Origin of the sequence: Sphingomonas sp. LT1P40 (assembly GCF_036663835.1) — a bacterium.
In the GTDB taxonomy this organism is placed as follows: Bacteria; Pseudomonadota; Alphaproteobacteria; order Sphingomonadales; family Sphingomonadaceae; genus Sphingomonas.
In genome coordinates, this window is record NZ_JAXOJT010000001.1 from 394309 (window position 1) to 624994 (window position 230686).

Annotated in this window: 198 protein-coding genes, 3 tRNA genes and 1 pseudogene (2 of these 202 running past the window's edge); 106 read left to right on the plus strand and 96 right to left on the minus strand. The window is 64.6% G+C overall.

Going from position 1 to position 230686, the window contains the following annotated elements:
• The 3 genes and pseudogenes from U1702_RS01910 to U1702_RS01920 all read left to right on the plus strand — a co-directional run.
• Positions 1-99 carry the end of a DUF192 domain-containing protein gene (locus tag U1702_RS01910; protein WP_332721567.1) on the plus strand. Its footprint begins 300 nt before the window's first position, so the window shows 99 of its 399 coding nt (coding positions 301-399); the start codon falls outside the window, past its left edge; the stop codon is at positions 97-99.
• A gap of 51 nt (positions 100-150) precedes the next feature.
• A complete protein-coding gene (locus tag U1702_RS01915; RefSeq protein ID WP_332721569.1) occupies positions 151-543 on the plus strand; it encodes an NADH:ubiquinone oxidoreductase subunit NDUFA12 in 393 nt (130 codons plus the stop codon).
• A 194-nt stretch (positions 544-737) separates the two neighbouring features.
• A pseudogene (locus U1702_RS01920) lies at positions 738-971 on the plus strand (DUF2155 domain-containing protein); the annotation flags it as partial.
• A 35-nt stretch (positions 972-1006) separates the two neighbouring features.
• Here U1702_RS01920 and aat read toward each other — a convergent pair.
• The 4 genes from aat to U1702_RS01940 form a co-directional block, all read right to left on the minus strand.
• Positions 1007-1762 carry a leucyl/phenylalanyl-tRNA--protein transferase gene (aat, locus tag U1702_RS01925; protein ID WP_332721571.1) on the minus strand — a complete coding sequence of 252 codons (756 nt, stop codon included), beginning with the start codon at positions 1760-1762 and terminating at the stop codon, positions 1007-1009.
• Positions 1759-2496, minus strand: a complete 738-nt coding sequence (locus U1702_RS01930) for a ParA family protein (RefSeq protein WP_332721573.1) — start codon at positions 2494-2496, stop codon at positions 1759-1761. The genes aat and U1702_RS01930 overlap by 4 nt, the downstream gene beginning before the upstream one ends.
• Before the next feature lie 108 nt (positions 2497-2604).
• Positions 2605-2991 (minus strand): hypothetical protein, encoded by a 387-nt coding sequence (locus tag U1702_RS01935; RefSeq protein WP_332721574.1) that lies wholly within the window; start codon positions 2989-2991, stop codon positions 2605-2607.
• A 96-nt stretch (positions 2992-3087) separates the two neighbouring features.
• Positions 3088-4392, minus strand: a complete 1305-nt coding sequence (locus U1702_RS01940; RefSeq protein ID WP_332721576.1) for a DNA polymerase Y family protein — start codon at positions 4390-4392, stop codon at positions 3088-3090.
• A gap of 292 nt (positions 4393-4684) precedes the next feature.
• On the opposite strand from U1702_RS01940, the gene U1702_RS01945 reads away from it, so the two are divergent.
• Both U1702_RS01945 and U1702_RS01950 read left to right on the plus strand, forming a co-directional pair.
• Positions 4685-7144, plus strand: a complete 2460-nt coding sequence (locus U1702_RS01945) for a hypothetical protein (RefSeq protein ID WP_332721578.1) — start codon at positions 4685-4687, stop codon at positions 7142-7144.
• A 33-nt stretch (positions 7145-7177) separates the two neighbouring features.
• The gene (locus U1702_RS01950) at positions 7178-7480 is read left to right on the plus strand and encodes a hypothetical protein (RefSeq protein ID WP_332721580.1); all 303 of its coding nucleotides are present in this window, start codon (positions 7178-7180) and stop codon (positions 7478-7480) included.
• Between the two features lie 177 nt (positions 7481-7657).
• On the opposite strand, the gene U1702_RS01955 is transcribed toward U1702_RS01950, so the two are convergent.
• The 8 genes from U1702_RS01955 to U1702_RS01990 form a co-directional block, all read right to left on the minus strand.
• Complete coding sequence (locus tag U1702_RS01955; protein WP_443026797.1) at positions 7658-7900, minus strand: DUF3253 domain-containing protein; 243 nt, start codon at positions 7898-7900, stop codon at positions 7658-7660.
• Between the two features lie 5 nt (positions 7901-7905).
• Complete coding sequence (locus tag U1702_RS01960) at positions 7906-8298, minus strand: PRC-barrel domain-containing protein (RefSeq protein WP_332721582.1); 393 nt, start codon at positions 8296-8298, stop codon at positions 7906-7908.
• Positions 8299-8372: 74 nt separating this feature from the next.
• A complete protein-coding gene (locus tag U1702_RS01965; RefSeq protein WP_332721583.1) occupies positions 8373-9386 on the minus strand; it encodes an inorganic phosphate transporter in 1014 nt (337 codons plus the stop codon).
• On the minus strand, positions 9386-10519 hold the full coding sequence (locus tag U1702_RS01970) for a DUF47 family protein (protein WP_332721585.1): 1134 nt from the start codon (positions 10517-10519) through the stop codon (positions 9386-9388). The genes U1702_RS01965 and U1702_RS01970 overlap by 1 nt, the downstream gene beginning before the upstream one ends.
• A 98-nt stretch (positions 10520-10617) precedes the next feature.
• Complete coding sequence (locus tag U1702_RS01975; protein ID WP_332721587.1) at positions 10618-12237, minus strand: 14-3-3 family protein; 1620 nt, start codon at positions 12235-12237, stop codon at positions 10618-10620.
• A gap of 9 nt (positions 12238-12246) precedes the next feature.
• Positions 12247-12738: a DNA-deoxyinosine glycosylase gene (locus U1702_RS01980; protein ID WP_332721589.1), complete on the minus strand. Its 492-nt coding sequence runs from the start codon at positions 12736-12738 to the stop codon at positions 12247-12249.
• Entirely contained in the window at positions 12738-13130 is a 393-nt protein-coding gene (locus U1702_RS01985; RefSeq protein ID WP_332721590.1) for a type II toxin-antitoxin system VapC family toxin, read from the minus strand. Before U1702_RS01985 ends, U1702_RS01980 begins: the two co-directional genes overlap by 1 nt.
• Positions 13127-13486, minus strand: coding sequence for a type II toxin-antitoxin system VapB family antitoxin (locus tag U1702_RS01990; RefSeq protein ID WP_332721592.1), 360 nt, complete (start codon positions 13484-13486; stop codon positions 13127-13129). The genes U1702_RS01985 and U1702_RS01990 overlap by 4 nt, the downstream gene beginning before the upstream one ends.
• On the opposite strand from U1702_RS01990, the gene U1702_RS01995 reads away from it, so the two are divergent.
• The 22 genes from U1702_RS01995 to U1702_RS02100 all read left to right on the plus strand — a co-directional run bounded on the left by U1702_RS01995 (position 13470) and on the right by U1702_RS02100 (position 37672).
• On the plus strand, positions 13470-13799 hold the full coding sequence (locus U1702_RS01995) for an Mpo1-like protein (protein WP_332721593.1): 330 nt from the start codon (positions 13470-13472) through the stop codon (positions 13797-13799). The two genes, U1702_RS01990 and U1702_RS01995, sit on opposite strands and share 17 nt — an antisense overlap.
• 46 nt (positions 13800-13845) lie before the next feature.
• Positions 13846-14838: a cysteine synthase A gene (locus tag U1702_RS02000; protein WP_332721596.1), complete on the plus strand. Its 993-nt coding sequence runs from the start codon at positions 13846-13848 to the stop codon at positions 14836-14838.
• Positions 14839-14932: 94 nt separating this feature from the next.
• Complete coding sequence (locus U1702_RS02005) at positions 14933-15202, plus strand: hypothetical protein (protein ID WP_332721597.1); 270 nt, start codon at positions 14933-14935, stop codon at positions 15200-15202.
• 378 nt (positions 15203-15580) lie between these two features.
• Complete coding sequence (locus tag U1702_RS02010; protein WP_332721599.1) at positions 15581-16054, plus strand: division/cell wall cluster transcriptional repressor MraZ; 474 nt, start codon at positions 15581-15583, stop codon at positions 16052-16054.
• Positions 16051-17007 carry a 16S rRNA (cytosine(1402)-N(4))-methyltransferase RsmH gene (gene rsmH / locus U1702_RS02015; RefSeq protein ID WP_332721600.1) on the plus strand — a complete coding sequence of 319 codons (957 nt, stop codon included), beginning with the start codon at positions 16051-16053 and terminating at the stop codon, positions 17005-17007. Before U1702_RS02010 ends, rsmH begins: the two co-directional genes overlap by 4 nt.
• On the plus strand, positions 16997-17602 hold the full coding sequence (locus tag U1702_RS02020) for a hypothetical protein (RefSeq protein ID WP_332721602.1): 606 nt from the start codon (positions 16997-16999) through the stop codon (positions 17600-17602). The genes rsmH and U1702_RS02020 overlap by 11 nt, the downstream gene beginning before the upstream one ends.
• Positions 17599-19356 carry a peptidoglycan D,D-transpeptidase FtsI family protein gene (locus U1702_RS02025; RefSeq protein WP_332721604.1) on the plus strand — a complete coding sequence of 586 codons (1758 nt, stop codon included), beginning with the start codon at positions 17599-17601 and terminating at the stop codon, positions 19354-19356. Before U1702_RS02020 ends, U1702_RS02025 begins: the two co-directional genes overlap by 4 nt.
• Positions 19353-20768: a UDP-N-acetylmuramoyl-L-alanyl-D-glutamate--2,6-diaminopimelate ligase gene (locus tag U1702_RS02030; RefSeq protein WP_332721606.1), complete on the plus strand. Its 1416-nt coding sequence runs from the start codon at positions 19353-19355 to the stop codon at positions 20766-20768. The genes U1702_RS02025 and U1702_RS02030 overlap by 4 nt, the downstream gene beginning before the upstream one ends.
• Positions 20765-22144, plus strand: coding sequence for a UDP-N-acetylmuramoyl-tripeptide--D-alanyl-D-alanine ligase (locus U1702_RS02035; RefSeq protein WP_332721608.1), 1380 nt, complete (start codon positions 20765-20767; stop codon positions 22142-22144). The genes U1702_RS02030 and U1702_RS02035 overlap by 4 nt, the downstream gene beginning before the upstream one ends.
• A 3-nt stretch (positions 22145-22147) precedes the next feature.
• The gene (gene mraY / locus U1702_RS02040) at positions 22148-23218 is read left to right on the plus strand and encodes a phospho-N-acetylmuramoyl-pentapeptide-transferase (RefSeq protein ID WP_332721610.1); all 1071 of its coding nucleotides are present in this window, start codon (positions 22148-22150) and stop codon (positions 23216-23218) included.
• Positions 23215-24555 carry a UDP-N-acetylmuramoyl-L-alanine--D-glutamate ligase gene (gene murD / locus U1702_RS02045; protein WP_332721612.1) on the plus strand — a complete coding sequence of 447 codons (1341 nt, stop codon included), beginning with the start codon at positions 23215-23217 and terminating at the stop codon, positions 24553-24555. Before mraY ends, murD begins: the two co-directional genes overlap by 4 nt.
• Positions 24552-25787, plus strand: a complete 1236-nt coding sequence (locus U1702_RS02050; protein ID WP_332721614.1) for a peptidoglycan glycosyltransferase FtsW — start codon at positions 24552-24554, stop codon at positions 25785-25787. The genes murD and U1702_RS02050 overlap by 4 nt, the downstream gene beginning before the upstream one ends.
• Positions 25787-26944 (plus strand): undecaprenyldiphospho-muramoylpentapeptide beta-N-acetylglucosaminyltransferase, encoded by a 1158-nt coding sequence (gene murG / locus U1702_RS02055; protein WP_332721615.1) that lies wholly within the window; start codon positions 25787-25789, stop codon positions 26942-26944. Before U1702_RS02050 ends, murG begins: the two co-directional genes overlap by 1 nt.
• Positions 26941-28374 carry a UDP-N-acetylmuramate--L-alanine ligase gene (murC, locus tag U1702_RS02060; RefSeq protein WP_332721616.1) on the plus strand — a complete coding sequence of 478 codons (1434 nt, stop codon included), beginning with the start codon at positions 26941-26943 and terminating at the stop codon, positions 28372-28374. Before murG ends, murC begins: the two co-directional genes overlap by 4 nt.
• Positions 28371-28562, plus strand: a complete 192-nt coding sequence (locus tag U1702_RS02065) for a hypothetical protein (protein WP_332721618.1) — start codon at positions 28371-28373, stop codon at positions 28560-28562. Before murC ends, U1702_RS02065 begins: the two co-directional genes overlap by 4 nt.
• The gene (gene murB / locus U1702_RS02070; protein WP_332721620.1) at positions 28562-29500 is read left to right on the plus strand and encodes a UDP-N-acetylmuramate dehydrogenase; all 939 of its coding nucleotides are present in this window, start codon (positions 28562-28564) and stop codon (positions 29498-29500) included. Before U1702_RS02065 ends, murB begins: the two co-directional genes overlap by 1 nt.
• The gene (locus tag U1702_RS02075; protein ID WP_332721622.1) at positions 29497-30432 is read left to right on the plus strand and encodes a D-alanine--D-alanine ligase; all 936 of its coding nucleotides are present in this window, start codon (positions 29497-29499) and stop codon (positions 30430-30432) included. The genes murB and U1702_RS02075 overlap by 4 nt, the downstream gene beginning before the upstream one ends.
• Entirely contained in the window at positions 30429-31322 is an 894-nt protein-coding gene (locus U1702_RS02080) for a cell division protein FtsQ/DivIB (protein WP_332721623.1), read from the plus strand. The genes U1702_RS02075 and U1702_RS02080 overlap by 4 nt, the downstream gene beginning before the upstream one ends.
• Before the next feature lie 9 nt (positions 31323-31331).
• Entirely contained in the window at positions 31332-32591 is a 1260-nt protein-coding gene (gene ftsA, locus U1702_RS02085; RefSeq protein ID WP_332721626.1) for a cell division protein FtsA, read from the plus strand.
• Positions 32592-32705: 114 nt separating this feature from the next.
• Positions 32706-34196, plus strand: coding sequence for a cell division protein FtsZ (ftsZ, locus tag U1702_RS02090; protein ID WP_332721628.1), 1491 nt, complete (start codon positions 32706-32708; stop codon positions 34194-34196).
• Between the two features lie 125 nt (positions 34197-34321).
• Positions 34322-36346, plus strand: coding sequence for an SPOR domain-containing protein (locus tag U1702_RS02095; protein WP_332721630.1), 2025 nt, complete (start codon positions 34322-34324; stop codon positions 36344-36346).
• 150 nt (positions 36347-36496) lie between these two features.
• Complete coding sequence (locus U1702_RS02100; RefSeq protein ID WP_332721632.1) at positions 36497-37672, plus strand: deoxyguanosinetriphosphate triphosphohydrolase; 1176 nt, start codon at positions 36497-36499, stop codon at positions 37670-37672.
• Here U1702_RS02100 and U1702_RS02105 read toward each other — a convergent pair.
• Positions 37669-37947 carry a hypothetical protein gene (locus tag U1702_RS02105; protein ID WP_332721634.1) on the minus strand — a complete coding sequence of 93 codons (279 nt, stop codon included), beginning with the start codon at positions 37945-37947 and terminating at the stop codon, positions 37669-37671. The two genes, U1702_RS02100 and U1702_RS02105, sit on opposite strands and share 4 nt — an antisense overlap.
• A gap of 215 nt (positions 37948-38162) precedes the next feature.
• Between U1702_RS02105 and U1702_RS02110 the strand changes: the two genes are divergently transcribed.
• From U1702_RS02110 to tatC, 11 genes are all read left to right on the plus strand, one after another.
• On the plus strand, positions 38163-39671 hold the full coding sequence (locus U1702_RS02110; protein WP_332721635.1) for a DUF1800 domain-containing protein: 1509 nt from the start codon (positions 38163-38165) through the stop codon (positions 39669-39671).
• 4 nt (positions 39672-39675) lie between these two features.
• Positions 39676-40830, plus strand: a complete 1155-nt coding sequence (locus U1702_RS02115; RefSeq protein ID WP_332721637.1) for a DUF1501 domain-containing protein — start codon at positions 39676-39678, stop codon at positions 40828-40830.
• An 84-nt stretch (positions 40831-40914) separates the two neighbouring features.
• Complete coding sequence (gene rarD / locus U1702_RS02120) at positions 40915-41838, plus strand: EamA family transporter RarD (RefSeq protein WP_332721639.1); 924 nt, start codon at positions 40915-40917, stop codon at positions 41836-41838.
• A gap of 55 nt (positions 41839-41893) precedes the next feature.
• Positions 41894-43618, plus strand: a complete 1725-nt coding sequence (gene argS / locus U1702_RS02125) for an arginine--tRNA ligase (protein ID WP_332721641.1) — start codon at positions 41894-41896, stop codon at positions 43616-43618.
• Positions 43618-44331, plus strand: coding sequence for an SPOR domain-containing protein (locus U1702_RS02130; protein ID WP_332721643.1), 714 nt, complete (start codon positions 43618-43620; stop codon positions 44329-44331). Before argS ends, U1702_RS02130 begins: the two co-directional genes overlap by 1 nt.
• 302 nt (positions 44332-44633) lie before the next feature.
• Positions 44634-45635 (plus strand): beta-N-acetylhexosaminidase, encoded by a 1002-nt coding sequence (gene nagZ / locus U1702_RS02135; protein WP_332721645.1) that lies wholly within the window; start codon positions 44634-44636, stop codon positions 45633-45635.
• Entirely contained in the window at positions 45632-46363 is a 732-nt protein-coding gene (locus tag U1702_RS02140; protein WP_332721647.1) for a segregation and condensation protein A, read from the plus strand. The genes nagZ and U1702_RS02140 overlap by 4 nt, the downstream gene beginning before the upstream one ends.
• Positions 46360-46947, plus strand: coding sequence for an SMC-Scp complex subunit ScpB (scpB, locus tag U1702_RS02145; RefSeq protein ID WP_332721648.1), 588 nt, complete (start codon positions 46360-46362; stop codon positions 46945-46947). The genes U1702_RS02140 and scpB overlap by 4 nt, the downstream gene beginning before the upstream one ends.
• A 28-nt stretch (positions 46948-46975) precedes the next feature.
• On the plus strand, positions 46976-47215 hold the full coding sequence (locus U1702_RS02150) for a twin-arginine translocase TatA/TatE family subunit (protein ID WP_332721650.1): 240 nt from the start codon (positions 46976-46978) through the stop codon (positions 47213-47215).
• 47 nt (positions 47216-47262) lie between these two features.
• Positions 47263-47688 (plus strand): Sec-independent protein translocase protein TatB, encoded by a 426-nt coding sequence (gene tatB / locus U1702_RS02155; RefSeq protein WP_332721652.1) that lies wholly within the window; start codon positions 47263-47265, stop codon positions 47686-47688.
• Complete coding sequence (tatC, locus tag U1702_RS02160) at positions 47682-48464, plus strand: twin-arginine translocase subunit TatC (RefSeq protein WP_443026824.1); 783 nt, start codon at positions 47682-47684, stop codon at positions 48462-48464. The genes tatB and tatC overlap by 7 nt, the downstream gene beginning before the upstream one ends.
• 12 nt (positions 48465-48476) lie before the next feature.
• On the opposite strand, the gene U1702_RS02165 is transcribed toward tatC, so the two are convergent.
• From U1702_RS02165 to U1702_RS02175, 3 genes are all read right to left on the minus strand, one after another.
• A complete protein-coding gene (locus U1702_RS02165) occupies positions 48477-48611 on the minus strand; it encodes an entericidin A/B family lipoprotein (RefSeq protein WP_332721655.1) in 135 nt (44 codons plus the stop codon).
• A 253-nt stretch (positions 48612-48864) separates the two neighbouring features.
• Entirely contained in the window at positions 48865-50451 is a 1587-nt protein-coding gene (locus U1702_RS02170; RefSeq protein WP_332721657.1) for a sensor histidine kinase, read from the minus strand.
• Positions 50452-50462: 11 nt separating this feature from the next.
• Entirely contained in the window at positions 50463-50630 is a 168-nt protein-coding gene (locus U1702_RS02175) for a NepR family anti-sigma factor (protein WP_332721659.1), read from the minus strand.
• 234 nt (positions 50631-50864) lie between these two features.
• Between U1702_RS02175 and U1702_RS02180 the strand changes: the two genes are divergently transcribed.
• The 3 genes from U1702_RS02180 (at position 50865) to U1702_RS02190 (ending at position 52559) form a co-directional block, all read left to right on the plus strand.
• The gene (locus tag U1702_RS02180) at positions 50865-51665 is read left to right on the plus strand and encodes a response regulator (RefSeq protein WP_332724539.1); all 801 of its coding nucleotides are present in this window, start codon (positions 50865-50867) and stop codon (positions 51663-51665) included.
• 47 nt (positions 51666-51712) lie between these two features.
• Complete coding sequence (locus U1702_RS02185; protein WP_332721660.1) at positions 51713-51850, plus strand: hypothetical protein; 138 nt, start codon at positions 51713-51715, stop codon at positions 51848-51850.
• Positions 51851-51929: 79 nt separating this feature from the next.
• A complete protein-coding gene (locus U1702_RS02190) occupies positions 51930-52559 on the plus strand; it encodes a sigma-70 family RNA polymerase sigma factor (RefSeq protein ID WP_332721662.1) in 630 nt (209 codons plus the stop codon).
• Between the two features lie 21 nt (positions 52560-52580).
• Here the strand turns inward: U1702_RS02190 and U1702_RS02195 are convergent, their stop codons facing one another.
• On the minus strand, positions 52581-52787 hold the full coding sequence (locus U1702_RS02195; RefSeq protein WP_332721664.1) for a hypothetical protein: 207 nt from the start codon (positions 52785-52787) through the stop codon (positions 52581-52583).
• 56 nt (positions 52788-52843) lie between these two features.
• Here U1702_RS02195 and U1702_RS02200 point away from each other — a divergent pair, with 56 nt between their 5' ends.
• The 7 genes from U1702_RS02200 to U1702_RS02230 all read left to right on the plus strand — a co-directional run bounded on the left by U1702_RS02200 (position 52844) and on the right by U1702_RS02230 (position 59721).
• Entirely contained in the window at positions 52844-55540 is a 2697-nt protein-coding gene (locus tag U1702_RS02200; RefSeq protein WP_332721666.1) for a bifunctional [glutamine synthetase] adenylyltransferase/[glutamine synthetase]-adenylyl-L-tyrosine phosphorylase, read from the plus strand.
• Positions 55530-56003 carry a peroxiredoxin gene (locus U1702_RS02205; RefSeq protein WP_332721667.1) on the plus strand — a complete coding sequence of 158 codons (474 nt, stop codon included), beginning with the start codon at positions 55530-55532 and terminating at the stop codon, positions 56001-56003. The genes U1702_RS02200 and U1702_RS02205 overlap by 11 nt, the downstream gene beginning before the upstream one ends.
• On the plus strand, positions 56000-56794 hold the full coding sequence (locus tag U1702_RS02210) for a ferritin-like domain-containing protein (RefSeq protein ID WP_332721669.1): 795 nt from the start codon (positions 56000-56002) through the stop codon (positions 56792-56794). The genes U1702_RS02205 and U1702_RS02210 overlap by 4 nt, the downstream gene beginning before the upstream one ends.
• Positions 56795-56907: 113 nt before the next feature.
• Positions 56908-58077, plus strand: a complete 1170-nt coding sequence (locus U1702_RS02215; RefSeq protein WP_332721671.1) for a peptidoglycan DD-metalloendopeptidase family protein — start codon at positions 56908-56910, stop codon at positions 58075-58077.
• Positions 58078-58168: 91 nt separating this feature from the next.
• Entirely contained in the window at positions 58169-58510 is a 342-nt protein-coding gene (gene erpA, locus U1702_RS02220) for an iron-sulfur cluster insertion protein ErpA (protein WP_332721672.1), read from the plus strand.
• Positions 58511-58516: 6 nt separating this feature from the next.
• Positions 58517-59290: an exodeoxyribonuclease III gene (xth, locus tag U1702_RS02225; RefSeq protein WP_332721674.1), complete on the plus strand. Its 774-nt coding sequence runs from the start codon at positions 58517-58519 to the stop codon at positions 59288-59290.
• A 185-nt stretch (positions 59291-59475) separates the two neighbouring features.
• Positions 59476-59721, plus strand: coding sequence for a hypothetical protein (locus U1702_RS02230; protein WP_332721676.1), 246 nt, complete (start codon positions 59476-59478; stop codon positions 59719-59721).
• Positions 59722-59812: 91 nt separating this feature from the next.
• On the opposite strand, the gene U1702_RS02235 is transcribed toward U1702_RS02230, so the two are convergent.
• Entirely contained in the window at positions 59813-60970 is a 1158-nt protein-coding gene (locus tag U1702_RS02235; protein WP_332721677.1) for an N-acetyltransferase, read from the minus strand.
• Positions 60971-61097: 127 nt separating this feature from the next.
• Between U1702_RS02235 and U1702_RS02240 the strand changes: the two genes are divergently transcribed.
• The gene (locus tag U1702_RS02240; protein WP_332721679.1) at positions 61098-62198 is read left to right on the plus strand and encodes a fatty acid desaturase family protein; all 1101 of its coding nucleotides are present in this window, start codon (positions 61098-61100) and stop codon (positions 62196-62198) included.
• A gap of 37 nt (positions 62199-62235) precedes the next feature.
• Here U1702_RS02240 and U1702_RS02245 read toward each other — a convergent pair whose 3' ends face one another.
• The 13 genes from U1702_RS02245 to U1702_RS02305 all read right to left on the minus strand — a co-directional run bounded on the left by U1702_RS02245 (position 62236) and on the right by U1702_RS02305 (position 75258).
• Positions 62236-62703: a YybH family protein gene (locus U1702_RS02245; protein ID WP_332721680.1), complete on the minus strand. Its 468-nt coding sequence runs from the start codon at positions 62701-62703 to the stop codon at positions 62236-62238.
• A gap of 3 nt (positions 62704-62706) precedes the next feature.
• Positions 62707-63807 (minus strand): LPS export ABC transporter permease LptG, encoded by a 1101-nt coding sequence (gene lptG, locus U1702_RS02250; protein ID WP_332721682.1) that lies wholly within the window; start codon positions 63805-63807, stop codon positions 62707-62709.
• Entirely contained in the window at positions 63804-65003 is a 1200-nt protein-coding gene (gene lptF / locus U1702_RS02255; protein WP_332721683.1) for an LPS export ABC transporter permease LptF, read from the minus strand. Before lptF ends, lptG begins: the two co-directional genes overlap by 4 nt.
• Before the next feature lie 84 nt (positions 65004-65087).
• Positions 65088-67046: an ATP-binding protein gene (locus U1702_RS02260; protein WP_332721685.1), complete on the minus strand. Its 1959-nt coding sequence runs from the start codon at positions 67044-67046 to the stop codon at positions 65088-65090.
• A gap of 40 nt (positions 67047-67086) precedes the next feature.
• A complete protein-coding gene (spt, locus tag U1702_RS02265; RefSeq protein ID WP_332724541.1) occupies positions 67087-68271 on the minus strand; it encodes a serine palmitoyltransferase in 1185 nt (394 codons plus the stop codon).
• 64 nt (positions 68272-68335) lie between these two features.
• Positions 68336-68578, minus strand: coding sequence for an acyl carrier protein (locus U1702_RS02270; RefSeq protein ID WP_332721687.1), 243 nt, complete (start codon positions 68576-68578; stop codon positions 68336-68338).
• Positions 68579-68792: 214 nt separating this feature from the next.
• A complete protein-coding gene (locus U1702_RS02275) occupies positions 68793-69710 on the minus strand; it encodes an NAD-dependent epimerase/dehydratase family protein (protein WP_332721689.1) in 918 nt (305 codons plus the stop codon).
• Complete coding sequence (gene proB, locus U1702_RS02280; protein WP_332721690.1) at positions 69707-70810, minus strand: glutamate 5-kinase; 1104 nt, start codon at positions 70808-70810, stop codon at positions 69707-69709. The genes U1702_RS02275 and proB overlap by 4 nt, the downstream gene beginning before the upstream one ends.
• 73 nt (positions 70811-70883) lie before the next feature.
• A complete protein-coding gene (locus U1702_RS02285) occupies positions 70884-71408 on the minus strand; it encodes a Uma2 family endonuclease (RefSeq protein WP_332721692.1) in 525 nt (174 codons plus the stop codon).
• 59 nt (positions 71409-71467) lie between these two features.
• Positions 71468-72259: a MipA/OmpV family protein gene (locus U1702_RS02290; protein WP_332721693.1), complete on the minus strand. Its 792-nt coding sequence runs from the start codon at positions 72257-72259 to the stop codon at positions 71468-71470.
• Between the two features lie 25 nt (positions 72260-72284).
• Positions 72285-73334: a GTPase ObgE gene (gene obgE, locus U1702_RS02295; RefSeq protein ID WP_332721695.1), complete on the minus strand. Its 1050-nt coding sequence runs from the start codon at positions 73332-73334 to the stop codon at positions 72285-72287.
• A 43-nt stretch (positions 73335-73377) separates the two neighbouring features.
• Complete coding sequence (locus tag U1702_RS02300; protein WP_332721696.1) at positions 73378-74631, minus strand: alpha/beta hydrolase family protein; 1254 nt, start codon at positions 74629-74631, stop codon at positions 73378-73380.
• Between the two features lie 3 nt (positions 74632-74634).
• On the minus strand, positions 74635-75258 hold the full coding sequence (locus U1702_RS02305; protein WP_332721697.1) for a TetR/AcrR family transcriptional regulator: 624 nt from the start codon (positions 75256-75258) through the stop codon (positions 74635-74637).
• A gap of 50 nt (positions 75259-75308) precedes the next feature.
• Here U1702_RS02305 and U1702_RS02310 point away from each other — a divergent pair, with 50 nt between their 5' ends.
• The 4 genes from U1702_RS02310 to U1702_RS02325 all read left to right on the plus strand — a co-directional run bounded on the left by U1702_RS02310 (position 75309) and on the right by U1702_RS02325 (position 82377).
• The gene (locus tag U1702_RS02310; RefSeq protein WP_332721699.1) at positions 75309-76169 is read left to right on the plus strand and encodes a metal-dependent hydrolase; all 861 of its coding nucleotides are present in this window, start codon (positions 75309-75311) and stop codon (positions 76167-76169) included.
• A 95-nt stretch (positions 76170-76264) separates the two neighbouring features.
• Positions 76265-77719, plus strand: a complete 1455-nt coding sequence (locus U1702_RS02315) for an efflux RND transporter periplasmic adaptor subunit (RefSeq protein WP_332721701.1) — start codon at positions 76265-76267, stop codon at positions 77717-77719.
• A 12-nt stretch (positions 77720-77731) separates the two neighbouring features.
• On the plus strand, positions 77732-80929 hold the full coding sequence (locus U1702_RS02320; protein WP_332721702.1) for an efflux RND transporter permease subunit: 3198 nt from the start codon (positions 77732-77734) through the stop codon (positions 80927-80929).
• Positions 80926-82377 carry an efflux transporter outer membrane subunit gene (locus U1702_RS02325; protein WP_332721704.1) on the plus strand — a complete coding sequence of 484 codons (1452 nt, stop codon included), beginning with the start codon at positions 80926-80928 and terminating at the stop codon, positions 82375-82377. Before U1702_RS02320 ends, U1702_RS02325 begins: the two co-directional genes overlap by 4 nt.
• Positions 82378-82476: 99 nt before the next feature.
• Here U1702_RS02325 and U1702_RS02330 read toward each other — a convergent pair whose 3' ends face one another.
• The 4 genes from U1702_RS02330 to hspQ form a co-directional block, all read right to left on the minus strand.
• A complete protein-coding gene (locus tag U1702_RS02330) occupies positions 82477-83031 on the minus strand; it encodes a GNAT family N-acetyltransferase (protein ID WP_332721706.1) in 555 nt (184 codons plus the stop codon).
• A gap of 169 nt (positions 83032-83200) precedes the next feature.
• Complete coding sequence (gene rpmA / locus U1702_RS02335; protein WP_332721708.1) at positions 83201-83470, minus strand: 50S ribosomal protein L27; 270 nt, start codon at positions 83468-83470, stop codon at positions 83201-83203.
• 14 nt (positions 83471-83484) lie between these two features.
• A complete protein-coding gene (gene rplU, locus U1702_RS02340; RefSeq protein ID WP_332721709.1) occupies positions 83485-83862 on the minus strand; it encodes a 50S ribosomal protein L21 in 378 nt (125 codons plus the stop codon).
• A gap of 295 nt (positions 83863-84157) precedes the next feature.
• Positions 84158-84538, minus strand: a complete 381-nt coding sequence (hspQ, locus tag U1702_RS02345; protein ID WP_332721711.1) for a heat shock protein HspQ — start codon at positions 84536-84538, stop codon at positions 84158-84160.
• A 146-nt stretch (positions 84539-84684) separates the two neighbouring features.
• Between hspQ and U1702_RS02350 the strand changes: the two genes are divergently transcribed.
• A tRNA-Ser gene (locus U1702_RS02350) sits at positions 84685-84772 on the plus strand.
• A 62-nt stretch (positions 84773-84834) separates the two neighbouring features.
• Positions 84835-85119 (plus strand): hypothetical protein, encoded by a 285-nt coding sequence (locus U1702_RS02355; protein ID WP_332721713.1) that lies wholly within the window; start codon positions 84835-84837, stop codon positions 85117-85119.
• Between the two features lie 29 nt (positions 85120-85148).
• Here U1702_RS02355 and U1702_RS02360 read toward each other — a convergent pair whose 3' ends face one another.
• Positions 85149-86441, minus strand: a complete 1293-nt coding sequence (locus U1702_RS02360) for an Hsp70 family protein (protein WP_332721714.1) — start codon at positions 86439-86441, stop codon at positions 85149-85151.
• 128 nt (positions 86442-86569) lie between these two features.
• On the opposite strand from U1702_RS02360, the gene dinB reads away from it, so the two are divergent.
• The 3 genes from dinB to U1702_RS02375 all read left to right on the plus strand — a co-directional run bounded on the left by dinB (position 86570) and on the right by U1702_RS02375 (position 88881).
• Positions 86570-87613, plus strand: coding sequence for a DNA polymerase IV (dinB, locus tag U1702_RS02365; protein WP_443026825.1), 1044 nt, complete (start codon positions 86570-86572; stop codon positions 87611-87613).
• A 64-nt stretch (positions 87614-87677) separates the two neighbouring features.
• Entirely contained in the window at positions 87678-88496 is an 819-nt protein-coding gene (locus tag U1702_RS02370; RefSeq protein WP_332721717.1) for a glycoside hydrolase family 16 protein, read from the plus strand.
• Between the two features lie 76 nt (positions 88497-88572).
• Positions 88573-88881 carry a hypothetical protein gene (locus U1702_RS02375; RefSeq protein WP_332721719.1) on the plus strand — a complete coding sequence of 103 codons (309 nt, stop codon included), beginning with the start codon at positions 88573-88575 and terminating at the stop codon, positions 88879-88881.
• 23 nt (positions 88882-88904) lie between these two features.
• Here the strand turns inward: U1702_RS02375 and U1702_RS02380 are convergent, their stop codons facing one another.
• Positions 88905-90047 carry an MFS transporter gene (locus tag U1702_RS02380; RefSeq protein ID WP_332721721.1) on the minus strand — a complete coding sequence of 381 codons (1143 nt, stop codon included), beginning with the start codon at positions 90045-90047 and terminating at the stop codon, positions 88905-88907.
• A 97-nt stretch (positions 90048-90144) separates the two neighbouring features.
• Entirely contained in the window at positions 90145-92391 is a 2247-nt protein-coding gene (locus tag U1702_RS02385) for a beta-glucosidase (protein ID WP_332721723.1), read from the minus strand.
• Between the two features lie 224 nt (positions 92392-92615).
• Here U1702_RS02385 and U1702_RS02390 point away from each other — a divergent pair, with 224 nt between their 5' ends.
• The 6 genes from U1702_RS02390 (at position 92616) to U1702_RS02415 (ending at position 101508) form a co-directional block, all read left to right on the plus strand.
• On the plus strand, positions 92616-95609 hold the full coding sequence (locus U1702_RS02390; protein WP_332721725.1) for a TonB-dependent receptor: 2994 nt from the start codon (positions 92616-92618) through the stop codon (positions 95607-95609).
• A gap of 89 nt (positions 95610-95698) precedes the next feature.
• Entirely contained in the window at positions 95699-97222 is a 1524-nt protein-coding gene (locus tag U1702_RS02395) for a tryptophan halogenase family protein (RefSeq protein WP_332721726.1), read from the plus strand.
• On the plus strand, positions 97219-97938 hold the full coding sequence (locus U1702_RS02400; RefSeq protein ID WP_332721727.1) for a SapC family protein: 720 nt from the start codon (positions 97219-97221) through the stop codon (positions 97936-97938). Before U1702_RS02395 ends, U1702_RS02400 begins: the two co-directional genes overlap by 4 nt.
• Entirely contained in the window at positions 97931-98962 is a 1032-nt protein-coding gene (locus U1702_RS02405) for a cupin-like domain-containing protein (RefSeq protein ID WP_332721728.1), read from the plus strand. Before U1702_RS02400 ends, U1702_RS02405 begins: the two co-directional genes overlap by 8 nt.
• Positions 98959-100452: a tryptophan halogenase family protein gene (locus U1702_RS02410; RefSeq protein ID WP_332721730.1), complete on the plus strand. Its 1494-nt coding sequence runs from the start codon at positions 98959-98961 to the stop codon at positions 100450-100452. The genes U1702_RS02405 and U1702_RS02410 overlap by 4 nt, the downstream gene beginning before the upstream one ends.
• 9 nt (positions 100453-100461) lie before the next feature.
• Positions 100462-101508: a LacI family DNA-binding transcriptional regulator gene (locus U1702_RS02415; RefSeq protein ID WP_332721732.1), complete on the plus strand. Its 1047-nt coding sequence runs from the start codon at positions 100462-100464 to the stop codon at positions 101506-101508.
• On the opposite strand, the gene U1702_RS02420 is transcribed toward U1702_RS02415, so the two are convergent.
• Positions 101505-102593, minus strand: coding sequence for a GGDEF domain-containing protein (locus tag U1702_RS02420; protein WP_332721734.1), 1089 nt, complete (start codon positions 102591-102593; stop codon positions 101505-101507). The two genes, U1702_RS02415 and U1702_RS02420, sit on opposite strands and share 4 nt — an antisense overlap.
• Before the next feature lie 142 nt (positions 102594-102735).
• The gene (locus U1702_RS02425) at positions 102736-103221 is read right to left on the minus strand and encodes a BLUF domain-containing protein (RefSeq protein ID WP_332721736.1); all 486 of its coding nucleotides are present in this window, start codon (positions 103219-103221) and stop codon (positions 102736-102738) included.
• A 41-nt stretch (positions 103222-103262) separates the two neighbouring features.
• On the opposite strand from U1702_RS02425, the gene U1702_RS02430 reads away from it, so the two are divergent.
• Positions 103263-103904, plus strand: coding sequence for a response regulator transcription factor (locus U1702_RS02430; RefSeq protein WP_332721738.1), 642 nt, complete (start codon positions 103263-103265; stop codon positions 103902-103904).
• 13 nt (positions 103905-103917) lie between these two features.
• Here the strand turns inward: U1702_RS02430 and U1702_RS02435 are convergent, their stop codons facing one another.
• The 3 genes from U1702_RS02435 to U1702_RS02445 form a co-directional block, all read right to left on the minus strand.
• Complete coding sequence (locus U1702_RS02435; protein WP_332721740.1) at positions 103918-104541, minus strand: PilZ domain-containing protein; 624 nt, start codon at positions 104539-104541, stop codon at positions 103918-103920.
• A gap of 126 nt (positions 104542-104667) precedes the next feature.
• Positions 104668-105876, minus strand: coding sequence for an ATP-binding protein (locus U1702_RS02440; protein WP_332721743.1), 1209 nt, complete (start codon positions 105874-105876; stop codon positions 104668-104670).
• A gap of 113 nt (positions 105877-105989) precedes the next feature.
• Positions 105990-106066, minus strand: a tRNA-Pro gene (locus U1702_RS02445).
• Between the two features lie 182 nt (positions 106067-106248).
• On the opposite strand from U1702_RS02445, the gene yajC reads away from it, so the two are divergent.
• From yajC to U1702_RS02475, 6 genes are all read left to right on the plus strand, one after another.
• Positions 106249-106590, plus strand: a complete 342-nt coding sequence (gene yajC, locus U1702_RS02450) for a preprotein translocase subunit YajC (RefSeq protein ID WP_332721745.1) — start codon at positions 106249-106251, stop codon at positions 106588-106590.
• Positions 106590-108236 carry a protein translocase subunit SecD gene (secD, locus tag U1702_RS02455; RefSeq protein ID WP_332721747.1) on the plus strand — a complete coding sequence of 549 codons (1647 nt, stop codon included), beginning with the start codon at positions 106590-106592 and terminating at the stop codon, positions 108234-108236. Before yajC ends, secD begins: the two co-directional genes overlap by 1 nt.
• A gap of 13 nt (positions 108237-108249) precedes the next feature.
• A complete protein-coding gene (gene secF, locus U1702_RS02460) occupies positions 108250-109230 on the plus strand; it encodes a protein translocase subunit SecF (RefSeq protein ID WP_332721749.1) in 981 nt (326 codons plus the stop codon).
• Complete coding sequence (locus U1702_RS02465; RefSeq protein WP_332721751.1) at positions 109231-109593, plus strand: Mth938-like domain-containing protein; 363 nt, start codon at positions 109231-109233, stop codon at positions 109591-109593.
• 39 nt (positions 109594-109632) lie between these two features.
• On the plus strand, positions 109633-111495 hold the full coding sequence (locus U1702_RS02470) for a S41 family peptidase (RefSeq protein WP_332721753.1): 1863 nt from the start codon (positions 109633-109635) through the stop codon (positions 111493-111495).
• A gap of 79 nt (positions 111496-111574) precedes the next feature.
• Positions 111575-112690 carry a DUF3089 domain-containing protein gene (locus U1702_RS02475; protein WP_332721754.1) on the plus strand — a complete coding sequence of 372 codons (1116 nt, stop codon included), beginning with the start codon at positions 111575-111577 and terminating at the stop codon, positions 112688-112690.
• A gap of 19 nt (positions 112691-112709) precedes the next feature.
• On the opposite strand, the gene U1702_RS02480 is transcribed toward U1702_RS02475, so the two are convergent.
• The 3 genes from U1702_RS02480 to U1702_RS02490 all read right to left on the minus strand — a co-directional run bounded on the left by U1702_RS02480 (position 112710) and on the right by U1702_RS02490 (position 114727).
• Positions 112710-113885 carry a glycosyltransferase gene (locus tag U1702_RS02480; protein ID WP_332721755.1) on the minus strand — a complete coding sequence of 392 codons (1176 nt, stop codon included), beginning with the start codon at positions 113883-113885 and terminating at the stop codon, positions 112710-112712.
• Positions 113886-113937: 52 nt separating this feature from the next.
• Positions 113938-114315, minus strand: coding sequence for a hypothetical protein (locus U1702_RS02485; protein ID WP_332721756.1), 378 nt, complete (start codon positions 114313-114315; stop codon positions 113938-113940).
• A 91-nt stretch (positions 114316-114406) separates the two neighbouring features.
• The gene (locus U1702_RS02490) at positions 114407-114727 is read right to left on the minus strand and encodes a glycine zipper 2TM domain-containing protein (RefSeq protein WP_332721758.1); all 321 of its coding nucleotides are present in this window, start codon (positions 114725-114727) and stop codon (positions 114407-114409) included.
• 96 nt (positions 114728-114823) lie between these two features.
• Between U1702_RS02490 and U1702_RS02495 the strand changes: the two genes are divergently transcribed.
• On the plus strand, positions 114824-115243 hold the full coding sequence (locus U1702_RS02495) for a cupin domain-containing protein (RefSeq protein WP_332721759.1): 420 nt from the start codon (positions 114824-114826) through the stop codon (positions 115241-115243).
• Between the two features lie 931 nt (positions 115244-116174).
• Complete coding sequence (locus U1702_RS02500; protein ID WP_332721760.1) at positions 116175-116726, plus strand: DUF3885 domain-containing protein; 552 nt, start codon at positions 116175-116177, stop codon at positions 116724-116726.
• Positions 116727-116759: 33 nt separating this feature from the next.
• Here U1702_RS02500 and U1702_RS02505 read toward each other — a convergent pair whose 3' ends face one another.
• The 3 genes from U1702_RS02505 to dnaK all read right to left on the minus strand — a co-directional run bounded on the left by U1702_RS02505 (position 116760) and on the right by dnaK (position 121901).
• On the minus strand, positions 116760-118730 hold the full coding sequence (locus U1702_RS02505; protein WP_332721762.1) for a serine hydrolase domain-containing protein: 1971 nt from the start codon (positions 118728-118730) through the stop codon (positions 116760-116762).
• Between the two features lie 62 nt (positions 118731-118792).
• The gene (dnaJ, locus tag U1702_RS02510) at positions 118793-119929 is read right to left on the minus strand and encodes a molecular chaperone DnaJ (protein WP_332721763.1); all 1137 of its coding nucleotides are present in this window, start codon (positions 119927-119929) and stop codon (positions 118793-118795) included.
• 61 nt (positions 119930-119990) lie between these two features.
• Entirely contained in the window at positions 119991-121901 is a 1911-nt protein-coding gene (gene dnaK, locus U1702_RS02515; protein ID WP_332721765.1) for a molecular chaperone DnaK, read from the minus strand.
• Positions 121902-122073: 172 nt separating this feature from the next.
• Between dnaK and U1702_RS02520 the strand changes: the two genes are divergently transcribed.
• A complete protein-coding gene (locus U1702_RS02520; protein WP_332721767.1) occupies positions 122074-122502 on the plus strand; it encodes a copper chaperone PCu(A)C in 429 nt (142 codons plus the stop codon).
• Here the strand turns inward: U1702_RS02520 and U1702_RS02525 are convergent.
• The 3 genes from U1702_RS02525 to U1702_RS02535 are packed head-to-tail and all read right to left on the minus strand — an operon-like array spanning position 122477 to position 125329.
• Positions 122477-123196 carry an alpha/beta fold hydrolase gene (locus tag U1702_RS02525; protein WP_332721769.1) on the minus strand — a complete coding sequence of 240 codons (720 nt, stop codon included), beginning with the start codon at positions 123194-123196 and terminating at the stop codon, positions 122477-122479. The genes U1702_RS02520 and U1702_RS02525 overlap by 26 nt on opposite strands.
• A complete protein-coding gene (locus tag U1702_RS02530) occupies positions 123196-123738 on the minus strand; it encodes a pseudouridine synthase (protein WP_332721770.1) in 543 nt (180 codons plus the stop codon). The genes U1702_RS02525 and U1702_RS02530 overlap by 1 nt, the downstream gene beginning before the upstream one ends.
• 13 nt (positions 123739-123751) lie before the next feature.
• The gene (locus U1702_RS02535; RefSeq protein ID WP_332721772.1) at positions 123752-125329 is read right to left on the minus strand and encodes an ABC-F family ATP-binding cassette domain-containing protein; all 1578 of its coding nucleotides are present in this window, start codon (positions 125327-125329) and stop codon (positions 123752-123754) included.
• Between the two features lie 88 nt (positions 125330-125417).
• On the opposite strand from U1702_RS02535, the gene U1702_RS02540 reads away from it, so the two are divergent.
• On the plus strand, positions 125418-125888 hold the full coding sequence (locus U1702_RS02540; RefSeq protein WP_332721774.1) for a vgr related protein: 471 nt from the start codon (positions 125418-125420) through the stop codon (positions 125886-125888).
• A gap of 14 nt (positions 125889-125902) precedes the next feature.
• On the opposite strand, the gene U1702_RS02545 is transcribed toward U1702_RS02540, so the two are convergent.
• The 9 genes from U1702_RS02545 to U1702_RS02585 all read right to left on the minus strand — a co-directional run bounded on the left by U1702_RS02545 (position 125903) and on the right by U1702_RS02585 (position 151319).
• Positions 125903-127630 carry a hypothetical protein gene (locus tag U1702_RS02545; RefSeq protein WP_332721776.1) on the minus strand — a complete coding sequence of 576 codons (1728 nt, stop codon included), beginning with the start codon at positions 127628-127630 and terminating at the stop codon, positions 125903-125905.
• Between the two features lie 120 nt (positions 127631-127750).
• Positions 127751-129340, minus strand: a complete 1590-nt coding sequence (locus tag U1702_RS02550; protein ID WP_332721777.1) for a hypothetical protein — start codon at positions 129338-129340, stop codon at positions 127751-127753.
• A gap of 116 nt (positions 129341-129456) precedes the next feature.
• Positions 129457-133302 carry a beta strand repeat-containing protein gene (locus tag U1702_RS02555; protein WP_332721778.1) on the minus strand — a complete coding sequence of 1282 codons (3846 nt, stop codon included), beginning with the start codon at positions 133300-133302 and terminating at the stop codon, positions 129457-129459.
• Between the two features lie 131 nt (positions 133303-133433).
• Positions 133434-136334 carry a beta strand repeat-containing protein gene (locus U1702_RS02560; protein ID WP_332721780.1) on the minus strand — a complete coding sequence of 967 codons (2901 nt, stop codon included), beginning with the start codon at positions 136332-136334 and terminating at the stop codon, positions 133434-133436.
• A gap of 127 nt (positions 136335-136461) precedes the next feature.
• The gene (locus tag U1702_RS02565; RefSeq protein WP_332721782.1) at positions 136462-137556 is read right to left on the minus strand and encodes a helix-turn-helix transcriptional regulator; all 1095 of its coding nucleotides are present in this window, start codon (positions 137554-137556) and stop codon (positions 136462-136464) included.
• 92 nt (positions 137557-137648) lie between these two features.
• Positions 137649-142631 (minus strand): beta strand repeat-containing protein, encoded by a 4983-nt coding sequence (locus tag U1702_RS02570; RefSeq protein WP_332721783.1) that lies wholly within the window; start codon positions 142629-142631, stop codon positions 137649-137651.
• 207 nt (positions 142632-142838) lie between these two features.
• Complete coding sequence (locus U1702_RS02575) at positions 142839-146927, minus strand: beta strand repeat-containing protein (RefSeq protein ID WP_332721785.1); 4089 nt, start codon at positions 146925-146927, stop codon at positions 142839-142841.
• Positions 146928-147132: 205 nt separating this feature from the next.
• Complete coding sequence (locus U1702_RS02580; RefSeq protein ID WP_332721787.1) at positions 147133-147636, minus strand: DUF1993 domain-containing protein; 504 nt, start codon at positions 147634-147636, stop codon at positions 147133-147135.
• 146 nt (positions 147637-147782) lie between these two features.
• A complete protein-coding gene (locus U1702_RS02585; RefSeq protein ID WP_332721788.1) occupies positions 147783-151319 on the minus strand; it encodes a beta strand repeat-containing protein in 3537 nt (1178 codons plus the stop codon).
• A gap of 216 nt (positions 151320-151535) precedes the next feature.
• Between U1702_RS02585 and uvrA the strand changes: the two genes are divergently transcribed.
• The 3 genes from uvrA (at position 151536) to U1702_RS17095 (ending at position 156001) form a co-directional block, all read left to right on the plus strand.
• Positions 151536-154508, plus strand: coding sequence for an excinuclease ABC subunit UvrA (gene uvrA, locus U1702_RS02590; RefSeq protein ID WP_332721790.1), 2973 nt, complete (start codon positions 151536-151538; stop codon positions 154506-154508).
• An 11-nt stretch (positions 154509-154519) separates the two neighbouring features.
• Complete coding sequence (locus U1702_RS02595) at positions 154520-155422, plus strand: nucleotidyltransferase domain-containing protein (protein WP_332721791.1); 903 nt, start codon at positions 154520-154522, stop codon at positions 155420-155422.
• 195 nt (positions 155423-155617) lie between these two features.
• Complete coding sequence (locus U1702_RS17095) at positions 155618-156001, plus strand: Cap15 family cyclic dinucleotide receptor domain-containing protein (RefSeq protein WP_443026826.1); 384 nt, start codon at positions 155618-155620, stop codon at positions 155999-156001.
• 64 nt (positions 156002-156065) lie between these two features.
• Here U1702_RS17095 and U1702_RS02600 read toward each other — a convergent pair whose 3' ends face one another.
• The gene (locus U1702_RS02600) at positions 156066-156551 is read right to left on the minus strand and encodes a hypothetical protein (RefSeq protein WP_332721793.1); all 486 of its coding nucleotides are present in this window, start codon (positions 156549-156551) and stop codon (positions 156066-156068) included.
• Complete coding sequence (locus tag U1702_RS02605; RefSeq protein ID WP_332724543.1) at positions 156460-156741, minus strand: type II toxin-antitoxin system Phd/YefM family antitoxin; 282 nt, start codon at positions 156739-156741, stop codon at positions 156460-156462. The genes U1702_RS02600 and U1702_RS02605 overlap by 92 nt, the downstream gene beginning before the upstream one ends.
• Positions 156742-156902: 161 nt before the next feature.
• Here U1702_RS02605 and U1702_RS02610 point away from each other — a divergent pair, with 161 nt between their 5' ends.
• From U1702_RS02610 to U1702_RS02620, 3 genes are all read left to right on the plus strand, one after another.
• Positions 156903-158087: a hypothetical protein gene (locus U1702_RS02610; protein ID WP_332721795.1), complete on the plus strand. Its 1185-nt coding sequence runs from the start codon at positions 156903-156905 to the stop codon at positions 158085-158087.
• A complete protein-coding gene (locus tag U1702_RS02615; protein ID WP_332721796.1) occupies positions 158084-158500 on the plus strand; it encodes a DUF3597 domain-containing protein in 417 nt (138 codons plus the stop codon). The genes U1702_RS02610 and U1702_RS02615 overlap by 4 nt, the downstream gene beginning before the upstream one ends.
• A 145-nt stretch (positions 158501-158645) precedes the next feature.
• Positions 158646-159032, plus strand: a complete 387-nt coding sequence (locus tag U1702_RS02620) for a hypothetical protein (protein WP_332721797.1) — start codon at positions 158646-158648, stop codon at positions 159030-159032.
• On the opposite strand, the gene U1702_RS02625 is transcribed toward U1702_RS02620, so the two are convergent.
• From U1702_RS02625 to U1702_RS02640, 4 genes are all read right to left on the minus strand, one after another.
• Positions 159023-159625 carry a hypothetical protein gene (locus U1702_RS02625; protein ID WP_332721799.1) on the minus strand — a complete coding sequence of 201 codons (603 nt, stop codon included), beginning with the start codon at positions 159623-159625 and terminating at the stop codon, positions 159023-159025. The genes U1702_RS02620 and U1702_RS02625 overlap by 10 nt on opposite strands.
• 117 nt (positions 159626-159742) lie before the next feature.
• Positions 159743-163204 carry a TonB-dependent receptor gene (locus tag U1702_RS02630; RefSeq protein ID WP_332721800.1) on the minus strand — a complete coding sequence of 1154 codons (3462 nt, stop codon included), beginning with the start codon at positions 163202-163204 and terminating at the stop codon, positions 159743-159745.
• A 145-nt stretch (positions 163205-163349) separates the two neighbouring features.
• Positions 163350-165479: an NAD-dependent DNA ligase LigA gene (ligA, locus tag U1702_RS02635; RefSeq protein WP_332721802.1), complete on the minus strand. Its 2130-nt coding sequence runs from the start codon at positions 165477-165479 to the stop codon at positions 163350-163352.
• Between the two features lie 19 nt (positions 165480-165498).
• Positions 165499-167616 carry a S9 family peptidase gene (locus tag U1702_RS02640; RefSeq protein WP_332721804.1) on the minus strand — a complete coding sequence of 706 codons (2118 nt, stop codon included), beginning with the start codon at positions 167614-167616 and terminating at the stop codon, positions 165499-165501.
• 120 nt (positions 167617-167736) lie between these two features.
• Here U1702_RS02640 and U1702_RS02645 point away from each other — a divergent pair, with 120 nt between their 5' ends.
• On the plus strand, positions 167737-168231 hold the full coding sequence (locus tag U1702_RS02645) for a hypothetical protein (protein WP_332721805.1): 495 nt from the start codon (positions 167737-167739) through the stop codon (positions 168229-168231).
• Between the two features lie 2 nt (positions 168232-168233).
• On the opposite strand, the gene U1702_RS02650 is transcribed toward U1702_RS02645, so the two are convergent.
• The gene (locus U1702_RS02650; RefSeq protein WP_332721807.1) at positions 168234-168812 is read right to left on the minus strand and encodes a DUF3617 domain-containing protein; all 579 of its coding nucleotides are present in this window, start codon (positions 168810-168812) and stop codon (positions 168234-168236) included.
• Positions 168813-169058: 246 nt separating this feature from the next.
• On the opposite strand from U1702_RS02650, the gene uvrB reads away from it, so the two are divergent.
• Genes uvrB through U1702_RS02665 form a run of 3 tightly spaced genes read left to right on the plus strand, consistent with a single transcriptional unit; the run spans position 169059 to position 172881 of the window.
• Positions 169059-171245: an excinuclease ABC subunit UvrB gene (gene uvrB / locus U1702_RS02655; RefSeq protein ID WP_332721809.1), complete on the plus strand. Its 2187-nt coding sequence runs from the start codon at positions 169059-169061 to the stop codon at positions 171243-171245.
• Between the two features lie 38 nt (positions 171246-171283).
• Entirely contained in the window at positions 171284-172318 is a 1035-nt protein-coding gene (locus U1702_RS02660) for a glycoside hydrolase family 5 protein (protein WP_332721811.1), read from the plus strand.
• Between the two features lie 32 nt (positions 172319-172350).
• Positions 172351-172881 carry a hypothetical protein gene (locus U1702_RS02665; RefSeq protein ID WP_332721813.1) on the plus strand — a complete coding sequence of 177 codons (531 nt, stop codon included), beginning with the start codon at positions 172351-172353 and terminating at the stop codon, positions 172879-172881.
• A 470-nt stretch (positions 172882-173351) separates the two neighbouring features.
• Here U1702_RS02665 and U1702_RS02670 read toward each other — a convergent pair whose 3' ends face one another.
• Positions 173352-173915 carry a hypothetical protein gene (locus tag U1702_RS02670; RefSeq protein WP_332721814.1) on the minus strand — a complete coding sequence of 188 codons (564 nt, stop codon included), beginning with the start codon at positions 173913-173915 and terminating at the stop codon, positions 173352-173354.
• Between the two features lie 60 nt (positions 173916-173975).
• Here U1702_RS02670 and U1702_RS02675 point away from each other — a divergent pair, with 60 nt between their 5' ends.
• Positions 173976-174566, plus strand: coding sequence for an NADPH-dependent FMN reductase (locus U1702_RS02675; protein WP_332721816.1), 591 nt, complete (start codon positions 173976-173978; stop codon positions 174564-174566).
• On the opposite strand, the gene U1702_RS02680 is transcribed toward U1702_RS02675, so the two are convergent.
• Genes U1702_RS02680 through U1702_RS02690 form a run of 3 tightly spaced genes read right to left on the minus strand, consistent with a single transcriptional unit; the run spans position 174560 to position 177463 of the window.
• Complete coding sequence (locus tag U1702_RS02680; protein ID WP_332721817.1) at positions 174560-174730, minus strand: hypothetical protein; 171 nt, start codon at positions 174728-174730, stop codon at positions 174560-174562. The genes U1702_RS02675 and U1702_RS02680 overlap by 7 nt on opposite strands.
• Positions 174730-177306: a DNA mismatch repair protein MutS gene (gene mutS / locus U1702_RS02685; protein ID WP_332724545.1), complete on the minus strand. Its 2577-nt coding sequence runs from the start codon at positions 177304-177306 to the stop codon at positions 174730-174732. The genes U1702_RS02680 and mutS overlap by 1 nt, the downstream gene beginning before the upstream one ends.
• Before the next feature lie 34 nt (positions 177307-177340).
• The gene (locus U1702_RS02690; protein WP_332721818.1) at positions 177341-177463 is read right to left on the minus strand and encodes a hypothetical protein; all 123 of its coding nucleotides are present in this window, start codon (positions 177461-177463) and stop codon (positions 177341-177343) included.
• A 77-nt stretch (positions 177464-177540) separates the two neighbouring features.
• Here U1702_RS02690 and U1702_RS02695 point away from each other — a divergent pair, with 77 nt between their 5' ends.
• Positions 177541-179799 carry an NADP-dependent malic enzyme gene (locus U1702_RS02695; RefSeq protein ID WP_332721819.1) on the plus strand — a complete coding sequence of 753 codons (2259 nt, stop codon included), beginning with the start codon at positions 177541-177543 and terminating at the stop codon, positions 179797-179799.
• 10 nt (positions 179800-179809) lie between these two features.
• On the opposite strand, the gene U1702_RS02700 is transcribed toward U1702_RS02695, so the two are convergent.
• The 4 genes from U1702_RS02700 to U1702_RS02715 form a co-directional block, all read right to left on the minus strand.
• Complete coding sequence (locus tag U1702_RS02700; RefSeq protein ID WP_332721820.1) at positions 179810-180913, minus strand: lactonase family protein; 1104 nt, start codon at positions 180911-180913, stop codon at positions 179810-179812.
• 44 nt (positions 180914-180957) lie between these two features.
• Complete coding sequence (locus U1702_RS02705; protein WP_332721821.1) at positions 180958-181746, minus strand: SDR family oxidoreductase; 789 nt, start codon at positions 181744-181746, stop codon at positions 180958-180960.
• An 11-nt stretch (positions 181747-181757) separates the two neighbouring features.
• On the minus strand, positions 181758-182903 hold the full coding sequence (locus U1702_RS02710; RefSeq protein WP_332721822.1) for an acyl-CoA dehydrogenase family protein: 1146 nt from the start codon (positions 182901-182903) through the stop codon (positions 181758-181760).
• A gap of 120 nt (positions 182904-183023) precedes the next feature.
• On the minus strand, positions 183024-183182 hold the full coding sequence (locus U1702_RS02715) for a hypothetical protein (protein ID WP_332721823.1): 159 nt from the start codon (positions 183180-183182) through the stop codon (positions 183024-183026).
• Positions 183183-183371: 189 nt separating this feature from the next.
• Here U1702_RS02715 and U1702_RS02720 point away from each other — a divergent pair, with 189 nt between their 5' ends.
• The 8 genes from U1702_RS02720 (at position 183372) to U1702_RS02755 (ending at position 192495) form a co-directional block, all read left to right on the plus strand.
• Complete coding sequence (locus U1702_RS02720; protein ID WP_332721825.1) at positions 183372-184754, plus strand: helix-turn-helix domain-containing protein; 1383 nt, start codon at positions 183372-183374, stop codon at positions 184752-184754.
• Positions 184751-185146: a hypothetical protein gene (locus U1702_RS02725; protein ID WP_332721827.1), complete on the plus strand. Its 396-nt coding sequence runs from the start codon at positions 184751-184753 to the stop codon at positions 185144-185146. Before U1702_RS02720 ends, U1702_RS02725 begins: the two co-directional genes overlap by 4 nt.
• A 151-nt stretch (positions 185147-185297) precedes the next feature.
• Positions 185298-186362 carry an efflux RND transporter periplasmic adaptor subunit gene (locus U1702_RS02730; protein WP_332721828.1) on the plus strand — a complete coding sequence of 355 codons (1065 nt, stop codon included), beginning with the start codon at positions 185298-185300 and terminating at the stop codon, positions 186360-186362.
• Entirely contained in the window at positions 186362-189463 is a 3102-nt protein-coding gene (locus U1702_RS02735) for an efflux RND transporter permease subunit (RefSeq protein WP_332721830.1), read from the plus strand. The genes U1702_RS02730 and U1702_RS02735 overlap by 1 nt, the downstream gene beginning before the upstream one ends.
• Before the next feature lie 24 nt (positions 189464-189487).
• Positions 189488-190039 (plus strand): TspO/MBR family protein, encoded by a 552-nt coding sequence (locus U1702_RS02740; protein WP_332721832.1) that lies wholly within the window; start codon positions 189488-189490, stop codon positions 190037-190039.
• Between the two features lie 16 nt (positions 190040-190055).
• Positions 190056-190376, plus strand: coding sequence for an accessory factor UbiK family protein (locus tag U1702_RS02745; protein ID WP_332721834.1), 321 nt, complete (start codon positions 190056-190058; stop codon positions 190374-190376).
• A gap of 110 nt (positions 190377-190486) precedes the next feature.
• Positions 190487-190990 carry a type III secretion system chaperone family protein gene (locus tag U1702_RS02750; protein WP_332724547.1) on the plus strand — a complete coding sequence of 168 codons (504 nt, stop codon included), beginning with the start codon at positions 190487-190489 and terminating at the stop codon, positions 190988-190990.
• Positions 190991-191691: 701 nt separating this feature from the next.
• Complete coding sequence (locus U1702_RS02755) at positions 191692-192495, plus strand: pyrroline-5-carboxylate reductase family protein (protein ID WP_332721836.1); 804 nt, start codon at positions 191692-191694, stop codon at positions 192493-192495.
• A gap of 1 nt (position 192496) precedes the next feature.
• On the opposite strand, the gene U1702_RS02760 is transcribed toward U1702_RS02755, so the two are convergent.
• On the minus strand, positions 192497-192979 hold the full coding sequence (locus U1702_RS02760; protein ID WP_332721838.1) for a MarR family winged helix-turn-helix transcriptional regulator: 483 nt from the start codon (positions 192977-192979) through the stop codon (positions 192497-192499).
• Positions 192980-193142: 163 nt separating this feature from the next.
• On the opposite strand from U1702_RS02760, the gene U1702_RS02765 reads away from it, so the two are divergent.
• The 3 genes from U1702_RS02765 to U1702_RS02775 all read left to right on the plus strand — a co-directional run bounded on the left by U1702_RS02765 (position 193143) and on the right by U1702_RS02775 (position 195150).
• Positions 193143-194231, plus strand: a complete 1089-nt coding sequence (locus tag U1702_RS02765) for a branched-chain amino acid aminotransferase (protein WP_332721839.1) — start codon at positions 193143-193145, stop codon at positions 194229-194231.
• Positions 194232-194282: 51 nt separating this feature from the next.
• Positions 194283-194357: transfer RNA gene (locus U1702_RS02770), tRNA-Gln, on the plus strand.
• A gap of 136 nt (positions 194358-194493) precedes the next feature.
• The gene (locus U1702_RS02775) at positions 194494-195150 is read left to right on the plus strand and encodes a hypothetical protein (protein WP_332721841.1); all 657 of its coding nucleotides are present in this window, start codon (positions 194494-194496) and stop codon (positions 195148-195150) included.
• A 138-nt stretch (positions 195151-195288) separates the two neighbouring features.
• Here the strand turns inward: U1702_RS02775 and U1702_RS02780 are convergent, their stop codons facing one another.
• The 8 genes from U1702_RS02780 to U1702_RS02815 all read right to left on the minus strand — a co-directional run bounded on the left by U1702_RS02780 (position 195289) and on the right by U1702_RS02815 (position 205163).
• Entirely contained in the window at positions 195289-197580 is a 2292-nt protein-coding gene (locus tag U1702_RS02780; RefSeq protein WP_332721843.1) for a 2-hydroxyacyl-CoA dehydratase, read from the minus strand.
• Positions 197580-198827: a CaiB/BaiF CoA transferase family protein gene (locus U1702_RS02785; protein WP_332721844.1), complete on the minus strand. Its 1248-nt coding sequence runs from the start codon at positions 198825-198827 to the stop codon at positions 197580-197582. The genes U1702_RS02780 and U1702_RS02785 overlap by 1 nt, the downstream gene beginning before the upstream one ends.
• A complete protein-coding gene (locus U1702_RS02790) occupies positions 198824-199993 on the minus strand; it encodes a CaiB/BaiF CoA transferase family protein (RefSeq protein WP_332721846.1) in 1170 nt (389 codons plus the stop codon). The genes U1702_RS02785 and U1702_RS02790 overlap by 4 nt, the downstream gene beginning before the upstream one ends.
• Positions 199990-200952, minus strand: a complete 963-nt coding sequence (locus tag U1702_RS02795) for a CoA transferase (RefSeq protein ID WP_332721848.1) — start codon at positions 200950-200952, stop codon at positions 199990-199992. The genes U1702_RS02790 and U1702_RS02795 overlap by 4 nt, the downstream gene beginning before the upstream one ends.
• Positions 200949-202142, minus strand: coding sequence for a CaiB/BaiF CoA transferase family protein (locus tag U1702_RS02800; protein ID WP_332721850.1), 1194 nt, complete (start codon positions 202140-202142; stop codon positions 200949-200951). Before U1702_RS02800 ends, U1702_RS02795 begins: the two co-directional genes overlap by 4 nt.
• A gap of 151 nt (positions 202143-202293) precedes the next feature.
• On the minus strand, positions 202294-203331 hold the full coding sequence (gene dctP, locus U1702_RS02805; protein WP_332721852.1) for a TRAP transporter substrate-binding protein DctP: 1038 nt from the start codon (positions 203329-203331) through the stop codon (positions 202294-202296).
• Between the two features lies 1 nt (position 203332).
• A complete protein-coding gene (locus U1702_RS02810) occupies positions 203333-204643 on the minus strand; it encodes a TRAP transporter large permease (protein ID WP_332721854.1) in 1311 nt (436 codons plus the stop codon).
• Positions 204627-205163, minus strand: a complete 537-nt coding sequence (locus U1702_RS02815; RefSeq protein WP_332721855.1) for a TRAP transporter small permease — start codon at positions 205161-205163, stop codon at positions 204627-204629. Before U1702_RS02815 ends, U1702_RS02810 begins: the two co-directional genes overlap by 17 nt.
• A 147-nt stretch (positions 205164-205310) precedes the next feature.
• On the opposite strand from U1702_RS02815, the gene U1702_RS02820 reads away from it, so the two are divergent.
• Entirely contained in the window at positions 205311-205769 is a 459-nt protein-coding gene (locus tag U1702_RS02820; protein ID WP_332721857.1) for a MarR family winged helix-turn-helix transcriptional regulator, read from the plus strand.
• On the opposite strand, the gene U1702_RS02825 is transcribed toward U1702_RS02820, so the two are convergent.
• The 5 genes from U1702_RS02825 to U1702_RS02845 are packed head-to-tail and all read right to left on the minus strand — an operon-like array spanning position 205766 to position 214794.
• Complete coding sequence (locus U1702_RS02825) at positions 205766-207526, minus strand: CocE/NonD family hydrolase (protein WP_332721859.1); 1761 nt, start codon at positions 207524-207526, stop codon at positions 205766-205768. The two genes, U1702_RS02820 and U1702_RS02825, sit on opposite strands and share 4 nt — an antisense overlap.
• On the minus strand, positions 207523-209016 hold the full coding sequence (locus U1702_RS02830; RefSeq protein ID WP_332721861.1) for an alpha/beta hydrolase domain-containing protein: 1494 nt from the start codon (positions 209014-209016) through the stop codon (positions 207523-207525). The genes U1702_RS02825 and U1702_RS02830 overlap by 4 nt, the downstream gene beginning before the upstream one ends.
• Positions 209013-210548 (minus strand): tannase/feruloyl esterase family alpha/beta hydrolase, encoded by a 1536-nt coding sequence (locus U1702_RS02835; RefSeq protein ID WP_332721863.1) that lies wholly within the window; start codon positions 210546-210548, stop codon positions 209013-209015. The genes U1702_RS02830 and U1702_RS02835 overlap by 4 nt, the downstream gene beginning before the upstream one ends.
• Complete coding sequence (locus U1702_RS02840; RefSeq protein ID WP_332721865.1) at positions 210548-212119, minus strand: tannase/feruloyl esterase family alpha/beta hydrolase; 1572 nt, start codon at positions 212117-212119, stop codon at positions 210548-210550. The genes U1702_RS02835 and U1702_RS02840 overlap by 1 nt, the downstream gene beginning before the upstream one ends.
• A gap of 11 nt (positions 212120-212130) precedes the next feature.
• Positions 212131-214794, minus strand: coding sequence for a TonB-dependent receptor plug domain-containing protein (locus U1702_RS02845; RefSeq protein ID WP_332721867.1), 2664 nt, complete (start codon positions 214792-214794; stop codon positions 212131-212133).
• Positions 214795-214934: 140 nt separating this feature from the next.
• Between U1702_RS02845 and U1702_RS02850 the strand changes: the two genes are divergently transcribed.
• Complete coding sequence (locus U1702_RS02850; RefSeq protein ID WP_332721869.1) at positions 214935-215387, plus strand: MarR family winged helix-turn-helix transcriptional regulator; 453 nt, start codon at positions 214935-214937, stop codon at positions 215385-215387.
• A 2-nt stretch (positions 215388-215389) separates the two neighbouring features.
• On the opposite strand, the gene U1702_RS02855 is transcribed toward U1702_RS02850, so the two are convergent.
• From U1702_RS02855 to U1702_RS02870, 4 genes are all read right to left on the minus strand, one after another.
• Positions 215390-217477 (minus strand): acetate--CoA ligase family protein, encoded by a 2088-nt coding sequence (locus U1702_RS02855; RefSeq protein ID WP_332721871.1) that lies wholly within the window; start codon positions 217475-217477, stop codon positions 215390-215392.
• Between the two features lie 147 nt (positions 217478-217624).
• Positions 217625-218461, minus strand: a complete 837-nt coding sequence (locus U1702_RS02860; protein ID WP_332721873.1) for a p-hydroxycinnamoyl CoA hydratase/lyase — start codon at positions 218459-218461, stop codon at positions 217625-217627.
• A 58-nt stretch (positions 218462-218519) separates the two neighbouring features.
• Entirely contained in the window at positions 218520-219944 is a 1425-nt protein-coding gene (locus U1702_RS02865; RefSeq protein WP_332721875.1) for an aldehyde dehydrogenase, read from the minus strand.
• A 59-nt stretch (positions 219945-220003) separates the two neighbouring features.
• Positions 220004-221338, minus strand: coding sequence for an MmgE/PrpD family protein (locus tag U1702_RS02870; protein ID WP_332721877.1), 1335 nt, complete (start codon positions 221336-221338; stop codon positions 220004-220006).
• A gap of 89 nt (positions 221339-221427) precedes the next feature.
• On the opposite strand from U1702_RS02870, the gene U1702_RS02875 reads away from it, so the two are divergent.
• Together U1702_RS02875 and U1702_RS02880 are read left to right on the plus strand one after the other, a co-directional pair.
• The gene (locus U1702_RS02875; protein WP_332721879.1) at positions 221428-222693 is read left to right on the plus strand and encodes an alpha/beta hydrolase family protein; all 1266 of its coding nucleotides are present in this window, start codon (positions 221428-221430) and stop codon (positions 222691-222693) included.
• Positions 222694-222748: 55 nt separating this feature from the next.
• Positions 222749-224311: a DUF4403 family protein gene (locus tag U1702_RS02880; protein ID WP_332721881.1), complete on the plus strand. Its 1563-nt coding sequence runs from the start codon at positions 222749-222751 to the stop codon at positions 224309-224311.
• 1 nt (position 224312) lies between these two features.
• Here U1702_RS02880 and U1702_RS02885 read toward each other — a convergent pair whose 3' ends face one another.
• Positions 224313-225287, minus strand: coding sequence for an alpha/beta hydrolase (locus U1702_RS02885; protein ID WP_332721883.1), 975 nt, complete (start codon positions 225285-225287; stop codon positions 224313-224315).
• Positions 225288-225350: 63 nt separating this feature from the next.
• The gene (locus U1702_RS02890) at positions 225351-226343 is read right to left on the minus strand and encodes a LacI family DNA-binding transcriptional regulator (protein ID WP_332721884.1); all 993 of its coding nucleotides are present in this window, start codon (positions 226341-226343) and stop codon (positions 225351-225353) included.
• A gap of 79 nt (positions 226344-226422) precedes the next feature.
• Between U1702_RS02890 and U1702_RS02895 the strand changes: the two genes are divergently transcribed.
• The 4 genes in view from U1702_RS02895 to U1702_RS02910 are tightly spaced (at most 55 nt apart) and all read left to right on the plus strand, a layout consistent with a single transcriptional unit that may run on beyond the window.
• Entirely contained in the window at positions 226423-227601 is a 1179-nt protein-coding gene (locus U1702_RS02895; RefSeq protein WP_332721886.1) for a cytochrome P450, read from the plus strand.
• Complete coding sequence (locus U1702_RS02900) at positions 227598-228719, plus strand: CapA family protein (RefSeq protein WP_332721888.1); 1122 nt, start codon at positions 227598-227600, stop codon at positions 228717-228719. The genes U1702_RS02895 and U1702_RS02900 overlap by 4 nt, the downstream gene beginning before the upstream one ends.
• Positions 228716-229762 carry a hypothetical protein gene (locus U1702_RS02905; protein WP_332721890.1) on the plus strand — a complete coding sequence of 349 codons (1047 nt, stop codon included), beginning with the start codon at positions 228716-228718 and terminating at the stop codon, positions 229760-229762. Before U1702_RS02900 ends, U1702_RS02905 begins: the two co-directional genes overlap by 4 nt.
• Before the next feature lie 55 nt (positions 229763-229817).
• Positions 229818-230686 carry the 5' portion of a TonB-dependent receptor plug domain-containing protein gene (locus U1702_RS02910; RefSeq protein WP_332721892.1) on the plus strand. It continues 1810 nt past the right edge of the window, so only the first 869 of its 2679 coding nucleotides appear in the window; the start codon lies at positions 229818-229820; its stop codon lies beyond the right edge, outside the window.

Genomic DNA, 230686 nt, shown 5'->3' on the forward strand with positions numbered 1-230686 from the left:
GTGCGATCGGGCGAGCCGGTGTCGGCGGTGCTGGAGATCAATGGCGGGCGTGCGGCGGAACTGGGGATATCGGTCGGCGACAAGGTTACGTGGAAATGATGTTTTCAAACCACGTTGCCGCCGCCGCGATGCCCGCGTAAAGCGCGGGGCATGGCGATCTTTGCGAACATCTTCACCTGGTGGAACGGCTCCACATTCGGCACCTGGATGGGCTTGCGCGGCAAGGACCGCGTGGGCGAGGATGCGCTGGGCAATGTCTATTATACCGGCGGACAGGACACGGCGGGCAATCCGCGCCGCTGGGTGATCTACAAGGGATCGACCGATTCGAGCCGCGTGCCGCCCGAATGGTTCAGCTGGCTGCATCACCAGATCGACGATGTGCCCGATCGCGCGCTGCCGCCGGTGCGCGCGTGGGAGACGCCTGCCGTGCCGAACCTGACCGGGACGGCGCAGGCCTATCGTCCGGCCGGTGCGATGGAGTCGGGTGGCAAGCGTATCGGCGCGACCGGCGATTACGAAGCCTGGACGCCCGGCACCTGATGCGCTCGCGCCGCACCGTCGCACTGCTGCTGGCACCGCTCGCGCTGGCCGGTTGCGGCTGGTTCGGCGACAGCGCACAAAACAAGACCGGAGCGGCCGACCGGGTCGAAGTCGCGGCGAAGGCGGGGCCGGGGGAGGAGATCGTGACGGTCGACACCAGCGGGCCGGCGGTTGCGACCGAGGGGGCGACGCCAATGGCGGAGCGGGTGGCGGTGCTGGGGCTGCTCAACAAGCGAAACGGGGTCGCGCGCGACATCACGCTGAAGCCGGGACAGGCGGTGCGTGCGGGCGACGTCATCATCCGCCTGCGCGCGTGCGAGAAAACCGCGCCGTTCGAGAGCGACCAATATACCGGCGCATTCGCGCAGGTGGACGTGCGCGGCAGCGACAATCAGTGGAAGCGGACCTTCTCAGGCTGGCTGTACAAGGAACGGCCCGCGCTGAACGTGGTGCCGCACCCGATCTATGACGTCTGGGTCAAAAGCTGCGCGATGACCTTTCCGGAGACGGGGGGCGAGGTGGTTGACGCGGGGGCCGCGTCCGCGCCCGCTGCGCCGAAACGCTCGAGCGCGCCGAAATCGGCGGCGACGAAGGCGCCCCCGGTCGAAAGCCCCGCCGAACCCTCGCCGAGCGAATCCGACAGCAACGAGAGATAGGTCTCTCGCGGGATCTCGACCGCGCCGAGCGAGGCGAGGTGATCGGTCATGAACTGGCAATCGAGCAGAGTGAAACCGCCCAGTTTGAGCCGCGCGACCAGCGCGGCGATGGCGACCTTTGACGCGTCGCGCGCGCGGCTGACCATCGATTCGCCAAAGAATGCACGGCCGAGCGCGAGGCCGTAAAGGCCGCCGACAAGGCGATCACCGTCCCAGCACTCGACCGAATGCGCGAACCCGCGGCGGTGGAGTTCGGTAAACACGCGCGTGATCGCCGGATTGATCCAGGTATCGGGGCGGTCGGCGGCGCTCTCGGCGCACAGCGCGATAACGTGATCGAACGCGGTGTTGGCGGTGATGCGGAAACGGTCCGACGCGATCGTCTTTCGGAGCGAGCGCGAGAGGTGAAAGCCGTCGAGCGGCAGGATCCCGCGCTGGCGTGGCTCGACCCAATAGACGCTGGCTTCGTCGCGGTGCTCGGCCATCGGGAACACGCCCATCGCATAGGCGCGCAGGACCAGGTCGGGGTCGAGATCGCTGGCGGGTGGGGCGGGGCGAGTCACTTTTTAGGCTTTGCGGGTTTGGCAAGGCGGCGTTCGATGGCCTGCCACAGATCGGCAAACGCCTTGCCGCCTGCGCTGCGCCCGGCGAACGCGCCGACGGGCAAGCGTCGCACCGCCATCGATTCGACCACGCTGGCCATCGGGATCACCGGCCAGTCCGGGTGCCGTTCAAGCGCCTCGGCATGAAGTTTTCGGCGGCGATCGACCATCGAATGGACTGGCATGACCGGCACTTTCACCTTTCCGCCGAGATGGGCGATCACCGCGTCCAGTGCGCGTTCCGACAAGGGCGAGGGGATGACGGGGACGACGATCAGATCGGCGGCGCGCATCACTTGCTCGCTGGTTTCGGTCAGGCCGGGCGGGCAATCGAGCAGCATCCGGTCATAGGCTTTGTCGAGCTGCCCGAGCAGCTTTGCCAGCCGCTTCTTCTTGTCGAGTTCGTGGAACAGCAGATCGAGACCGCGCAGTGAGGCATCGGCATCGATCAGGTCGAGCCGTGGGATCGCGGTGGCATGGGCCAGCTTCGAGGGTTCGACATCGCGGGTGAACACCGCCTGCGCCTGAGCCTTGCCGGAACCGCCGCCGAGCAGAAAGGTGGAAGCGGCCTGCGGGTCGAGATCCCATAGCAACGTGCGGCGGGCCGAAAGCGTCGCGGCACACCAGCCAAGATTGACCGCCAGCGTCGTCTTACCGACGCCGCCCTTCAGGCTGTAGATCGCAATCGTCGCCACCGCCGCGCTCCTTTCTGGCCCAAGGTGCCGGAGGCGTGTGACTGGCGCAAGAAAAAGGGCCGGCGAAGCGATCCGCCGGCCCATTTTATGGGTGAAGGAGAGCGGATTTCAGCCCTTGCAGGTCAGCGTGCCCTTGCCCGGCAGTTCGACGGTGGCCGATGTCGGGGTGCCGGTCAGCTTGTAGCCGCCCTCGGCAACGAATGGCTGGCCCGCTTCGGCTGCCTTCAGGTCGGTTGCAGTCCCGCCCTTTTCGGTGCGGACGCGGACGAGTTTGTCGCCCTCGAAGAATTCGACGAACACCAGTGCGTTGCCCGGCTGGCAGCGCATCGACTTCGACGCCTTGATCGCGGGCGGCAGTTCGACGGGCGCGCGGTTGGCGAGCTGTTCGGCCATCGGGTCATCGACGCGGCTGGTCACAACTTCGGGTTCGGGGCTACAGGCTGCGAGTGGCAAGGCCAGAATCGCAACGGCGATGGGGAGGAGGCGCATGGTCATATCGCGCGCTCCTTTGCGTATGCGGCATTTGACGTCAAGAGACACGTTATGCCGGGCAGCAATCCATTTTGCGCCGCAAAAGAAATGCTTGGGGCATCATTCGTGAAATTCGTCCAGATCCGGGATGCGTCCGAACGCAATTTTCGTACCCACGCGGTCGCTGCGGCTCCCGTCCATCGGTCCGACCGAGACGGCATGACGTCCGAATTTCTCGTTGATCCGGTCCATCGCCTTGCTCAGTGACAGGGTGCGGGTTTCGCGGGCCAGCGGGTCGTTGGGGTCGAGTGCGGCAAACAACGATTCCTGCTCGCCGTGCAGCGGCGCGATTTCCGCCAATGTCACGCCGATCATCCGGATGGCGAAACCGCCGGGGCGGGTGCGACCGGCGGCGGCGAGGCGGGGATAGATCGAATCGAGCGCGGCGAGGACGGTGAAGCTGTCCTGAGTCGAAGGCAGCTTGATCGAAGTGCGCCAGGTCGACTTGTCGTCCTCGAACCGGGCGTGGAGCACGAGCAGGCGGCTGGCATAACCCTTGCGCCGCAAGCGGCTGGCGGATTTGAGCGCAAGGCGGCGGGCGGTGAGGCGGACGGGTTCGAGGCCGCGTTTGCGTGGGGACAGGACGTGGCTGTGGCCGATGGTGCGGCTTTGCGTCGGCTTTTCGGGCAAGTCGAACCCGTGGAGCAGATACCACAGCCGGTCGCCGTTCACCCCACCCCAGGCTGAACCGGCATCGCGCGGTCGGCGGTCGCACAACTGACCGATGTCGTTGATGCCCTGTTGCGCGAGGCGCTTTTCCATCTTCGCGCCGATCCCGGCGATGTCGCGCAGCTTCAACCCGAACAGGCGACCGGGCAGTTCCTCGCCGCGCAGGATGGTCAGGCCGTCGGGCTTCTGCATGTCCGACGCCAGCTTGGCGAGCAGGCGGTTGGGGGCGATGCCGACCGACGAGGTCAGGCATTCGCCGACATTGGCGCGAATCCCCGCCTTGATCCGGTGGGCGAGCGCGGTGGCGGTGGCTTCGTCATTCTCGTTATCGAGCAGGCGGCAGGCGACTTCGTCGATCGAGCAGACGGCGGTGACGGGGATGTGCTTCCAGATTTCGTCGACAATCATCTGGTGGAACTCGACATATTTCTCATGGGCACCGGGAACGACGATGATGTCGCGGCACAGGCGTTTGGCTTCCCAGACGGGGGTGCCGGTGCCGATGCCGTATTTCTTGGCCTCGACCGAGGCGGCGATGGCGACGGTGGTGTCGCTGTCGACCGGCGCGACGATGATCGGTTTACCCCGCAGATCGGGGTTCAACTGCTGCTCGACGCTGGCGAAATAGCTGTTCAGATCGAGGAACAGCCAGCGCAGCGGGCGGGGTGGCAGGATGAGGTCGGCCGCATTGGGCATGGTGGAACAATAGCAGAACATTTGGCCAAAGTCACGTTGTCGCGGCATTGACGAAGTTGACGGCCCGTGGAGGGGAGCGGTTGACACAATCGCGGTGTTTACGCGGGGGTGACAACCGGGCCAATGGCGCGGAAAGTCCCAAAAGTCACACCTGCTTCGTGCGAGCGGGCGAATGGCGTTTGCAATGTCAAAGAGCCGAGAAATCATAGCCGGGGCGATACGTTGTAGGAAAGTTGTTTTGAGGCGGGGCTGCGCTATCAAGTGACATGACCCCGACCGAATTCCTGACCAAATGGCGACAATCCGAATTGACGGAACGGTCGGCAAACATCCTGTTTCGACGTTGTTCGAAGAAACACCGATGAGCCTGTTTGCATCGCTGGCCCGCGCGAAAACCGAAGAGGATGTCAAGGACGCCTATATTGCTGCGCTTGGCCTGAAGGGCGTTTTCAAAGGGCTGGTCGATATTCAGACCGATGAAATCTGGTTTGAGGCAAAGGACGCACCGACCCCGCCCCTTATCATGTTCGCGCAATTGCTCGTCTATGTGCGGGCAGCACGCAAACGCGGCGAACCGATTCCGGCGTTTCTGGCGGTGATCGACCGCACCAAGGCCGCGATCATGCCGACCGAAAAGGCGCTGGCCCTTCTGGATGACAAAACGATCGTCTGGCCCAAATCCGGATCGGCGGCGGGCAGGGAGCTTGCGGCGCAGATCGCCCCCTATGTCGAGACGCATCATGTCGTTTACGACATTGCGCAGCACGAAGCCGAATTCGTAAAGGCGGTGCGCGATGCCGTGCGCGAGGGGCGGATCATCCGCACGCCGATCACCCCCGACAATCTGCGCCCGGTGTTTGACAAGTGGGTGGCAATGGTCGGCGTCGAGCTTGGGACGGTCAACCCGGCCGATTACGCGGTGCTGTTCTTTGCCGACATTATGCACGATGGCGCCAGCGAGGCGATGACCAACCTGCCCGCGCGCCTGTTGTTCAACGGCGCGAAGCCGGTGTTCCTGTTGAACGGCCAGCAGTACGAACTCGCGAGCGACCGCGGCTATCGCAATTTCTGGGCGATCTATCACCGCCCGCCCGAAGCAAAGCACCGGCATTATTTGCTCGAACGACGCGACAGTTTGCTGCCGATCGACGAACAGAAGTTCAAGGGCGCGTTCTACACGCCGCTGCATATTGTCGACAAAGCCTATGAGTTGCTCGTCGCCACGCTGGGGCCAAACTGGCAGGACCGCTATATCGTATGGGATATGTGCGCCGGGGTCGGCAATTTGGAGGTCAAGCACAGCAATTATCGCAACGTATTCATGTCGACGCTCGACCAGGCCGACATCGATATCATGCGCGCGAGCAAGACCTGCGTCGGCGCAACAATTTTCCAATATGATTATCTGAACGACGACGTGACCGATTTCGGCGAGATCGATTATGCGCTGTCGAACAAGGTGCCGATGGAGTTGCGGCAGGCGATTGCCGATGCGCGTGCGGGTAAGAAGGGCGCGAAACCGATCCTGGTGTTGATCAATCCGCCTTATGCGGAGAGTGGGTCGGGCATTGCTAGGGGTGATGAGAACAAGATCGGTGTCGAGAAAACACGTATCAACGGTTGGATGCGCGAGATGAATGTCGGTTACGCGAGCAAAGAGTTATTTACACAGTTTCTGATCCGCATCCGCCACGAGTTGCCAAGCGCGAACCTCGCAATGTTCAGCACGCTCAAGTATGTAAACGCACCAAACTTCGAGCCATTTAGACGGGTGTGGCAGGCGAAGTATCTCGACGGATTTGTTGTCCATAGTCGAGCATTTGACGGGCTCGACGGAGATTTTCCGATTGGGTTTCTCATTTGGGATACGAGCAAAGAGCAACCAGTTGCCGAGGTCCCGGTTAGCGTATTTGATCGGCACGGTGCCTTAATTGACGAAAAGCAATACTTAGCACGCCCGACCGGCACGCTTCTCAACCTGTGGATGGCAAAAACGCGCCCAAACGGGGGGCCAGCTTTGCCGTTATCAAATGCGCTGAAGGTTTCAAAAAACCCACGTCTAAAGCGTCAGTACGCCGGTTCAGTCGGTTACCTCTACGCGAGCAATAACGATCTCCAGCATTCGGCTATCGAGACACTGATCACCTCGTCAATCTACACCGGTGGCAACGGCGGGGGCGTCTATCTCACAGCCGAAAACCTGACCCAAGCCGCTGTGGTGTTCGCCGTCCGTCGCCTCATCAAGCCTACTTGGCTCAACGACCGCGACCAGTTCCTGCAGCCGTCGCAGCCGCTGCCCGACACGTTCAAATCGGACTGCCTCGTTTGGATGCTGTTCAACGGCAGCAACCTGACCGCCGGGGCCGATGGCTTTAAATGGAACGATCGCGACTGGTCGCTGGTCAACCATTTTATTCCTTTCACCGAGCACGAAGTCGGCGCCGGCGGTCGGTTCGAAAGCGACTTCATGGTCCGACATATGGCGGACATAACGTTCTCACCCGAAGCAACGGCGGTGCTGGACGAGGGACGGAAGCTGTGGACCCGCTTCCACACCACGCAATTCCCGCGCAAAATTCGCGACGAGTATAAGTTGGGCCGCGCGGATGCTGGCTGGTATCAAATCCGCCGCGCGCTAGAAGCGTATGGCGAAACCGAACTGACCGACTTTGACCCCTTTAAATCCGCCTATGCGGTACTTGGGGCGAAGCTGCGTCCGATGGTGTATGAACTCGGCTTTCTGCCTGAATAGACCATCGCTGCCGCCGCCGCGCGGCTGAACGAGTTGCGCGAGAACTGGCTGAGCCCCGCCGATCTGTTGGTGCGGGAGCCGGAGGTGGTGGCGGGCTATCCCGACCGGATTCTGTCGAAGGACGAGGATGCGGCGAAGGAACTGAAGAAGCGCACGCTGACCAACCTGTACAATGCGCGTCCGCAGTGGCTGGCTAACCCACATGCCGCGCTGGATGCGGTGGTGGCCGATGCTCATGGCTGGGGTGACGACTGGCGCGCGGGGACGCTGAGCGATGACGAGATGCTGGCGCGGCTGTTCCGGTTGAATCAGGAACGCGCGGGGGTGGCGGGGTAGGGACTGTCGGCACGCGTATTGCGTGATCTGTCATCCCCGGCCCTGTGGCGGGGCCTACGGCGCTGCACCGGCGATGCTTGAGCCTTGATGCCATATCGCTGCCTCCCGGTGGGCCCCGGCACAAGGCCGGGGTGACGGGCGTGGGGGGTGAGGGCATGGATATCGGGAAGGGTTGATTCAGCGTTGCGGGTGGCCGATCCGGTACGGACCTGACCTTGCGGCCAATGGCTTTCCCTTCCAGCTCAGTTGCACCAGCCCTTCACCCAGCAACCCGTCGATCGCGGCGTGGACCTGTGGCATCGCGTCGCGCCAGTCGGGGCCAGCGCTGACCAGCGCACGGGCGACTTCGCTGGGGCAGATCGTCGCGTCGGGTGCGCGCGCGGCGAGCAGGGACAGGGTCAGGTCGCGCGCGCTGTTCACTCCGTTCAGGCGATCGGTGCGGTGACCCCGACGAGCGTCAGGTCTTCCTTGCCCACATCGTAATAGCTGGCGACGCGGTCGGCATAGGCCTGATCGAACAGCGGCGCGTTGTTGGCCCAGCTGGGGCCGCCTTCCAGCACGCGGCGGTCGATCGTTACGACATAGGCGTCCGCCGTGGGGTCGAACTGGAGGAGGCTGAACGGGATGGGGTAATAGGCCTTGCCCAGCCCGAGAAAGCCGCCGATCGTCAGCACGGCATAGACCGCCTGACCGGTCCGCTTGTTGATCATGAAGGCATAGACATAGCCGAGCTTGTCGCCGTCGCGCGTTTTCACGGGCATGACGTCGGCCTTGTTCGACTGGATCAGCAGCTGGGTGGGTTCGTCGGTTGCGGGCATCGGGGGGCTTCCTTTGTGTCGGGAGCGTAACCGCCGAGCCGTTGGCGGGTTCCTGACGTCACGGCAGCGCCGCGTCACAACAACGTCGTGAGCATATAGAACAGTGCGCCGACCGCCGCGGAGGCGGGGATGGTGATGACCCAGGCGGCGATGACATTCTGTGCCACGCCCCAGCGCACGGCGCTGACGCGGCGGGCGGTGCCCGCGCCGATGATACTGCCGGTGATGGTGTGGGTGGTGGAGACCGGGATGCCGAGCAGCGAGGCGGTGAAGACCATCACCGATCCGCCGGCGGAGGCGCTGAAGCCCTGATGCTGCGACAGTTTCGTAATGCGGCTGCCCATCGTTTCGATGATCTTCCACCCGCCCGACAGCGTGCCGAGCGCGATGGCGATGTAACAGGCGATGGCGACCCAGTGGGGGACGTGGAACTCGCCGGACAGATAGCCGGTGGAATAGAGCAGGACGGTGATGATCCCCATCGTCTTTTGCGCGTCGTTCAGGCCGTGGCTGACCGAATAGGCGGCGGAGGAGACGAGGTGGAGGCGGCGGAAGCTCTTTTCCGCCGTGCGGTTGCTGGCGTTGCGGAACGCCCAGCTGCTGGCGAGCATGATGAGCATGGCGAGCAACATGCCGAGCAGCGGGGAGAGGACGATGGCGATGAGGGTCTTGTTGAGGCCGCTCCACTGAATGCCGGTGAACCCGGCATGCGCGACGCCCGCGCCGACGAGACCACCGACCAGCGCGTGGCTGGACGAGGATGGAATACCCTTCAGCCACGTCACCACGTTCCAGAACATCGCGCCGATCAGCGCGCCGAACACGACGGCGGGGGTAACGAGGTCCTGGTCGATCAGCCCCTTGCCGATCGTCTCCGCCACCTTGTGCAATTGCGGGAAGGCGAGGGTGAGGAAATAGGCGGCGAAGTTGAAGAAGGCGGCGAAGAGCACGGCCTGAACCGGGCCGAGCAGGCGCGTGGCGACGACGGTGGCGATCGAATTGGCGGCATCGTGCAGGCCGTTGAGGAAGTCGAACGCGAGCGCGATGAGGATGAGGCCGACGAGGAGCGGGAAGGCGAGTTCATGCATTACGCGTGGTCGATCACGATGCCGTCGATCTCGTTTGCGACGTCCTCCAGCGCGTCGACGATGCGTTCGAGGTGTTTGTAGATTTCGCGCGCGACGATGAACTTCATCGTGTCGCCGCCGCCATATTGCTTGAACGCGCGCTTGACCCCGGCGTCGTGGATGTCGTCGGCATGGCCCTCCATGCGGACGAGGCGCTCGGTCAGCTCGTGCAGGCGCGCGCCATTGGTGGCGACGTCGCGGAGCAGCGGCATCGCCTCGGCAGTCAGGCGCGCGGCGTCGACGATGATCGCGGCCATGTCGCGCATTTCGGGCTCGAACTCGGTGACTTCGTAGAGATCGACCGCGCCGGCGGCGGCCTGCATCTCGTCGATCGCATCGTCCATCGCGCCGATCAGCGACGTGATCGCGCTGCGGTCGAACGGGGTGAGAAAGGTCTTGCGGACGGTCTGGAGGACTTCGCGGATGATGTTGTCGGCGTCGTGCTCGCGCTCCATGATCTCACGGATATGGTCAGCGGAGGCACCGCCGCCCTGGAACAGCCGCGACAGCGCGTCGGCGGCGGCGGTGATGGTCACCGCATGCGCCTCGAACAGTTCGAAGAAATTGCCCTTTTTGGGGAGCAGGCGTTGAAACCAACCGAACATGTGACTGACCCTTGATTTTTCGGTAGCGGCGGTGCGCCCGCCGGAGCGTGCGTCGGCAGTGAGCATGCCGGGGCGGCGCGTGGCCGCATTGAATTCGGATGCGCCGAAGCTGCGGATGAGGTCGCGCAGATCATGCTCATCCACCAGATTGGCGGCTTCATGGAGCGGGAACCAGCGGCGCTCGCGCTGATGCTGTTCCTTCCACTTCAGGAGTTCGGTGGTGACGGCGAGCGGGAACACCTGAACATCGGCCATCAGCGACGCGCCGTTGCCGCGTTGCTTGCGATAACGATAGCTGCCGATCGGCGTGGGGCAGGCCGCGCCGATGACGCCGGCTTCCTCCTCGGCTTCGGCGGCGGCGGCGGCATGTGGGGTGCTGCCCGCCGGGACGTTCCCCTTGGGTATCACCCAGCGACCGGTGCCGCGCGACGTGACCAGCAGGATGCGCACCGGCGCGTCGATGGCGGTCCCGTCGGTGCGGTAGGGCAAGGCGGCAATCTGGCGGATGTCAGGCTCTCCGGTTTGTGGCCCGATGCCCGATCCGTTGAATTGTTACAATCTTGTGACGCGAAAAAGCTGGGGATCGGTCACATCGACCCGCCCGGACATTCGCGCGGGGTGGTCAGCGAGGACCGCGCCTGACCCTGTGCGGAAGCCCAGCTGGCGACGACGCGCAGGCGGAACAGCGGCGCGTAGCTGCGGAATTGGGCGGTGTTGTCGTTGCTGTCGGCGCGGTCGGTGTCGAGGCGGGCGAGCGCCATCTGCGTCGCCTTGCGCGCATAGCAGGGCGCATAGGTCGGGCTCCAGCCGAGCATATAATAGGTCAGGCCCATCGCCATCAGGATGCGGTCGGGATGGTTGGGCGGCAGTTGCGCGGTGGCGGCGCTGCGGAACAGTGATTCCGCAGGGCCGATTTCGCCCAGTGCGAGCGATGCCAGCCCCTCGAACAACGGTGCGCGATACAGGCTGCCGTCGAGCGCCTTGGCCTCTCGCGCGCTGTCGCGGGTGATGGCTGGCTTGCCTGCCACGAAGGCGCGTTCGGCGCGGGCGACGAGCGTTTCGGCGAGGCGGGCGTTGGCGGTGCGTTCAAGTTCCTTGCGTTCTTCGTCGATGCTGCGCTGAAACATGTCCATGCCGCTGAACGCGGTGCCGAGGCTTTCGACCTGTTTGCGCTGGAATGCGATGAGGACGGGGTCGGGCTTTTCGGCGGCGGCGGCGCGGGCGAGCGCGATGGCTTCGTCGATCAGTTTCAGCGCGTCGTCATGCGATGCGGCGAGGCGGGCGCGGGTGGTGAGGACGCGAATGTGGAGCGCGGGACCGCCGACCGCGGGGTCGCGCGCGGCTTGCCCGGCGATCAACACGCGCGCCTCGTCGCTGCGATTCAGTTCGACCAGCAGTTCGGCGAGGGGGACCAGCGCGGCGAGGGTAGCGGGGCGGTCTCCAAGGGCTTCGAGCCGGGTATAGGCGGCGCGCAGCAGCGGTTCGGCGGCGGCGTGGCTGCCGCTTTTGAGCATCAGCGCGCCGCGATTGGCGGCGGCGATGGCGGTGCGGCTGTCGTCGGGACCGAAGATGCGCAAGGCGTCGGTGTGGGCGTAAGTCGCGGCTTGCAGCAGATCGGGGCTGGTGCCGAAGCGCGTGCCGAAGATCACGGCCGTGGCGTTGGCGGCGGCGGGGACTTCGGCGCTGTCGGGGCCGCAATGGCGGATGGCGTCGTCGCGCGACGGCGGCACTGCGATCCCACCCATCCGCCAGCGCGCGATGCTGAGCGCGAGCTGGACCCGGATATTGCGGCAGGCGAACTCGCTTTCGCTGCCGGTCTTGTCCTGTGCCAGCGCCAAAGCGTCGAGTCCCGCCGCGCGGTCGCCGGCGGGCGTGCTGCGGAGCGTGAGCAGCGGGAAAGGATCGACGGGGAAGCGCGCGAGCGTGGTATTGACCGCGGCGGCGATCATCGGACGGTCGGATGCCTCATAACCGCGCGCGAGCTTGAGGATGACGGTCGCGCAATAGTCCGGGTTGGCGGGCGGTGTCTGACAGGCGGCGAGTTCCTTTGCCATGACATCGAGGTCGTCGCCCTTCACATAATAGCCCGGCGCGGTGAGCTTTTGCGCGCGAGAAGAGAGCGGTTTGCGGTCCGGTTTTGCGGGCCAGTCCTGCGCGGCCGCGGGAAGCGCGAGTATGGCGGCGGCGAGGAGCAGGGTGGGGCGCATGGCCGGACCCTAACGCAGGTGATCGCGCAGGGCGAGCCACGCGGGAAGCTTGGCGGCGAGGCCGATGGTGTGCAGCGGGCTGGACGAGGGGAGAGCGATCAGTGGGTGGCGTGTCGGGCCAAGCTGACGGATGCCGTGCTTGTGCGCGGTTGCCCCATTGAAGGCGATGGCTCGGAGTTGCGGGAGCGTGGCGGCGAGGGTGACGACGTCGTTGGGGCTGATGTCGGCAATCGCGGCGTCGGTGCTGCCCGGTCGACGGGCGCTGGCGACGACGTCCCACAGGCCGATTTTGGCTTCGAGCAGTGCGGCGAGGCGGGCTTCGTAGGGGAGGGCGGTCAGGTCACGGTCGACGACGGCGGAGACGAGACGCCAAAACTGGTTCTGCGGGTGCGCGTAATATTGACGCTGAGCAAGCGAGCGGTCACCGGGCAGGCTGCCGAGGATCAGGAGGCGGGTGTCCGGCGCCACGACGGGCGGAAAGCTGGATTTGAGGTCGGACATCAGACGGCGGGGGTGATGTCCGTGTGGATGAAGTCGTCGCCCTTGAAGAGCAGCGGCTCGCGGGTGGATTTGGCAAGGGCGTAGGCGAAGCAATCGCCGAAGTTGAGATCCGCCGGATGGCCCGACCCGTGGCCATATCGTCGATAGGCCGCCGCACCGATCCGCGCCTGATCTGCGTTGGCCGGCGCGATTTCGACGGGCGTAACTTCAAGAAGTTGATCGAGCCGGGAATCGAGGTCGGGATTCTTTCGTCTCGTGAGCACGACTGAAAGTTCAATCCATCCGCCTGCGGATATTCGGCGTGAAGGGGCCAGCATCATGGCACGGACGAAACGCTCTTGTTCCGGTTCATCCAGCAATATCGCCATGATCGCCGACGTATCGACAATCATTTTGGCAAGCCATCGTCATCGTAGATTTCGTCCATGATTTCCTTGGAAGTCTTGCCATGCCATTCGAGCGGCATCTCCGCACGAAACTGGGTGCTGATTTCCTTGACCTTGCGGATCGCCTCTTCAATCTCAGCTTCTCGACGTTGCGCCTTTTCTTGAATGGCTTCCTTGATTGTCTCGGTCACGCTCTTGTGAAGTTGCTTTGCGAGCGTGCGAGCGAGTTCGACCGTTTCGGCATCCTTGATATTGAGTTGCGCGCCCATTTTATACCTCCGGTCCTGAAGGTTATACCATTCGTCGCACTTGAGCGCCAGCACGATGCGCGATAGCCTCCCCGCCATGACCCGCGCGATCACCCGCTATGCCGAGTTCTGGCCGCATTATCTGCGCGAGCATGCGAAGCCGGAGACGCGGGCGCTGCATTATGCCGGGACGGCGCTGACGTTCGTGGCGCTGGCGGCGGGAATCTGGGTGAGTTCGTGGTGGTTTCTGGCGATCCCGCTGTTCGGATATGGCTTTGCGTGGGGCGCGCATTTCACGGTCGAGCGAAACCGGCCGGCGACCTTCACCTATCCAACCTGGTCGCTGGTGAGCGATTACCGGATGTTTGCCCTGTGGCTGAGCGGGCGGCTTGGGCCGCATCTGAAGGCGGCGGGGGTGGCGGCATAGTTTCACTTGCTTGCGGGCGCGCGGGTGCCGTGCCTATCTTACGCCCATGCTAGTTTCACAGGATACGCTCGCGCTGATCGGCAACACCCCGCTGGTGCGGTTGAAGGGGCCGAGCGAGGCGGCCGGTTGCGACATTTTCGGCAAGTGCGAGTTCGCCAATCCGGGGGCGAGCGTAAAGGACCGCGCGGCACTGTTCATCGTGCAGGATGCCGAGGAACGCGGGGCCATCGCGCCGGGCGGCACGATCGTCGAGGGGACGGCGGGCAATACCGGCATCGGGCTGGCGCTGGTGGCGAATGCCAAGGGTTACAAGACGATCATCGTGATGCCCGAGACGCAGTCGCGCGAGAAGATGGACACGCTGCGTGCGCTGGGGGCCGAACTGGTGCTGGTGCCGGCCGCGCCCTATTCCAATCCCGGCCATTTCGTCCACACGTCGCGCCGGATCGCGGAGGAGACGCCGAACGCGATCTGGGCCAATCAGTTCGACAATATCGCCAATCGCCGCGCGCATATCGTCGGAACCGCCGAGGAAATCTGGACGCAGATGGATGGGCGGATCGACGGCTTTACTTGTTCGGCGGGGACCGGCGGCACGATTGCCGGTGTCGGGTTGGGGCTGAAGGAAAAGGACGAGAAGGTGTGCATCGCGCTCAGCGATCCGCACGGTGCCGCCCTTTACAGTTACTATGCCGAGGGCGAGTTGAAGGCCGAAGGGACTTCGGTGGCCGAGGGGATCGGGCAGGGGCGGATCACCGCCAATCTGGACGGCGCGCCGATCGACACGCAATACCGCATTTCGGACGAGGAAGGGCTGGAGTGGGTACGCCGCTTGCTGGCCGAGGAAGGGCTGTGCCTGGGGCTGTCGTCGGGGATCAACGTGGCGGGCGCAGTGCGACTGGGGCGCGAACTGGGGCCGGGCAAACGAATTGCGACGATCCTGTGCGACACCGGGTTCCGTTACCTTTCAACGCTGTACGATCGGGACTGGCTGCGGTCGAAGGGGTTGCCGGTTTTTCCGTGGCTGGATCGCGACTGAATCAAGCGAAAAACAGGGGTTCGCAAAAGGCTGTTAAGGCGTTACATTTATACCACAGCTTATGAAATCGCTTCCGTCTGATCCTCAGCACAGCATGCAGCGCGTTCGCGTTGGCCTGACCGGTCTTGCCACCGTGTTGCTGTTGATCGGGGTGGCCAGCGCGATCTTTACATCCGCTGAAAAAGAAGGGCCGGTCGTCGCCGATGGCGCACCGTCCGCCGATGTCGTCGCCAACATGACCGATGGCGTCACCGGCAACACGGCGATGGCGAAGGACGAACCGATCGCCGAACTGGGCATCGCGCCGCGCACTGCCGAAACACCGGTTCCGGCAATCACCCCCTATCCAATCCCCGAAAAGTGACGAGTCGCGCGATCTGATGGCGCGCGACCGGATATTCACGGGAAATTGCCCCACATCGTCCCCGCGACCCGCGCAATGCTGTCCTGCGCAAGCGGAGGACCATGGTTTGCCGCGGAACATAGTGAGATCAATTAAAGACTATAGTTAATACACATCCCATATCTGGCAAGATGTGGGGCAAAAACCCATAGAATCCCGAGTTGAGGCATTGAAAACCAACGGCGCATGCGATACGCCGCTGGTTAACAGGGAAACCTTATCGTCAGCCGGAGATGGTCCGGGGCGCGTCATTTGGCGTGCTTCCGGGGACGGGGAAGGTTTGTCTGCCAGCGAGGGGCAGGCGTGGGACGTAGCGGCTACAGAGGTGTGGGATTGCAGATGGTGGACGACAAGGGTCGTGTCGCCATCCCGTCCACCCTGCGCGCTACGCTGGAGAAGAATAGCGGCCACCCCGTCGAGACCAAGGAAGCGCGCGTCGCCATCGTATCGACGCATGAGAGCGATCCGTGCCTCGTCGCCTATGACGAACCCTGGTTCGATGAACTGCATGCCGAACTGAAGCAGCGTGCAATGGCCTTTGCGGGTGATCGCGGGCGTGCGGACGCCAACATCATGCGGGAGGGCATCGGAACGCCCGAGAATATCGGGTTTGACCCCTCCGGCCGTTTCGTCATGCCCGGACTGCATCTGAAGCGCGGCAAGATCGCCAAATCGGGTTATGCGTTCTTTTATGGCGTGGGCGACGTCATCGAAATCTGGGATCCAAAAACCCTGCTGGATCATCCGACCGCGCCCGAGGGCATGAAGGACGCGTGCCGCTTTTATCTCGACGAAAAGAAGGTGGTGCTGTGACCGGCGCCCCGCACGTCCCCGTCCTGTTGGCCGAAGTGGTCGACGCGCTCGCGATTTCCCCCGGCGAGCGGCATGTCGATGCGACCTTCGGGGCAGGGGGCTACACGACCGCGTTCCTCGAGCGGGGTGCCGAGGTGGCCGCTTTCGATCGTGACCCAAGCGCGATCGAGGGCGGCCAACTTCTGTTGAAGGCGAGCGAGGGGCGGTTGATCCTGATCGCGGCGCAGTTTTCGGCGCTGGACCGCGAACTCGAGGCGCGCGACCTGTCCCCGGTCGATGGCGTGACGATGGATATCGGCGTGTCGTCGATGCAGCTCGACCAGGCGGGGCGCGGGTTCAGCTTTCAGAGCGACGGGCCGCTCGACATGCGCATGGCGGCGGAGGGCATGACCGCCGCCGATTTCGTCAACGAAGCCGACGAAGCCGAGATCGCCGACGTGCTGTTCAACTATGGCGATGAGCCGCGGTCGCGCCGGGTGGCGCGGGCGATCGTCATGGCACGTCCGCTGACCCGCACGGGTGAACTGGCGCGCGTGGTGCGCAAGGCGCTGGGCTATAAGCCGAACGACAAGAAGGACCCGGCGACGCGGACGTTTCAGGCGATCCGCATTCACATCAACCGCGAGCTGGACGAACTGGCCGAGGGGCTGGCGGCGGCGGAGCGCGTGCTGAAGCCCGGCGGGCGGCTGGCGGTGGTGACGTTCCACAGCCTGGAAGACCGCATGGTCAAGAAATTCCTGCGCGAACGCTCGGGGAGCGAACCAGCCGGATCGCGGCATCGCCCGGCGGCGGTCGCGGCGCGTGCGCCGAGTTTCGAGACGCCGGCCAAGGCGGTGCGTGCAGGCGATGCAGAAATTGCGGCGAACCCGCGTGCCCGGTCCGCGACGCTCCGCGTCGCGCGGCGCACGTCGGCTGACGCCTGGACGAGCATAGGAGGCGGCAATGGCAGTTAAGGCGTTAAGCGGGTTCGGGTGGTTCCTGACCGGGGTGGTGGTCGCGCCGGGATGCTATATGGTGTCGTCGCAAGTCGCCGGTGAGCGCACGCGGGTCGAAGCGATGGAGCGCGCCATCGTCAAGGCGCGCAAGGATATTCGGGGCCTTGAAACCGAGTTCGACACGCGCGCCAATCTGGCGCAGCTGGAGCGCTGGAACGGCGACGTGATGCGCTATACCGCGCCGACCCCGGCTCAGTTTCTGAGTGGCGATGCCGAACTGGCGTCGCTGCGCCCGCTGGAGGGTGACGGGCTGGCCGAGCGCTATGCCGCGATGGTGGTGCCGCAGGGCGTGCCCAAGATGATGACCGGCGCGGTGCAGACGGCGTCGGATGCGATTGCGCCGGCGACTGTGGCGACGGTCGCGGCAGCCGTGACCAAGCCTGCCGTCGCACGATCCGACACGCTCGCCAGCGTGGTTGCCAAGCCGGTTCGCGCCGCCGCCGCAAGTGTGAAGGACGAAGCGGTCGCTGCACTCGACAGCAAGCTGTTGAAGGACTCAAGCTTCGGCGACCTGATGCAGGGCGTGCGCGCGGAGGCGAAGCGGGTCCGGTGACAGTCCTCGTCGCCCCTGCGCTGCGCAATCGCACGCGGCCGGGTGCCCGGCACGCGGGACTTGCGGTCGCGCATGTGCGGCTGATGATCTTGGCATTGTTGTTCGCGGCGGGAATCGCGGTGATCGTCGGGCGGCTGGCGTTGCTGGCGCTGTTTGCGGAGCCGGTGGTGACGCCCAGCGTCAATGCGATGCTGGTGCCGTTGCGTGGCGATCTGGTCGACCGCAATGGCGCACCGTTGGCGCGCACGATCGACGCCTGGTCGATCGCGGTGCGGCCGGGCAAGGTGATCGGCGACAAGGATGAACTGGCGCGGCTGCTGGCGGCGACATTGCCGGGCAAGAGCGCCAGCGAGTATGCCGCGATCCTGAAAGACGATGCGCGCTATACCTATTTGAAGCGTCGCGCAGTGCCCGAGCTGGTGGCGGCGGTGCATGCGCTGGGTGAGCCGGGGATCGAGTTCGCGCGTGAACCGCAGCGGCTGTACCCACAGGCGATGCTGGCGGCGCACACGCTGGGCTATGTCGATTTCGACGGCAAGGGCGTGACCGGCATGGAGCTGGCGCTCGACAAGCAGCTGACCGACCCGGCGATGCGCGGTCAGCCGGTGGCGCTGTCGATCGATCTGCGTGCACAGGCGGCGCTGGAAAGCGAGCTGGGGCAGGCGATGACCAGCTTTCAGGCGAAGGGCGCGGCGGGCGTCATCATGGATGTCGCAACCGGTGAACTGATGGCGATGGCGTCGCTGCCGACGTTCAACCCCAACAACATCAAGGGCGCGAACCCCGAGCATTTCCGCAACAACATGACGCAGAGCGTTTACGAGTTGGGATCGACGTTCAAGCCACTGACGATGGCGATGGCGATCGAGAGCGGCGTCGCCGCATCGATGGGCAAACGATACGACGCGACCGCACCGCTGCACGTCGGGGGCTTCCGCATCCGCGACCTGCACGCGCAGAACCGCTGGATGAACATTCCCGAGACGCTGATCCATTCGTCCAACATCGTCACCGCGCGCATCGCAGACGAAATGGGCAAGGCACGGATGGAGACGATGTTCCGGCGGCTGGGCTTCGATCACAAGCCGACGGTCGAGTTGGGCGGTCTGGCCGGGCCGATCTGGCCCAAATACTGGGCGCGCACCACGGTGATGACCACGGGTTATGGCCATGGCATCGCGGTGACGCCGCTGCATCTGGCCAGCGCCTATGCGACATTGGTCAATGGCGGCGTGTGGCGTCCCGCGACGCTGCGCCGGATCGAACCGGGCAAGGCACCGGCCGGTCGCCGCGTGTTTTCCGAGGCGACCAGCGCGCGGATGCGGCAGCTGTTGCGGCTGATTGTGACGCACGGATCGGGCAGCAAGGCCGATGCCGCTGGTTATCGCGTGGGTGGTAAAACGGGCACAGCGGAGGTGCCGGGCGCGGGCGGTTATCAACGCAATAAGAACGTATCGACCTTCGCGGCGGCTTTCCCGATGGACGCGCCGCGCTATGTGGTGCTGGTGATGCTCGATTCCCCCGTGGGCAATGCCCAATCGGCCGGACAGTCCACTGCGGGCTGGACCGCCGCGCCCGTCGTCAACCGCGTGGTCATGCGTACCGGCGCGATGCTGGGCGTGGTGCCGGACGAGGCGCGCGACGTGAATGTCGCGGATCTCGTTCCGTTGCTGTGGCGCGCGGAGCCGAAGAACAAGAAGCCGGCGCAGACCGCGGCTGCCGCGCCGATCGTCGCGCCCGGAGCGGGTGAATGAAGCTGGGGGAGCTGACCGGAGGCTCCGAGGAAACCATCGTCACCGGCTTCGCCATCGATCACCGCAAGGTCGCGCCGGGAACCGTGTTCGGCGCGTTTCGCGGGGTCCGCTTCAACGGTGAGGACTTTATCGACGAGGCGGTCGCGCGCGGCGCGGTCGCCGTGGTCGCGCGGCCGGAGGTTACGGTTGCGGGCGCACGGCATATTGCGACCGACCATCCACGCACCGAGTTTGCGCGCGTCGCTGCGCGCTTCTTCGCGCCGTTTCCGGAGACTTCAGTCGCGGTGACGGGCACCAACGGCAAGACGTCGACGGTCGAGATGGTGCGGCAATTGTGGCGCATGGCCGGAGACAACGCCGCGTCGATCGGGACGCTGGGCGTGACGACGGCGGGGGAGATGGTATCGACCGGGCTGACCACCCCCGACGTCGTGACGTTCCTGTCCAACGTCGCGGGGCTGGCGCGCGAGGGCGTGACGCATCTGGCGTTCGAGGCGTCGAGCCATGGCCTGTCGCAATATCGCACCGAAGGACTGCCGGTCGCGGCGGCGGCGTTCACCAATTTGTCGCGCGATCACCTCGACTATCACAAGGACATGGCGGATTATTTCACCGCCAAGCTGCGGCTGTTCGCCGATGTGCTCGATCCGGGTGGCACGGCGGTGGTGTGGGCCGACGATCCGCATTCGGAGCGGGTGATCGATATCGCGCGGATGCGCGGCAACCGCATCGTCACGGTGGGCGAGCATGGCGACACGCTGCGGCTGGTGTCGCGTGAGCCGACGCTGCTCGACCAGAAATTGACGATCGCGGTGGACGGGGTCGAGCATGTTGCGCGGCTGTCGCTGATCGGGGCGTATCAGGCGGCGAACGCGCTGGTGGCGGCCGGGCTGGTGATTGCGACCGGGGGCGACGTGGCGACGACGCTGGGCAATCTGGCGCGGTTGCAGCCGGTGCGCGGGCGGCTGGAGCGCGCGGCAATCAGCCGCAGCGGTGCGCCGGTCTATGTCGATTACGCACACACGCCCGACGCGATCGAGGCAGCGATTGCGGCGCTGAAGCCGCATGCGGCGGGGCGGCTCATCATCGTGCTGGGCGCTGGCGGCGATCGCGATCCCGGCAAGCGCGAGCCGATGGGGCAGGCGGCCTGCACCGGTGCGGACGTGGTGATCGTCACCGACGACAATCCGCGCAGTGAAGATGCGGCGTCGATCCGGGCGGAGGTGATGAAGGGCTGCTCGACCGCAACCGAGATTGGCGACCGGCGTGCGGCGATCTTTGCCGCGATCGAACAGGCCGGATCGCAGGATATCGTGCTGATCGCGGGCAAGGGGCATGAGCAAGGGCAGATCGTGGGCGACAGGGTGCTGCCGTTCGACGATGTCTCCGTGGCGCGGGAGGCGGCGGCGTGAGTGAACCGTTATGGACCTCTGCCGAAATCGCCGCTGCGACCGGCGGGACGGCATCTGCCGACTTCTCGGTTGAGGCGGTGGCGTTCGACAGCCGCGAAGTCGGGCCGGGGGCACTGTTTCTCGCGCTGACCGGCGACAATACCGATGGGCATCGGTTTCTGGATCAGGCGTTCGTGAGCGGTGCTGCAGGGGCGGTGGTTTCGGTCGAAACGCCGCACCCGCATGTGCTGACCAACGATACCATTGTGGCGCTCGACAATCTCGCTCGGGCCGCGCGCAAGCGGATGGGCGGCGTGGTGATCGGCGTGACCGGATCGGTCGGCAAGACCGGGACGAAAGAGGCGCTGTTCGCATGCCTCGACCGGATGGACCCCGGTGCGGCGCATCGTTCGGTCAAGAGCTATAACAACCACACCGGCGTGCCGCTAAGTCTTGCCCGCATGCCGCGTGAAGCGAAGTTCGGCGTGTTCGAGATGGGGATGAACCATGCCGGCGAACTGGTCGCGCTGACGCATATCGTGCGCCCGCACATCGCGCTGGTGACGACGATCGCGCCTGCGCACACCGAGTTCTTCGCCAGCGAGGAAGCCATCGCCGACGCCAAGGGCGAGATTTTCCAGGGGCTGGAGCCGGGCGGCACAGCGATCGTGCCCTATGACAGCCCGCACCGCGACCGGCTGATCGCCGCCGCCGAACTTCATGCCGATCGGGTGGTGACGTTCGGGCTGGGCGAGGGGGCCGACGTTCGGGCAATCGAGATTCTGCCGGGTCAGCCGGGCGGCACTTATGTGACGGCGCAGATCGGCGCGGATCGGACATTGGGCTTCACCCTGTCGCAGGCGGGCGATCACTGGGTGGCCAATGCGATGGCGGTGCTGGCGGCGGTCGATGCGGCGGGCGGCGATCTGGAACAGGCGGGGCTGGCGCTGGCCGAAATGGACGGGCTGGCCGGACGCGGGGCGCGGTTCAGTGTGCCGGTGGGTTCGGATGAAGCGCTGGTGATCGACGAGAGCTATAATGCCAACCCAGCGTCGATGGACGCGACGCTGGCCGTACTGGCGGAGATCAAGGCCGAACGGCGGGTCGCGGTGCTGGGCGAAATGCGCGAGCTGGGCGATCAGGCGGACGACTTTCACGCTGGGCTGGCCGATCCGATCCTGGCGGCGGGCGTCGAAGCGTTGGTTCTCGTCGGTGAAGGGATGGCGCCGCTCGCGCGCACGCTTGAGGGACGCCTCGAACTCGTCCATGTGCCCGACGCCGCAGCGGCGCGCGATGCGATCGAAACGATGCTTCGTCCCGGCGATGCGGTGCTAATAAAAGGTTCGAACGGGGTCGGGTTGTCGCGTGTGGTCGCGGCGCTGGCGGGAAGGGTTTAGCAAGTGCTGTACGAACTCGCCGAATGGCTGGGCTTTCCGGGGCTGCTCAACCTGATCCGCTATCTGTCGTTCCGCACCGGTGCGGCGGTCGCGACGGCGCTGGTGATCGGTCTCATCATCGGGCCGCGCTTCATCGGCTGGCTGCGCGTGCGACAGGGCAAGGGGCAACCGATCCGCGCCGACGGGCCGCAGACACATCTGGCGAAGCGCGGCACCCCGACGATGGGCGGGCTGATGATCCTCACTAGCCTGTGCCTGTCGGTGTTGCTGTGGATGGATTTGAGCAATCCCTATGTCTGGGCCTGCACCTTCGTGACGCTGGGTTTCGGGATGATCGGGTTTCTCGACGATTACGACAAGGTGCAGAAGTCCAGCACGGCGGGCGTTTCGGGCAAGGTGCGGTTGCTCGGCGAATTTTTGATCGCGGGCGTCGCGGCATGGGTCATCACGCTACAGAACGGGACCGTGCTGTACGTGCCGTTCTTTAGCCAGTTCAGCGTCGATCTGGGCTATTTCTACATCGTATTCGCCGCCTTCACGATCGTGGCGTTCGGCAATGCGGTCAATCTGACCGACGGGCTGGACGGGCTGGCGACGATGCCGGTGATTATCGCCAGCATGGCGTTCATGCTGATCGTCTATGTCGTCGGCAACAAGATCTACTCGACCTATCTGGGCATTCCGCATGTGGCGGGAGCGGGCGATCTGGCGATCTTCTGTGGGGCGATCGTCGGCGCGGGCCTTGCGTTCCTGTGGTTCAACGCGCCGCCCGCCGCCGTGTTTATGGGCGATACCGGGTCGCTGGCTTTGGGCGGCGCCCTGGGCGCGATCGCGGTGACGTCGCACCACGAGCTGGTGCTGGGCATCATCGGCGGGCTGTTCGTGGTCGAGGCGCTGAGCGTCATCATTCAGGTGTTCTGGTACAAGCGCACCGGCAGGCGCGTGTTCAAGATGGCTCCGATCCATCATCATTTCGAGCAATTGGGCTGGAGCGAGCCGACGGTCGTGATCCGGTTCTGGATCATCGCGTTCGTGCTGGCGCTGGCCGGGCTGGCTACGTTGAAGCTGCGGTGATTACGAGCGCAGCCTGGCGCGGCAAACGCTTTGCGGTGCTGGGGTTGGCGCGCTCGGGCGCGGCGAGCGTGCGCGCGCTGGTGGCGAGTGGGGCAGATGTGATTGGGTGGGACGACAACCATGCGGCGCAGCAAAGCGCTTGGGAGCAGGTGAAGGCTGATCGTCGTAATGGCGTCGAGCATCTCGGTTTCCAGACCAAGGACTGGATCAGCTTTCCGATCGATCTGAGCCGCTTCGATGCGGTGATCGTGTCGCCGGGCGTTCCGTTGAACCGCCATATCGTATCCGAGAAGGCGCGGGCGGCGAACGTGCCCATCATCGGCGACATCGAACTCTTCGCACAGGCGCGCGCCGAATTGCCGCCACACGAGGTCGTCGGCATCACCGGCACCAACGGCAAGTCGACCACGACCGCGCTGATCCACCATATCCTTGAAACCGCCGGCATCCCCGCGCGGCTCGGCGGCAACATCGGTCTGCCGATCCTCGACCAAGACCCTTTGCCATCAGGCGGCGTCTACGTGCTCGAACTGTCGAGCTATCAGATCGACCTGACGCACAGCCTGGATTGCGATGTCGCGATCCTGCTCAACATCACGCCCGACCATCTCGACCGCTATGATCTGGGGTTCAAAGGCTACATGGCATCGAAGGCCCGGCTGTTTGAGATGCAGACAAAAGGGCATGCGGCGATCATCGGCATCGGCGATGAAGCGTCGGCCGCTGTTGCCAAAGCAGTGGCGGTCGTTGGCCGTAGCGAAGACCTGACCAAGATCGCGCCGGGTTTCTGCATGGACCAGTCGCGCTGGCCCGCGTTGCAAGGCCCACACAATGCGCAGAATGCGCTCGCCGCCATCGCCGCGTGCGAGGCTTTGGGCGTCGATCAGGCGAGCATCGATGCGGGGCTGGCGAGCTTTCCCGGCCTGCCGCACCGGATGGAGCGGGTGGCAACGCGAAACGGCGTAGTCTTTGTCAACGACAGCAAGGCAACCAACCCCGAATCCACCGCGCCCGCGCTGGCGGCCTATGACCGCATCCACTGGATCGTCGGGGGCAAGGCCAAGACCGAGGATCTGGAGGCGTGCCGTCCCGGCTTCGGGCATGTCGCGCGCGCCTATACGATCGGGGAATCGGCGGCGATGTTCGCGGATTTGCTGAAGGACCAGTTTCCGGTCGAACAGAGCGGGACGCTGGCCGTGGCGGTGCAATCGGCGGCGGCACAGGCCAAGGCGGGGGAAACGGTGCTGCTGTCACCCGCCTGCGCCTCGTTCGACCAGTTTCGGGACTATGAGGATCGCGGCGACCAGTTTCGCGCTGCGGTGGGGGCGTTGGGATGACGGATATCAGGCGTAATCTCCCGGTGGTGCAGCAGAAAAAGGGTCTGCGCGACCGGTTCGAGGACAAGCTGAGCCGCGGCAGCAAGTCGGCGGTCGGCCTGTGGTTCTGGGAGATCGACCGGGTTTTGCTGCTGCTCGCCTTGCTGCTGATCGGCATCGGGCTGGTCGCGGTGGCGGCGGCGTCACCGGCTTCGGCGGTGCGCTATTCCGACGCCGACAAGCAGTTCGCGGCGATGCATTATTTCTGGCGACAGGCGATGTGGATCGGCGTGTCGGTACCGGTGCTGCTGGTGGTGTCGATGCTGCCGGTCAATTTCGCGCGGCGCGCGGCGATCGTCGGGACAATCGTGTGCATCGTGCTGGTGGCGATTGCGGGTTTCTTTGGCGCGGAGGTCAACGGTGCGCGGCGCTGGATCGGCTTCGGCATCGCGTCGTTCCAGCCGTCGGAATTTCTGAAACCGTTTTTCATCATCACCACCGCCTGGCTGCTGTCGATGCGGGCGAAGGATGCCGACCTGCCGGTGATCCCGCTGACCGGCGTGTTGACCGCGCTGGTCGCCGCGTTGCTGATGAAGCAGCCGGATTTCGGACAGACGATGGTGTTCGGGCTGGTGTGGGTCGTGCTGCTGATGCTGGCGGGCATCTCCACGCGCGCGATCGGCGTGCTGGGCGGCGGCGCGATTGCCGGCGTGATCGCGGCCTATGTCTTTTACGACACGGCGCGCACGCGCATCGACAGCTTCCTGTTTCCCGATCCCGAAAAGGCGGCGGCAGAGCATTATCAGACCGACATGGCGCATGCCGTGCTGACCGCGGGCGGCGCGACCGGCACCGGGCCGGGCGGCGGCGAGGTCAAGTTCAAGCTGCCCGAGGCGCATACCGACTATATCTTTTCGGTCGTGGGGGAAGAGTTCGGGCTGATCGCGTGCATCGCCATCGCATTGCTCTATCTGGCGATCATCATTCGCGTGCTCATCAAATTGCTCGACGAGGAGGATAATTTCCGCCTGCTCGCCGCCGCTGGCCTCGCGGCCCAATTCGGGATTCAGGCGCTGATCAACATGGCGGTGAATACCGGGCTCGCGCCCTCCAAGGGGATGACCTTGCCGTTCATTTCCTATGGCGGATCGTCGATGATCGCGCTGTCGATCGGGATGGGACTATTGCTCGCCTTCACGCGGCGGAACCCGTATCTGAAGCGCTCACCCTATACGGTTCGAGGAAGCGGTTGATGGCGGGCAAGCACTATGTCGTGGCGGCGGGCGGCACCGGCGGGCACATGGTTCCGGCGGCAGCCCTGGCGGCCGAGCTGACGCGGCGCGGGCACCGCGTGGCTTTGGTCAGCGACGAGCGCGGCGTGCGCTTCCCCGACCTGTTCGACGGGATCGAGACGCGGGTGGTGCCGGCGTCGCGTTTTTCGGGTGGGCCGTGGGCGTGGATGAAGGCGACCGGGCTGATGTTGCGCGGGCGGCGTGCGGCGCGGGCGCTGTACCGCGAGTTTCAGCCGGCGGCGGTGGTGGCGTTCGGGGGCTATGCGTCGATGCCCGCGCTGATGGCGGCATTTTCGGCGAAGGTGCCGACGATCATCCATGAGCAGAATGCCGTGCTGGGTCGCGTCAACCGGCTGGTCGCGGGCAAGGTCGATGCGATCGCGACGAGCTATGAAAATGTCGAGCGGCTGAAGCCGAAATATGAGAGCAAGACACATCTGGTGGGCAATCCGGTACGCGAGGCGGTGCTGGACCTGCGGCTGAAACCCTATCCGCCGCTGGAGGAAGAAGGGATTTTCCGCGTCCTCGTTACCGGGGGGAGCCAGGGCGCAACCGTGCTGAGCGAGGTCGTCCCCGACGGGTTGGCATTGCTGCCCGTGCATTTCCGCCGCCGGTTACAGGTGACGCATCAGGCGCGGCTGGAGGACATCGACGAGGTTCGCCGCAAATATGCCGAGCATGGCATTCCGGCGGAGATCGCCACCTATCTGCCCGACCTGCCGGAGCGGCTGGCCTGGGCGCATATCGTGATCGCGCGGGCTGGCGCTTCGACGATCGCCGAGCTGACGGCGGCGGGGCGTCCGGCGATTCTGGTGCCGCTGCCATCGGCGACCGACGATCACCAGACCGCAAACGCGCGCGAGATCAGCGAAGCGGGCGGCGCGCGGACGATTTCGCAGCGGGCATTCACGGCGCAGGAACTGGCGAAGCAGATCCAGAAGCTGGGCCTCGATCCGGCGGCGCTGGCCAATGCCGCGGCGTGCGCGCGCAGCGTCGGGCGGCCGGATGCGGTGCGTGACTTGGCCGATCTGGTCGAATCGATCGATGCCGACTGGGCTTCGGCGGGCATGGGTCGGGCGGAACCGGTGACGATTCAGCGCGGGGAAGCTTACGCGTGAAGGGCGTCGCAACCGATATCGGCACCATCCATTTCGTCGGCATCGGCGGGATCGGCATGTCGGGCATCGCCGAGGTGATGCACAATCTGGGCTATAAGGTGCAGGGCAGCGACGTGGCCGAGGGCTATGTCGTCGAGGGACTGCGCAAACGCGGGATCGCGATTACCATTGGCCAGAGCGCCGACAATCTGGGTGACGCGGCGGTGGTGGTGACATCGACCGCGATCAAGCGTGACAACCCGGAAGTTCAGGGTGCCTATGCCCGGCGTATCCCGGTGGTGCGGCGGGCGGAGATGCTGGCCGAACTGATGCGCCTTAAATCGACCGTCGCGGTGGCGGGCACGCATGGCAAGACGACGACGACCAGCATGATCGCGGCGCTGCTGGATGCGGGCGGGATCGACCCGACCGTCATCAATGGCGGCATCATCAACCAGTACGGCTCCAACGCACGGCTGGGCGACAGCGAGTGGATGGTGGTCGAAGCGGATGAGAGCGACGGCAGCTTCCTGCGGCTCGACGGCACGATCGCGGTGGTCACCAATATCGATCCCGAGCATCTGGATCATTACGGATCGTTCGAGCGGGCGAAGGACGCCTATGTCGAGTTCGTCGAGAATGTGCCGTTTTATGGTGCGGCGCTGCTGTGCCTCGATCATCCCGAGGTTCAGGCGATCATCCCGCGTGTGCGCGACCGACGGATCGTGACCTATGGCTTTGCGGCGTCGGCGGACGTGCGCGGCGTCAACGTCCAGCCCTACCCCGGCGGCAACCGGTTCGAGGTCGTCATTCGCAACCGCGACGGCAGCACGCGATCGATCGAGCAGGTCGATCTGCCGATGGCGGGCCGTCACAATGTGCAGAACGCGCTGGCCGCAATCGGGGTGGCGCTGGAACTGGGCATATCCGATGCGACGATCCAGCAGGGTTTCGGCAAGTTCGGCGGGGTGAAGCGGCGTTTCACCAAGGTTGGCGAGATCGCCTTTGACGATGTCAAGCCAGCCATCGTGATCGACGATTACGGGCATCACCCGGTCGAAATTCGCGCGGTGCTGGCGGCGGCGCGTGAGAGTGCTGAGGGGCGGGTGATCGCGGTGGTTCAGCCGCATCGCTACTCGCGCCTTGGCAACCTAATGGATGACTTCGCACAGGCATTTAACGATGCCGACATGGTCTATGTGACCCCGGTCTATGCCGCAGGCGAAGCGCCGGTCGAGGGCGTCGATGCCGAGGCGCTGGTGGCACGGACCGGCGAGCGCGGGCATCGCTCGGCGGCGACAATCGCCGATGCCGATGCTCTGGCGGCGGAAGTCGCGCGGATCGTGCAGCCGGGCGACCAGATCGTGTGTCTGGGCGCGGGCGATATCACCAAATGGGCGGCGGGGCTGGCCGATGCGGTCGCCGCACAGCACGAGGGCGTGGTGGCATGAGCGACTGGTTCACCCTCGCCACCGACATGCAGCGCGAAATCCTGCGCGCACAAAAGGCGCAGATGAATGCCGCGCAGACGATGCTCGACGCGGGCAAGCAAGTCGCCGAATTGCAGGATGCGGGACAGAAGGTGGCCGAGGCCAACCTGACCTTGTGGAAGCAATGGTCGAAGATGTGGGGCGTGTGATGAGCGTTGCGCTTCTCCCCAAGGTTCGCGGGCGACTGACTCCCGACGCGCGGCTTGCGCCACTGGTGTGGTTCAAAAGCGGCGGGACGGCAGAATGGCTGTTCGAGCCGGCCGATGTCGAGGATCTGACGGCGTTTCTCGCCGATCTTGATCCGGCGGTGCCGGTAATGGCGCTGGGGCTTGGTTCCAATCTGATCGTGCGCGACGGCGGCGTAGCGGGTGTCGTGGTGCGGCTGGGCAAGGCGTTCGCCACGGTGACGCAGGATGGCGAAGATCCCGTCACGTTGGATTGCGGCGGTGGGGCTTCGGGTATCCTCGTCTGCTCGACCGCGCGCGATGCGGGTGTCGCGGGCCTTGAGTTCTTGCGCTCGATCCCGGGCACGGTCGGCGGGTTCGTGCGCATGAACGGCGGCGCCTATGGCAGCGAAGTGAAGGACATCCTCGTCGATTGCGATGTGGTGCTGCGATCGGGCGAGCTGGTGACGCTGCCGGTCTATGACCTCGAATATAGCTATCGCCATTCCGAATTGCCCGAGGGTGCGATCGTCGTGGCCGCGCGGTTTCGCGGGCGGCGGGGTGAGAAGCTGGCAATCCAGGCCGAAATGGACCGCATCGGTGCCGCTCGTGAGGAATCGCAGCCGCTGCGCAGCAAGACTGGCGGTTCGACCTTCAAGAACCCGCCGGGTGAAAAGGCATGGGCGCTGGTCGATGCGGCGGGCTGTCGCGGGCTGAAGCGCGGCGGGGCGCAGGTGAGCGAGAAGCACACCAACTTCCTGCTGAACACCGGTGATGCGACGAGCGCGGATATCGAGGGATTGGGTGAGGATGTGCGGGCGCGGGTGAAGGCGCATTCCGGCGTCGAACTGGAATGGGAAATTCAGCGTGTCGGCGTGTTCGCCGACGACGCCAATCAGAAAACTGTGGGTGTGGCGAAGTGACCGAAAAGCTCCACATTGCCGTCCTCATGGGCGGCTGGTCGGCCGAACGTCCCGTGTCGCTGATGTCGGGCGAAGGCGTGGCCGAGGCGCTGGAATCGCTGGGCCATCGCGTGACCCGCATCGACATGGACCGGGACGTTGCGGCGAAGCTCGCCGCCGCCAAGCCCGACGTCGTGTTCAACGCGCTGCACGGAACGCCGGGCGAGGACGGCACCGTGCAGGGCATGCTCGACCTGATGGGCCTGAAATACACGCATTCGGGCATGGTCACGTCGGTGATTGCGATCGACAAAATGCTGACCAAACAGGCTTTGGTGCCGCACGGTATTCCGATGCCGGGCGGGCATATCGTCAAGACGGCGGACCTGTACCAGGCCGATCCGCTGCCGCGCCCCTATGTGTTGAAGCCGGTCAACGAAGGGTCGTCGGTCGGTGTCGCCATTGTCACGACGGAGGGCAACTACGGCAATCCGATCGCGCCCGACGCCAAGGGTCCGTGGCAGGAATTCGACGAATTGCTCGCCGAACCCTTCATTCGCGGGCGCGAACTGACCACGGCGGTGCTGGGCGACAAGGCGCTGGGCGTGACCGAGTTGAAGCCGAAGAGCGGCTTCTACGACTTCGACGCCAAATATACCGATGGGCTGACCGAACATATCTGCCCCGCCGAAATCCCGGACGAGATCGCCGAGGCGTGCAAGCGTATGGCGCTCGACGCGCATCGGTTGCTGGGGTGCAAGGGCGCGTCGCGCTCCGATTTTCGCTGGGACGACGAATTGGGAATCAGCGGGCTGTTCCTGCTGGAGGTGAATACCCAGCCGGGGATGACCGCGCTAAGCCTTGTCCCCGAACAGGCGAAGCATCTGGGCATGAGCTATCCGCAACTGGTTCAGGCCATTGTCGACGAAGCGTTGAGCGAGGCGGGGACATGAGCCGCAAGCCCAGCCCCGCCAAACGTCCGACGGTAAAGCCGAAACGCCGGACACAGCCGAAGAAGAAACAGCCGGGCGTGCTCGACCTCGCCATCGCCGCGATTCCGCTGAGCGATGCGGCGCTGCATCGCGTAGTCGTCTGGGGCATCACCGGCATCGCGGCGGCGTCCGCGCTAGGTGTTGCGACGCTGTTCGGTGTGCCCGGCATGATCGGCACGGCGGTGGCGGAGGGTGTCGGTCGCGCCGGGTTCCGGGTCGAGCAAGTCGAAGTGTCCGGCATCAAGCGTGCCGAAAAGATGACCGTCTATAACTACGCGCTCGACCAGAAATCGCGCGCGATGCCGCTGGTCGATCTGGACGAAGTGCGCGGGCGGCTGATGACGATCGGCTGGGTTGCCGACGCGCGCGTCTCGCGCCGCCTGCCCGATACGCTGCAAATCCACATCGTCGAACGCAAGGCGGCGGCGGTGTGGCAGCATCAGGGTCAGCTGATGCTGATCGACAATGAAGGGGTGCTGCTGGAGCCGGTGTCGGCGGAGGCGATGCCCGATCTGCCGCTGGTGATCGGCGACGGTGCCTATGCGCAGCAGCCGGCCTATCAGCAATTGCTGAACGCCGCACCCGCGCTGAAGCCGCTGGTCAAGGCGGCGACATGGATCGGCAACCGCCGCTGGGATTTGAGCTTCAACACTGGCGAGCGGCTGGCACTGCCAGAGGGTGAGGTGGAGGCGGCCAAGGCGCTGACCAAATTCGCCGAACTGGACGGGGCCGACCGACTGTTGGGGCGCGGATACATGCGCTTCGACATGCGCGATCCGACGCGGCTGGTGGTGCGGATGCCGGGGCAGGTGGTTCGCAAAGAAATCGTAACGGCGAGTGTGGGCGAGTAGGGGATTATCATGGCCAAGACAGCACCTGAGGGACTGATTACCGCACTCGACATCGGATCGTCGAAAGTGTCCGCACTGATCGCGCAAAAGGGCGATGGCGGCGAACTGATGGTGCTCGGCACCGGGCAGCGCGAAAGCCGGGGCGTACAGCGCGGCTATATCGCCGACATGCGCGCGACCGAGGTCGCGGTGCGCGAGGCGGTCGAGCAGGCCGAGCGGATCGCCGGCACGAATATCGAGGATGTGTGGGTCAGCTTCTCCGCCGGTGGGCTGATCTCCGACATCCTTCGGCTTGAAGTCGATCTGGGCGGGCATCGCGTTGAGCAGTCGGACGTGGACGATCTGCTGCGCGCGGGGCGGGATTCGATCAATCCGGGCGGACGCATGGTGCTGCATGCGCATCCCACCCGCTATACGCTGGACGGGCTGGCGGGCGTGAAGCAACCCAAGGGTCTGCACGCCGAGCGGCTGGGCGTCGATATTCACGTCGTCTCGACCGAGGGTGCGCCGGTGCGTAACCTCGATCTGTGCGTCCGTTCGGCGCATCTGGAGGTCAAGTCGATCATTGCCGCGCCGGTTGCGACGGGGCTGGCGTGCCTGTCCGAGGAAGAGCGCGAGCTGGGCGTGGCGCTGGTCGAGATCGGGGCGGGCGTGACCAACGTGTCGGTGTACAAGGATGGCGTGCTCACCGGCCTCGCGTCGATCGCGTGCGGATCGGCCGATATCACCGACGATATCGCCAGCGCATTCGGCACGCGGCGCGGGCAGGCCGAGCGGATGAAATGCTTTTACGGCAGCGCCAACATGACGCCGCGCGACAATCACGAGATGATCGACGTCGCGCCGATCGCGGCGGACGAAGATGCGGAGAGCGGGCGCATTACCCGCGCGCAATTGATCGCGGTCATCCGCCAGCGGCTCGATCGGCTGATGGTCGATATCGGCAAGGAACTGACCAAGTTCAATTTCGAGGACCCGGTCGGGCGACAGATCGTGCTGACCGGCGGCGGGGCGGAGCTGAAGGGCATTGCCGATTATGCGCAACAGGCGTTGGGCCGTTCGGTGCGGATCGGCCGTCCGCGCGGGCTAACGGCGCTGCCGGAAGCGCATAGCGGGCCGGCATTTGCGACGCTGGCGGGGCTGGCGACCTTTGCCGCCGCCGATCCGGTAGACCTGCGCGCGCTGCAATCGTCGCATCAACTGGTTACGCGTGCGAATCCAAAGGCGATGTTTCAGCGCATGGTCGCGGCGTTTCGTGCGAATTATTGAAGAATAATGACGGGGGCGGATGATATCGCTGGAACCGCCCCTGCGCATGGTGCAAAACGCAAGATTAAGCAGGGGTCGCTCGTGGGGTGCGGCGCTTGAGGAGACACGTTAAAGATGAGCATCGACTTCCTTCCGCCCGACCTTGACGAGCTGACCCCCCGGATCACCGTGATCGGTGTCGGCGGTGCGGGCGGCAACGCGATCGCCAACATGATCCGCGCCGAGGTACAGGGCGTGGAATTCCTGGTCGCCAACACCGACGCACAGGCGCTGAAAACCTCGACCGCGGGGCAGCGCATCCAGCTGGGCGCGAAGATCACACAGGGTCTGGGCGCAGGCTCACGGCCCGAAATCGGGCGTGCGGCGGCGGAAGAGACGATCGATCATGTGCAGGAAGCGCTCAACGGCGCGCACATGGTGTTCATCGCGGCCGGCATGGGCGGCGGCACCGGCACCGGTGCGGCCCCGGTCATCGCCAAGGCGGCGCGCGACATGGGCATCCTGACCGTGGGCGTGGTGACCAAGCCGTTCGCGTTCGAAGGCAAGAAGCGCGCACAGGCGGCCGAAGCCGGCATCGAAGAACTTCAGAAGTACGTCGATACGCTGATCGTCATCCCCAACCAGAACCTCTTCCTGGTCGCCAACGCGAACACGACCTTCAAGGAAGCGTTCCAGATGGCGGACGAGGTCCTGCAACAGGGCGTTCGCGGCATCACCGATCTGATGGTCATGCCCGGCCTCATCAACCTCGATTTCGCCGACGTGCGTTCGGTGATGAGCGAGATGGGCAAGGCGATGATGGGCACCGGCGAAGCGTCGGGCGACAGCCGCGCGATCGAGGCGGCGCAACAGGCGATTGCCAACCCGCTGCTCGACGGCGTGTCGCTGAACGGGGCCAAGGGCGTGATCGTGTCGATCACCGGTGGCGAGGACATGCGCCTGCTCGAAGTCGATGAAGCCGCGAACCATATCCGCGAGCTGGTCGATGACGATGCCAACATCATCTGGGGATCGGCGTTCAATCCCGAGCTGGAAGGCAAGATTCGCGTGTCGGTCGTCGCCACCGGCATAGAGGCCGATCCGGCGCGTCAGGCGGCCCCCGCCGTGACCGCTGACACCACCCGCAGCTTCTCGTTCGGCACCGTGCGCCGTCCGCTCGCGCCGATGGGCGGCGAGCCTGCACCGGTAGCCGCGCCCGAGCCGGAGGCGGCAGCTGTGCCCGAGGCGACCGCAGAACCCGGTTTCTCGGCAACGCCAGCTGTTGTGGACGCCAGCGACGACGAACTGACGCTGGAAGCGCCGGTTTCGGATGCGGCACCGGTTGCGGACGCGGGTGACGACGAACTCGTTCTGGGATCGGACGAGATCGTGCCCGAGGCCGCACCCGAGGCACCTGCCGACGACTTGCCCGCCGAGCCGACGATTCGTCGCCGCTGGCTGACCGGTGGCGACGAGGAGCCGACACCGGCCGCCGAAGCGCCCAAGCCCAAGACCGGCGGCACGCTGTTCGAGCGGATGGCGGCGGCACGCGGCGGTGCGAAGGACGAGGACGACAAGGAGTCGCCGGACATCCCGCGCTTCCTCAACCGTCAGAATAACCAGTAATCCGGCGCGCCCCGCATGATTTGCGGGGCGTTCGTCCGTCTGTCGCCTGTGCGCCTCATTTTGCCGACCGGGACCCAAAGCGACAGTGTCCGTTCAGGCAGGAACGGGTGTAGCGACAAGCGAGCATGAATCGGAACCGTCACCCTCGCGCCGCGCTGATCGGACTGGCTTTGGCAATCGCCACGCCCGTCGCCGCGCAGGAAGTCGCGCCACCACCGACCCCCAACGCCGACCGGCTGGCCGACGAGATGCGCGTGCTCGCGCGCGATCCTCGCAATGTGCGATCGCTGCTCGCCGCCGGGGAATATAGCGCGCGTTTGAATGATCCGTCGGCGGCGGCGAGTTTCTTCGCGCGCGCGCAATCGCTCGATCCGGGCAACCCGCGATTGTTCGCCGGACAGGCGATGGTGATGGTGCGGATGGAACGGCCGGGTGAGGCGCTGCGGCTTTTCAACGAGGCCGAGCGGCGGGGGTTGTCGATGGACACCTATGCCTCCGATCGGGGCCTTGCCTATGATTTGATCGGCGCGCAGCCGCATGCGTTGCGCGATCACCGCATTGCGATGCGAGGCCAAAATGGGCTGGGGCCCGATGACGAGACGATCCGCCGCTATGCGCTGTCGCTGGGGATTAGCGGACGGACGCCTGAGGCGATGACCGCGCTCGACCCGCTGTTGCGGCGGACCGACCGCGCGGCTTGGCGCGCGCGCGCCTTCATCCTGGCGATGAACGGCGACGCGGCGGGGGCGGACAAGATCGCGGCGAGCATGATGGGCGGATTTGGGACGGCGCTGTCGCCCTTCTTCCGTCGCCTGCCGACGCTGAACGCGGCGGACAAGGCATTTGCGGTGCATTTCGGCGAGTTGCGCCGGACGACGGCGCGCATCGCCGATGCGCAAACCGCGCCGCCCTTGCCCCGCATTGCGGCGGAGCCCGTGGCAGTCGCGTCGGTGCAGCTACCCGCGACGCCCGATGCGCGCGGAAATCGTCAGACCACGCAGCGCGACGAAGGCGGACGCCGCGCGGCCGCGCGGCGGCGCGAGCGCGAGGATCGTCAGCGCGATCAACTCGCCGCGCGTCAGGCAGAGGCACAACGCGTGGCCGATGCCAGGGCGGCTGAGACGCGCGAAACGCAGCGGCTGGCCGACCTGAAGCTGCAACAGGAACGCGATCGGATGGCAGCGCAGCAGCGCGAAACCGACCGGCTGGCACAGGTGGCGCGCGATACCGAGGCACGGCGGGTCGCCGATTTGCAGGCGCGCGAGCGGGCGGCGACGGAACTTGCCGCGCGCAATGCCGAAGCGCAGCGGGTGGCGGAGGCGCAACGCCTTGCCGACGCCCAGCGCCTTGCCGAAGCGCAACGCGTGGCAGACGCACAGCGTGTCGCCGACGCACAAGTGCCGCCGACCCCACAGCCGCAACCTGTCCCGGTTGCCGAACCGGTGGCCCGTGCCAGCGTCCCGACGCCCGGTTTCGATACGCCCGCCAGTCCGCCGATACAGATTGCGGAAGCGCAGCCGCCCGCGCCACAGCCCGCCACGCCAGCGTCGCCGCGCGTTGGCGGTGAGGACAATGTGATCGCGCGGATCATTGCCGGGATCACGATTCCCGCGTCCGAACTGGGCGTCGAACCGATGCCGGGGCGTGAAACGCCCGCGCCGGAGCCGGTGCAGGTGGCACAGGCCCCCACGCCACCACCGGCGCCGGTCGAAATCGTCAGGGCACCGCCGCCAAAGCCAGTGGTCGAAAAGCCGAAACCCGATCCCGCCGTCGCGGCAAAGGCAAAAGCCGCGCAGTTGAAAGCCGCCGAAGCGAAGGCCGAAAAGGTCAAGGCCGCCGCCGAAGCCAGGGTGGCCGCCGCGAAGCTGAAGGCCGATCCGCCGCGCCACTGGGCACAGGTTGCGGGCGGCGCGAATGTCGGGGCTTTGCCGAAAGAATGGGCACGGCTGGTCAAGGAAGCGCCGGTCGAGTTCCGCGGCAGACAGGCGTGGACGACGCCACTGCGCTTCACCAACCGCCTGCTGGTCGGACCGTTCAAGACGCCGGGCGAGGCGCAGGCGTTCGTCAATTCGATCCGCAAGAAGGGGCTGACGGGGTTTTCGTGGAGCAGCGAAGCCGGACAGAAGATCGAGAAACTTGGGGTGAAATAGCGTCTCTCAAGCCCCTCCCCTTCAGGGGAGGGGTTGGGGGTGGGGCGTCTCAATCTCGCCGAGACCGGAGCCTGTGCGGATAGGCCCCACCCCAACCCCTCCCCTGAAGGGGAGGGGCTATTAGCGCCAAAATATCCTATGCGCTCGCGGATGCCGATTCGCTCCCTCTCTGCCCCCTACGCCAGCGACCCGGCACACAGCCGTGGCCGCCTCCACGACGAGGCCGCCACTACCGCACGCGGCCCGCGCGATGCGTTTCAGCGCGACCGCGACCGCATCGTCCATTCGATCAGTTTCCGTCGGCTGCGCCACAAGACTCAGGTGTTCATGGCCCCCGACGGCGACCATTTCCGCGTCCGCCTGACTCACAGTCTGGAGGTCGCGCAGATCGGTCGCACGGTGGCGCGCACGCTGGGGTTGAACGAGGATCTGACCGAGGCTCTCTGCCTGGCGCACGATATCGGCCATCCGCCGTTCGGGCATGCCGGCGAGGATGCGCTGAAGGCGGCATTGAGCGGCCAGGGCGGGTTCGATCATAACGGCAATACGCTTCGCGCGCTGACGGTGATCGACTGCCCCTATCCCGGCTGGGATGGGCTGAACCTGAGCTGGGAGACGCTGGAGGGACTGGCCAAGCATAATGGCCCCGTCGCCGATCCGGGCTGGGCGCTGGCGGCGGCGGATGCGGCGTTTCCGCTGGAGCTGAAAAGTCATGCATCATTGGAGGCGCAGATCGCGGCGATTGCCGACGACATCGCCTATGACAATCACGACATCGATGACGGGCTGCGCGCGGGGTTGTTGACGCTGGAGCAATTGCTCGAAGTACCGCTGGTCGCGCGCGGATGGGATGTGGTCCGCTCGCGTTGGCCCGGCGCCGAGCCAAAGCGGCTGATGCGCGAACTGGTGCGTGCGCAAATCGGGGTGATGGTCAACGACCTGCTGGGCGAGACGCAACGGCGCGTGGCCGGGGCGGGGGTGGAGCACGTGGACGATGTGCGAGCTGCGGGTCGGGCGCTGGCCGGCTTTTCTGACGCGATGCGCGAGGAGGAGCGGGCGCTCAAACGCTTCATGTACGCCAATCTCTATCACCATCCGCGCCAGATGGAGGCAGCAGATGCGGCGCACGGGATCGTCGCGGGATTGTTCGCGGCCTATTCGACCGATCCGGCGCTGATGCCGGAGGGGTGGGGCGATTGCCTGCCCCCCGACGAGCCATGGCGCAGCCGCCATATCGCCGATTTCATTGCGGGCATGACCGACCGCTACGCGATCTCACGGTATTGCGAAGCGGTCGGCCCGATCGATTTGCCCGACGGTTTTTAGTCGGCGCTGGCGGTTTGGATCGTCGGCACCAGCGGCTTCGAGATGCTGAACGCAACCGGGGTGCCCCCGACATGGCCGGTCACCTTCTTGCCGCGCACGGTGAGGGTGTAGGAAGAGCCGCTGGGCAGCGTCTTGCCGCTGATGACGGTGTTCTCGCCGACCTGCTTGCTGGTATAAACATAGGTCACACCGTCGCGCTTGAAGCTGCGCTCACCAGCATAGGCGGCGACGGGCAGGCTGAGCAGGACGGCGGCGGTGAGGAAGGTCTTGATCATGATCTGTCTCCTTTGGACTAGAACCGATCCCCTCCCTCCTTCTTCTGCCCCGATCCTATGCTGCGACGCAGCACACGCCAAACGCGAAGGATGCATGTGCGATTGCGCGCCGCACACTCGTTAAAGCGTGGCGTTTCGTCGATGAACCGTCCGGCTGGCACAGATTTGCGACAAAGCGGGTCTAGCGTGCGCACAGATGATCCAACGAGGTGGGTATGACGATCGAAGCCAGCATTGCCCTCAACCGCTTCGGACTGGGTGCCAGGCCGGGGCAGGAGCCGGACGGCAATCCGCGACGCGCGCTGCTCGATCAGCTTGGACGGTTCGATGTGCGGCCTGTATCGATCGCAGCGCTGCCGAAAACCCCTGTAATTGCCGCACAGCTTGCCGATTATCTGGCCGAGGTGCGGATGATGCGCCGCGAAAATGGCGGTCCGCGTCGCCAGCGTGCGGCGGCCATGGTTGCGCCGGAGGCGATGCGTGCGCCCGCTGATGCGACTGGCGGCGCGATGATGGCGGAGAGCGAGGCAGAGGATGACCCCGTCCGCCGTGCGCGCCAGTTCGCTCGGCAACAGGGCCGCGATTTCTATGCCGCCGCCGTGGGTGCGCGTGCGCAGGCGGCGGTGCTGACCGACACGCCGTTCGTCGAGCGGCTGGTGCATTTCTGGTCGAACCATTTTGCAGTGTCGGCGGACAAGATCACGATGGTCGGCCTGACCGGCGCGTTCGAGTTCGACGCGATCCGCCCGCATGTGCTGGGCAAGTTCCGCGACATGCTCCACGCGGTCGAGCGGCACCCGGCGATGCTGCTGTATCTGGATCAGGCGCAATCGGTGGGGCCGAACAGCCCGCTGGGTCAGGCGGCGGCACGGCGGCAGGGGCCGCAGCGGGTGGGCCTGAACGAGAATCTCGCGCGCGAGATTCTGGAGCTGCACACGCTGGGCGCGCGCACGGGTTATACGCAGGCAGACGTCACCGAATTCGCCCGCGCGATGACCGGATGGAGCGTCGCCGGGTTGGGGCGTGGCATGGGCGCGCGGATCGCTGGGACCGAGGGGGAACCAGGTGCGTTCGTGTTCGCACCGCGTATCCACGAACCCGGCAGCCGCACAATCATGAGCAAGGGCTATGGCCAGACCGGGCAGGCACAGGCCGCCGCCGTGCTCGACGATCTGGCGGTGCATCCCGCCACCGCAAAACATATCGCCACCAAGCTGGCGCGCCATTTCGCGGGCGACGAACCGCCGCCAGCGCTGGTCGCTCGGCTGGAGGCGGCCTTCCTGAAATCGGGTGGCGACTTGCCCACCATCTATCGTGCGCTGATCGAGGCACCCGAGGCGTGGGTCGCGCAACCGGTGAAGTTCAAGACGCCGTGGGAATGGTCGGTGTCGGCGATGCGCGCGCTCGGCACGCAGGAGATTCCGGCGGCGGCGGTGGTCGGGCTGATGACGCAATTGGGCCAGCCGGTGTGGCGGCCCGGATCGCCCGCCGGTTACGACGATATCGCGGCAAGCTGGGCCGGGCCGGATGCGGTGATGCGACGGGTCGAGGCAGCGGAGCGCTTTGCCGCGCGCACCCGCGAGACGATCGACGCCCGTGCGCGGGCGGCGGTGCTGTTTCCCGGTGCGCTGAGTGCCGGGACCGAACAGGCGATTGCGCGCGCCGAAAGCCCGGCACAGGGTGTCGCGCTGATGCTCGTTTCCCCCGAATTCATGCGGAGATAAGACCATGCTTACACGCCGCAATTTCGTTCTGACTGGGAGCGCTGGCGCGCTCTCGCTCGGTTTCGCCCCGCGTCTCGCCTTTGCGCAGGCCGCGACCGACCGTCGTTTCGTGTTCATCATCCAGCGCGGGGCCGCCGATGGCCTGGGCACCGTCGCCCCGGTCGGCGATCCCGCTTTTGCGGGGCAGCGCGGGGTGCTGGCACAGGATTTCGCCGGTGCGACGAAGCTGGACTCGATGTTCGCGCTGCATCCCAATCTGAAAAATGTCGCGCAACTTTATGCGGCGAAGGAGGCGCTGTTCGTCCACGCCGTCGCCTCACCCTATCGCGACCGCTCGCATTTCGACGCGCAGAACGTGCTCGAAACCGGGGGTAACGCGGCCTATCAGCTCAAGGATGGCTGGGTGAACCGCCTGCTTGGCGTGCTCCCCGACGATGCGCGCAAGGCGATTGCCGTCGCCGCGACGATCCCGATGGCGATGCGCGGGCGAGTCGAGGTGTCGTCCTATGCCCCCTCCGCGCTGCCCGATGCGTCGGACGACCTGCTGTCGCGCGTATCGATGCTCTATGCCGAGGACCCGCATCTGCACGCAATCTGGCAGCAGGCGACGGCGACGCGCACGCTGACCGGCGACCTCGCCTCCGACAATGGCCGCAACGCTGCCGCCACCGGCGCGCTCGCGGCGCGGCTGCTGGCGGCACAGAATGGTGCGCGGATCGCGATGATCGAAACCGGCGGCTGGGACACGCATGCCGCACAGCGCGGGCGGCTGGGCGGGCAGCTCAATGGCCTCGACCAGATGATCGCATCGCTCAAGACCGGGCTTGGGCCGCTATGGAGCAAGACGATGATCCTGGTCGCCACCGAGTTCGGGCGGACGGTCAAGGTCAACGGCACCGGCGGCACCGATCACGGCACCGGATCGGTCGCGATGCTGCTGGGCGGTGCGGTGCAGGGCGGGCGCGTCGTCGCCGACTGGCCGGGCCTGAGCGATGCGGCGCTATATGAGGGCCGAGACCTGAAACCAACGGCGGGGTTGGACACCGTCATCGGCAGCGCAACGGCGGCGCATTTCGGCGTCGATCCGCAGCGGGCGATGGCGGCGCTGTTCCCGGGACAGAAAACGGCGAAGGCGCTGGACGGGCTGGTTCGCGTCTGATCGTTTCACTGGCAACAGTTTCGCTTTGCAACGGGATAGCCGCGATGCTTTGACGCGGTGCAGCATCGTCCCCATCTGTGCGTCATGGCTCGTGCCGATCCCATTCCTGCTCCGCGTCTCGACCGCACCGGCCTGACTCAGGGGCTGGCGGCCTATGTGATGTGGGGCGTGCTGCCGCTGTTCTTCTGGCTGCTGACGGCGGTCGATGCAGGCGAAGTGGTGGCGATGCGAGTGCTGTGGTCGCTCGGGCTACTGGCGGTGCTGGTGATCGCGTTCCGGCGGGGTGCGGCATTGCTGGCGGCACTGCGCAACCGGCGCGCGATGCTGTTGCTGGCGGCGAGTTCGGCGCTGATCTCCGCCAACTGGCTGGTGTTCATCTGGGCGATCCAGCACCATCATGTGCTGGAGGCGAGCCTTGGCTATTTCCTTAATCCGCTGGTCAACGTCCTGCTTGGCGTGGTGCTGTTGCGCGAAAAGCTGGGCAAGCCACAGATGGCGGCGGTCGCGTTGGCCGCGATCGGCGTGACCGTGCTGGCGGTGGGGGCGGGGCAGGGCATCTGGATCAGCCTCGCTCTGGCGTTCAGTTTCGGCTTTTACGGTTTCGTCCGCAAGATCGCGCCGGTGGAGGCGCTGGAAGGGCTGACGATCGAGACCGTTATCCTCGCGCCGTTCGCCGCGCTGTACGTGTTCTGGCTGTCCGGTAATGGCGGACTGGCATTCGGCAGCGAGCACTGGATTACGGGGGTGTTGATATCATCGGGTTTCGTCACCGCGATCCCGCTGCTGCTGTTCGCCGGAGCCGCTCGACGGTTGCCCTATTCGACGCTGGGGCTGTTGCAGTATATCGCGCCGACGATGGGCTTCGTCCTTGCCATCACCTTCTTCGGCGAGTCGATGACGACCGCGCACATGATCTGCTTCGGGCTGATCTGGTCGGGCCTCGCAATCTATGTGATTGGCAATATCGTCGAGCATCGTCGTCAGGCGTCGTTTGCCGCGATCAGGTGACGAAGGCGCGTGCGTGCGCTAGAGCGCGCCGCTCTGCCAATCATCGGACCTGCCCATGACGCTCTACATCCGTTTCGCTGCCCATCTCGACGCTGCTCTGGACGCGCTGGTCGCATCCGGCGATTTGCCGTCCGGGCTGGAGCGACGCGCGGTGACGGTGGAGCCGCCGCGCGACACGACGCATGGCGACCTGGCGACCAACGCCGCGATGGTGCTGGCCAAGCCCGCGGGCACTAACCCGCGCGCGCTGGCGGAGAAGATTGCGGCCGAGCTGGAAAAGCTGGACGAAGTTTCGGCGGTGTCGGTTGCCGGCCCCGGCTTCATCAACCTGACGCTGACCGACGCGACATGGCGCGGCGAGCTTGCCGCGATCGAGACGGCGGGCGACCAGTACGGCCGCTCGACCGGTGGCGCGGGCGTCACCGTCAACATCGAGTACGTCTCCGCCAACCCGACAGGCCCCATGCACATGGGCCATTGCCGGGGGGCGGTGGTGGGCGATGCGCTGGCTAGCCTGCTGGAGGCGGTCGGGCACACCGTCATCCGCGAATATTATGTCAACGATGCGGGCGGCCAGGTCGATACGCTCGCCCGCTCCGTCCACTTGCGTTATCGCGAGGCGCTGGGCGAGACGATCGAGATTCCCGAGGGCCTGTATCCCGGCGATTATCTGGTGCCGGTCGGCGAGAAGCTGGCGGCCGAACATGGCGACAAGTTCGTCACCGCACCCGAAGCCGACTGGCTGATCCTGTTCCGCAAGGAAGCGGTGGCCGCGATGCTGGTGATGATCCGCGCCGACCTCGCGCTGCTCGGTATCCATCACGACCTGTTTTCGTCCGAGGCGGAATTGCAGGCCGCGGGCAAGCCCGAAGAGGCCGAGGCGTGGCTGCGCGAACATGATCTGGTCTATGACGGCGTACTCGAGGCGCCGAAGGGCGAGACGCCCGAGGACTGGGAGCCGGTCGAGCTCCCGCTGTTCCGCTCGTCCAAATTCGGCGACGATCAGGATCGCCCGATCAAGAAGTCGAACGGCAGCTGGACCTATTTCGGTGCCGACATGGCGTACCACTTTCAGAAGGCGCAGAATGCCGATCAACTGATCGACATCTGGGGCGCGGATCACGCGGGCACGGTCAAGCGCATCGTCGCGGCAGTCGCAGCGCTGACCGAGAGCAAGACACGCTTCGACGTGAAGCTTGTGCAGATGGTTCGCCTGCTACGCAACGGCGAGCCGGTGAAGATGTCCAAGCGCTCAGGCAATTTCGTCACGCTGGCAGATGTCGTCAGCGAGGTCGGCAAGGATGTCGTTCGCTTCACCATGCTGACGCGCAAGGCCGATGCCCAGATGGACTTCGATTTCGCCAAGGTGGTGGAGGCGTCGAAGGACAATCCCGTTTTCTATGTCCAGTACGCCCACGCCCGAGTCGCATCGCTCCATCGCCGCGCGGCGGAGGCCGGGATTGCGCCAATCGCCGCCGACCTGTCCCTGCTTGATACGGTCGAACTGGGGCTGGTGAAGCTCGCCGCGCAGTTTCCACGCGTCGTTGAGAGCGCCGCGACCAACCGCGAACCGCATCGAATCGCCTTTTATCTCTACGACTTGGCGGCAGAGTTTCACGCGTGGTGGAATATGGGCAATGACGATCCGTCGCGCCGCTTCCTGCTTGCCGACCAGCCTGAGCTGACTGCCGCGCGGCTTTTCCTCGCCGACGCGATCGGGCAGGTTATCCGCAACGGCCTCGCCATCATGGGCGTGGAGGCGGTTCAGGAGCTGAACTGATGAATGCGGGAGAGGGTTACACCGAAGAGCGGCTTCCCTGGCTGGAAACGGTCGAGGACGATTATGAGGAAGGGCCATCGGTCCTGCGCATCGTGCTGCTCGTCATTCTGGGGCTGGCGGTGATCGCGGCGGCGGTCGGCGGCTATTGGTGGTATCAGCGCAATGGCGGCGGCGAAGGCTCCGGCGCGCTCATCAACGCGCAGGAGGGTGATTACAAGGTCAAGCCCGACCGGCCCGACGGTATGAAGGTGGAGGGCGAGGGCGACACCGTTTTTGCCGCCAGCGAGGGCGCGACTACCAATGGCTCCGTCAATGTTGGCGCGATGCCGGAGGCGCCGGTGGCGGGCAAGGCTGCGCCGAAAGCGGCACCCCCACCCACGACGGGTGCAAGCCGCGTGACCGCCCCGATCCCGTCCTCCGGAGGCGTGGCAAAGGCGGCGGCTCCGACGCAGAAATCGCCCGGACCCTCGGCAGGCAGTGCCACGATCCAGCTTGGCTCATTCCCCAGCGAGGCCAGCGCGAATTCGGCCTGGGCGGGGATATCGAAGCGGTTTAATTATCTCGCCCCCTTAGGCAAATCGGTCGAGAAGGCGGAAGTCAACGGCAACACCGTCTATCGTCTGCGCGTCAACGCCGGCAGCAACGGCCAGGCGCGCGAGCTGTGCGGGCGGCTTAAGGCAGCGGGTGAGGGATGTTTCCTGGCGGGGGGCTGATCCCTTACAGCGTGACGAAATCTTCTCGTCACCCCGGGCTTGACCCGGGGTGCCGCTAATGGCGACCGCTCGAAGAAGCGGGACCCCGGGTCAAGCCCGGGGTGACGGGGTTGGGGGATGTCATCAAGTCCAAGTTCTGCGCCTTGGGGAGGATCAATCGGACTATTTCCACTGGAAATGTTGGAATTCGCCTGATCTAGTCTGCGGATGACAACGCCCTCCCGACAACCGCCTTACACACGCGTAAAAACGTCAAGTCTGTCAACCGCTCCGGTTGACACCGCTGTTACTGAAACCCCAGCATGAAGCCCGTCATCTTCGGCCTGTCCGGCCCCGAACTCACGGCGCAAGAACGCGCGTTTTTCCGTGAGGCGGAACCGCTCGGTTACATCCTGTTCGGTCGCAACTGCATGGACCGCGCGCAGATGCTGGCGCTGACCGACAGCCTGCGTGACTTGTCCGGCCGCGACGATGTACCGATCCTGATCGATCAGGAGGGCGGGCGTGTCTCCCGGATGAAGCCGCCAGAATGGCAGCCATTCCCCGCCGGGCCAGCGTTCGACGCGCTTTACGACCTTGCCCCCTCCTCGGCGATTGAGGCGGCGCGGGCGAACGGGCATGCGCTGGCGCTGATGCTGACCGAGGTCGGCGTCAACGTGAACTGCGCGCCTTTGCTTGACGTGCGTCAGGCGGAGACGACCCCGGCGGTGGGCGAACGGACGTTCGGCAGCGAACCGATGCGCGTCGCCGCGCTGGGCCGGGCGATGCTGGACGGGATGGCACGGGGCGGGGTGGTCGGCATCGTCAAGCATATGCCGGGGCATGGGCGCGGCGTGGTCGACAGCCATTATGAGCTGCCCGTCGTTACCGCCACCGACGCTGAGCTTGAGAGCGATATCGAACCCTTCCGCACGCTGCGGAACGCCCCGATGGGCATGACCTGTCACGTCGTGTTCAAGGCATGGGACGCGGACAACCCGGCAACGCTCTCGCCGACGATCATTCGCGACGTGATCCGGGGGCGGATCGGGTTCGACGGGCTGCTGATGACCGACGATATCGATATGAAGGCGCTGTCGGGCACCGCGGGCGACAAGGCGGCGGCGGCGGTCGCGGCGGGAATCGACGTCGCGCTCGATTGCTGGGCGCGGATGGACGAGATGGAGGAGATCGCGGGCAAGCTGGGCGATGCCAGTGCGGAGACGCTGGCACGGCTCGACCGCGCGATGGCGAGCGTGAAGCCGGAGGCGGCGGACATCGACACGCTGGTGGCGAAGCGTGACGCATTGCTGGCGCTGGTGTGACCGATCCCCAACCCCTCACGATCGATATCGACGGCTGGGAAGGGCCACTCGACCTGCTGCTCGCGCTGGCGCGGTCGCAAAAGGTCGATCTGCGGCAATTGTCGATCCTCGAACTGGTCGATCAGTATTTGCGCTACGTCAACGAAGCGCGCGAGCTGAAGCTTGAGGTCGCCGCCGATTATCTGGTGATGGCGGCGTGGCTGGCCTATCTCAAATCCGCGCTGCTGCTTCCGCGCGACCCTGAGGAGACACCCAGCCCCGAAGATCTGGCGCTGCGCCTGCAACTGCGCCTCGAACGGCTGAACGCGATGCGCGAGGCGGGCGCGCGGCTGGTGGCGCGCGACCGGATGGGCCGGGACGTGTTCCCGCGCGCCGCGCCGGAGGGGCTGCGGGTGGTGCGCAAGTCGCGGTGGCAGGCCGAGATTTACGACCTGATTTCCGCTTATGGCCGGATCAGCGCGCGGACCCGCCCGGTGATGCATATCGTCGCGGTGCGCCCGGTGATGACGCTGGAGGATGCGATTTCACGCATTTCGGCGATGGTGGGGGAGCGGATCGACTGGTCGACGATCGAGAGTTTTCTGCCCGCCGATGCGACCGGACTCTATCGCAAATCGACGCTGGCCTCGTCCTTCGTCGCCGCGCTGGAACTGGCGCGGCAAGGGCGCGTGGAGTTGAAGCAGAAATCGGCATTCGCGCCGCTCTATCTGAAGGCGGCACCGGCATGATCGACGAGACCATGCGCGCCGTTGAAGCCGTGCTGTTCGCCGCCGAACAACCGCTGACCGTCACCGACCTGCGCGCCTATGTCGGCGACGAGGCGGATATCGCGGCCGCATTGGCGGCGCTGCTTGAACAATATGCCGGGCGCGGCATCGAACTCGTCGAGCGTGGCGGGCGCTGGCATTTCCAGACCGCCGCCGATCTCGCCAATTTCCTGCGCCGGGACCGGGAAGACAGCCGCAAGCTGAGCCGTGCGGGGATCGAGACGCTGGCGATCATCGCTTACCACGAACCGGTGACGCGCGCGGAAATCGAGGCGATCCGGGGGGTGCAGATCAGCAAGGGAACGCTCGACGTACTGATGGAGGCAGGCTGGATCCGTCCGGCGGGGCGGCGCGAGGTGCCGGGACGCCCGCTGACCTATGCAACGACGGCCGAATTCCTCACCCATTTCGGGCTGGCGGGCCGCCGCGATCTGCCCGGAATCGACGATCTGCGCGCCGCCGGACTGCTCGATCCGGTCGATCTTGCGTTCGATGCCGTACAATCGGGCGACGCGGCGGTGGAAAGTCCCGACGAAGAGGACTAGATAGGCCCGGAATCAACGGAGAATCCCGATGGGTGGTATGAGTCTGATGCACTGGCTGATTGTCGGTGTCCTCGTGATCCTTCTTTTCGGGGGCAGCCGCTTCTCGAACATGATGGGTGATGTCGCCAAGGGCATCAAGCAGTTCAAGAAGGGCATGTCGGAGGAAGACGAGACGCCGGCCAAGCCTGCGGAAATCGAAGCCAAGCGGGTGGGCGATCCCCAGCCGCAGGCGCAGACCGAAGCGCGTCCGGCGCACGAAGAGCGTTAATCGCGACCGTCCGGCCAGCCCGGGCGGCGTCGGAGTAGCTGCACGACATGCTCGATTTCAACGCGCCTGAATTTCTGGTGGTGGCGATCGTCGCCCTGCTGGTGATCGGGCCGAAAGACCTGCCAAAGGCAATGCGCTTTATCGGCCACTGGGTCGGCAAGGCGCGCGGGGTTGCGAGCCAGTTTCGCAGCGGATTCGACAATATGGTGCGCGAAGCCGAACTGTCCGAAATGGAAAAGAAATGGGCGGAGGAGAATGAGCGCATCATGCGCGAACATCCGCCCGAGAAAATGCTGCCTGCGCCGGTCTATGATCCCAATCCGGACGGTGCGACGCCAGCTGTGGTCGATCCCGAGGACGCGCCGCCCGTGATGACGGAGCCGCCCGCGCTGAAGCCCGAACCCGCTGTTGTGGAACCGGGGGCCAAGTCCGCGCGCAAACCGCGCGCACCGCGCAAAAAGGCGGCATCGTGAGCGACGACGAACTACAGGGCACAGAGGCACCGTTGCTCGATCATCTGATCGAACTGCGTCGGCGCCTGCTCTACAGCGTGTTGTCGCTGGTCCTGACCTTTGCCGTGGCGTTTTACTTTGCCCGGCCGATTTTCGGGTTTCTGGTGCATCCGCTGGCCGAGGCAGGGCAGAACCGCCTGATCTTCACGCAGATTTTCGAGGCGTTCCTGGTCCAGATCAAGGTCGCATTCTTTGCCGCTATGATGGTGTCCTTCCCGATCATCGCCAACCAGCTGTGGCTGTTCGTGGCACCGGGACTTTACAAGAAAGAGCGTAAGGCGCTGTTGCCGTTCCTGCTGGCGACCCCGGTGCTGTTCACGATGGGCGCAGCGATGGCCTATTATTTCGCAATCCCCGTCGCACTGAACTTCCTGCTGGGACTGGAAGGCGATCTGGGCGGGGGGGTGAAGCAGGAAGCGATGCCATCGGTTGCGAACTATCTGTCGTTCGTAATGCAGTTCCTGTTCGCGTTCGGCATCTCGTTCCTGTTGCCGGTGCTGCTGATGCTGCTCGAACGAGCGGGCATCGTCACCTATGAGCAGCTCAAGGGCGCGTGGCGCTATGCAGTGGTCGCGGCGTTTGCGATCGCTGCCGTGCTGACGCCCCCAGATATCGGGTCGCAGTTGTTGCTGGCGGGGCCTTTGTGCCTGCTCTACGGCCTGTCGCTGGTGGCGATCTGGTTTACGCGCAGGCGGCGCGAAAAAACGGCGGCAGCCGAAGCCGCCGCCGGAGAATAATCCTTCAGCGAGTTACTTGGCGTCGTCGGCCGTTTTGGCGACGGTATCGCCAGCCGACGAGACGTCCTTGCCCACGCCCTGAATCGTATTGCAGCCCGACAGGGCAACCGCGCCGGCAATCAGCGCCGCAGCAAAAAACTTACGCATCGTCATTCTCCAACCGAAACTCCAAACGCTGAAATGCGCGAACGTGCAAAATCGTTCCGCGAGCGTTGCAGAAGGTAGATTGAGAGCGGTGGGAAAGAATTAGGCCCGGAAGCGTCACCGGGGGGGGGGAGGGTGGACGCTTCCGGGCCTGTATCGTGGATAGCGAGAGCGGGGGGGCAAAAAGTCACTATCCGAAGTGTAAAACGTACTTTGAGAAAATGGGTTCCAACCGAAATTCGATTTTTTCGATTTTTTATTGGGGGCCGGTAACAGCGACCGGAAGTTCAAACGCGCCCACCAGTGGATCGTGGTGGAGCTGCGAGCGAAGCTGACGCGCCAGACCCCCAATGACTCGACCGTAGCGGCGCTCATACAACTCGGCGAAGCCGGGATTGTCCGCCAACGCGGAGGAGCTGATCCGCAGCATCGCCTGATCCGATCCAGCATCCATCGCCTTCATCGAAATGCGGATCTGCGCGGTATCGCTGCAGTTGATCGCCAGCTCGACGATCTCTGTAATCAGAAACGCCACTGCAACGGCATTGTCCTGCGACACCAGCCAAGGCTCGATATCCAGAACGATGCCGATCGCGGTGTCGTCGGGCGCCGTCGCGCGGATGTTCGATGCGAGTTCACCGATGACCGGGCGAATCTCGATACCGCGCGTCTGCTCGAACCCGGCATAATGATGGCGATGGACCACCGCGAGCGCATCGACGCGCCGCTGGATCGAGGCATAGGCGGCCAGCGCCTCCGGAGACTTCGCGCCGCGTGCGTGGAAGTTGATGAGGCTGGCGATCACCTGAAGGTTATTCTTGACGCGGTGATGAACTTCACGCGTCAATTTGGTTTGGCGCGACAGTCCTTCGGCAAGGTCATGTTCGTGCAGTTGCACGGTTCGACTGAGATCGCGGAATGTGTCGCCGAGCGCGCGGATTTCCTGCGCCGGGATATCGCTGCCGGCGATCGGGTCGATTACCTCGCCGGGCTGGTAGGCACCGACCGTGGTGCGCAGGCGGCGCAGCGGACGGATCAGCAGTCGATCGACCACGAACCACGATATGCCCGCGGCGGTCAGCCACATCAGGAACGGCGCGATCGCCGCGATCACCATCGACGACGTGATCGGCGCGCTGGCCACCGCCATTTCAAGTTGAAGACCCTGCACGCCCAGATCGACCTGCTGCTCCTCGCGCCGGTCGAGCGCGCCGGTGGCGGTGAGGCTGCGCAGCACCAGCGACTGTTCCGGGCCTGACAGCGTGATGCCGTAATCGCGCGCCATCGCGCTGGGTTCGGCAGAGGCGGCGAGAAAGGCGGTGGGGAAAAAGGCGCGCGCAATATGCCCGGTCGCCCCTGCGACTTCGATCTGGGCACCGGTATCGGCGATCAGCCGCAGATCGATTGCGCCGCCCGCCACGCGTTCGCCACTGGCAGGGGGGATCGGCACGCCGCACAGCAACCGTCCGTCGGGGTCCATCATCGCATAGCGAATGCCGTTCGCAGCCTGTGGCTCGAACACGCCCGCCAGACGACCGCAATTGGGCACCGCCCCCGCGACCGCCGGCAACGCCCCGCGCAGCTCGCGCAGCTCATAGGCAAGTTCGCTGCGCAACGCGCGCGCAGCCTCGGCGATCGCAACGCGCAGCCGTCCGCGCACTTCCTGATCGGCGATGCGCGTGGTCTGGATCGAAGCGAAAAATGCGATGAGCGCGAGCGGCAGCATGGCCGCGCTGATAATCAGGAAAACCTTTGCCCCGGTCGGCATTCGCGCAACGGCGGCGAGCGGATTGCCTGAAGTGCGGCGCGTCAGGTCGTCCCCGTCAATCTGTACATCGGCCATCGGTGCATGAGCTAATCGAGCTTGCCGAGCAGGTCGAGCAGGTCATCCGGAATCTTTTCGTCGGCAGCATCCTGATAGACGCGGCGCAGCGCATCACCGATGTTCCGGTCCTTGCGCGTGCCTGTTCCGCCGCCAGTCCGCACCAGCGGCTCCTTTTTCTTCTCGTCGGCCGAACGCACTTCGTCCCCCTGATTGCCCCGGGATGGGCGGATGCACAAAAAAACCGACGACCGCAAGATGCCGGGAACACGCAGATAGCCGTGCGTTCGAGCGATGAAACCATTTTACGGCTCGATTGTTCCATAGGCGATGCGAAATCCGGGGAGGGGCTTTTCTTCGGACCCGCAGCACCACTTGCAATGCCACGACTCCGCATCCAGAACGCGGCGTCGCCGAAGGAGAATTACAAGACCATGTCGCTTGGACAGCAGCTCGCGCCCCATCTTCCTTTCCTGCGCCGTTATGGCCGGGCGCTCACCGGAAGCCAGACCGAGGGTGATCGTTATGTTCGTGCGACGCTGGAGGCGATCGTCGCTGCACCCGAAGAATTCCCGCGCGACGTAGATCCCCGACTGGGACTGTACCGCACGTTTCAGGCGATCTGGGGCTCGACTCATCTCGACGACCGGGTCGAGGATATCGATCCGCTAAGCGATAACGAAGCGATCGCCCGTGCCCGCCTCGCCCGCCTCGCGCCGCGCTCGCGCCAAGCGTTACTGCTGACCGCCATGGAGGGGTTTACGAGCGAGGACGCCGCTTATCTGCTCGAGGAATCCGCCGATTCGGTCGACAGCCTCGTCACCGATGCGCTGGGCGAAATCGACAGCCAGACGCGTGCGCGCGTGATGATTATCGAGGACGAGCCGCTGATCGCGATGGATCTGGAGACCATCGTCCGCGATCAAGGTCATGAAGTAACCGGCGTTGCCGTGACGCGCGACGAGGCGGTCGCTCTGGCGATGGAGGATCGCCCCGGCCTGGTACTGGCGGACATTCAGCTGGCCGACGACAGTTCCGGTATCGACGCGGTCAAGGATATCCTGGCGCAGTTCAACGTGCCCGTGATCTTCATCACCGCATTCCCGGAGCGGTTGTTGACCGGGGAGCGGCCCGAGCCGACCTTCCTGATTACCAAGCCGTTTCAGCGTTCGACGGTGAAGGCGGCGATCAGTCAGGCGCTGTTTTTCGATCAATCGACGGTGCCGGTGGACTGAGTTCCATTTCTTACGGAGCCAAAACGGTTTTCGCGTGTTGATGCGGGATGGTTGACTCAAACGAACCCACCCACATCAGCACCGAAGACGCCCGCGCCGGTGCGACACCCCATATGACTCGCTATATCCTTGCGATATCGCTGGTTCTTGTCATCGTCATCTTTGCGATCTTCCTGTTGCTCTGACGACAGGGGCTGGCTCCGAAAAGCCGGTTTATCTATTTGAGGCGGCATCGCGTGTGCGATGCGAGACGAACGGAATCGAATGACCGACAGTGAGCAGGATGCTGAAGATGCAGCACCGATCGAGCATGTTGCGCTCTCCGACCCGGAGTTCAAGCAACAGCTTGCGGTCGTAATTCCGCATCTGCGCGCGTTCGGCAGATCGCTGTCAGGCAACCGCGACACCGCCGACGATCTGGTACAGGAAACGCTGATGAAGGCGTGGGCGGCGCGCCAGCGGTTTCAGGCTGGCACCAACATGCGGGCTTGGACCTTCATCATCCTGCGCAATTTGTATCTGAGCCAGATGCGTCGTGCGCGCTTCAAGGGCGAATGGGATGATTTGGTTGCCGACCGGTTGCTCGCGGCTCCGGCAAGTCAGGATCGTCATGTCGAACTCGCCGATATGCAGCGTGCGCTGATGCACCTGCCGCAACCGCAGCGCGAGGCACTGATCCTCGTCGGTGCCGGCGGCTTTGCCTATGAGGAAGCGGCCGAGATTTGCGGCGTCGCGGTCGGCACGATCAAGAGTCGCGTCGCGCGCGGTCGTGTCGCGCTGGAGGCGTTGATGAACGGCGGCACCCTGCCATCGCGCCATGATTCTGAAAGCGACGGTCGCAGTGCGCTCGATACGATCATGGCCGAAGTCGAGGATTTAAGCCGCGAGCGCTGACCGCTTCGCCGCTTTGTCTCGTCAATTGTCCTGCAAACTGCGCACGTTCAACTGGCGGAGTAGCGACGCCATATCGTCCGGGATCCCCAGATCGCGCTCATAGGCGTCGCGCAACACCACCCCGACCGCGTCGCAAGTACGTGGCGTTGAAACGCGATAGCCGGTATTGGCACTGTCGGCGTTCGACGAGGGTGCATTGCGGATCATGAAGAGCAGAACGTACAACATTCAAATTCGTTGCTTGACAAATTCTGACAAGGTAGGTCGGCCGAAACGAAACCTTGATGGACGTTAATTCCAGCGCCTTACAGGACGCAGTTGAGCGGGCGCGAGATCATGCGCCGTTCCTTGCCCATCTGTTGGAACGCGAACCCGGACTGGTCGCGGAACTGCCGGATGCGATTGCCGATCCGGTTGCTGCGTCGCGGATCGACGACCCAGCGATGCCGGTCGCGCGGCGGCTTCGGCTCGAACGGCGCCGGCTCGCGCTGATTACCGCGATCGGCGATTTGAGCGGACAACTGGACTTCCGCGCGACGACGCGGGCCTTGTCCGAATTTGCCGATTATGCGCTCGACGCCGCGATCCGCGCCGCGCTGATCGAACGCGTGCCCGGATGCACGCCGATGGGTCTGGCCGCGATCGCGCTGGGCAAACAGGGCAGCAGCGAGCTGAACTACTCGTCGGACATCGACCCGATCCTGATCTTCGACCCCGCGACGATGCCGCATCGTGAGCGCGAGGAGGTCGCGGAGGCTGCGGTGCGGGTCGGGCGGCGCGTCGTCGAACTGCTGCAGGCGCGCGATGGCGACGGCTATGTGTTGCGTATCGACTTGCGGCTGCGCCCGTCGCCCGAAGTCACCCCGATCGTGCTGCCGGTCGAGGCGGCGATCTCATACTATGAATCGCAGGCGCTGCCATGGGAGCGGGCGGCGTTTATCCGCGCGCGGGCGGCGGCGGGCGACACCGTGCTGGGGCAGCAGTTTCTCGACACGATCCGGCCGTTCATCTGGCGGCGTGCGCTGGATTACGGGACGATACGCGAGATTCGCGGCATCTCGCGCCGCATTCGGGAGCATCACGCCCAGGGGCAGGCGTTCGGACCGGGCTTCGACCTGAAGCGCGGGCGCGGCGGGATTCGCGAGATCGAGTTTTTTGCGCAGATCCATCAGCTGATCCATGGCGGGCGCGACCCCTCGCTGCGCGCACCCGCGACGCTCGATGCGCTGGCCGCGCTGGCTGCGGCGGGGTGGATCGACGCGGCCGACGCGGCGGCCTTGTCCGAGGCCTATATCCTGCTGCGCACGATCGAGCACCGCGTGCAGATGATCGACGACCGCCAGACGCATGCCTTGCCGCATGGCGAGGCATTGGATCGCGTGGCGCGGCTGCACGGGCTGGCCGATGGTGCGGCGTTGCTGGCGTTGCTGGCACCGCATGTCGAACGGGTGGGGCGGGTCTATGATTCGCTGGAAGCTGAGGATGCGGCCCCGGTCTCGGCGAACGAAACCGGTGTCGAGCGTGCGCTGGATGCGGCGGGGTTCGAGGATGCGGTGGGGGCGGCGCGGTTGATCGAGGGGTGGCGGTCGGCGCGCTATCCGGCGTTGCGCAGTGCGCCCGCCCGCGCCGCGCTGGAGGCGGTGTTGCCGCCATTGATCGCGGCGATGGGCGAAGCGCCCGATCCGGGCCGCGCGCTGGCGCGGCTGGACACGATCCTGTCGCGGCTGCCGAGCGCGCTGAACCTGTTCAATTTGCTGGAGGCGCGACCGGCGCTGGCGCGGCTGGTGAGCACGATCCTGTGCCATGCACCGACGCTGGCGGAGGCGCTGGCGCGGCGGGTCGAGCTGATCGACGGGCTGATCGATGCGACCGCGTTGGAGCCGGTGGGCGATGTCGCCACGCTGGCCGCGTCGATGCGCGCGCGCGAGGCGGGGGACGATTATCAGCGGCTGCTGGATCATGTGCGAAAGGTGGTGGGCGAAAAGCGTTTTGCCTTGGGCGCGCAAATCGTCGCGGGGGCGAGCGATCCGTTGCAGGTATCCGCCGGTTATTCGCGCGTGGCGGAGGCGGCGATCGAAGTCCTGGCACAGGCGGCGATCGACGAATTCCGGATGCGGCACGGCGTCGTGCCGGACAGCGAGCTGGTGATGCTGGCGCTCGGCCGGTTCGGCGGCGGCGCGCTGACGCATGCGTCCGATCTCGACCTGATCTTCCTGTTCACCGGCGATTATCAGGCGGAATCGGATGGCGAGAAGCCGCTGGGAGCGGTGACCTATTACAACCGGCTGGCACAGCGCGTGGTGGCCGCGCTGTCGGTCGCCACGGCGGCGGGGCCGCTGTACGAAGTCGATACGCGATTGCGCCCGTCAGGGGCACAAGGGCCGCTGGTCGTGTCGCTCGACGGTTTCGCCAAATATCAGCGCGAGGATGCCTGGACGTGGGAGCATATGGCGCTGACCCGCGCCCGGCCGGTGTTCGGGTCGGCGGACGGGCGGGTGGCGGTACAGGCAGTCGTTGATGCAGTGTTGGCAGGGGATCGGCCAGCGCGCGATATCGCCGCCGATGCGCGAAGCATGCGCGACGAGATGGCGGCGCATAAGCCACCAAAGGGGCCGCTGGACGCCAAATTGCTGCCCGGCGGGCTCGTCGATCTGGAATTTGCGGTCCATACCACGCAGCTGGTTAACCGCACCGGGTTCGACGCCGATCTGCGGCGCGCGATCGAGGCACTTGCGGGGGCGGGGCTGGTGCCGCTCGCGCTGGCGCAGGCGCATGATTTCCTGACGCGGATGCTGGTGACATTGCGACTGGTCGCGCCCGATGCAGAACCGCCGACGCCCGCGACCCAGCCCGTGGTCGCGCATGCGGTGGGAGAGGCGGATTGGGATGGCGTGGTTGTGTCGCTCGACCGGCACCGGCAGGAGGTGACCAAGGTCTGGACCGCAGTGGCGGGGATGCAAGGAGTGAAAGATGGCGATTGAGGAAGGCGACAAGATTCCCGCAGTGGAGCTGATCGACCAGACCGGCGAGACCTTCACGCTGAACGAGCGCACGGGTGCGCCGTTCGTGCTGTATTTCTACCCCAAGGACGACACCGCCGGCTGCACGCGCGAGGCGCAGGATTTCAGCGCGTTCAAGCCGCAATTCGAGGCGGCGGGCGCGGCGGTGCTGGGGGTTTCGCGTGACGGCACGATCAAGCACCAGAAGTTCGTGAACAAATACGACCTGACCGTGCAGCTGGCGACCGATCCTGACGGCAAGGCGCTGGAGGCATTCGGAACCTGGGTCGAAAAGACGCTGTACGGCAAGAAATATATGGGCATCGACCGCTCGACCTTCCTGTTCGACGCGGACGGGCGGCTGGTGCGGGCATGGCGCAAGGTGCGGGTGCCGGGGCACGTCGTCGAGGTACTGGAGGCGGTCAAGGAACTGCGCGCGGCGTGACGCAATCGGTGGCGGACGCGGTGCGTTCGGTGTTGGAGACGGCGCATCCGGCGGCGAAGGTGGGGATTGCGCGACGGGTCGCGCGCGACTGGCGACTGGGTCGGCTGGACCATCGCTTCGATGTGGCGATGCCCGATCAGCCCGCCGCGCCGGATCTGCCCGAGCTGGTGTCGCCGGGCAAGCTGGCCAAACGCGGGGCCGGGTCGGAACGCGGGCGAATCGCGCTGATCCATGCGCTCGCGCATATCGAATTCGTCGCCATCGATCTGGCGTTCGACATGGCCGGACGGTTCGGCGGACAGTTTCCGCGTGCGTTCACCGACGACTGGCTGAAGGTCGGCGCGGACGAGGCGATGCATTTTGCCTTGCTTGACCGGCGCTTGCGGCAACTGGGCAGTTTTTACGGCGCGATGCCCGCGCATGGCGGACTGTGGGAAGCAGCGGCGGGGACTGCCCATGATGCGGCGGCACGGCTGGCGGTAGTGCCGATGGTGCTGGAGGCGCGCGGGCTGGACGTGACACCGGTGACCATTGAGCGGTTCGAGGCGGCGGGCGATGTGGCCACGGGGCGCATTCTCCGACGCATCCTGAACGATGAAATCATCCATGTCGCAGCGGGAACGCGCTGGTTCGAATCATCCTGCGCCGCAAAGCGAATCAATCCGGAAACCGAGTGGAAGGCGCTGATCGCTCGTCACTTTCACGGGTCGATTAAGCCGCCATTCAACGACTCGGCGCGTGCGACAGCCGGTTTAACGCGCGGTTACTATGAAAGCCTTGCGGCCAGCTGAACCGGCGGTTCTAACGATTCCTGTCAGGAGCGGAGGGGCTGCACCTGATCTGTGAACGTTTAACGAAGGCGCGCGCCGGGGTTCCGGCATGTGTCTGTGGTTGCCGGGGACTCATGGTCAGCACTGCTCTTAACGCGAACATTGCGACGCGGTTCCGCAATTTCTTTACGACGCGCGATTTCATCTTTCATGATGGCCGGGACCTGAAACGTTTCAGCGTCGCCGGACGCACCCAGGCGATCCTCGCCGGCGTCGCCGTCGTCACCGTGACCTTTTCCGCCTATGGCGTGTCGCAGGCCGCATTCGGCGCGATCATGGCCAGCGGCGTCGCCGGGACCGAAGTCACCCCCGAAGCGCGCATGCAGAAAATGCAGGCTGAAGTCGCACAGATGGAAGCCGATATCGCCGCCGTGAAGCAGGCCGCCCTGCATCACGCCGCCCGCGTCGAGCAGCGCCAGAAGATCATCGCCGGCGTGATGACCGGCAAGGGTTCGCCCGCGGATATCGGCGCGCCGGTCCCGGTTCAGGCCAATAGCGACAGCGCGATGGCGCGCGACGTGCTGGCCCCGTTGCAGAAGGTCGAAGCAAATCAGGCAAAATTGGCGGCCAAGGCACAGCGTACCGCACAGCTGCGCATCAGCCTGACGACGAAGCATCTGCGCAGCCTGGGCATCAAGCCCGAGCGTTATGTCGCGGGCGGTATGGGTGGCCCGTTCGAGGCCGCACCCGCCGGTGCGGCGGCGGTGGAGCAGGGTGCCGACGCGCAGTTCCGCTCGCTGTTCCAGACGTGGCAAAAGCTCGACGTGCTCGAACAGACGGTGATTGCGATCCCGTCGATGCAGCCGGTCGATAACATCAAGCTGACCAGCAGCTTCGGGGTGCGCTCCGATCCGTTCCACGGCACCGCGGCAATGCATGCCGGCGTCGATATTCCCGGCCCGATCGGCACGCCAATCTATGCCACCGCCGATGGCGTCGTGGGTCGCTCGGGTCGCTTTGGCGGCTATGGCAACCTCATCACCGTCAATCACGGCAAGGGCATCGAGACTCGTTACGGCCATCTGTCGAAGATTCTGGTCGCCGGAAACACGCGCGTGCGTCGTGGCCAGCTGATCGGCCTGATGGGTTCGACTGGCCGTTCGACCGGCAGCCACCTTCATTACGAGGTCCGCGTCGATGGCGCGGCGGTGAACCCGATGCCGTTCATGCAGAATGCCAGCGTGCTCGACCAGATTCAGGAGCGCGGCGCGCGCATCCAGCTGACTGCCGCTACTGGCAACTGATTTCGAGATACAGGAGAGAAGAAGGGCCGCCCGGCATGTTCGGGTGGCCCTTTCTGTTGCGGCTGACGCTGAGCTTCCCTATCTGCGATGGATGGCCACTGTCCTTTCCCCAGACATCATCCTGACGCCCTCCGCCGCCGCGCGCGTCGGTGCGATCGCGGCGAAGCAGGGCAAGCCTGCGATCCTGCGCCTGTCGGTCGAGGGCGGGGGCTGTTCGGGGTTTCAGTACAAGTTCGAGCTGGGCGATGCGGCTGAAGGCGACGATCTGATGGTCGAGACCGATGGCGTGCGGCTGGTGGTCGATTCGGTCAGCCTCGATCTGGTACGTGGCGCCAGCGTCGATTTCGTCGAGTCGCTGGGTGGCGCGGCGTTTCGCGTGACAAATCCGCAGGCGGCTTCGGGCTGTGGCTGCGGCACCAGTTTCTCGGTCTGACCTGCTTTGAAGATCGTTACTTACAACGTGAACGGCATCAAGGCGCGGTTGCCGCGCCTGCTGGAGTATCTCGCCGAGCAACAGCCCGATATCGTCTGCCTTCAGGAGCTGAAATCGGCGGATGAAGGGTTTCCCGAAAAGGACATCCGCGACGCGGGTTATGGCGCGCTGTGGCACGGGCAAAAGGCGTTCAACGGCGTCGCGATCCTGGCCAAGGGTAGCGATCCGGTTGAGCGCCAACGCGGGCTGGCGGGTGAGCCGGAGGACGAACATAGCCGCTATCTCGAGGCGGACGTAAACGGGCTGGTGGTCGCGTCGATCTATCTTCCCAACGGCAATCCGCAGCCGGGGCCGAAATTCGACTATAAATTGCGCTGGATCGAGCGGCTGAGCGCGCGGGCGCGGGTGTTGCTGGCCGAGGAAGTGCCGGTGGTGCTGGCGGGCGACTACAACGTCATCCCGAACGACGACGATACTTATTCGGTTCGCGCGATGGCGGACGATGCGCTGATGCAGCCGGAATCCCGGCAAGGCTATCGTGCGCTGGTGGCACAGGGCTGGACCGACGCGTTGCGCACGCGCTTCCCGGTCGGCGGCGTATGGACCTTCTGGGATTATCAGGCGGGCGCGTGGCAGCGCGACGCCGGATTCCGTATCGATCACCTGTTGCTAAGCCCGCTGGCGGCCGACCGGTTGACTGGCGCGGGCGTCGACAAGGACTATCGCGGCCGCGAAAAGGCCAGCGATCATGCGCCAACCTGGGTGAGCCTGAAAAGCTGATCCTGCAAATTGGTGAAAAACACCAACACTCGGTAATCTATTTCCCAATCGTAACATTTGAAACGCGCTAACTATCTGATTTTCCTCAGAGTTGGTGTTTGGCATGCATAATGCACTAACACAGATACGGACAGGGACGGCAACCGCCAACCCCGCAGCTCCGGGCACAGAAGAGGAAGATTTTCATGCGTATGTTGCTGAAGGGAATGGCTGCCGTGGCGCTGGTCGCGGGCATTGCGACGACGGCCCAGGCCGAAACCAAGCCTGGAACGCCCGCGCCAAGCGCGACCGCGTCGAGCGAGACGAAGGTGGTGAAGGACAAGCGCTATTGCCTCGAAGGCAAGGTGCTGGGTTCCAACATCAACCGCACCGAGTGCAAGACGCGCGCGCAGTGGATGCGCGAAGGTTTCGATCCCCTCGACGCCAAGTAACCGCTTGGCGAATTGAGGGCGCGGCCCGCGGTACCCCTATGCCGCGGGCCGCATATTTTTTTTGGGGGGAGCGGGCAGGGCCGCGACCCGCTCAAAGACTCCTCAGATAGAGCTGATACACGCGGTTGATCTTCGCATTGATCGTTTCGGAAATCGCAATCATCCCCTGATTGTCATCAAGCACCCAGCCGATCTCGCCGCGCGTCGATCCGAAATCGGTGATTGCGATGCGGCGGATATATTCGATCATCATGAAGGCGAGCTGGCTGGCCATGCGCGACCCCTGAAGCCGCTGGACCACGCCCATCAACGGCACGCGCATCGTGCGGTTCTGATGCCGCCGCAGCCACCACAGTAATTTTGCCCAGCCAAACGGGAACAGATTGCCGTTCAGCGGGCCGATCGCTTCGTTGAGGTCGGGCAGGGTAATCATGAACGCCACTGGCTCTCCATCGAGTTCGGCGATGCGGATCAGATCCTCGAACACGATCGGTTTCAGTTTCTTGCCAACGTCGTCGATTTCGGGCGGAGTCAGCGGTACGAAGCCCCAATTTTTCGACCATGCCTCGTTGAGGATGCCGAGTATAATCGCCGCTTCTTCCTCGAAACGCGACTTGTCGACCTTGCGGATGACGATGCGCGGGTTTTTCTCGCCCATCTCGATGATCCGCTGGACCAGCGGGGGGAAGGGGATGCGAATATCGAGGTCGTAAGTCAGGAGCTGCTTGACGGGCTGATACCCGGCAGCCTCGATCCAGTCCTGATATTCGCGCTTGTGATGACCCATCATCACCGTCGGCGGATGATCGTGGCCCTTGATGAGCAGGCCGGGTTCCTCCCAGATCGAGAGCGAGACCGGGCCGATCACGCGGGTCATCCCCTTGTTTTTCAGCCACCCTTCAGCAGTGTTGATGAGCGCGCGGGCGACGGTCGGGTCTTCCGCCTCGAACATACCGAAGAACCCGGTGCCGGGGCCAAAGCCCTGTTCGGGCGGCATTTCCAGCGCCAGCGTGTCGATATGCGCGGAAATGCGGCCGACGATACGGCCATCGCGTTCAGCCAGAAACAATTGCGCCTCGGCATGGCTGAACCAGCCATTTTTCTTTGGATCGATCGTGCCTTTGACCTCACTGCGCAGCGGCGGCACCCAATTGGGATCGCCCCGGTTGAGGCGATAGGCGAGCTCGACGAAGTCGTTTGTATCCGCCTTGGTATTGACCGGACGGATGGCAAGCGGGGCGTTGGCCAAGGGGAGAACCTTCCAGGAATTGCGCCAAAGAATTTTCGGCGATTCAGTCCCGCGTTGCCGCGCCGCTGTCAACACACCCCGTGAAATGCCACCGAATGGCCACTATGTTAGGCCAATGGACAGCCCCATGAACACGCTCGCTCTGAATACCGCCCCGGTCGAAGGGGCCGCTGCGCCGGCAGCAAAGATCAAGTTGTCCGGCATGGCCGACGACCGCGCGATGCTGCGCGCCGCGGCCGAACTGACGCGCGATCTGCAAACACCGAAGCCGTTGATCTACTGGGGTGATTTCCTCGGATCGGCGGCGGTCGGCTATGTCGCACTGGCCGGTGCGATCCTGTTGCCGTCGACCGGCTGGGCGATTGTGTCGGGCGTGCTGGCGGTGCTGACGCTGTACCGCGCCAGCCTGTTCATCCATGAAATCACGCATTTGAAGCATTCGCTGCTGCCCGGTTTCCGCGTGGGCTGGAACCTGTTGCTGGGCATGCCGATGATGCTGCCAAGCTTCATGTATGAGGGGATTCACACCATCCATCATGCGCGCACGCGTTATGGCACGGCGGAGGATCCCGAATATCTGCCGCTCGCGCTGATGAAGCCATGGACGCTGCCGGTGTTCCTGCTGGTATCGGTGCTGATGCCGGTCGGGCTGTTGCTGCGCTTCGGCGTGCTCGGCCCGCTGTCGATGCTGTCGCCAAAGCTGCGCAAGCTGGTCGTGGGTCGCTATTCGGGCCTGCAGATCAATCCGGCGTTCGAGCGCCGCGCGCCCGAGGGCGAGTTCGCCCGCCAGTGGCGCTGGCAGGAGATCGGCGCGAGCATCGTCGCGGTGACGCTGATCGTGACCGTCGCCACCGGCGTGCTGCCGCTGAAGGCGTTCCTGACCTATATGGTCGTGGTGTCGGGCGTCGCGGTGCTCAACCAGGTGCGCACGCTCGTGGCGCATCTGTGGGAGAATGAGGGCGAGCCGCTGACGGTCACCGCGCAATATCTCGACAGCGTCAACGTGCCGCACGGCGTGCTGCCATGGCTGTGGGCACCGGTCGGGCTGCGCTACCATGCGCTGCATCATTTGCTGCCCAGCCTGCCCTATCATTCGCTGGCGGAGGCGCATCGGCGGCTGTCGGCGGCGTTGGGCATCGATTCGAGCTATCACGGCGCGCATTATCCGCATCTGCGCGGGCTGGTCGGACGGCTTGCCGGCAGCACGATGAAGCAGCGTCTGCGTTAATCGGTATCCCCGCGACGAGCGCGCGACCGAGTAGCAATCACGGCGTGCAGCGTCGCCCGGTACAGTGGAGCTTTACATAAAGCTCGCCATGGACCTTCCAGCCCGTTTCGGTTCTGCTCCAGTGTGCCGAATAGAAACCGCCGTAGCGAATTTGCGACGCGCCTTTGCGCTTGGTGCCGACCCAGCGGCCGGTCTCGAATGCACGCACGCCCGATTTGGCGATCTCGATCTGATCGGGGGTGCGCACGAACACCACCGAATCCCATGCCGGATCGCTGAAATCCTCAGCAAATACGGCTCGCATTGCCACACGGCCGTTTGTGCTGCTGCCGTCGCTCCAGATAAACACGGCATTTTCGTCATACATCGCAGTCATGCGATCGAGGTCGCGCGCAGCGATCGCGGCATTGTGATCAGCGCGCAGGGCGTGGATTGCCCCCTGTGGATTCTCGTCAGCCATGAGCGCCGCGAGCGGCAGTGCCAGCAGCGTCGTGAGGGCAAACATGGCCTATTCCTCGGTCTTGAGCAGCACCGCTTCGCCGATCATGGCGAATAGCAGGAACGGTGCCCAGGCGGCGAGGAAGGGCGGGTAGGCACCCAGATTGCCCATCGCCAGCGCGAAATTGTCGGCGACGAAATAGAGAAAGCCCAGCCCCATGCCGATCACGGCGCGGACGAACAGCTTGCCCGACCGCGCCAGGCCGAACGCCGCGACCGCGCCCAGCAGCGGCATCAGCACGGCGGAGAGCGGGCCGGACAGTTTGTGCCACAGCGACCCCTCCAGCGCCTTGGTCGGGCGACCGGCGGCTTTTAGGTCGTCCACCGCCTCCTTGAGCGCGCCGAACGACATGGCTTCGGCATTGATATTGGACAATGTGAACTGGTCCGGGCGCACGCCCACGCCGATGACGGTGCTGCCCAGCGGGACCAGCTTGCCGGTCGCTACGTCGAATCGTTCGGCACTGTCCACGCGCCACCCAGTGCCGTCGCGGCGGCCGGTCTTGGCACGGACCAGCGATTTGAGCACCGCGCCGTCGCGCTCATAGACGGTGACGCCCGCGAGCAATGCGGCGTCGCCGCGCCCCTTGATCTGTTGCGCGTGGATCAAATGGCTGCCGTCGCGCACCCACACATTGCTGCGATCGCCCCGATCGATCGGCAATGGGCCGTATTCGACCTTTTTCCACTGCGCGAGCGTGGCGCTGGCGCGCGAGACGATGCGGTCATTGAACGCGAACGAGATGATGGCAACCCCCAGCCCAGCAAGCATCAGCGGCGCGAGCACCTGATGCGCGGACAGACCTGACCCCTTCAATGCGATGATCTCGCTATTTTGGTTCATCGTGCTGAGCGTGATGATCGTGCCGAGCAGGACCGAGAACGGCAGAAAGGTCGAGATGATCTGGGGCGTGCGCATCCCGACATAGCGCCACACGTCCGATTCGGTATTCCCGGGATAAGCGAGGATGCGACCGGATTCGCTGAGCAGATCGAGCGTCTGGAGGATCAGCACCAGCCCGAACAGAAAGGCGAAGGTGCGGATCAGGAACATCTTGCCCATGTAGAACGAGACGGTGCGCGACGGGAAAAAGCTGGTCACCGGGTTCATGCGTCGATTGCCTTGTGCCGCCGCCCGGGCAGCAGTTTCACGATCGCCTTCCACGCCTTGCCCACGACGCGCTCGAGCGCGCCGATCGGCTGTCCGCCGGGTACATAGGCCATGTTATAGTACATCCAGAAGACGAGCCCCGCGAAGATCAAAAACGGCGTCCACAAGGCGAGGATCGGATCGACGAGCCCGCGCGCGCCGATGCCCTGGGCGTATTCGTTGACCTTGTGATAGGTGACGATCATGACGATCGACAGGAACACGCCGAGCGCGGAGGTCGATCGCTTGGGCGGCACGCCGAGCGAAAGTGCCAGGAACGGCAACAGCAACATCGTCGCCACCTCCACCACGCGGAAATGGAATGCGGAGCGGCTGACGTCGCGCTCAGCCTCCGGCACATTCGGGTCCTTCCCGACCTTCGCGAGCTGCGGCAGGGTCAGTTCGAGCTTGTTCTCGCCACGCTGACGAAACTGCTCGAACCGGGGCAGGTCGATCGGCAGATCATGCGCGTCGAAGGTCAGTACGCGCGGTACCTGAAACTTCGGCGACTGGTGGATCAGCGTGCCGCGGGTCAGGCGAAAGATGATGACGTCGGGATCGTCGGTGCGCAGGAACTGGCCCTTTTCCGCCGTCGCCGACACGATATCGCCGCCGGGTGCGCGCGCGCTGACGAAGATGCCGGAGAGGTCGCGGCCCTCATTCTTGCTCTCTTCGATCCGCAGCGTCATGCGGTCGCCCATATTGGTGAACTCGCCGACCTTGATCGACGCACCCAGCGCACCTGTGCGCAGCTCGAACCGCAGCCCTTCGTAATTGTAGCGCGCGAGCGGCTGGATGAAGCCAACGATCGCCAGATTGAGCGCGGCAAGCGTGATGGCGAACATGAACGGCACGCGCAGCATCCGGCCATAGCTCATACCCACCGCGCGCAGCACGTCGAGTTCCGACGAGGTGGCGAGGCGGCGAAAGGCGAGCAGGATGCCCAGCATCAGCCCGATGGGGATGCCAAGGCCGAGATATTCGGGCAGCAGATTGGCGAGCATGCGCCACACCACGCTGACCGGCCCGCCCTCCGTTGCCACGAAGTCGAACAGCCGCAGCATCCGGTCCAGCACCAGCAGCATCGCGGAGATGAGCAGGGTCGAGATCAGCGGAACCGCGATCAGGCGCGCCATGTAGCGGTCGAGTGCGGTCATGCGGGGGAGATCTGCGCCCTGACTTGCTCTGGGGACCGGCGAACCGGCGACAAGTGACCGCTATATCGAACGGTGCGGGTAAATCTACCCCGCGACATCGGACTGCTTCGTTTGTGCGACTGCCTCGGCGATGGCGTTTTCCAGCGCGACCAGCGTGAACGGCTTGCGCAGGACGGGGTGGCCGCCGAACCGCTGATGGTCCGCTGCGTCGCCGGCATAGCCGGTGACGAACAGCACCGCGACGCCATCGAGCTGCGGTTCCAGCGCGGTGACCATTTCCGGCCCGGTCTGGCCCGGCATGATGACGTCGCTGACGATCAGGTCGAGCGCGTGCAGGCCCGCGATGATGCGCGGTGCCGCCAAAGGATCCTCGCACGCCACCGGGCGATGGCCCAGCTCCTCCAGCGCGGCGAAGGTCGCGGCGAGCACGCGCGGATCGTCCTCGACCAACAGGATGTCGAGGCCCTGATGCGGTTCGGTGCTGGGTCCGATACGATCGCCACCCGGCACCGGCACGGGGTCGGCGGCGCTGTGGCAGGGAAGGAAGAGGGTGACGGTGGTGCCCTGTCCGGGAGTGGACTCGATCCGGATTTCGCCGCCCGACTGGCGCACGAAACCGAAAATCTGGCTGAGGCCGAGGCCGGTGCCCTTGCCCACGGGCTTGGTCGTGAAGAACGGCTCGAACACGCGTTCGATCACCTCCGGCGTCATGCCCTCGCCGGTATCGGATACGGCGATCGTCACATAGTTTCCGGGCGTGCAATCGGTCGACAGCGTGCCGTCGAGCGCGGCGTGGCCCGATGCGATGGTCAGCGTACCGCGCCCGTCCATCGCATCGCGCGCGTTGACCGCCAGGTTGAGCAGGGCATTTTCGAGCTGGTGACGGTCGGCCCAGACGTGCCAGCCCTCCGCATCGGTACGGGTCTGAACCGCGATCCCTTCGCCCAGGGTGCGCTCGAACAAATTGGACATGCCGTCGATCAGTTCGGTCGGGTCGATCGCCTGCGGCGTCAGCGGCTCGGCACGGGCAAAGCCGAGCAGACGGCGAGTCAGCGTCGCGGCGCGATTGGCACCCTCGGTCGCATTGTCGAGATGGCGGATCGCCTGATCGGCGGTATCGGGCAGATGGCGTTTGGCGAGTTCGAGTCCGCCAAGCACCACCGCCAGCATATTGTTGAAATCGTGCGCGATTCCGCCGGTCAGCTGCCCCACCGCCTCCATCTTTTGCGCCTGCCGCAGCTGCGCCTCCGCGACCGCGCGTTCGCGCGCCTCTTCCTGCAATCCGGCGGTGGCGGCGGCGACGGCGGCTTCCAGCTCGACCGTGCGCTCGCGCTGGATCTGCGCTTCGGCGGCGGCGGCGGCGCGCTCACGGATCGCGCGGATGTTGAGCCAACCCAGCACCATCGCGCCGAACACGATCAGCACGCCGAACAGGATCAGGTTGCGGGTTTCGTTATCCGCCTCGACCGCCGTGACGCGCGCCCGGCGTGACCGGTCGGACAGGCGAGTGCGCTCCGAGGCGACGATCGTGCCGAGCAGATTCTGGATGCGCGGCAGGGTCGGCGACCGGCGGGCTTCGTCAAAATAGGCATAGGCGGCCTGGTTGCGGTTGAAGCGGGTGTGGAGCGCGATCCGCGCCAGTTCCTTGCCGCGATCGGCGAAGGCGGTGCGCAGGTCGGCGATCACCTTCTGGTCCGCTTTCTGGCCGGTGCGGCGAGCGAGCAGGGTCAACTGACCCTCGGCACGCTGCCATTCGGCGACATAGTCGCGGCCGACGCTCTCCTCCCCGCTGACGACGTAGCGGGCGAGCGTCGCCTCGGCATTGGCCATCGTGCCGGACAGGCTTTGGGCGAGGATCATCACCTCGTAGCTTTGCGACTGGCGGGCGAGCGCGGCGTCGCGTTCGGCCCCGGCGAAACGCTGGTTGGCGATCAGCGCCGTGAGCACGGCAATGCCGAGCACCGCGATGAGGATCATCAGCAATGCGCGCCAGTCGAGCCGCGCCAATGCGCTCCCCAGCCTGTGGATGCGACCCTCGCTCATGGATTCGAGTCTAGGCCGGTGGACGACTCGTGGAAAGGGTTCAGGAAATCACGCCGACTGCTTTTCCGGCCGCGTGGAACATCGCCAGGATCTTCTCGACCTGTTGCGGCGTATGTTCGGCACACAGCGAGCAGCGCAGCAGGAAGGTGCCGGCGGGGGTCGCGGGCGGGCGCGCCATGTTGACGTAGAGGCCGCCGTCGAGCAGCGCCTGCCACATCACCACGGCCTGTTGCTGGTCGTCCAGGATAATGGCGATGATCGCGCTGTCGCAGGTTTCGGTGCCGAGCTTGAAGCCCATCGCCTTGAGACCGCCATGGACGGCGCGGGCATTGGACCACAGCCGCTCGCGCTTTTCCGTGGCGGTCATCAGCTTGCGGATCGACGCGGCGGCGGTGGCGACCACGCTCGGCGGGAGCGAGGCGGTGAAGATGTATGCGCGGCAGGCGAGGCGGATGGCTTCGAACTTCGGGTGGTTGGACACGCAGAAGCCGCCAACGGTGCCGACCGATTTGGAGAAGGTACCGACGACGAAATCGACGTCGCAACCCTGATCCTCATACACGCCGCGACCGTTGGCGCCGAAAAAGCCCATTGAATGCGCTTCATCGGACAGCACCATCGCGCCATGCTTCTTCGCGACCGCGACCATTTCCTTGAGCGGCGCGATATCGCCGAGCATCGAATAGACGCCCTCCAGCACCACCAGCTTGCCCGCTTCGGCGGGCAGGCGACCGAGGCGCTTGTCGAGATCCTCGACGCTGTTGTGGCGGAAGCGGACGATCTCCGCGACGCCCTGTTTGCAGCCGTCATAGATCGACGCGTGGCTGTCGGCGTCGAGGATGACGTAATCGCCCTTGCCCGCCAGCGTCGAGATCATGCCGAGATTGGCCATATAACCAGTCGAAAACACGATCGCGCCGGTGGTGCCGTAAAAGTCGCGCAGCGCGTCCTCGACCTCGATATGGTCGGCGAAGGTGCCGTTGAGCATGCGGCTACCGTTGGTGCCCGACCCGAACTGGTCGAGCGCGGCGTGACCGGCGGCGATGACGTCCGGATCGAACGTCATGCCCATATAGTTGTACGTGCCGAGCAAAATCGTGTCGCGGCCCGCGATCACCGCCTCGGTCGGTGATTTCACCTGTTGCATCACGATGGCGAACGGATCGGTGACGCCAGTGTCGATCAGCGCCTGACGCTCGGCGATCAGGTTGTCGAATTTCGACATCAGGTCTGGCTTGCCGCCGGTTGGGGCGACAGGAGCGTCAGCAGTCTGGAGGGCTTCGGTCACGTCAGGCCTTCAGCTTCTCGACCGCGTCGACAAGCTGGCCGACGGTCTCGATCTCGGCCTGCATGTTCATCGTGATGATGATGTCGAACTCATCCTCGATCGCCGCGACGAAATCCATGACGGTCAAGCTGTCCCATTCGAGATCGCCGGCAAAGGTCGTGGCGTCGGTGAGTTCGATGCCCTTCTTGTTAAAGGGCTCGATCTGTGCGGAGACAGTGGCGAAGATGTCGGTGCGGTCGCTCATGCGCGGTCCTTAGTTGGGTCGAAGCGGAGTGCCAAGGGATTGCGGCGGAAACAGGGTCGCGGTGGGGCGATCGAGGTACGGATTACAGCACTACCGCCACCGCCGTCATGCTGAACTTGTTTCAGCATCCACGGCACAACAAGCGGCGACGTCGCCCGGGGGGGGATGGATGCTGAAACAAGTTCAGCATGACGGTATGTGAGGGGGAGGGACGCTACAGCAGCCCCTCTGCCCGATACCAGTCCGCCGTCTGCTTCAACCCGTCCGGCGTCGTTATCCCCGGTGCCCATAATTCTACCGGCGGCCGCCGTCCCGGCGTGCAGGTCCAGTCGGAGTGGCTGAGATAGGCGGCGCGATCGGGGGTCAGCTTGGCGTGGCCGTCGCGGAAAAAGGCGTCCGCGCGGCCTGCGAGCCAGAGGAGGGCGCGGGGGACGGGGAGGGGGAGGATGCGCTTGTTCAGCGCCGCGCCGATCATTCGTGCGAACTCGCTGTGGGTGTAGCCGCCATCGACGCCGTCGTCGCATTCGTAGATTTCGCGGCCCCAAGTTTCAGAGGCGGTGTCGGTCTCCGCCATCGCAACCAGTAACCGCGCCAGATCGGCGACGTGGATCAGCGAGATGCGACCGGGTGGGGGGAGGATGACGAGGCCGAGCTTCGCCATTCGGAAGATGTCGCGCATTTCCAGGTCGCCGGGGCCATAGACGCCGGGCGGGCGGACCATCGTCCAGTCGAGGCCGGATTTGCGCACCTCGGCCTCAGCGCGTTCCTTCGACCGGCCATAATTGGAGATTTGCGGCTCGCGCGCGGCGAGCGAGGAGACGTGGACGAAGCGCTTCACCCCCATCGACGCGGCGGCGGCGGCCATGTTGCGGGTGCCGTCGACATTGCCGTGGATGAAATCGAGCTTGCCGCCATTCACCACGCCCGCGATGTGGATGACCGCATCCGCGCCGCTGGCGAGGCGGGCGAGGCTGTCCTCGCTGGCGAGCTTGCCGGTGACCCAGGTGACACCCTCACGCGGCGGCTGATCGCGGCGAGTGAGCGCGCGAACATGATGGCCCCGGGCAAGCGCGCGATCGACGGTGGCTTTGCCGACAAACCCGGTCGCGCCGGTGAGGGCGAGGGTTTTCACAGCAGCGCCATATGGTTGCGATGCACCAACGCCGAACGCGGGGCATAGCCGAGAATCGCCGCCTGATCCTCGCTGCGGGTGCCGGTGATCGCCTGCGCGTCGGCGGCGTCATATTCGGACAGGCCGCGCGCGATCGGGCCGTTGGGGCCTTCGATGGTCACGAGATCGCCACGAAAGAACAGGCCCCGCACGCCGGTTGCGCCGATCGCGAGCAGGCTGCGGCCATCGGTTAGCGCCTTCGCCGCACCGGCATCGACGGTGATCGAACCCTTGGCAGTCAGGCGACCGGCCAGCCATGCTTTCCGCGCCCGCGTGCGTTTTTCGGGCAGGAAGATGGTGTGGCGGGCTGGGGTAGAAAGCGGGTGATCGATCCGTCCGCTGGCGATGGCGAGCGCGACGCCGGCGTTGGTGGCGATCCGCGCGGCCTCGATCTTCGACACCATCCCGCCCGATCCCATGCCGGAGGCGGAGCCGCGATCGGCCATCCCCTCGATCCGCGCATCGATGCGATCAACCTCGGCAATGTGCTGCGCGCCGGGGAAAGCGGGGTTGCGGTCGTACAGCCCGTCGATATCGCTGAGCAGCACGACGCCCTGCGCATCCGCCGCTTGTGCGACGCGCGCGGCGAGGCGGTCGTTATCGCCGAAGCGGATCTCGGCGGTGGCGACGGAGTCGTTTTCGTTGATCACCGGCACCACGCCAAGGCCAAGCAATCGCCCCAGCGTGGCGGCGGCGTTGAGGTAGCGGCGGCGATCCTCCAGATCGTCGAGCGTCACCAGCATCTGCGCGGCGGTCAGGCCTTTTGCAGCAAGCACCTCCGCCCAGACCTGTGACAACGCGATCTGCCCGGTCGCGGCTGCGGCTTGGGCGTCCTCAAGCGATGCGCGGCCCCCCTTGGGCAGGTTCAGCCGTCGCGCGCCGAGCGCGATCGCGCCGGACGAGACGACCGCGACCTGCTGCCCCGCCTCCATGCGTTCGGCAATGTCGGCGGCAATCCCCTCCAGCCAGTCGCGCCGGATCGCGCCATCCCCATCGACAAGCAGCGCCGACCCGATCTTGACGATCAGGCGCGGGCAGGAAGGGGGCGGGAAGAGCTGCATCGTGCGAAGGCGTTAGCGCGGGCAAGCCGCCACGCCAATCAGTCGCGCGCGAAAATCTCGTCATGGGGAATGGTCAGGTCGAGCGAGGGGATGGGGATGCCACGTGTCGCCGAAAAAATATGGTCGAGCCATCCCTCCGGCTGCCGCTCGACCGTGCGGCAAAGCTGGTTGCCGGATCGATGAAGGCGATCGTGCGGACACTCGGAAGCGCGCGATACTCTTCCAGCTTGCTACCCTGATCAAACATCGTGGTGCTTGGCGAAAGCACTTCGATGATGACCGTTGGGCGTTCAAGCGCCTTGTCATCGGTGAAAGGGTCGGACAGCTGGTTACAATAGACGGTCACGTCGGGATAGCGAACATCCGTTTCTGTGATCTTCAACCCCATGGCCGGGCCGTGCGGCCTGCATCCGCTTCCGCGCAACCGTTCCCGCAACCAGGTGATGATATTGACCTGAACCCATGAATGCGCCTGCGTACTGCCGGTCATCATGTAGATGACACCGCCATGCAGCTCGAACTTTTTGTCCGTGCCGAAATCCATGTCGAGGAACTCGGCAGCCGTGATCGGTCGATAGATGGGGTCGTGGCGCATCATGGAACTATATCAGCGCCAACATGACCGCAAAGGATGTTGCTGGACCGTTGGGCTGGCCTTCAGCGATTTCCACCAAAGGTGTAACTTAACGCCAACCCGACAGACGGCTGGCTGCGCGAGCCGAGATTGCGCGTCACCGGCGAATTCGCCGCGTCACCAACGAGCCGGTCATACCGAGCATAACCGGCGAGGCCCCAGCGCGGCGTCAGCTGATACAGGGCACCCGCCGACACTCCGACCGCCTGTACACCGCCGTCCGCGCGATAGGCGGGCAGACCGGATGCCGCGACGCTGCCGGGTGCGACGCCGAAATAGGCATTCTGGTATTTGCTGTCTGCGAGCGTGACACGCGGGCCGAGCGAGAACAGCCATTTGTCGCCGTCACGCGCGACATAGTCGGCACTGACTTCGCCGATCCAGCCGCGATGGCCGCTCAGCCCCTTGCGGGCTTCGGCGCGGACGCGGACGGTAGGGGCGAGATAGGTCTGGACGAATGCGCCCGCCTCGAAGCTGAAGCCGACCTTGGGCAATGCCGCGCCGACATCGGCGGCGGTGCGCTTGCCCTGAAAGCCGAGGGCCGGACCGATCTCGAAGCCATTGGTTTTGAACAGCGAAAAGCCTGCGCTCTCATCCGGGGCTTCGTACGCGAACGGCGTGTCGCCGCGCGCACGCGACACGTCGACAAACGGGCCGAACGACAGATCCGATGCGCCGGGAAAGGCGGGCGCGAGTTTCGGGCCGAGGATGATGCGCGTGCGCATTGGCTCCTTGACCGGTTCATCCTGTGCGAAGGCGGGGGATAGGGAGCCAAGCGCAAAAAGAACGACGCCGATTTTGGGCAGATGCTTCATCGACGTTTACTCCACGGGGTACCTGTCAAACAGGGGACCATTCCAGTTGTTCCGAACCTTCGTCGTCATCGCGCACCCGTGCGTGATCCGGCCCGACTGCTTCCAGCAATTTGTCGAGCGCCCAGTCGACGCCGATTCCGGCCGCACCGGAAATGGCGATGACCTCCGTGCCGCTGGCTTCTTCCAGTTCGGCGGACAGCGCGGCGATGAGTTCGTCGTCGAGCATATCGACCTTGTTGAGCGCGACGATGATGCGCTTGTCGATCAGGCCCGCGCCATAAGCCTCCAGCTCGTCGCGGACGATGCGATAGCTGGTCGCCACGTCTTCGTCATTGGCATCGACCAGATGGAGCAGCACCTGACAACGCTCAATATGGCCCAGGAAACGGTCGCCAACCCCGGCACCTTCCGCCGCGCCCTCGATCAGGCCGGGGATGTCGGCGATCACGAACTCATTGCCCTTGTGCCGCACCACGCCGAGCTGGGGGCGCAGGGTCGTGAAGGCGTATGCGCCGACCTTGGCCTGTGCGTTCGACACGGCGTTGATGAAGGTGGATTTTCCCGCATTGGGCAGGCCGACCAGACCGGCGTCGGCCAGCAGCTTCAGCCGCAGCCAGACATAGGCTTCCTCACCCGGCCAGCCGGTGCCGTGCTGACGCGGGGTGCGGTTGGTGCTGGTTTTGTAACTGGCATTGCCACGTCCGCCGTCGCCGCCCTTCATGAAAACGATGCGCTGGCCTTCCTCGGTCAGGTCGGCAAGCAAGGTGCGCTCCTCGTCGTCCGCCAGAATCTGCGTGCCGATCGGCACCTTGATGACGAGATCGTCGCCGCCCGCGCCGGTGCGATTGGCACCCGCGCCGCCATGGCCGCGCGGGGCGCGGAAATGCTGGGTGTAGCGAAAGTCGATCAGCGTGTTCAGGCCCGGCACGGCTTCGAAAATAATGTCGCCACCCTTGCCGCCGTCGCCGCCATCGGGACCGCCATATTCGATATATTTCTCACGCCGAAAGCCGACGGCGCCGCCGCCGCCCCAGCCGGATTTCACGAAGATTTTTGCCTGGTCGAGGAAATGCATGGGTTTACCTAAATTGGATTGCGGCAGTGGGCCGAGCGCGGCGCTACTTAGCCACAAATTCGCCGCGGCCATAGGGCGGCGTCGTGCGCCCCTTGATCCAGTCGGCGACGAGACGGAAATAACCGTCGGTGACGCGGGTGGTGGTGCGGGCGCCATCGGGCGCCTGCGTGAACTCGACCATGCCGTGATCGGTGCCGGGGAAGCGGACGATGGCGATGTCCTGTCCCTCGCGGCGCAGCGTCTGGAGGCGATCGACGGTGGTCTGTGGCGGGGCCTCGCGGTCCTCGGCGGCGATCACCCATAGCTGCGGCATCTTCGCCTTGCGCAGCCAGCCCATCGCATCATAGCGCCAGTCGATGCCGAGATTGTCGAATTTCGCGCGGCCCTCGCGGCGCAACGTGGCTTCGTCGAGCGCGAGGATGTCGCCGGTGAACTCGCCCTTGATCTTGGCGAACCACGGTTCCTTGCCGTAGCGCGCTTTGACCGCCGCCAGCTTCTCATACCCTTCGGCGAAATGCGCGGCCATCAGCGCGCCGGTAGCGTCGGTGACTTCGCGCGCATTGGCCAGCACATCGGCACCGTGGCCCGCCTCGACCAGTTCGGTGCGGACTTCAGCGGCGTCCTCCTCCAGCGGGTTGATGAGCAGCCCGAAGCCAATTGCGACGAACTCGGCCCCGGCGTCGTTGGCGGCGCGCGGCGCAACCCAGCCGCCCTGGCTGCCGCCGTAAAGGCCGAAGCGCGCATAGCGGCCTGCGGCGAGGCGCTTTGCCTCCTTCGCGGCAGCGGCGGTGTCGGCGGCGAGGGCGTGGAAATCCTGATTATAGCTGCCTTCGGAATCGCCGGTGCCGCGCTTGTCATAGATGAAGGCGGAAATGCCTTGCGCCGCGAGGAGCCAACCATGCTGGGCGTGGCGGACGGCGGGGGTGCGTTCGGAGCCGTGGACCAGCACGACGAGCGGCGGCTTCGCTTTGCCGGTTGCCGAGGGTTCGACCAGCAAGCCGTTGAGCGTGAGGTTCCCGCTCTTGAATTTGGTGCGGGTGAGGCGAAGCGGCACTTTGGCATAAGCGACCGATACGCTGCCATCCTTCACGTCCACCGCGCCCTCGCGGCAGGTGACGGTGCCGTCATTGGTCAGCCCGAAGCGGCCATCGACGGTCCACCAGCGCCAGGCGCCGGTCTGCGCGGTGTCGGGACGCTCCATGATGACGATGTTGCGGCCTTGGCGGTCGGCATAGACGCCTGGTTCACAGGGGACGGCGGCGGCCTGTGCGGCGATTGCCAGAAGCGGGATCAGCATGATTCAACCCCACATTGTCTGAAAACGGGGGGAGGCGATCAGCTGGCGCAGTGCGATTTCGCGCGCGGCCCCCCGTGGCAGATCGAGCGATTTGGCGAGGCGTTCGCCGAGCAGCGCATCGCCCATTGCCATCAGGACGAGACTCAGCGTGTCCTCGCGCAGCGCGACGCCGGTTTCCTCGCCCTCGACGGCTGCGATCTGGTCGACCAACTGGTGGATCGTCTCGAGGATCGGGTCGAGCGCATCCTCGTTGCCCGACAGGATCATCCAGCTGGCGAGCGCACCCGCGCCGCTCTTGTCGAACGCGTCGAAGGCGAGGTCGACGACCTGACGCGGCTTGTCCTCGGTGCGGGCGCTCTCGTCGGCGCGCGCTTCCTGAATCAATCGGACGATCTGGGCGCAGACATTCTCGGCCAGGCTTTTGGCGAGGGCGCGTTGTAGCCCGGCGGCGGAGCCGAAATGGTGGAGCAGGTTGGCATGGGTGCGGCCGATGCGACCGGCGACCGCCTTCAGTGTCACCGCCTGTGGCCCCGCCTCGATCAGCAGCGCGCGCGCGGCCTCAAGCGCGGCGTCCCGGGATTCCTCCGGGCTCAGGCGTCTGCGTTCGGCGGGTGCTGTTATTGACATTTGTGTAAGTAAGGCATAGTTTCAGTCCGGAAATGCCTTGGAGCAAAACCATGTCGAACGCAAAGACTCCCGCCGATCTGACGATCACGCCGCGTGACCGCCGCTTTGGCCGTGAGCAGCGGCAGGACCGCTGGTGGCTGAATGGCGATGTGGTGGCGACGGCATTCTACAACGCGCTGTCGGTGACCTTTCCCAAGGGCGAGGCCTATTTCATCGAAAGCGTGAAGCTGTTCCGCGACGGCGTCGACGAAAAGCTGGCGCGCGAGATCAAGGCGTTCACCATTCAGGAAGTGGTGCACAGCCGCGAGCATGTCGCGTTCAACAAGCGTGTGCTGGATCATGGCTATGACATCAGCCGGCTGGAGGCGCGGATCGATCAGGTGCTGGAGATCGCGCGGTCGCGCCCGCCGGTCGTGCAACTCGCCGCGACGATGGCGCTGGAACATTATACCGCGATCCTTGCCGCCGAACTGCTGGGCAACCCGAAGCATCTTGAGGGTGCCGACCCGGAAAATGGCGATATGTGGCGCTGGCATGCGCTGGAGGAGATCGAACATAAAGGCGTCGCCTATGACACCTATCTGCACGCGACGCGGAATATGAGCCGGTTCAAGCGCTGGAAGATCAAAACGCTGACGATGCTGCTGATTACCGGCACATTCTGGAAGCACCGGATCGAAGGGACGCTGGACCTGATGGCGCAGGACGGGGTTACCGGCTGGCGTGCAAAGGCTGCGCTGGCGAAATATCTGCTGGTATCGCCGGGAATGGTTCGTCGAATGATTCCAGCATGGTTCAGTTTTTTCCTGCCAGGTTTTCATCCGTGGAATCACGACGATCGCGCGCTGATTCAACGGGTTGAGAGCGACTATGCGGCGGCGATCATGCCACCTGTGACGGCCGCCGCGTGAATTACTGAACGGAAAATATCAGAAATTATCCGTTGCGGGGTTGAAACCGCTTTCCGGAAGGCCCAATTGCCGCATCGCAGCAAAGGGGAACACGCATGCGCGCGGCTTTCGGTATCATGGCATCGGGGTCCAGCCCCATAAATGGCGACGGTCGTGATTGCCCGGACGTGTTCGCTGGCAAGGAGCCGTTCGCAGCGCGTAGCGGCGCTACGCGCAAGGACTGCGACGCAGACCAGCGGGCGCGTCCGGGCAACCGCGAAGCGGCGGGCGCCTTTTGGCGCATGGCGGCGTCTCTCGTCGGTCGCGGGGGGCAAGCCCCGCTCCGCTCCTCGATCCTTGCCCTGCGCCAAAATCCGCTCCGTCACGACCGTCGCCATTTATGGGTCTGGACCCTAACGCTCTTGGCGGCATGCGGAGGCGCGGAACCGCCCGCTGCCCCGCCGCCAACCGAAGTCACCGTTGCGACACCGCTTCAGCGCGAAGTCGTCGACTGGGACGATTATACCGGGCGTTTCGTCGCCGCGCAGGACGTTGAAATCCGCGCTCGCGTCAACGGTGTCATCACGCAGATTCATTTCCGCGACGGACAGGACGTTCGACAGGGACAGGCGCTCTTCACGATCGACCCGCGCCCCTATCGTGCGCAGCTGATGCAGGCACAGGCGCAGATCGCGCGCGCGCAGGCCGCGCTGACCAATGCGCGGCAGGTGACGGCGCGCAGCCGCACGCTGGCCGCCGCACAGGCGGTGAGCGCCGAGGAGCTGGAAGCCAACGTCGCCGCCGAACGCAGCGCCTCTGCCGACCTGGCCGCCGGACGCGCGACGGCATCGACCGCGATGCTCAATCTGGGCTTCACCACCGTGCGGGCACCGTTCAGCGGGCGCGTATCGGATCGCAAGGTCAGCATCGGCGATTCGGTTGCCGACGGCCAGACCGTGCTGACCCGTGTCGTTTCGCTCGACCCGATCCGCTTCGAGTTCGAGGGCGCGGAGAGCTTTTACCTCAAGAATTTGCGACAGGACGAGCGCGGCGAGCGCGGTTCGTCACGCAACACGCCGAACCCGGTGCAGATCCAGCTGGCTGACGAGAGCGAATATCGCTGGAACGGCCGGATGGAGTTTCTCGACAATGCGGTCGATCCCAATAGCGGCACGATCCGCGCGCATGCGGTGGTTTCCAATCCGACGCGTTTCCTGACGCCCGGCATGTTCGGGCGTGCGCGGCTGCTCGGTTCCGGCACCTATCGCGCAATGCTGGTGCCGGACGAGGCGATCGTGACCGACCAGACTCGCCGTCTGGTCTATGTCGTCAGCAAGGACAACAAAGCGACCCCGCGCGTGGTGGAAATCGGTGCCAAGGTCGAGGGGCTCCGTATCGTCCGCGACGGCCTCGCGCCGACCGACCGCGTGATCCTGACCGGCCTTGGCCGCTTGCAGCCCGGCGCGCCGGTCAGCCCGAAAAAGGGTTTGATAAAGGCCGATCCGACCAAGCAATCCGCGCCGACGCGACCGATCGAACAGCCCGCTTCAGGTCAAGCCACCGTCCGTTAAGGGACCCGAACGATGAAATTCACGCATTTCTTCATCGAGCGGCCGATCTTCGCGGCGGTGATGTCGATCCTGATCGTCATCGTCGGGCTGGTCTCGTTCCCGTCGCTGCCGATCGCGCAATACCCCAGCATTGCGCCGCCAACGGTGGTGGTCACCGCGACCTATCCCGGTGCGACTGCCGAAACGCTGGCCGAGACGGTCGCTGCGCCGATCGAACAGGCGATCAACGGCGTCGAGAACATGATCTACATGACGTCGTCCTCGACCGGTAACGGTGTCGCGCAGATCACAATCAGTTTCAAACAGGGCACCGATGTCGATCAGGCACAGGTGCTGGTGCAGAACCGCGTCTCCACCGCCGAACCGCGGCTGCCCGAAGATGTGCGGCGCATCGGCATCACGGTGAACAAGAACTCGCCCGACTTCCTGATGGTCGCGTTCTTCACGTCGCCGGACAAGAGCCTCGACCTTCAATATATCGGCAATTACGTCAATCTGCAGGTGCTGGACCGTGTCGCCCGTATTCCGGGCGTGGGTCAGGCGACCGCTTTTGGCGGACGCGATTACAACATGCGCATCTGGATCGATCCGGGTCTGGCCGCCGCGCGCGACATGACCGTGGATGAAGTCGTCAACGCGATCCGCGCGCAGAATGTCCAGGTCGCCGCCGGTTCGGTCGGGCAGCCGCCCTATGGCAATGCCAGCCCTGCGTTTGAGCTGGGTGTGCAGACCAAGGGCCGATTGAGCACGCCGGAAGAGTTCGAGAAGATCGTGGTCAAGCGTGACGCGACCGGTCGCCTGACGCATCTGAACGAAGTGGCGCGCGTTGAACTGGGCGCGCAGGATTACGGGCTCAATGGCTATCTGAGCAAGGAAGCCGCAGTCGGCATCGGCGTGTTCGCAATGCCGGGGGCAAACGCGCTCGAAGCGTCAGCGGCGGTCAAGGCCGAGCTGGATTCGCTGGCCAAGGATTTCCCCCCGGGCATGAGCTATCGCGTCGGTTACGATCCGACGACGTACATTCAGGAGTCGATCGACGCGGTTTATGCGACTCTGATCGAGGCGCTGGTGCTGGTCGTGCTGGTGGTGCTGATCTTCCTGCAAAGCTGGCGCACGGCGGTGATTCCGATCATCGCCATCCCGATCTCGCTGATCGGCGCAATGGCGGTGTTGGCGGCCTTTGGCTATTCGATCAACAACCTCTCGCTGTTCGGGCTGGTGCTTGCCATCGGCATCGTCGTCGACGACGCGATCGTCGTTATCGAGAATGTCGAGCGATTGATGGAAGAGGAGGGGCTGACCCCCCGTGAAGCCGCGCACAAGACGATGACCGAAGTGTCGGGCGCGATCATCGCGATCTCGCTTGTTCTGGTCGGCGTGTTCGTGCCGACGATGTTCATTCCGGGCATTTCCGGTGCATTCTATCAGCAGTTCGCCATCACCATTGCATCGGCAACGGTGATCTCGGCATTCGTATCGCTCACCTTCTCGCCCGCCTTGTGCGCGCTGATTTTGAAAAAGCCCGATCATGACAAGACCCCGGCACCGGGCTGGCGCGGATGGCCGACCAGGGCCGCGAACGGGTTCAACAACGGGTTCGCGCGGCTGTCGAGCGGCTATGGCAGCTTCACTGCAAAGGCCGTGCGCGCGCTGGGGTTGATCCTGATCGTCTATGCGGGTCTGATCCTGGTGGCCGGCTGGCGCTTCACTGCGACGCCCAGCGGGTTCATCCCACAGCAGGATCAGGGCTTCCTGATCGGCGTCGTGCAATTGCCGCCGGGTTCGGCGTTGAACCGCACCGATGCGGTCGTGCGTCAGGCGATGGATGCCGGGCTCAAGCTGCCTGCGGTTGCCGACGTGGTGGGTTTCGCCGGGCTTGACGGCGCAAGCTTTTCGACCGCGCCGAACGCCGGCGTGCTGTTCATCACGCTGAAGCCACATGCGGACCGCGACCAAAGTGCCAGCGAGGTCCAACAGGCGCTGTATCCCGCATTCGCCGGGATCAAGGGCGGCGATATCATGCTCATCGCGCCGCCTGCGGTGCAGGGCATCGGCAATGGCGGCGGGTTCAAGATGATGATCGAGGACCGCAGCGGGGCCGGCTATCAGGCGCTGGCGCAGGCTTCGATGGCGATGATGATGGCGGCGAACCAGCAGGAGGGCGTCGCGGGCGCGTTCACGCAGTTCAACACCGGAACGCCGCGCCTGACCGCCGACGTCGACCGGGAGCGCGCGGAGCGGATGGGCGTACCGGTAGGGAACATTTTCTCTACCCTGGGTGCTTATCTCGGTTCCGCCTATGTCAACGACTTCAACTATCTGGGCCGTACCTTCCGCGTCACGGCACAGGCCGACGCGCCCTATCGCGACGATCCGTCGGACATCCAGTCGCTCAAGACGCGATCGGCGTCGGGCGAGATGGTGCCGATGAGTTCGGTGATGACGCTGAAGAACGATGCGGGTCCGTATCGCGTGGTTCGCCATAACCTCTACCCAACGGCAGAGCTTCAGGGCGACACCACGCCCGGTTACTCCACCGGACAAACGCTCACCGCGATGGAGCAACTGGCCGAGAAGACGTTGCCTGAGGGCATGAGCTTCGAGTGGACCGAGCTGGCGTTCGAGCAGAAGCAGGCGGGCAATACCGGGGCGATCGCGTTCGCGCTGGCGGTGGTGTTCGTGTTCCTGCTGCTGGCCGCGCTGTACGAAAGTCTGGTGCTGCCGCTGGCGGTGATCCTGATCGTGCCGATGTGTCTGCTGGCGGCGATCGTCGGCGTGAACATCATGGGACAGGATAATAATATCCTCACGCAAATCGGTCTGGTCGTGCTGATCGGCCTGTCGGCGAAGAACGCGATCCTGATCGTGGAATTTGCGCGGCAGGGCGAGGATGAAGGGCTGTCCCCGCGCGAAGCGGCGGAACGCGCCGCGCATCAGCGGATGCGTCCGATCATCATGACGTCGATCGCATTCATCCTGGGCGTATTGCCGCTGGTGATCGCAAGCGGTGCGGCGGCGGAGATGCGTCAGGCGCTGGGCGTCGCGGTGTTCTTCGGGATGATCGGGGTTACGATCTTCGGCCTGTTGTTCACCCCGGCCTTTTATGTCCTGTGCCGCAATCTGGGCGACTGGACGAGCGCGCAGATGGCGAAGATGCGCCGCAAACCGCCCGCCACCTCTAACGATCCCGTCGTGGAGCCAGCAGCATGAAGCGCCTGATTGCACCGTTGCTGGCGAGCTCGCTGCTCGCGGGCTGCGCGGTTGGCCCCAATTACGCGCGGCCGGAAACGCCGCCGACTGCCGCTGCCGCGTTCGTCGATCCCGGTACGACGAAGGTGTCTCCAGGCGAGGTCGAGGGCGAGTGGTGGCGGCTGTTCAACGATCCCGTGCTCGACCGGCTGGTGGTCGAGGCGCTGACCTACAACACCGATATCCGGCAAGCATCGGCCAATCTGAAGCGCGCGCGGGCGTTCCTGTCGGAGTCGCGCGGGCAGCGGTTGCCGTCGACCAATCTGGGCGCGGGCTATACCCGTTCGCGCACCGGGGCAGAGAGCGCACAGGGGGCATTGCCCCCGGGTGTGGACGGGGTCGAGAGCGATTTCTTTCAGATCGGGCTGGATGCATCTTATGAAATCGACTTGTTCGGGCGGGTGAGCCGTTCGATCGAGGCGGCGCGCGGGGATGTCGAAGCGGCGCAGGCGGCGCTCGACGGATCGCGCGTGGCGATCGCGGCGGAGACCGCGCGGACTTACGCGGCGGCATGCGGCTTTGCGGCACAGGCCGAGGTGGCGCGCGAGACGGTGCGGTTGCAGACCCGCACGCTCGAACTGACCCAGCGGCTGTTCGATGCGGGTCGCGGGACGATCCGCGATGTCGATCAGGCGCGCGTGCTGGCGGAAAATGCCCGGGCGCAGGTGCCGAGTTTCGAGGCGGAACGACGCGCGGCGCTCTATGCGCTGGCGACGCTGACCGGCAAGCCGCCGGCGGAACTGGATGCGCAAGCGGATCGCTGTGCGGTGACCCCGGGCGTATCCGCGCTGATCCCGGTCGGCGATGGTCAGGCGCTGCTCGCGCGGCGGCCGGATGTGCGTCAGGCCGAGAGGACGCTGGCGGCGGATACCGCGCGGGTCGGGGTCGCCACGGCGGCGCTGTATCCGTCGATCACGCTGGGCGGATCGGTGTCGTTGGGCGCGCAGAATATCGGCGATCTGGGCAAGAGTTCGTCGTTCAACTTCTCGCTCGGGCCATTGCTCAGCTGGAGCTTCCCCAATGTCACCGCTGCGCGGGCGCGCGTGCGGCAGGCGGAGGCCGGGGCGGAGGGTTCGCTCGCCGCGTTCGACGGCACGGTGCTGACGGCGCTGCGCGAAGTCGAGCAGGCGCTGGCACGCTATTCGGGTGAGATCGAGCGCAACGTCGCGCTGCGTCGCGCCGACACGGCGGCGACCAACGCCGCGCGGATCGCGATTCTGCGGTTCGAGGCGGGACGCGACGCGCTGCTGCTGCGGATCGATGCCGAGCGTGAGCGAGCGGCGTCACGATCCGCGCTGGCGCAGTCCAACGCCGCGCTGGCGGAGGCGCAGGTCGCGCTGTTCAAGGCATTGGGCGGCGGCTGGGAAGCGGCACCCGATGCGGTGCGGCGTGAGGCGCCGGCGGGCTAGTTTTTACGAGATCGAGCGAGGCCGAGTAGCGTAACTGGCCTCGCTCGATACCTGTGGGGCAGGGCGACCGGCACAACGGCGTGATGAGCTTAAGCCAGATCACGCCGCCATTCGGTCGCACGGGTCGGTACAATCCGACTCCGCCAGCGCTTGCTCATATTCCACGCATTGCACCTCGCCGCCGCGCCCGGCCGAGTGGCGGGGGACGATCCGGCCGGTGGCGCGGAAACCCAGCTTGCGCAGCACGCGGCCCGATGCCGGGTTGTCAGTGAAATGACCGGCGGACAGCGTCGGCAGGCGCAGTGCGCGCGCGATGTCGATCACCGCACGACCCGCTTCGGTGGCATAGCCGCGTCCCCACGCGTCCGGCGTGATCCAGTATCCCAGATCAACCGCGTCCGGCTCCGTCCGCTCAAGGCCAATACAGCCGACGATCCGGCTGGCACCGCCGTCCAGCGCGCAGACCAGGAAGACCGGCAGATCGGCGGCGTCTCGCGGCGTCTTCAGGAATGCCTGCGCATCGCCCAGCGCATAGGGCCACGGCGCACGCGCCAGGTTGCGGACTACGGCCTCATGCCCGATTGCATGTGCCAGTTCGGGGGCGTCCTCGATCCAGCCGGGCCGCAATGTCAGTCTTTGCGTTCTTGCGAACATGTCACTCTCCTCGCGGATCAGCCGTGCCGCGCGTTCATGACGGCTGCACGACAGATGGGGTGGGGAGGGAGCATGAAAAAAGGGAGACCGGGGCGACCCGTCTCCCTTTACGGTCTCCTGAAAAAGGAGACCCGGGTTGCCCTGGTGGGCTACCCGAATGGTGCCCGTGCTATTCGGCTGCTTCCGCCATCATATCGATCGATACGAATTTGCGGCCGAGCTTGCCGTCATGGAATCGCACCTGGCCGTCGGTAAGCGCGAACAGCGTGTGGTCGCGGCCAATGCCGACATTCACGCCCGGATAGACGCGCGTGCCGCGCTGACGGACCAGAATGTTGCCGGCGATGGCGGCCTGGCCACCAAACTTCTTCACGCCAAGGCGCTTGGACTGCGAGTCGCGACCGTTGCGCGACGAACCGCCTGCTTTCTTATGTGCCATTGGAAGTTACTCCCTTACGCTTCAGCAGCCGGGGCCGCGGCTTCCGCCGGTGCCGCATCGGCCTTCTTGGCCTTGGCGGCCTTCTTTTCTTCCTTCGCACCGATCGCGGTGATCTTCAGGATCGTGTGCTGCTGCCGATGGCCGTTCTTGCGGCGATAATTATGGCGGCGGCGCTTCTTGAAGACGATGACCTTGTCGGCCTTCGCCTGCGCGATGATCTCGGCGGACACGGTCAGACCGTCGGTGGACTTCAGCTCCGAACCTTCGCCGGCGAGCAGGATGTCGCCGAGGGTGATCGACGAACCTGCTTCACCGTCGAGCTTCTCGACGACGATCTTGTCTCCGGCGGCAACGCGATACTGCTTGCCGCCCGTGCGCACGATTGCGAACATTGGGTCTCTTCTCAAATCAAAAGCATGTGCCCGCGCAGGACCGGCCCGGCGGGAGGAAGGGCGCAGCTAGTCGAATCGCGTTTTCAAGTCAACCTTGTGACGGTTATTTTGACGGGCGTTGCCCGTAGCGGCTCCGGCCCGCTCCCCCACCCGGCCACCCATCAAGATACACTGAAGTGGGTGGCCGGGTGGGGGAGCGGGCCGGAGCCGCAGAACGCGTCAGCGTTCTCGAAACCGAATCCCGGGTGGCGGAGCGGGCTGGCACCGCAGAACGCGCCTCAGCGCGTTCTCAAACCTAATGCCGATGCTCGCGCTTCAGGGCGTAGCGGCCGCCGCTATAATCCTCGAACAGGCCGTCGATCGCCGGATGGTCGATCGGCTCGCCGGTGTCGTCGGCGACCAGATTCTGCTGGCTGACATAGGCGACATAGCTCGATTCGGCATTTTCGGCGAGCAGATGGTAGAAGGGCTGGTCCTTGCGCGGGCGCACATCCTCCGGAATCGCCTCATACCATTCGTCGGTATTGGCGAATACGGGGTCGACGTCGAAAATTACGCCGCGGAAATCGAACATCCGGTGCCGCACCACTTCCCCCACGTCGAAACGCGCATGGGCGACGGGCGGCAGCGGCGCGCCCAGGCTGGCGAGATCGATTGGGGAGGACAGCAAGGTCATGCCCCTAATCTAGGGTGTATTCCGCGCTGCACAAGCGATCTGCGCCAGGGTGCTGGCCAGAGCGCTTGTACCACTTCGATCTTTGGTCTAGAGGCCCGCGCTCGACCGGTCGGATCGGCATTTCGGTGCCCTTGCGGACCCCTCGCGGAGAGGTGGCAGAGTGGTCGATCGCGCCGCACTCGAAATGCGGTTTACGGCAACGTAACGTGGGTTCGAATCCCACCCTCTCCGCCACTTTCCTGCTCAGCGGTACTCGAACTTGCGTCCGACGCGCGGATTCGCACGTTGTCGCCTTGATGAAGGCGATAGGGACAATCATGACGACTTATCCACTGAGCGAGCCTGCCACGATCTATCTCGCTGACGAAGCGGATGCCGCCGCGCAGGGCACCCTGGCCGAGTGCGCGGAACTTATCGAAGGCTTCTCGTCGCAGCAGCGGACCTCGGCTCGCGTTGAAATGGATGCGTTGGACCTGCGGTTCGACGCAAAGGAAATCGACGAGCTTTTGCGCTTCCTGCGCGAGGAATGCGGCGGGTTGTCGAACCAGGAAATATCGGCGATCGCAAAGCAAGACGACTGACCTTTGCGGCGCGCCGGGAATGGGACGTCTCAGGGCACCGCCCATGGGGCAATGTCATCCTCTTGCCCGATTAGTGCGAGGCCGTGGGCGATCGAGGTCAACTCGCCGCCGCTGGCGATGCGGTCCTCGCCGACAAGATCCGTGAACAGGCGGCGGATGCGCGGGATCAGGGATGAGCCGCCGGTCATGAACACGCGGTCGATGCCGTCGATACCGATTCCGGCGGCATTCAGCGCGCGATCCACGGCGTCCTCGATCCGCGCGATGTCGGGCGCGATCCAGGTCTCGAAATCGGCGCGCGAGACTTCCGCCTCGATTTGCAGCCCGGCACCATCGAAACTGAAATGCGCATGGTCGGCGGTGGACAATTCGCGTTTCACCCGGCCAACCGCATCGTAAAGCCGATAGCCCTGTTCCTGCTCGACGATCGCGATCATCCATTCGATCGCCGCCGGATCGAGCGCGGCACGGCGCAGCTTGTCGAGTTCGGCGAGCGTCTTGCGGTTGCGCATCAGCGCGAGCCGCGACCAATCGGCGAAATCGGCGAAATGGCCGCCGGGGATTTCCAGTATCTTGTCGAACGATCGATAGCTGCCGCCTTTGCCCAGCAGCGGCAGGACCAGTCTGTCCATGATGCGCGTGTCGAACCGGTCCCCTGCAACACCGACACCGGCATGAGCCAGCGGGGTGCAGCGGTGCGCCGCCCCAGGCTCCGCGATCCGCACCACCGAAAAGTCGCTGGTGCCGCCGCCAAAGTCCGCGACCAGGATCGTGGCCGGTTCGCTCAGCCGCGACGCAAAGCTGAATGCCGCGCCCATCGGCTCATAGACATAATGGACCTCGGCCCCCAGCATTCCGAACACGGCGTCGTAACGTTCACGGGCCAGCGCGTCGTCGGGGCGAAACCCGGCATATTCCACAGGCCGCCCGACGATCAGCCGTGCGGGCGAATCCATCCGCCCGTTTGCCCGTGCACGCATCCGCGCGACGAATTGCTGCCCCAGATCCTCGAACTTCAGACGGCGGCTGAATACCGTGGCATGTTCGAAGCTGCGGCTGGCGGCGACCGATTTGAACGACTGGATGAAGCGGCTGCCCTGTGGGTATTCCAGATATTCGGCGATCGCCCAAGGTCCGGCCTCGACGGCGATGCCGCCGCGCACGTCCTCGTCCTCCCAGAAGCACAAGGCCGAGCGGAACACCGCGTCGGTCCCGCTCGGTGCGTCGAGCGGCACCATGTCCGACACGGCACCGCGCGCAATTGCGGCGACGGAATTGGTCGTCCCGAAATCGAGACCGAGCGAGAAGGGGGCGTCGGGCATGGGCGGGTGCCGCTACACGCCCAGGCGCGTTTCGCAAAGCCGCACGGCATGTTCCCACTCTGTTCGTTTCAGGCTAGGGAGCAAGCGTGACCGACGATCCGCCCGTCCGCAAAATCATCCATATCGACATGGACGCCTTTTTCGCATCGGTGGAGCAGCGCGACGATCCGGCGCTGCGAGGGCGGCCAGTCGCGGTCGGCTATGGCGCGCAGCGCGGCGTGGTGGCGGCGGCGAGTTATGAGGCACGGGCGTTTGGGGTGCGGTCGGCGCTGCCATCGGTCACCGCGATCCGGCGCTGTCCTGAGCTGGTGTTCGTGCCGCCGCGCTTCGATGTCTATCGCGCGGTCTCGGTGCAGATCCATGCGATCTTTGCGGAGTACACCGACCTGATCCAGCCGCTGTCGCTGGACGAGGCATATCTGGACGTGACCGCCGATCGCCAGGGGCTCGACACGGCATGGGCCACGGCGAAGGCGATCAGGGCGCGTATATTCGACGAGATCGGGCTGACCGCATCGGCGGGGATTTCCTACAACAAATTCCTGGCCAAGCTGGCGTCGGACCAGCGCAAGCCCAACGGCCAGTTCGCGGTGACGCCGGACATGGGCGCGGCGTGGGTCGAGACGCTGCCGGTTTCTCGCTTTCACGGCGTCGGGACGGTGACAGCGGCGAAGATGAAGCGGCTGGGGATCGAGACCGGGGCCGATCTGAAGGCGCAGTCGCTGGCTTTCCTGACCACGCATTTCGGCAGCTCGGCGGAATGGTATCACGGCATCGCGCGCGGGATGGATCACCGCCCGGTCAACCCGAACCGCGAACGCAAATCGTCTGGCAGCGAGATGACGTTTGACCGCGACCTGACCGATCCGGCGGAGATCGAGGCGGGGGTGGCGCGCATGGCCGACGATGTCGCGGGGTGGTGCGCAAAACGCGCGATGTTCGGGCGCACGGTGACGGTGAAGGCCAAATATGCCGATTTCCGACAGGTCACGCGCAGCCGCACCTTTGCCGACGCGGTGCGCGACGACGGGCAGTTGCGCGCAGCCAGCCTCACGCTGATCCGGTCGCTGTTTCCGGTCGAGAAGGGCATAAGGCTGGTCGGTGTGACGGTCTCCAATTTCGAGGGCGGCGAGGCAGATGCGTTGCCGCTGTTCGATGCGACGGCTGGATGACAACGCTATCGCTTTCCACGGCTTTCCGCGCCAGAATGGGTAAAACGGACGAGGATTTGGCATCATGAGCGTGACGGTGTTGATGGCGTTGCAGACGGCGACGCTGGGGGCGACCAACTACAAAGTCGATGTGCCGATGACCGTGCCAACCGCGACCCCATCCTTCGCCGACGAGTTCGAGGGGAAGAAGGTCGATCGCACCAAATGGCTGTTCGACACGCACCGCAACAAGGCGGGCTGGCACAATAACGAGCGGCAATATTATGCGGACGAACGCCGCAACAATGCGCGGATCGAACAGGGTGCGCTGGTGATCGAGGCGCGCAAGGAACAGCGCCGCGCGGCACCGGATTGGGGCGGACAGGCCTATACCTCCGCCAAGCTGGTGACGCGCGAGCGGCTGGGTTACGGCTTCTACGAAATCCGCGCGAAATTACCGTGTGGGCGTGGCATCTGGCCTGCCATCTGGATGCTGCCGACCGGTGAGAAATGGCCCGACGCGGGCGAGATCGACATCATGGAGATGGTAGGCTTCGATCCCGGCACCATCCACGCAACGCTGCACACCGGCGCGTTCAACCATGCCAAGGGCACGCAACGCGGCGCGCAGGTGAAGCTGCCAAGCGCATGCACGACCTTCCACAATTACCAGCTCGACTGGCGGCCCGATTCGATCACCATCGGCATCGACGGACGCGGCCATATGCTGGTCAAGAACGATCAGCCCGGCGGTGCACAGGCATGGCCGTTCACCAAACCGTTCGAGCTGATCCTCAACGTCGCGGTCGGCGGCGACTGGGGCGGGCAAAAGGGCATCGACGACGCCAATTTTCCGCAGACGATGCAGGTGGATTATGTGCGGTATTGGAAGGGGATGGAGTGAGGTCGGATTGCGCTAAACCTTCTCCAGAGGGAGAAGGATACCGCAGCTTGGCACTTCAGCGCCTAGCGAAGGTTGGATGAGGGGAACCCGCCGCCTGACAATCGCGCTGATCGCTGCCACATGTTTGCTCGCGGGCGTCGCGATTGGACTGGTGATCCCGCGTGCGGCTCAGATAACCGCAGCCAGCCCCGATCAGACCGGTCGTGTCGATGGCACCACCGCCCGGTCGGCTGGCCGCAATGTCTATTCGCCCGACATCCGGCACGATAGCTATGTTCGCCAGGAACAGCTCAAGCTGGTCGAAATGCTGGAGCGCCAATGCCGCATTGCCCGTGAGAATTGCGACCTCGCCAAGGCCTCGCGGGAGGCGCTCGAAAGGGACTGAAACGCGGGCGAACGCGCTCCAGTTTATCCACGCTGCCGCACCCCCAAAATCAACATCGCACCTGCAACCGTCAGCCCGGCGAGCGTCAGCATCACCGCATCGAAATTGCGCGGGGTCGCCAGCAGCCAGGTGAGCAGCGGCCCGAGCAAGGCGGGCAAGGTGTTGGTCAGGTTGAGGACGCCCAGGTCGCGCCCGCGATGCGCCGCGCTGGGCAATAGCTGCATGGCGAAGCCGGAGTGGAGCGACAGGAAGCTCGCCGAGCCCAGCGCATACAACCCGAACGCCACTGCCGCCGCGTTCCAGCTTTCCGCCAGCGCCAGCCCGATCAGCCCGGCGGCCGCCGTCAGCCCCGAGCCCAGCAGGAACGGCTTGCGCCGCCCGATCCGGTCCGACCAGCGCCCGATCAGCACCGCGACGGGCAGGGGGATCAGATAGGCGATCGTCATCAACTGCCCCAGCCGCCCGATCGCCTTGCTGCCGGTCTGTGCCGGGTCGATGCTCTGAAAATAATAGACGAGGTAGAGGAACAGCACATTGCCCGCGACCTGCATTAGCAACCGCGACGTCCAGGCAATGGCGAGATCGCGGCCGAGCAGCGGCTTTTCCTTGCTGCTCACAACCGGTGCCATCCGTGCCGGGATGCGCAACAGCGGCAGGGTGCACAGCGCCACGGCGGCAAACACGATTCCCAGCGCCGCGCTTTCGGCCACGATCCCGGCCAGCGCGATCAGTGCCGCCACGGCGGAGGCGAGCGGCGCGCCCAGCGCGATCAGCCCGCCCGCGACGCCCATTTGCGGCCCCGGCACCTCGTCCGCCATGATCGCGAACAGCGGAGCCAGCACGGCGTTCACCGCGAACTGAAACAGGGCGATGGCGACAATGATCGCCAGCGGCGTCGATGCCCCCGCGACCGCCGCGAACGACAGCGCCAGCGCGACCATCCCGACCACCACCCAGCGCCGCCGCCCGCCGCCGCGCGCCACCGACCGGTCGCTCAGCCAACCGAACAGGATGTTCGATCCGCTCGCCGCAATCGCGCCCGCAATCACCGTCGCGGTGAACAACCCGATCCGCGCATCGCCCGCGATTCCCGCGATCTTGACCGGCAGCAACAGGGTCAGCAGCGGCAAAAAGCCGATAACCCCACCCGCATTGGCCAGCGCCACGGCGAGGATGAAGCCGGTCGAGCGCCGCGCCGCGCCATCTGTCTGAAAAAGCGCCGTAACATCCTCCCGCGCCCGGTCGAGCCGGGTCGGGCGGACGCTAGGGCTTCATCGCCGCAGCGTCGAGCGTTGTCGTGAGCATCATCGAGCGGTCGGTCGCATCCTTCGCAATGGCGACGCGGTAGCTGCCGCCGCGAATGCGCCAGCCGGGCAGGCGGGTATCGTAATCGGCGATGATGCGCGGTTCGGCGGTCAGGGTCACGCGGCGGCTCTCACCCGGCTTCAGCGTCACGCGCTGGAACCCCGCCAGCCGCATCGGCGTGTCGGAGCCTTCGCGTGCGACATAGACCTGCGCCACGTCAGCGCCCGCACGTTTGCCGGTGTTGACCACATCGAACGACACGGTGAGCCGCGAACCGCCGGTCACCACCGGGTTGCGATAGGCGAAGCTGGTGTAGCTCAGGCCGTGGCCGAACGCGAAGAGCGGCTTCTGCGCCTTCTTCTCGTACCAGCGATAGCCGACATCGCTGCCCTCCTGATATTCGACCGGATAGCTTTTAAGTTGATAGTCACCGGAGCGCGCCGGATCGGCTGCAGCCTGCGCCTCCAGCGACGTCATCGTGTCGAGACCTACCGGGCGCGGACGCGGTGCCTGAGCTTCCGCGGCGGGGAAGGTGATCGGCAGATGGCCGGAAGGGTTGACCCGCCCGGTCAGGATATTGGCGATCGCCTCGCCGCCGCGCTGGCCCGGATACCACGCCTGAATCACCGCCGGCACCTTGTCCAGCCACGGCATCGTCACCGGTCCGCCGGTGGTGAGCACGGCGACCGTTTTCGGCTGGGCCGCTGCAACGGCGGCGATCAGCGCATCCTGATGATCGGGCAGGCGCAGCGTGGCGACATCGTCGGCCTCGGTCGTCCACTGCGTACCGAATACGATGGCGATGTCCGCCGCCTTCGCCGCCGCGACCGTCGCGTTGAGGTTGCGGCCATCGAGGAACGTGATTTGCGCCCCGGGCATCGCCTTGCGCAAAGCGGCCAGCGGCGAGGACGCATGATAAGTGATGCGCGCAAACGACGCCGAACCGCCAGTCGACAGCGCGATCTCGATCGGCGCACCGCCGACCGACCTTACTTGGCTAGATCCGCCGCCCGACATCACGCCGACGTCCGCGCCGCCGCCGATCACGACGATCTTCTTCGCAGTGCGCGCCAGCGGCAGCAGATCGCCCTGATTCTTGAGCAGCACGATCCCAGCCTCGGCCGCACGCTGTGCCACCAGTGCGTTGCGGGCATAGTCGATCGGCAACACTTTCGCCGGCATCGCCTTGTCATAGGCGCCGCTCTCGATCAGCCCGGTCAGATACCGCACGACCATGTCGTCGAGCCGCGCGACCGGCACCTCGCCCTTCTCCACCGCCGCCTTTAGCGGCTCGGAGAAATACAATGCTTTGTCGAGTTCCTGCCCCGATTGCTGGTCCAGCCCGGCCTTCGCCGCCTTGGCCGTCGAATGCACGCCGCCCCAGTCGCTCATCACCCAGCCGCGATAATTCCAGTCGCGCTTCAACACCTGGTTGAGCAGGAAATCATTCTCGCACGCCCAGTCGCCATTGACCTTGTTATAGGCGCACATGACCGATCCGGGTTTGCCCTTCTCGATCGCGATCTGGAAGGCGAGCAGGTCGCTCTCCCGCAGCGCCGCTTCGCCGATCCGCGCGTCGAGCACCATGCGGCCCGTCTCCTGCGCGTTCAGCGCGAAATGCTTGATGGTCGAGACGATGGCGTTCGACTGAACCCCCGCAATATGCGCGCCGGCCAGTTCACCCGCGAGCAACGGATCTTCCCCCAGATACTCGAAATTGCGCCCGCCCCACGGATCGCGCGTCAGATTGACGCCACCCGCCAGCAGCACGTTGAAGCGCTTGGCGCGCGCTTCCGATCCGATCATCGCGCCGCCCGCACGCGCGATTTCGGGATCGAAGGTCGCGGCGGTGGCGAGGCTGGAGGGGAGGGCGGTGGCGACGTCGCCCTTGCGCTGTTCCACCTGATTGGCGACGCCGATCGAGGCATCGCTCTCACGTACCAGCGGCACGCCGAGTCGCGGTATGCCGTCGATATGCCCGGCGGAGGGGATCAGTTCGTTCTGCGTCTTGCCCTTGGCGAACGGCGGGAACAGGCCGTGGACCAGCGCGATCTTCTCATCCAGCGTCATCTGCGCGACGATTGCGGTGGCGCGTGCGCGGGCATCCTGAGTCGCCGGGGCGGGGGCCTGTTGCGCGAATCCGGCGGTGGCGGCGACTGCGCCGATCGCGGTTGCGCCCATCAAAGCGGCCAAAATCCTCGACATATTCATCCTCCCTATGCGGTCGCGCGCCGTAATTTTTTGTGGCGCTGGATCCAGCAATTTGTCGTGACAGACAGCATATATTGAGAACGTTCACAAGCCCGCATTTCCGGGCATGTCACCGTTGTCGGAACCCGTTTAGCCATGCTTGACAACGTTGTAAAACGGGTTCAAGTGAACGTTCTCAACGAGCGCGGACCGCCGCGCCTGACGAACAGGGGAGGACGATGATGCGGGGCTTCAAGGCGCGCTCGATTTCACGACTGGTAATAAGTGCTTCGACGCTGGCGATGGCGGCATTGCCCGTCGCTGCGCAGGCACAGGATGCGCCGCCACCGGCCGAAGACGACACCGGCGAAGAGGTTCTCGTCACCGGTATCCGCGCCAGCCTTCAGGCGGCAGTCGATATCAAGCGCAACGCGCAGGGCGTCGTCGATGCGATCTCGGCCGAGGACATCGGCAAGTTTCCCGACACCAACCTCGCCGAATCGCTTCAGCGTATCACCGGCGTGTCGATCGACCGCTCGAACGGCGAAGGTTCGACCGTCACCGTGCGCGGCTTCGGTCCCGAATATAACCTCGTCACACTGAACGGCCGCCAGATGCCGACCGCGTCGCTGGGCGACGGCGCCAGCGCGCCCGCCACGCGCTCGTTCGACTTTGCCAACCTCGCATCCGAAGGCATTTCCGGGGTCGAGGTTTACAAGACCGGCCGCGCCGCCGTGGCATCGGGCGGCATCGGTTCGACGATCAACATCAAGACCCCGCGGCCGCTCGATCGTCCCGGCCTGCGCGGCTCGATCGCGGCAAAGGGCGTGCTCGACACGTCGATGAACGGCGAGGACAAGGTCACGCCGGAAGTGTCGGGCATCGTCAGCGCGACCTTTGGCGGCGACAATCAGTTCGGTATCCTGATTTCGGGCGTTTATCAGAAGCGCAATGCCAGCGTGAACACCGGCTCGGTCGGATTCGGCAACGCGTTCCTGGGCAACGAGAATGACTGGGGCACGCTTGGGCCAGAAGGTCCGAACGTCAAGAACCGCCCCGGCCCGACCGAGGTGTACGAGATTCCGCAGAGCGCGGCCTATAACCTGACCGATATCGAGCGTGAGCGGATCAACGGCCAGCTCGTGCTGCAATATCGTCCCAGCGATTCGATCACGGCGACGCTCGACTTCACCTATTCACGCAACAAGGTCGAGGCGCGCGACAGCAGTGTCGGCATCTGGTTCAACTTTGGCGACACAACCACCGAATGGACCGACGGTCCGGCTGCTGGTCCGGTCTTCTACACCGAGCGGTTCGGCCCGGGTAAGGACCTCTCGTACAGCGGTTCGCTCACCGCGAACCAGACCGTCAACAAGTCGTTCGGCGGTAACCTGAAATGGGATGCGCCGGGCGGCGTCACCATCACGCTCGACGGCCATCATTCGACCGCGGAGTCGAAGCCGACGAACCGCTTCGGCACCAGCACCTCGGTCGGCTCGGCCATCTTTGGCGTCGCGTCGCAGACGGTCGATTTTACCAAGGATCTGCCGGTCCTGTCGTACACGATGCAGCCGGGGATCAACCCGCTGAACGCCGCGCTGGCCAATGCGACCGGCAACTCGTTCCGCAACGCCTATTTCAAGGACGAGATCGATCAGGTTCAGCTGTCGGGCCGCTATGACCATGATGGCGACTTCCTCGACTCGATCGACTTCGGCTTCTCTTACGTCAACAACCGGGTGCGCTCGGCTTACGGTTTCAACCAGAACGATACCTGGGGTGGCCTCGGCACGCCGGCCGATCTGCCGGACGATTTGTATGAGGTGGTCACGCTGCCTGACAAATTCTCGGGCGTGTCGGGATCGGAGGGTATGATCCCGTCCTATCTGCGCTTCAATTTCGAGCGCATGGTCGATCTGCTCGATACCAAGTTCCAGATTTGCGGCGGCGACGGCAACTGCCTGGCGAATTACGACACCGATCGGCGTATTCAGGAAAAGACGATCTCGCCGTTCGTTCAGGTCAATACGAAGTTCAGCGTGGGCGAGCGCGACGCACACATCATCGCAGGCGTTCGTTACGACCAGACCACGGTCGCGTCGTCCGCACTGACCCCGGTCGCGATCGGCGTCGGCTGGAGCGCGGTGGGCGAGTTCAACGTTCTCTATCAGACGAACGCCCAGGGTGCGCCGGTCCTCGATTTCCAGACCACCAAGGGCAGCTATGACAACTGGTTGCCGGCGATCGATTTCGACATCGAGCCAATCGACAACGTCAAGCTGCGCGCATCGTACAGCCACACGATCACGCGCGCCGATTATGCCAGCCTCCAGGGCGGGCTGACCCTCAACCGTCAGTTCGGCATCACCGGCGGCGGCGGGCTTCAGGGCAACCCGAACCTGGTGCCTTTCCTGTCGAAGAATATTGATGTCTCGGCGGAGTGGTATTACGCGCCCGCCAGCTACGTCTCGGCCGGTTATTTCCGCAAACGGGTGAGCAATTTTATTAACCAGGTGGACGTTGAGCGTTCGGCGTTCAATTTGCGCAATCCGGGTGACGGACCGCGCTTCAATGCAGCGCGGGCGGCGTTGGGCGGGACGAATGATGTGGGTGCGATCCGCAACTATATCCTGCGCAATTTCACGAACGGGGTTGAGGTTGCACGCGACGGTCAGGGGAACCCGATACTCGACGTGAATGGCTATTACACCGGTCGTATCCTGGGCCTGCCCGAAGACAATCTGGTTGATTTCACCATCGGCACACCGTTCAATTCGGACCAGACGGCGACGCTTTACGGCTTTGAGTTTGCCGTGCAGCACGCCTTCTGGGACACCGGCTTCGGAGCGCAGCTCAATTACACGATCGTGCGCGGCGATGCGGAGTTCGACAATGCGGCCAATCCGAACATTCCACAGTTCGCGCTGGCGGGGTTGAGCGACTCTGCCAATGCCGTGGTCTATTACGACAAGGGCGGGTTGCAGGCACGCGTCGCATATAACTGGCGCGACAAATTCTACGCCGGTGGCAACCCGAACCCGACCTATGTCGAGGCTTATGGCCAGTTCGATGCGAGCATCAGCTATGAGTTCATCCCCGGACTGACCGTATTTGCGGAAGCGATCAATCTGACCAACGAGAGCCGTCGCGGGCATCGCCGGAACGAGAATATGGTGACCTTCTCGCAACCGGGCTTCGCCCGCTACTCCGGCGGCGTCCGCTTCGGCTTCTAAGGCTCTCCCCCAAGGCCACCCTCCTTGCGAGGGTGGCCCTTTTTTTCGGGAGCGGGCACAAGCTGCTGAACGGCAGACAGGACCATCGGGTGGAACAGGCAATCAGGCGGATCGTCATTGTCGGCGGCGGCACCGCCGGGTGGCTGGCCGCATGCCTGATCGCCGCGCGGGCGGACCGGCAGGCGCTTGAAATCACACTGATCGAATCCCCCGACATCGCCACGATCGGCGTGGGCGAGGGCACCTGGCCGACGATGCGCCGCACGCTGGAGCGGATCGGCATCGCCGAGGTCGATTTCCTGCGCGCCTGTGACGGCGCCTTCAAACAAGGTTCGCGCTTCATCGGCTGGCGCACAGGCGCGCCCGATGACGCCTATGACCATCCTTTTACCCCACCCGCCGACAGCCTGCGCGAGACCGTGGCGGCATGGCAGGATCAGGGCGGCGCGTTCGCATCCGCCGTCTCGCCGCAACCGCATGTCTGCGACCGCGATCTCGCCCCGCGCCAGCGCGCGATGCCCGATTATGCGGGGGCGCTGAACTATGCCTATCACCTCGACGCGGTGAAGCTGGCGGCGTTGCTGTCGGGACATGCGACGGGCAAGCTCGGCGTGCGGCATATCCGCGATACCGTCATCGGCATCGACAGCGCGCCGAACGGCGACATCGCGGAGGTACGCACGCGCGCGTCCGGAGCGATCGAAGGCGATTTGTTCATCGACTGCACCGGTCATGCCTCGATGCTGCTCGGCGCGCATTTCGGCGTGCCGTTTGTGGACCGCAGCAACATGCTGCCCAACGACAGCGCGCTGGCGGTGCAAGTGCCCGTACCGCCCGACAGCGCGATTGCCTCGCGCACCCATTCGACCGCGCATTCGGCGGGCTGGATCTGGGACATCGGCCTGCCCGCGCGGCGCGGCATCGGTTGCGTCTATTCCTCGAAGCATCTCAACGACGATGCCGCCGCCGAAACATTGCGCGCCTATCTCCGCGAAACTGCGCCGTTTGCCGATGCGGAAGCGTTCGCCTTCCGCAAGCTGTCCTTCCGCTCGGGCCACCTCGAGCGCTTCTGGGAGCGCAACTGCCTCGCAATCGGGCTGTCCGCCGGTTTCCTCGAACCGCTCGAAGCTTCGGCAATCGTGCTGATCGAATTGTCGCTCGACGCGCTGCTCGACAATTTCCCGGTGACGCGCGGCGTGATGGATATTCATGCGCGCCGCTTCAACGAATTGTTCCGCTATCGTTGGGACCGTATCGTCGAGTTTCTGAAGCTCCATTATGTGCTGAGCGAGCGCGACGAAGCCTATTGGCGCGATCACCGCGCGACCATGCCCGATCGCCTCGCCGATCTGCTCGCGATCTGGCGGCACCAGCCGCCGTCGCTGGCCGACCTGCCTGCGGTGGACGAGATTTTCCCGGCGGCGAGCTATCAATATGTCCTGTACGGCATGGGCTTCCCGGCACCGCAAACCGGCCCGCTGCAAAGCCCCGTGCGACCCCGCGCTCAGGTCGAACAGCGCGCCCGCACGCTTGCCGCCAGCCTGCCCACCAACCGCAGCTATCTTGACGCACTGCGCGTCGCCGCGCCACCACCGGCGCAGGAGAGATCATGACCAGCCACGCCATCCTGACCGCCGACGATCACCGCGACCTGCGCGTCCGCACCGAACGCGGCCCCGCGCTGGGCGACGCGGTGATGGCGTGTCTGACCCCGCCCGACGAGTTCCGCCGCGTGCAGGCGCATTACCCGATCCTGTTCCGCCGCGATATCGAACGCGACGATTTCACCGCGCTGGCAATGTTCGGGTTCGAGAATGGCGAAAACCTGTTCCTCGACGGTGACCGCTGGGACGCGGATTACGTGCCCCTCGCCATCGCGATCCAGCCCTTTCTGATCGGCACGCCGGGGCCGGGCACCGCCACCAAGCAGGTCCATATCGACATGGCCAACCCGCGCATCGCCGGCGCGGATGAAGGCGTGCGCGTGTTCGACGAGGATGGCCGTCCGACCCCCTATCTCGAATCCATTGCCGAACAACTCGGCGCGCTGGACGAGGGCTATCAGGCCTCCGGCGATTTCTTCGCCGCGCTGCGCCGCCACGAATTGCTCGAACCGCTGACGCTGGAAATCACGCTCGATGACGGATCGACCAACCGGCTGGTCGGCTATCATGTCATCGACGAAGCTCGACTGCGCGGCCTCGACGGTGAAGCGCTGGGCGGGCTGCATGCCGATGGCCATCTGATGCCGATCTTCATGGCGCTCGCCTCGCTCGGCAATTTCAACGCGCTGATCGCACGGCGCAACCGGCGGATGGCCGATGGCTGAGGCCGATCCCGGTCCGCTATCGGGCATTGCAGCGGTGCCGGAGGTGGCTGTGGCCAACGCCGCCGAGCTCGACCGGCGGCTGCGCGATAGCGACCGGCCGTTCGTCGTGCGCGGGCTGGTGGCCGACTGGCCACTGGTGCAAGCGGGCCGGAAATCGGGCCGCGACGCGCGCGACTATCTGGTGCGTCAGCGCCGCGATGCGCCATTCACCGTGTCGATCGGTGAACCGGGCAGCGACGGGCGGCTGTTCTACGACGATGCCATGGGCATGAATTTCCGCATGGCGCGCGGCAAGCTCCCCGATATCTTCGCGCAGATCGACAAGGCGGAGGGCGATCCCACGGCACCGCCGATCTATCTTGCCTCGGTCGATATCCACGGCTTCTTCACCGGGTTGCACTACGCCAACCATGTCGATCTCGGCACCCGCGATTGCCTCGCCAGCATCTGGATGGGCACGCGCACGCGGATCGCGGCGCATAACGACTTTCCCGACAATCTCGCCTGTGTCGCGGTCGGTCGCCGCCGCTTCACGCTGTTTCCGCCGGAGCAGTTCCGCAACCTCTATCTGGGGCCGCTCGACAACACCCCCGCCGGCCGCGCGATCAGCATGGTCGATTTCGGCGCGCCGGATTTCACCCTCCACCCGCGTTTCCGTGAGGCGCTGGCGCACGCACAGGTGGCCGAACTTGACGCCGGCGACGCGCTGTTCATCCCATCAATGTGGTACCACCATGTCGAAGGGCTGGCGGCGTTCAACGTGCTGGTGAATTACTGGTGGCGCGAGACGCCCAAATATCTCGGCCAGCCACAGGATGCGCTCAACCACGCGCTGCTCACGATCCGCGACCTGCCGCCCGAGCAGAAGGCGCACTGGCGCGAGCTGTTCGACCATTATGTCTTCGCCAATGACGACAGCGTCACCGCACATATTCCGGAAGGCGGGCGCGGTATCCTCGATCCGCTGACCCCCGAAGCCGCATCGCGCATCCGCGCCTATCTTTTGAGGCAGCTCAGCCGATGACCAGACTCAAACATATCGTCGTCGCGGGCGGCGGCACCGCTGGCTGGATGGCGGCCGCCGCCATCGCCCGCACAATGGGCCGCGCGGTCGAGGTGACGCTCGTCGAATCCGAAGCGATCGGCACCATCGGCGTCGGCGAATCCACCATCCCGCCGCTGGTCAATTACAACCGCCTGCTCGGCATCAACGAAGCCGATTTCATGCGCGCGACCCAGGCGACGTTCAAGCTGGGCATATTGTTCGACAACTGGAAGGAGCCCGGCCACCGCTATTTCCACAGCTTCGGCTATACCGGTAAGGATCACTGGGCGGCGGGTTTCCAGCATTTCTGGCTGAACGGACGCACACGCGGCCATGAACAGTCCTATGACGATTACTGCCTCGAACTCGTCGCCGCGCTTCAAGGCAAGTTCGCGCACCTCCCCGACGATCGCATGAACTATGCCTATCAGCTCGATTCCGGGCTGTACGCAAAGTTCCTGCGCAAGATGGCGGAGGGCGACGGCGTCACCCGCGTGGAGGGCAAGATCGCCGGCGTCGACCTGAACGGCGAAACCGGCGACATCGCCTCGCTGCGGCTGGACGATGGCCAGACCATCGAAGGCGACCTGTTCCTGGACTGCACCGGCTTTCGCGCGCTGCTGATCGAGGGCGCGCTGCACGCCGGTTACGACGACTGGACCCACTGGCTACCGTGCGACAGCGCCATCGCCATCCAGACCGCCAGTGTCGGTCCGGCGGTGCCCTATACCCGCGCCATCGCGCACGATGCCGGCTGGCAATGGCGCATCCCACTGCAACACCGCGTCGGCAACGGCATCGTCTATTGCAGCCGCTATCTCGACCATGACGCCGCGCTCGAACGCCTGCTGGGCAATATCGAGGGCGAGACGATCGTCCAGCCCAACAAGCTGCGCTTCGTCACCGGCGCGCGGCGCAAGCAATGGCACCGCAACTGCATCGCCATCGGCCTGTCGGGCGGGTTCATGGAGCCGCTGGAATCGACCAGCATCCACCTGATCCAGCGCGCCGTCCTGCGCCTGATCCGCATGCTGCCGCTTGCCCAGGTCAGCGACCGAGATGTCGCCGAATTCAACGATCAGCAGTTTCAGGACATGGAGCAAATCCGCGACTTCCTGATCCTGCACTATAAGGCGACTAATCGCCGCGACAGCGCGTTCTGGCGGCACTGCGCCGACATGCACGTGCCGGACAGCCTGACGCAGAAAATCGAGCTGTTTCGCGAAACCGCCCGCGTGTTCCGCCGCAACGAGGAATTGTTCGCGGAAAACAGCTGGGTTCAGGTGATGATGGGGCAGGGGATCGAGCCGCAAAGCCATCATCCCATCGCCGAAAAGCTCAGCGACGATGAGCTCGACCGGCTACTCGGCATGATCCGTCAGGACGTCGCCCGCACCGTCGCGGGCCTGCCCGAACACGCCGCCTATGTCGCCCGCCATTGTGGCGCGGCTGAACCTGTCGCGGCCTGAACCACCAGCATGGCACGCCGCAAACAGGCCGTCACGATCAAGCATGTCGCCGCCGACGCCGGAGTCTCGCTTCAGACTGTCAGCCGCGTCATCAACAAGGAACCCAACGTCCGCCCGGAAATGGTTGAGCGTGTCCAGGCGTCGATCGACAAGCTCGGCTATGTCCCATCGATCGCGGCTCAGCGCATGGGCGGATCGCGCTCCTACCTCATCATGTCGCTCAACGACCGTGAGCGCACGATTGAGGGCTGGCGCTCGCGCGAAGGCACCGACTGGGTCGATCAGATGCTGCTGGGTGGCATGCTCACCTGCGCCGAACATGGCTATCGCCTGATCGTCGAACTGGTCGATACGCATAGCGACCATATCGACCGTGAGTTGTCGGCGGCGCTGGCCGCGCTCCAGCCCGACGGCGTGATCCTGACCCCGCCGCACTCCGCCAATCCGGCGATCCTCGATTTGCTGGACTCGGCGCATATCAGCCTGGCGCGGATCGGGTCGCTCAAGGGTGGGCCGGGCTTCCGCCTGACGATGGGCGACGACATCGCGGCGGGGTTGGCGACGCAGCATCTGATCGAACTGGGCCACAAACGCATCGGCATGATCGCCGGGCCGGACGAGTATGAACTCAGCGGCTGGCGCGTCGAGGGCTGGCGCGCGGCAATGGCGGAGGCGGGGTTGCCGGTCGATGGCCTGCTGGCGGAAGGCGATTTCAGCCTGGAATCCGGTCGCATCGCTGCGCCGAAACTGCTCGACGCCGGCGCCACCGCAATCATCGCCAGCAACGATCAGATGGCGCTCGCCACGTTGGAGATTGCCCGCGAACGCGGCCTGTCGGTCCCGCTACACCTCTCGCTCATCAGCTTCGACGACACCCCCGTCATCCGCTTCGCCCAACCCCCGCTAACGGCCGTGGTCCAGCCCATTGCCGAGGTGACGGCGCGTGCGGTGGAACTGATTATCGCCGAACGGGCAGGGCGCGAAATGCCGGACGGCCCGGTGGTGGTGCAGCCGGGACTGACGGTGCGGGAGTCTACGGCGGCGGTGCGGGGTTAGCCGCCGACGACCCGCAATGGATTTCCCGCCCACGCAACGCACCGGTCGCGCCCGTAACGCTTGGCGTCATACATCGCCTGGTCCGCGCGGGCGAACCAGTCGTCATAGGCTTCCCCCCGTTGCAGCGTCGAAATCCCGAAGCTGGCCGTCACCCGGGGCAAATTGTCATTCTTGAAGGTCAGCTGGCCAACGGTGCTTCGAATCCGTTCGGCGCAGGCGATTGCCTTTGGCAAACTCGTGTCCGGCAAACAGATCGCGAACTCCTCCCCGCCGACGCGACCGAACAGGTCGGTTGGGCGCAGGATGGCGGCACAGGCATTGGCAACGCCCTTAAGCACCCTGTCACCTGCCGGGTGGCCGAACTGATCGTTCACGCGCTTGAAGTGGTCCAGATCGAAGGCCACGAGACTGAGGTCATGACCATGGCGGTCGAAGCGTTCGATTTCGCGAGCGACGCGATCGACGAACGCGCGTCGCGTCATGGCGCCCGTCACATAATCGCGTTGCGCAATCGTGCGGAGTTCCAGCTCGTTCACGGCAAGGGCAGCGAATTCGCCCAACATGCCGATCTGGACGTCGGAGAATGTTCGACTGCGCGTATCGATCGCGCACAGCGACCCCAGATTATACCCGTCGCGCGAGCTCAACGGCACGCCGGCATAGCTGCGAATGCCCGGATCGCCCACGACCAGCGGATTTGTGGCAAAACGTGGATCGCGCGTGGCATCGGCGATCACCAGCGGTTCGCGCGTCATGATCGTATGCGCGCAAAAGGCGATGTCGCGGGGCGTTTCGGTGGCGGCCAGACCCTGAATCGATTTGAACCACTGGCGGTCGTGATCGATCAGCGAAACGGCGCTGATCGGCACGTCCAAAACCGTGCGCACCAGCGACGTCAGCTGCTCGAACCCCGCTTCTGGCGGCGTATCCAGAACCCGATGCCGGTCGAGAGCGGATTGACGTGCCGGTTCGTCCCGCAGCTTGGCGTGCTTGCGATCTTGCAGCGCAACGCCATCGTCGGCATCTTCGAACGGGGACGAGGCCGCCGCTCGATGGCTTCCGATCTCTTTCGATTTGTGGACCATAGCGTGTGCAAATGCCCCGTTTTCAGTTAAGAAAGGGGTAACAGCCGATACCGTCAAAGCCGTGATACTGGCGTTTCGAGGCAATCGACAGCATGACGCGCAGCGCGTCCGGGCTTGCCGTCAAACAGCCGGAAAAGGCCGGTTAGAACGCGCCGGGAGCGACCAGCTCCTCCATCAGCCGCAGCAATGCGCTTGCTTCCACTTGACCCGCGTCGGCCGCCAAAACGCGCTCCACGGCGGTCGCCACAAAACCCGAGTCACCGTTATACGCCAGCGACCACCCCTCGAACCGTCGTCCGGTTGACGACGGCGGCGATAGCGTGACCAGATCGTCATGGCGCTCATCCGCGCTGATGATGGCACGCAACCGGTTAATCGCGCCACTCGACCCTTCGACGAGCTGTGCAAATCTTGCTCCCGTGAACAGCAACACGCCGGTGATGCCGTTTGCAGCGTTATGCGCTTGAGATTCCGCTAAGATATTCGCCACAGCCGCCGGCGCAGTCTCCACCGTCAAGCAGCTTCGACTGACATACATCCAGGTTGTCAACGTTCCCACCGGGCGGCTGTAGCCGACAGTGTTGCGGCGGACCAGCGGCGTTGGAGCGAAACTGACACCGGGCCGCAATTTCGGTTGCAGTCGTTACTGGGACGGCGCATCGTCGCGCGATGGTACCGACGGCAACGACGGACATCGCCACGCGGAGAGTATATGTTGTCGACGATGACAGCATGATCCGGCGGTCACTGTCGTTCGCTTTGGGCACCGCGGGGTTCGCCGTGCGTCCCTTCGCCTCTGGTAATGATTTCATCGACGAACTGTCGGCACTGCCCCTTGGTTGCGTGCTTCTGGACTTGCGCATGCCGGGGATGGACGGTTTCGCGCTACTCGACCTCCTTCACAACAGCCATTGCGACCTGCCCGTGATCGTGATGACCGGACATGGCGATGTCGTCACCGCCGTGCGGGCGATGAAGGCGGGGGCGAGAGACTTTATCGAAAAGCCGTTCGACGATGCCGCGTTGCGGGACATGCTGGAACAGACGTTCGAACACCTTGCTGACGGCGTTCCCAGCGCAAACATCCGGGCGCAGGCAAGGGCGCGACTGGCGGCTCTCACGCCGCGCGAGTTCGACGTCCTTCGCGCACTGGCCGGCGGGCTGCCCAACAAGGTCATTGCCGATCGCCTCACGCTGAGCGTGCGCACGGTCGAGATGCACCGCGCGAACATGATGGACCGGCTGGGGCTGACCTCGCTTGCTGATCTGCTTCGGCTCGCATTTACGGCCGATGTCGAGCCGATGAAATAGCCCGACTGCGCCCCTAAAGCTTGCGGACCGAACCCAGCTCGTTGGGCGTGAACGGTTCCAGAAACATCACGCCGGCAATCCGGTCCTGCGACCAGCGCACCACGCCCCGGCGCTCTATCCCGGATGGCAGTGTGATCTTGACCTGCAGCCCTTCGCAAAAGCTGCCGTCATGGATCAGTTTCATGCCGCGTTGCGATACATCAGCCACCTCGACGACGCGCGTGCCATTGGCCCCTCGCGAAAGCGCGGAGGTCGCCACCTTGAGCCTGAGGGGACGTGCGGTTGCCGCCCTGGCCTGAAGGGCAAGCTGCCCCAGCAGTGCCGGGCTGTCGATCTGCTCGTCCAGTTGCAACCCGCAATCCGCACCATCCGTCCACACGACGCGACCGTTGATGGTGACATTTTCGGCAAGCTCGATGACCAGTCGATCGCCAAGGCAGACGGGCAGTTGCATGCGCAACCTGACACCGTCGTCCGAAATATTCTGAACCCGCGCAAATCCCTGGTCGTTGCCGTTATCGACCCGGGCGATCTTGAAAACGGTTTGAACGCGCATGCCGGACCGGCGGTCTTCCACTGGCTCCGTCGATGCTGAGATGGATGCCAATGCGTGCGTGGTTTTCGATTCGATGTGCATAAGTTTCCTCCCGAACATCGGAGTGGCACATCGCCACAGGGCAGGAAATCTAGCGATATTACGGGCCGAGAAGTAACGCTTCGGAAACGATTTTCGACCGGCGGTCTTGTCTCGCTCGGTCAGGCCTTACGCTGTTTTGTCGCCAAAGATGGGCAGGGAGAAGGCGAAGGTCGAGCCTTCCGGACCGCTGGCTTCAATCCACAGCTCGCCGCCATGCGCTTCCACGATCATTCGCGAGATCGACAGGCCCACGCCCATGCCGTTTGGCTTGCTCGAATCCATCCACTGAAAGCCGGACCGCGGCATATCGACTGGTATGCCCCGGCCGGTATCGGCAATCCGGATTGTCGCGAGACCAGCGGTGGTGGAGCCCGATATCCTCACCTTGCTGTGCCCCGCTGCCTTGGTCGCTTCACACGCGTTGCGCAGCAAATTGATCACGACCTGCTGGATTTGAACGCGGTCGCCTTCCAGTTCGATGCCTGCAATGACCGAATTGTCGATATGGATTCCCTCGCAACCCGGGATGTTCACGATCGTCAGGCACTCGGCGATGACCTCGCCCAGGTCTAGCATCTCGCGAACCGGTCGCCGCCGCTGGGTGAGGTTGCGCACGCGGCGAATGATGTCACCGGCCCGCTGCGAACTTTCGCCAATCGCATCGAGCGTGTCGATCATCTCCTGCGAAGACGGCGTGCCGCCCTCGGCCTGCCGACGCGCGCCGGCGGCATAGCTTCCGATCGCGGATAGCGGCTGGTTCAGCTCGTGCGCCAGCGTCGTCGCCAGCATTTCCATCGCGCTGACGCGGGATACGTCCATCAATTTGGTTTGCAGGACCAGCACTTCGTCGCGCGCCAGCTTTTGCGCCGTTACGTCATAGCCCTCGCAGAACAGACCCGTGATATGGCCGTCGGCATCGCGCACGGGTTGATAGACGAAGTCGATATAGTGCTGGGCGGGCTCACGCCCTTTCCGGGTCAGCGTGATCGGCATGTTGCGACCGACAAATGGCTCGCCGGTCGCATAGACCTTGTCGAGCAGCGCGATAAATCCTTGCGCTACGATTTCGGGAAGTGTGTCGACGACCTTCTGTCCGACCAGATCTTCGCGGCCTACCAGGCGTTGGTAGGACGCGTTGGCAAAGGTGAACAGATGCTCTGGTCCGTGCGACGTCGCGATGAACCCGGGGGCATATCGATAGATTGCGTTTAGCGCATTTTGGTCTTGTGTCGCCGATACAGTCATTCGGGAGGCCTGATTTACGCAAGAGCGCGGTTCAGCAGTTTCACAGGTTAGCCTAGCTGGGCGCAGGTCTGCGCTATTACTAACCTGCAAGGGCTGACGTGAATGCTTACGATCTAAAAGCGCGGCGACGCGATTGGTTGCAGTGGCATGGCTTAACGCTTCGCAAGCGACCCGATTGGGCGCGCCACTGCCCCGATAACTCTTGGTCGGGGCGACAGGATTCGAACCTGCGACCCCCACACCCCCAGTGTGATGCGCTACCAGGCTGCGCTACGCCCCGACCGAAGGAGCGCGCTCTAGGCCCGCCGCGCGGGCGATGCAAGTGCAACAACGCCAACCCGTTGCCCACAGGCCACCACTCGCCAGCGGTTGCACGCCCGCACCCCCCATGCTAGCGCCCGCGGCTTGAACACGGGGGCTCCGCTCCCCACTATTTCTGGCCAACAGAGGCCCGGGGACGCCATGATTATCACACCAGCATATGCACAGGCCGCAGGCGCGGCGAGTCAGGGCGGCGCCGCCGCATCGTTCCTGTCGATCGCGCCGCTCGTCCTCATCTTCGTCGCCTTCTACTTCCTGATGATTCGCCCGCAGCAAAAGCGGATGAAGCAGCTTCGCGCCACGGTCGATGCGATGAAGAAGAACGACACGGTCATCACCGCCGGCGGTCTGGTCGGCAAGGTCGTGTCGGTCGACGACATCTATGCCAATGTCGAGATCGCGACCGGCGTGAAGGTCAAGGTGGTCAAGGCGACCATCGTCGAGGTTCAGCCGCTCGGCGGCGGCAAGCCCGCGAACGACTGATGCTCGATTTTCCGAAGTGGAAGATTTGGTCGGTCTGGCTGACCATCGCGCTGTGCGCATTGCTGGCGATCCCCAGCTTCGTGCCGGAGCGGGTGCGCGAGACCTGGCCGACCTGGATTCCACAGCCGACGATCAACCTCGGCCTCGATCTGGCGGGTGGCAGCTCGATCCTGCTTGAGGCGGACGTCGCCGATCTGGCGAAGACGCGCCTGGCGGCCAAGCGCGACGAGATCGAGACCGAGTTCCGCCGTCAGGATCCCCGTATCGACATCGGCGAAATCTCGATGCGCGACGGCGTGATCGGCTTCATGGTCCGCGATGTGAGCAAGGTCGATGCGGCGCGCGAACGCCTGCTTCAGATCACCGGCAGCGGCGTCGGCATGTCCGGCCAGCGCGACTGGACGATCGAGGTTCAGGACGGCACCCGTTTCATCGTCACGCAGACCCAGGCCGGCCTGACCGCCGCGATCACGCAAGCGATGGCCGATGCCCGCGAAGTGGTCGATCGCCGCATCAACGCGCTCGGCACGCTGGAGCCGACCATCGTCCTCGAAGGCAAGAACCGCATTCTTGTCGAGGTGCCGGGCCTGAAGGACCCGGAGGCGCTGAAGGCGTTGCTGGGCAGGACCGCACGGCTTGAGTTCAAGCTGGTCGATATCACCGCCAACCCCGCGCAGATCGCGGCGGGGACTGCGCCGATCGGCAGCGAGATCCTGCCTTACCCCGACGCGCCCCCCGGCATCCCCTATGTCGCCTATCCGACGCAGGAGGGTCACAAGCCGCAGATCGCGTTGAAGCGCCAGACGATCGTCAGCGGCGATCAGCTGATCGATTCCAAACAGGAATATGAGCAGCAGACCAACGCCCCGGTGGTCGCCTTCACCTTTGACTCCAATGGTGGCCGCAATTTCGCGCGGGCAACTCAGCAGAATACCGGCAAGCCGTTTGCGATCATCGTCGATGGCAATGTCATCTCCGCGCCGAACATCAACGAACCGATCCTGGGCGGTCGCGGCCAGATCTCCGGCGGCTTCACCGTCGAGAGCGCCAACGAACTCGCCATCGCACTGCGCTCGGGCAAACTGCCCGTCGCGCTGAAGGTGGTCGAGGAGCGCACGGTTTCGGCGGAGCTGGGCGCGGAGTCGATCGAGAAGGGCATATTGGCCGGCATCGTCGGCACGATCGCGCTGATCGGCTTCATGCTGTTCACCTATCTGCGCTTCGGCATTTATACCGCCGCGGCGTTGTTGGTGAACGCGATCATGGTGCTGGGCATTATGGCGTTCTTTGGTGCCACGCTGACGCTGCCCGGTATCGCGGGCTTCGTGCTGACGATCGGTGCGGCGGTGGACGCCAACGTGCTCATCAACGAACGCATTCGTGAGGAACAGCGCATGCGCAATCGTGCCGCGATCCCGTCGGTCGAGTTCGGCTATAAGGAGGCGAGCCGCGCCATTTTCGACGCGAACATCACCAACGTCATCTCGGCGGTCATCATGTTCATCTTCGGCTCCGGCCCGATCCGCGGCTTTGCCGTGGTCCTCGCCATCGGCATCGTCACTTCGGTTTTCACCGGCGTTACCTTCACCCGTCTGCTCGTCGCGGACTGGCTGAAGCGCAATCGTCCGAAATCGATCAACATTTAAGGGCCGCCGGAAAATGCGTCCGCTGAAACTCGTTCCCGACGACACGAATATCGCATTCCTGAAATACCGGAACATTGCGATGGCGTTGTCGATGCTGCTCATCATCGGCTCGCTGGTGCTGTGCGTGGTCAAAGGCTTCAATTTGGGCATCGATTTCATCGGTGGCCAGCAGACCCGCGTCACCTTTACCCAGCCGGTCGATATCGAAGCGCTGGGCAGCCGGGTCGAGGCGCTTGGCGTGGGCGAGGCGACGATCCAGCGCAGCGGCACGTCGAACGAATATTCGATCCGCACGCCGCTGCCCGAAGGTGGCGAGGACGCCGCGAACAAGGCCGCGAGCAACATCCGCGCCGCCGTGCTGAAGGACTATCCCGGCGCGCAGGTCGGTGCAGCGTCCAGCGTGTCGGGCAAGGTTTCGGAGGAGCTGTTCCGCAACGGCGCGCTCAGCCTCGCGCTCGCCGCGATCGGCATTGCGCTCTATATCTGGTTCCGGTTCGAGTGGCAGTTCGGCGTCGGCGCATTGTTCGCGCTGTTCCACGACGTCGCGCTGACATTAGGCTTCTTCGCGCTGACCCAGCTTGAGTTCGACCTCAACATCGTAGCCGCGATCCTCACGATCATCGGCTATTCGTTGAACGACACCATCGTCGTCTACGATCGCATCCGCGAGAATATGCGCAAATACCGCAAGATGGAGATGGAGGAACTGCTCAACCTCTCGATCAACGAAACGCTGTCGCGCACCGTCGTCACCTCGCTGTCGATCGGCATCGTGCTCACGATCCTGCTGGTGTTGGGTCCGGACGTGATCTTCGGCTTCACCGCCGCGATGCTTCTCGGCATCGTCATCGGCACCTTCTCGTCGGTCTATGTCTCCGCCGCGATCCTGTTGTGGCTGCGGCTGAAGCCCGACAGCTTCCTGCCCAAGGAAGTCGCCCCCGGCGCAAAGGGTGCCGAGGGTGCGGAGCGGGTCAGCTTCAAGGACATGCCGTAAATGCGGATGGATCGGTCCCGGGCTGAGGGACCGGTCGTTTCCGGGTTCTCGGGTCGCGGGTTCCGGGTGGACGACAATGTCTATGAAGGCATCCTGCTGACCCCGTCGCGCGCCGACGGCTGGGCACCGCCGTCGCTGGATCAGTTGACCCCGGCCGATTTCGCCCCGCTGCTGGCGCTCGACCCGTTGCCCGAATTCGTCATCCTCGGCACCGGATCGACATTGCGGCGCCCGTCGCCCGCACTCGAAGCCGCGCTGCCCTTTGGCATCGAGATCATGGACAGCCGCGCCGCCGCCCGTGCATGGGGCGTGTTGCGCGCCGAACTCCGCTGGATCGCCGCCGCGCTCTACCCGCTTGATTAAGGGCGTTTTTCAAATAATCTGATCGCAGGGGGACTTGCGATGAAGCTGCCACAGGCATTGCCGCATCTGAACGGCGCGCGCGGCACGATCGCGCGGGTCGTCTATCTGCTCGTCGCCATCCCCACCACGCTCCTCGTCGCGGCCAGCATCTGGTTCACCAGCGTCGACATGGCGCACAATTTGCCATCCGCGATGCAATTCGGCTTTCGTACGTTCACGATCGAGACGGGTGAACACCATATCGGTAGGCCGCTCCCCGACGCGGCGCGCGCCGGTGTGCGCGTCGGTGATCGCATCGTTGGGATCGACGGGGTCCCCGTTCCGCGCGGTGCGAATGAGTTCCAGGTGGGCGAACGGTTGGGTGCGATCACTGCGCCACGGGCGACGTTCGACCTGGTCGACAAAAAGGGGCAATCGCCGCGTTCCATCACGCTTCCGCGTCACCCGCACCCATGGCAGCGGGTCGATGTCGGAGCCGGCGTTCCATTGTGGATTTTTGTCACGGTCGAAGCAGCGGCCCAGTTCATCTTCCCGCTGCTGCTGATCGCCGCCTCCCTCCTGCTGTTCATCCGGCGACCGCGCGATCCAGAGGCCATGCTGTTCGCCGTGGCGATGCTGATGATCTGCATCAGCGGCAGTACGATATGGTGGTGGGAAGCGGCGATGGTAAATTGGCCATTGTTTCAGGGGTGGTGGCTCACCGGCTGGGCTGCGGCGATGATCGCCATATGCGGATTTCCCGATGGGCGCTTCGTCACACGATGGTCGCGATCCGCGGTGATCGTCGTACTGCTGTATCTCGTAGCGAGTTGGACCTTGCTGCTGAGCTTTGATGCCCTTCAATCCGGCTGGGTGATGATGTCGCTCAATCTCGGTTTCGGGGTCATGGCGATCGCCACTGCCATCGCGCTGTATTTTCGGCATCGGCGCACCCCGCCAGGCGCGGAACGGCAGCAGATGAAATGGGTGGTGGGCGGCTTCTTCGTTTCCTGCCTCAGCGCGTTGACCCTGATCAGCTTGAACGCGACGATTGGCGCGTCGGATAACGGAGATCCCGTCCGCTATGTGCTAAGAGCGCTGCTGATGCTGACGGCAATGATCGGCCTCCCGCTCGGCCTGCTGATCTCGCTGCTGCGCTTCCGCCTCTACGACGCCGACGCCGCGATCAGCCGGTCGGCGGTCTATGCCGTGCTGACCGTCACGCTGCTGGCGATCTTCGCCGGGAGCGAGAAGATCATCGAGGCGCTGAGCGAGCAATATTTCGGCGGACAGTTGGGCGCGCTGGCGGGCGGCGCGGGGGCGGCGCTGGCGGCGGTGATGATCGCGCCGTTGCATCGTCGATTGTCCGACTGGTCCGAACGGCGATTTCAACAGGGGCTCATCAAGCTGCGGAAGGGGTTGCCCGCGCTGGTCGGCGATCTGCGCGAGACCGCCTCGCTGTCGCAACTGGCCGCCGCGGTGCTGAAGCGCGTCGAAGCCGGCGTGCGGGCACAGCGCGGTGCGCTGCTGGTGGGGGAGAAGATCGTCGCGCTCGACCGCGTTTCGGAGGGCGAGGTCGCCGCCTGGCGCGCCGGCTGGCTGCCGCCGGACGCCGATGGCCTCGCCACGGACAAGGGCGACGCGCTGTTTCCGGTGCGGCTGCCGCTGGAAGCCGATGGATGCGGCCGCGTGGGCTGGCTGCTGCTCGGCCCACGTCCCGACAGCACGCTGTTCGGCAAGGATGAGCGCGAAGCACTGGCCGAAATCGCCGACCCGGTCGCGCGCGCCCTGTCGATCGTCCAGCAGCGCGAGGCGCGCGAGGCGGACCAGACGGCAGTGGCGACCCGCTTGGGCAGTCGTGTTTCAAAGCTGGAGGCAATGATCGAACATTTGCTAGGCAAACGCGGCGAGGCGACGTCGTGACCGTACCCGATCATCTAAAAATACTGGCGCACCGTTCTTCGCTGCGATAGTCTTACCCCATAATTGGGGAGAGCATGCCATGATCTCGATCGCCGTACTGGCGCTTGCCGCCGCCACACAGACCGCCGCCACCGACTATCGCGAAACCGCAAACTGGCTCTGTCGCCCCGGTCGTGAAGATGCTTGCACCGTCAATCTCGATGCGACGGTGATCGCCCCCAACGGCAGTCGCACAGTCGAGCCGTTCAAGGCGGCCGCAAACCCGAAATTCGATTGCTTCTATGTCTATCCCACCGTCTCGACCGACGATGCGCCCAACAGCGACCTGAAGATCGACGATGCCGAACGCCGCGTCGCAATGATTCAGGCGGCGCGTTTCCGCAGCGTCTGCCGCGTCTACGCGCCGATGTACCGGCAGGTGACGCTGAAAGCGCTGCGCGAAGTGATGATGGGCAAGCCGATGACCGCCGATTTCGCCATCGGATACGCGGACGTGAAGGCCGCGTTCGACGATTATATGAAGCACGATAACAAGGGTCGCGGCGTCGTGCTGATCGGGCATAGCCAGGGATCGCGCGTCGTGACGATGCTGCTGGCCCAGGAATTCGACGGCAAGGAGGCGACGCGCGGGCTGATCTCCGCCATGCCGATCGGCGCGAATGTCGAATTGACGAGCGGGCAGCGCACCGGGATGCTCAAATCGATCCCGACTTGCGCCAGCGCCGACCAGACCGGCTGCGTCGTCAGCTATGTCAGTTTCCGCGCCACCGTCCCGCCGCCGCCCAAAAGCCGTTTCGCGCGCGCGGCGGCGGGGATGAGCGTCGCCTGCACCAACCCGGCGGCGCTGGGCGGGGGCAGGGCGGTGCTCGACGCCTATCTCCCGACCGGATCGTTGTCGTCGGCGCAAGGTGGCTTTGCATGGAGCAAGGGCGGCGCGCCGGTCACCACGCCATTCGTCAAGCTGCCCGGCATGATCGCGGGCGAATGCGTCGAAAAGGGCGGGGCGAGCTATTTCGAGGTGACGCTGAACGCCGACGCGGCGGATGCGCGCACCGACGAAATCCCCGGCGACGTGATGGCCGGCACGCAGCGGCTCGACGATTGGGGGCTGCATTTGATCGACGTGAACCTGGCGATGGGCGATCTGGTCAAACTGGCTGAGCGTCAAGCGGCGGCGTGGGAGACGAAGAAGTAGGTTTGTCCCTTTTGCGCGATCAAACCTTCTTCTGCTGAACCAAACCCGACAAATGATCGAATAGCCCCGCCCTATTCGCCTCCCACGTAAACCCCGCCGCCATCGCCCGCACCGCTTCACGCGGCGGCGGGTTCTCGATCAGTGCATCGATCGCGGCGGCGAACGCCGGAGCGTTGCGTACCACCACGCGCCCCGCATCCGGTCCGGTCACCACCTCCAGCGCACCGCCCGCATCCGGGATCACCAGCGGCGTGCCGCTTGCCAGTGCCTCGACCCAGGCATTGGCCAGCCCTTCCGACGACGACGCCAGCGCCATCACGTCCGCGGCGGCCAGCAACGGCGGCAAGTCGCCATGCGCCACGCTGCCCAGCAATTTCACCCGGTCGCCCACACCCAGCGCCGCGATTTGCGCCGCCAGCTTCGCCCGCTCCGGCCCGTCGCCCGCGATCAGCAGGTTCACGCCGCCCAGCGCCGCCACCGCGTCGATCACGATATCATGCCCCTTGCGCGGGATCAGCGCGCCGACCGATACCACCAGCGGCCCGTCCACGCCCAGCGCCGCCTTTGCCGCCGCCTGATCGCGCGGCGCGAACCGGGCGAGATCGACCCCGGTATGATGCACGCGGATGCGGTCGGCGGGCATGCCCAGTGCGACCATGTCGGCCTTCATCGCCTGTGACACGCACAGCAACCCGTCCGCCGCGCGTCCGGCAGCGGCCACTTGCCCCGCCGTCGCGGGCGCGCGACCCCAATGATGAATATCCGCCCCGCGCGCCTTGATCGATACGGGCACGCCGAAATGCCGCCCCAGCGCCACCGCTGCCGGACCGTCGGGGAAGAAGAAGCTGGCATCGATCACATCGAACGCGAAATCTTGGGCGATACGCGTCAGCAGCGGAATCAACCGCCGCACCAGCATTGCGACATGAAACCGCCCGCCGGTGCCCGGAATGTTGAGAAAGCGCGGCCGCCAGGTCTCAACGCCCTTCCAGTTCTCAAGCGGGGGCAGAGCGGCCAGCGCGGCATAATGCCGCGACCCCCGCAATGGCCAGGGCGGCAAGCCCAGCGGCGCGACGACCCGCAGCTGGACATCCGGGTGCGCCGCCAGCCCGAGCGTCTGCCGCTCCACGAACACGCCGAAATTGGGCCGCGACGTATCGGGGAACAGCGACGAAAGAGTGAGGACGCGGAGCATGGCTCCACGCGCTACACCCTTTCGGTTAACTCTCGATTAGGTCAGCACCGCCCTAGCGGCAGCGGACCTCACCCTTATCGACGGCGGATCCCACTGCGGCACCACCGGCTGCGCCGATGATCGTACCCAGTGCCTTGGATCCGCCCGGTGCGATAATGTTGCCCAATATGCCGCCTGCAATACCGCCGACGATCAGACCGGCCGTGCCGTCGTCGCGGCGGCAATAATAGCGCCCGTCACGCCCGACATAGACATTGTCGCCCCGGCTCAACCGGCGCTCGGAATAATTGCCGTCGCGGTAATAGCGCTGGGCATCCCACTCGCCGCCACGGTCACGACCCGCATAGCCGGGGCGGTCGCCGCCATATTGCGAGCACGCGCCGGTTAGTGTCATCGCAGCGGCACTCGCGGCGATCATGATCTTTCTCATCGGGTATCTCCCTTGATTCGTGGATGTTTTCCGAACGAAACGGGGCGCGGAAGTTTCCCTCCGCGCCCCGCAACGTTCTTGCTCGATTATTTTAGCGGCAGCGCTTCTTGCTCGTGCTGCGCTCGATCTCGCGGCCTGCGACGGCACCGGCGGCTGCACCCAGCAGCGTGCCGACCGTGCGGTCACCGCGCGTATCGACCGTGCGACCGACCAATGCACCGGCAACGCCGCCGACGACCAGACCGGTCGTGCCGTTCGACTTGCGGCAATAACGGCGACCGTCACGGCCGCGCCACTCGCGGTACTTATAGCCCTTCTTCTGCACGCCAGCCTCGGCCTGCGTCGTGGGAAGGACGAATGAGGCGGGGACCGCCAGCGAAAGGGCGCTGAGCGCCATCAACATGTTACGCATCTTATGTACTCCATCTCTACCTGAAACCATGCCACCCCAACGCGCACTTCATCGAACAGGTTTCATGAACGTAACATTTCGTGCAGTTCATCGGGGATGCAGGAAACTCAGTCGATCATCGCAGCCCTTGGCCTGACACCACATCCGGAGGGCGGATGGTATCGGGAGACATGGCGGGCGGTGAGCGAGAGCAGGTCTCCGGGCACCGCGATTCTGTACTTGCTGGAGGAAGGCGGTCGCTCGCATTGGCATCGCGTCGATGCGGACGAGCTATGGCTGTGGCATGCAGGCGCGCCGCTCGACCTGCTGATCGCCGACGAACATGACGCGGATCCCGCGACGATCACGCTTGGCGGCGATGTCCTGCGCGGCTATGCGCCCCAGGCACTGGTCCCGGCGACTCGCTGGCAATCGGCAGAGGCGCGGCACGGGTGGGCGCTTGTCAGCTGTATGGTCGTCCCAGGATTCGACTTTGCCGGGTTCGAGCTTGCCCCGCCCGATTGGACGCCGGGCTGAAACCCTCCCCATTATCCACGTTATCAACAGGTCGTATCAGCACGATCCCGCTTTGCGCGACTCGCATTCAGTGACAGCATCAGACTTGTAAGCGGACGAAGACGCGGCGAGAAATCAAAGCGAAATCAGAAGTTTGCGACGGACCGGCACGCGCAGTTGCCTTCGGGAAACTTGCATGTCGGTACGGGGACCACACCCCGGGAAACGGCCATGTCGAATGCGAAAGCGGACGACGCGGAACGAAACGGATCAGGGGTCCAAACATCCCAACGGTGCTTCGGTGCTGAAAGGGTGGGTTGCAGGGACGGCGAAGGTCTTCGGAACAACGCAAGGTCGAGTGACCAAACGCAACGTCGGCGCTTTCGGGCAAGGACGGGGCGGGTCGCAGGGACGGATCGGCGCTTCGGTGCGGATCAGGTTGGGCGACCGAACATGTCGCGGACGCCTTCGGGCATGTGCGATATGGGTGATCGGGGCAGGCGGGCGTTTCGGCGCAAGTCCAGCCGGATGACCATGCCGCGGGACACATGGCGACATGTGCCGCGCGAGGCCATCGCGGTGGAGCGGTCTTCGGACCATGCTCCGCCACGATGACCGGATCGCAAAACCGGTGCCTCCGGGCAGTGGCGGAGCAAAGGACATCGTGGCGGAAGGGGCTTTCTTCGGAAAGCTCCCCCGCCCGGTGACCGGAAAGCGAACGGTTCGCCGTTCGCGGACCACAACGCGAAGCCCGCTACCCTTGCCGGTATGGGCCGAGCATGCCGCCGACAACAGGCGCGCGCAGCCCCCTGTGGAGGCGCGCTGCCGGAAACGAGGCGACATGGGGGCTGGCGGAAACGCCGGCCCCCTTTTGTGTTGGGCAACGGTCGCTCTCATCTGGATAAGAATGAACGCTTGTGGCGGTGTGTCCACATTAGGGTAAGCGAGCATCATGGCTCTGGCATCGCCCCTTACTCGGCAATTTCTGGACGACTGGTCGCGATTTCACGCGGGACGGTTACCGCTTGGCTGGCTGCTGCGCCAAGACGTGCATCTGCCGTGGGTCCGGTTTCATGCGCTTCCGGAATCCAAGCGATATGCTGAAAATGACGAGGAGCGTTCGATCATTCTTCACCGTGCCAACGCACTCGCTGAGCGGCTGCTCGGCCTGGACTCGGGATGTTGGGTTATTGAAGCCCGATCGGCGGCCAGCAAAGGGGGTGGCGAGCTTGCGATGGAAGCAGCGGAAAGTGACGACCCCGACGGCTTCATATGGTCGTTTTATGTTCGGCTGGAGACGTGGCAGACTGGCAGATACGATCGTGAGCTTATGGCGATCGCCGACGATGACCCGAACCCCGTCATCTGGATGCGGCAAGGGGATGGCGCAATCTTCGCGCCCTATGACGGCGGGTTCGATTTGTTTCCGACCACGCGGAAAGCGGTCAGACTGCTGAAGTCACAGCAACCCGACTGGCTATCTAAACATCCGAAGGGACTCTAACGGCGGCCCTGAAGGTCGCGGGATTCGCCGTCCTTACTTCACCGCCTCGAACACATATTCCAGCTGGGCCTCGCGCACCGTCAGCGTCGGGCCGCTGGCGTTGCGGCCGACGACGAACGCGATACCCTGAACGCCGGGGGCGGTGGAAACGAAGCTGATCGTCCCGTCCGGATTGGCGCGCGTCGCCATCGTCGATGCGAACGATCCGAAATCGAATGTCACCGCGCCGCCCTTCTTCACCACGATCTCGCCCAGATCCTTGTTGCGATAGAGCAGGGCCAGCGCCGCGACCGCCTTTGGATCGGCCGGAATCGTCAGCACCTTGGCGTCGTTCAGATACCAGGTGTCCAGGCTCGCCGCCGCCGCGTCCACCGTCGCCACCGCTTCCGGTTTGCCGTCGTACAGCACCTCCAGCAACCGCCGCTTGAACGGGCCGAGCAGCTGCCGCCCGCTGTCCGAATTGGTCAACAACACCGCGCCGACCTTCGACCCGGGCAGGATGTACATCTGGCTCTTATACCCGGCCATCGAACCGCCGTGCAGCACCACGGTCACGTCGCTGGCGGTGTCGGTTTCCAGCCCCATGCCGTACATCGTGGTGTCGCCCGATTTCACATAGGGTTTGCGTCGCTCCAGCAAATTCGCCGCGCCGAATATGCGCGTGCCGTCCGCCTTCACGCCCTCGGCGATTTCGTTCTGCACGTACAGGATCATGTCATGCGCGTTCGACCAGGCACCGCCTGCGGGCCGCGCGGGCACGACGCTGACGTTGAAGCCGTTCTCGACCACCGCCGCCGCATTTTTCAGATCGCGGTCGTGCGGGGCCGCATGATTGCCCGCTTCCGCTCTGGCAAAGCTGAAGGTCGTGTCGCGCATCCCGATCGGGTCGAACACTTTCTCCTGTATCGCCCGATCAAACCCCGCACCCATCTCCATATCGGGATAGGCGACGTGCGCCGCGACATAGCCCGCCGCCGCCGCCAGCATGTTGCTGTACTGATAGACCTCACCGAACCCGCTGGTCGGCTGTGTCCCCGCGAGCGACGCATAGACCGCGCTTGCCGGAGTCTTGCCGTCCCAGTCGAAAATCCAGGGCAAATCCTTGCGCGGCAGCCCGGTGCACGCACATACCAGGTGCCGGACCTTCACCGACGCCGTCGTTTTGGCATCGCCCAGCTTGAAGCGCGGGTCGAGTTCCACCACCGGCTGATCCCACCCGATCTTGCCCTCGTCCGCCAGTTTGGCGAGCAGCAACGTCGCCATGCTCTTGGTGTTCGACGCGACCATGAACAGCGTCTTCGCATCGACCGGATCGGGCTTGCCCAGTTCCTTGACGCCGATCCCGCCTTCATAGACGATTTTGCCGTTCTCGATCAGCGCCAGCCCGACGCCGGGAATCTGCAGCTTCTTCATCGAGTCCGCGACGAACGTCTTCAGCGCGTCGATCCGCGCAGCGTCGAGCTTGTGCGCAGCCTTCCCCGCAAAGCTTTCCTTCACATAGCCCTTGGGCGCCAGCGTGTCGTAAATCTCGCCCAGTGCGGCCGATCGTTTGCCCAGCGTGGCAATGGCTCCATCCAGTGTCACGATCGTCCACTGTGTACCGGCACGAAAGGCGGTGGCACCTACGGCGCGCTTTTCGTTGGGCGACACGACATAGACATAGTCATAGCCCTCGGCCCAGCCGCCCTTGGCGGGCAGGGGGGTGCGAACCTCCAGCTTGCGGGCGAAGCCGGGCGCAACCCTTGCCCATCCTGCCACCACCGCAGCGTCGGCGTCCTTGGCCGCGACATCGACGATCGTGATCGTCAGGTCGCCCTCGGGTGCGGTCAGGATGACAGCGCCATCCTTCGCCGTCGCCACCCAGTCCTTCGGCACCGTGACCGGAACGCCGCTGACGGTCGCATAGGTTGGCTTGGCAGCGACACTTTGCGGCGTGGCGAGAACGGGCGCAGCAGTCAGCGCGCTCCCGGTCAGCAACAGGGCAGTGAAGGCGCAACGAAGCATGACGAATCCCCCCGGAATCAATGATCCGCGAAGATTACTTCACACCGGCACCAATGAAAAGATCAGCCCCCGACCGCCTTCTTGATCTTGTCGAAGAATCCGGTCGACATCGGGCATTCCTCGCCCGTTTCCAGCCCGCGGAATTCTTCCAGCAACTCGCGTTGCCGTGCGGACAGCTTGGTCGGGATTTCCACCTCGATCCGAACCACCAGATCGCCGCGTCCGCGCCCTTGCAGCACCGGCATGCCGGCCCCGCGCTGGCGTATCTCGCGCCCGCTCTGCGTGCCCGCATTGACGCGAATGACATGCACCTCGCCGTCTGGCCCGGGAATCTCGATCTCGCCGCCCAGCGCCGCGTCGGTAAAGCTCACCGTCGCGCGGGCGAACAGCGTCGTACCCTCACGCTCGAACAGTTCATGCTGCGAGATGTGCAGGAAGATATAGAGGTCACCCGGCGGGGCACCCCGCGCACCGGCCTCGCCCTGTCCGGTCAGGCGGATGCGCGTGCCGTCGTCGACTCCCGGCGGCACGTTTACCGCCAGCGTCACGGTCTTGTCGGTGCGCCCTTCGCCCCGGCATTCGCGGCATGGATCGGAAATCGTCTGGCCAGCACCGTGACAGGTCGGGCATGCGCGCTCGACCATGAAGAAGCCCTGCTGCGCGCGCACCTTGCCATGCCCGCGACACGTGCCGCACGTCTTGACCATCGTGCCCGGCGCGGCACCGGTGCCGCCGCACGGCTCGCATGGTCCGGACACGTCGATGGTGATGTCGGTCTGCTTGCCGTGGAAGGCGTCTTCCAGGCTGATTTCCATATCGTAACGCAGGTCCGCGCCGCGCCGCTGCTGCTGGCGTCCGCCACCGCCGCGCCCGGTAAACTCGCCGAACATCGATTCGAAAATGTCGCTGAACGCGTCGAACCCCGGTGCATGGCCACCGCCACCACCGCCACCACCGCCGCCAGCGCCGTTGCGATAGACGTCATGCCCATAGCGGTCATAGGCCGCGCGCTTCTGTGGATCCTTCAGGCATTCATAGGCTTCGCTGACCGCCTTGAATTTCGCCTCGTGATCCTTGCACCCGCCATTTTTGTCGGGGTGATACTTCATCGCCAGCTTGCGATACGCCGACTTGATCGTCGCATCGTCGGCGGTGCGCTCGATTTCGAGCAGCTCGTAGAAACTAACGTTGGTGGTCATAAACGCGGCCCCCATGACGACAGCCCGTCACCCCCGCATGCGCAGGGGTGACGGGTGTTGGTCATGCCTTGTTGTCGTCCACCTCGGAAAATTCGGCATCGACGACTTCTTCGTCGGCCTTGTTCTCCGTCGCGCCAGCATCAGCCTGCGGAGCGGCTTCGCTCTGCTGCTGCTTCTCATAGATCGCCTGGCCCAGCTTCATCGCTACCTGTGCGAGAGCCTGCGACTTCTCGTTCATCGCATCGGGCTCACCGCCCTCGATCGCCGACTTGGTCTCGTCGATCGCGGCCTGGATTTCGGCCTTCAGCGACTCGTCGACCTTGTCGCCATTCTCGGCGAGCTGGCGCTCGGTCGTGTGAACCAGCGATTCGGCGTTGTTCTTCGCTTCCGCACCGGCACGACGCTTCTTGTCCTCTTCGGCGAATTGCTCGGCGTCGCGGACCATCTGGTCGATATCGGCGTCGGACAAACCGCCCGAAGCCTGAATGCGGATCTGCTGCTCCTTGCCGGTGCCCTTGTCCTTGGCCGACACGTTGACCAGCCCGTTGGCGTCAATGTCGAAGATCACTTCGATCTGCGGCACGCCGCGCGGGGCGGGGGGGATGCCGACCAGGTCGAACTGACCCAGCATCTTGTTATCCGCCGCCATTTCGCGCTCGCCCTGGAACACGCGGATCGTCACCGCCTGCTGATTGTCGTCAGCGGTGGAATAGACCTGCGACTTCTTGGTGGGGATCGTGGTGTTGCGGTCGATCATGCGGGTGAACACGCCACCCAGCGTCTCGATGCCCAGCGACAAGGGCGTCACGTCGAGCAGCAGCACGTCCTTGACGTCGCCCTGCAACACGCCCGCCTGAATCGCGGCGCCGATCGCCACGACTTCGTCCGGGTTCACGCCGGTGTGCGGCTCCTTGCCAAAGAATTCCTTCACGATCTGGCGCACCTTGGGCATGCGCGTCATGCCGCCGACCAGAACGACCTCGTCGATCTGGGCCGCCTTCACGCCCGCATCCGCCATCGCCTTGCGGCATGGCTCCAGTGTGCGGGTGATGAGGCCATCGACCAGCCGCTCCAGCTCGGCGCGGGAGAGCGACTTCACCAGATGCTTCGGCCCATTGGCGTCGGCGGTGATGAAGGGCAGGTTCACTTCCGTGGTCTGCGCGCTCGACAGCTCGATCTTCGCCTTCTCGGCCGCTTCCTTCAGACGCTGGAGTGCCAGCTTGTCCTTGGTCAGGTCGATGCCTTCGGCCTTTTTGAACTCGTCGGCGAAATACTGGACCAGCAGCGTGTCGAAATCCTCGCCACCCAGGAAGGTGTCGCCATTGGTGGCCTTCACCTCGAACACGCCGTCACCGATCTCCAGGATCGAGATGTCGAACGTGCCGCCGCCAAGGTCATAGACCGCGATCGTCTTGCCGTCGGTCTTTTCCAGACCATAGGCCAGCGCCGCCGCCGTCGGCTCGTTGATGATGCGCAGCACTTCCAGACCGGCAATCTTGCCCGCGTCCTTGGTCGCCTGACGCTGGGCGTCGTTGAAATAGGCCGGCACGGTGATGACGGCCTGCGTCACGGTCTCGCCCAGATAGCTCTCGGCGGTTTCCTTCATCTTTTGCAGGATGAAGGCGGAAATCTGCGACGGCGAATAATCCTCGCCACCGGCCTTGACCCACGCATCGCCGTTCGGACCCTTGGCAATGGTATAAGGAACCAGCTCGGTGTCTTTCTTGGTGATGGGGTCGTCAAAGCGGCGGCCGATCAGGCGCTTCACCGCGAAAATCGTGTTGTCGCCGTTGGTAACGGCCTGACGCTTGGCGGGCTGGCCGACCAGCCGTTCGCCATCCTTGCCGAATGCGACGATCGACGGCGTGGTGCGCGCACCTTCCGCGTTTTCGATAACCTTGGGTTTGCCGGCTTCCATCACTGCGACGCAGCTGTTGGTGGTGCCGAGATCGATTCCGATAACTTTTGCCATGAGTCCTCTGGTGGCCCCCGTGTTCTGATCAAAGTTTCAATACGTTACCGCGCCCCTGAAGCGGCAACGCGGCGGTTACTGGTGGCGATATAGGTCGGCGTCGCCTTGCCGCAAGCACCCGTCGCGCATAGGGAATTCAGGAAAGTTCCCGATTCTGGATGGGAGTCACTGAATGCATAAGGTTTTTGCGGCGATCGTGGTGCTGGCCGCGCTGGCGGGCTGCCAACAGGCTGAGCTGTCGGCGGACGAGGCATGGGTGCGCCTGCCCGCCGTTCAGGGCCGCCCCGGCGCGGCATATTTCAACGTCAAGGGCGGGGGCAGCGCGACCAGCCTCCTCGCCGTCTCCACCGCCGCCGCCATTCGCACCGAATTGCACGAGATGAAGCATGAAGGCGGCATGATGACGATGAAGCCGCTCAAGGACGTCGCCATCCCGGCCGGACAGACGGTGAAATTTGCCCCCGGCGGCAAACACGTCATGCTGTTCGACATTGCCCCCACCGTCCGTGCAGGCACCACCGTCCCGCTGCGCCTCGCCTTCGCCGATGGCCGCACGGTCGAGGTGACGGCGGCGGTCAAGGCTGCGGGCGACGCGAACTAGCGGCTGACAACCACTCGACAATATGTCGATTGAGCGCGGTCGGCTGTTCGGCGGGCAACATATGGCCCGAATCGGCCACGACCGCGAGCCGGGCATGGGGTATCGCGGAGGCGATGGCCGCGTGTTGATCGGGCGGGCTCCAGACATCAAGCGCGCCGACCGCCACAAGCGTCGGGCAATCGATCTGGGGCAGCAAGTCGTCGAGCGGAGGACGTGAAAGGAGCGCTTCGACCTGCGCGGCGAACGTATCGACCCCCGCTTCGATGCACATTTGCCGCAACTGTGCGATCAGTTCGCCACGATCCCGCCGTCCCGGCGCGACCATCGGCGGAAGCCAGCGATCGACCAGCGCTTCCATCCCGCCAGCCCTACCCAATGCCAACAATGCGTGGCGCTTTTCGGCCTCGCCCGGTTGCACCGGGTGCGTGCCAGTGCTGACCAGCGCAAGCCGTTCGACCCGATGCGGCGCCTGCCGAAAGACTTCCAGCGCGACGCGCGCGCCCATCGAATGTCCAAGTAGCGACATGCGTTCCGGTCCGTCGTCCAGAAGCTGTTGCGCCATGTCGGTCAGCGAACTGCTATCGCGATAGCCATTCCATGCGATTGCGCCGGGGAACACAGCGGTCTGGGCCGCGAAGATATTGGCGTTGCAAATCAGTCCCGGGAGTAAGACCAGCGGGGCGGACATTTCCATCACAACCCGACCTCCCGCCACGCTCCCGGCTCAACCCCCTCCAGCGTCCACTCCCCGACCCGCCACCGCACCAGCCGCAACGTCGGATGCCCCACCGCCGCCGTCATCCGCCGCACCTGCCGGTTGCGACCCTCGCGGATTGTCAGCGAGATCCAGCAATCCGCCACCGTCTTGCGAAACCGCACCGGCGGGTCGCGCGGCCACAACTCCGGTGGATCGATCCGCTCGACTTCCGCCGGCAACGTCATCCCGTCCTTCAACCGCACCCCGCGCCTCAGCGATTCAAGCGCCGCCTCGTCCGGCTCGCCCTCGACCTGCGCCAGATAGGTTTTCGCCGTCTTGAACTTCGGGTCGGCAATCCGCGCCTGCAATCGCCCGTCGTCGGTCAGCAGCAGCAACCCCTCGCTATCCTGATCCAGCCGCCCCGCCGGATACACGCCCGGCACATCGATATAGGCCGCCAACGTCGGACGCGGCGTGCCCTCATCGGTGAACTGGCACAGCACGCCATAGGGTTTGTTGAACAGGATCAGGCGGGACATGGGCGGCGCTGTATCACGTCCCGACATCCAGCGCGCGGGTCACGCCGATCGCATCCAGAAACGCCGTGTCGTGGCTGACCACCAGCAACGCGCCGTCGAACGCCGCGAGTGCCGTCTCCAGCACCTCCAGCGAATCCAGATCGAGGTGATTGGTCGGTTCGTCGAGCATCAGCAACCACGGCACCGCGACGCCGCCCAGCACGCACGCCAGCCCCGCGCGCAGCCGCTCGCCACCGGACAACGCACCCGCCAGCTTCAGCGCATCGCGGTTGCGGAACGCGAAGCGCGCGCACGCCGCATGTGCCTCGCGCTCATCCAATGCGGGGTTCAGCCGCCGGAAATTGTCGAGCACGCTGGACTCGTCTTCCAGCAGCGCGACATGCTGATCGAGCATTGCGATTCGCCCCTCCGCGCGCACGATGCTGCCCGAAGCAGGAGCAATTTCGCCCGCCGCCACGCGCAACAGGCTCGTCTTGCCCGATCCGTTCGATCCCGTCACCGCCACCCGCTCCGGCCCGATAATCTCCAGCGACCACGGCCCGAGCAGGCGAGTTCCCGCCGCGACCGTCACCGCATCCAGCGCGAGCAAGCGCCGGTTCGCCGGCAACCCGCTTGGCGGCAGTTCGATCGTCAGCGGCGTCACCACCTCCACCGCCTCCCGCGCCGCCGTCAGCCGGGCCTCGGCCTCCGACCCCGCCCGCTCGGCCAGCTTCTCACCGCGTCCCGCGCTGTTCTCCGCCCGCTGCTTCTGCATTCCCATCAGGATTTTCGACGCCGATCCGCTCGCGGCATAATCGCGCCCCGCGCGGTCGCGCCGCGCCTGTTGCTCACGTTGCTCTTGCGCCGCTCGCCCTGCGATCCGTACCGCACCGTCCGCACGGTCCAGTTCGGCCTCGACCCGCGCCCGCCGTTCCGCCCGCGCCGCCGCAAACTCGCGCCACCCGCCGCCGAAAATCTCGGTGCCGATCGGCGACAGCTCGACGATGAGGTCCATGCCCTCCAGCAGCGCGCGGTCATGGCTCGCCACCATCACGCCGCCACGCCACCCGGCGATCAGCGCCGCCACCGCCGCGCGGCCCGCTGCATCCAGATTGTTGGTCGGCTCGTCCAGCAACAGCAAATCGGGTGCCTCCAACGCCAGCTTCGCAAGGCCCATCCGCATTCGCTCGCCACCCGAAAGCGTGGCCATCGACCGCCCGGTATCGACATCGCTCAGGCCCGTTTCTGCCAGCGCCGCCTCGATCCGCGCGGGCAGGGTCCAGTCCGCCTCGGCAAAATCCCCCTCGTCGCCATTCCCCGCCTCGATCCGCGCCAGCCGTGCCAGATCGTCCGCCACGCCCAGTGCCTCGGCCACTGACAGCGCAGGATCGAACGCCTGCGCCAGCACACCGACCCGTCCGCCCAGCATCACGCTGCCTCGCACCGGCGCAATCTCCCCTGCCACGATCCGCAGCAATGTCGATTTGCCCGATCCATTGCGCCCGACAATGCCAACCCGCTCGCTGCCAACCGACAGCGTCAGGCCATCGAACAACGTGCGCCCCTCGGGCGTGGCGGCGGTCAGGGAGTCGATCGTGAGCAGGGCGGACATGGGTCACCGGAAGCAGAAATGAAAACGCAAAGGCAATCGCGTTCGCGCGTGACCTCCGGCGCGACGGACCCTATCTGATACACCGATCATGACCGCGCAACCACGACCCCTCACACCCGGCGAAATCGCGCTGGCCCGCACCGTATTCGGTGACGCGATCGACTATGATCGCGCGCGCATCGCCAATCGCAAATGGATATTCTTTCAACCGAAGCGTGTGACGATGGCCCCGCTGGGCTGCATCTGCTTTCACCCGAAGGGCGGCCTTTACCGCGACGATTTCGCCGACGCCGGACGCGATTTACAGGGGCTGCTGATCCACGAGCTGGTACATGTGTGGCAGCATCAACAGGGCATTTTCCTGCCCCTGCGCCGCCATCCTTTCTGTCGCTACGACTACAGCCTGAAACCTGGCTGGCGGCTCGCGCGCTACGGGCTGGAGCAACAGGCGGAGATCGTCCGCCACATCTTCCTGTTGCGAAACGGCGCGCACCTTCCGGGCGCGCCGCCGATGGAGCAATATCGCGGCATCCTGCCCTTCGCGGGGACGCCGGTTTAGCGTCCCGTAAGCGATTAGTCGCGCTGACGCCGTTCGCGGCGCTCGCCACCACCGCCACCACCGGGCCGGGCCTGCGCGCCCGCCGCCGGTTGCGGACGCGGGGCGGGTGCCGCCTGACGCTGCTGCTGACGCTGTGATGCAGCTTGCTGACGGGCGGCCTGTTGCTGCTGGCGTTGCGCGGCTTGTTGCTGGCGCGCCGCCGACTGTTGCTGCTGACGTTGCGCAGCCTCTGCCTGACCCGCCGCCTGTCTTTGCTGGCGCTGAGCAGCCATTTGCTGCTGACGCGCCGCCGCCTGTTGTTGTCGCGCGGCACCCTGTGTCGCACGGCGTTGCTCGACTTGCTGGCGACGGCCTGCGTCCGCCTGCGCCCGCCGCTGCACCGCCGCTTGCGACTGGCGCTGCTGCATCTGCTGCTGGCGCGCAGCTTGCGCCTGCGCGCGTTGCTGCTGGCGCGCCTGTGTCGCGGCGGCGCGATCGGGTCGCTGCGCTTGCTGACGCTGGGCCTGTTGCTGTGCGTGCTGTTGCTGGCGAGCCGCCTGAGCTTGCGCACGCTGCTGTTGCCGCGCGGCATTGCCCCTCTGCTGGTCAGCGGTCTGGCGTTGCACCTGACGCGCGGCGCGTTCGGCCTGACGAGTTGCCTGTTGCTGCTGTCGCGCCTGTGCCTGTTGCTGACCGCCGCGTGCGCCGATCCGCGCGTCGCGCTGTGCCGCGCGTTCGGCCTGTCGCTGCTCGCGGATCACCGTGCGGGGCGGTTCGCCATTCTGCGCCTGCTGCTGCCGCGCCGTCTGCCGAGCCTCGCGCAGCTGTTGCTGCACGCTCCGGTCCTGCCGCTCGGCACGCGCGGTCTGCTGCTGTGCCCGCTCGGTCTGCCGCTGCTGGCGTGCATACAGGTTCGGCGCATCGCCGCGCAGCCCCTGCTGCTGCCACCCGGCAAAGCGCTGCGAAGCCTGACGCCGCGCCTGACGTTCGCCGCGAAGCTGCTGGCGCTGTGCCTGCACCGTGTCGCGCTGACGCCATTCGCGCCATCCCGGCTGGTTCTCGCGCGCCACTTCCCAGCGTTGCTGCGCCCGCACGATCGCCGGACGCCGCGCCGCCCAGACGGGGGCCGAAACCCCGCGCCGGTCGCGCCGTGCTGCGCGCCGCAAATTCTGCGCGCGGGCATAGTAACGCGAGCCATAATCCGCCCGCTGCGCCATCAACGCCAGCGGCAGCAGCGCACCACCGGAGTCATAAATCGCGGCGATACGCCCGTCGGAATAGCCATAGCTGTAATAGGGATCGCGCACGAGATACGGATCCTCCGCACCCGGTTCGTAATAATAATATCGATAGCTGTCGTCGCCGATCGGCTCGGCATAGGTGGTATAACCACCGGCCGCTTCCCAGCCCCATGGTTCGACATCGTCATAGCCGAACCCGTAATCGGGCGGCGCATCGCCGATCGTGTCGAACACGGTGTCGGCGCGGTCGATCCAGGCATAGCCCTGATCGCCCGGATCGGCATAGGACAGGCGGCGCGCGGCGGGCAGCTGCTCGGCGGGGGGTGCCATGGCCAGATCGACGGCCTGGTCGGTCATCGGCAGGGCTTCGGGCAGCGGCGGCAGCGCTTCGTTACCGAACGCCGAATATTGCGCCTGCTCGGTCGGCTGCTCGCTGCATGCGGACAGCGCGATCAGCGCGGCCAGCGCGCTGCCGATGGCAAGGCGCGATCTGGCGCGGAAACGGGCGGGTCTGAACATCATCAATCTCCACTACGCCCCCGCCAATAAACCCCGAATGCGAACGGGTTGCCACGGCGCGCCTGAACTCGCCGTGGCCATGCCGTTCATGGGAGGTATTGGGAGCGCGGCCGGTGCCGTGCCCTATTGCGGTTCGGTCGTATCGCGCGGCGGCTCCAGGCGCGGCGGCGGTGGTGGCGGTGGCGGTGGCGGTGGCGGAGCGGGAGGTGCCACGCGAACCACCGGCGGCGCGGGCGGTACATAGGCGGGTCGCGGCGGCGGCGTGTAGCTCGGCGCGGGCGGCTCGGCGCGGCGCTCGTATCGCGGCGCGGTCGGCACGGGTGGCGGGCTGCTTACGGGCGGCGCGGTAAAGGCCGGTGGGGCCGGTGGGAGGCGCGGCTGGAACTGCGGACGCGGTGCCGGTTCGGGGCGCGGGGCTTCCGTCACGACCGGTCGCTCCCGGCGAGGTCTGTCGCCGCCTGTAATCCGCTCGATCGGGCGCGCATCCGGCACGGCGGGCGGCGTCGGGGGCGGGGCTGGCGGGGCGGGGGGCGGCACCACCGCAACCGGGGGTGGCGTATAGACTGGTACAGGCGGCGCGGGCGGCGGCGTCTGGCGTGGCGGACGTACGACCGCGCCGGGTCCCGGCATTTGCGGACCGGGCGTCACCACCGCCGGACGTCCCGGATTGCGGCCACCGGTTTCACGGTCGTCGCCGTCGCGCCGGGGACGGCCCTGACCGGTTCCCGGTGCGCCGGTGACCGGTGGACGCGGCGGCCGCCCGGCTCCAGGCTGTCCGGAAGGCGTTCCCTGCGGCGGACGCGGTGGGCGGCCGGCACCCGGCTGTCCCGGCCCCGCACCGGGGCGCGGCGGACGCACCCCGCGTCCTGGCCGCTGCCCGCCGTCTCCAAAGCGCGGCGGCGGTCCCTGAAATCCTTCGCGCTGCCACCGCCGGAACCGGTCGCCCGCGCCCCAGCGCCAGTCGCGCTCGCCCGACAGATTGCCGCGCCCGCGCACCGAACCCGGCCGCCCACGCCAGCGCTTCCAGCCATCGTAACGATCCCGCCCGCTCGACCAGCGCAGCCGGATTTCGATCAGCACCGGGATTTGCTGTGCCCAGTAACTCGCGTCGATCGCGTCCCAATTGTCCTCGACTTGCGCCGCGCTGCGCAGCGCCCGTCCCCGCGAATAGAGCCGCGTCGCCAGCGCGATCTGAAGATTGCCCTCGCCGCGTGGCAGCACGCGCCCGTCGCTGTCATAGACGACGGCCAGCCGCCCGTCGCGATAGCCGAAGGTATAGCGCGCATCCTGCACCACGAACGGTACCGCGCTGTCCGGCTCGAAATAGTAAAAGCGCAAGGCTCCGTCGCCCAGTGGCTCGGCATAAACCTCATGCCCCGTGCCGGTGCGCCATCCCCATGGTTCGCCGCCGTCATAGGCAAAGGTAAAGTCCGGCGGCGCGTCGCCGATCGCGTCGGCCAGCGCATCGGCATTGTCGATCCAGTAATAATCGGCCTCGTCCGTGCTCACCACCGGTTGCGGCACCGGCGCCGTCGGCGCTGTCATCGGCGGCGTTGGATAAGCGGAGGGGGACGGCGGCGGCGGGGTATAGGGCCGGGGCGGCGGGGTGTAGGCCTGCGGGGGCGGAGTATAGGCTCGTGGCGGTGCGGGATCGGCCGGCACCGTCGCACATCCTGCCAGCCCCAGCGCGATCGCACCTGCGCTCGTCATCATTCCCGGTCGCGCCATTTGCCTAGCCCTCTTCATCCATGCGATCGACAATGTCGTTTCGTGGCTGAACCGATGCTGCACGTCCGACTGCGAATTGCGCGCGTCCGAAACCGTCAGACTCAGACAAACGCCTCGGGCCGCAATTCGTCCGGCGGGTTGAGCAGGCGGATCACATAATCCTCGCCCGCCTGATACCCCGCCACGCCATTGGCATCGACCACCAGGAAACTGTTGCCCGCCAGCCCGCCCGCATTGGCCGTCAGCATCAGCGCCTGTCCCACGCCCAACTGCCCGCCGCCCAGCAATGCCGCCAGGTCGGTGTCGAAACTCGCCAGCGACAGGCTGCCGCCGGTCACCGTCGCGGCGATCCCGGTCAGTGCAAAGGGCAGGTCGATCCGGTCGGTCAGCGGATCGAAGCCGACGATCGTATCGAACGTCGCACCGGTCGACTGGCTGACCGCATCGTAGAAGAAGGTGTCGCTTCCCCCTGCGCCCGCCAACAGGTCGCCGCCTTCGCCGCCGAACATCCAGTCATTGCCCGCGCCGCCGATGATGCTGTCGCCGCCGCGGCTGCCAAAGATGCGGTAATGTCCGTCGGTTTCGGCGCGCACGTCGATGCTCATCCCGTTGGTCACCAACAGGCCCCAGATGATCCGCGTCTCGCCCGCGCCGACGAAATTGTCGAGCGCGGTCAGCGTATAGCTGTTGCCCGCCCGCGCCTGCAGCGTCACCGCCTCGATCCCCTGGATCACGGTCCCGTCCAGCGTCAGGTCATACACACCGTCCAGCGCCAGCTGATCGCTGCCGCCGCCACCGTCGATGCGATCGGTCGCCGGGTTGAACCGACCCGGACCGAACCAGAACCCGTCATTGCCCCCACCACCAGTCAACAAATCGGTGCCCGCACCGCCATAGATGCGGAACGCCCCGTCGGTCTCCGCCGCGCCGTTAAAGGTGAAGTCGTTGGTCGCGCCCAGATTGGTGCCGAAAAACGTCAACACCCCGCCCGCGGGCACATTGCCGTCCACGGTCGTGATGTCATAGCGGTTGAACCCGCCGCCCAGCAGCGTCACCACCTCAACCCCGGTCAGCGTCGCCGCCTCCAGCACCAGTGCCGCGCCGCCGACATACATGCCCTGCAATGCGACCTGATCGTTGGTGCCCGCGCCGCCATTGACCCGGTCGGCCCCGGTGAATGCCGCGCCAAAAAAGAATGCGTCGTTGCCATCGCCGCCAGACACGCTGTCGTCGCCGCCCTGGCTCAGATCATAGACATCGGCATTGCCGGTGCCGCCGACCGTGTCATCGCTTGCGGTGCCGCCCAGCCGGTCGCCGGGATTGTCGGTGCCGTTGACCGTGACGGTGACCGTCGCCGTCGCATTGCTGCCCGCCAGCACATAGCTGAAGCTGTCGGTCGCCTGGCCGTTCGCGGCCCCCACCGCCGCCGCAGTCGCGGGCGCGACCAGATGGTTGAACGCACTGCCGGTATTGTAACGCAGCGTCCCGTCCGAATTCAGCGTGACGGTCGCGCCCGATGCCAGCGTCACCGACTGGCCGACCGCGATGCTCGCGCCATTTACAGTGCCCACTGCCGGGGTCGGGCCGTCGGAATCGCTGTCGTTGGCCAGCACCGCGATATTCACCGCCGCGCCCTCGGTCACCCTCGCCGTATCCGCTACCGCAATCGGCTCGCCCGCCGCGCCGATCACGACCGTGGCGGACAAGGTCACCGGCGGCTTGCCCTGCTGGATGAACTCGAAACTGATCGTGCGGCTGCCGCTGGGGGAGGGGCCGGTATTGGCATAGCCGATCGATCGCAGCACCGCCTGGATCGCGTCGCCCGGCACGATATTGGTAAAGGTCAGGATGCCATAACCCGCGCTGACCAGCTGGATCGATCCGATCATGTTGCCGCGCCAGATCACCAGATCGCCGTCCAGGTTCACGGCGTCCGGCCCGGTGCCCAGGAACATGCCCAGCGTGTCGCCCGCCTGCGGATTGGTGATCCGCACGGAGAAGCGCGCGCCCTGAAACTGCGAATCGTCGTCGCTGAATACCGCGAACGGCGCAACGGGCGACAATTCGGTGCCCGGCGCATAGCCACCGGTCGCGCCCGTCCCGGCGGCGGTGCCGTCGAGGTCGAAGATGAAGGGGTCGTCGACCAGCTCGATGCGCACCGTCGCGATCGCCCCGAAACTCTTTACCCCGTCCGCCTCGATCAACTCGAACGCGTAATTGACGAAGATGTTGGGGGTGTTGGCGGGGTTGAAATAGGTCACCGCGCGCGTCATCGCCTGCACCGCTTCGGGCGTCGCCGCAGCGTTCAGCGATACCGTCAGCGGCGTGCCGGCAGGCCCGGTCCCGATCGTGCCGATCAGCGTGCCGCCATAGCGCACCTCGCTGCCCGATACGCCAATCTGCCCCGCGCCATTGCCCTGATGCTGGATCGCGACGACGCTGTCGGTGCTGATCGCCCCGCCGCTTTGCACGACGCGGAAGGTGCCGCCCGCGAAATTCGCGCTGTCCATGTCGGTGACGACGGCGTCGGGCGCGATCAACAACGGTGCGCCCTGCTCGATATATTGCGCATGGGTATCGATGTTGCCGGCAGCACCGTTCAGGTCGATCACCGGCGCATCGTTGACATGCACGACGTTGACGCTGCGCTCGATCGTGTTGCTCGCACTGGTCGCATCGTTGATCGTGATGCTGATCGTGCGCGTGCCGGTGGCGGGGTTGGGCAGGGTGTTGCTATAGCCTACCTGCCGCAGCACGCTGTTCCACGCATGGACGTCCGCCCCCGGCCCGGTCGCGGTCAGCGTCAGCACGCCGGTCGCCGCATCCCAGCTGGCCGAGATATTGCCGTTGCTCTCGATCACGCTCAGCGTGTCGCCGGCCGAAAATCCGCCGGTAAAGCGCACCGTCGCCGATGTCAGCGTCGCGCTGTCGGGGTCGGTCACGGTGATGAACGACCCGATCGGCTGCGGGATATGCCCGTCATCATAAGTGATCGGTGCCTGATCGCTGCCGTCCAGCACCGGCGGCGTATCCGTGCTTTGATAGGAGATATAGCTATAGGCGTAATAGCTTTCCGCCCCGTCGCCATCGGTCAGCGCGATCAGCATTTGCGGGCGCGGCCCGTTGGGCAGCGACGTGCCGACATGCTGATAGCCGATCTGCCGGATCAACGCCTGCACTGCCTCTGCCGTAGCATTGGCATTCAGCGACACGCGCAGCCCGCTCGTGATGCTGGTCGTGCCGATCACGACCCCGCCATAGCTGACATTGCTGCCGTCGACGCCGATCTGCCCGGCACCATTGCCCTGATTGAGAATGACGAGGCGCTCATCGGAATAGAGCGAGAAAGCGACGGTCAGCATGCCGCCGTCGAAATTGTCGGAATCGACGTCGCTGACCGTGGCAGCGGGGGCCAGCCGCGTGGTGGCACCCTCGATATGCAGGACGTTGGTGTCGATCCACTCGCCCGGACCATTCAGATCGACCACCGGCTGGTCGTTGCTCGGTGTGACGTTCACCGTCACCGCGATCCCGCGCTCGCCCGGTGCGCCGCCCGGCACGGGGCCGAAATCCGCACCCTCGCTATCGGTGAAGTTGATGAGCAACCGACGCGATGCCGTCGGCGTGTTGTCCAGGTTCGAATAATACATCGTGCGGATCAGGTAATTGATCTCGAACGCGGTCGCGCTGGCGCTGAACGTCACGATCAGGTCGGTCCCAAACCCGCCAGTGACCGACGCGATCGCCGACGCGAACGCACCGGAGGCCAACTGTACGCGATCCTCGGCCAGCAACCCGCTGACCCGCAGCACCGCGCCCGCGAAATTGCCATCTGGATCGACAAAGGTCGCGTTGCCGACAAACTCGATCGCGCTGTTGTTGACGACCTGTTCGCTCGTCTCGACCACGGTGTTGGCGCCGGTCAGCGATGGTGCGGTATTGGCCACGAACGATATCCCCCCGGGAACGGAACAGGCCGCCTGTGCCGCCCGAAACTCCCCTTCCCGGATCAGACTAGCAGCGCAGAGGGCGTTGAGTCACCGGGGTTTTTACATCGTCGCAGCCGCGTTCGTTCGCCTCACACAAATGGGTCCGGGGGCAGGTCGGTCACGCCGCCGAGCAAGCTGATGACATAATCCTGACCGGCCTGATATCCGGCGACGCCATTGGCATCGACGACCAGAAAACTCTGCCCGGCATAGATGCCTGAATCGGGCCGGAACAGCACCGCTTCGCCCACGCCCATCTGTCCCGCGCCGATCGCCGCCGCCAGATCGATATCGAAATCGCCGCCCAGCTGCCCGCCGACAACCGTCGTTGCAATGCCGGCGACGGTGAAGTAGAAATCGATCTTGTCGCCTGCGGTCAAATGGATGCCGTCAGCGTTGATGCCCGTGGACTGGCTGACCGCGTCATAGACATAGGTGTCGTTGCCCGCGCCGCCGTAAAGGAAATCGCTGCCAGCCCCGCCGAACAGCCGGTCGTCGCCCGCGCTGCCGTAAATGGTGTCGTGGCTCTGCCCGCCGAACACGCGCACGCTGCCGTCCAGTTCGGCGCTGGCGTCGATGCGGATACTGGTTGTGACCGGCAGCCCCCAGATCGTCTGCTGCACGCCCGCCGCGACCAGCGAGTTGGCGACGGTGATGTCGAACACGTTGCGGTCGCCCGCCGGTCCCGCCATCAGCGTGATCTGCTCGATCCCCTGGATCGCGGTGCCGTCCAGCGTGATCGTATAGTCGCCGTCGAGCGCCAACTGGTCGATGCCGCCGCCGCCATTGACCCGGTCCACCGCCGGATCGAACCGACCCGGTCCGAACCAGATGCCATCGCTCCCGGCGCCGCCAGTCAGGTTGTCGGTGCCCGCGCCGCCATAGATGCGGAACTGTCCGTCGGTCTCCGCCGCGCCGTTGAAGGTGAAGTTGTTGCCCAATGCGAGGTTGGTGCCGAATATCGTCAGCACGCGTGCCGCCGCGACGTTCGCATCCACCGTGGTGATCGAATAGCCATTGCCGGCACCCGCCAACAGGCCGATCAGCTCGATCCCGCTGATCGTGGTTGCACCCAGCGTCAGACCACCCGAATAATTGCCCTGAAGCCCGATCTGGTCGTTGGTGCCATCGCCGCCGGTCACCCGGTCCGCTGCGGTGAGCGCGCCGCCAAAGAAAAAGCTGTCGTTCCCGGTCCCGCCGTCCGCGGTGTCGTCGCCACCCTGGCTCAGGTCGAGCGTGTCGTTGCCTTCGCCGGTCGAATAAGTGTCGGCTCCCGCCGTGCCCGTCACCGTATCGTCGGCCGTGCCGATTACCGGTGCCCAGCCGCTGAAGTCGGCGGCGACGAACGCGGTCGCGGCCAAACCGGTGAAGCGCAGCACCGTGCCCCAATTGTTGCCGCCGCCGTCCTTGTCGAATTGCAACAGCGTATCGTTGCCGTCCTGCAGCAACCGCGCAAAGCCGCCCGTGAACGGGTTGCTCACACCATTCCAGCCCGTGAAATACTGGCTGAAATCGTTCTTCTGCGGGAGGATGACCTTGTCCACGCCCAGCTCGAAATCGGACACCGTTGCCGCCAGCCCTGCCGTCGCGCCGATATGGCGATAAAATTGCAGGGTAATTTCGTCGACTCCGCTTCCCGTCGTCAAGGCGATCTGGTGGTCGGTATAGAGGGCCATCTTGTCGTTATCCGCGCCAAGATCGACGATTGCCCCGCGCGGCGCCAGGTCGTTGAACCCGACCGTGTCGTTGCCAGCCCCGCCGATGATTTCAAAGCTGGTGCCGGGAGGCGATCCCTGGCCATTATTGGGGCCGAAATAGGTGTCCGGAAAGACCGAGAATTCGTCGTTCCCATCGCCGCCATCCAGCACCAGATGGCCGGGGAAATACAGCGAGCCACGCAGGGTGTCGTTGCCGCCCTCGCCATAGACGATCGAGTTACCGCCCTCCGACTGAACGAAGTCATCGCCGGCGCCCGCATGCACGGTGTCATTGCCGCCGCCGGTATAGATGATATCGTCGCCACCGCCGGTGTCGATCACATCGTCCCCGGCGCGGCTGGAAACATAGTCGCGGCCGCTGGTGCCGGTGATGATATCGCCGCCGACCGTGCCCTCGTACAGCGGCACGCCGCCGCTATTGCCGGTCGATGCAAGGACGGCGGTCGCCGGCTGGCTGCCGTCCGGTGCAAACCCGCCCAGATCGTTCGCGCCCAGCGCGCTGACATTGGTATTCTTGAAGCGGATGAATTCGACGGTGCCGTACACCGAGCCCGCACCCGCATCGAAATCACGCCGCAGCACCGCGTCCGCCCCGTCCTGCACCAATGTCAGATGCCCGGTTGCAAAGGGATTGGTCCGGCCATCCCAGTTGATCAGCCAGCCGCCCTTCCACGCGCCGCTGATGCGATCGACGCCCGGCGTATAATCGGTCAGCGTCAGGCGAGCATGATAATAGGGAAACGAGAGCGTTGAGGGGGAATCGATACCCAGCAAAATCTCATCCGCGCCATCGCCCAGCGTTACGGTGGAGGAGCCGCCGATCAGGATGAACTGGTCGGATCCGGTGCCCAGATCGACGACGTTGCCGGTCCCGTGATAGACCGCGACCAGATCATTGCCTTCGCCGCCGATGATCGTCGCCATGCCTTGCGTGAACTGGGTTCCGAATATGCCGATAATCGCCTGATCGTTCCCGGTGCCCAGGTCGATAACGGAATTTCCGGCGGTCACATGGGTATCGACGATGTCGTCGCCGCCCTCGCCATAAATGGTGTCGCCGCCGGCCTCGCCGATGCGGTCATTGCCTTCACCCGCGTAATAGGTGTCGGCGCCCTGCTGGCCGTACAGGGTATCGTTGCCGTCGCCGCCGTTGATCGTGTCGTCGCCGGTGCCGCCCAGCACCGTATCATCGCCACCCCCGGCATTGATCGTGTCGGCGTCGGGCGTGCCGTTCAGCGTTTCGCCGTTATTGGTGCCGTCGATAATAGCCATGTCGTCATCCCCCAAACCTGCACACCCGCCGACCCCGGTCCGGCACAGCGATTTCGGGCGAAAGACTAGAGCCGCACTGCGACCGCCGCATCCCCCTAAAGGGGGAGAAGATTTCCGACTTATCCAGTCATTTCAACAATTCGCTCAACAGCCTTATCGCATCCGTCTCGCGCCGCACGCCCAGCTTGGCGAACAGCGCGCGCAGGTGGCTGCGCATCGTTTCCTTCGATACGCCGCGCGCCACGCGGATGGTTTCGCGGTTCTGTCCGCCCGCCAGCATCAGTGCGATCGCGGTCTCCGTGCCGGTCAGCCCGAATGCGGCGCGAATGCCGCTGCCATCCTCCTCGCGCACCGTGCCCGGCCGCGTCGCCACCGCGACCGCGAACGGCGCAAAGCCCATCGCCCATTCGCGCCGTGGCAGCCGGTGAAATTGCAATGACACCACGGGTCGCTCCGGCCGCGCATCGGGCATCGCCGCGATCAGCACCCGGCGCGCGCGCGCCTCGTCCACCGCCATCGCGTGCAATGCAGCGGCGATGTCGCGTGCCGCGCGTGGCTCGCTTGCCGACAGCCGCCCCTCGGCCAGCGTCAGCGCACCCTCGCGCAACAGCGCCTCGCCATCGGGTGACATCGCACGCACCTTCAGCGTGCGGTCCATCACGAAGCATGCCGCCTGCATCGCCTCGAACGTCCCGGCGATCAGGCGATAGCCTTCCTTCTCCAGCGCGATTTGCAGCGCCACCGCCGCTGCCGCGTCGCGCCGGGCATCGTCGAACATCGCGCGCGTATCGGCGTCTGTTGGCCCGGTCGCTTCGGATCGCAACAATGCCAAGCCGATCAGCCCGTCGGCGCCATCCCGCAAATTGGTCTGGCACCCGTGCAGAATGCCCCATTCGCGGCACAGATCGACATAGGCGTCCGACTCCAGCGTCGGGATCGTCTGCGCATAATGCCGCTCGTCGATGATCGCCGCGTCGGGAAAGGCCATGTTGGCACGCACCCGGAAATTCAGGTTCGGCGGGACCGGCGCGAACGCGTCGATGATCGACAGATCGCCGTTCGCCCAGTTGAAATCGACACCGTAATCCGCGCCAAAGCCGATCAGCTGCGCCCGATCCGACCCGGTCGCCACCGCCAGTTCCTCAAGCGCCGGGATCCACTGCGCCGGCTCCAGCGCGGCGGCTACAAAGCGATCGTCCCTGTCCGTCCACCCCCGCGCCATGCCCACCGTCAAAAGCTGTTGTCATCCAACATCTTGCCGGGGGTTACGCAGAAAGCAAGCGACGGCTTTGCGTCGAATTCAGACAAATGGCGCTATACGAAAGGATCGGGGGGCAGGTCGGTCGGGTTGCCCGCGAGCTGGATGACGTAATCCTCGCCCGCCTGATATCCCGCCACGCCATTGGCATCGACGATCAGAAAGCTGGTGCCGGCATGCGTGCCCGCATCGGGCCGGAACAGCACGGCTTGTCCCGTGCCCATCTGCCCACCCCCGATCGCGGCTTCGATATCGGCGTCGAAACTGGCGAGCGACAGCGTGCCGCTGGCAACCGTCGCGGCGACCCCGCCGACGGCGAAGTTGAAGTCGATCTTGTCGCCCCCCGTCAAATGGATCCCGTCGGCGTTGACGCCGGTCGACTGGCTGACCGCGTCATAGACGTAAATGTCGTTGCCCCCGCCGCCATACAGGAAATCGGCACCCGCGCCGCCGAACAGCCGGTCGTCACCCGCGCTGCCATAGATGCTGTCGCTGCCCTGCCCGCCGAACACGCGCACGCTGCCGTCCAGTTCGGTGCTGGCGTCGATGCGGATCGCGTTGACGGCAAGCAGCCCGAAGATCGTGACCTGCTGCCCCGCGCCCACGAAGCTGTCGGCGACCGTGATGTCGAAACTGTTGCGGTCGCTTGCCGGTCCGGCCTGCAAGGTGATCGTCTCGATCCCCTGGATCGCCGTCCCGTCCAACGTCATCGTGTAGTCGCCGTCCAGCGCCAGCTGATCGTTATTCCCGCCGCCGCCGTTCACCCGGTCCACGCTCGGGTCGAAGCGGCCGGGTCCGAACCAGAACCCGTCATTCTGCGCGCCACCGGTAAAATTGTCGGTCCCCGCACCGCCATAGATGCGGAACGACCCGTCGGTCTCCGCCGCGCCGTTAAAGGTGAAGTTGTTGCCCGCCGCCAGATTGGTGCCGAATATCGTCAGCACCTGTCCCGCGGCCACATTGGCATCGACCGTGGTGATCGCGTAACCGTTGCCCGCGCCGCCCAGCAACCCGATCAGCTCGATCCCGCTAATCGTGTTCGCGCCCAGCGTCAGTGCGTTCGCGCCGGTATAATCGCCTTGCAAGCCGAGCTGATCGTTCGTGCCCGCACCACCGTCCACACTGTCGGCGGCAGTCAACGCCGCACCAAAGAAGAACGCGTCATTGCCCCCGCCGCCGGACACGGAGTCGTCACCGCCCTGCGACATGTCGAAACTGTCGTTCATCCCGCCACCGGCAAAGCTGTCCGCCCCGGCGGTGCCAGTGAACGCGCGCTCGCCCAGCACGAAATCGCTTAGCGCGAATGCGTAGTCCGATGTGATCCGCATCGTCCCCTGGTCGGTTTCGATCGTCGCGGTGGCCAACGCGCCGGAATTGACGAGCGTGACGACGCCCACGCGAAAGGCGGTCAGGTCGATGCGATCGACACCGCTCTGGAAATCTGTCAGTCGATCGCTCGCGGCGGTGGTTGAATCGGTTACCAGTCGATAGACAAAGCTATCGACGCCGCTGCCGCCACTCATCTGGTCGGCACCTGCGCCCCCGACGATCAGATCGTCGCCGCCGCCGGCATAGACGATATCGTCACCGTCGCCGCCCTCCAGGATGTCATTACCGTCACCGCCGGACAGCGTATCGTTGCCGCCAAACCCGTACAATTCGTTATTCTCGGCCCCGCCGTTGAACGAATCCGCAGCGCCGCTGCCCAGAATGATCTCGAACCCGGCGTAGGAAAAGGGGGCCGATATCGCCAGGCGCAGGTCGAGTGTGTCGACGCCTTCGCCACCGTTCACGAAGTTCTGGCTGTTACTGCCATAAACGACGGTGTCGTTGCCGGCTCCGGCCTGAAACAGGATGCGCCCGCCGCCATTTTCACCCGTACCCAGGATCAGCGTGTCATCGCCGTCGCCACCATTCAAATAGATGATGGTGGTGACGTTGTTGCCGACGGTAAAGGTATCGGCGAAGTTGCTCCCGGTGATCGTCGAGATCTGGTCGAAGTTGCGATAGCTGCCACCGGCCACGGTCCACAGCGTCGAATTGAACGCCGCCATGTTGATATCGACTCCGCTCGCCGCGCCGGTCAGCGTCAATCGCAGGATGTCGGTCGTGGTGTTCGTTCCCGTCGCGTCGTCGCCCGCGCCGACCGAGAATGTCCCGGACCCGACCAATACGTCCTTTTCAGCGCCGATATCGTCTTCGCCGCTGTTGTCGGAAAGCCGTCCAGCCGAAAACAGAAAGCCCGACCCGTAAAGGGTATCGGCGCCGCTGCCGCCGTACAGATAGTTGCCGGCGTTGTCGGCAGACGGCGCGAAATAGTCGCTTGTGCTCGAATTGCCGTAGATGACATCGTCGCCCGCACCACCGTCCAGCAGGTCACTGCCCAGCCCGCCGCGCAGCGTGTCGTTACCTTCGCCGCCATAGATGCGATCGCTGCCCGCGCCGCCATTGACACTGTCGGCCCCCGCACCAGCATCGATGATATCGTTCTGCGACGATCCGGTCACCGTATCGCCGCCGCCGCCCAGCATCAGGCTGAGCGCAACCGTCCCCGCACTCGCATCGATCGTATCGCCCACGCCGCCCGCCGCCGTCGTGTCCAGCACGATCGTCTCGATCAATCCAGTGCTGGTTGCCAGCCCGATCGCGGCATTGGTCGCGCCGGTGCCGTTGAAAACATAGGTCTGCGGCGTCGCAGTCCCCGCAAACTCGCCGCTGCCGCCAACGCCGATGAGCAGCCGGTCGGTGCCGTCGCCGCCATCGGCATAATCGGTGCCGGCCGTCGCCCGGATCGTGTCGTTACCGTTCACGCCGCGCACGAGGTCGTCACCGCTGGTGCCGATCAGGTCGTCATCGCCATTGCCGCCATCGACCACATTCTGCGGCGTCGCGATCCGCAGCACGGCGGAACCGGCCGCCGTCTCGGTCAGCGCGTAAGCACCGCTGCCCAGCGTGATCGTCTGATCCGCCGTCCCGTCGCCATTGGCGTCAATACGAACGATGGTCTGGCCGTTGGCGGTCTCATAGCGGATCTGCCCGGCAACCCCGCTGAATGCCGCCGTGCCGATGAACACGCCGCCACCGCTCAGGTCGATCCGGTCATTGCCGTCGAAATCGCCGATCGTCTTGGTACCGATCCGGGCGAGGGCGCCACTAAAGTCGAAAACATCCGCTCCGCCATTGCCGCGATAGCTGTCGGTTCCGCCGCCCTGACCCGCACCCGGTCCGTTGCGAAACCGGTCGTCGCCGCGCGATCCGCTGACGGATTCGCCACTGGATGAATCAAGGAAGACATAACCGTCGAAATCCGATGCGGAGGCGTTGGTCTGCGTTCCCGGGACGATGATCGTCTCGATCCCGGTCAGTGTTGCAGTATAGCCAAACCGCCCGTCCTGCGTACGTACGTATACGCCGCCACCCAGGGCGTCCGTCAAAGTATAGGTAAAGTTCGGTTCGGCGATCAGGCTGACCGTATCGTTGCCCGCACCGCCTTCGACCGTGCCTTGACTGCGGTTCAGGTTGAACAGGTCATCCGCACTGCCGCCAATCAGCGTGTCCGAGAAACTGCCGAGCGTGGTGAACGTGATCGGGATCGTCGATGCACTTCCATCGATGTAAACCACCCCGAACCCACGCGTCCCGCCGCCCGATACCACGGCGGTGCTGAACACGATCCGCTCCACACCTGCGAACGTCGTGTTGATCGTCCCCGATTCATCGCGAAGATTGGCCGCCGTCACCGTGAAACTGTAACCGGCGGGCAGGGTAGGGATCAGCCCCTGATCGCGCATATAGACGATCAGCGTGTCGGTCCCCGCGCCGCCATCTGCGGTGTCGTTGCCCGGGGTCACGACGATGGTGTCGTCGCCGTCGCCTGCCGTGATTAGGTTGTCGAGATTGTTGCCGGTAGCCGTAAATCCGCTCGATCCGGTGAAAATGAGATTCTCGACGTGGCTACCCAGCGAATAGCTGGCAAGCTGCGTCTCGACCGTGTCGATCCCTTCGCCGCGTTCCTCGACGACCACATCGCCGCTGCCGACCAAATAGGTGTCGTTGCCATCGCGGCCGATAAATGTGTCCGCGCCTGCGGTGCCGGCGAAAGTTTCATTGCGTGCGCTAAGATCTATCAGCTGCAGTCGACCACCATTGTTGTTCGCAACGGTGATATAGGTGCCATCGGCCGAAATATGGATCTGGTCGCCCGATCCGATAAAATTGTGCCAAGTGGATTGCGCGACCGGGAATCGCTCCACTTCGGTCCAGTCCTCGGTACTATATTTTACAAGTGCGCCGGTCTCGATCAGGTAGGCATAGAAGAAGTTTCCCTGCTGATCGAAGGCGAGCCCGTCAACGGTGCCGCCAACGTTGATGGTACGCACGAATTTGACTGACAAATCATAGATGTTGATATTGCCGTAATAGATAAATTGCGCAATCAGGCCAGCGGCCTCGCTGATCGCCTGATGTCCGTTGTTGAACCCGGACACTGCGCCCTGCTGATAGTTGTCACCGGTCGCAACGATACCACCCACGCGATCGTCATAAACCGCTAGCGGGCCATTTGAACTATTCGCCGATCCAATCAGCGACAGGTGCTGGTCTTCGGTAATCGCCGCCCATCCATTTGATCCCTGCAACGGCGTAAATTCGCCGCTGACCAGATCGAACTTCATATGGGATGACCCCGTCAGGATTGCGGTCTGTGCATCGACGATCTCGACATCGGTGAAATGCGCGGTCGTGATGGATTGCGTTGATCCGTCAATGGTCGAAACACGATGGAGTCTGCCCGAATTCGGGCCGGTCTGTTCGATGGCAAGCAGGAAGGATCCGTCTTCCGAAAGACTCATTGCGGTCAACGATGTGCCGACAGTCCAGCTTGTGATAAGACTGTGACTCGCTGCATCGAAAACGTCGATCACACCGTCGCCTCGCGCGACGTAGATCAGCGTGCCGCTTTTGTTGAAGAGCGTGCTCCGCGCGTTCGCGGATAGCAGTTCGTAAACGCTACGTGCGGTTGATCCGTAATAGGTCGGCACACCAATCTCCACTTCTGCATTTTATCGCAGACGTTGCATGTTGCGATCTGACGGGCAACCGAATTTACATTGTCTGGCCAAGGGCTTGCTGTCCGTTGAAGTCTCGAACGTGAATTGGGACAAGTCGAGTCCCACCTGCCTCGCCATCCATGCCGAGGGGCACGGCAACAGGCGCAATTCGGTGGCCGCGCTTTTGCCCCGCCTGTTTCACACGAACGGGTCCGGGGGCAGGTCGGTGGGGTTGCCGATCAGGCCGATGACATAATCCTGACCCGCCTGATACCCGGCCACGCCATTGGCATCGACGATCAGAAAGCTCTGTCCGGCATAGATGCCTGCATCCGGGCGGAACAGCACCGCCTGGCCCGCGCCCATCTGGCCCGCGCCGATCGCCGCCGCCAGATCGATATCGAAATCCCCGCCCAGCATGCCGCCGTTTACCGTGGCCGCGGTCCCGCCGACGGTGAAGTTGAAGTCGATCTTGTCGCCTGCGGTCAAATGGATGCCGTCGGCATTGATCCCCGTCGACTGGCTGACCGCGTCATAGACATAAATGTCGTTGCCGCCGCCGCCGTACAGGAAATCGCTGCCATTGCCGCCGAAGATGCGGTCGTCGCCCGCGCTGCCGAAGATCATGTCGTGGCCCTGTCCGCCGAACACGCGCACGCTGCCGTCATGCTCGGCGCTGGCGTCGATGCGGATCGCGTTGACGGCAAGCAGCCCGAAGATCGTGACCTGCTGCCCCGCGCCCACGAAGCTGTCGGCGACCGTGATGTCGAAACTGTTGCGGTCGCTCGCCGGACCCGCCTGCAAGGTGACCGTCTCGATCCCCTGAATCGCGGCGCCGTCGAGCGTGATCGTATAGTCGCCGTCCAGCGCGAGCTGATCGTTATTCCCGCCGCCGCCGTTCACGCGGTCCACGCTCGGGTCGAACCGGCCGGGGCCGAACCAGAACCCGTCATTCTGCGCGCCGCCAGTCAGATTATCGGTCCCTGCTCCGCCATAGATACGGAATGACCCATCGGTCTCCGCGGCGCCGTTGAAGGTGAGGACGTTCCCCGCCGCCAGATTGGTGCCGAACACTGTAAGGACCTGACCGCCTGCGACATTGGCATCGACCGTGGTGATCGCATAACCGTTGCCCGCGCCGCCCAGCAGCCCGATCAGCTCGATCCCGCTGATCGTGCTCGCGCCCAGCGTCAGCGCGTTCGCGCCGGTATAATCGCCTTGCAAGCCGAGCTGATCGTCAGTGCCCGCGCCGCCATCGACCGTATCGGCAGCGGTCAGCGCCGCGCCAAAGAAGAACGCATCGTCCCCGCCGCCGCCGCTGACATTATCGTTGCCGCCCTGGCTCATGTCGAAACGATCGTCGCCGGCCGCACCGCCCAGACCATTGTCTCCCGCATTGCCGGACCAGGCAATCGCGCCCGCTCCCGTATAGACGAGCTTCTCGACATGCGCAGGCAGCACATACGCCGCGAGCGCCGTATGCACCGCGTCATAGCCTTCGCCGGCCAGCTCGGTCACGACGTCGTCGAAATCGTCCACATAATAGATATCGTCACCGGCACCGCCGCGCATCGTGTCTTTGCCCACGCCACCGTCAAAGATGTCGCTGCCAGCGCCGCCGATGAGCGTGTCGTTGCCGGCATCGCCATATATCGCCCCTGTCTGGGTGCCCCCGCTGCCATCGAAAACGTCGTTGCCGCCTCCCAAAGCGACAATGCCGTCGATCAGTCCGGTGTTGGTCACGGTATCACTGATCGTATTAGAATCGAGAATGACGATATCGCCGAATATACGGCCACTATTTGTGAGAGAAACGGCTCCGAAAGACAAATCATCTCCGGGATCTGAAACAATCAGCCCATAGATGTCGCCGCTATTGTTGATATCGACTTGTCCGAAAGTCGATTTGCTAAAATATAATGCGATATCAGCAGCGATAACGCCGGTGTTGACGACTGACGCGAAAGACCAAAAGTAAGCGCCTATCGAATAATTCTCACTCGATTCCGGCGAAAATGCGATGATCGTGCCGTCATTGGCCAGATCGCCGCCATTGGCCGACATATCCACCGCGACCGCACCATTGCCGCCCCATGTCTCGATCAGGCCCTGATTGTGCAGCGCGCCGGCATTGCCATAGCGGACTCCGCTGGCATAGCCGCTCTCGGACCGGGCATAGATATCGCCGCCCACTTCGTTGACGATGGAATAGGCTGATGGCCACTCGGCGCTCCCGAACAGGATGATCGCGTCCGCATCGCCCGTCCCTGCGATCGCATGCACCTTGCCGCTGTTGGACAGCGTGCCACGGCCCCCGCTGAAAAAAGCCCTGGCATGATTTTCCGCGATCGCCTCGATCGTCCCCGTATTGGTGAAGTGGCCCATGACTGAAATGCTGTCGCGGTCAGGGCCGAATGCTGTTGCCGAACCGTTCCCCGTAATGCTGTTGCCCCGGCTCGATATGACGCCGTGATTGACGACGTCGGGGAGCGTGTCCAGCTGACGGGTGGACGTGCCATATTCGGTCCTGAGGACGGATCGTCCGTCCGGCGATATCCACGTCTCGTCCGGCCCGATGACCAGGTCTTCGAAAACGAGGTGATCGGCCAGAACCAACACATTTTGCAGCACGGCACCCGTCATGCTGCCCGGAATGGGTGGTGCCCCGCCCGCAGCGACCGGATCGAGTCCGGCGGCACCATCTGCGGCTCCGTTCAGGACGATGCCGGCGCTCATATCCACCAGCACGGCGGATGTTCCCGACGTGTAGCGAATATAGGTAATGCCGCCGATCGCTTCTTCCGCGCCCTTGGTCCAGGCGCCAACCAGCCTGACCGTATCGCTCGATTCCGCGTCGATGGTCAGCAGGTCGCTTCCGCTGATCCCGGCGACATCTGCGGCGGCGACGATCAGGGTCTTGTTGCCACTCAGCTCTATTCGTTCGATGCCGGTCACCCGGCCGCTGTTGGTAACGGCCGAAAGGCTCAAAATGCGGGGGCCAGCGGGCAGGATCCAGCTATCGTTCCCACTCTCGCCGTCGAGGCGCGCGAAACGATAGTCGATTGTTTCGAAGCGGTCATGGCCCAGTCCGCCATTTGCGACATCCCCGCTCTCCAGCACGAACCGGTCGTCGCCCGCTTCGCCATACATGCCGTCATTGCCGCCGCCGCCGATCAGCACGTCGTCGCCAAATCCGCCAATCAACAGGTCGTTTCCGCCACCCCCTTCGACCGTGTCGTTGCCAACCTGGCCCATCACGGTATCAACGCCATTGCCGCCGATAAAATGGTCGTTGCCGAACCCCAGATCGCTCAGGCCGTTGATCGTCCCGCCGGTGCTGTCGATCCGGTCGTCGCCGTCGCCCATGTCGATCGTTCCGGTGATCGTTCCCTGGTTGATCAGCACGTCTGCGCCCAGATGCAGTTCGATCCTCCCCTCGATCACCCCGCCGGTCAGGTTGCGGACGGTCTGGACATTGATCTGCCAGCTGGTCGTGAATGTCCCGAGGGAGGATGACGGCGCGTAGATCGCAATATCCGCACGGATCGTGCCGCCATTCTCGATCTCCATCAACTCCAGCCCGTTGCTGGCAGCGTATATGCCGCGCGAGCTGATGCCGGGGTCGGTCGATACGGCCTCGATCAATCCGTAATTGATCACCTGCGGCGTTGGAGGCGACTGGAAATTCAATCCGCGACCGATGAAAACGCCATTGGCGTTGGGGCCTTCCGCCAGGATCTGCCCGCCCGCCTCGTTGATGAGCGTGGCCCCGTTCGTCAGGCGGACGCCCCAGGCACCGCCGCTGGTCGATGGAGAGGGGCTATAGCTGGATTGGGCGGCGATCAGGCCCGAATTGACGAAGGTCCGATATACCGCTTCCGAATAGACGCCGAATGCGTTGCCACCCGTCGCAAGCGCAAAGATGCTGCCGCTGTTATTCATCGCAACCGAATACATCGGCCCGCCGCCCAGAACGAACGCGCCGAACGTGCTTCCGAAATGCGTATAGCCCTCGCCGATCCACGGAATCGCGACTTCGGCAACGATCAGCCCGCTATTGACCAGCCTGTCCACCCAGACCGCCGTACTCGTATATTGCGTTGATGTGTTCCAGATCGTGCCCGCATTTTCGAGCGTCCAGTCATAGTCATAATAATGGACCAGATGGACGAGCGGGCTGCCATAGCTGGGGTTGAAGTAAATACCCGGATGTTGGCCCACCGCATCAAACCCACCGCCAAAGATGATCTGGTCGGCCGCGACGGTCGCGGTCGGTGTCCCCGTCAATGCCTGCGTGTAGGTGGCGGTAACCGTCGTTGGACGGGGGGGACGTGCGGGAATGATTGACGGCATCCGGGCGTGCTCCAGGCAAGGGCAGCCCCTTCGCGCATTGACGCGATGCCCCCTTCCACGCTCGTCATAAAATCAAATCCGCCAAAGAGTCTCCAAGTTTTTCAGCGGCAAACGCGATGCGCGCTGCTTCAAACTTGCCTCATGCCGCCCCCATATAATCCATCTTCCCCGCCGGCACGCCCTTCATCCGCAACAGCGCATAGGCGGTCGTCACATGGAAATAAAAGTTCGGCAGCGCAAACGCGCTGACATAGCTCGCGCCGGTGAAGTTCAGTTCGCGGTTGGGCAGTTTCAGCACCACCGCCGCATCCTCCCGGTTCTCGAAATTCCCCGGCGGCACGGCTTTCAGGAACGCGATCGTCTTCTCGATCCGCGCCTGCAATTCGGCGATCGTCACTTCCTCATCGGGAAAGGGGACGTTCTCCGCTTCGCCCACACGCACCGCCACGAACTTCGCGGAATCGGTCGCGCGCTGGATCTGCGCGGTCAGCGGACCCATGTCGGGGTACAGCCGCGCCTCGGTCAGCGCCGCCTCGTCCAGCCCCTGTTCCTCGGCCCATACGCGGCCTTTCTCCAGAAATTTCGACATCGCGGTCAGCGAACGGATGAGCGGCGGAACGGCGACGTCGTAAAGCGATGGCATAAGCGGCCTCCCCAGGATGATACGCACCGCAAATGGGGTGGGGCAGGGCGCGTTCAATGACCGAAGGGCACTCGCAACCAGTGCACATCGCCCCAATTTCTCGCTCGGGAAGCGGGGTCAGCGACCGACCTTCTGCCCCGCCTGTCTCAAACGAACGGATCGGGGGGCAGGTCGGTAGGGTTGCCGATCAGCCCGATGACATAGTCCTGACCCGCCTGATACCCGGCCACGCCATTGGCATCGACGATCAGAAAGCTGGTGCCGGCATAAATGCCCGCATCGGGCCGGAACAACACGGCTTCGCCCACACCCATCTGACCTGCACCGATCGCGGCGGCCAAATCGGCGTCGAAATCGCCACCCAGCGTGCCGCCCACCACGGTCGTTGCGACACCCGCCACGGTGAAGTTGAAGTCGATCTTGTCGCCATCGAGCAGCTGGATGCCATCGCCGTACAGCCCGGTCGACTGGCTCACCGCGTCATAGACATAGACGTCGTTGCCCGCCCCGCCGATCAGCGAGTCACTCCCGGCACCACCGAACAGCCGGTCGTCGCCCGCGCTGCCGATAATCGTGTCGTGGCTCTGCCCGCCAAACACGCGCACGCTGCCGTCGAGCTCGGCGCTGGCGTCGATGCGGATCGCGTTGACGGCAAGCAGCCCGAAGATCGTGACCTGCTGCCCCGCGCCGACAAAGCTGTCGGCAACGGTGATGTCGAAACTGTTGCGGTCGCTTGCCGGTCCGGCCTGCAACGTAATCGTCTCGATCCCCTGAATAGCCGCGCCGTCGAGCGTGATCGTGTAATCGCCGTCCAGCGCCAGCTGGTCGTTATTCCCGCCGCCGCCGTTCACCCGATCGACGCTCGGGTCGAAACGGCCGGGGCCAAACCAGAAGCCATCATTCTGCGCGCCGCCGGTGAAATTGTCGGTCCCCGCACCGCCATAGATGCGGAACGACCCGTCGGTCTCCGCCGACCCGTTGAAGGTGAAGGCGTTGCCCGCCGCCAAATTGGTGCCGAACACTGTGAGGACCTGTCCGCCTGCGACATTGGCATCGACCGTGGTGATCGCGTAACCATTACCCGCACCGCCCAGCAGCCCGATCAGCTCGATCCCGCCGATCGTGTTCGCGCCAAGGGTCAGCGCGTTCGCGCCGGTGTAATTTCCCTGCAAGCCGAGCTGATCGTTCGTGCCCGCGCCGCCATCGACCGTGTCTGCCGCGGTCAGCGCTGCACCGAAGAAGAAGGCGTCGTTGCCGTCCCCGCCACTGACGGAGTCGTCACCGCCCTGCGACATGTCGAAACTGTCGTTCATCCCGCCGCCGGCAAGGCTGTCCGCCCCGGCGCTGCCAGTGAACGCACGCTCGCCCAGCACGAAATCGCTCAGCGCGAATGCCGTGTCGGAGGTGAGCTGCATCGTGCCCTGATCGGTTTCGATCGTCGCGGTGGCGAACGCCCCGGAATTGACGAGCGTGATGACGCCGACGCGAAACGCGGTCAGGTCGATCCGGTCGATGCCATTCTGGAAATCGAGGAGGCGGTCGCTCGCGGCGACCGTCGAATCCGTGACCAGCCGATAGACGAACGTATCGACCCCCGCACCGCCACGCAGTTGATCCGCCCCGGCACCGCCATCCAGCATGTCCTCGCCGTCGCCGCCGTCGAGCATGTCGTCGCCCAGACCCCCCAGCAACTCGTCGAACCCGCCTTCGCCATAGAGTGAATCGTTACCGCCAAAGCCGCGAATGACATTGCCGCCGCTCCCGCCCCGGATCACGTTGACCCCGTCGGTCGCGTCGATCCGCTGGACGAACGAATTGCCGGTGAAATCGATCGCATTGTCGTTCGACGTCTGCGACGCGGGACGCAGGCTCAGATTGACAAACTCGATCGATATGCCGGCACCCAGCACATAGGATACGCCGAGGACGAGTTCGTCGCTGCCATCCCCGTCCGCTTCGACGATCTGCGCCCGCGCATCGCTTACCCAATAACGGTCGTTGCCCGCACCGCCGCGCAGCATGTCCGCGCCGATGCCGGCGATCAACAGGTCGTTGCCCTCGCCGCCCAGCAGCGTATCGTTGCCAGCCCCGCCGTCGAGCGCGTCGTCGCCGGTGCCGCCGCTGAGGCGGTCGCTGCCAGCGGTTCCGACAACGAAGTCATTGCCGCCCGCAGCATCGATTTGACTACCACCCGCAGCACCGTTAAAGCCGAGCACCAACCAATCATCGGCATCGCTTAGGAGCAGCTGGGGAATAGCCTCTATTCCGCTGATGCTGCCCCCGGCGATCGTGACAGATCCCGCGGTGAAGTCGGCGGATATTGCCTGTGTCAGCCGCGCAGAGAGATGCAGCGTGTCCAGCCCGGTGCCGCCATCGATCGTGTCACCCGCGCTCGCCCAGATCGTGTCTGCTCCGGCGCCAGCGAAGATCCGATCGGTTTCGTTGTCATCGACCTGATTGTTGCCGGCGAAGATGGTATCGTCGCCGTCACCACCGCTCAAATCGTCCTTGCCGCGATTGCCGACCAGCGTGTCGTTGCCGTCACCACCTTCGATGCGGTCATCGCCATCCCCGCCCGAGATTCCGTCGTTGCCACCGCCGCCAAACAGCTGATCCTGGCCACTGTCCCCGCTGATCTCATCAGCCCCGGCTCCGCCATAAACCGTATCGTCGCCAGAGCCGCCCGACACCAGGGCGCCATCGTCGCGTACGTAAATGGTATCGTTGCCACTCTCTCCCATCAGACGATCCGTCGATGGGTAAACCGCAGCATTGTATCCCGTGCCGCCGATAATGACGTCGTCACCGTCCCCGCCGTAGATCGTATCGGTGCCGGCGCTTTCCGTCAGGTGATCGTTGCCGCCCCAACCACTGATTGATATCCCCACCACCCCGGGTGCGATCGGACCGGCGACGATAACGTCGTCAAAGGCGGTCAGGCTGATTCCTGCGACGAGTTCCACATTCGTTATGGTCCCGCCGCCGATCTGAATCGAGCCGTTATTCGCGAGTTGACGCAAATCGGCCGAAACGCCCGCGGAACCACTGTAGAAATCTAGGTAGATCGTGTCGCTGCCGACGCCGCCATCCGCGCTGTCGCCATATCCGACGGTCAGCCAGTCATTGCCCGCGCCTCCGGAAAGCGCATCGATGCTGCTGTCGACACCATAGCCCTCCTCCCCATATCCACTCAGCCGATCATCGCCATCGCCGCCGTCGAGTATGTCACTACCGTGGCCGCCCCTAAGCGTGTCGTTGCCTCCGTCTCCATATAGCGTGTCGTCGGCCCCGTGGCCCGATATTCGATCGTCGCCCTCGCCCCCGCTCAGATGATCGGCCCCATCATCCACCGAACTGACGAACCCATCGCCGTTGATTTCGTCCGCTCCGGCTCCCCCGGAAATGACGTCGTTGCCTTGTCGCCCGTGCAGCTTGTCTATGCCATCGCCGCCGGCGATGATGTCATTGCCTTCGAGGCCGGAAATCTCGTCATCACCGTCGCCACCATCGAGGTCGTCGTCGCCGACGCCGCCGACTATGTAGTCGTTTCCACCGTCACCCTTCACCTTGTCCGCGCCGCCATTGGCGAAGATGACGTCATCGCCCTCGCCGCCGCTGATCGTATCGTCGCCTTCGGTGCCCTGGATGTAATCGTTGCCCGACGTACCCGTGATAACAGCCATTTCCGCCCCTTATCGAAAACCCCATCTCTATCCCCCCCTGTCTCAAACGCCAGCTTCAAATGCATGACAAACCTGCACTTTTCGACAGGTGGTGCGCGCCGGAGGCGAAATGCGGTCCGGGTTGCGCCGAGCCGTCCCGCTTCCCATTTCGCCTTTTCGCTGCGTCGGCCTCGGCTCCGCTTGCGGATCAGGAACAAATCTGGAACAATTTACCGCATGCTGACTCACATCTCCGTCCGCGGCGCACGCGAGCATAATCTCAAGGGCGTGGATATCGATATCCCGCGCGATACCCTCACGGTCATCACCGGCCTGTCAGGCAGCGGCAAGTCGAGCCTCGCCTTCGACACCATCTATGCCGAGGGGCAGCGGCGCTATGTCGAGAGCCTCAGCGCCTATGCGCGCCAGTTCCTGGAGATGATGCAGAAGCCCGATGTCGATCATATCGAGGGCCTTAGCCCCGCAATCAGCATCGAGCAGAAGACGACGAGCCGCAACCCGCGCTCGACCGTCGCCACCGTCACCGAAATCTACGATTACATGCGCCTGTTATGGGCGCGCGTCGGCATTCCCTACAGCCCCGCGACCGGCCTCCCGATCAGCGCGCAGACGGTCAGCCAGATGGTCGACCGCGTCCTGACGCTGCCCGAAGGCACGCGCCTGCTCCTCCTCGCCCCCGTCGTGCGCGGTCGCAAGGGCGAGTATAAGAAGGAACTCGCCGAATGGCAGCGCGCCGGCTTCCAGCGCGTCCGCGTCAATGGCGAGATGTACCTGATCGAGGAAGCGCCGGCGCTCGACAAGAAGTACAAGCACGACATCGAAGTGGTGGTCGACCGCCTCGTCGTCGGTGGCGAAATCGCTACCCGCCTGGCCGAAAGCTTCGAGACGGCGCTGAAACTCGCCGAAGGGCTGGCCTATGTCGACCTCGTGGACACGACGGTCGAGGCATTGACGTCGAGCCGCGTCAACGAAGCCCCCCAAAGCTTCCGCACCGAAACCGCCGAACCTGTTGCCCCCGTAAAGGGCATGAAGAACGCCGGCCTCCCCGACAACCGCATCGTCTTCTCCGAGAAATTCGCCTGCCCGGTCAGCGGCTTTACCATCGCCGAGATCGAACCGCGCCTCTTTTCCTTCAACGCCCCGCAGGGCGCATGCCCCGCGTGCGACGGCCTCGGCGAGAAGATGGTGTTCGACGAAGACCTCGTCGTTCCCAACCACGACCTCTCCCTCAAAAAGGGCGCGGTCGTCCCCTGGGCCAAATCCAACCCGCCATCGCCCTATTACATGCAAGTCCTCGGCAGCCTCGCCCGCGAATTCGGCTTCGCGCTCGACACGCCGTGGAAAGACCTGCCCGGCGAAGTCCAGTTCATCATCCTCCACGGCACCGGCGGCAAGCCGGTCACGCTGACCTTCGTCGATGGCCGCAAATCCTATGACGTGAAGAAGCCGTTCGAGGGTGTCATCGGCAACCTCAACCGCCGCCTGCTCCAGACCGAGAGCGCGTGGATGCGCGAGGAGCTGTCCAAATATCAGGCCAGCCAACCCTGCGCCACCTGCGAAGGCGCGCGCCTCAAGCCCGAAGCCCTCGCGGTCAAGGTCGCCATGCGCGACATCTCCTCCGTCACCAAACTCTCCGTCACCGACGCGCTCGCCTGGTTCGCCGCGCTCCCCGATCAGCTCACCGGCCAGCAACAGGAAATCGCCCGCGCCATCCTCAAGGAGATCGACGAACGCATCGGCTTCCTCAACAATGTCGGCCTCGATTACCTCAACCTCAACCGCACCAGCGGCACGCTGTCCGGCGGCGAGTCTCAGCGCATCCGCCTCGCGTCACAGATCGGCTCCGGCCTCTCCGGCGTGCTCTACGTCCTCGATGAACCCAGCATCGGCCTGCATCAGCGCGACAACGACATGCTCCTCGCCACGCTCCGCCGCCTGCGCGATCTCGGCAACACCGTGCTGGTGGTCGAGCATGACGAGGACGCGATCCGTACCGCCGATTACGTCATCGACATGGGGCCGGGCGCGGGCGTCCACGGCGGCGAGATCGTCGCGCACGGCAGCTTCGAACAAGTCCTCGCCAACGAAAACAGCATCACCGCCGACTATCTCTCCGGCCGCCGCGAAGTCCCGCTGCCCGCAAAGCGCCGCAAGGGCACCGGCAAGAAGCTCACCGTTCACAATGCCACCGCCAACAACCTGAACGGGGTCACCGCCAGCATCCCGCTCGGCACCTTCACCTGCATCACCGGCGTCTCCGGCTCGGGCAAGTCCAGCTTCACCATCGACACGCTCTACGCCGCCGCCGCGCGCCACCTCAACGGCGCGCGCATGCTCGCGGGCAAGCATGACAAGATCACCGGCCTCGAACATCTCGACAAGGTGATCGACATCGATCAGTCGCCGATCGGCCGCACCCCGCGCTCCAACCCCGCCACCTATACCGGCGCCTTCACCAACATCCGCGACTGGTTTGCCGGCCTCCCCGAAAGCCAGGCGCGCGGCTACAAACCCGGCCGCTTCAGCTTCAACGTAAAGGGCGGCCGCTGCGAAGCGTGCACCGGCGACGGCCTGCTCAAGATCGAAATGCACTTCCTCCCCGACGTCTATGTCACCTGCGACGTCTGCCACGGCCAGCGCTACAACCGCGAAACCCTCGAAGTGAAGTTCAAGGGCAAGTCGATCGCCGACGTCCTCGACATGACGGTCGAGGATGCGGTCGAATTCTTCAAGGCCGTCCCCCCGATCCGCGAACGCATGGCGATGCTGGCAGAAGTCGGCCTCGGCTATGTCAAGGTCGGACAGCAAGCCACGACCCTGTCGGGCGGCGAAGCCCAGCGCGTCAAACTGTCCAAGGAACTGGCGCGGAGAGCCACCGGCCAGACGCTCTACATCCTCGACGAACCCACCACCGGCCTGCATTTCGAGGACGTCCGCAAACTCCTCGAAGTCCTCCACGCGCTGGTCGAACAGGGGAATACGGTCGTGGTGATCGAACACAATCTCGACGTCATCAAGACCGCCGACTGGATCCTGGATTTAGGGCCGGAAGGCGGCGTCAAAGGAGGCGAAATCGTCGCCCAGGGCACGCCCGAGCAGGTCGCGAAGGAACCGCGCAGCTACACGGGGAAGTATCTTGCGCCGCTGTTAAATAAGGTGAAAGCTACGGAAGAAATTGCCGCGGAATAGGAACATCCACTATGTATCGAGCTAAAACAGACTGGGAAAGTACGTTAACAGCTTGGTCCCAGCCGCTCGGCAAGGTTGAGGATGAGAAAGCCGCCAGAGCTATAACCGCAATTCAGCGAGCGGTGGCTAATAGCAACGCTTTGGGTCGTCATACTGTACGGACTTTTGTTCAAGGCTCGTACCGTAATAACACGGGTGTACGGCAAGAGAGCGATGTGGACGTAGGTGTCCTATGTCCTGACACTTTCCATTACAATGATTTGCCATCACCACACACCCGGCTAAGTCTCGGAATATCCGATGCTTCATATTCATACGGCGATTTTAGGGATGATGTTGAAGATGCATTGGTCACTCAATTCGGCCGCGTAGCCGTCAAAAGCGGCAACAAAGCGTTAAATGTGAAGGAAAACACATATCGCGTCGATGCGGATGTCGTTCCCTGTTTCGAGTACCGTCGATACCGAGATAGTGGTTATGGGCTGACCTACGATGCCGGAATTTGCCTCACTGCGAGAGACGGCACATTCATTACAAACTATCCTGAGCAGCAATATCAAAACGGTATCAAAAAGGACGAAGCGGCCTATTACCGGTTCAAACCAATGGTTCGTGCAGTTAAGAAGCTGTCTTGCGAAATGGAGGAGGAGGGCGTCGACGCGGCTAAGCCTATGAAATCCTTTTTGATCGAGTGCTTGGTCTGGAACCTGCCAGTGCCTATCTTCCTGTCTTCCAATATGTGGGAAAGAGTCGCGGAAGTTTTGAAAACTATTGAGGACATGGCGACGTACAGCTCGGCGTCGATGCTCGAAGAGAACGCAATCAAACCTCTTTTTGGCGGAACAAGCGCATGGACGTCGCATCAAGTTCAGCGCTTCGCTTATGAAGCGCGTCGCTACATTGGAGCCAACTGACCTGTGGAACCCATTCACAGCAAAATCATCGTGTGGGTTGCAGTCGCGGCGTTCGTCGGCGCCCTGTACGCTGCCGGCGAAAGCGTATCTTGGACGTGGATCAAGGCTTTAACAGCTCCGACGATCGCTGTTGGCGTTGCCTTTTGGCTATTTGATAACTGGTTGTGGAAGTTTCGTTGGCTGCACGGATGGCTAGTGCGACGCCCAAATATAAGTGGGGTTTGGGAAGTGGAGATAGAATCTACTTGGGTTGACCCGGATACCGGCATTGCCGCTCGTCGGAATGGTTTAATTGAAGTACGTCAGACCTACACTCAAATTACCTTTTCAGTGGAAACGGAAGAGTCCAGCGGCTCCCTCATTGGAAGCGAGTTGATACGGCTCCCGCAGAGTAAATTTAGGTTTTGCGGATCTTACATTAACGAGCCTAAACCCGCACACAGGGAAAAAAGTGTCATACATTATGGCACATTTTTGCTCGCGATAGATGGTCCTTCCCATGAGCCTACCAATCTGGTTGGATCATACTGGACGGATAGAAAAACAACAGGCTCAATGAAAGCTGTACGGCCAGCCTAAGATTATGCCCGTAAAATTGGAGGGCGATTACTACACCTTCTCTCTGTGCACGTCTTTGCATCGCCTACTCCGACCTTCGCGTAACCCGCACCGCCCCAATCTTTTTCGTAAACGCCGCCCGCACCCGCTCGAACAACCAATCCGGTATCGCACCGTGATAGGGCGTATCACCGCCAACCAATCGCACATCTGGTCCCGGCCAACGAAACTGGTTGATCTCGGTCACGACAACCCAGCTTGGCTCACGGTCTAGGCCCAGATCGCGCTTAACGATCGCTGGCATCTCCACGCCATCGCTCGCCTCATCTGGCCGACTATGCGTGACCGGCACAACGTTGACGAACACCTCGCGGTCCTGCGTGATCGTGGATAAAATAACGACGGAGGGCCGGTCTTTCAGCCCCTCTTCCTGCCCCGCATCCGCCTCGCGCGCCCATAAATAGGCGTAGCTGACGACATCACCCGGCGTCGGGGTCGGCCAGTCGCCGCCCGGCTTCGCGGGACCGCTCGCCCGGTTCGGCGCTGAGGATGGCTTCGATGGTTTCTTCATCCAGATCTTCCGTGCGGATCACCTGACGATCCCGGCGCTTGAGCCGCTCATACTCCCGCAGCGAGAGCATCACGACGCGCGTGACACCGTGCCGCTGGACCCCCACAGGACGCTGCATCGCCTCGTCCGTGTAGAAGCCAAACTTGCTCGACACCTCTTTCGCAGAAACCGTCAAAAGCGATTCTGACACGATAATCAAACTCCGTCCATGCGCCAATCTGGCCATAGTAGGGATTATAGGTGAATTGTCTACTTTCAGTTGATTTATAGAACAAAAAGAAAACACTTTCCTACAGCCCCCATTCCCGCATACCTAACCGGTCGTTTCCATCACACAGGGGTCACGACCACATGAACGCCATCCGCGACGCATCCGAATACGGCTTCAACCACGCCCGCTTCCACGAACTCGAACCCGGCGTCCCCGATGCCGCCCGCTATGACGGCTGGACCCCGGACTCGCAGAAACGCTTCCTCATCGCCATCTCGCGCGGCCTCAACATCACCAAGGCGTGCATGATCGTCGGCCTCAGCCGTCAGTCCGCCTATGCCTTTCGCGCCAGCGCGCGCGGCGCGGCCTTCGCGCTCGCCTGGGACGCGGCGCATATCCGCGCGCGCGACGTGCTCGCCGACGAACTGATGGACCGCGCCTTCAACGGCGTGACCGACAGCGTCAAGCACGACAACGGCACCAACATCACCCGCCACCGTCACGACAACAATCTCGCCTTCAAGATGCTGGCCCGCCTCGACAAGCGCGCCGACGCCGCCTGCACCGATACCGGCGCCACCGCCGCGCGCATGTGCGCCGCCGATTTCGAACAGATGCTCGACGTCATCGCGCGCGACGGCGGCCCCGCGCGCGCCGGCCTGTTCCTTGCCGCCCGCGTCGGCGAAGCCGCGAAACAGGCGACCGAGGCCGATCTCGCCCCGATCCGCGCGCTTGCTCGCGCCGATCGCTGGCTGCTCACCAACACTGACCTGGGGCAGGGGATCGACACGTCCGATCTCGACCCCGCCGCCCGCGCCAGCTGGACCGGCGAGCAATGGGCGCGGGCCGAGGCCGCTGGGCTGGTCCAGCTCGCCCCACCGCCGCCCGAGCTGTCAACCGAGCCTGAAACCGCGTCAAATCGTCAAGACTGTCAACCGCCGGCCTTTGTCGATCCCGACAATCCCGACGATCAGCCCGTCTGGTGGGACAGCCGCGACGAACAATGGCGCACCCGCTTCCCCCCGTCCGACGATTTCTGCGGCCAGGAGGATGGCGACTATGGCGACCCCGGCTATTCGCGCACGCTCGACGACGATGAGGCGGAGGTGATGGACGTGCTGGAGGAGGAAGCCGTCGCCGCGACGCTCCCCGCCGCCACCGCCGACCGCGACGGCTGGTTCGCCGCGCGTCGGGCCGAGCTCGCCGCGATGCGCGCCGCACCGGATTTAATCCCTGTCGACCCCGCAGCCGCGAACCTCGACGCCGCTCATGCGTTACCCGCCTCAACCGCGCGTCTCGCGCCGGTCCAGGAGGATTCCGCATGAGCATTTTCAGCAAGATCAAGGACGCCATTTTCGGCAAGGCCGACGCCGCGCCCGCACCAGCACCACAGGCCCCGCCCGCCGCGCCAAAGCCTGCCGCACCGCCAACACAGGCTCAGGCGCCGACCCAACAGCCCGCGCCCGCCGCACCCGCGCCGGTCGATGTTGAAGCCGTGCTGACGCAGAAGCTGACCGCAAAGGGCAATCCCGACCTCAACTGGCGCAGCTCGATCGTCGATCTGATGAAACTGCTCGATCTCGATTCCAGCCTCGACAACCGCAAGGAGCTTGCGACTGAGCTGGGCTATACCGGTGCCAAGGATGGCAGTGCGGAGATGAACATCTGGCTGCACAAGCGCGTCATGACCGAACTCGCCAAAAACGGCGGCAAGGTTCCGGCTGGCATGGCCGACTAGCTCTTCTTCTTGTCTTAAAGCCCCTCCCCTTCAGGGGAGGGGTTGGGGGTGGGGCCTGTCCGCTGGGCGACACGCGGGGAGGAGTCCCCCGGAACCCACACCCCGTCCCGCCGTTCTGATCCCACATCACCAATTCGAGGGCATCATGACCAAATCCACCACCACCCCCGGCACCAAAACCCCGGCCAAGCCCCGCACCGCGCGCAAAACCCCTGCGCGTGCCAAGCCCGCGACCGCCAAGCGCGCGACCGCGAAGAAATCCACCAAGCCCGCCGCGACCCCCGGCGTCATTCGCCGCAACGCGGTCCCGCTTGCCGGTGCGGTTATCGCCGGTGCCGCCGCAGCTGCCGCATTGTTCTTCACCCGCGTTTCCAGCGACCTTCCCGAAGGCCATGCCGCACCCGATCTGGAGACCGGCGAACATCCCGGCGCGCAAGACCGCGCCGACCCGCATTTCCGCCCTGACATGGACGCGCCGTTGACGGCGGAGGACCGCGCCGCGCTCGCACCGGCGCTCGCCCCTCAGACGTAAGGCTCGGAGATGCCGCTGGCGATCAGCAGCACGATCAGGGTCGCCAGCATCGCCACATTCTTGCGCCGTCCATCGACCTTCAACAACGCGATCAACAGGCCCAGCACAGAGAAGCCGGAGATGAAATAGATCCACGTCGCCAGCGCGCTGCTCACAAACCCCGGCACTTCCGGCGTAGGGGTGATGCTTTCGATGATGCCCAGCCCGATCCAGCTGGCGATATTCGCGGTCAGCAGCCCGCCGATGACCATGCGGTTCTGCTTGTCGTACCAGTCGTTGAAATCGGGCCATTCCTCCGGCTCGTCGGGAAAGATCAGGCTGGCGGCCATGTAATAGATGCCGACCATCGCCAGCACGCAGATCAGCGTCAGATAATTCGCACTGATCTGCGCCCGCGCTTCATAGGCGAGCAGCCAGAAGGAGGTGAGGTCCAGCATCGCGACGATGCCCAACAGCGGCGTCAGCCACCCGATCCGTATTGGCCTGGTCCCGCGCTTCAGCTTCAGCGCCCGCGCGAACCCGCCCAGCACCTCGGCAATGGCAAGGCCCAGCAGCAGGCCATAGACCGCAAACACCAGCTCGAACGGACTCATCGCGCTTCCCCCTTTGCTCGGCGGGATTAGCTTAAGCCGTTGCCGCCAAAAGAAAACCGCCGCCCCGGTGGTCCGGGACGGCGGTGTTTCAGTCTCCCAAGGGAGGAGTCATCAAGATCAGAAGTTGTAGCTCACGCCCACCTTCAGGCGCCAGACCGACGACGATACGTTGATCTGGTTGTCCGCTGCGAAGGTGCTGGCACCGGCGGCGCTGGTGATGATGTAGCGACCCTGCGCATCGACACCCGAGGTCGAGGCGATGTCCTGAACGCCATAGAAGTTACGGCGACGCTGCACGTTCCAGTTCTCGTCGAGGAAGTTCAGGAAGTTGTCGAACATGGCATAGACCTTGATCTTGTCGTCACGCCCGAACAAGCGGCCCGGTCCGGGCAGCTCCTGCGAGAAGGTCAGGTCGAGGTCGTAATACCAGTCGTTGGTGCAGCTGTTGCGCGTCACCGTCTTGCCCGAGAACTTCTTGGCGCAATCCAGACCGTTGGCAAAGGCGACAAGGGCGTCGACCGCTGCCACCGTGGAGGTTGGCGAAACGTTCGGATCGCTCATCCCGGTCGGGATATAGACCAACGCGTTGTCGGTGCCGGAGTTGGTGTTGCTGAACACGCCACCCCCGGTCCAGGTCAGGCTGTACGGACGGCCTGCACGGGCAACGAAGGTGAAGCCGAGCGAGGTCGCCAGCCCGTCGCCCAGGAACTCGTTCTTGAAGTTCGTGGCGAGGGTGATGTTGTGCTTGCTCTGATAGAAGCCCGGCGACGCCGCCGGGTTCTGACGGTCGAACGCCGCAGTCTGATCGTAGTTGGAGCCTGCGGTCGAGTTGTACATGTTCCGGCGGTCATGCGAATTGGTGTACGCATAGCCGAACGAAACCCAGCTCGACCCGCCATCCGTAATCAGACCGCCATCGAAATTCTTCGACAACAGGAATGATGCAACGTGGCTGCGATACCCTTCCTGGTTGGTCAGCATCAGCTCGTCGAAGCGGTTGGCGGTGTTGGTGAAGCACGCCGCGTTGACGTTGGCATAGACTGGGGGCGAACCCGGATCGGTCAAGCGTGCGGTGCAGCCTGCCTGCAACGTATCGATGGCCGAATAGATCGGACGACCGTCGATCGTATAGCCGTTCAGACCCTTCCGAATGTCCACCGTCTGCGCCAGATCGACCAGCGTGAACGGGTTGCGATACTCGGAGTAGATATAGTCGAGGTTGGCATTCCAGCCGCTGAAGAACCCGCTGGGCGCAAAGTTCAGCTGGGTGCGGAAGCCGAGGTTGGCGCGCACCACCGTCGATACTTTCAGATCGGGATCGATCGACTGGGTGTTACCGCGACCGGCAGCCGCGCTGGCAATCGCATTGGCACTGATGCACGCCGGAACGCCGGTGAAGGTGTTGCCGTTCAGGACCGAAATCTGGCCCTGTGCATTCTTGACGGCGGCGCAACCGGCAGCCGAGCTGTTGCCGGTGGCGAAACCGCGGCCGTCATTCTGGAATGCGTTGCCGAACCACACCAGCGGATCGCCGCCGGAGAAGATGCCGACGCCGCCGACCAGCTGCGAACGGGCGAACAGGCCGTCATTGTCGAGGTCATAGGTGAAGCCGACACGCGGCAGCACCACTGGCTCAAGCTTGCTGAAGCCATTGCCGTTGTTGAAGCCATAGCGGCTTGCAAAGACCGGGTTGTAGGCGGGCGAACCGCCGTCATACCAGTCTGCGCGAACGCCTGCGGTGATCTTCAGCTGATCGTTTACCTTCCACTCGTCCTGCGCATAGATCGAATAGATGCTGCGATCGAACTTCGCGGCGGCGCTGGTGACGTCGCCAGTCGACGAATAGTTGCCGAACGCGCCATAGGTGCAGCCTGCGATGACGTTGACCGGGGTCGTGGTCGTCGTCGGCGAGCAGGTGCCGGTCGGGGTCGTCCCGGCCAGGCCGGGCGAAACCAGACCAGCGCGCAGATCGGCGATGCTGCGGAAAACCAGCGTGCCGGTCGCGTTCTGGACGAACAGGTTGAACAGGTCGGCCGTGTTCAGCTCGGCACCGAATTTGAAGCTGTGATCGCCCGCCGTCAGTTTCATGACCGCGCGATACTGCTGAACCGTGGTCTGCAGGTCGTTGGCCGAGCGCGAATTGCCCGGACCGGCCAGGACGGCGCCGTCGATGCCGGTCGGGTTGTCGATCGCAACGATGATGCGCGGGATCGGGCTGGCCGACTGCGCTTCGCCGCCGCCGATCGGATCCTGACGATCCACGATCTCCGAACGCGAATAACGCAATTCGGTCGAGAGCGCGTCGGTCCACTGCGAATAAAGGCGACCCGAATAATAGTTCGAGACGGTGCCGCTCAGGTAGAATGTGTTGCGGCCGATCGCCTGCGGCGAGCTGCCGGTGAACAGATCGTCCGGTCGCACCGTCGATTCTTCGAGGCGCTGATACGTGCCTTCCAGACGGTGATTGTCGGTGATCTGAAGATCGGCGCGAACGAAATAGCGATCGTTGGTATAATCGCGGTTGGTGACCAGATCGCCGGTGTCGATGCCATAGGTGCTTTGCAGAACCTGACGGATTTCATTGAACTGGGCGAGCGAGATGCCGGTCTGCTGGTTGGCGTAACCGGCACCGGTGGGGCCGTCGTCCTGCGACTGACCGGCTTCCTGATGCTCATAGGCACCATAGATGAACAGGCGGTCCTTGATGATCGGGCCGCCAAGCGTCACGCCCCAGCGCTTTTCGGGCTGGATCGACGCGACCGGGCGACCGGCAACGCTGGTGCCGCGAAGGTCGGCGTTCGAATATTCGAAGAAGCCACCGGCGGTATATTCGTTCGTGCCCGACTTGGTGATGACGTTGATCGCGCAGCCCGTGAACTGGCCGTAATCGACGTCGAACGGTGCAAACTGGACCTGCGTCTCGCGGATCGCGTCATAGGGCAGCGGGGTCGAGCTGCGCGACGAGAAGCCGGTGTCGTTCAGGCCATAGATGTCGCTCTGTGCGGTACCGTCGACGGTGAAGGTGTTGCCACGATCGTTGCCGCCCAGGCACGAGATGCGGTCCTGGCCCGAACCGCCATCGTCGCGGTCGAGGCTGACGCGCGGATCGATGCGGATGATGTCGCGCACGTCGCGGTTGAAGCTGGGGGCTGCGGCGAGCACTTCGGCACCGAACGAGGTGCCAGGGCCGACTGCGAGCTGGGTCTGGCGAACGCGGCTGCCGGTGACGACGATTTCGCCGCCGCCCGAGGCGAGCGCGAAGGTCAGGCTGGTATTGCCCTGAAGCGTGGTGACGATGTCCTGAACGCTCTGGCCTTCAAAGCCGCTGGCGTTGGCCGTCACGCTGTAAGGACCGCCGGTGACAAGGCCGGTTGCGGTGAAGGAACCATTGGCACCGGTGGTCAGCGTGCGCTCGGCACCCGTGCGGGTGTCGGTGATGACGACTTCGGCGCCGGCGACGGGCGCGCCATTCTCGTCGGTCACGGTGCCGACGATACCGGACGTGATCTGCTGCGCGCTGGCGGCAGCCGGAATCGAAAGCGCAGCGACTGCTGCGCCGAATAGCAGATGGTTTCGCATTATAGTCCCCTTAGGATGGCTGCTCAAAAGCCTGCGCATGCGGTGCTCGTTCACCGTCCTGCGCTGCCCCATGGGGAGAGTTCTTTGCTTTTATGTGACAGTCAGATCAAGCCAATTGTGCGTTGCAAAAAAGCATCACCTGAAACTAGTGCGCGGATGCCACGATTTCCGTCCATTCCGCCTCGTCGATCACCCGGATTTCGAGTTCTGCTGCTTTTTTTAGTTTCGATCCGGCACCCGGTCCGGCGACGATCAGGTCGGTTTTTGCCGACACCGACCCCGCGACTCGGGCGCCCAGCGATTCGGCCTGTGCCTTTGCCTCGTCGCGGCTCAGCGTTTCGAGGCTGCCAGTGAACACGATGGTCTTGCCGGAGACCTCTGACGCCTTCGCCTCGACCACGAAGGGCGGGGGACTGACCTCAGCCAGCAGATCGTCCCACACGGTGCGGTTGTGTGGTTCATGGAAAAAGTCGGCGAGCGCATGGCCAACCGCGGCCCCGACATTCTCGACCCCGATATGCTCGGCGATTGCCTTGCTCTGGCGGTTGCGAAACTTTTGATCGTCCTCGCCCAAGGCAGGCGACATGTCTGCCCGCAGCGCGATGAGTTCATCGGCGAGCGTTTGCAGCGCGGGCAGGGTGGTAAAGCGCTTCAGCAGATCGCGCGCGGTCACGATCCCGACATGCCGGATGCCCAGCCCGAACAGCAATCGCGCCGCATCGGGCTCCCGCTTCGCCTCGATCGCGGCGAGCAGATTGTCGACCGACTTTTCCTTCCAGCCTTCGCGGGTCAGCAATTCCTCACGATGCGCGGCGAGGCGGAAGATGTCCGCCGGTTCGGCGATCCAGCCCAGATCGAGGAATTCGACAATCGTCTTTTCGCCCAGCCCCTCGATATCCAGCGCACCTCGGCTGACGAAGTGGCGCAGCCGCTCCAGCCGCTGCGCCGGGCAGATCAGCCCGCCGGTACAGCGATAATCGACTTCGCCCTCCTCACGCGTCGCTTCCGACTGACAGATCGGGCATTTCTGCTCGAACACATAAGGCGCACCCGGCCTGTCGCGCGTGAGATTCTCGACGATCTGCGGGATCACATCGCCTGCTCGCTGGAGCAGGACGCGGTCGCCCGGACGCACACCCAGCCGTGCGATCTCATCGGCATTGTGCAGCGTGGCGTTGGTGACGACGACGCCGCCGACCGTCACCGGCTCCAGCCGCGCAACCGGCGTTAGCTTGCCGGTGCGCCCGACCTGAATGTCGATGGCGTTCAGAATCGTCTCGGCGCGCTCCGCCGGGAATTTGTGCGCAATCGCCCAGCGCGGCGCGCGCCCCACGCTGCCCAGCCGTGCCTGCCAGTCGAGCCGGTCGACCTTGTACACCACGCCGTCGATGTCGAAGGGGAGGTCGGCGCGCTGCGTCTCGATCCGGCGATAGGCCGCGAGTGCATCCTCGACGGTCGCGGCGACGGAGAACAGGTCCGACACCGGAAAGCCCCAGCCGCGGATCGCATCGACCACCTCGCCTTGCGTCTTGCCGGGCAGGGCGCTGGTCTCGCCCCAGCCATGCATGAGGAAGCGCAACGGGCGCGATGCCGTGACGCCCGCGTCCTTTTGCCGCAGCGATCCTGCGGCCGCGTTGCGGGGGTTGGCGAACTGACGCGCCGCTGTCGGGTCGTCCGCTTCGGCCAGCAACCGGGCGTTGAGCGCAAGGAAATCGTCCTTCGCCATATACACTTCGCCGCGCACCTCGAACACGTCCGGCGCGCCCTCGGGAAGCTCGCGGGGAATGTCGGCAATGGTCAGCGCATTGGCGGTGACATTCTCGCCCACCTGACCGTTGCCGCGCGTCGCGGCGAGCACCAGCTTTCGATTCTCGTAGCGCAGCGACGCCGACAGGCCGTCGATCTTCGGCTCGGCGGTCAGCGCGACCGCATCGCCATCGCCCAGCTTCAGGAAGCGTCGCACCCGCGCCACGAACTCCGCCACCTCTTCGTCGGAAAATGCGTTATCGAGGCTCATCATCGCCTGCGCGTGCGGCACCTTGGCCAGATGCCCGGCCGGTGCCGCGCCCACTTGCCGCGACGGCGAATCCGCCCTCATCAGCGCTGGAAACGCCGCCTCGATAGCGGCATTGCGTCGCATCAACGCATCATATTCCGCGTCGCTGATCTCGGGCGCGTCGTCGGTGTGATAGAGGGCGTTGTGGCGCGCGATCTCAGCCGCCAGCGTCTCCAGCTCGGCGGCGGCTTCGGTGTCGGTAGCGGGCAGCTTGGTCATGCTCCCCGCTACCGCGACCTTACTTCACCTTCAACTGGTCCAGCGCGAACGCCAGATATTCCGCCTGTTCGCGGAACCGCTCGAACCGCCCCGACTTGCCGCCATGCCCCGCTTCCATATTCACGCGGAACAGCAGCGGATTGGCATCGGTCTTCAGCGTCCGCAGACGGGCCACATATTTGGCCGGCTCATAATATTGGACCTGACTGTCCCACAGCCCGGTGCCGACGAAGATCGCCGGGTACGCGCCCTTCTTCAACTGGTCGTATGGCGAGTAGCTGAGCATATAGTCATAGCTCGCCTTGTTCTCCGGATTGCCCCACTCGTCATATTCGCCGGTGGTCAGCGGAATGGTGGGATCGAGCATCGTCGTCACCACGTCCACGAACGGCACGAGCGAAACGATCGCGCCGTAATCCTGTGGCGCGATATTCGTTACCGCGCCCATCAGCAGCCCGCCCGCGCTGCCGCCCATTGCCGCGACGCGACCTTTCTTCGCATAGCCCTGCGCCACCAGATAACGCGTCACATCGACGAAGTCGGTGAAGCTGTTCTTCTTGTTGAACATCCGCCCGTCATCATACCATTTGCGGCCCATTTCCTGCCCGCCACGGATATGCGCGATGGCATAGACCATGCCGCGGTCGAGCAGGCTGGGCAGCATCGGCGAGAAGCCCGGATCGGTCGAATAGCCATAGCTGCCATAGGCATATTGGAACAGCGGGGCGGTGCCGTCCTTCTTGAACCCCTTGGCATAGACCAGGCTGACCGGCACCTTTGTCCCGTCGCGCGCCGTCGCCCACACGCGCTCCGTCACATATTTGGATGCGTCGTAACCGGGCACCGGCGTGACCTTCAGCACCTTGCGCTCACCGGTTTTCATGTTCGCCTCGATCACCGTCGACGGCGTGGTCAGCGAGTTATAGCTATAGCGGACCGAATCGGTGTCCGTCTCGGCATTGGTGTTCAGCGCCATCGTATAGGCCGGTTCCTCCGCCTCGACGAAGCTCGACTTGCCGTCATTGCCCAACAGCCGCATCCGCTTGTTGCCGCCCGAACGCTCCTCGATCGCCAGATAATTGTCGAACGGCTGCACGCCCTCGATGAACACGCTGTCGCTGGTGGCAACGACGTCCTTCCACGCGGTCTTGCCCGCCCCGGTCTGGCTGTCGGGCACGGTCATCACGCGGTAGTTCGGCGCGTTCAGATTGGTGCGGATGACCCAGCGGTCGCCGACATGGTCCGCGCCGTACAGGAAATCGCGCTCGCGCGGGGCGAGCACGGTGAAGCTCGCGGGGTTGTCGCGCGGCGCGCAACGCTGCTCATCGCTGACCGTCTTGCCGACATAGATGCAGATGAACTTGTTGGAACTGGTGGTCCCGATCCCCATCGAGAAGGTGTCGTCCTTCTCCTCATAGACCAGCCGGTCGGCGCTGGCGGGGGTGCCCAGCACATGCGCCTTCACCCGCTTGCCCAGCAGGGTCACGGGGTCCTTCTCGATATAGAAGATCGTCTTGTTGTCGCCGCCCCAGGCAAAGCCAGGTTCGGCATTGGTGATCGTGTCGGTCAGTGTTTCGCCGGTGGTCAGGTCTTTGACCTTCAGCACATATTGCCGCCGCCCGACCTTGTCCTCGGCATAGGCCAGCAAGCGGTTATCCGGGCTGACCTGCCGTCCGCCGACCGAGAAGAAATTCGCGCCCTTCGCCATTTCGGGCTGGTTGAGGATGATCTCCTCGGGCGCATCCATGCTGCCCTTGCGCCGCGCGACGATCGGGTAGTTCCCGCCGGTCTCGAACCGCGTGTAATACCAGTATCCGTTGTCGCGGTACGGGACGGTGCTGTCGTCCTGTTTGATGCGTCCGACAATCTCCTTGTACAGCGCCTCCTGCACCGGCTTGGTCGGGGCCATCACCGCATCGGCATAGGCATTCTCGGCCTTCAGATAGGCCAGCATGTCCTCATTCTTGCGGGTATCGTCGCGCAGCCAGTAATATTCGTCCTCGCGGGTCGCCCCGAACGGTGCCTTCACCTGATGCGGCTTCTTGGCGGCCACCGGCGGCTTGGCGGCCTCCTGCGCGACGGTGGGCGATGCGGCGATCATGCCAAGGGCGAGCGAGCGGCCAAGCCAGCGATTCATGCGATTCTCCTGCGATAGGTTGCGGTAAGTGTGGGATAAAGTGGCCAGGGCCGCAAGCTGTCCCGCCGCCCGCTGACTCCGTTGATTTCTGTGGCTTGAGTGACGTCGCTACAGAGTGGTATGCAGCGCGCGACCGGGGAGGGGTTTTCGGTGAACGAACATGTTTTGCGCGCATCGCCGCGCAGCTATGAAACGACGCTGGACCGGGCCGGGCTGGCGCTCGCGGCGGGCGGGCTGCTGGGCGGTATCGTTGTGCTGCTGCTGGTAGTCGCGGCGGGACAGCGGGAGGTGCTGTCGCTCGGCACGGCGTGGGTCTTGGGCACGGTGTTCACAACGCTGGGAATCACCGCCGTCGGCGCGCCGTTATGGCTGGTGCTGCACATCGCCGGATGTCGGCGCGCCTGGCATGCCGGGGTGTTGGGCGCGGTGCTGGCGATGGTGATCTTCCTTGCCGGACAGACCTATGGCTTCGGCCTGTTCGACGCGCCGCCCAGCGACGATCGCACGATGCTGTTCCGCTGGTTCAGCGCGCTGGCGACCAGCGGTCTGATCGCACTGGTCGCGGCGGGGATCGCAGTTGCGATGTGGCGGGTGGCTTACCGGCCGACGGTTTAAGATTACACCGTCTTCTTGCCCACCGCATCGGCCGCCTTCTTCTCCGCCGCCGTGCAATCGCCGATCCGCTTGCCGGTCGTCTTGGCCTTGATGTTCATCGCCGGGCCGTTCGGCCCGCCCGCATTCATTTCATTGTCGATGGCAAAGCTCTCGTCGCCGAACGTGCCGGAGATCCGCATCTTCATCTCGCCACCCATGCCCTGAGCCGCGCACACCAAAGTTCCGTCGATCGCGCCGTCGCCCATCTGGAATTTCTCGTATTTGCAGCGCCCCTGCGACTGCGCGATGACCTCGGCCGGCGGGCTCTTTGCCTGCTCTTCGGTGATGCAGCTGGTGCTGGTCTGCACCTTTTTCAGCATCAACTCGGTCATCTGCTTCTTCATCTCGCCTTCCAGACCGGGGATGTCGACCGACACGGTCTGGACCACCGTCTCCCATTTGCCCGGCTTGAACCGCGTGCCTCCCGCCTCGTCGACCTTCTTCGCCACTTCCTCGGGCGAGGCATTGGTCAATGACACTTCGCTGCCGCCGCAGCTTGCCAGCGCGAACGCGGCACAGGTGATGAGCAAAATGTGGCGCACGGTCCGTCTCCTAGACATTTTCCGCATTTGTGTACCGGTGGGCGGCAACGGGCAACCGACAAGTTTGGACGGCGTTAAGTTCTTTATCTGTTCTCAACAATCTGCTAGGGGCGAAACGGAAGATTTACGTTGAGCCACGCGTTAGCGAAGGTGTGCGGCCCCTTCGTTGACAGCACGCTGAAACTGTCAACGAGTTGTCAACCGCGACTGAATTGCACCTCCGTTTGAAAGCCCCATATTCGCCTTATGGTCATTCAGATTCGCACCACCCTCGCCGAACCAGATACCGGCCAGAGCTTTATCCCGCACCGGCCCAATCGGCCGGAGAAGAGTGAGGGCGGCCGCAAATTCAAGCTTGTCACCGATTACACCGCCGCCGGCGACCAGCCGACTGCGATTGCCGAGATGGTCGCGGCGGTGAATGCGGGGGAGCGCGACCAGGTGCTGCTCGGCGTCACCGGCTCGGGCAAGACCTTCACCGTCGCCAAGGTGATCGAGGCAACGCAACGCCCGGCGCTCGTCCTCGCCCCGAACAAGATCCTCGCCGCGCAGCTATACGGCGAGTTCAAGTCGTTCTTCCCCGAAAACGCCGTCGAGTTCTTCGTCAGCTATTACGATTACTACCAGCCGGAAGCCTATGTCGCGCGGTCGGACACATACATCGAGAAGGAAAGCTCGGTAAACGAAGCGATCGACCGGATGCGGCACTCCGCGACCCGCTCGCTGCTCGAACGCGACGACGTCATCATCGTCGCGTCGGTATCCTGCCTCTACGGCATCGGATCGGTCGAGACCTACAGCGCCATGATCTTCGACCTGAAAAAGGGCCAGGTGGTCGATCAGCGAGAAATCATCCGCAAGCTGGTCGCGCTCCAATACAAGCGCAACGACGCGGCATTCCAGCGCGGCAATTTTCGCGTGCGCGGCGACAGCCTCGAAATCTTCCCGTCGCATTATGAGGACACCGCCTGGCGCATCTCGTTCTTCGGCGACGATGTCGAGGAGATCACCGAATTCGACCCACTGACCGGCAAGAAAGTCGCCACGCTCAATTCGGTCCGCGTGTTCGCCAACAGCCATTACGTCACGCCCGGACCCACGCTCAAACAGGCGATGGGCGCGATCAAGCATGAGCTGACCGAACGGCTGAAGGAGCTGGAGGCGGAGGGCAAGCTGCTGGAACATCAGCGGCTGGAACAGCGCACCAATTTCGACCTCGAAATGATCGCGGCAACAGGCTCATGCGCAGGCATCGAGAATTACAGCCGCTTCCTCACCGGTCGCATGCCCGGCGAGCCGCCACCTACGCTGTTCGAATATCTCCCCGAAAATGCATTGCTGTTCGTGGACGAAAGCCACCAGACGATCGGCCAGATCAACGGAATGTCGCGCGGCGATCACAAGCGAAAGATCACGCTCGCCGAATATGGTTTTCGCCTGCCGTCGGCGATCGACAACCGCCCCTTACGCTTCAACGAGTGGGATGCGATGCGCCCGCAGACCACTTACGTCTCGGCAACCCCGGGCGGGTGGGAGCTGGAACAGACCGGCGGCGTGTTCAGCGAACAAGTCATCCGTCCGACCGGCCTGATCGACCCGCCGGTTGAGATCAGGCCAGTCGAGGAGCAGGTGCAGGACCTGATTCAGGAATGCCGCAAGACTGCGGAGGCGGGCTATCGCAGCCTAGTCACCACGCTGACCAAGCGCATGGCCGAGGACCTGACCGAATATATGCACGAGGCTGGGCTGAAGGTCCGCTACATGCATTCGGACACCGAGACGCTGGAGCGGATCGAGCTGATCCGCGACCTGCGGCTGGGCGTCTATGACGTGCTGGTCGGGATTAACCTGCTGCGCGAAGGTCTCGATATCCCCGAATGCGGTCTGGTCGCCATTCTCGATGCCGACAAGGAAGGCTTTCTGCGCTCCGAAACCTCGCTGATTCAGACCATCGGTCGCGCCGCGCGCAACGTCGATGGCCGCGTGATCCTCTATGCCGATCGCATGACCGGCAGCATGGAGCGCGCGCTCAACGAAACGAACCGCCGCCGCGAAAAGCAGGAAGCGTACAACCTCGAACACGGCATCACGCCCACCACGATCAAGCGCAACATCGGCGACATCATCGCGCATGTCGCATCGAAGGACGGCGTAACCGTGCCGATCGACGAAGATCGTCCGCACATGGTCGGCCACAATCTGCGCAGCTATATCGAGGACCTCGAAAAGAAGATGCGCAACGCCGCCGCCAATCTGGAATTCGAGGAAGCCGGCAAGCTGCGCGACGAAATCCGTTCGCTGGAGGCGGAAGAGCTCGGGCTCCCGCCAAGCGAGCACAAGGCACCGATCATGGGCCGCAGCAACGAAGGTAAACCGGGGACGCGAAAGACGCGCTATGGCAAGACCCAGCGTAAATGGGGCGGCGGTCGATAACAGGCAAAATGTGTCAAGTCTGACAATCAGAAGGGGGAATGATGCGCATATTGCTGACAGGGCTGGTGAGTGCCGGACTTGCGACAGGTGGGGCAACCGCGCAGACCGCGAAATTCGACTATACCCCCGCGCTTGCCGCGAAACCGCGAACGGGCATCGCGCTGCCGATCGGCAAATGCGTCAACATGGCCAATCATCTGGAGGCACCGACCGAGACATCTTGGGGTCGCGCAATCGAGGATGCGGATTTCACGGCGATCAAGGCGGCAGGCTTCGACACGATCCGCCTGCCGGTGCGCTGGTCCGCCCATGCGGACAAGACGGCGCCCTATGCGATTCACCCGGCTTTCCTCAAACGGGTGAAGCATCTGGTTGCGACGGCTAGCGGCGCTGGTCTCAACGTCATCCTAAACCTGCATCATTATGAGGAACTCTATCCCGACCCGCCTGCGCATGCCGTCCGCTTCGCGGCGTTATGGGACCAGATCGGGACCGCGTTCAAGGATGCACCAAAGGGCGTGTGGTTCGAGTTGTTGAACGAACCGACCGCAAAGCTCGATCATTCCAATTTGCTGACGATCCTCAATCCAGCGCTCGCCAATGTCCGCAAGACCAACCCGACCCGGCCGGTGATTATCGGCGGCGAAAAATGGAGCGGCGTCGATTCGCTGGCGACCATTCCGCTGCCCGACGATCCTTACGTCGTCGTGACCTTTCACGACTACAACCCGTTCCCATTTACGCATCAGGGTGCCAGCTGGATCGACCCGAAACCGCCTCTCGGCCGCGCTTTCGGCCCAGCCGACAAACCGGAAATCGACGCCAATCTGGCAAAGGTTCGCGCCTTCATGAAGCGGACCGGGCGCGTGCCGTTCATGGGCGAGTATGGCGCGATCGATTTGCCCGCCGTTCCCGTCGAACAACGCATCGCCTATTATGGCGCGGCGTCGGCGGCCTATGCCTCGATCGGCGTTTCCAGCTGTGCCTGGGGCTACACCAACACCTACCGTCTGCGCGACGGCGACAAATGGATTCCGGGCATGATCGAGGCGATCCGGGCACCCTTGCCTTGAGCCACCGCGATGCTTCCCCCATAAGGCCCGCCATGCGTACCCTGACCCTTATCGCTTCGCTCGCCCTGCTTGCCGGTTGTGCAACGGTGGTGCCGCCGGCCCCCGGACCCGCCGCACCGGCACCGATGCCGGTCTATACGCCGCCGCCGCCCGCGCCACCGCCTGCTACCAGCAGCGATTGGCGCGACTGGGCGGTGACGCCGGGGACCTGGGCTTATCGTCAGGATGCGCGCGGATCGATCGGCCTGTTCGGTGCGCGCGACGCCGATGCCCAGTTCACCATTCGCTGCGACCGGTCGGCGCGGCAGCTTTATCTGTCGCGCAAAGGTGCTGCGCCCGGCGCGATGACGATCCGCACGTCCACGACCGCGCGCAGCCTGACCGCTCAGCCGAGCGGCGGAACCCCCGCCTATATGGCGGTAGCGTTGCCGGTGTCGGACCAGTTGATCGATGCAATGGGATACAGCCGCGGCCGCTTCATCGTCGAAACCGCGCCGCTGCCGCCACTGGTGATTCCGGCATGGGCCGAGGTGCTTCGCGTTGCCGAGGATTGTCGGCGCTGAGGGGACACGAGCCGCGATGCGCCAGAACTCTAAGAGTCGCCGAAACATAAACAAAAAACAAGACTTGTTCTGCGATTCACAATGATTCAATGTGGCGTCGTGCCCAGGCCGGGCACGACGTTTTAACTAGCGAAAGGAGGTGATCCGATGTCTCATGGTTCAGCAATGGGGTCGGTTCAGTTCGTTCGGGAGACGCGTCGCTAGTTCCGATGCATCCGGTGGATCACCTCCACCGGGATGGTGCACGGGGGGACTTCTCCCCCAATCAACGGCACCTGCAGCGGACAAGCGGCCCGCATGGTCTCCCGGGCTGGAGCTTCCGGCCGCTGACCATGTCGGAGGTCACCGGGTGCCAGATGGCATCCGGTGGCCTCTTTCATTTTCATAGCTTGCAATGTTGGAATTCATTTGCTGGAATCGGGCCGCGATCTTCGGACGTCGCTCTTTGACAGCTTGAATGCAGCGCGCAGCTACAGCAGGTAGACCACCAGATAGCGCGCCACGAGCGCCGCCATCACCGCGACGTTGGCGCGGTGGCTCTGGACAACGATCGCCACGATCATCAGTCCCGCGAGGATGATCGTCAGCCCCAGCGCCAACGGGTTTCGGAGCGCCAGCGTCAGTTGCGGCACGTTGAGGTAGAAGGCGAGCTGACACACCAGCAGCGCCAGCATCGCCCCCAGCACGATCCGTTTCACCCGGAAATAATGACCGTCGAGTTCGGCATGCTCCGCCGGTTCGCGCGGAAATACGAGATGCGCGGCAAGGTAATAGGCGCTGGCAAACACCGTTACCGCCATAAGGCTATGGCTTGAAACACCGATGACGTCGCGGGTCGTCCACGCCGCCTGCCAGAAGGACAGCAGGTCGAGCAGCACGAACACGCCCAGCAACGGCGTCAGCCATCCGATCCGCATCGTCGCGCCCGGACGAAGCCGCGCCTCGATCGCCCGGGCAAGCCCGCCCAGCACCTCGACGATCGACAGGCCGAGCAGCAGCCCGAACAGCGCGAAGATGAACTCGAATTGCGACATGGCTTATCCCCCTTTTCGCTCTATCCATGGCTGACCCGCCAAGTCGAGACAGGAAGCCCCATGCCGCACAAGATTCTCGTTCTCTATGGCTCCTATCGCAGCGACCGGATGGGCATCCGCTTGGCACGCTGGCTGGTGACGCAGCTGGACGCGCGCGGCTGCGATGCCGAATTGATCGACGCTCAGGCGGTGGGACTGCCCATGCTCGACCGCATGTTCAAGGAATATCCGGCGGGTGAGGCCCCGGCGGCAATGCAGGAACTGCGGGACAAGATCGTCACCGCCGATGGCTTCCTGTTCGTGACCGGCGAATATAATTGGGGCATGCAGCCGGGCCTCAAGAACTTGACCGACCATTTTCTGGAGGAATGGTTCTGTAGGCCCGCCGCCATCGCCAGCTATTCCGCCGGACGATTGGGCGGCGCACGCAGCAATTCGATGTGGCATCCGACGCTCAGCGAAATGGGGATGGTCGTGGTCTCATCGACGCTGACGGTGGGACAAATCGGACGGTCGCTGACCGAGCAGGACGAACCGCTGGGCGAGGGCGGGGAAGCACTGATACGCAGCTTTCCACGCTTTGCCGATGACCTGCTATGGTGGGTCGAAGCAGCGAAAGCGCAGCGAGCGCGGGCTGCGCCGCCTTATTGAACGAGGGCGACGATTCCCCACAGGATCAGGGCCAAAACGCTCAGGATCACGACCGGAATCGCAATGATGATTGCCGTCGCTTTTCGTGCCGCAGGCTTGCCCCAACCGTCCCGCACACAGCGAACGACGACCTGGGCTAGCCCGATAAGTCCGGTTTCACGCATCACTCGTCCAGCATTCCCTTGAGGCGATATAGTGCATCGAGTGCTTCACGTGGGGTCAGTGCGTCGATATCCAATAGCGTCAGTTCGGAACGCAGCGCGTCGACGGGCTCTTCTTCCCGCGCCGCCAACGCAGCGAACAGCGGCAAATCGTCCAGCCCCGCCGCAATGCCGCCGGTCTTTTCGCGTCCCGCTTCAAGCTTCGCCAGCACCGATTTGGCGCGTGCGATCGTGATCGGGGGCAGCCCGGCCAGCCGCGCTACCGCGAGGCCGTAGCTGCGATCGGCCGGACCCTCGCTGACTTCGTGGAGCAGGACCAGCTCACCTTTCCACTCCCGCGCTCGAACATGGTAGAGCGACAATGCCTCACACCGCTCCGCCAGCCGGGTCAACTCGTGATAATGGGTGGCGAACAGACAGCGGCAGCGATTATCCTCATGGATTGCCTCGACCACTGCCCAGGCGATGGCGAGACCGTCATAGGTACTCGTCCCACGCCCAACCTCGTCGAGGATGACGAAGCTGCGCGGCGTCGCTTGCGCCAGGATCGCGGCGGTCTCGACCATTTCGACCATGAAGGTCGAACGCCCGCGCGCCAGATTGTCCGATGCCCCGACCCGGCTGAACAGCCGATCGACCAGCCCTAGTTTGGCGCGGGTCGCGGGGACATAGGCACCCGCCTGCGCCAGCACCGCGATCAGCGCGTTCTGGCGCAGAAACGTCGATTTACCGCCCATATTGGGGCCGGTGACCAGCCATAGCCGGTTGCTCTCCGACAGCACGCAATCATTGGCGACGAAACGCTCGCCGCTTTTCGCCAGCGCCGCCTCGACCACGGGATGACGCCCGCCCTCGACCTCGAAACAGGCATGATCCACCAGCATCGGCCGCGTCCAGCCACCATCCGCCGCGCGTTCCGCCAGACCCGTTGCGACATCCAGCCGCGCCAGCGCATCGGCCGTAGCGGCGATCGCCTCGCGCCGGTCCAGTGCGGCCTCGGTCAGATCCTCCAGATGTGCGGCTTCGGCGGCAAGGGCATGTGCACCAGCCTGCGTCACCTTGAGCGCGACATCGTGCAGTTCCGGCGCGTTGAAACGGACGACACCAGCGAGCGTCTGGCGGTGCGTAAACCCACTTTCCGGGCGCATTAGATCGTCGGCATGCTTCGCCGCAACCTCGATATGATAGCCGAGCACGCCATTATGCTTGATTCGGAGCGCCGACACGCCTGTGCGCCCGCGATAATCCGCCTCCAGTGCGGCGATGGCGCGTCGCCCGCCGGCCCCGGCGTCGCGCAAATCGTCCAGCGCAGCGTCATAACCTTCCGCGACATACCCGCCTTTGTCCGCGTCGATCGGCGGGGTAGGGACCAGCGCGCGCTGGAGCAGATCGATCAGCGCACCATGCCCGCGAAGTTGCGGCGCGAGTTCGTCGAGCAGCGCCGGACGTGCGGGCAGTTTCCCCAGCTTCTCGCCCAGTCGCCATGCCCCGTCGAGCCCGTCGCGCAGCTGGCCTAGGTCGCGCGGGCTGCCGCGTCCGGCGGCGATCCGGCCCAGCGCGCGACCGATGTCGGGCAGCGCGCGAAGGGCGGTGCGGATGTCGTCGCGCAGCCCAGGTTCGTCATGGAAGCGCTGAACAAGGTCGAGCCGCGCCTCAATTGCCGCCCGGTCCATCAGCGGCGCGGCAAGATCGGCACCCAGCAATCGCGCGCCCGCCCCCGTCACGGTGCGATCCACCGCGTCGAGCAAACTGCCCTTGCGCGTTCCCGCCGTCGACAATGTCAGTTCCAAACTCTCGCGCGTCCCCGCGTCGATCGCCATCGCCGCATCGCTGCGGGTGACGCGCGGCGGGCGGAGGAAGGGGAGGGGGCCTTTGGCGGTGTGGTCCAGATAGGCAACGAGGCCGCCCGCCGCCGACAACGCCGCGCGACTGAACTGCCCAAAACCGTCGAGCGTGGCGACCGCGAACAGCGCCTTGAGCCGCGCTTTGCCGCCAGTGCTGTCGAACTCGCTGCGAGGGCGGTGCGTGGTCGCGAGTTCGGCATGCCCTCCACCGTCGACGGCGACCGTTTCGGCCGGGTTGAGCCGAGCCAGTGCGGCACCTAGGCTGTCGGCTGCGCACTCCAGAATCTCGAACCGCCCGGTCGATATATCCGCCGCCGCGATCGCTACCTCGCCGCCCGCCTCGCCGATCGCCGCGCACCAGTTGGCGGTGCGGCTGTCGAGCAGCGATTCCTCGGTCAGCGTGCCCGCCGTGACCACGCGGATAACGGCGCGACCGACCAGCGCCTTTGATCCGCCGCGCTTCTTTGCTTGCTCCGGCGTTTCGATCTGGTCGGCGATGGCAACGCGATGCCCGGCCTTGATGAGCCGTGCGAGATAGCCGTCCATCGAGTGCGCGGGCACGCCACACATCGGGATTTTCTCACCAGCATGTTCGCCCCGTGCCGTCAGCGCGATGTCGAGTGTGGCGCTCGCCGCCTTGGCATCGTCGAAGAACAGCTCGAAGAAATCGCCCATGCGATAGAAGAGCAGGCAATCCTGCGCTTCGGCCTTCAGCGCGAGATATTGCGCCATCATCGGGGTGGGAGCGGCGTCGGCCATTCGGGGCGGGTTAGCTGAGCCGCTCGCCGGGGACAATGCCACCGCGATGCAGTCCGGCGATTCGGCTGTGGATGCCGTTTGTGCGGATTGCCGCACAGATATCGACCGCCCGGCGGCAGTCATACGGTGCCACCAATCAATACCCAGCGAACGTGTCGCGTTGCAATTGGGACGTTGGGGCCCCTAAAGGAACCTGACCGGGAGAGAAGAATGTCAGACGAACCCAATTTCCAGTTTTCCGAGCGTGAGGCGCTGCTGTTCCACTCGGAGGGTCGTCCCGGCAAGATCGAGATCATCGCGTCGAAGCCGCTGACGACGCAGCGCGATCTGGCGCTGGCCTATTCCCCGGGCGTCGCGGTGCCGGTGCAGGCGATCGCCGACGATCCCGCCACCGCCTATGATTACACCGCCAAGGGTAATCTAGTGGCAGTCATTTCCAACGGCACGGCCATTCTGGGCATGGGCAACCTTGGCGCACTGGCGTCGAAGCCGGTGATGGAGGGCAAGGCGGTGCTGTTCAAGCGCTTCGCCGATGTCGATTCGATCGATATCGAGCTGAAGACCGAGGACGTGAATCGCTTCATCGACGCGGTCGAACTGATGGAGCCGACCTTCGGCGGCATCAACCTTGAGGACATCAAGGCCCCCGAATGCTTCATCATCGAGCAGACGCTGCGCGAGCGGATGAACATCCCCGTCTTTCACGACGACCAGCATGGCACGGCGATCATCACCGCGGCCGGGCTGATCAATGCGTGCCTGCTGACCGGGCGGCGGTTGGACGAGGTCAAGGTGGTGGTGAACGGTGCCGGTGCGGCCGCCATCGCCTGTACCGAACTCATCAAGGCAATGGGCGTGCGACAGGACAATGTCCTGATGTGCGACCGCAAGGGTGTCATCACCCCCGACCGCGATGGCATCAACCAGTGGCAGTCGGCACATGCCGTCGCCACCGAGCGCAGCACGCTGACCGAGGCGCTGGTGGGTGCCGACGTGTTTCTGGGCCTGTCGGCGGCGGGCGCGCTGAAACCGGAGATGGTCAAAGACATGGCCCCTGCGCCAATCATCTTCGCAATGGCCAATCCGGAGCCGGAAATCCGCCCGGAATTGGCGAAGAGCGTGCGTCCCGACGCGATCGTCGCCACCGGGCGCTCAGATTATCCCAATCAGGTCAACAACGTGCTCGGCTTCCCGTTCATCTTTCGCGGGGCGCTCGACGTGCGCGCGACGGGGATTAACGAAGAGATGAAGATCGCCGCCGCGCAGGCCATCGCCGAGCTGGCGCGCGAGCAGGTGCCAGAGGAAGTCGCACTGGCTTATGGCCGCGCGCACAGCTTCGGTCCCGATTACATCATCCCGGCACCGTTCGACCCACGCCTGATGGAAGTCGTGTCAATGGCGGTGGCCAAGGCCGCAATGGATTCCGGCGTCGCGACCAAGCCGATCCTCGACATGGCGGGCTATCGCCACAAATTGCGCGGTCGCCTGAACCCGACCACGTCGGTACTGACGCTCGCTTATGAAGGCGCGCGCGCGCATCCCAAGCGCGTGATCTTTGCCGAGGGCGAGGAAGAAGTCGTGCTGCGCGCCGCAATCGCATTCCGCGACGGCGGGTACGGCACGCCGGTGCTGGTCGGGCGCGACGATGTGCCCGAACGGCTGCGCGCGTTGGGTGTGAGCGATCCGGAGGCGTTTGAGCTGCACAACAGCCGCAATTCGCCGTTGGTCCCGGCGATGGTCGATTTCCTTTACGGCCGCCTTCAGCGCCGTGGTTACCTACGCCGCGATTGCGAGCGGATGGTCAATCAGGATCGCAACATCTTCGGTTCGCTGCTGCTCCAGCTGGGAGAGGGCGATGCGATGATTACCGGCATCACTCGCACCTATGCCCAGAATATGCGCGAGATTCGGCGCGTCATTGATCCAGCTGCGGGCGGTACGCCGTTCGGCATCCACATCATGGTGGGGCAGAGCCACACGGTGTTCATCGCCGATACCACGGTGAACGAACGCCCGACCGCCGAGGAGCTGGCCGATTTCGCCGAGAAAACGTCACAGGTCGCGCGCCGCATGGGCCATGAACCGCGCGTCGCGTTTCTCAGCTACTCCACCTTCGGCAACCCGAAGGGCGAGTGGCTCGACAATATCCGCGGTGCCGTAAAGGTGCTGGATCAGCGCCAGGTCGGCTTTGAGTATGAAGGCGAGATGCCGCCGGACGTCGCGCTCAACCCGCGCCAGATGGCGAACTATCCGTTCGCACGCCTGTCCGGCCCGGCCAATGTGCTCATCATGCCGGGACTGCAATCGGCGCATATCTCCGCCAAGCTGCTCCGCGAACTGGGCGGTGACAGCGTGATCGGTCCGATGCTGATCGGGATGGAAAAACCGGTGCAGGTCGCGCCGATGACAAGCACGGCGAGTGAACTGGTTACGCTGGCGGTTCTGGCGGCGGGGGGGATTGCGCGGTAGGCGGGGGCGTTCACCTGGACAGGAACGCCACGCCCGGCACCGACGGCCCACGCTTTGCCGATCCAAGACGTCCGTCGGTACCCAACCGCAATATCGCAACATTCCCTGACCGTTCGTTGGCGACCAGCATCTCACCGCGATCCTCCAGCAACAGGAACAGGCGGGGCCAGTGCCCGCCGCAAGCGACATGCTGGATGAGCTGAAGCGCGCCGGTTCTACCGATCGCAAAGACCGCGATGCTGTCGTGCCCGCGATTGGAGACATAGAGCCGCGTGCCCGCGCGATTGATGGCGATGTGGGCAACATAGGACGATCCGTCGAAACCGGCGGGCAGGGTGGATAGCGATCCTTGCGCAGTGAATGTGCCGTCGCGATGTGCCGTCAGGATCGTCACCGTGTTGGTCAGTTCGGCAACGAGATAAGCGACGGGCAGGCGCGGGTGGTCCGCCAGATGGCGTGGGCCGGAACCCGCCTGCGCGCGATAGGCGATCGAGGTTGCGCCGACAGACCCGGTGCGCGGATCGATCGCATGCGCGAAGATCGCGTCAGCGCCCAGATCGACTGCGTATAGCACCCGTCCGTTTGCCGCGAAGCCCACCCAATGGGCGTGCGGGGCAGCCTGTCGCTTGGCATTTGGGCCGCTACCCCTATGCTCGATGCGTTGCGCTTCGCCCGTTGGAAGGCCGGTCTTTGGATCGAGCCGCCACAGCGCGACGCTGCCGCTGGAGTAGTTGGCGACTGCCAGCGTTCTGGCATCTGGGCTTAGCGCGGCGTGGCATGGGTCCGCGCCCAGCGTCGAGAATACCCCCAACTGTCGCATGTCGCGGCCATAAATGCCGAGCGCGCCCTTTTGCTGCTCGTCGAGCAGATAGCGGACGCCAGAAGCGCTCGCCTGAACGCCGAAGGACACGTTTTTGATCGCGGCGAGAGGGGCGCTCGCAGTCCAGTCCTTCGGTCCCGACACCAGCGGCACAAGCCCGGGACCTCTTCGTCCAGCATAGGTGCCGGCAATCAGCTTGTTCGTCTTCCGCGCAAGAGCAGCACCGGGAGCAGCGGTCAGGCAGATTGCGGTACCGATGACGGTGCGGCGGGCGATGTTGGGGCTGGCTGGCATGGTTCCTTCAAGCTTCGGTCGGCATTTGCGTCAATTCAATTCGATCACGCGTCGATGCTCGTGCCCAACGACGCGTTGACCAGCCCGCCGTCGACCACCAGCGTGTCGCCGACGACATAATCCGACGCGCGGCTGGCGAGGAAGATTGCAGCACCGGCCATATCTTCGTCATTGCCGATGCGGCGCATCGGGATGCGTTTTGCGACCTCATCGCCATGGTCGCGGGCGGCCTTGTTCATTTCGCTGGCAAAGGCACCGGGGGCGAGGCTGTTGACGATGATGCCGTCGGTGATGAGGCGCGCGGCCATGCGCTTGGTCAGGTAGATCAGTGCCGCCTTTGACGCGTGGTAGCTGTAGGTTTCCCACGGGTTGAGACGCAGGCCATCGATCGAGGTGATGTTGATGACTTTGGACGGTCGGTCGTGGCTGGCGTTGGTCTTGAGCAGGCCGTGCAGTGCCTGGGTCAGGAAAAAGGGCGATTTGACGTTGAGGTCCATGACCTTGTCCCAGCCGCTTTCCGGAAACTCCTCGAACGCCACGCCCCAGGCGGCACCGGCATTGTTGACGAGGATGTCGAGATGGTCCTCGCGGGCGGCGAGTTCGGCGGCGAGTGCTTTGCACCCGGCGACCGTGGCGACGTCCATCGGCAGCGGAATGCAGTTCGGGCCGAGTTCGGCGGCGGTTTCCTCGCACGCCGGGGCTTTCCGCGACGAAATATACACCTTTGCGCCCTGAGCGATGTAGCCGGCGGCAATCATCTTGCCGATGCCGCGGCTGCCACCGGTGATGAGTGCGACCTTGCCGCTCAGGCTGAAGAAGTTGCTGGTGTCCATGTCTCTCTCCCTTAGCCGCCGCGCTTCAGCGTTTCTCTGGCGATGATCAGCTGCTGAATCTGGCTGGTGCCTTCGTAGATGCGGAACAGGCGAACGTCGCGATACAGGCGTTCGATGCCGTAATCCTCGATATAGCCGGCGCCGCCAAAGATCTGGACGGCACGGTCGGCGACGCGGCCGACCATTTCGCTGGCGAACAGTTTGGCGGCGGCGGATTCGAGGACGACGTCTTTCCCAGCGTCTTTGGCCGTGGCGGTTTCGAGGACGAGCGCGCGGGCGGCGAGTGCCTCGGTTTTGCTGTCGGCGATCATGGCCTGGATCAGCTGGTGCTCGGCGATGGGTTTGCCGAACTGGTTGCGCTCGGTGGCATAGGCGACGCAATCGGCGATCAGGCGTTCGGCGACACCGACACACACCGCGCTGATGTGCAGGCGACCGCGATCCAGCACGCGCATCGCGATCTTGAACCCTTCGCCCTCCGCGCCCAGCCGGTTGGCGGCGGGAACGGGGACGTCGTCGAAGATCACATCGGCGACCTTCGCGCCGCGCTGCCCCATTTTCTTTTCCGGCTCGCCGATGGAAATACCGGGCAGGTCGCGGGGAACGAGGAAGGCGGAGACGCCGCGTGCGCCGGGGTCGTCGCCGGTGCGCGCCATGACGGTGAACAGCTGTGCCTTGTCGGCATTGGTGATATAGCGTTTGGTGCCGGAGAGGCGGTAGGTATCGCCATCCCTTACCGCCCGCGTCTTTACCGCCCCGCTGTCGCTGCCGACATCCGGTTCGGTGAGCGCGAAGCTGGTGACGATTTCACCGCTGGCGATGCGGGGCAACCATTCGGCCTTTTGCTCGGGCGTGCCGGCCATCACGAGGCCTTGGCTGCCGATGCCGACATTGGTGCCGAAGCTGGAGCGGAAGGCGGGGGTGGTGCGGCCCATTTCGATGGCAACACGGCATTCCTCCGACATGGTCAGACCAAGGCCGCCATGCTCCTCGGCGATCGACAGGCCGTAAAGGCCCATCGCCTTCATCTCGGCAGTCAGATCGTCGGGGATGGCATCGGTCGCCTCGACTTCGCTCTCCAGCGGACGCAGGCGTTCGGCGACGAAGCGGCGTACCGTGTCGATCAAGGCGTCGAAGGTTTCGGCGTCTAGGCTCATATGCGGCGATCCTGCTCCATACCCTTTATTCGAATCGTGGATAGCAGTGGGATAGCACGGACGCAAACGTCCGCCGGGGTTGCCCCCGGCGGATGTGGTTCCTCCCCAGGAAGTCGCTCGTCAGCCCAGACGGCCGAGGCGGTGATAGAGATTGGCGAACTGGACCGAGCGGGGATCGTCGGCGATTTTGCGGGTGTAGTCGGCGACGGCTTCCTTCAGCAGGGCGAAGTCGGCGGTCGAGAAAACCGGGCGGGCACGGGCGGGTTCTGGCGTCGTCATGGTCACTCACTCCTGTAAATTTCGATGAGTCTGTATGACTTCTGATTGTCGCTCTTGACACAATGAACGTGTTTCGAGCGAGGTCGCGCTGTGGTTGACAACTTCGCCGCCGCGGATATTTTGTAAATTATTAACACGCCGCCCGATCCTTTGTGCGGCGAGCATAACAAGAGCGGGGCTTGTAGGAAAATGGCGGAGCGCAAGCTGTTTGCAGGCCATGCGATACGGCGGTTGCGGCGCGGGCTGGGGCTGACGCAGGCGGCGATGGCGGAGATGCTGGCGATCTCCGCGAGCTATCTCAATCTGGTCGAGCGCAACCAGCGGCCTTTGTCCGCAACCCTATTGCTGGGATTGGCCGAGACGTTCGATTTCGACGCGCGGACATTGTCTGCGGGGGAGCCGGGTGGGGGCGAGGAGGCGATGCGGCGGCGGCTGGCCGACCCGCTGTTCGCCGATATCGAGATCGACCGCACCGAATTGCAGGAATGGATGGCGGGCGCGCCGGGCGGAGCGGAGGCGTTTGCGCGAATCTATGACCGGGGCGGACAAGGCGGCGCGGTGAGTGCTGGGGAGGGAGAGGACCCCGGCATGGCGGTACGGCGCGAAGTGGAGCGCTGGCGCAACCATTTCGCCGATCTGGATGCGGCGGCCGAGGCGCTGGCCGACGAACTGCGGATCGCTTTCAGCGACCTGTTCGGCGCGATGGCGGATCGGTTGCGGGTAAAGCACCAGCTGTCGATCCGCATCCTGCCAATCGAAGTGCTGGCGGGGCTGCGCATCCGGCTGGACCTGCATGCGCGGCAGTTGCAGTTGAGCGAGGCGCTCGATCCGCCGAGCCGGGTGTTCGCGCTGGCGCGACAATTGGGGGCGGAGGCGCGGACCGAGATCGATGCGCTGGTGCGCGGGGCGGGCTTTGCCGATCGCGTGGCGGAGCGGCTGTATCGACGGCATCTCGCGGGCTATTTCGCGGCGGCGGTGATGATGCCCTATGCGCGGTTCCTGCGGGCGTGCGAGGCGACCGGCTATGATCTGGAGTTGCTGCGCCGCCGGTTTGGAGCGAGCGCGGAGCAGGTGGCGCACCGCCTGACGACGTTACAGCGGGTGGGTGCGCGGGGCCTGCCATTCTTCATGCTGCGCGTTGACCGGGCCGGGCAGGTGTCGAAGCGGTTTGCCGGGGCGAGCGGGTCGCCCTTGGTGGAATCGGCGGTGCCGTGTCCGTTGCTGGATGCCTATGCGGCGTTCGCGCGGCCGGACGAGCGGATCGTGCAATTGGTGGAACTAGAGGACGGGTCGCGCTGGTTCACCTCATCCCGCTGTGTCGCACCGCCCGGGGGCTGGGCCGGCGCAGTGCGGGCGCGGTTCGTGGTGACATTGGGGCTGGCGGCGCAGGCGGCGACCGGGCTGGCGGCGGCGCGGGGCCTCGATTTCGGTGGCGAGGCGGTGCCGGTGGGGCTGGGATGCCGCGCCTGCACGCGCGAATGCCCGCAACGCAGCGCCGCGCCGATCGGGCGGGCGATGCTGGTCAACGAGCGCGAGGCGGGAGTGTCGCCGTTCGGATTTGCAGCGGATTGAGCCGCAATGGCGATCGTATCTGTTCATCCGCCATCGAGCGGCGTAGCCTGAATTATCGCCGTGACTTCACCAGCATCCGGCGGCTGAGAGACGATCGCGCTCCCGCTTTGCCGAGGAGCCAGTCGATCTCCCATGAACCCTTATCCACAGCCGAGCGGCAGGACACCGCCGAACGGCTGAACGAGGTTGAAACCTATGGCAAGCCACGGCGGGTCAGGGTCGATGACGGACATGTCTTTCTCGAAAGCTATAACGGCACCGTGGTGAGCATGACACCGGAAGTGGCGATCGAGCTGGGGCGACTAATCAGCGATGCGGGCGCGGAATCGCTGGTGAACAAGATCACCGACCCAGGCGGTGCGGTGGAGGTGGATGAGATGGCGGTTCGCTGATCCCGCCCTTCACAATGAACGAACCGGGTCGTGGAACTGGCATCGTAATGGGATGTTGTCGCTGCGATGCACAATCAGCTGACACACTTTTGCGACAAATAGGTGAGACAAGCTTGCCTTCCTCCCCCGGTGAACATAGCCCCCTGACCTTATGCGATTGATTCTGACCCTGTTTGCGTGTGCGGCGATCCTGTCGGCCTGTGGTGGCGGCGATGCTGCGCAGAAGAAGGGGCGCGAGGCGCCGCTGGTGACGTTGGCAGCGGTGCAATCCGCGCGTTTTGTCGAGCGGATCGACGCTGTCGGCACCGCGCGGGCGAACGAGCAGGTAACGATCACCGCACCGGTGACGGAACGCATTTTGCGGCTCAATTTCGACGACGGTGCCTATGTCACGCGTGGTCAGGTGATCGCAGTGCTCGCACAAGGGCAGGAAACGGCGCAGCTGGCTCAGGCCGCCGCGCGCGAGCGTGAAGCGCGGCAGCAATTGGGCCGGCTGGAAGCGTTGAAATCGCGCGGCTTTGCAACGCGCAGCGCAGTCGATGCGCAACAGGCGCTGGCCGGGACGGCGAGCGGACAGGCAGCCGAAGCGCGGGCGTCGATCGGCGACCGGGTGGTGCGCGCGCCGTTTGGCGGCTGGGTCTCGCTGCGCAACATTTCGGCGGGTGCCGTGGTAAGTGCGGGCACCGAGATCGCCACGGTCAGCGACATCAGCCGGATCAAACTCGACTTTGCCGTGCCGGAAACCTTGCTGGCGCAGTTGAAGCCGGGACAACCGATTGTCGCGGTGGCAGCGGCCTATCCCGATCAGCCGTTTCGCGGGACGATCGCCACGATCGATCCGGTACTGAACCCGCAGACGCGGGCAGCAACGGTACGGGCGGTGCTGGCCAATGGCGACCGCAAGCTGAAACCCGGCATGCTGCTGACGGTGGCGATCGAGGCACAGGCGCGCACTTCACCCGCCGTTCCCGAACTGGCGATCGTCGGTGAGGGTGAGAATATGTACGTATTCACCGTCGAAAACGGCAAGGCGAAGCGGCTGAAAGTCCGCACCGGATTCCGGCAGGACGGGATGGTTGAGATTCTCGATGGACTGCGGCCCGGGCAGCGGGTGGTGACCGAGGGCGTGGTCAAGATCGCCGAGGGCCAGCAGGTGCGGACTGGCGGCACCGGCAATGCGCGAGCCAAGGGTGCCGCGACCCCGAAGGCGAGCTGATGCAGCTTTCGGACATCTCGGTTAAGCGGCCGGTTTTTGCGGCGGTGATGGCGATCCTGCTGACGATCGTCGGTGTTGTCGGCTATCTGGGCCTGTCGGTGCGTGAATATCCCGATACCGATCCGCCGGTGGTGTCGGTCGGCACGACCTATACCGGTGCAGCCGCCAGCGTCGTCGAGGCTCGGATCACCCAGCCGATCGAAGAAGCGCTGTCAGGGATTGAGGGGATCGAGACGATCAGCTCGCGGTCGCGCGACGGATCATCGGATGTGTCGATCGAGTTTCGCCCGGGCCGCGACATCGATTCCGCCGCCAACGACGTGCGCGACCGGGTCGGCAGCGTGATCGAGGATTTGCCCGAAGAGGCGCTGGCCCCCGAAGTGCGCAAGGTCGATGCGGATTCGCAGCCGATCCTGTTTCTGGTGGTGTCGCGCCCCGGCTGGACCCGGTTGCAGCTGTCCGATTATGTCGATCGCAACCTCCTCGATCGTTTCAGCACCATCGATGGCGTGGCACGCGTGTTCGTCGGTGGCGAAGCGCGTCCGTCGATGCGGGTTTGGCTGGACGCGACCAAGTTGGCGGCGTTCAGCCTGACGCCGGCTGACGTCGAGACCGCGCTGCGCACCCAGAATGTCGAGCTGCCCGCCGGCCGCATCGAATCGCAGCAGCAGAATGTCACGCTCCGCGTCAATCGCCCGTTTGGAACGGCGGACAGTTTCACACGGTTGATCGTCGGCCGCGGTGCGGACGGCTATCTGGTCCGGCTGGGCGATGTTGCGCGGGTCGAGGAGGAAGCGGAGAATCCCTATTCGACCTTCAAGATGAATGGCGACTCCTCGGTTGGCCTCGGGATCGTGCGGCAGTCGGGCGCCAACACGCTGGAAGTCGCGGATTCGGCGAAGGCGGTCGCGGCGCAGCTCAGCGGGGACTTGCCCGAGGGGATGACGATTACGGTGGGATCGGACGATTCGCTGTTCATCGGGCGCGCGATCGAGGGCGTGTGGCATACGCTGGCGGAAGCGGCGATCCTCGTCGTCATCGTCATCTTTCTGTTTCTGGGATCGTGGCGTGCGACACTGATCCCCGCGATCACCGTGCCGATCTGCTTGCTCGGCGCGTTCGCGGTGCTGTGGGCGTTTGGATTCTCGATTAACCTGTTGACCCTGCTGGCGCTGGTGCTGGCGATCGGGCTGGTGGTCGATGATGCGATCGTGGTGCTGGAAAATGTCTATCACCGGATCGAGGAGGGCGAGCCGCCGCTCGTCGCCGCATTCAACGGCACGCGGCAGGTGGGCTTTGCAGTGATCTCCACCACGCTGGTGGTGTGCGCGGTGTTCGTGCCGATCTGTTTCCTGTCCGGCCAGACCGGGCTGTTGTTCCGCGAACTGGCCGTTGCGATGATCGGTGCGGTGGCGTTCTCAGGCTTCCTCGCGCTCAGCCTGACGCCGATGCTGTGCTCGAAGATGCTGAAGAAGGAGAAGCGCGGGCGCTTTACCAGCTGGACTGAGGACAAGTTTCAGCGGCTGGAGGGGTTTTACGGTCGTAATCTGGATCGTGCGATCAACAAGCCGTTGATCCCGATGATCGCGGTGATGCTGTTCCTGTTCGCGGCGAGCGCCGGGTTCATGACGCTACAATCGGAGCTGGTCCCGGCGGAGGATCAGGGCGTTGCGCAGGTGTCGATCTCCGCGCCCGAGGGTACCGGCTTTGCGCAGATGGACAAATATATGTCCCAGACGCAGGAAAAGATGCTGCCGCTGATCGATCAGGGTGCGGTACGCACGATCATCACCCGCGTGCCCGGCGGGTTCGGGACGAGCGACGATTTCAACAGCGGCCTGTTCATCGTGTTCCTGAAGCCGTGGGAAGAGCGCGAACAGACCACGCAGGACGTGGCGCAGCAGATCAACCGCATCCTTTCCAACGAACCCGCCATTCGCGGCAATGCGCAGGTGCGTTCGGCGCTGTCGCGCGGGCGCGGGCAGCCAATCGGGTTCGTGCTGGCAGGATCGACTTATGAGGGGCTGGTCGCGGCGCGGAACCGGATCCTGGCGGCGGCGGCGCAGAATCCGGGGATCATCAACCTCGATTCGGATTACAAGGAAACGAAGCCGCAACTGAGCATCGAGGTCGATACGACGCGTGCCGGCGACCTGGGCGTATCGGTCAACGACGTTAGTCAGGCGTTGCAGACGCTGCTGGGATCGCGGCGCGTGTCGACCTATGTCGACCGCGGCGAGGAATATCGCGTGATCGTGCAAGCGGAAGCGGCGGGACGGTCGACCATATCCAATCTGGCCAGCATCTATGTGCGGTCGCGCGATGGGGGTCAGGTGCCGCTGTCCAATCTGGTGACGACGCGCGAGGTTTCCGGGCCGCGCGATCTGGGCCGGTTCAACAAATTGCGTGCGATCACCCTGCAAGGCGGGCTGGCCCCCGGCTATTCACTGGGCGAGGCGCTTACGTTCCTGCAGGAACAAGCTGCGGAGTCGCCGGAAGTGGTTGCGGTGGGCTATCGCGGTGAGAGTCAGGCGTTCGTCGAGACCGGCGGGTCGATCATGCTGGTGTTCGGGCTGACCATATTGATCGTCTATCTGGTGCTGGCTGCGCAGTTCGAGAGCTTCGTCCATCCCGGCGTCATCATCATGACCGTGCCGCTGGCGGTAGCGGGCGGGATGCTGGGGCTGTTCTTCTTTGGCAAGACGCTGAACCTGTACAGTCAAGTCGGCATCGTCATGCTGGTCGGGCTGGCGGCGAAGAACGGAATCCTGATCGTCGAGTTCGCCAATCAGCTGCGCGACGAGGGCAAATCAATTGCGGAGGCGATCCGGATGGCATCCGCTCGTCGTCTGCGCGCGATCCTGATGACGTCGATCGCCACCGCCGCCGGTGCGGTGCCGCTGATGATCGCCAGCGGCGCGGGCGCGGCGGCGCGGCAGGCGATCGGCGTGGTGATCGTGTTCGGCGTGCTGCTGGCGACGCTCATCACGCTGTTCCTGATCCCGATTTTGTACAGCAGGCTTGCGAAATGGACGGGTTCGCCGCAAGCAGTGGCCCGCGAGCTTGACGCGGCGATGGGGGCGCCGCAGCCCGCCGAGTAATCCCCCCGCGAATAAGGGTATTCGATGGAAATCGCGTCCAAGGGTCAGTTGCGGCTTGCGTTCCTGCGCTGGGCAGTGGTGACGGTGCCGTTCATCCTGCTGCTGGGCTTTACCTCCGCGCGGATCGCGCCGACCGGCAACGAGAATCTGTGGTATCAGATGCTGGCCAAACCCGCCGAGACCCCGCCCGACTGGGCGTTTCCGGTGGCATGGACGACCATCTATATTCTGTTGGGCCTCGCGCTGGCGATGATCATTAACGCGCGCGGATCGACGTTGCGGGGGCCGGCGCTGGTGTTGTTCACGGTGCAGATGGCGGCCAATCTGGTATGGTCGCCGCTGTTCTTTGGCGCGCATCAGGTGTTCTGGTCGCTGGTGTTGATCGGGGTGATGTTCGTGCTTGCCTTTGCCACCACGCTGGTATTCGGGCGCATCCGCAAAGGTGCGGCGTGGCTGATGGTGCCGTATCTGGCGTGGCTGTGCTTTGCCGGGGTGCTCAATTACAAGATCGACCAATTGAACCCCAATGCCGAAACCCTTGTGCCCGCGCAGCAGGCACCCCAGATGACTATCTGAAAAACCCGAGGGTAATATGCAGAGCGACAACCGCATTTTCGACGATTTCGTGAAGTTCTTCAACGGTGCGGCCGGAACCGTCACGGGCATGGCGCGTGAAGGCGAGGCGGCGGCGCGCGAGCGGTTCAAGGGCTTTGTCGGAGGCATGGACTTTGTCGCGCGCGACGAGTTCGAGGCGGTGAAGGCGATGGCGGCGGCGGCGCGCGACGAGAATGATGCGTTGCGCGCGCGCGTCGAGGCGCTGGAAGCGAAGCTGGGCGGTGCGCCGGTGGCGGCATCGGCGACGACTATCAAAAAGCCGAAGGCCAAGAAGGGCGACGCCGATCCAGCGCTCTAACCCACGCTTTTCCACATCTATTTCTGATTTGTTCACCATGATCGCTTGTGCGGGCGAGCATGGCGCGGCACCTGTATCCGCAGGCAAGGGCCGGGCAGAGGGACGACCGGATGCTCGATGAGAGCGAATATGAGCGCGACGATGCCGCGCCGATCGACATGCTGGAAAGCTATTACGCCGCGCATGGCTGGAGCCACGAGCGCGAGGACGACGAGATCGTCGCCAAGGTCAAAGGCAGCTGGACCGAATATGAGCTGCGCGCGATCTGGCGCGAGGATGACGGCGTGCTGCAGTTCCTGGCATTTCCCGACGTGCGCGTGGCCGACGAGCGGCGCGGCGACATTTACGAGGCGATCGGGCTGGTCAACGAACAGCTGTGGATCGGCCATTTCGAGCTATGGTCGTCGAGCGGCATCCTGTTGTTCCGCCATGCCGCAATGGTCGCGGGCGATGAGGGCGGCGCGATGACACTGACCCAGGCCGAACTGCTGGTGGAAAGTGCGATCGACGAGTGCGAGCGATTTTACCCGGTGTTCCAGTTCGTGCTGTGGGGCGGGAAATCGCCGAAGGAAGCGCTGGCGGCGGCGTTGATCGAGACGCAGGGGGAGGCGTAGGGCTTGCGCGCCCGCTTGTGGTGGATAGCGAACATAAAGCGTCGGACTATCTAAAGAAGTCAATGACCTCGCCGCCTACCCATAGCTGCTTGGAAGGCCCATCTGAGGTGAAGCGAACGGTTACGGGTCCGCCTGCACTTTGATCAGTCGGTACAAGCAATAAGCGACCTCGGTGCACATAGGCCTTCACGAAATCTAACCTATATTGTCCGGTGTAACGACCGCCCTCCATGAAGATCAAGCGGTGACCGCCGTGGGTTGCGCAACGCGAGCAAGCTGGCTTTAGCCGGTATCGATTCGAGTATATCCGGAAAGATCGGCCGGATGCTTGCACCTGACCGACATATTTGACGGACAGCCGATCGCGCTGGCAATCAATTGAGCCGGAAAAGCCGCCTACTCGTAAGGCGGCGGCAAGGCCATTCAGGCATTTTGCGGGGGCAGTTGAGTGTGCGGCACCCGCGAGAGCCAGTGTTCCAAATAGCGCCAAAACGGATGACCAGATTTTCATAACGGGAATCTACATCTACTTGCAGAACGTCAGCAAGTAGGTCGTTAGCGGGCGCTTGAACCTTCTCGTCGCCCCGGCCTTGTGCCGGGGCCCACCGCGACGCGAGGGATGGGGCAGGTTGCTAGACGGCATCGCTTGACGCTCGGTGGGCCCCGGCACAAGGCCGGGGTGACGATGGTGGGGACTGGCGATGACCGAACTGAAGACTCTCTGGCTGATCGGGTGCGGTAATATGGCAGGCGCCATGTTGCGACGGTGGGTATCGGCGGGTGCGCTCAATGCCAGCGACGTATTTGTGCTCAATCGCCGGGAGCAGGACCTGCCGGAGGGCGTGCGGCAGGGTCGGGTGTTGCCGGAGGGTGCGTTGCCCGATGCGGTGATGTTGGGGGTGAAACCGCAGCAGATCGATGACGTGGCGGGGCAAGTGGCCGCGCGGATCGCTGGCGTGCCGGTGCTGGTCTCGATCCTTGCCGGAGTCGAGGAGGCGGCGCTGGCGGCGCGGTTCAATGTGGGGTCGGTCGTGAGGGCGATGCCGAACCTGCCGGTCGAGATCGGCAAGGGTGTGGTGGTGCTTACCTCGGACAATGCGGGTGCGGAGGCGCGGGCGGGGGCCGAGGCGCTGATGGCGCCGCTGGGGCTGATCGAGTGGGTCGATGCGGTGCGTTACAATGCGGTTGGGACATTGAGCGGATGCGGTCCGGCCTATGCCTATCGCTTTATCGATGCGCTGGCGGCGGCGGGGGTGGCGCTGGGCGTTCCGGCGGATCAGGCGCTGCGGCTGGCGCTGGCGACGCTCGAGGGCGGGGCGCTGCTGGCGGCGGGGTCCACCGATACACCGGGTGCGCTGGCCGACAAGGTGGCAAGTCCGGGCGGATCGACGCGGGCGGGGCTGAATTTGCTGGATGCTGACGGGGCGCTCAACCGGCTGGTGGCCGCGACACTCGCCGCGTCGGTGCGGCGGGATGCGGAAATGGCCGCCGCCGCGCGGGGCTAAATTACTTGCCGAGGTCGGACACGCGCTTGCGTTCGGCCTCGGGGATCAGTCCCTCCAGCACTGCCCAGAAACCGCCGACCGCACCCTGGCCTGCGCTGGAATAGGCGGCGGCGAGTTTATCGCGCAGGGCCTCGAACAATTCGGTTTCGAGGACGGTTCCGGTGTCCGTGAGCCGGAGCAGGCGCTGGCGGCGATCTTCCTTGCCGGGGCGGGTTTCGATCAATTTGCGATCGGCCAGATCGGCCAGTACGCGCCCAAGCGACTGTTTGGTGATGGCGAGCAATGCGATCAGGTCGCCGACGGTGATGTCGGGCTGGCGCGCGATGAAATACAGCGCGCGGTGGTGGGCGCGGCCCAGCCCTTGTGCCGATAGTCCCTCATCGATCGAGCGCGTGAGGTGGCTGTAGCCGAAATAGAGCAATTCGACCCCGCGCCGGATTTCGGCTTCGCGCAGGAATAAGGGGGACGCAGTTGGGACAGCCATGTTGACCTGTTTTGCCATCCGCTTTAGGCGTGCGCAACCGGCATCTTTTTGATGCCTGACGGCATGCGGCACCGGCCCGCTCCCCCACCCGGCCACCCATAGGGTCGCTTTGCTGGGGTGGCCGGGTGGGGGCGCGGGCCGGTGCCGCAGACAGGAGATCCACGTGACCAGTGCGACGTTCGAGTTCGAGGCGAATACCAGCCCGGTCGAGGCGAACGAGCGCATTCGCCAGCTGGATAATCCCGGTTTCGGCAAGTTTCACACCGATCATATGGCGATGATCCGCTGGTCGGACGACAAGGGCTGGCACGACGCGAAGGTGATGCCGCGCGGGCCCTTGATGCTCGATCCGGCGACGTCGGTGCTGCATTATGCGCAGGAGATTTTCGAGGGCCTGAAGGCGTATCGCGTGGCGGATGGCGGCACCGCACTGTTCCGTCCGCTCGAAAATGCTCGGCGCTTTCGTGAATCGGCACAGCGGATGGCGATGCCGGAATTGCCGGACGAACTGTTCCTCAGCTCGATCGAGGCGCTGGTGAAGGCCGATGCCGACTGGATCCCGACCGTCGAGGGCGGGTCGCTCTACCTGCGCCCGTTCATGTTCGCCAGCGAAGTGTTTTTGGGCGTAAAGCCGGCTTCGGAATATCTGTATCTGGTGATCGCATCGCCGGCCGGGGCCTATTTCAAGGGCGGCGCGCCCGCCGTGACGATCTGGGTCTCCGACCAATATACGCGGGCAGCACCGGGCGGCACGGGTGCGGCGAAGTGCGGCGGCAATTATGCGTCGAGCCTGGTCGCGCAGGCAGAGGCGATCAAGCAGGGGTGCGATCAGGTCGTATTTCTGGACGCGGTCGAGCGTCGCTGGGTCGAGGAACTGGGGGGCATGAACCTGTTCTTCGTGTTCGACGACGGCAGCATTGCGACGCCCCCACTGGGGGGCACGATCCTGCCCGGCATCACCCGCGATTCGATCATGATGCTGGCGCGCGAGCAGGGAATCGCGGTGCGCGAGGCGCCCTATGCGATTGACCAGTGGGAAGCCGATGCGAACAGCGGAAAGCTGGTCGAGACGTTTGCGTGCGGCACGGCGGCGGTGGTGACGTCGGTTGGCACGGTGAAGAGCCGTGACGGCGAATTCACGATCGGCGGCGGCGGGCCGGGGCAGGTGACCGGCGCGTTGCGGGCGAAGCTGACCGCGATCCAGCGCGGCGAAGCGCCTGATCCGCACGGCTGGGTGCATCGCTTCGGCTAAGGGTCTTTTCTTACGTGGTTCAGCGCTCTAAGGGCGTCGGACCGACCGTACTGGGGCGTAGCCAAGCGGTAAGGCAACGGCTTTTGATGCCGTGTACCGAAGGTTCGAATCCTTCCGCCCCAGCCAGTCGTGAAAATCGCTGTAGATGGTAACGCGATTTGCTATTTAATGCTTTTGGAGGCCGTTTTTGATCGGCGACCTCGACACCTCTATTCAGTTCGTCTTTGTGAATTGATCATGCGTTACGAACTCGGGGGGCAGGATGAAAGCAATATGGGGAGCGGCGGGGACAGTAGCCGTGGCGGTAATTGCTGCAGTAGTTTCTCCGATCGTCGTTAAACAGTACGATGAATGGCAACGCTCAACCGCAAGCACTCTTTCAATTCATAGGGATTATCCGCTTCCTGTTACATCTGATGTTCGCCGCACGATTAACGAATCCAAGTCAATATCGCTAATTCACAACATTATAATCCGAAATTCTGGCAGTGGCGACTTGGATGATTTAGAACTGGAAATTGTGGGTGCGGAAGGCGTTCCGATTTTGGATGCTGGAGATATTGTTTCTTTAGATGAATCTGCACCTCCAACTATGAAAATTGTTGGCGGACGGCTTAATCTCAAGTTTGATATGCTACGAAAGAGCCATACAGCCGCCTTGTGGGTGAAATCCACGTCCACGAAGCATCCGGCTGTTTTGCCCGCTAAGTCAGGCATCGATACTCGTTACACCGATGTGGCCGAGAGTGAATTTCACGATGACCTGTTACTTATGATGATTGGTATGGTTATTGCGGGCATTATATTAGGAATTTTTATTGGCGATGCCATAAACTCACATGTGTTGAAGCGGATTGGATTTGACCCGAAAGAAATCATGGCCCTTTACCTCGACAGTAAGCAACGATCGAAGAAGTAAGTGAGGCGGAATCGCCTGCTGTCACGGGTGGCACACGATCTTGACGGTTTTAAGCGGTAAGGCTCAGGACATTGTCCGCGCGGTGCGCTCTGAAGACTCCATCCCGGCACGCAGCGGATCCAAAAAAAAAGATGTAGCCTAGCACCGACTCGAGGCATAGACGGTAACCGGGCCTTCCAGGAAGGCTGCGATCTGGCGATCGACTTCGTCCTCGTCCGCCGATTCCTGATTATAATTGTCGAGGTCGAGGCTGAGCACCGGCACGCCAGCGCGGCGCAGCGCGCGCAGGACGAAGGGGTCGGCGTCGGACAGGGCGACCGCGCCATCGACTGCGTGGCTTGCCGCTTCCTTGACGTGCCACGCCCCGGCCCAGGTCGGCATGCGCAGCTCGTCGCCCATGGTGACGAACCGCGCAGCGAGCGCGCGCAGCGGGTCCTGACCAGGAGCGGTGCGGCGGATATAGCCGTCGGCGGCGAGGCTGAGGTACATCGACCACACGAACACGGCCCCGTGGCTCGCCTCCCAGCGCTGGGTGAAGCCCATGTCGCTCCACATGCCGCGACCGACCCACATCAGACGCAGTTTTTCGTTGGGGCAGGCAGCTTCGCCCGCTTCGTGCCGCGCCTTTACCTCTTCGTAGAAATCGCGCGCGGCGTCGCGCGCCCAGACGGTGCCGCGATGCCATTGCGGCACCATCGTCGCGGGCATGGTGTCGGTGATCGATACGGGGACCGGGTGCGCGCTGGCGATCAGGTCGCGGGTCTTGCGGTAATAATCCTCCTGCTCGTTCACGAGTTCGAGGATCTCCGCGAATTTCTCCGCGTCGAAGCGGCGGTCGGTGGTGGCTTCGATCTGCGCGACCATTGCTTGCAGCTCGGCGACCATCAGGTCGAGGCGTTCGGGCTGGATCGTTTCGTCCCAGCGGGTCTGCATCGAATCCCACCAGTCGATCGGAAAGTCGAGACGGGTCTCCGCGCTGCGCTCGAACAGGAACAGGTCGGCATTGGTCTCACGCGCCCAATGGTCGAAGATGCGCGGGGTGGCGTCGGTGCCGAGGGGAGCCTGCACGAAGGCGGGATTCGGGAGGCCGCCCCAAGGGGCGTTTCCGGCGTCGGCATCAAACGCGGCGGCGACGCCCTGAGAACTATAGGCCTCGGCATCGCTGGGGTAGCCGTGGTCGCGGAGCAGTTGGAAATAGCGCGGGGATTGTTGCTTGGCGGCGACGATCGATGCCCACCATTGGTTGACGACGAACGGCACGTCCATCGCGCGCAGGATTTCTTGGGGGCTGTTGGCGTTGACGAGGGCGAGGGGCGCGCCGTTATTGACTTGCTCCCGCAGCCCCTTGAACCAGTCGCGCTGATAGGCGCCGAAGCTGGCGATGGAGGCCAGCGACTTGCGGCTGCGCGCGGCGGGAGGGCGGCGGGAGACGGTGGTTTCGGTTTTGGGTGGCGGGGTGGTAGCGATGCGCTCGACGGTGAAGCCGCGAGTGGTGAACTCGCGGTCTAGATAGCCGGCGTCCCAGGCTGTGGCTTCGTCGCCGAGCGATTCGACGATGACGGTGTGACGGGTGCCGAGGGCGGTCATGCGGGCGCCGATGTGGGTCAGGCGTTCGGCGATGGGGACCAGCATGCGCGGCGTTAGCCGGGAGGGGTCGGCCATCGCGTCTAGCGTCGCAGGGCTGTCCGCCCAGGCATCGACCAGCGGATCGCCCCAGTCCTGATCGTCGCCGAGCGTGGTGAATCCCCGTGCGATCAGTTCGCGCTGGCGGGCGGTGGAGAATTGGGCTGAGCCGAGGACGAAGGCGGGCGTGCCGGTCGTGTCGCTGACGGCGGCATCGACGGCTTCGCGCCATTCGATGGGGGGGAGCGCGTGCGCGGCGGCGATGGCGGCGATGCGGAGTGGGCCGGTAAGATGCGCAATGGCGGCGGGGCGGGTGCGTTCTTCGCTGGCAGCGGCGAGGAGACCGGCTTCATCGGAGCCGAGCCAGTCGATCAGGGCGGTAATCCGATGCCCGTTATACGTCCGACTGGATTTCCGGCGCAGGTGCAACAGGTCGAGCATGTGGATCGGGCGCGGGGAGATATCGCCGGTGCGAAGCAGTTCGCGCACGGTGGCGAAGAGTTGCGGGAGTTCGCTGTCGGCGTGTGTGAACAAGATCGGGTCGCCGCTGGCGTCCGCGACGATCTGTTGCAGCAGCGATCGACCGCGATGCGACAGGGTGCCGTCCCCCGCCAGCGCGTCGGCATCGGGCGTCGGGCCGGGGCGGGGGACCATGCGGACGGGAGTACGCCCGGCGGCGCGGAGCAGGGCGTAGGGCGCGTCCTGACCGAGGACGCGGATGACGCGCGCACCTTCGCTGCGCAGCCGGTCGGCGACCGCGCCGGGATCGTCGCACGCCGCGATCAGGCGTGCTGCGGCATCGGTCATCAGATCACGCCCCGGTCGCGCAACTGGGCAATGCGTTCGGGTGTGTAGCCGAGCGTGCCGGTGAGGACGCGGTCATTATGTTCACCGATCGCAATCGGCATGACATCGTCGAAGCCGGTGTCCGCGTCGGAAAAAACGATCGGGATACCTGCCGTGCGCAGGTCCACGGCGGAAGTGTAGTTGGGGTGGGTGACCGGCACGGCTTCGTGGCGGCTGATGACGCGGTTGTCGAGCAGAGCGTCTTCAGGGTGGCGGACGGGAGCGACGGGGACGCCTTCGGCCTCTAGCGCGGCGACGACGGTAGCGACGGACAGGGTGCGCGACCACGCGTTGATCGTTTCCTCCAATACCGCCGCATTGGCGACGCGGCTGTCGCGATTGGCGAAGCGGGGGTCGGCGATCAGGTCGGGTTGACCCATGGCACGGAACAGGCTCTGAGCGAGTTTCTCATGCACCGCGACCAGCGCGATATAACCGTCGGCGCATTCGAACACGCCGAACGGGGAGAGGCGCTGGACGGTCAGGCCGGTGCGCGCCTGCATGCCCGCCGCCGCCATGGCCGACCAGTTCTCGATCGCGACGAAGCTGGTCAGCGCGCCGAGCATCGATACGTCGATATGCTGGCCGGTGCCGCTGCGGTGACGCTGTTCGAGCGCGGAGAGGATGCCGATGACCGAGAATACGGGGGCGAGCATGTCGGCGATGGGAATGCCGATGCGCACGGGTGGCTCGCCCGGGCCGCCGCTGGCGAACATCGCGCCGGACAGCGCCTGGATGATGATGTCCATCGCCTTGCCGCCCTCTGGCGCCGTAGCGCCGAAGCCGCTGAGCGAGCAATAGATGATGCGTGGATTGGCGGCCTTGGCCGCTTCATAGCCGACGCCGAGGCGGTCGGCGGTTCCTGCCGTGAAGTTTTCGACCACGATATCGGCGGTGCGGACGAGATCGAGGAATACGTCGCGCGCCTCGGGCTGTTTCAGGTTCAGCGACACACCGAGCTTGCCGCGGCCGCGCGTGAGGTGGCTGATCGACACGTCGTCGTCGTGGCGGCGGTCGACGGTGATGCCGTCGCGGCCGACATAGGGGCTGTTGTCCCGCGCCAGATCGCCGCCCTTGGGGTCTTCGACCTTGATGACTTCGGCACCGAGACCAGCGAGCAGCAATGTCGCATAGGGTCCGGCCAAGGCGCGGGTGAGGTCGATGACACGCAGCCCTTCGAGGGGGCGTTCACGGGTGAGGTCGGTCACGGGATTTTTCCTTCGAGCGCGTCGATCTGCGGGGGTTCATAGCCAAGGGCAGCCAGCACTTCGCGTGTGTCTGCCCCGGCGGGTGGAGCGGGGTGCGGGATGGTGGCGGGGGTGTCGGAGAGGTTGATCGGGCAGCCGAGCTGGCGGACGGTGCCGCCGCCGGGAGCGGGCAGGTCGAGGACCATGTTGCGAGCGTGGTTGTGGGGATCGTCGAGCGCTTCGGCGATGGTCAGAACGGGGGCGAATTGGGTGCCTGCGGCTTCGAGGATGGCGAGCCATTCGGCGCGGGGCCTTGTCGCCATGATTTCGGCGATCCGGGCCTTCATTGCGGGCCAGTTCGCCTTGTCCATCTGACGGTCGGCGAGATCGGGCAGGCCGATCGTCTCGACGAAGATGCGCCAATAGCGCGGCTCCATGTCGGTGGTGACCAGATAGAGGCCGTCGGCGCCGGCCCAGATGCCGCTATCGGCGCGGTGCATGCCCTTGGGCGGGGCTTTCGACAGATCGGGGTTTCGCGAGAGGACGTTGGCGATCAGCGCGAGCGAGCTGTCCGACATGGCGATATCGACCTGCTGGCCCTTGCCCGTGGTGGCGCGGGCGATGACGGCGGCGAGGATGCCGATGACGGCGTTGGACCCGCTGAGCAGGTCGGCGACCGGCACGCCGGGGAAGGCGGGGCGGTCGGGGTCTTCGCCCATGCGCGAGAGTGCACCGGCGACGGCGAGGGCGACGGGATCATGGCCGGGCTTGCGGGCATAGGGACCGGTCTGGCCGCAAAGCGTGACCGAGCAGTAGATCAGGCGCGGGTTGACCGCGGCCAACTCGGCATAGCCATAGCCCATGCTGGCCATGACGCCGGGGCGGTAATCCTCGACGAGAATGTCAGCGCTGGCGATGAGTTTGTGGATTGCTTCACGGCCTTCATCGCTGCCGGGGTCGATCAGCACACTTTTCTTGCCGCGTGCGAGAATGTCGTGGGCGCGGAGGGTGGCATTCTCTTCGTCGCTGAGTTTGTCCCAGCCGAAAACCTTGCGTTGCTTCGCCAGTTCGCGCGGGTTTTCAATGCGGATCACTTCGGCGCCGAGATCGGCGAGCAGCCAGGTGCAATAGGGGCCGGGGAGGAACTTGCTGAAGTCGATGACCTTCAGGCCAGTGAGCGCGGTCATTGGTCGTTATCCAGCGATGAGACCCACAGCTTGCCGGGCAGTTTCACGCCATCGACATCGCGCCACAGGCCGCGTGCGGCGAGATGGTCGCTGGCGAGCGCGTCGGCGGGCGTGTCGATCCACAACAGGCCGAGGCCGTTCGCTTGCGACATGCCCCCCAGCTCGGCACGGGTGTGGCGAAGGAAGAAGGTTTCGACCGCGCTCTCCCATTCGATCAGCGTTTCGCGGGGCATGTCGGCGACCAAGATCGCGTCCCAGTCGATCGTGGCGAGCGGCCCGGCGGCGTCGCCCATCGCCTTGACCATGCCGCGCATCATCGGCTGGTTATCGACCAGCGCCCAGGTGACAAAACCGTCCTTGCATGGCCACACCTGCCGCACGCCGGACTTGCCACGGATCAGCAGGTTGCCGGTGCGATTGCCGACGCGACCGGTCCATTGGAAGGTCAGCGGTTCGCGGTAATTGGCGAGGACGGCGGACTGATAGGCGGAGACCTCGACCAGTTGGCCCTTGCCGGTCGCGGCGCGGGCGTGGAGCGCGGTGAGCGCGCCGGTCACGGCCTGAATGCCGGCGAGGGCGTAAGCCTGTTCGCCGGGCAGGGTGAGCGGGGGGCGGTCGGGGTCGCCGATAATGGTCATCAAGCCGGAACGCGCCATCAGCGTGAGGTCGGTTTCCGGACGGTCATCATTCGGGCCGCCGGGGAGAAATGGGGCGATGACGACATCGATCAGCGCCGGGTTGGCGGCGGCGAGGGCGGCGTGGTCGCGGCCGGGATTGCGGAAGACGATGTCGGCGGTGGCGAGCAGGCCGTCGGTGTTGCCGGCCTGCTTGCCGTGATTCCATGCTGGAGCGCCGGCGTCCGCGCGGACAACGACTGCGCCGAGTTCGGCGAGCATGCGTCCGGCGAGTTCGCCGAGGCCGTTGGTCAGATCGGCGATCTTGAGGTGGGCGAGCATCATGCGAGTGCGCCTGTTTTGGTGAGTTCCGCGACTTCGGCTGCGCTCATCCCGAGCAGATCGACGTAGATCTGATGGTTGTGTTCGCCGAGATTGGGCGGTGCGCCGACGCGGATGTCGCTGTCGGAGAAGCGCAGTGGCGGGGCGGGCATGTCGCAAGTGCCGAGCTTGCTGTGTGTGATCGGGCGGTAGTGGCCGTGTTCGATCAGTTCGGGATCGGTGAACACGTCGCGGCCATCGTTCACCGGTTCGGCGGGGATTCCCAGCGCGGAAAGGCGGTCGGCTAGGACACGTTTGTCCTGTCCGCGCGTCCAGTTCGACAGGGCGGCGTCGAGTTCGTCCTCATGCTGTTTGCGGCCTGCCAGCGTGGCGAAGCGGGGGTCGTCGATTCCGGCGGCGTGTGCCAGCGTGGCCCATTCGGCGTCGGTGCGGACGGCGATGGCGGTCCACTGGTCAACGCCGCGTGCGGGGTAGGCCCCATGCGGCGCGTAGTGGGCGGAGCGGTTGCCGGGCTTGCCGCCCGTGCCGTTTTGCTCCGCGGCAAACTGATCGGCCATGACGTGGATCAGCGGCTCGGTTTGGCTGATGTCGATCAGCTGACCTTCACCGGTCTGGCGGCGATGTTCGAGTGCCGCGAGCGTCGCTACGGTGGCGAACATCGGTGCGACGACATCGCCATAGGCGAATGGGGCCATATGCGGGTCGCGGTCGGGCCAGCCGGACAGGGCCGCCATGCCCGACAGTGCGCCCGCCGAATTGCCATAGCCGCGCATCGTGCCCAGCGGCCCGCTGCGGCCCGCGACGCTGACGCTGATCTGGATGATGTCGGGCTTGATAGCCCGAAGCGTGTCGAAGCTGAGGCCGATGCGGTCCATATAGCCGTGGCTGAAATTCTCGACCACCACGTCGGCCCAGGCGACGAGCTTTTTCGCAACCTCGATCCCGCGCGGGTCGGACAGGTTGATGGTCACGCCCAGCTTGCTGGTGTTGGTGATGCCGAAGAACACAGACGCGTCGGGATCGCGGCCCGGGGTGGCGAAGGGCGGGGAGAGGCGGCCGAGATCGAGGCGCTTGCGCGATTCGATCTTGATGACGGTGGCGCCGAGATCGGCGAGGTCCTTGGTCGCGCGCGGACCAGCGCCGACCCAGGAGAAGTCGGCGATCTTCACGCCGGAGAGGGGGAGGCCGGTCATCAGATTCCCATCCATCGTTTTAGTCCGTCACCCCGGCCTTGTGCCGGGGCCCACCGCGCGGCGACCGATGACTTGGAGCCTCTGGTCCATCGCCTGACGGCCGGTAGGCCCCGGCACAGGGCCGGGGTGACGATCGTTTTTGTGTCAGCCCTCATGGCTTCGTCTCCGTCGCGCAGCGAATTGGGCCGCCTGCGATCAGGCGTTGAGCCTCCTGGAACACCGGCACGGCGTCGATATCGATACTGCCCAGCCGTTGTGCCTGGCCCAGCGCGTCCTTGTTATAGAGCGCGTCGAAGCTGCGTTGTTCGTCCGCGGGGATGGCGCTGAAGGTGATGCCTTCCTTCTTGCCGTAATCGATGCCGGCCTGTTCGGCCTTGAGCAACTGGCGGTTGAGCGCGGCTTCCCATTCGCGGCGGCCCTCGTTCAGCAGCGCTTGCAGGTCGGGGGGCAGGCGGTTCCACGCCTTGTCCGACATGGCGCGCGCCGGATAGGCACCGCGACTGAAGCGGATCGTGGTGAAATGTTTTGCCACCTCGGCGAAGTGCAGGCTGCGGATCGTGTCGGCGGGGGCGACGACGCCGTCGATCACGCCCTTGGCCAGCGCGGAATAGACCTCGCCCATCGGCATGTTGACGGGGTCCGCGCCCAGCTGTTTCAGGATGTCGACCGCGTCGCTTTGCGCGCGCAGGCGGAGCCCCTTGAAGTCGGCGAGCTTGCGGATCGGGCGGTCGCGGGTGAGCACGCCGGGGAAGTTGCCGCCTTGAACCGCGAGGATGTGAAGCCCTTCGGTCTCCTTGCCGAATTGCGGGAAACGCGCGGCAAGGCAGTCATAGACAGCGACCTGATCGGTAATTGTGCGGATGCCGCCGTAAAAGCCCGACTGGCCGCGCAGCAAATGCGCGCCACCCTTGGCATAGATCGGCGTGATCAGGCCGATATCGGCGACGCCGTGGCGGATTTCCTCCATGCTCATGTCGGAGGATAGCAACGCGCCCGACCAGAAGGATTTGAACGCGATGCGCCCGCCGCTCTTCGCCTCGACCCATTTCATCCACTCCTGATCGGCTAGGCCGAAGGGGTGGGTGGGGGTGTAGGGGCTGGCATAGGTCAGCACATGCTCGGCGGTTGGCTGTGGCGCGGCGCTGCATCCAGCGAGGGCGAGGGCGGCGAGAGCGGTCAATATGCGCATGTCAGACGCCCATCACGCTGGGGAGCCAGAGCGTGACCACCGGAAGGGCGATCAACATGGCGAGGTGGAAGAAATCGGCGATCAGGAACGGCACGATACCGCGGAAGATCGCGCCCAAGGGTATGTCCTTGCCGATTGCCTGAATGACATAGACGTTCAGGCCGAGCGGCGGGTGGACGAAGCCGATCTCCATCGTGCGGACCAGGAAGATGCCGAACCAGATCGGGCTGTACCCTAGCTCCATCGCAATCGGCAGGAAGATCGGCGTGGTCAACAGCATCAGCGCAAGACCGTCGAGGAACGAGCCGAGGATCAGCAGCATCAACGCAATGACGATGATGATAACGATCGGCGGCGCATCCAGCCCGCGCACCGTATTCGACATCAGATCGGCGATGCCGGTGACGCTGATGAAGGTGGCGAACAGGATCGCGCCGAAGATGATCAGATAGATCATGCCGGTGGTCGTCAGCGTCTTGGCAAAGCTATCCTCGATCGCCGCGCGGTTGAACGCGCCGCGAACCGCCAGCAGGATGAAGGCGACGATGACGCCGACCGATGCGGCCTCGGTCGGGGTGAACCAGCCGATCATCAGGCCGCCGATGACGAACACCACCAACACCATGATATCGATGATGCCGACCAGCCCGCGCATCCGGTCACGCCAGCCGACGCGCGGCGAGGGCGGTCCGAGTTCGGGTTTGAACCAGCACAGGATCGCGATGGCGATCATGTAGAACAGCGCCTGGCTGAAGCCGGGGATGATGGCGGCTGTGAACAGGCGGCCGATCGAAACTTCGGCGATGATGCCGAACACGATCAGCGCGCCGGAGGGCGGGATCAGCGCGCCGAGCGTGCCGCCCGCTGCCAATGCTCCTGCGGCGAAACCGGGGTTGTAACCGGCGCGGCGCATCTCAGGGAGGGCGGCTGAGCCGACGGTGGCGACGGTGGCGAGGCTGGAGCCGCTGATCGAGCCAAAGCCTGCGCACCCGGCGATCGAAGCGAGCGCGAGACCACCACGGCGATGGCCGATGAAGCGCGCGGCGACATCGAAGAAATCGCGACTGGCCCCGGCGGCGAAACACAGATGCGCCATCAGCAAGAAGAGGGGGAGGACACCGAGTTCGTATTTATTTGCGACTTCGAAGACGACGACGCCCGCTTTGACGAGGGCCGCTTCGGGTGACAGCATCACCATCAGGCCGACGACACCGGTGAGCGCAAGGCTGACGCCGATTGGGACACCCAGCGTGAGGAGAATGAGCAGGCCGAGAATGCCCGCGAAGCCGATCAGTTCAGGCGTCATGGCCATGCTCCGCTTCCGGGCGGCGCGCGAAGGCGGCTTTCAGGAACAGGATGGCGACGATGCCGAGCGCGACGATCATCAGCAGCCGGAACCAGCGCAGCGGGATGTGCAGCAATTCCGAGCGCTCATGGCCGTTCCAGACATCGCCGAGCAGGATCAGCGAGCCCGCCATCAACAGCCCGACCGCGACCACGCCGAGCAACGCGGCGACACGCGCAAACTGGCGCTGGCGGGCGGGGGCGAGGCGGTCGGTGAGGATATGCACGGCAGCATGGCCATGGGCGAGCGTCACGCTGACCATCGACGCGGCGGCGATGAACACGATTGCGGCCTGCACGATCTCGATCGAACCGGTCAGCGGGAAGCCGGTGTGACGGCCGAGCACCGCAATCGAATCGGCGGCAGTGGCGAGCAACAGACCGGCCGAGCCGATATAAAAGGCTGCCTTACCCGCGACTCCGGTCACCGGCGCGGGTGGCGGCGTCTCGTTGCGCGGCAGGGCGGGTTGCAAAACGGGGTTGGACAAGCCTCACCTCTCCTGATTGACAGCCTCTGGCGCGAGCGGTCTAATGAATTGAGTATCAAAACCGTATATATTTACAACCATCTGTCAATCGCACGATTTACAAATGGCGAAATTTCAGGGGACAATATGGTTCGGGCGCGGGCGAAAGTGGCGGAAACGACGAGCGAAGGACGGCTGCAACTCGGTCGGCTGGGCGATTATGTCGGATTTCGCATGCGGCGCGTGCAGAATCAGCTGTCCGCCGATTTCGCCGCCGCGACCGCACATTACGGCATTCGCGCGGGCTTGTTCTCGTCGCTGGCGCTGATCGATGCCAATCCGGGGATTTCGCAACAGGAATTGTCCGGCACGGTCGGGCTGGACAAGTCGATTACCGTCCAGATCGTCGATGAACTGGAAAAGCGCGGTTGGGCGCAGCGCGAGCGATCGAAGGTCGATCGTCGCCGCCATTCGCTGACCGTGTTGCCGGGCGGCAAGAAGACGCTCGACGAATTGTTCGCCATCATGGTGAAGGTCGAGGCCGACGTGCTGGCGCAGCTCAGCCCCGAGGAACGCCCGATTTTCGACGGTGCGCTCGACCGGATGTACGACGTTTTTCACCGTTAGTCGTAAGCCACGCGATAGCTGGTCGGGGCATAGGGTAGCTGCACGGTCGAGCGGTGTTTCGCGTCGTTGAGGATGCGGATCGTCGATTTCGTCGTCGGTGCCTGACGCTCGCGCCAGTCCCAGCCGGTGACGGTGATCTGGAGCTTGTGCCCCTTTTTGAACACCCATGACGCGGGCAGCATGGCGAATTGCAGCCGTGCCGGTTCGCCGGACTTCAGCGATTGCGCGTCCTCCTGGAAGCCCCGATGCCAGGGCAGGCCCAGCGTGTCCCATGGTGCCGTGCCAGTCTTGCGGATGCTGGCTTTCAGCCGCCCTTCGGTGACGACGGTCACCTTACCGTCGGGGGCGACGTCCTCGAGATAAGCGAACACATGTTCGTCCGGCGCGTCGGAGACGATCCACAGATCGGCGAGCGGGTGGCCGGTGATTTCGGTATCGGCGGCGATGTTCATGCGCCACGACGCGCCGTTGCCTGCGATGTGGCAGGGCTGGGCCGCGGCACCGTCATTGCCGGGGCATTTGCCCTCGCGCGTGACGGTGAAGGCGGTGTTCGCCGTCTTGCCCGGTTTGGCTGCGAGCAGTCCGCCGCCGCCGAGATGGAGGGTGCGCGCTTGCGTGCCGGGCAGCGGGAAGGTCGATGCCGAGCGCCAGCCGGTGCCTGCGGGCGCGTTGACCGTGAAATAATGAATCGGCGCGTCGGTGGTGGTGCCGGTGTCGATGCGCTTCAGATGCTGGTCGAAGAAGCGCAGCACTTCGCTGCCGACAAGTTGGTCGTAATCCTTGGTCGAGCAATGCGTCCATGGGCCGATGATGACTTTCGGGCGGTTGGGCAGGTTTGCTTGCGCGATCAGCCCCTGTTGCCGGAAATCGTCGAACCACCCGCCCATGATATAGGTTGCGACTTGCGAGCTATCGAGCTGCGGTTTGTAGCTGCTGACGCTGCCCTCGCCCCAGAAGCGGCTGAAGGTCAGCGGGGAGAAGCTGTCGCGGTAGGGCATCGACACCATCAGGTCGAACAGGTTGCTCGCACCCTGATGCTCCTCCGCGGCAGCGCGCAGCAGCTTCAGGCCGGTGTCGCCATCGACCGGGGTGGACTTCATGTCCTCCTCCAGCGTGCGGGTGGGGCCGGTGCCCCAGTTGGCGATCATGCCGCCGCGCGTGAAGCCGTCATACTTGTTGTAGTTGAAGCAACCGCTGAATACCGCCTTCAGGCTGGGCGGGAGTACGGTCATGGCGTGCAGCACGGCCTCGCCGGTGTTGGAGCAGCCATAGATCGCGGTCTTGCCGCTCGACCAGGGCTGGCGCGCGGCCCATTCGTTGATCTCGTATGCGTCGTAAGCCTCGTTGCGATCCTGGTAGCCGCGACGCTTGCCGAACGATGCGCCGGATCCGCGCCGGGCGATGGTGACGAGGGCATAGCCGTGGCCGACGATGCTGCCGATGCCATAGCCGCGCGATGCGCCGAACGTGCCGTCCTCCGGGATTTTGCCGCCCTTGCCATAGGGGCTACGGATATCGAGCGAGCCGGTCCAGATGACGGGGAATTTGCCCGGCGCGGGTTTGCCGTCGATCGCCGGGCGAACGACGCTGGCGGCGATCCTGACGCCGTCGCGCATGGTCACATATTCGGAGGTGACGATGACCTCCTTATATTTTTGTGCGGGGGCGTAGCGGCCGAAGCTGGGCGCGGCCTGTTGCGCGTAAACGGCGGTTGGGGCGGTGGCGAGCAGCAGAGCAAGCGCGGCGGTGCGGATCATTTGAACGCCTCCTCGGCATATTTACGGGCTTCGGATTTTTGGGCGGCGGCGTCCGGTGCGCGCAGCCAGCGTTCGGCGACGAGCTTGTCGATCGCGGCGTCGAAGCCGACGAGATATTCGGCTTTGCCGCCGGGATAAAGCGTGGCGAGGCGGGCGGCGTCCAGCGGGACGCGGCGCATCGGTAGCGACGGGCTGCCGACGCCCGGACGTGCGGTGTCGCAACCAGCGTCCGCCGGAGCAGCGCCATAGCGGGCGAGCGGCACCGTGATCTGTGCCGGGCGGATACCGCCCAGCGTGTTGCCATTGGCGTCGCGGCGCTGCTTGCCGCCATCGTGCTGGAGGCGTTCGGCGCGGGGCGCGGCGATGTTGCGGCGCGACCATGCGTTGAGGTTGGCATGCGCGGCCTGGGCGAAAGCGGCCATGTCGATATCGGTCTGCGCGAAGGTGCAGCTGTCCTGACGCGCGGGCTGCGGCTGGCCCAGTCGCGTCGCGATCTGACGTTCGGAAACGGTGCCACGACGGCGACCGGAGCCGTGGGTCAGGCCGGGGACTTCGTAGAGGCGATGCGCACCGGGGGTAGTGTCCTTGTCCGGCGTCTGTGGGTCGCGGTTGGTAATCGCTTCGTTTTCGCTTTGCAGTTCGATCACCGGCGCGTCGATGGCGACATTGGTGCGGCGGGGGTCAGTATTCGCGAGCATCGGCGTGCGCGAGTTGAGCGGGACATAGCCGGAGCGGAAGCTGAACGAGGAGATCCCGAGCAGGTAACCGTCGATCAGCGGCTTGCCGTTCGGAAGGCGGTATTTCGCGTGGAAACCGGAGTTGATGTAGGTGCGCAGGAAGCTGCCGGTGAACGACCAGCCCGCTGCGTAGGTGCGGGTGACCTTCAGTCCCTTGAGTGGGCCGGTCGCCGAACGGATCAGGCGCGCGGTGTCGGCGAACACGTCCCAGCGGATGCCGTCTTCGTCCGCTGGCCAGTTTATTAGCGCGTAGCGGGTTGGGTTGAACCAGCTGAGTACTTTCGTCGCCATCATCGGCACGGGTCCCGACGGCATGCGGCGGGTATTGTCGTCCGCGCCGATCATCACGCCGACGAATGCATCGCCGTTTTGCATCGCATATTCGGCGATCGTGCCCCAGCTGCTGTTGCCCATGACCGGGTGAAACGGATTGAGCTGGACCGTGCCGCTGAACTTCTTCGCATCGCGCGGGCGGATGACGATGAGGCGGGTGGTGTAGGGGACGTCTGCACGCTCGACCATGACCTTGCCCGCCGCGTCATAGGCATAGACGTTAGCGGTGCCTGTCTGGAACCATTCCTCACGGATATAGCCTGCCTTGGCCAGCGCATCGCCCTCCGGCGTGCCGGGCAGGCCGGGGTCCAGCCAGATTTGCGATTGCGCGGTCGGTGCCGGTGCGCGCCGAACCGTATCGGCACAGGCCGGGGCGGTGAGGGTGAGTAGCGAACCGGCGAGGAACAGCGAGCGGATCATGTGCGGCGGCTCCGGGGGGTGGTGCAGGTGAAGGAGGTGGCTTTGTTCGGGTCGCCGCCCTTGTACTTCGATTGTTGCGGGTAGGGGCAGATCAGGCGGGTGCGGGTGACCGCGCCGTTTTCTACCTTCGACGCGATCATGGCTTGTGGCGATTGACCTTTTTCGACCCAGTTTTCGAGTGCGGTGAGCAGGTCGTGCTGGGCATCGGGCGTGGGGGCGTCGCGGCCCGACCCGCCGATCTGGTCGGGACCGGGGCCGCCAGCGCAATGGTGGACGCCGGGCAGCATGTACATGCGCGCAAACTTCGCAGTGGCTGCGGGGCCACCCATGCGTTTGGTCAGCGCTTCATGATATTCGACGACCATCCGCGCGGCGACCGCGCCGTCGAGCCAGCCGGTATATTGGATCAGCTTGCCGCCGCGCTTTTTGAAGGCGGAGACGTCGGGGTTGTCGGCGCGCAGGTTGGGCATGACGCGGTCGATGGCGGCGAGGTCCTTCGCCGCGTCGAAATCCTTGCCGTCCCAGTCCTTGAGGCCACGGATGGCTTGACCGAAGGTGCCGATGGCGAGTTGCGAGCGGCCGCTGTCGACCAGCACGCCGGCCAGGAGGCCAGCGTCGATCGCGCGGCCCGATTTGTCGCGTAGCGGCGCGTAGAAGCTGTCGGCGAACTTGACCTGTTCGGCGCTGAGGCAGCCGCCGGTCTGGCCGGGTTTGCATTGTAGCGAGGCGATCTTGAAGGTGCAGGCGCGCGGGTCCTCGACCAGCCCGTCTTTCACGCCGTCCGCTGCGTCGCACGCTTCGGTCCCCTTGTCGGCGATCAGCTTCCAGTCGGCGGGGGACATGAGGTTGGGGTGGGCGTCGCGTTGCAGGATTTCCCACATGCGGCGCACGGTCATTTCGGGGGTTTTGGGGCCGTTGGCGCCGGTGACGATGCCGTCATAGTCGGACGGGTAAAGTTGCAGTTCCTTCAGCCCCTGTCGCCCGCCGCCGGAACAGCCGATGAAATAGGACCGCGCGGGTGCCTTGCCATAGACGGCGGCGGCGATCGCCTTGGATTTGACCGCGAGCAGATGGTTGGCGCGGTGGGTGTAATTGTCGCGCGCCTTCGGATCGAGCATCCAGGCAGGATCGCTGATCTTATGCCCGGTGTCGGTGGTCGCGGCGGCATAGCCCCGGCTGACGCCGCGCGGCAGGTCCTGGAAATTGAAGGTGCCGGCCGCGCCGCCGACGCCCGTGCCGAGGAACTTGCCGTTCCACTCGGCTTTGGCGGGCAACCAGAGTTCGAAGGCGATGCTGCCTTCGATCTTGCCCTGTACGCGGCAAAAGGGGCGGGTGGTCGCGGCGGGCTGGCCGCGTCCGGTCGGCATGCCCACAGCCCATGCGCTGCCCTTGGCGGTCGGGGTGGCGGCGTCGATCGTGACGTCGGGGATATCAAGGCCGGTGACGCCGGCGCAGATTGCGTCGGGCGCATCGGCGGGGGGCGGGGCGGCGGAGGCTAGCAACAGCGCGGCTACGGGCATCAACAGGCGCATTATTTCCGGCCTCCGGGTTGGCAGGTGTAGGATTCGGCACGGTCGAGCGGGCCGTTGACGTAGCGGACGCGCGCGGGGAAGGCGCAGACGGGGCGGGTGCGGACGGGCTTGCCGTCGCGGAATTGCGCGGTGCGGATTTGGGTGGGGGCAGGGCCGCCGTCGAGCCATTGCTCCATTGCGGTAAGCAGATCGTCGCCAGCGGCGCGCGTGGCCCCCTCGACATCAAGGCCGCCCGCGCCACCGAAGCGATCGGGCACGCCGCCACCCCGGCAATGGTCCATGCCGGGGATCAGGAACAAGCGGGAGAAGTCGCGCGTGCGTTGTGGCCCGAAGCGCTTTTCCAGCGCCTGATAATAGTCGATGGTCGGCACCGCCGGGACCAAAGCATCGGCCCAGCCGTGATAGAGGATCAGCTTGCCGCCGCGTGCGACGAACGGGTCGATGCGGGGATTGTCGGCGTGGAGGTTCATCACCCGATCGATGGCGGGCAGGTCGCGCGTGATGCGGAATTTGCGAACGTCCCAATTGGCGTCGCTGTAAATGCCCTGACCAAACAAGACGGTGGCGAGATATTTGGGGCCGGGCGTGAAGGGTTCTGGCACCGCGACCGGCGAGATCGGGACGCCGGGAAGGAGGCCGGGGTCGATGCCTTTGCCGTTCTCGTCCTTCAGCGGCGCGTAGATCAATGACGCGACCTCGACCTGTTTCGGCGACAGGCAGTTGGGGGTGGATTGGCCGGGTTTGCACGCCAGTTCGGCGGGGCGGAAATCGCAGCGGCGCGGGTCTTCGATCAGGCCGTCCTTCAGCCCGTCGGCGGGGTCGCATTTCGCCACGGCGGCATCGGCGATGCGTTTCCAGCCGGCGGCGTCGAGCACGCCCTTGTAGCGGTCGTGCTGGATCATCTCCCACAGACGGCGTGCGCTCATTTGCGGCGTGTTGACGCCCGGCGCACCTGCGATGATGCCGTCATAGTCGCCCGGATAGCGCTGCAATTCGGTCATCGCCTGCCGCCCGCCGCCGGAGCAGCCGAGGAAGATGGCTTTGCGTGCGGGTGCGCCGAAATAGCTGGCGGTGATTGCCTTCGCCTTCACCACGAGGAGATGGTTGGCGCGTTCGGCATAGTTGGTGGCCCGGTCCGGGCGGTTCATCAGCCACGTCTCGTCCGATGCCTTGTGCCCGGTATCGGTGCTGGCCGCCGCATAGCCGCGCTCGACCCCGCGTGCGAGATCGCGCACGGCGATGCTGCCCGCCTGTCCGCCGACCCCCGCACCCAGGAAGCGGCGGTTCCAGTGGGCGGTGTCGGGCAGCCACAGCTCGAAGCCGATTTCCTTTTCGATCACCCCCTCGACCCGGCAGAACGGGCGGGCAGGGCGATAGTTGGGCACGCCCGCGACGGTTTCACCCGCAGCAACCCGCACCGCCTTTGTCACGCGGATATCGGCGGGCAGTTTTATCGTCACGCCGCAAAGATCGGCGGTCGCCACCGATGCCGGTGCCGCGCTTCCGGGGAGGAAGAGCGCGACACCGGCGATCGTTGCGACCGCCAGTACGGGGATTGCGTGGCGGAGCATCGCCGCCGTCCTCAGAACGACTTGCGGATGTCCAGCGCGATGAAGCGCCCGATCGGCGAAGCGTTCTGGCTGTCCCATGCCGACGTGCCGTTGATGACGTCCGGCGGATCGCGGTCGAACACATTCTGTGCGCTGAGCGTCAGGCGCAGACCGTTCAGCGTGCCTTCGTCCGCGAATTTGTAGCTGATCGAGGCGTCGAACGTGTTCCACGGCTTCACCCGCTGGTTCGGCGTGATCGAGTTGTTCAGATAGTCGCCGACATGGTTCCAATAGGCGTTCAGGTTCCAGTTGGCATCTGCCCAGCCAAGGTTACCGCGGATGCGGGTATCGACCGGAAAACCGATCAGGTTCAACGAATTGATGAACGGGACACCCGGCGCGGTCGAGCGTTCCTGATTCAGAATCTGGGTCAGGTAAAGGCCGGCGGTGATGGCACTGCCGCCCAGATCAAACCGCTGGTTCAGCTGGACGTCGATACCGTCCTGCTTCAACTCGCCCAGATTGTCGCGGCGACCATCGACGATCAGCAGGATGTTGGCGGCCGGTTCGCGTACGCTCTCCAGATTGGGCGAGTTCAACAAGGCGTCGACTTGAGCCGCGGTGGGATTCCGGATGACATACTGACCATAAAGTGCGTCGTTGCTGAGGACCGTCGCCGCCTGCAGCACGCCGACGACGTTGCTATAGGCGATGTTGTAATAGGTTGCAGACGCGGTGAAGCCGGGAATGACGCTGGGCTGGAAATCGGCGCCGACCGACCATGTGGTCGCCTTTTCCGGCGCAAGACCGGTGTTGCCGCCATTCATGAAGATGCCGCGCTTCGTGACCCCGCCATCGGTGAAATTCTGAATGAAGATGTTGAAGGCGGCATCCGAACTGTCGAACAGCGACGGCGCGCGGAACGACGTTCCCCAACTGCCCCGAAGTTTGACCCCGTCGATCGGGGTCCACATCACGCCGATCTTTGGATTGAAGGTGTCGCCGAAGTCGGAATAATCTTCGTAACGACCCGCCAGCTGAACGGTCAGCTGCTGGAACCCGCCCGTCGCATTTTCCGAACTGACCAGCGGGATGTAGAGCTCGCCGAACACGGCTTTGTTGTCGCGCGATTTGGTACGGTTGCGATCGACGAGCAGGTCGTTGGCAGGGTTCTTGATCGACGAGAAGATCGTGTATTTGAAGCTGCTCTCATGATATTCGGCGCCCACGGCCATGCGCACATCGCCGCCGCCGATTCCGAATAGCGGGCCGTCGAGCTTGGCGACGAAATCGCGCCCTTCATTGGTGTTGAAGCTGTCGCGCACGCCCCAGATCTTGCGCAGCGTGTCCCCGTTATTGTTGGCAAGGTCGCCATTGCCGAACGGGTTGAACGCGGTGGCGGGATTTGTGTCAGCGAGCGCCAGCGGCAGGAATTGCAGGTTGATGACGTCCGCCGTGCGGGCACGACCGCGGTTCTTGGTGAACGCGGCATAGGCATCGATCTGCCAGCCGCTGCCAAGGTCGTACTGCGCGCCAAGCGTTTGACGCCAGCCCTTGTCATAGCCGGACCAGTTGGCGTTGCGGGTCGCGTCGAGGAAGCGGTATTCGACCGACACCGACGTCGCCGCCGGATTGGTCGGATGGACGAAGAACGGGTTGCTGCGCGGTACCGTCAGCGTCGCAGTGACCGGCAGGACATGCTCGTAATAGCTGCGGTCGCTGTAGAAGCCTTCATAGGTGAGCGTCAGCCGGTCGGTCACTTCCTGAAACGCGCTGACGAAGAACGAGTGGCGCTCCTGTTCGGGCAGGATATCGCCCCAACGTCCCGCGTCGAACAAATTGGGATTGCCGGGCGTCAACTGGCCTGCAGTGACCGCGCGTCCGGTTCCGTTGGGCAGCGGGTAGCGCACGCCACCGACGACGATGTTGCCGGGCGCGCTGAAGGTCGAACGCTGGTCGGTACCGCCGATCGAACGCAGGTCGCTCGACGTGAAGTCGCGGTCCGAGGCGAGCAGGTTGGAGCGGTAATAATATTCATACGCAGCAAGGATGCCGCCGCCATTCCATTTGCGGCTGAGCAGCAGCGAGCCCTGCATCTGGTCGAGTCCGTCGGCACCGCCATAGCGCAGCTGGACCTCGGCCCCATTGAAGGGGCGGCGCGTGATGAGGTTGACCACACCGGCGACGGCATCGGCACCGTAGATGGCCGACGAACCGTCGGGAACGATCTCGATCCGCTCAAGCGCAAGGCCGGGCAGGACGCTGGGGTCGGCGAGGGCGCGGATCGTGCCGCCGGGTGCGATGCGTTTGCCGTTGAGCAACAGCAACGTCGCCTCGTCCGAAAGACCGCGCAAATTGATGCTGGACGTGCGCGTGCGGTTTGCCGCTGCGTCCTGCGCGCCGCCACGACGGCTTTCGTCGGAGCCGAGGTTGACGACCTGTGGCAATGTGCGCGCGATATCGGACGTCGTCGCCGCACCGCTGGAAATGATATCTTCGCGGTCGAGCTGGACCGAAGGGGAGGTTGGCGCGCCGACGCCGCGAATGCTGGTGCCGGTCACGACGACTTCATCCGCAGCCTGTGCCTGCGCGTCGGTCTGTTCCGCCGGTTCCGCCGCCGTTTGCGCGTGCGCCTGTCCGGCGATCCCCAACGCCATGAAACCGACGCCGATCAAAAGCTGTGAAGCTTTCCGCATGCCTTCCTCCCTCTCCATGTCAGGCCGCTTTGTGCGACTCGAATTGATATGAACATAAACAATCCTATTCGTCAACGTTTTCGATCTCAACGATGCACGGATTGACGGCGCGGGCGAAAATGTGTCTTTCGCTCAATCCTATGGCTGAAGAACAGAATATGGTCGGGGCGCTCGGCCCCCTGGTTGGTTATCACCTCCGCCGTGCATTCGCGGCGTTTGCGGGCGATTTCGCGGCGGCGATGGACGGCACCAACATGCGTCAGGTGCTGGTCGGTATCCTTGCGGTCGTCGCGGGCAGCCCGCGGATCAATCAGGGCGCGGTCGGGCGCGTGCTGGGAATCAAGCGCGCGAACATGGTGTCGCTCATCAACGAACTGGTCGATGCCGGGCTGATTACGCGCGAAGTCGATCCGGGCGACCGGCGCGCCTTTGCGCTGGGCATCACACCAAGCGGGCGTGCGATGCTGACGGATTGTATGGCGCGGATCGACGCGCATGAGCGCCGCATGCTCGCGGGATTCAGCGATGCCGAACGGGCGACGCTGCTCGATCTGCTGGGCCGGATCGAGAAACGCGAGACGACGGCGGTTTAGGCTTACTCCGCCAGGATCAGCGCATCGAGCGCCACGACGCCTTCGCCCTTTGGATAGACGACGACCGGGTTGAGGTCGATTTCGCGGATCGCGGGCGTCCCCGCGAGGACGCGGCCGAGTCCTGCGATCAGCTTTGCCACGGCATCGACATCGAGCGCGGGGGAGCCGCGATAGCCGTCGAGCAACGCGCCCTGTTTCAGGCTGCGCAGTTCGGCGACGATGGCGTCGTGAGTCAGATCGACCGGGAGAAGGCGAACGTCGTGGAGCAATTCCGCCGTAACCCCGCCGAAGCCGGCGAGGATCACCGGACCCCATTCGGGATCGTTGCGCGCGCCGATGATGAGTTCGGTGCCGCGCTTGCCCATCGCCTCGACCTGCGCGCCGTCGAGCGCGATCGTCGCGTCATAGGCGGCGACGTTGCCGTAGAGCCTCGCCCATGCGGCATCGAGCGCGGCGTCGTCGGCGATGTTGAGCATGACGCCGCCGGCATCGCTCTTGTGGCTGAGATCGGCGGACTGGGCCTTGATTGCGACGGGGTAGCCGACTTGTGCTGCGATGGCCTTCGCCTCGTCTGCGGTCGTAGCGAAGCCGCCGGCGGGGAAGGGGATACCGACCGGCGCGAGAAGCTGCTTGGCGCGATATTCGGGGATGACGCCGGACGGCAAGTCGAGCGTGACTGGGGTCGCGTCGGCAGTGGAAAAATCGCGCTCCGCCAGCTTATTCAAGTGCCGCAGCGCGCGGAAGGCGCGGTCGGGGGAGGGGAAATAGACGACACCGATTTCGCGGAGACCGTCGATATAGTCGGCGGGCACGGCTGCGCCATCGTCGATCCCGGCGAAGATCACCGGTTTTTGCGGGTTCAGCGTTTTCACGGCGTCGATGATCGCGGGGAATTTGCGTGACGAGGTTGCTGCGTCGGTCTGGATAATGCCGAACACCAGCGCGGCGAAATTATCGTCTGCCAGCAGGGGTTCGAGCGTGCGGCGATAAAGGTCGGGATCGACCAGCGCCTGTGCGGTCAGGTCCATCGGGTTCGAGACGGGGATGAAATCGGGGATCGCGGCGCGCATCGCGGCGGCGGTTGCGCCCGCCATTTCGGGCAGGCCGAGGCCGATCTGTTCGGCGAGGTCGAGCGTTAGTGCCTTGAATGCGCCGGATTCGGTGAGGACGGCGGTGCCGCCCTTACGCACGGGTTTTGCGCGGACGGCGAGTTCGAGGACGTCGCCAAGTGCTTCGAGGCTGTCGACCAGGATGACGCCCGCGCGTTCGACCTTGGCTTTCATCAACTGCCAGTCGCCTGCCATCGCGCCGGTATGGGTGGCGGCGGATTCGCGCGCAGCACTGGAGGTGCCGGGGTGGAGCAGGACGATCGGCTTGCCCGCAGCGCGTGCCTGTTCCGCCAGCGCGAGGAAGCGGGCGGGCTTGCGGAATTGCTCGACGATCATGCCAATCGCGGGCGTGGCGGGGTCGGCGATGAGGTGTTCGACATAATCCTCGACACCGGACGCCGCTTCGTTACCGGTCGAGATCGATGCGGTGATGCCGAGGCCCTTGCCCATCAGCGTGGTGCCGAGCACGACCGCCATCGCGCCCGACTGGCTGACGATGCCCACACACGCTTTGCCGGTGAGGTCGAGGACAGGCGCTTCGACGAAGGTCAGCGGGATCCCCGCGGCATAGTTGACGAGGCCCAAGCAGTTCGGCCCCTCGACGATCATGCCATGTTCGTGCGCGATGCGGGCGACTTCGGCCTGTGCGGCAAGGCCCTCTTCGCCGCCCTCGGCGAAACCGGCCGAGAAGATAATCGCCGCGCCGACGCCCCGTGCGGCCAGCGCTTGCACCGCGCCAAGCACCGCGCCACCGGGGATGGCGAGGACGGCGGCGTCGACGCCTTCGGGCAACTGATCGATCGAATTGAGGCATTTGCGCCCGTCGATCGCGTCGCGCTTGGGATTGATGAGGTGGATGTCGCCCGCGTAACCGTGACGTTCAAGGTTGCGCAGCACGGAATTGCCGAGCGATCCGGTCGTGGGCGACGCGCCGACGATGACGACCGAGCGCGGGGTGAGCAGGCGGGAGAGGTTGGGCATTTGAATCTTCTCTCAATCCTCCCCGGCACGGGAAGGTGGCAGCGCGAAGCGATGACGGAGGGGGCGATCGGCACCGGATTACGTTGCCTCGCTCCCCCTCCACCATGCTGCGCGTGGTCCCCCTCCCCGTGCCGGGGAGGGTAAGGCTTAAACCTTCACGCGGTCCTTGTCGTATGCCCCAAGACCCGGCTTGTAGCTCTTTTCGTCGATGAACTGGCGGATGCCTTCCTTGCGGCCGTCATTGTCATAGCTGTTGGCGGCTTCCTGCGCGCGGATCAGATAATCCTCCGCTTCGTCATAGGTCATCGTGCCGACGCGGCGCACGGCATCCTTGGTCGCCTTCAGCGCGACCGGGTTCTTGGCGAGCAGCACCTTGGCCACTTCGGTGACGCGGTCTTTCAGGCCTGCCAGCGGGATCGCCTCGTTGACCAGTCCCCATTCGGCGGCGGTCTTGCCGTCGATATTCTCGCCCATCATCGCGTGGTACATCGCCTTGCGGAACGGCAGCAATTCGGTCGCGACCTTGGTCGCGCCGCCGCCGGGCAGGATGCCCCAGTTGATTTCGCTGAGGCCGAACTTGGCCTCTTCCGCCGCAAAAGCGAGGTCGCAGGCGAAGAGCGGGCCATAGCCGCCGCCGAAGCACCAGCCATTGACCATCGCAATCGTCGGCTTCTGATACCAGCGCAGGCGGCGCCACCAGCCATAGGATTCACGCTGTGCCTTGCGCGTACCGCGCAGCCCGTCCGCCTCGGACTCGCGGAAATATTCCTTCAGGTCCATGCCCGCAGTCCAAGCCGGGCCTTCGCCACCGAGGACGAGAATGCCGACATTCTCGTCATGTTCGAGCAGGTCGAGCACTTCCATCATGTCGCGATTGAGCGTCGGGCTCATCGCGTTGCGCTTGTCCGGGCGGTTGAAGTTGACCCAAGCGATGCCGTTTTCGATCGAGTAGGCGACGACGCCGTTGGCGGAGGTGTTGGTCATGAACTTCCCTTGTTTGCGACCGTCAATCCACACAGATGGGAATGACGAAGTTCTTGAATTAAATCGGATAATGCCCAGGCTCGGTCTCGATCGTGATCCAGCGCAGTTCAGTGAAGCTGTCGATCCCGGCCTTGCCGCCGAACCGACCGTAACCGGATGATTTGACGCCACCGAACGGCATCTGCGCCTCGTCATGCACGGTCGATCCGTTGAGGTGGCAGATGCCGGACTTGATCTGGCGCGCGACGCGCAGGCCGCGTGCGGTGTCGCGGGTGAACACGGCGGCGGACAGGCCATATTCGGTGTCGTTGGCGAGTTCGATCGCATGCGCTTCGTCGCGCGCGCGGATCACGCCGACGACGGGGCCGAAGCTTTCGTTGCGGAACAATTTCATCGACGGCGTCACTTTGTCGATGACATGCGCGGGCATGAGCACGCCGTTCGCATCGCCGCCATTGACCTGCACCGCGCCCGCGCCGAGCGCGTCGGCGATCAGGGATTTGACGTGATCGACGGTCTTCTGATCGACAACCGCGCCAAGCGGGGTCTTGCCTTCACGAGGGTCGCCTACCGGCATCGAGCCGACCTTGGCCGCGAATTTTTCGACAAACGCGTCGGCAACGCTGTCGACGACGATGATCCGCTCGGTCGACATGCAGATCTGACCTTGATTCATGAACGCGCCGAACGCGGCGGCTTTGACCGCTTCGTCGAGATCGGCATCGTCGAGCACGATCATCGGCGCCTTACCGCCGAGTTCGAGCAGCACTGGCTTCAGATGTCCGGCAGCGCGCACGGCGATGATCTTGCCGACCGCGGTGGAGCCGGTGAAGTTGATGCGGCGGATCGCCGGATGGTCGATCAGTGCGCCGACGATCTCGGGCGCGTCGGCGGGCGAGTTGGTGACGATGCTGACCGCGCCCTTGGGCAGCGCCTCGTCGAACGCTTCGGCGATCAGCGAATGCGTGCGCGGGCATTGCTCGCTGGCCTTTAGGACCACCGTATTGCCGCATGCCAGCGGCACCGCAACCGCGCGGACGCCCAGGATGATCGGCGCATTCCACGGCGCGATGCCCAGCATCACGCCGACCGGCTCACGCAGCGCCATCGCGATGCAGCCGGGCTTGTCCGACGGGATGACTTCGCCGCCGATCTGGGTGGTGAGCGCTGCGGCTTCGCGGACCATGCCGACGGCGAGCATTAGGTTGAAGCGCGCCCAGCCCTCGGTCGCGCCGATTTCGCCCATCATCGCATCGACGAACTGATCGGCTTTGCCCGCAAGCGCGTCGGCTGCCTTGTTCAGCGCGGCGCGGCGGGCGTTGGGGCCGAGCGCGGACCATGCGGGAAAGGCGGCAGCGGCGGCTTCGACTGCGGCATTGGCGTCGTCGATGCTCGCGGCGTTCGCGGTGGTGGCGACCTCGCCAGTGACGGGATTGATACGGTCAAAGGTCCGGCCGGGTGCCGGCGGTGCAATCGTGGCCATAGCGCCTCTCCTGTTTATTGTTATGTGATATAACCTAAAATCGTCCGATGCAAGTGCCTTCAATCGAGCAGATTGCACGCGGGCGAATTTGGCGGAAAATCGAGGATTTGCTGCGCCAGACGCGCAGCATTTTCCGGGCTGATCGGTGTGGCGGCGTAGGCGGCGCAGGCGGCGAATTTGGTAAGCAGCGTCGAATCGGCGATTGGTTTGTCGGGGTGACCAGCCGCCTGCATGATGCGGTGAATATGCCGCGTGCCGTCCCGCATCACGAAAGTCAGCGATCCGCTGGCAGCGTGCGCGCGGGTCCAGTCGGGGTTGCGGACTTCGACGACTTTCGCCGAGAGTGCGCGTGTGTGGGCGTCATTGATGCGGGCGGGGAGGAAGGTGGCGAGGGTGACCGCGCCATCGAGCAGCGCCGCAGCGACCGTGTAAGGAATGCTGAACTTGGCTTCGATCGCCTTGGTCGGCGCGGCCTTTACCGGCTGCGGGCGGATCAGCATTTCCTGGATCGGGCCGGTTTCCGCCTCGATCCGCTCGACTGCGGTCAGATCGACCCGGTCGCGCAGCGCCAGCGCTGCCTCGATATAGGGGTGCGTGCCGCGACAGGCTGGCCAAGGCTTGAAGCTGACCTGATCGCCAAAAAAGAACGTGCCGAGCCCGTCGAGTAGCACGTCCTTGGGCGGCCCGCCGCCATAGATGGCGAAGAAGCCGGCCTTGCCTTCCAGCGGTTCGGCGAAGGCGGTCGCGCCGACCTGTGCGAGCAATGCTGCTTCCACCGCTGCACGTGCGACGAAGCCTTCGCGCACGCCGCGCATCGGAGAGCTGGCGTCGTATTTAATCTCGCTGGGGAACGCGCCCTGCACCAGCGCGAGGCCCATCGCGTTGCGGATGCCATCGGCGTCGAGGCCGAGCAGCTTTGAGCATCCGGCCGCCGTGGCGATGAGGTTGACGAGTGGGGGCGGATACCAGCCGCCCTCCTCATAAGCGCGGGGCGGGGCGAGCGAGAGGCGGCAGGCGAGGTCGCTGCCCGCTGTCATAGCCGTGAGGACGTCGGCGAAGACGATGCCCGGATCGGCATCCCCCAGCGCCAGCAATGCGGGGACGAGCGCCGCGTTGGGATGCGCCGGTCCGGCGTCGAACGTGTCTCCAAAATCGAGCGCATGGGCGAGCGCACCGTTGGCCAGCGCCGCCAGCGAGGGTGTCGCCCGCGTCTCGAACCCGATCAACCGCGACGGCCCGGACGCAGCCAGCGCATGGGTGCGATAGGGCAGGGCATCCTCGCTCAACCCGCTCGCCCCCAGCATCACGCCGAGCGCATCGAGCAGCGCGCGGCGGGTCGCGTGAACGGTGGCGGGCGGCAGCGCATCGAAGGTCAGGTCAGCGAAATGCTGCACGATTTCGGCGGAAATAGCTTTATCACAAAACATTCTTTGCAAACGCTTTCATCGATCCTATTCGACATGCAAGCGAAAAGGAGCGAGCGATGCGGCGCAAGGCGATTTTGGCGGCGGTGACGGTAGCACTGGCATGGCCACATGCGATCATCGGGCAGTCCGCGCCGGCGCCGGAAGCCCTTCCCGGCGGCGCGCGCTGGGAGGCGGAGGTTCCAGCCAAGTGGAACGGGACGCTGCTGCTCTACAGTCGCGGTTATTCCCCCAATGTCGGCAACCCTGCCGCCGCGCCGAAACCACATCGTCAGGCGCTGCTGGATGCGGGTTACGCCATCGCCGGGTCGGATTATGGCAGCGGCGGCTGGTCGGTCGAAGAGGCGGTGCCAGCCCAGCGCGCGACGATCGCGGCGTTCGCGGCGAAATACGGCAAGCCGAAGCGCGTGATCGCGTGGGGATCGTCGATGGGCGGTCTGGTCAGCACTGCGCTGGCCGAGATCAAGGGCAGCGGGATCGACGGTGCCGCGGCGATGTGCGCGTCGATCGGTGGATCGCTGGGGATGATGAACATGGCGCTGGACGGTGCCTATGCGTTTCGCCTGCTGGTCGCGACGGATGCCCGCATCCGGCTGGTCGATGTTGATGACGACCGCGTCAACGGCAAGCGCGCACAGGATGCGCTGACGGCTGCGGTAAAGACGCCCGAGGGCCGCGCCCGCGTTGCGCTGGCGGGGGTGCTGTCGGGCATTCCGCACTGGACCAGCCGCGACAAGCCGGAACCCGCCGCGACCGATTACGATGCACAGGCCGACGAGATCGCGCGCGCGTTCGTCATGGGCACCTATCTGCCGCGCACCGATCAGGAAAAGCGCGCGGGCGGCGCGTTCAGCTGGAACACCGGCGTCGATTACCGCGCACAGCTTGCCCGGTCGGGGCGGTGGGCGATGGTGGCGGCGCTGTATGCCAAGGCGGGGCTGAAGCTGGATGCCGATCTGGCGCGGCTTAATGCGGGCAAGCGGATTGCCGCCAAGCCCTCTGCCGTCGATTATATGCGCGCCAACTACACGCCGAACGCGCGCCCGCTGGTGCCGCTGGTCGCGGTGCAGACGATCGGCGACGGGATGACCCCGCCCGCATTGCAGCGCGGCTATGCCGAGGCGGCGCGGGGGCGGGGCGTGAAGAGCCTGTACGTGAATGGCGCGGGGCATTGCACGTTCGATACCGCGACGACGCTGGCGACGATCCGCTATCTCGACCAGCGTATTGCCAACGGCAAATGGCCCGCGACTCCGGCGGTGTTCGTGGCCCATATGCCTGCGCCGATGCTGCGCCCGTGCGTGCGCGGCGGGACATGCAAATAGTGGAACGGATAGCTTTAATCCCGGCGGCGTTATAGCTGTCAATCAGGGGGCGAGCATGAGCGGGTTCGGGATATCGCGGCGGATATTGGTGGCACTGGCGCTGCTGTGGGTGCCGCTACTGGCGTCGTGCGACAAAAAGACGACCGATTTCCCGGTGCCGCCGCGCCTCGACACCGCATTTACGCCGCCCAAGACCGCATCGACGCTCAATGTGCCGGTGCGCGTCAGCCTCGACCAGCTTCAGGCCGAGCTTAACCGCGCGACCCCGCAATCGCTGTGGTCGATCGACGAGCGTCGCACCTGCGTCGCGCCCGCGCGCGTCACCGTTTGCCTGAAACATGTGCGCAAATGCAAGGGCAAGGAATGCCGCGATGTGCCTTGCAAGATCGGGGTCAAACGGATGAAGGTTACCCCAGACATCGCCTGTCGCATCGTCGGCCGGGTGACGCGCGGGCAAATCCGGCTGGGCGGGAGCGGGGAGACGATCACGCTGGCAATGCCCGTGCGCGCGGTGGTGCAGGCGCGCGACGTCGGCGGTATCATCAGACAGGAAACGGCGACGGGTGGGGCGATGGTACGCGCCACGGTGCGGCTGGGGATCGACCCGCGCTGGGAGCCGGTGGCGAAGGTCGATCTTGCCTATAACTGGACCGATCCGCCGGGGATCGACATTCTGGGTCAACGGATCGATTTCGCCAAACGCGCCGACAAGGAACTGGTGCGGGTGATCGCCGGTCTGGAGCGCAGCCTGCCGCGATCGCTGCCCAGGGGCGAGGTCCGCGCACTGGTTGCGGGCGCGTGGCGCGATGCTTTTACGACGATCGAATTGAACCGCGAACGCCCGCCGGCATGGATGCGGGTGACGCCGGATGCACTTGGCTTTGGCGGCTATCGGCTGAAAGGCCGCACGCTGGAGGCCAATGTTGCCGCCCGCGCCTTTGCCGAGACGTTTGTCGGGGACCGGCCCGCCAATCCCAAGCCAACGCCGCTGCCGCCGCCGTTGCGCAACATGCCGGAAGCGCGCGGACTGCGCGTTCACATCCCCGTATTGGCCGATTACGCGCAGCTTGAGCCGGTGCTGAAACGCGCGCTGGACAAATTGGCGCGCAAGAAGATCGAGCTGGAAGGGCTGGGCGAGGTCAAGATTTCGTTCGGTAAGGTCACGCTCTATCCCACCAGCGGTGGACGGATCGCGGTGGGGATCGAGGCGTCTGCGGATCTGGTCAGCGGGCCGCTGGACGCGACGCGCGGCGAGATCTGGCTGACCGGCATACCGGTCAATGCGCCGGGGTCCGAAGTAGTGCGCGTGCGCGACCTGAAGATTTTCGGGCGTACCGATCGTGAGGCGGCGAATCTGCTCATCAGCTATTTCCTGGATGAGACCGTGGTGCGCGATGTCGAGGCTGGCCTCGTCCACGACTTCAAGAAGGATTACGACAAGGTGCTCGCCGCAGCGCGGAAAGCGATTGCCGAACGGCGCGAGGGCGATTTCCTGCTGCGCGCAACGATCGACAGCGCGCGGCATGGCGCGGTGAAGGTCACCGGGTCGGGGCTGTATATGCCGACCGAAGTGCAGGGGAGCGCGACGATCGTGCGGGTTGGCGGGACGCGACGCTAGATCAAATCCGCTTGCGTTCGATCTTCCATTTCGGGTCGCTGCACAAGCCGCAGTCCTTGCCGGTAAACCGCTTCGCCGCCGCCTTGTCGCCGCGCAACTGCCAGTTCAGCCAGTCGACCGAAAAGCGTGCGACATCGCCGCCATTGGCTTCGCGGAAGGTGCCGCCATGGCCGACATCGGCATCGACGAGTGCGACGGGGATGTGGGCGATCTTTGCGTAATCATCGGTCCCGTTGGGCCAGGCGACATCGCCTTTACCGCCCAGCACATAGAGCGTGGGCGTATGCAGCGATTTGAGCATCGACTTGTCGACGGTCACGCCCTTGATCGGGTTGGTGCCGTCGGTGAACACGCCGCTATTGTGGACGATGACGGTCTTGATGCGCTTGTCCGCGCCCGCCTGAATCGCTTGCAGGCCGCCACAGCTATGGCCCGCGACGGCGACCTGTGCCGGGTCGATCAACCCTTTGTAGCGGCTGCCCTCACGACCATTTTCGATCAGCGCCCAGTCCAGCCCGGCCAGCACGTCGAGCCAGGTCGTCGCCACGCCCTCGCGCGTCGCCACGCTGCCATCGGTGGGACGGGGCGGGGCGGTGACGGCTCCTGGCCCGCTCAACACATTGCCCGGCGCGATCACCAGATAACCGTGCGATGCGATCTGGGCGAGGTGGAAGCGGGCGCTGGCCCCGTCGTCGCGGCACCCGCCATTGCCCCAGATGAGAATGCCGAGCTTCTTGCCGTCCAGTTTCGACAGGTCGGCGGGGCGATAGACGACATGGTCGGGCAGGGTGGGATCGACTTCCTTGATCGCCGCGAATGGTCCGGTGCCGGGGGTGTCGGGCAGCTTGGCCGCCGCCGCGCGGATTTCGGCTTCGCGCTTGGCGAGGTCCGCGGCACCCGGTGCGTTCTGTGCCACCTGCGCCAGCGCGGTGCCGCCGAGCAGCATGATCCCCAACGCCAAAAAGCCGTTCCGCATCGTCCCGCTCCCAAACTTGTTATGTAACAAAGCTAACTCGAGAATGCGGTTATGCAAGCCCTTTCATGCACTCTCTCGCGCGATCACCCGGAAACCGACATCGATGCGCGTTTCGACATCCTGGCCCGCCGCGCGTGCGCGCAATACGCGCAGCACTTCGCGGGCGATGCGCGCGCCATCGACATCGACCGAGGTGATGGTGGGGCGCATATCGCCCGCCATGCGCAGATTGCCGAAGCCCGTCACCGCCAGCTGATCGGGCACACGAATGCCCGCCGCCTGCGCCTCGACGATCAGCCCCTGCGCGATCCAGTCGGAGCCGCACACGACGACATCCGGGCGTTCGGGCAGGTCGCTGAGCGCGCGATAGGAGAGGCGACCTTGCCCGAAATGGCTCGGCACATTGACGTCGAGGCGAGTCGGTTCGATCCCGCCATCGTGCAGCCAGCGTGTGATAAACCCGCTCGCCCGGCGTTCCGATCGGGTGGAGGTGGGGACGACGAGGTGGGGGCGGCGATAGCCGCGCTGGCGCAGGAAGCGGGCCATCTCTTCGCCCGCTGCACGGTGGGAAAAGCCGATGGCGACGTCGATCGGGTCTTCGGGCAAGCCCCAGGTTTCGATCACGGTGATGCCGGCGGAGCGGAGTTTTTGCCGCATCCCGGCGTCCGACACGATCCCGGTCAGGATGATCGCATCGACGCGGCGGGCGAGCGCCATGTTGATTTCGCGCACCAGCCGGTGATTGTCGGGGCCGGTGAGCGACAGCATCACGCTGTTGCCGTCCATCGCCAGTTCGTCGATCATCGCTTCGACCGTGTCGTTGAAGATTGACTGGGCGATATCGGGGACCAGTGCCGCGATCAGTTTCGACCGGCTGCTGGCAAGGGCGCCGGCCGCGAGATTCTGGATATAGCCGGTGGTCTCAATGGCTTCGCGGATGCGCATTCCGGTCGCGGCCGCCACGACTTCGGGGCTGTTGAGGTAGCGCGATACCGTCGCGGCGGACACGCCCGCCATCGCCGCCACGTCCTCCAGTCTCGGATTGCGCCCTGCCATTATCGCTACTTAAGCCCGAAGCGCGGCGAAATGCAAAAAGGGATTGCAAGCGCTTTCATCGCGGCGTAATTGAATTGTTATGACGCATGACTTCGATCCGCTTTTACCGGAAACGTTCGACAGCGCGAATGGAGAGTATGCCGCACTTCGCGCGAAGTGTCCGGTGGCCCATAGCGACGCGTGGGGCGGCTTTTGGGCGCTTATGAAGCATGACGATGTGTCCAATGCTGCGGCGGACTGGCAGACGTTCATCACCTCGCAGCAGAATGTCGTGCCGAAGGTCGCGTTCACCGGGCGTCGCCCGCCGCTGCATCTCGATCCGCCCGAACATACGCCCTATCGCCGCGCGCTCGCGCCGCTGTTGACCGAGCGCAAGGTCGCCAAGCTGGAGCCGGTGGTGCGCGGGATTTGCCGCGACCTGCTGGCGAAGATGGTGGCAAAGGGCGGGGGCGATATCGTCGCCGATTTCTCCGCGCATATGCCGATCGCAACCTTCGCCAACTGGATGAATCTGCCGCCTGAAGCGGTCGCGGAACTGACGCGGGTGGGCCAGCGCTACAATATCGCGGTCCAGTCGAACGACATGGACTCGACCAAGCTGTCGAGCGCGGTGTTGTACGATATGGCGCGGGGCATCGTAGCCGACCGCAAGGCGAACCCTATGCCGGTGGACGAGGACGCGACCAGCGCGTTGCTCGCCGTGCGCGTCGATGGCGAGCCGTTGCCGGAGGAGATGATCGTCGGCACGATCCGACAGGTGCTGGTGGTCGGCATCATCGCGCCGAGCGTGATGATCGGGTCGATCGCCGTGCATTTGAGCCGCGACCCGGCGTTGCAGGACCGGCTGCGTGCCGACCCGACATTGGTGCCCGCCGCGATCGAGGAATTTCTGCGGCTCTACACGCCCTATCGCGGGTTCGCGCGCACCGCCGTCACCGATGTCACGATCCGCGGTCGTACGATCCCGGCGGGTGAGCCGATCGCTTTGGTCTATGCTTCCGCTAATCGCGACGAGGATGTGTTCGAGGCACCCGACGAATTCCGCATCGACCGACCGAACATGAAGGATTCGATCGCCTTTGGTCGCGGCCCGCATATGTGCGTCGGTGCAGCGCTGGCGCGGCTGGAACTGATCGTGGCGTTGGAGGAACTGCTCGCGGCTGCTCCCGGCTTTGAATTGTCGGGCGAGCCCAAGCCGACGCGTTTCCCGGAGATTGGTGCCTTGTCCGCGCCGGTTACCTTTGCGGTGGCGGCATGACTCATATCTTCCTCGCCGCCGGCGACCTCGCGCCCGACCGCGACAATTACGACGAGAGCTACATCGCCACGCGCGACGTTCTGCATGCCGCCGACATCGCCTTCGCCCAGCTGGAAACCAGCTTTGCAGAACGGGGCGTGCGGCTGCCGCAGGCGCGGCACGCGGTATTGGCGCGGCCCGATGGCGCGGATGCGCTGGCGCGGGCCGGGTTCGACGTAATCTCGATGGCGGGCAATCATGTGCTCGACTGGGGCAATGATGCGTTTTTCGAGACGCGTGCCAACTTGGAACGCGCCGGGCTGAAGGTCGTCGGCGCGGGGGCGAATATCGTCGAGGCGCGTCAGCCGGTGAAGATCACGCTGGGGGATGGCACGCGGGTCGCAATTCTCGCTTACTGCACGATCCTGCCGCACAGTTACTGGGCGGAGGAGCGCCGTCCTGGCTGCGCACCGATGCGTGCGCACACGATCTACGAACAGATCGAGCATGACCAGCCCGGCACGTCTGCGCGCGTCCATACCTATCCGCACCGCGAGGATCTGGCGGCGCTGGAGGCGGATATTCGTGCGGCCAAGGCCGATGCCGATCTGGTGTTCGTGTCGCTGCATTGGGGCATTCATTTCGTCCGTGCGAGCATTGCCGATTATCAGCGCGATGTGGCGCGCGCGGCGGTCGCTGCAGGTGCCAACGCAATTCTGGGCGGGCATGCGCATATCCTGAAGGGGTGTGAGGTCATCGACGGCGCGCCGGTCTTCTATTCATTGTGCAATTTCGCGACCGATTTGCGGATGGACCCGGTCCACGCGGCGTCGAAGAGCTTCAATGAAATCCGCGTGCTGGCCGAGGAATGGGAGCCGGATTTCGACAGCCTGTATAATTTCCCCAAGGCATCGCGGCTGTCGATGGTCGCGCGGTTCGAAATCGCGGGCGGCAAGATCGTCCGCTCGGGCTTCCTGCCGCTCTACATCGACCGCGACGCCACCCCCCGCTTCGTCGAACGCGGCAGCGAACGGCATGCCGAGGTCGTCGATTACATGACTGCCGTAACCCAGGAAGCTGGCCTCAACGCCCGCTACCGCGTCGGCGACAACATGGTCGAACTGGAGATGGCGGCATGAGCAAGAACAAGGCCGGCACCGCCTCCGGTTTCCCGTTGGAAGGCTATGTCTTCCTCTATCTTATCGCCTATCTGCCCAACGTCATCATCACAAAATTAGTGACGAGCGCAGTGCATCCCGGCCTTGGCCGTCCGCTGACGGGGCTGGAGACGCTGCCCGCTTCGCTCATCATTTCACTTGTGCTGACTTACCTCTTCATCTGGTGGTCGGGCTGGCACAAGGACGCGCATGGCGTGATGTTCCTCGGCCGCCGTATTCCGGTGCCGACCAAATATACGATGTATTCGGGGCTTGGCACCGCGCTGGTGCTGTTCACGGTGCCGCTGTCTTTCACGTTCGAGGGCGTGAGCATTCCCTTCATCCAGTTGCTGATGCGCGGCGACATCCTGTTGATCGCGCCGATCGTCGATCTGATCTTTGGTCGGCGTGTGCGCTGGTGGAGCTGGGCGGCACTGGTGATGGTGCTGATCGCCATGGTCATCACGCTGAAGGATCGTGGTGGTCTGTATTTGCCGCCGCTCGCGATCCTGACGGTGGTGCTTTACACGATCGGCTATTTCGTCCGGCTGGTCGTGATGACCAAGGTGTCGAAGAGCGGCGATCCGGCATCGGTGCGCCAGTATTTCGTCGAGGAAAAAGTCTTCGCGCTGCCGCTGTCGGTGGCGATCCTCGCGGCGATTTCGGCATCGGGCATCGGCAGTCAATCGGGTGCGCTCGGTTGGGGGTTCATTTCGGTGTGGACCGATCCTGTGATTCTGCCGCTGTTCGGCATCGGCCTGACGCTGACCATCGTGTCGGTGTTTGCGATCATCATCCTGCTCGACCCGCGTGAGAACGCGTATTGCGTGCCGCTGGAGCGTGCCGCGAGCCTGGTCGCTGGCGTCGGCGGTGCGCTGATCCTCGCCTGGGTCTGGGGGCTGCCGCATCCGCGCCCCGCCGAACTGATCGGTGCCGGAATATTGATCGGCGCCATCGTGTTGCTTTCGCTTGCTCCCCGCTTTGCCGACCGGCCTGCCCGGGCGGCGCGCGCGGAAACCACCTGAATATATCGATCAACCCCAAACCGCAGGGACATGCGGAACGGAAGAGGAGGGAAGAATGAAGACCATCGTCACCCGTCGTTCGGCCATTTTGCTGGGCCGCACTGCAATCGGCGCACTCGCGCTCGGCATCGCATCGCCCGTGCTGGCGCAGGACGAACCGGCGCCGGAGGCTGAAGCCGCCTCTGAGCAGGAAGTCATCGTCACCGGCAGCCGCATTCGCGGGATCGAGCCGGTCGGCTCGGCCGTCATCCAGATCGATGCCGAAAAGATCATGGAAGAGCCGGTGGTATCGACCAACGACCTGTTGCGCCGCGTGCCACAGGTCGTGTCGCTGGGCGCGAACCGCGCGGGCGGATCGGCGCAGAACGGCGCGGCCAATGCGACGCGCGGTGCGGGTGTGAACCTACGCGGACTGTCCACCAACGCCACGCTGCTGCTCTATGACGGCAAGCGCTTCCCGCCACAGGGGACGCAGGGCCAGTTCACCGATCCGTCGGTGATCCCGTCAATCGCGCTGGGTGCGATCGAGGTCGTCGCGGACGGCGCCTCGGCCATTTATGGCTCGGACGCGGTTGCGGGCGTGGTCAACCTCATCCTGCGCAAGAACTTTTCCGGCATCGAGGTGCGCGGTCGTTACGGCATGACCGAGGGCGACTTCCGCGAGGGCCAAGTCGCCGCGCTGATCGGGCACAATTGGGACGGCGGCTGGATCACGATCGCTGGCGAGTATTCGGCGAATTCGCCGCTTTATGGCCGCGAACTCGATTTCTATCAGAACGATTTGCGCAGCCAGGGCGGGCGTGACCTGCGCGTCACCAACTGTGCGCCCGGCACGATCACGGTCAGCGGCCAGACCTATGCGATCCCGACCGGCGGCGTGACCAGCGCCAATGCAGCCGCGCTGGTTGCGGGGACGGCCAACCG

What these genes read in the sequence shown, in the direction of transcription:
- U1702_RS02900 (WP_332721888.1), top strand. Translation starts at nt 227,598, where the DNA reads ATGACTCATATCTTCCTCGCCGCCGGCGACCTCGCGCCCGACCGCGAC.
- U1702_RS02400 (WP_332721727.1), top strand. Translation starts at nt 97,219, where the DNA reads ATGACCAGCCACGCCATCCTGACCGCCGACGATCACCGCGACCTGCGC.
- U1702_RS02065 (WP_332721618.1), top strand. Translation starts at nt 28,371, where the DNA reads ATGAGCGACTGGTTCACCCTCGCCACCGACATGCAGCGCGAAATCCTG.
- U1702_RS02310 (WP_332721699.1), top strand. Translation starts at nt 75,309, where the DNA reads ATGTCGAACGCAAAGACTCCCGCCGATCTGACGATCACGCCGCGTGAC.
- U1702_RS02675 (WP_332721816.1), top strand. Translation starts at nt 173,976, where the DNA reads ATGCCGCACAAGATTCTCGTTCTCTATGGCTCCTATCGCAGCGACCGG.
- rplU (WP_332721709.1), bottom strand. Translation starts at nt 83,862, where the DNA reads ATGTTCGCAATCGTGCGCACGGGCGGCAAGCAGTATCGCGTTGCCGCC.
- U1702_RS02680 (WP_332721817.1), bottom strand. Translation starts at nt 174,730, where the DNA reads ATGCGTGAAACCGGACTTATCGGGCTAGCCCAGGTCGTCGTTCGCTGT.
- lptG (WP_332721682.1), bottom strand. Translation starts at nt 63,807, where the DNA reads ATGAACCCGGTGACCAGCTTTTTCCCGTCGCGCACCGTCTCGTTCTAC.
- uvrA (WP_332721790.1), top strand. Translation starts at nt 151,536, where the DNA reads ATGCTGACTCACATCTCCGTCCGCGGCGCACGCGAGCATAATCTCAAG.
- U1702_RS02095 (WP_332721630.1), top strand. Translation starts at nt 34,322, where the DNA reads ATGAATCGGAACCGTCACCCTCGCGCCGCGCTGATCGGACTGGCTTTG.
- erpA (WP_332721672.1), top strand. Translation starts at nt 58,169, where the DNA reads ATGGCCACTGTCCTTTCCCCAGACATCATCCTGACGCCCTCCGCCGCC.
- U1702_RS02385 (WP_332721723.1), bottom strand. Translation starts at nt 92,391, where the DNA reads ATGTCGAGGATTTTGGCCGCTTTGATGGGCGCAACCGCGATCGGCGCA.
- U1702_RS02800 (WP_332721850.1), bottom strand. Translation starts at nt 202,142, where the DNA reads ATGACCGGCCTCCCCCTCTCCGGCGTGAAGATCGCCGACTTCTCCTGG.
- secD (WP_332721747.1), top strand. Translation starts at nt 106,590, where the DNA reads ATGCTCGATTTTCCGAAGTGGAAGATTTGGTCGGTCTGGCTGACCATC.
- U1702_RS02470 (WP_332721753.1), top strand. Translation starts at nt 109,633, where the DNA reads ATGAAGCTGCCACAGGCATTGCCGCATCTGAACGGCGCGCGCGGCACG.
- U1702_RS02130 (WP_332721643.1), top strand. Translation starts at nt 43,618, where the DNA reads ATGAATGCGGGAGAGGGTTACACCGAAGAGCGGCTTCCCTGGCTGGAA.
- ftsZ (WP_332721628.1), top strand. Translation starts at nt 32,706, where the DNA reads ATGAGCATCGACTTCCTTCCGCCCGACCTTGACGAGCTGACCCCCCGG.
- U1702_RS02540 (WP_332721774.1), top strand. Translation starts at nt 125,418, where the DNA reads ATGACCGCGCAACCACGACCCCTCACACCCGGCGAAATCGCGCTGGCC.
- U1702_RS02505 (WP_332721762.1), bottom strand. Translation starts at nt 118,730, where the DNA reads ATGCTTCGTTGCGCCTTCACTGCCCTGTTGCTGACCGGGAGCGCGCTG.
- U1702_RS02625 (WP_332721799.1), bottom strand. Translation starts at nt 159,625, where the DNA reads ATGAGTCCGTTCGAGCTGGTGTTTGCGGTCTATGGCCTGCTGCTGGGC.
- U1702_RS02200 (WP_332721666.1), top strand. Translation starts at nt 52,844, where the DNA reads ATGGACGTTAATTCCAGCGCCTTACAGGACGCAGTTGAGCGGGCGCGA.
- U1702_RS02485 (WP_332721756.1), bottom strand. Translation starts at nt 114,315, where the DNA reads ATGAGAAAGATCATGATCGCCGCGAGTGCCGCTGCGATGACACTAACC.
- U1702_RS02720 (WP_332721825.1), top strand. Translation starts at nt 183,372, where the DNA reads ATGGCGGAGCGCAAGCTGTTTGCAGGCCATGCGATACGGCGGTTGCGG.
- lptF (WP_332721683.1), bottom strand. Translation starts at nt 65,003, where the DNA reads ATGACCGCACTCGACCGCTACATGGCGCGCCTGATCGCGGTTCCGCTG.
- U1702_RS02795 (WP_332721848.1), bottom strand. Translation starts at nt 200,952, where the DNA reads ATGATGCTCGCCCACCTCAAGATCGCCGATCTGACCAACGGCCTCGGC.
- U1702_RS02640 (WP_332721804.1), bottom strand. Translation starts at nt 167,616, where the DNA reads ATGAATCGCTGGCTTGGCCGCTCGCTCGCCCTTGGCATGATCGCCGCA.
- U1702_RS01975 (WP_332721587.1), bottom strand. Translation starts at nt 12,237, where the DNA reads ATGCGCCCCACCCTGCTCCTCGCCGCCGCCATACTCGCGCTTCCCGCG.
- U1702_RS02845 (WP_332721867.1), bottom strand. Translation starts at nt 214,794, where the DNA reads ATGCGGAAAGCTTCACAGCTTTTGATCGGCGTCGGTTTCATGGCGTTG.
- proB (WP_332721690.1), bottom strand. Translation starts at nt 70,810, where the DNA reads ATGCAGCTCTTCCCGCCCCCTTCCTGCCCGCGCCTGATCGTCAAGATC.
- U1702_RS02290 (WP_332721693.1), bottom strand. Translation starts at nt 72,259, where the DNA reads ATGAAGCATCTGCCCAAAATCGGCGTCGTTCTTTTTGCGCTTGGCTCC.
- U1702_RS02005 (WP_332721597.1), top strand. Translation starts at nt 14,933, where the DNA reads ATGCAGCGCGTTCGCGTTGGCCTGACCGGTCTTGCCACCGTGTTGCTG.
- U1702_RS02330 (WP_332721706.1), bottom strand. Translation starts at nt 83,031, where the DNA reads ATGTTCGCAAGAACGCAAAGACTGACATTGCGGCCCGGCTGGATCGAG.
- U1702_RS02100 (WP_332721632.1), top strand. Translation starts at nt 36,497, where the DNA reads ATGCCGATTCGCTCCCTCTCTGCCCCCTACGCCAGCGACCCGGCACAC.
- U1702_RS02105 (WP_332721634.1), bottom strand. Translation starts at nt 37,947, where the DNA reads ATGATCAAGACCTTCCTCACCGCCGCCGTCCTGCTCAGCCTGCCCGTC.
- U1702_RS02825 (WP_332721859.1), bottom strand. Translation starts at nt 207,526, where the DNA reads ATGATCCGCACCGCCGCGCTTGCTCTGCTGCTCGCCACCGCCCCAACC.
- U1702_RS02535 (WP_332721772.1), bottom strand. Translation starts at nt 125,329, where the DNA reads ATGTCCGCCCTGCTCACGATCGACTCCCTGACCGCCGCCACGCCCGAG.
- scpB (WP_332721648.1), top strand. Translation starts at nt 46,360, where the DNA reads ATGATCGACGAGACCATGCGCGCCGTTGAAGCCGTGCTGTTCGCCGCC.
- U1702_RS02740 (WP_332721832.1), top strand. Translation starts at nt 189,488, where the DNA reads ATGGAAATCGCGTCCAAGGGTCAGTTGCGGCTTGCGTTCCTGCGCTGG.
- obgE (WP_332721695.1), bottom strand. Translation starts at nt 73,334, where the DNA reads ATGCATTTCCTCGACCAGGCAAAAATCTTCGTGAAATCCGGCTGGGGC.
- U1702_RS02165 (WP_332721655.1), bottom strand. Translation starts at nt 48,611, where the DNA reads ATGCGTAAGTTTTTTGCTGCGGCGCTGATTGCCGGCGCGGTTGCCCTG.
- U1702_RS02585 (WP_332721788.1), bottom strand. Translation starts at nt 151,319, where the DNA reads ATGGCTGTTATCACGGGTACGTCGGGCAACGATTACATCCAGGGCACC.
- U1702_RS02180 (WP_332724539.1), top strand. Translation starts at nt 50,865, where the DNA reads ATGTCGCTTGGACAGCAGCTCGCGCCCCATCTTCCTTTCCTGCGCCGT.
- U1702_RS02835 (WP_332721863.1), bottom strand. Translation starts at nt 210,548, where the DNA reads ATGCGCCTGTTGATGCCCGTAGCCGCGCTGTTGCTAGCCTCCGCCGCC.
- U1702_RS02355 (WP_332721713.1), top strand. Translation starts at nt 84,835, where the DNA reads ATGAAGGCGATAGGGACAATCATGACGACTTATCCACTGAGCGAGCCT.
- U1702_RS02230 (WP_332721676.1), top strand. Translation starts at nt 59,476, where the DNA reads ATGCGTATGTTGCTGAAGGGAATGGCTGCCGTGGCGCTGGTCGCGGGC.
- spt (WP_332724541.1), bottom strand. Translation starts at nt 68,271, where the DNA reads ATGTCGAAATTCGACAACCTGATCGCCGAGCGTCAGGCGCTGATCGAC.
- U1702_RS02465 (WP_332721751.1), top strand. Translation starts at nt 109,231, where the DNA reads ATGCGGATGGATCGGTCCCGGGCTGAGGGACCGGTCGTTTCCGGGTTC.
- hspQ (WP_332721711.1), bottom strand. Translation starts at nt 84,538, where the DNA reads ATGACCTTGCTGTCCTCCCCAATCGATCTCGCCAGCCTGGGCGCGCCG.
- U1702_RS02615 (WP_332721796.1), top strand. Translation starts at nt 158,084, where the DNA reads ATGAGCATTTTCAGCAAGATCAAGGACGCCATTTTCGGCAAGGCCGAC.
- dnaJ (WP_332721763.1), bottom strand. Translation starts at nt 119,929, where the DNA reads ATGACCACCAACGTTAGTTTCTACGAGCTGCTCGAAATCGAGCGCACC.
- U1702_RS02420 (WP_332721734.1), bottom strand. Translation starts at nt 102,593, where the DNA reads ATGGTCCACAAATCGAAAGAGATCGGAAGCCATCGAGCGGCGGCCTCG.
- U1702_RS02495 (WP_332721759.1), top strand. Translation starts at nt 114,824, where the DNA reads ATGCAGGAAACTCAGTCGATCATCGCAGCCCTTGGCCTGACACCACAT.
- U1702_RS02850 (WP_332721869.1), top strand. Translation starts at nt 214,935, where the DNA reads ATGGCTGAAGAACAGAATATGGTCGGGGCGCTCGGCCCCCTGGTTGGT.
- U1702_RS02285 (WP_332721692.1), bottom strand. Translation starts at nt 71,408, where the DNA reads ATGATGCGCCACGACCCCATCTATCGACCGATCACGGCTGCCGAGTTC.
- U1702_RS02610 (WP_332721795.1), top strand. Translation starts at nt 156,903, where the DNA reads ATGAACGCCATCCGCGACGCATCCGAATACGGCTTCAACCACGCCCGC.
- U1702_RS02810 (WP_332721854.1), bottom strand. Translation starts at nt 204,643, where the DNA reads ATGGCCATGACGCCTGAACTGATCGGCTTCGCGGGCATTCTCGGCCTG.
- U1702_RS02190 (WP_332721662.1), top strand. Translation starts at nt 51,930, where the DNA reads ATGACCGACAGTGAGCAGGATGCTGAAGATGCAGCACCGATCGAGCAT.
- U1702_RS02325 (WP_332721704.1), top strand. Translation starts at nt 80,926, where the DNA reads ATGAAGCGCCTGATTGCACCGTTGCTGGCGAGCTCGCTGCTCGCGGGC.
- dctP (WP_332721852.1), bottom strand. Translation starts at nt 203,331, where the DNA reads ATGCGCATATTGACCGCTCTCGCCGCCCTCGCCCTCGCTGGATGCAGC.
- secF (WP_332721749.1), top strand. Translation starts at nt 108,250, where the DNA reads ATGCGTCCGCTGAAACTCGTTCCCGACGACACGAATATCGCATTCCTG.
- ligA (WP_332721802.1), bottom strand. Translation starts at nt 165,479, where the DNA reads ATGACCAAGCTGCCCGCTACCGACACCGAAGCCGCCGCCGAGCTGGAG.
- U1702_RS02565 (WP_332721782.1), bottom strand. Translation starts at nt 137,556, where the DNA reads ATGGCGCGGGGGTGGACGGACAGGGACGATCGCTTTGTAGCCGCCGCG.
- murB (WP_332721620.1), top strand. Translation starts at nt 28,562, where the DNA reads ATGAGCGTTGCGCTTCTCCCCAAGGTTCGCGGGCGACTGACTCCCGAC.
- U1702_RS01915 (WP_332721569.1), top strand. Translation starts at nt 151, where the DNA reads ATGGCGATCTTTGCGAACATCTTCACCTGGTGGAACGGCTCCACATTC.
- U1702_RS01940 (WP_332721576.1), bottom strand. Translation starts at nt 4,392, where the DNA reads ATGCCCAATGCGGCCGACCTCATCCTGCCACCCCGCCCGCTGCGCTGG.
- U1702_RS02705 (WP_332721821.1), bottom strand. Translation starts at nt 181,746, where the DNA reads ATGGACACCAGCAACTTCTTCAGCCTGAGCGGCAAGGTCGCACTCATC.
- U1702_RS02700 (WP_332721820.1), bottom strand. Translation starts at nt 180,913, where the DNA reads ATGCCAGCCAGCCCCAACATCGCCCGCCGCACCGTCATCGGTACCGCA.
- U1702_RS02885 (WP_332721883.1), bottom strand. Translation starts at nt 225,287, where the DNA reads ATGCGGAACGGCTTTTTGGCGTTGGGGATCATGCTGCTCGGCGGCACC.
- U1702_RS02905 (WP_332721890.1), top strand. Translation starts at nt 228,716, where the DNA reads ATGAGCAAGAACAAGGCCGGCACCGCCTCCGGTTTCCCGTTGGAAGGC.
- U1702_RS02000 (WP_332721596.1), top strand. Translation starts at nt 13,846, where the DNA reads ATGCTAGTTTCACAGGATACGCTCGCGCTGATCGGCAACACCCCGCTG.
- U1702_RS02375 (WP_332721719.1), top strand. Translation starts at nt 88,573, where the DNA reads ATGAGGGGAACCCGCCGCCTGACAATCGCGCTGATCGCTGCCACATGT.
- U1702_RS02405 (WP_332721728.1), top strand. Translation starts at nt 97,931, where the DNA reads ATGGCTGAGGCCGATCCCGGTCCGCTATCGGGCATTGCAGCGGTGCCG.
- U1702_RS02500 (WP_332721760.1), top strand. Translation starts at nt 116,175, where the DNA reads ATGGCTCTGGCATCGCCCCTTACTCGGCAATTTCTGGACGACTGGTCG.
- U1702_RS02860 (WP_332721873.1), bottom strand. Translation starts at nt 218,461, where the DNA reads ATGACCAACACCTCCGCCAACGGCGTCGTCGCCTACTCGATCGAAAAC.
- U1702_RS02525 (WP_332721769.1), bottom strand. Translation starts at nt 123,196, where the DNA reads ATGGAAATGTCCGCCCCGCTGGTCTTACTCCCGGGACTGATTTGCAAC.
- U1702_RS02520 (WP_332721767.1), top strand. Translation starts at nt 122,074, where the DNA reads ATGCATAAGGTTTTTGCGGCGATCGTGGTGCTGGCCGCGCTGGCGGGC.
- uvrB (WP_332721809.1), top strand. Translation starts at nt 169,059, where the DNA reads ATGGTCATTCAGATTCGCACCACCCTCGCCGAACCAGATACCGGCCAG.
- U1702_RS02050 (WP_332721614.1), top strand. Translation starts at nt 24,552, where the DNA reads ATGACGGATATCAGGCGTAATCTCCCGGTGGTGCAGCAGAAAAAGGGT.
- U1702_RS02530 (WP_332721770.1), bottom strand. Translation starts at nt 123,738, where the DNA reads ATGTCCCGCCTGATCCTGTTCAACAAACCCTATGGCGTGCTGTGCCAG.
- tatB (WP_332721652.1), top strand. Translation starts at nt 47,263, where the DNA reads ATGCTCGATTTCAACGCGCCTGAATTTCTGGTGGTGGCGATCGTCGCC.
- yajC (WP_332721745.1), top strand. Translation starts at nt 106,249, where the DNA reads ATGATTATCACACCAGCATATGCACAGGCCGCAGGCGCGGCGAGTCAG.
- U1702_RS01980 (WP_332721589.1), bottom strand. Translation starts at nt 12,738, where the DNA reads ATGTCCGACCTCAAATCCAGCTTTCCGCCCGTCGTGGCGCCGGACACC.
- U1702_RS02010 (WP_332721599.1), top strand. Translation starts at nt 15,581, where the DNA reads ATGGTGGACGACAAGGGTCGTGTCGCCATCCCGTCCACCCTGCGCGCT.
- U1702_RS02320 (WP_332721702.1), top strand. Translation starts at nt 77,732, where the DNA reads ATGAAATTCACGCATTTCTTCATCGAGCGGCCGATCTTCGCGGCGGTG.
- U1702_RS02595 (WP_332721791.1), top strand. Translation starts at nt 154,520, where the DNA reads ATGTATCGAGCTAAAACAGACTGGGAAAGTACGTTAACAGCTTGGTCC.
- U1702_RS02315 (WP_332721701.1), top strand. Translation starts at nt 76,265, where the DNA reads ATGCGCGCGGCTTTCGGTATCATGGCATCGGGGTCCAGCCCCATAAAT.
- dnaK (WP_332721765.1), bottom strand. Translation starts at nt 121,901, where the DNA reads ATGGCAAAAGTTATCGGAATCGATCTCGGCACCACCAACAGCTGCGTC.
- U1702_RS02840 (WP_332721865.1), bottom strand. Translation starts at nt 212,119, where the DNA reads ATGCTCCGCCACGCAATCCCCGTACTGGCGGTCGCAACGATCGCCGGT.
- U1702_RS02260 (WP_332721685.1), bottom strand. Translation starts at nt 67,046, where the DNA reads ATGAGCGAGGGTCGCATCCACAGGCTGGGGAGCGCATTGGCGCGGCTC.
- U1702_RS02830 (WP_332721861.1), bottom strand. Translation starts at nt 209,016, where the DNA reads ATGATCCGCTCGCTGTTCCTCGCCGGTTCGCTACTCACCCTCACCGCC.
- U1702_RS02215 (WP_332721671.1), top strand. Translation starts at nt 56,908, where the DNA reads ATGGTCAGCACTGCTCTTAACGCGAACATTGCGACGCGGTTCCGCAAT.
- murG (WP_332721615.1), top strand. Translation starts at nt 25,787, where the DNA reads ATGGCGGGCAAGCACTATGTCGTGGCGGCGGGCGGCACCGGCGGGCAC.
- U1702_RS02865 (WP_332721875.1), bottom strand. Translation starts at nt 219,944, where the DNA reads ATGGCCACGATTGCACCGCCGGCACCCGGCCGGACCTTTGACCGTATC.
- U1702_RS02760 (WP_332721838.1), bottom strand. Translation starts at nt 192,979, where the DNA reads ATGGCTGTCCCAACTGCGTCCCCCTTATTCCTGCGCGAAGCCGAAATC.
- U1702_RS02550 (WP_332721777.1), bottom strand. Translation starts at nt 129,340, where the DNA reads ATGATGACGAGCGCAGGTGCGATCGCGCTGGGGCTGGCAGGATGTGCG.
- U1702_RS02475 (WP_332721754.1), top strand. Translation starts at nt 111,575, where the DNA reads ATGATCTCGATCGCCGTACTGGCGCTTGCCGCCGCCACACAGACCGCC.
- U1702_RS02750 (WP_332724547.1), top strand. Translation starts at nt 190,487, where the DNA reads ATGCTCGATGAGAGCGAATATGAGCGCGACGATGCCGCGCCGATCGAC.
- U1702_RS02620 (WP_332721797.1), top strand. Translation starts at nt 158,646, where the DNA reads ATGACCAAATCCACCACCACCCCCGGCACCAAAACCCCGGCCAAGCCC.
- U1702_RS02600 (WP_332721793.1), bottom strand. Translation starts at nt 156,551, where the DNA reads ATGAAGAAACCATCGAAGCCATCCTCAGCGCCGAACCGGGCGAGCGGT.
- U1702_RS02670 (WP_332721814.1), bottom strand. Translation starts at nt 173,915, where the DNA reads ATGTCGCAATTCGAGTTCATCTTCGCGCTGTTCGGGCTGCTGCTCGGC.
- U1702_RS02205 (WP_332721667.1), top strand. Translation starts at nt 55,530, where the DNA reads ATGGCGATTGAGGAAGGCGACAAGATTCCCGCAGTGGAGCTGATCGAC.
- nagZ (WP_332721645.1), top strand. Translation starts at nt 44,634, where the DNA reads ATGAAGCCCGTCATCTTCGGCCTGTCCGGCCCCGAACTCACGGCGCAA.
- U1702_RS02195 (WP_332721664.1), bottom strand. Translation starts at nt 52,787, where the DNA reads ATGTTGTACGTTCTGCTCTTCATGATCCGCAATGCACCCTCGTCGAAC.
- U1702_RS02715 (WP_332721823.1), bottom strand. Translation starts at nt 183,182, where the DNA reads ATGACGACGCCAGAACCCGCCCGTGCCCGCCCGGTTTTCTCGACCGCC.
- U1702_RS02645 (WP_332721805.1), top strand. Translation starts at nt 167,737, where the DNA reads ATGCAGCGCGCGACCGGGGAGGGGTTTTCGGTGAACGAACATGTTTTG.
- U1702_RS02890 (WP_332721884.1), bottom strand. Translation starts at nt 226,343, where the DNA reads ATGGCAGGGCGCAATCCGAGACTGGAGGACGTGGCGGCGATGGCGGGC.
- rarD (WP_332721639.1), top strand. Translation starts at nt 40,915, where the DNA reads ATGGCTCGTGCCGATCCCATTCCTGCTCCGCGTCTCGACCGCACCGGC.
- ftsA (WP_332721626.1), top strand. Translation starts at nt 31,332, where the DNA reads ATGGCCAAGACAGCACCTGAGGGACTGATTACCGCACTCGACATCGGA.
- U1702_RS02185 (WP_332721660.1), top strand. Translation starts at nt 51,713, where the DNA reads ATGGTTGACTCAAACGAACCCACCCACATCAGCACCGAAGACGCCCGC.
- U1702_RS02300 (WP_332721696.1), bottom strand. Translation starts at nt 74,631, where the DNA reads ATGCTGATCCCGCTTCTGGCAATCGCCGCACAGGCCGCCGCCGTCCCC.
- U1702_RS02730 (WP_332721828.1), top strand. Translation starts at nt 185,298, where the DNA reads ATGCGATTGATTCTGACCCTGTTTGCGTGTGCGGCGATCCTGTCGGCC.
- U1702_RS02780 (WP_332721843.1), bottom strand. Translation starts at nt 197,580, where the DNA reads ATGACCGATGCCGCAGCACGCCTGATCGCGGCGTGCGACGATCCCGGC.
- argS (WP_332721641.1), top strand. Translation starts at nt 41,894, where the DNA reads ATGACGCTCTACATCCGTTTCGCTGCCCATCTCGACGCTGCTCTGGAC.
- U1702_RS02775 (WP_332721841.1), top strand. Translation starts at nt 194,494, where the DNA reads ATGAAAGCAATATGGGGAGCGGCGGGGACAGTAGCCGTGGCGGTAATT.
- U1702_RS02695 (WP_332721819.1), top strand. Translation starts at nt 177,541, where the DNA reads ATGTCAGACGAACCCAATTTCCAGTTTTCCGAGCGTGAGGCGCTGCTG.
- U1702_RS02660 (WP_332721811.1), top strand. Translation starts at nt 171,284, where the DNA reads ATGATGCGCATATTGCTGACAGGGCTGGTGAGTGCCGGACTTGCGACA.
- U1702_RS02480 (WP_332721755.1), bottom strand. Translation starts at nt 113,885, where the DNA reads ATGCTCCGCGTCCTCACTCTTTCGTCGCTGTTCCCCGATACGTCGCGG.
- U1702_RS01965 (WP_332721583.1), bottom strand. Translation starts at nt 9,386, where the DNA reads ATGCATGAACTCGCCTTCCCGCTCCTCGTCGGCCTCATCCTCATCGCG.
- U1702_RS02240 (WP_332721679.1), top strand. Translation starts at nt 61,098, where the DNA reads ATGAACACGCTCGCTCTGAATACCGCCCCGGTCGAAGGGGCCGCTGCG.
- U1702_RS02665 (WP_332721813.1), top strand. Translation starts at nt 172,351, where the DNA reads ATGCGTACCCTGACCCTTATCGCTTCGCTCGCCCTGCTTGCCGGTTGT.
- U1702_RS02430 (WP_332721738.1), top strand. Translation starts at nt 103,263, where the DNA reads ATGGTACCGACGGCAACGACGGACATCGCCACGCGGAGAGTATATGTT.
- U1702_RS02410 (WP_332721730.1), top strand. Translation starts at nt 98,959, where the DNA reads ATGACCAGACTCAAACATATCGTCGTCGCGGGCGGCGGCACCGCTGGC.
- dinB (WP_443026825.1), top strand. Translation starts at nt 86,570, where the DNA reads ATGGACGCCTTTTTCGCATCGGTGGAGCAGCGCGACGATCCGGCGCTG.
- U1702_RS02755 (WP_332721836.1), top strand. Translation starts at nt 191,692, where the DNA reads ATGACCGAACTGAAGACTCTCTGGCTGATCGGGTGCGGTAATATGGCA.
- U1702_RS02110 (WP_332721635.1), top strand. Translation starts at nt 38,163, where the DNA reads ATGACGATCGAAGCCAGCATTGCCCTCAACCGCTTCGGACTGGGTGCC.
- U1702_RS02270 (WP_332721687.1), bottom strand. Translation starts at nt 68,578, where the DNA reads ATGAGCGACCGCACCGACATCTTCGCCACTGTCTCCGCACAGATCGAG.
- rpmA (WP_332721708.1), bottom strand. Translation starts at nt 83,470, where the DNA reads ATGGCACATAAGAAAGCAGGCGGTTCGTCGCGCAACGGTCGCGACTCG.
- U1702_RS02490 (WP_332721758.1), bottom strand. Translation starts at nt 114,727, where the DNA reads ATGCGTAACATGTTGATGGCGCTCAGCGCCCTTTCGCTGGCGGTCCCC.
- mutS (WP_332724545.1), bottom strand. Translation starts at nt 177,306, where the DNA reads ATGATGGCGCAATATCTCGCGCTGAAGGCCGAAGCGCAGGATTGCCTG.
- U1702_RS02560 (WP_332721780.1), bottom strand. Translation starts at nt 136,334, where the DNA reads ATGGCTATTATCGACGGCACCAATAACGGCGAAACGCTGAACGGCACG.
- U1702_RS01995 (WP_332721593.1), top strand. Translation starts at nt 13,470, where the DNA reads ATGACCCGCGCGATCACCCGCTATGCCGAGTTCTGGCCGCATTATCTG.
- U1702_RS02020 (WP_332721602.1), top strand. Translation starts at nt 16,997, where the DNA reads ATGGCAGTTAAGGCGTTAAGCGGGTTCGGGTGGTTCCTGACCGGGGTG.
- U1702_RS02790 (WP_332721846.1), bottom strand. Translation starts at nt 199,993, where the DNA reads ATGACCGCGCTCACTGGCCTGAAGGTCATCGACTTCAGCAAGTTCCTC.
- U1702_RS02710 (WP_332721822.1), bottom strand. Translation starts at nt 182,903, where the DNA reads ATGAGCCTAGACGCCGAAACCTTCGACGCCTTGATCGACACGGTACGC.
- U1702_RS02895 (WP_332721886.1), top strand. Translation starts at nt 226,423, where the DNA reads ATGACGCATGACTTCGATCCGCTTTTACCGGAAACGTTCGACAGCGCG.
- U1702_RS02545 (WP_332721776.1), bottom strand. Translation starts at nt 127,630, where the DNA reads ATGATGTTCAGACCCGCCCGTTTCCGCGCCAGATCGCGCCTTGCCATC.
- U1702_RS02435 (WP_332721740.1), bottom strand. Translation starts at nt 104,541, where the DNA reads ATGCACATCGAATCGAAAACCACGCACGCATTGGCATCCATCTCAGCA.
- U1702_RS02080 (WP_332721623.1), top strand. Translation starts at nt 30,429, where the DNA reads ATGAGCCGCAAGCCCAGCCCCGCCAAACGTCCGACGGTAAAGCCGAAA.
- U1702_RS01935 (WP_332721574.1), bottom strand. Translation starts at nt 2,991, where the DNA reads ATGACCATGCGCCTCCTCCCCATCGCCGTTGCGATTCTGGCCTTGCCA.
- U1702_RS02115 (WP_332721637.1), top strand. Translation starts at nt 39,676, where the DNA reads ATGCTTACACGCCGCAATTTCGTTCTGACTGGGAGCGCTGGCGCGCTC.
- U1702_RS02305 (WP_332721697.1), bottom strand. Translation starts at nt 75,258, where the DNA reads ATGTCAATAACAGCACCCGCCGAACGCAGACGCCTGAGCCCGGAGGAA.
- U1702_RS02030 (WP_332721606.1), top strand. Translation starts at nt 19,353, where the DNA reads ATGAAGCTGGGGGAGCTGACCGGAGGCTCCGAGGAAACCATCGTCACC.
- U1702_RS02745 (WP_332721834.1), top strand. Translation starts at nt 190,056, where the DNA reads ATGCAGAGCGACAACCGCATTTTCGACGATTTCGTGAAGTTCTTCAAC.
- U1702_RS02170 (WP_332721657.1), bottom strand. Translation starts at nt 50,451, where the DNA reads ATGGCCGATGTACAGATTGACGGGGACGACCTGACGCGCCGCACTTCA.
- U1702_RS02415 (WP_332721732.1), top strand. Translation starts at nt 100,462, where the DNA reads ATGGCACGCCGCAAACAGGCCGTCACGATCAAGCATGTCGCCGCCGAC.
- U1702_RS02735 (WP_332721830.1), top strand. Translation starts at nt 186,362, where the DNA reads ATGCAGCTTTCGGACATCTCGGTTAAGCGGCCGGTTTTTGCGGCGGTG.
- U1702_RS02245 (WP_332721680.1), bottom strand. Translation starts at nt 62,703, where the DNA reads ATGTTTGCCCTCACGACGCTGCTGGCACTGCCGCTCGCGGCGCTCATG.
- U1702_RS02855 (WP_332721871.1), bottom strand. Translation starts at nt 217,477, where the DNA reads ATGCCCAACCTCTCCCGCCTGCTCACCCCGCGCTCGGTCGTCATCGTC.
- U1702_RS02875 (WP_332721879.1), top strand. Translation starts at nt 221,428, where the DNA reads ATGCGGCGCAAGGCGATTTTGGCGGCGGTGACGGTAGCACTGGCATGG.
- U1702_RS02880 (WP_332721881.1), top strand. Translation starts at nt 222,749, where the DNA reads ATGAGCGGGTTCGGGATATCGCGGCGGATATTGGTGGCACTGGCGCTG.
- U1702_RS02370 (WP_332721717.1), top strand. Translation starts at nt 87,678, where the DNA reads ATGAGCGTGACGGTGTTGATGGCGTTGCAGACGGCGACGCTGGGGGCG.
- U1702_RS02630 (WP_332721800.1), bottom strand. Translation starts at nt 163,204, where the DNA reads ATGCGAAACCATCTGCTATTCGGCGCAGCAGTCGCTGCGCTTTCGATT.
- U1702_RS02150 (WP_332721650.1), top strand. Translation starts at nt 46,976, where the DNA reads ATGGGTGGTATGAGTCTGATGCACTGGCTGATTGTCGGTGTCCTCGTG.
- U1702_RS02580 (WP_332721787.1), bottom strand. Translation starts at nt 147,636, where the DNA reads ATGCCATCGCTTTACGACGTCGCCGTTCCGCCGCTCATCCGTTCGCTG.
- U1702_RS01985 (WP_332721590.1), bottom strand. Translation starts at nt 13,130, where the DNA reads ATGATTGTCGATACGTCGGCGATCATGGCGATATTGCTGGATGAACCG.
- U1702_RS02390 (WP_332721725.1), top strand. Translation starts at nt 92,616, where the DNA reads ATGATGCGGGGCTTCAAGGCGCGCTCGATTTCACGACTGGTAATAAGT.
- U1702_RS01945 (WP_332721578.1), top strand. Translation starts at nt 4,685, where the DNA reads ATGGCGACAATCCGAATTGACGGAACGGTCGGCAAACATCCTGTTTCG.
- U1702_RS02360 (WP_332721714.1), bottom strand. Translation starts at nt 86,441, where the DNA reads ATGCCCGACGCCCCCTTCTCGCTCGGTCTCGATTTCGGGACGACCAAT.
- U1702_RS01960 (WP_332721582.1), bottom strand. Translation starts at nt 8,298, where the DNA reads ATGCCCGCAACCGACGAACCCACCCAGCTGCTGATCCAGTCGAACAAG.